This is a genomic window from Flavobacterium praedii (assembly GCF_026810365.1).
GTDB lineage: Bacteria > Bacteroidota > Bacteroidia > Flavobacteriales > Flavobacteriaceae > Flavobacterium > Flavobacterium praedii.
The window spans coordinates 2,393,649-2,624,334 of sequence record NZ_CP113948.1; the positions used below are offsets into that span (position 1 = coordinate 2,393,649).

Genomic DNA, 230,686 nt, shown 5'->3' on the forward strand with positions numbered 1-230,686 from the left:
TAGTGGCGAAATAGAGACAGTCGCTATAGAAATGGTTGATAAGATGGAGCAAAATACGGGAGGTGAATATACAAATAAGAAATTAACTTCCGCAGTAATAGGTCATGAAAATTCCAAGACATTTATCTCGGCAACAAAAAAAGTCATTAAGGAATACTTAAAAGAGAATAAAGGAAATATTGAAAAGTTAGAAATTATTGATGACTCTAAAGGATTATTGTATGAAAAACTAGTAAGAGATAAAGTCGACAATCCAAAATTTGGTGATTGGTTTAGTGGATTAGGAATTACAATTAATGATGTATGGGCATATCAGATCTACATTACAGATTTTAAAGTAAATAAAAATACTTTTCAAATGAAATTAGAATATATTTATTGGGACCATTTTGGTTTAGATTATCCAGATATTCAAAAATTTGACAAAGACATCTTCTATAGTTGGTTTGTATTGCAGCACTATAAAGGGTTTAAGCCTTTTATAACTAAATTGGATATAGCTGAAGAATTAAAAGGCACATTTTAAATTTGTTATTCTAGAATCATTATAACAAAAAAGTGGTTTTCTAGTCTTTAAATAATCTATAAATATGAAAAAAAATATTTTACTTTTAAACATTTTACTAATTATCAACTTCTATAGTTGTACTAATAACAATATTATGATTATTGAGCCAATTGATAAAGAATTTAATGAGCAATTACTAACAGGAAAGGGACTAGATTCTAATTTATTTAGCACGAAAGAATTACTTCAATACTATCAAATTTCAAATTTTAGTAATTTAACTCAAAATGATTTTCAGCTAAAATTGAATGAATTTGTAAGTGAAAATTATAAGATAAATAATTTCAGTAATTTTACAATTCTTTTTTATAAAAAAGAAAGTTTTGTAAATTACAGTAACTATGTCTATGAAGCAGCCAGAGATAATCAAAACGGGAGTATTGAAGAATATAAAAGCAATCTGATTGCGAAAATAGTAATTATCAAAGCAAAAGACGATCAAGAAAAGGCGGCTCGACATACGACCCTTTATGATAAAGATTCAGTTGTATTGGAGAAAATTGATAAAATAAATTTAAACTAAGTGACAGTACTCCTCCCGTGATTCTTTTATAACAATAATCATGGCAGCTTATTTAAACCAATTAACAACCACAAGGCTCTTATGAAGATAGTGGATTTGCAATTCTTTCCCATTCAATTATCACTCCCAATTTATTTTTTATCCATCTTTTTTTTACTTTATAAATGTACTGTGCGCGTACGGATTGAAAATCTGTGCTTTCGTATGTAGACTTATCCGTGTCATTGGAATAAGGGATATATAATAATAGATGATGAAGAAATCGGCAATTCTTTAAATTCAAAAGATTGGTTTAAAAAAGGTTGGAATGAAACTTTATTAAATTCTAAACGAGCTTTGATTTGCCAAAATCTGGTGATTCTCCTGCAGGCATTTTGCTTAATGGGATGTATAAATTTGAAAAGGAAAGAAACCAATTCTAAATAATTAAAAAAATGAAATCAATTTACAAACCCTTTTTTATTGGCTTTTTTTGTGCAATACTAACGATAATTCAAGCCTATATTGCAATGGGAGAATATGCAAAAGAATTATCGTCGGGTTGTATAGATTGCTCTTTTAATGAAGTATTAATAAAACATGCAATTGTGCTAATATTCATTCCGATTGTTATAATGCAACTTGTGTCTACTTTTATTTTTAAAAAACAGTATTTCATTTCAATACTCATTGGTGCTTTTTTAATTTTTGTTTGGCTTAAAATAATAAATACTGATATCTTTGAGACAAGAGTATCTAGTTGGAGTTCATTCTCTAATGAAGATACAGATTCATTTGTTTTTAAGCGATCATTTCAACCAATTTCAATTTGCATTATCATTTACATAATATTCATATTAATTTTGGACAAATACATTAAGAAACCCCAAAATAGTTTAGGATAAATAACAATTATTATAATTTGTTTAACTAATTTTTGCTGTTCAAAAACCACTCCCGTTTTCAAACTACTTTTTTAGTATTATAAACTCCAAAAAAAAAATTATTCTCCCCTTCCAAGTTCATCTATAATCAAACGATACGGAAATACATTAGAGGATCTTTGCTTCAAATACTTCATAAAGCTATCACAGAGATAATCCCATTCGGTTACAGAAATATGTTGCTTTTCTTCTGGATTCGTTTTGATGAATACATCAACTGTTCTACTAAATCCAGCTTTAATTGAAACTTCTTTTCGAGTACCTTTTTCAATTCGAACCTCCAAAAGTATGTTTTTAAAATGATCGTGCGCAAAGGCCTTTATATCGGCAAATGTTACAATTCGGCCTCTCGTAAGCAATGCATTACGGTAGGCTAGAATTCGATCTTTATTGTTTTGTCTATTGACTCCTCCCACAGTATTGGTAAACAAGGTGGTTTGTTTGCTCACAAAATACAAATCGTCTTTGGACTCCAATACCGTTCCTGCTTTGATGTCATTACCATCTTCGGCACAAGTAGACCAATATTGAGCTGTGAAATTTTTACCTTTCTCCGTATTGTGCTTGGGTCTAATCATCAAATAAGGCGCGTTGTTTCTGGTAAAACTGCTTTCTTTGGCTTGCTGTTCTACCGAAGCTAGTAATTGATTAATCTCAGTTAATGCACTTTTCATAAAATCTTGTCCAAGATCCGAAAACGAAGAACTCTCATCCTTCAATAAATCTAATACGTTTTGCAACAACTCAGAGGCCGTTCTTGAATCAAAACGAGACACTCCACCAGTTCTCAAAACAGCATTTCCTTCATCAACCATACCATCATTGAATTCTTTTATTTCGTAATGACTGCCCGATGGATCTACAACAGTATCAATATCCAAATAATTATTATCCTCAGTATCCAGCGCCATATAACTCAAAAAACCGCTTAACTCTCTAGTCAAAGAGTGCAGTTTTTTATTGATTACCGGAAAACAATTTGTCGTTATCGATACATTGTCAATAATTTGTGGCACCAAAGATTCAGGGAAAATCATTTTAATCCAAACAATTTTGTTTTGATTCTCGTTAGTTAACGCTTCGAAAACTTTATATTCTGACGAATAATCTGAGATATTTTTAGGAGATATTTTCCCTTTTAAAGTAAAAAAATTATCAAAATAAAACTCGTTTACTTCTCGAGAGACTTCAACCAAATGAGTATAATTTCTATTGATAATGGAATCAATATTCATATCATTAAAAGGGACATTATATCCCTCTTGCACCTTTATTTCTTTATCATCATGATAACATTTCAATTGCTTCAAATAATATTGAAACATCTCTTTTTGATGCGTATTTTTTATATCAATATACAACATAACATCCTCGAGTTCCACAACATCAGGGCTTGTAATTTCAATCCCTAGAATGATTTCACCAGCTGGTAAAACAGATTTATATCCATGAACGGGTTCTTTGTAAAACAGATTCGAAATTTCCAGCAAATTTCGCTCATACGCCATATACTTCACATTACAAGACGTCAATTTCACCTCCAATGTTGGCGAAAGAAAAATCTCTTTCACAATCGGTTTCAGCGGATTGTAAATATTATGCATCCTGCGCCCCACTACCATTTGGTTTTTCAGGGAGACTTTCAGGTTGTTTTCCAAGGGCAAAGCATGAAGAATTCCACGAGCCGGCTTGGCTCCTGAAGTCACCTCCGGAAACATAATTTCCAAGACACGCTCCACCACACGAGTTTTGGAATCTTCCAATTCATGCGAAACTTTTTCGAGTTCATAAGACAAGGCATTGAGCAATAAACTCACCACAGGATCAAAAGTCGTTTCCATCTCAATATCCGAAAACCCCCAAGCTCTCGCCGCTCTCTTCAAAACTCTGTCTTTTATTCTTTCTTGTCTCATATTTTCTAAAAAATGAATGAATCTCTTTTTTGAAACAGTCTCTTTTACAAAACGGTTTTCAATTATATTTGTTCTATAATAATCAATTGGGCGTGACCCCGTTGAGAAAAGGGGCTTACTTATAGCACTGCTTACAAAGCCCCTTTCCTCAACGGCGTCGGGCTATTGCCACTACTTCGGTAGTACGGCCTATCCCTCACGCAAGCGTAACCAAGACCTTTAGTGGAATTATATTTTCATAATAGAAAACACACATTAGACTACCAAAATCACCTCTTTTGTCCAGTGCACTTCGCCATTCTCAATAGAAACAGTCATTTTGTCTCCTTCCTGAACTTCACCTGAAATAATTTTCTTGGCAAGTGGTCTTCTCAAATGACTTCTAATAATACTTTTAATAGGTCTTGCTCCATATTTGGCATTATAACCACTTTCGGCCAAATGCATTTTGACTTCCATAGGAATATCAACCGTAATATTGATGGTTTTTAGCAAGTCCATGAATTCTTTTTTAAGATGGACTTCAAATATTTTCAAAGCATTGTCTTTACTGATTGGTGCAAAAGGAACAATTTCCGTAAGCCTACCCAAAAATTCAGGCCTGAAAAAACGACCCATAATTTCCATCAATGAAGTCGATGTTGGAATCTCATTTCTATTAAACGATTCCACTATATGATCGGCACCAATATTCGAAGTAAACAATATAATGGCATTCGAGAAATCGCCTTCTTTTCCCAATCTATCGTGTAGTTTTCCCTCATCCATTATTTGAAGAAAAACATCATAAACAGAAGTATGTGCTTTTTCAATCTCATCAAAAAGCAAAATCGAATATGGTTTTTGTCTTATTTTGTTGACCAACAAACCACCTTCTTCATAACCAACATATCCTGGAGGTGCGCCATAAAGCAATGCGGCCGAATGTTCTTCCTTGAACTCCGACATATCAAAACGGATAATAGCGGTCTCATCTTGAAAAAGAAACTCAGCCAAACTTTTGGCCAACTCCGTTTTCCCAGTTCCCGTAGGTCCTAGAAAAAAGAAAGAAGCAATGGGCTGACCCGATTTACTCAATCCCGATCGGGATTCCAGAATTGAACCCGCCACGGTGGCGATACAATGATCCTGACCAATCACGCGATGACCTAATACTTCCTCAATCAAATTGAGTTTTGTTTTTTCTTCTTCTTTTAATTTCCCAACAGGAATTCCTGTTTTTTGAGCAATCACAAGAGACAAATCAAAGGCTTCAATATGCACTCTTTTGTCCAATGCCTTTTCTTCAAGTGTCTGCAACAACGATTCAATATACTGAAATAACGGTTTTGACTTCTCAAACTCTTCACTATTATGATCGTCAACCACCATCAAAAAAGTGGTTTTCTTGGTCAAATCCTGCAAGAACCAATTGGCTTCTTTCAGTAATTGTTCTTCTGTCAATTCCTTTTCGTTGGTTTTCAAAACTTGAAGTTTGTTCATCAAAGATTCTTTCTCTTTCAAGAAAGTCTCCCCAGAAGTTTTCAAAACCGACATGGTATGATCAATCAAATTTATAGCCGATTCCGGCAAACTTTTTTCTTTCAAATACCGTCTGGACAACCGAATTGATTCAGAAATGGTTTCTTCGTCAATCTTTATTTTATGATGTTCTTGATATACTTGTATCGATTCTTTTATCATTCGAAACAAAGTATCGTTATCTGCATCTTCCAATTTCAATAATTCAAACATTCCTGCCAAGCCTTGCTCCTTCTCTATTCGTTTCGAATATTCCTCAACAGTTGATGTGGCAATAATGTTCAAACCTTTGGCCAATTCTCCTTTTAATACATTCGAAACTCCAGAATCTCCTCCATTTTTATCCAGCAAAGTATGAATATCTTCAATAATCAAAATCGATTTTGGGTATTGTCTTAATTCCTGAATGCAATTACGCAAACGATCCTCGATTTCACCTTTGTAAGATGCACCAGCAATCAAAGACGACAAATCCAACTCAAATAATTGCACCTTATGCAACACATCTGGCACTTGATTCTGAATCACATTTAGAACTAGATTGTCAATCAAAGTCGATTTACCAATACCTCTATCACCTATTATTAGCACATTGGGTTTGGAGAAACGACACAAAATTTCTTTCATGGTATTCAGCTCCGTATCACGTCCAATTGCAATTCTATGCTTTTTGTTTTTTTCTAAATTTTTATGAATACAGTACTTTCCTAAAAATCCTTTTTTCACCTCTTGTTTAGCTGAATTTCCAACTTCTTGCGGGGCCAGAATTTGTTCTTCCAACAATTCGTTCCTTGCAATTGGATAGGTTTTCATTTGGTCAAAATTGAACCCTACGCCAGGTGAACTCAAAGCTACCATTACAGCAAAAAGCGAAATAGTTTCTTCGTTGAGCATCACTCGAACCAATTCGGCTTCATTGATAATGGCATCGATAACATCACTGGGCTCAGCATCCAAAACATGATTTGTTTTGGGCTCATCTTCCATTCGAACCTCTGCCCACTCGTCCAGATAATAAACGTCTTTTCCCATACTTTCAAGCTGTTTCAAAAGGGAAAAATCCCTATTCAGCATTGCTTTTAATAAATGGGAAGCAGTGTAAACCTGATTCGAATTGTTCTTAGCAATTTTCTTAGCAATTTCAAAAGCAGTGATTAATTGCTGACTGAAAATATTTTTTTCTTCTTCCATTTTACTTTAATCTTTGGACCAAATAAGCAGTGATTTAACTTTGTAACTAATATTCAACCCTTTGACACAATTGGTCGTTTTATCCTTATTCAACCGAATGGCGTCAATTCGAATCTTTTTTCCTTTAATATTATCACAGAATTGTTCAAAAGTCAAAAGATCTTCACCATTTTTAACAACTGGCATTTCGTAATTTCCACATAAAAATTCTTCAAAATCATCTTTTACTTTACTACCCTCAGCCACTTTTAACAATAGGATTTCAAATTGATCTTCGGATATTTTTGGTGCTTTTTTGTCTGTCTTTGTTGAGTCCTTTTTGGCTTCCGTACGGGATGCAACAGGAATGTATTGCAACATATCTTCTAGTGGGTCTTTTTGTACTTTCCCTTTTGGCAAAGTAAACTTTTCGGGTTCTTTTTCATATTCATAAGAAGCGACATCTAATGGATTAATTTTTTTAATTTCTTTTGGATGAACATAAACAGCAATTCTGGCCACACTATTAAAATTACCATTTGCAACCAAAGTGATAATTTTTTCTCCTGCTTTTGTAAATATGTAAACAGGATTTTGAGTCGTATCATCAATCCCATTATTTTCGCCAAAAGACCACTCCCAAGTTCTTCCACCGTCTTTTATCCCTCTAAAATAAGTGGGCTGACCCACAGTAATAATTTTGGAGGCAAAAATAGTAGGCATTTCACTTTTATTTACGCTATGATTATCACTTATGGTGACCTCTTTGGTATGGATACAAACTCCATTTAAAGTAAGTGAAACAATGTATTTTCCTGACTGTTTGTAGATGTGAAAAGTATGTTGTCTGGTATCAAATTCCGAACCATCTCCAAAGTCCCAAAGCCAAGTATTTGCGTTCTCTGTTTTGTCATAAAATTCTACAGATTCTTCACTTTGAAAGTGCTCCGATAAGACATAAAATTTGGCAGTATCACAGTCTACCCGATTAAAAAATTGTACTAAAAAATACAAAATTGAAAGTAATAAAAAAAGCACAAAAAATAGCACAATCTTTAGATCAAACTTAACATCAAAATAACCTTTTTTCATCACTACTTTTATATTTTAAGAAAAAAAAATCATCCGTTTTTCAATAATTGTGTATGATTTTAAATACAAACATATACTTTTATTAGATTCAAACATAAAAAAATATAAGAATATTTTTCCATAAAAACCAATACAAATCACCATTAACTCTTATTACAATATGATTTACAACGTTTTACAATAACTTTATAAATTTTAAAAAAGTAAAAAAAATATAAAAACCACGTAGAAATACGGGGTACTTACTTTCTTACTTTGACTATTTTATATTTAAGTTTTAATTTACAAAAAAAACATTTGTTTTTAAAAATATATTTATACATTTGCCCCATACCACATTTTTAAAATTGAATTTTCAAGTCAATTAGAAAATTTTCCAAAAACCATTTTATTTTATTTATAATACTTTCTTTATATTTTAAATTAAGAAAAACCACAAGTTATTAACTTGAATTTCTACTAATTTAATTCAAAGAAAGACTTGTCTATCCGATCACTTTTGACATAGGAATAGGCAGTGTTTTTATTTATAAAAAAATAAAATTCAACAAAAAATAAATACATGAAAAGAAAGATTTTGAAACAATTTGAAATCTTTAAAAAAATATAAACCTACAAATGAAATATAAATTAGTGCTATTGCTATTATTCACCATTCTACTTGGCTGTGGAAGCGAAAATTACATAGCTCAAGTTCCATTCAAATACGATTATTCTGTTGATTTATTGAAAAAACAGAATAAAATGAATGAAAAGGCACTAGAGAATCAAGCAGTTGTCAATGATAATACCGAAAATTTAAGTGATGAAGTTTTAGCTATAAAAGAAAAATACAGCATTGTACTTGGAGTAATGCCAAAAAAAATAACCGATTACAAATTATATTCTTATATCGACAAATGGATTGACACTCCATACAAAGACAAAAGCTTTTCTAAAGATGGAATTGATTGTTCTTATTTCATTCAATCACTTTACAGTTCTGTTTACAAAGTAACACTCCCAAAAGACCCTGCAGGAATGTTTAGATCAAAATCATTGCAATTGTTTACAGGACGTGATTTTCTTGAAGAAGGAGATCTAGTGTTTTTTAGATACGACAAAGATCATCCTATTTCGGATGTGGGTATGTATTTGCATAACGATAGAATCTTAGCTTGCACAGATAAGGGCTTGGCTATTTACAATTTTAATGACGAATATTTTCAATTACGCTACATCGCATCGGGCAGGATAATTGAAGAAGCAAAGAAACAGTCAAATGGAACTAAGTAAAATCGTCAATCAAATAGAAGAAATCGCTCATGATATTCGGGCTGAGATCATTGTTAATGAACTTATTCAGAGCAATGCACTAACCGAGAACAATATTATCATTGCAAATGAAGGCCAGTTTTCCAGAGCATATCGCCATGACATACTGAGCGCAAACATCATAGACGATAATTTTGACAGTCGAGAATACCTCAAATTACAACTCTCCAGAGATAGTATTTACGACACTTTACCCGAAGGATTCATGCACAGCCCTAGTGACAATGGCACCGAGAAATCAGTAAACCAAATGATTCGGGAACACAAACATCAGAAAAAAAAGGAGGCCGAATCGCGTAATTTCTTTTCCCCGTTTGAAAACGAAATATTTCACTATAGAACAAAAATAGAAAATACAGAACGTGATTTTCTTTATAAACTGAATGGTAGTAAACCATTAGAGTTTTTCTACGAATTCTGGGGATTATCCAAAGATTTTCCAGCTGTACTGGTTTCCAAATTGATTCAGTTATTGCCTTATGCTTATAAAATTGTCGGTGATATTGACCTCTGTTGTCGTTGTTTGTCAAGTATTATAGAAGAGCCTATCCGTTTCAAAACTTCGGGATCAAAAGAATACAGCGACAATAAAGAAGAAATTACACTTGGCGATAATCGATTGGGGATTGATTTGATATGTGGCAACAGCTATATGGATTATTCGTATAATGTTACAATCGAAATAGGGCCCATTACTAAAAATCCATTTGTGAAATTTATAAATGATGGAGAAATAAAAAAATTTATCGACTGTTTCTATGAGCATTTCTTTCCAATGGAAGTTGAACTCAAGACACTTTTGATAATGAATCAAGACATAGAACAATTTAATTTTAATACTGAGCCTGTATTAGGCTACTCAACAAGAATATAAAATGATCAAAAACCATTTAAGGGATCTTATCGACATAAGACTTATTATAATTATAGTAATATTAATAGCAATTACTGTCGTATTGACTATGATTTTTAGTGACAAAGTCAAAGAATTTGATAAAAATTACAAAAGAAAATTTTACATCTATGCTTTGTCATTTATGTTCATTTATGCTTTAGTAGCATTTTTGGGTTTCAACAAACTTTTCTCTAAGCTGTCCGACGAGTTTTTGTTCTATCAAATCTCAACCCTACTGTTTGGTGGGATGCATGTATTTTTTTACCGTTGGTATTTTGATGAATTCCATTTAAAGACACTCCCCTCAGAATTGCTTTTTTCGTTAGTGATTGTATTGTACTCCAGCATACCCTTTATATTAATCTACACTGCTCTAAGTGGATTGGAATTTACGCTGTTAATGTGTTCCCAATTTATTGCCTTTTTCATACCAACATGGGTCAACGGACTATTCGAGCAAATGATCCTAATTCCGCCAAAAATATATGTGACTTGGAAATTTCCAGAAGAAAAAAATGCTTACGAAGATTTGCACGATGCAGAAATTAGAGATCTTTTATTGATTACGTTATTAATTAAAAAAAATGAAAATGATAAAGAATACACATCAATAAGAGCAAAAGGACCGGTACGAATGGACTTTGGCCGTTTGTTTTACCATACAGCACACGATTATAACAAACACTTTTCGAACCAGCCAATACAACTCAATTTTGATGGAAAACCTTGCCATTGGGTCTTTTTCTTGCAACCCAAATGGAATGAAAAAGCAAAATATGTCGATGCAAGATATACTTTGGGAATGAACGGAATCACAGAGAATTCGGTTATTATTTGTGAACGAAAAGAAAAACAAATTGTAAACAAAAAAGAGGACAAAACAATAGGTTTCATTCATGAAAACCAAGACAACTAATACAAACAAACTACTAATACTATAAAAAAATGGTTGAAAAGCTGAATCATTTTCCAGTCAATTGGATTGACGGAATGAAGATTAACAAAAGTCATTTTTTGGCTATGCAAGAAAATGTTGCAGAGTTAGTAAATGACGCTATAGGCATACACACTACCCCAATGAGCTATGGTTTGTTGAACTTGGGAAATCAAAATAAAGAGGCTATAAAAATCACTTTGGGGATTGACAACCACAAACTATTGCGAGTAAGAGTTGAAGAATGCCATGCCATTACGCCGAATGGTTCCCGTATTGAGATAAGCCGAAATTTTACAGACACATTGGATTTACAAATTCCGTATGCCGAAGATACCTATCAAATTAAAGAAGGAGAACAGCACGTTTTGTTAGCGTGTATTTCTGTAAATTCTATGAAACGCATCCCTTTTGGTGAGCCAGATCCAGAAGAAGTTCCTCCTCGTTATCCGAATACCCAACCCGAATACAAACTCCATTTGATAAATGCAGATGAGTTTCGTTCTGGAATAGGGTACGGAGGTTTTTATCTGGCAATTGGTAAAATCGTAATTGGTGATACCACAACATTAGACGAAGCTTATATTCCATCTTCGGTAACAGTATCTAGTCATCCAAAACTTATTGATTTGCAATCCAGTATTGCACATAGTTTTGGACAGCTCGAAATATATTCGGTACAAATAGCTCAAAAAATCAATAGAAACCAGCAAACTGGAATTTTGGTTCAAATGATGATGGGATTGGCCGATTTTACCGCCAATTATTTGGGGCAAACACTAACACAATTTCGTTGGTTTTCTTTGCATCAACATCCTGCAAGCATGTTTAGTTCGGTAGTTTCTTTGGCCAGAATTATGAAAAATTTTATCGATTCCAAATCAGGATCTGGTAAAGAAGAACTCTTAAATTATTTTGCAGATTGGTGTGATCTTTCACAAGGGGATTTCGAAACTTTATTTACCACCTTGATTAATACCAATTACGATCATGTCCATATTGATAAAACAGCTACGGTATCCATTCAGTTTTTAGAAAAAATAGAAAAACTTTTCGAAACCTTAAACAGATTGGATTACATCGGTAAGAAAAAAGAAAATATCGAATTATTTGTAGCCGAAACAGATAAAAACGACAGCATTATGAACAACAGTAAAAGACATAGTTTCTTTATAGAAAAATAAAAAAATGGAAGTATTAAACAAACAGGAACGTCAAAAAGCATTCTTTGCATTTTTAGTGGTTTTTATCTTAACAATAACAGTAATATTAATTGCAGCATCTTTCAATTTTTATATGCCAAGAGCTGAAAATAAAGTATTGAAATCTCAAAATGAAAAACTGAACAAAGAATTTGATTATCAAACCAATTTTGCTGTAAAGATTGACAGTGTTCGAACAGTAGTCGATTCCATAAATGCACCAAAACAAGACAACGATTTCCAACAACGATTGGCAAATGTGATCTTGGCAGACATTTATCAAAAACTACCTAAAGACTCTATCAACAATAAAAAGATGTACAACAATATCATCTTGGCCTACAAGCAAATTATCGATTACAAAAAAGAAATCAGAAGCCTTACCCATAATGCACACCTTATAGACAGTTTGAACCAATCGGCTAAAACCTACAAAGAAGAGCTCGAAAAAGTGCGCAGAGACTTAGACGTTTGCCGACAAATCTATCAAAATCAATAAGTAAGGCTTCTTTAACAAAACAAAATCACGCTACACTTGAAAACAACAGACAGAATCTATACCATTCAGAAAGGAGATACTTTGCAAAAAGTAGCTCAGGAACATGCTATAGCCCCTCTGGAATTGAGAAGGTATCATAATATTTATTGCGAAATACCCGATTTGATTGAAGCTGATTTTCCAAGTCATTTAGAGGCAGTGCTTTTGCCACCCGTTAAAAGCGACAATGATATAAATGAAACAGTAGAAAAAAAACGAAGAAAAGTTAGTTTTTCAAAAGGAAATACCTTGCCGTTTCTACCAGCGGGTTCGCAAAAGAACTACAATGTAAAATATACAATCGAAGAAGGTAATGAAAAAGACATCCTAAACTTTCAAACGAATGTAAAATGGATTGCTATTGACAAAAATGGATTTCATCTTTTTGAGATTAAAAGAGCAAAGGCTATTTATATCAACACCCTTGCACCCGACACAATGATGGATGAGATGGATGCAAAAACAACCGAAGCTCTTTATCCGCTACAAGTTGTAGTAAATTCAAATGGTAAATGGGTTGATGTTTACAATTATAATGAAATAGTGGAGCGTTGGGAAAACACAAAAAAAGAAATCTTAGACTATTACGAAGGTGATGTAACTCAAATTCATATTAAACATGTAGAGCAATACCTCGAAACCAAAGCAAACTTGATGACTGCTCTTAAATCAGATTATTTTTTGAGCGCTTTCTTTAATGGTATTCACGTAGGGTATACTCCTGAATACACATTTGAAAACAACATTACATTTCCTTTGATAAAAGAGGAAGAGGCTCTTTTTAAGGTGCAACAAAAAGTAGAACCCTTTTTAGAAGAAAACCATTCAATCAAAGTGGAACAAACTGGCGATTATGTAGATATTGACATTGCATTTGAATTGGATCCTTGGGAAGGAAATTACAAAGCAACTTATTTCTTGAATCCCGACAACTATTGCATCGAAAAAATGGAATTGGAATGTTGTATAAACTACGATTCCCCTGTAAAATCAACCATCACAATTGAGGGTATTGAAGAAGTAGAAAAACAAACCATGGACACAAACCATCAGCTGAATTAAATTCGATTTATAAAAAACAAAGAAATTAAAGTTTCAAAAAATCAAAGCAATGAGCGAAAAACACATAGTAGTACAAGGAGCCACCGTAAAATGCAAATTTAGTGTAGAACCCAAGTTGGATAAACTAAAGGTAAAAACACAGAGTAAGCATTATGCGAATGATAAAGATGCCTCAATAAAACTCATTGCAACCGACAAAGAAATTGGGCAAACCCTTGAGAAAAATACTTTTGGCAAATGCAAAATGCAACCCAACGGAAGCGGTGATTATTTGCCATGCCAAGCAGTGATTACCAAATGGTCTGGATTTTATGACAAAGTAACATTGTCTAACAAAGGAAAGATACTATTGGAAAGCAGTAAAGCAACCTGCCCCATAGGTGGACCAGATTGCATTACGGTAGACAAACACGGACAAAAAGCAGAACCTAGCAAGCAAAATGCAAAAAAAGCAAAACCACAAGTAAGCAACCAAATTAATCCCTTGGTCAATAAAGCAAAATTTCAAGCCGAAGTGAATGGAACTGATTCTATTTGTATATAAAAGAAAGTAGTATGTCTGAATTAAAAATAACAGGAAATCCAGCACCCGTAGTCGGTAAAGAAGAATCGTACTCGGTAAGCCAATTGTTGCCTACATCAATCCCTACAGAAATTTTAAATGGATCAAAACCGAATCCTTTTGAATTTCCAGTGGAATGGTCAGTGCATGTATTGGAAAATGGCAAATGGATCAAAAAAGAGGAAAATAACAAAACAGGAAATAAAGTCTCCTATAAATTTATACAAAAAAGTCTGGAAAGAAAAGGCATACGCATCCTTGCCAAAAAAGGAGAGCAAACTGCCAGACTAGATGTAAAACCACACAATGCCGAGAGTCCAAAAATAGACAGTATTGAGTTTCTTGATAAAAACGGAAATAAACCTACAAAACCTTTTGCATACGGACAAATTCTAAAAGCCAGAGTTCATTGCTTGCACATGGAGAGACGAACAGTGTACGCTACCCTATGGGAAGACGACGCTGCTGGCGCAGGGCACAACAAAGCCAATGAGAAGAATAAAATGAAAACACTTCCCGGCATTGTAAAAAATGGAATTGCCGATATTGATTTTGTTTTAGAACCCGATTTTGCCAAAATTGCCAATGCCGTAAAAGCCAAAAGTGATGCTGACGAAGGCAAAACACATGAGTATTATGTCACTGCCGAAATTTTGAACAAAAAAACAGCAAGCACTAATACTAATGTTGCCAATCCTAGTTACAAGGATACAACAGCAAAACCAGGTACTCCAAAAAAAGAAACTCCTGCACAGAAAAAAGGCCCCTCCAAAAAACAAGAGAAAGAAAAATCAATTGGAGATGAAATTACAGACTGGTGGGAAGGCTTATTTAAAGTAAAACCTATAGTTGCCCCTAACCCAAAACCACCTACTGGGAATAATCCTCTAAAAGTTGGTGAGCCTGATAAGAATCCGAAAGATGAGAAAAAAGAAGGAACCTGTTGCGGAGAAAAATTTTGCATCAAAAAAGGTGACAAAAGCGAGTTAATACGTGAAATAAATATTCGTCTTGCGGGTTTCGGGGGAAATGTACCAACAGATGAATTTACTGATCGTACTGAAAAAATGATCAAACAGTTCCAGCGTGATTATATGAAAGTCCCAGAAACTGGAAAAATTTGTGGTAATGTCTTAAAAGCGATTGATGATTTTTCGCAAAAATTTGAAATTTCACAAGCAATTTGGAATACGATAGATTGTAGTTGTTCAACTAAAGGGAGTACTGTACAAAGCAAATTAAGGGGAGTATTAGAAAAAAACAACTGTAATGGTTGGGGGGATTCTACTGGAAAAGGGACCTACAAAGTTGGAAATAAAGAAAAGGATCATAAATATGAATATCCAGGAGTTCATAGATCACTTTTGTTTGGTTTTAAAACAATATTGTTTTATTTAAGTAAACAAACAACTTATAATTTTGCACAAATTAGTTCTGGATACAGATGTAGATTTAAAAATTTCAAGACTACTAATCATCAAGGAAAAGCTTTAGATATTCAATTTAACAAAGGAAATTGGGAAATAAAAGGAGCACAAGAAAAGAATCTAGTCCCTTTAAGAGATCTTAAAGATTCTATTTTTCTTAAATATCTTAATGCTAAAACTAGTTGGACTGATCCTAACAATTTTTCATTAGAACCTATAGACTTGAAGTATGATGCTAATGGAGATATTGATAATAATTATACATATAGTTGGATACACTTAGATGTAAGGGAATTTGATCCTATTTATTTAGATGATAAATATTTTTGCAAAAATGCAAGCACATTAAATAGTAAAAATATCGTACAAATAGCAAAAGACACTGGTTTTGAGAAAACGTGTAATTGTTTACAGTCTTATTCTCCTCCTAAGCCCCCTATAACTTCACCTTTAGTTGTAGGAACCTGTGAGGATAAGTTTAAAAAAGTTGCTCCAATTATTCTTCGCCATGAGGGAGGTTATGTTAACCATCCTAGCGATAAAGGTGGACCTACAAATAAAGGAATTACTTTAAAGACTTGGGAAAAATACGCCAAAGATGACATAGGATTAGAACCTACGCTTGATAATTTAAAAAACATAACAGATGAACAAGCTACAATTATTTATAGAAAACATTATTGGGAACCCAAGGGTTTTTGCAAAATAAAAGATGAAACAGTTAGTTTAATGATTTATGATTGGACAATTACATCAGGGGGAGCAATAAAAGAAGTTCAAAAATTATTAGTCAATGAATTTGAACAAAATATCACTATTGATGGAGGTATCGGTACAAACACCATAAATGCAATCAATAATGTTACAGATCAAGATAAATTATTAAAAAAAATCTCAAAAATTAGAAAACAATATTACACTGATTTAACATTTACAAAAGGCGAGAAGAATTCTCAGGATGTGTTTCTTGGAGGATGGCTGAATAGAGTTGATGATTGTTTAAAATTCAAACCATAATTATGAATAAAATATTTCTTTTAAGTATAATGATTTTGTTTCTAGGTTGTAAACAAAGTGAAGCACAAATTTCGAGTAAAACAATAATTAAATCAGAGAATAACGATTTAATTGGTAGTTGGGAATGGTCAGATAATTCAAAGAATGTAGATGTTCCTGAAAGTTTATTTACCTTAATTATAGAAAAAATAAATGGAGATAATATTATTGCAAGATACTGCGCAATAGCCGATAGTGGAAACAAAATTGATTGTTCAAATGATGAAAAAGAATTTAATTTAAAAGGAATTATAAAAAACAATAAAATAACTGCAACTTTTAACAGCTTTTTTGGAGGGAAAAATGGTAAAGTAGAGATTACAATAAATGGAAATACTTTAAGTTGGAAAATAGTACAAAAACCCAATGGAGGTGAATATTACGCTCCTGATAGTTGTATATTGACAAAGGTAAAAGAAAAAAAAATCTCTGAAGCAAATAAAAATACTTTTTCTAAATTTTACAATAAGATCCCTACACTTACTCAATCTATTGCTGTAGAAAAACTTAAAAAAAACAAAATATTTGATAATAGCTTTTTTAATTACAAATATGACAAAGATTATTTTACAATTGACGCTTTTAATGTTGTAGGGAAATTCGAAATCAACAATAATAAGTTTATCATTTATAATTTTACATTAGTTGGCGAGGGAGAGGGTTTTCAAGAAGACGTTTTCTTAGTGAATGCATATACTTACGATGGAAAATATCTTGACAATTTAATTTTAAAAGGTAATATTGGAGGCGAAGGAGGCTCAAATTCTTATGAAAATTCAAAAATTGAAAATAACAATTTTACTATCAATGTTAAAGAAAGTTTTTTTGAATCTTCAACTGGGCTTAATTATGTTGTCTCAGTTAATAATAAGATTAACAAATATCGCTTTGATGACAAATTCATCCTTTATGAAGAGAAGTATGATTGCCTAAATTTAGATTTTAATAACTATTTTGAAAGTATTAAGAAATCATTTGATGAAAAAAAACCGAATATAATTGTTTCTGACTGTGCAGTGAAATTAAAATCATACATGTATTGTTATCCACTATCAAATATAACTATAACTAAATATAATGATATAGCATATTATTTAGAACAAGCAAGAGCTTATAAAGAATCAATATTCCTATTAAAAGAAATTCTATCTAAATACCCAGACAGAGTCGTTGCTTACTTAAATTTGGGAGATGCTCAATGGGGGTTTGATCAAAATGAAAAGGCAAAAACATCATACCAGAAATATGTTGAATTAATGAAAACTCAAGGGAAAGATTTAAATAAAATACCTAAACGAGTTTATGATAGAATAAAATAAATTCAAACAAACTTAAAAATATTGATATGAACAATCTTAACACGAATTTTCTATTTACACTTTAAAAGAGACCCAATAACGAAGATTTGAAATCCATACCCACATAGAGAATAAACAAAACAATCCTCAAGGGATTCAAAAAATAGAAAATTACTCCTAAAAAAACCGTTCTTTTTTATTTTAAAAAACAGAACACCAAAGATTAAGATCCCAGACAAAAATACCACAAACTTGTCTATTCCAATTATCAAGCCAAGGGCCTGAAGGAGAAACTCATGCCCAAAAAGAAAAAATCCAAAAACACAACATACTGAAATACGCTGTAACACAGCTTAAAATATAAATCTATAAATCCGTAAAAAAGCAAAACAAACAATCATTTAAAAAAACAAAGACTATGTTAACAAATTATGGAATTGGAGGGAATGAGGTAAAATTGGACGCTGATGAAGCCATTAGCGCAATTCCTCAAAACAGAACCCTTATCGCACAAAAACTTACTATTGACACTCCTGTAAAACCAGAATTAGTAGAAGGAATCACTAGTATCGAAAAAGCTTTTGAACACTTTAAACCAGAGGTTAAAGTAAACTTCGAAAATGCTGAAGGAGCAACTAAAACCGAAGCGTTGAAATTCAAAAATCTTGGAGATTTTGGTGTAAATGGGATTACAGCTCAAAGCACTTTCTTATCGGACTTAGAAACAGAAAAAGACCAATACCAAAAAATTATTCGTCAATTGAAAACGAATAAAATTTTGAAAGCAGCTCTAGAAGACGGTGATGCCAAAAAAGCATTATTGGAAAGCTTAGGCGGGTTAATTAATGAATTAAAAGACAACAAATAAAAACCAACAGATGAAAGATAATACGACAAAAGGAGCATTTCAAGACAATGGTGGAGATGTTGCAGTAATGGAACGTAAAGTTGCCAGTTCAGTAGAAAAAAGTGTTGAAAAATTGGCCAAATATGGTGGTTTCGACTTATTGGAAATGTCTATTGAAGGAACTCAAAACCTAAATCCAGATAGAAAAGCAAGAAGAAAAATTTTCTTGGGCGAAATAAACAAAGCCAAAGAAAGAGAAACTTTGATGAAAACCCTTGAACTTTGGGTTGCTGTCTTAAACAACAACGAAGCGTTGACAGACATGGTTGCGCAATGTGAAGACAAAAGCAAAGAATCGGAAATATTGCTAAAAAAGAATCTTGTAAAAGCGGTTGAAGACACAAGAGAGATAGAAGCTGCTTACAGAACACTTTCTTTATTTTACAAAAATACTGAGACCGACAAAGTAAAAAACATCACTATTGTAAATGCCGATATTGAGCAATTAAAAGATCTTGACAATACTCGTTTCATAGATGCCATTCATTCTGAATTGGTTGACAACTACGATCGTTTGGATTTAAAAAACAACTACGGTATTGTCGTGATTCCTGGTTATTTGGGTTCCAACAAAGTAGTCGAAAAATGGGCTAAAATAGCTCACGAAAACAAAGTAATGCTGGTTACCGATTTTGAACATTTGGACGAACCGGATGATGTTATGGAAATGTTTGACGCTGCCAACTTAACAGGAGGTGATGTTTATCGTTCCAATGTAATTATGACTTGCAACTGGTTAGTAGGTCGTGGTCGTTTTGAGCAAATTGGAGAAGGTGAAGATTTATACATCGCTCCCTCTGCTGCTCTTGCTGGTAAAATCTACAAAACATTAATGTCACAAGTAACTGCTGGAAAGAAATTTGGTGGTATCAACGAAGTAGACGGTGTGAAATTTGACCTTAAGAAAAGTGAAATTGCCAACCTAGAAAACATGGGATTGGTCCCTATGGTTAATGAGTACGGTAAAGTTATGGCGTTTTCTGCAAAAACTTTGTTTAGCGGAGACAACTTAGGTTTGCAAACCTATTCTGTTGTGCGTGTATTTGATTATGTGACTAAAGTTTTAATGGATTTCCTTAACCGTCGTGCTTTTGAAAATTTCACAGCCAAAACGCGTAAAGAAATCATGGGACAAATTGTAAGTTTCTTGGACGGAATTACTGGACCAGACAAATTGATAGAGAATTTCGAAATTCGTCGTTTTGAGCAAGATCCTATCCAAAAAGACAGAATCTATGTAGACATTCACATGAAACCTTACTTTCCTGCAAAGAACTTCCTCATCAAAATGGATGGTCACAAAGGAGATGACGGAACAGAATGGGATACCGATTACGAACAAAAATAATCCTTTGATTTTATCTATAAAAAAGGGAACACATTTTTTGTGTTTCCTTTTTTTAAAAAACTATTTCAAAGAAAATTAAATGTCATAATTCAAAACCCATGAAATCGCCATGACTAAAGTTGTCACAAGCACCAATAAAGATGAAGCGATACCATATTCCAATAAAAAAGAAATTTTATCTACATATGAAACCATTTCAAAAAAGTTTGATTTTAATTCTAATGATTTCTTTTTCCATAGCAATACAAGCTCAAAAAAAGAAAAAAAGCCATCCCTTAGACAACATCAATTGTCCTATAACTCAAAATGAATTACTACTCGACGGTAAGCATTTTGCAAGTGTCCCTCCTCTTTTTTTAAGAGTATATAATGAAAGTGCCGAATATGCAACACTTCAACTTGGAAAGAGAAAAGGAAATGCTTTTTTATTTTTCAAAATATTTACAGATAATACCTGTGTCAAGCAAGAGCAACCCCTAGAACTTTATTTTGAAGATGGAGAGATTTTGAGTTTAAAAAACCAACTCAAAGTAAACTGTGATGGAAATGTAGTACTCGAATTGAGTGTACGTGAAATTACAAAAATAAGAAGCCACATGGTCAATAAAATAAAGCTTTTTACTCTAAATAAAGATTACGAGTTCAGCCCAACAGATGCAGACAACAAACTTTTAAGAGAGTATTTAACCTGTTTGAAGTATTACAAAGTCAAAAATGATTAATTCGTAAACCTTTCAATAATAAAAACAAACCTTTTCTAATAAAACACTTAAAATATGCCAATTCCACAATTGAATCTATCCCTTGGACTTACAGACAATGATGGATCGGTATTTTATGCCGGTTCTGGGGAAGGAAAAGTGATTGTACGAACCGATTCTGCCTTGATAAAATACACTATTAGCATTACAATTTCAGAACAAGAAGTGGGTACGATCTACCTTAAAACACATCAGTCTAGTTCCGAAATTCCATCCAAAATTGAGATTCCAACCTATCAAATGATTCTTACGGATGATAAAACCAACGAAAAAGAAATTTATAAAGTAACCCGAGATACCTTTATTTATAAAGAACAAATCACCAAAAAAAGTATTTGGAGTTTCTTAGGACTAAAATTTCTAGCTTCGAAAAATTTCTTATTCGAAAATATTCCCTTTGAACCATTGAAAGAAGAAATCGAAACTTTTGATATTTCTCGATATAGAAAACTCAATTCAGACGAACTGACTTATACTTTTGAGAAAGACAATCAAACCATACAGCTTTTTGCTGGAGATATTAATTCTTTACAAATGCAAAAAGGGATCAGTTATTTTATCATAGTTGACGAAAACAAAGGAAAAAGATTGATTGGTGACCTACTCTATCGGGAGAAGTTTTTAAAACTTACACCAAAAGTAAAACTGAATATAGTGAAACGAAAAAAAGTTTCCAAAGCCATGCAAACTGACCTAAAAGGAAAAACGGATCGACTTATTTATCTATAAAAGCAATACTTATGAAAGGAGCATTTTACAAATTACCAATAGATTTTGGCGCAATAATTCAAAAAAAAGAGCTTGAAAAAACTTCTTTGGAACATTCTATTGCCCAACAAATAATTTTATTGGCCACTACAACTTTTGGAGAATGCAAATTTGACGAAACCTATGGTTCCAAAATATGGGAAATCGATTTTGATCTTTTGATGAACGAAAACACCTTAAAAGAAATTATTTCAAAAACCATGAAGCAATCGTTGCATCAGCACGAAGAAAGGATAAAAGTCAATGAAATAAAAATTGAATTATCCGAAACAAAATACACCGTAAAAGATGTCAATCGAGCCAAAAAAAGAGTCGATATCATTATTGAAGCTACCGTAAAAAGTACGAACAGACCTTTTGATTTTAGAGGTTATTTCTTTGTTGGGCCTTTATCCTACAAATAAAGCTAAGGCCATTTATTTAAAAACTAAAACAATTAATGTTTTTGATTCAACATCAAACTCACTTTATAATATAGATCCGGAAATTGTTTTTTAAACTCTAATGGTGTTTCAAAAAAATTCTCTAGGATTACCGCTAAAAACTCAAACTGATTGGTAAATGCATAAATCCTAAAATACTCGGATGCAATTAATTGTTCTCTAACTTTTGGAACACTCACTTCCTCATTTATTTCTGTATACATTCTTGCAAAAAGTAGTGCACTAATATCATTACTGCGCATTCCCTGATGATGCAACACATGTGCAAATTCATGTATTCCAAGATTTAAATTATCATTGGTTATATCAAAACCTTTTTGGAAATCCTCCCAAGAAAAAACTACTGCTCTTGCATTGGGATTAAACTCCCCTTTATGATATTGCTTAGATAAATTAGAATAATAGACTGATGGGTAAATAATAATTTTATCAAAAACGTTACAAAGATATTGTCTCATACCAAAAGACAACATAGTAATTGTGGCTGCAATATGGACTTTTACTTCTTCTGTAATTACAAAACTATCGCGACTTACAAATTGGTAATTATCTAAAAAACGAGCAACTCTATGTTCAAAATAAACCTTATTTTTATCTGATAAGTTGTTGTAAAAGGTGAACTCATTGGTAAGAAAATCAATTGCAATTGGACTTATTTTTTTGGGGAAAGGACAAAAATGCACAAAAACAGGTTTGTCAAATAACAAACCGTAACAATATTCTACAATCCTAAACATTACCCGAAGTAAAAGACCAAAAGCCAAAACAAAAACTATAATAGTAAAAAGGAGTGCGATATTTTGCATAAAAAAAACAGAACTATTTGATATTAAGTAATAAAAAAAGCAAAACTGTAAAGTACTACAATTTTGCTTTCTGATTGTGACCACGGCAGGGTTCGAACCTGCAACCCTCAGAGTCGAAATCTGATATTCTATCCAGTTGAACTACGCAGTCGGTATTAATTTTAGATTTATGATTGCAGATTTTTGATTTAAAACCTGCAATCAATAACCATTTCTTAAGTCAATAATTTCTTCACAATAGTCGAAATGGTTTTTCCTTCAGCAGTTCCTCCAAGTTGAGCAGCTGCTAACCCCATTACTTTCCCCATTGATGCAATACCTGATGCACCTGTTTCAGCAATAATTTTCGCAATCACTACTTCTACTTCGGCTTCACTTAATTGTGCTGGCAAAAATTTTTCGATTACTGCTATTTGTGCCAATTCTGGTTCAGCTAAATCCAAACGATTTTGTTCTGTAAAAATTCTAGCACTTTCTTTACGAGTTTTAACTAATTTTTGAAGTAATTTAATCTCTTCATCAGCTGTTATTTCTTCTTTGGATCCTGAAGCTGTTTGCGCTAATAACATTTCGGATTTAATAGCTCTTAATGCTTCTAATGCTACTGTATCTTTGGCTCTCATGGCGGTTTTGATTTCGTCCATGATTTGTACTGATAAACTCATAATATATTTTAGATTTTAAATTGTTGAATTTAGATTCAAACTACAATCTGAATACTGCAATCTGAATACTTTTTTACTGCCCCAGATGGTAATGAAAAGCCTTTTTGGGAGAAACTAATTTTTTCTGGAACTAGAAAAGGGACTGATACCGATAGTTATCGGGACTTTCTTGTTCTAAGAAAAAATAGTTACGACAAAAAGCTTGTAATATACAGCTGGATAAGGCCCGACAAATTTAGAAAATTTTACTCGCAATAGCAACAACTAGTTTTAGCATTACAATCAAAAAGATAACCCGAAAATAGAATTAAATTTTCGGGTTATCTCAAAAAAAATGGCTTGAATTTATTAATCTACATTGTCATGCAAATAGGAGTTATTGGAACGTAACTGTAAATCATTATTACTGTCTGTTCCAACGGATATCCTTGAAGTTGCATTGTTAGAAGGTGAATTATTCAAATCGATACCAAATCTTTTGTAAGCTGGTTCTCTTTCTAATTCATCTACTCTTGAAACGCTATCATGAAACTTGTAATTGAAATCTTTCAATTTTCTTCTTCTCTCTTCTGCTCTGAATCTCAATGTTTCTTCGATTGTCATATCAACTGGAGAATTATTTTCTAAAACAGGTATCTCTGCTGGAGTAGCGGACACTTGCTTCATTGTAATATTCAATTCAGCTGGAATTACTTCTTCAATTACTTTGGCTGTAGGTTTACATTCTAACAATTCATTCTCTACTTCCATATATTCTTCAAGTGAGTATTTTATAATACCATTCTCAGATAATTCGGTTACAGGAACAAACTGAACGGGCTGAACTACATTTATCTCACGTGTTTCATTTGTCAATTCGAACAAGAAATTAGAATCTACTTTTGGCTGAACCGGCTCTGGAGTACTCAAAGGTAAATCAAAAGAAAATGAAACTTGTTCTTGTTTTTCCTCAAATCGAATTGACTCAGACCTCACTTCTCTAATTTGCTCTACTACAGGATTTGTTACTATAAAATCGATTTCTTTCATTGGAGAAACAATTTCGAAAGTAACATCTAAATTTTTAATAAATTCAGACATTCCAATTAATTCATCTTCGTTTATTGCTGCAACCACAGGTTCAGGAATCGTTATATCTTCAACTAGATCGAAAACTATTCTTTCCTCAGTATTAGAAACTGGTAATTCACTATTTAAATTAAATCCAGCAACAGTATTTTTGGTTAAATCAAAAACACCTTTTTGATCCTCTCCTAAAGTATGAATAATCTTTTTAGGCTCAACATTTACGATTTCATTTTGTTGTTCTACATTAAAACCAGTAGCTATAATTGTAATTGCAACGGCATCGCCTAGCGTTTCGTCTTCACCAACACCCATGATAATATTGGCATTAGAACCAGCTTCGAATTGAATATGCTCATTAATTTCGGCAATTTCGTCGATTGTAATTTCATTAGAACCAGAAACGATAAGCAACAATACGTTTTTGGCACCCGTTATTTTATTATCATTTAAAAGAGGTGAATCTAAAGCAGAAACAATTCCTTCTTTTGCTCTATTTTCTCCAGAAGAAACAGAAGATCCCATAATAGCAGTACCACTATTATACAATACTGTTTTGGCATCACGTAAATCGATATTTTGAGTGTAGTGATGTGTAATTACTTCGGCAATTCCTCTTGAGGCTGTTGCCAATACTTCATCTGCTTTAGAAAATCCAGCTTTGAAACCAAGATTTCCATACACTTCTCTTAATTTATTATTATTGATTACAATTAAAGAATCAACTTGTTTGCGTAATTTTTCTATACCAATTAAAGCTTGTTCTTGACGTACTTTACCTTCAAACAAGAACGGTAAGGTCACAATACCAACTGTAAGAATATCTCTTTCTTTTGCTAATTGAGCAATTACAGGCGCAGCACCAGTTCCTGTTCCACCACCCATTCCAGCAGTGATAAAAACCATTTTTGTATTTCTATCCAACATTTTTTCAATATCGGCAATACTTTCAATAGCAGATTGATGGCCTATGTCTGGATTTGCTCCAGCACCAAGACCTTCCGTTAAATTTACACCTAACTGAATTTTATTTGGCACAGCACTATTTTCTAATGCTTGCGAATCGGTATTACAGACGATGAAATCAACGCCTTTTATACCTTGTTTAAACATGTGGTTAATGGCATTGCTACCACCTCCACCTACTCCTATTACTTTGATTACATTTGATTGATTTTTTGGCAAATCAAATGATATACTTCCAAATTCAGTGTTGCTTGACATCGTATGGGTTTTTAATTTTTTTTATTTATCTATAACTACTCTAGGCTTGGGGCAAAAAGGAGGTTTGATAACTTATTCAATTCTTATTATTATTCTGCGTTGTCTAAAAAATCCTTTATTCTGTCTACATATTTATCAAAAAACGATCTTCTAATTTTGTTTTCAGTCGTTTCTTCTTTTATAGAATCTACCTGAAGTATTTTTTCAGGTTGCACATAAACTTCTTCTTGTAACTCTACTTTTGTTTCTACAATAGGCTCTCTGTAATATGCTACTTTTTCAGGGCTAAGTATCGCTTGCATTTTAACAGCACTTTGCGAGTTGTTTTCTATGCTATTCATAACCAATCCTACTGCTGTTGCATACAATGGACTTGAAATTTCTTCATCAGAATTACCCGCCAAATGCTCATTTGGGTAACCAATTCTTGTATCCATTCCCGTTATATATTCCACCAATTGCTTGATATGTTTCAATTGTGCGCCTCCTCCAGTAAGAACTATACCTGCAATTAATTTTTTACGTGGATCTTCATGCCCATAGGCTCTCACTTCGGTAAAAACTTGTTCAATTATCTCGACAACTCGTGCATTGATTATTTTTGAAAGATTCTTCAACGAAATTTCTTTCGGTTCTCTCCCTCTTAATCCAGGAATTGAAACTATTTCATTGTCTTTATTTTCACCTGGCCAAGCAGAACCAAATTTAACTTTCAATAACTCTGCTTGTTTCTCTATTATCGAACAACCTTCTTTTATATCATCAGTGATAACATTTCCTCCAAAAGGAATTACGGCAGTATGTCGAATTATGCCATCTTTAAAAATAGCCAAATCCGTAGTACCTCCTCCTATATCGATTAAGGCAACACCTGCTTCTTTCTCTTCCTGACTTAAAACTGCATCGGAAGATGCTAAAGGTTCTAATGTTAAGCCTGACAATTCAATACCTGAACTTTGAATACACCTACCTACGTTTCTGATAGACGCAGCTTGTCCTACGACAACATGAAAACTACTTTCAAGCCTTCCACCATACATCCCGATAGGTTCTTTAATATCGGACTGCCCATCAATTTTGAATTCTTGAGGCAAAACATGAATAATTTCTTCTCCTGGCAACATAGCCAATTTGTGAACTTGATTGATTAGCAAATCAATATCATTTCCTCCGATTACTTCTTCTGGATTACTTCTGCTGATGTAATCACTATGTTGAATACTTCGTATGTGCTGTCCTGCTATACCAACTACAACATCTTTTATTTTATAACCTGAATTATTCTCTGCTTCAAGAATTGCTTGTTGAATGGACTGTATTGTCTGAGTAATATTATTTACAACACCTCTTGACACACCCAAGCTTTTAGATTTACCAACACCTAAAATTTCAAGTTTTCCATATTCATTTTTTTTGCCAATCATGGCAACAATTTTAGTCGTCCCAATATCTAGACCTACTGCAATATTCTCTTTTTCCATTTTCTATTATTTTGTGCAAACTACTTGTTCCGTAAATCTGAGATCTATTTTTTTATATTTATACAAAGAACTATCCAAACTTACTTTTTGAAAAAAAGCTTTATAGTTTTGAAATTTTCGTTCTGCATTGATCGAACTACCAAAATCAATTTGATAATTATAATTTCTATTGAGCATTAATAAGCTACCATTAGGCATAATTTGTATACCAATGATGTTCTTTCTTAAAAACGCATCATCATAAATTATTTTAAATAATTTAAATAAATCTTTGTTGTTTTTCTTGTTTATCTCCCCAGAAACAAGTGGAACTCGAGCTGTAAAATTTGACGATAATGGCATGGTATTTCCTTCACTATCAACATAAAAAGAACCCTCATCATTAAAGACCCTAGCAATAGGTGTCTTTTGTTTTACAACTGCTTTTAAAACACCATCAATACTCACATACACATCTGCTTTCTCGATCATTTTTTGAGCATTTAATACTAGCTCCAATTTATTCAAATCTAACCTATCTTTTCTTATGGTTGTAACATTCGAATTATTTTCTATTAACAATTTATTAACCGTTTCGTTTTTTAAAAAAAGTGCGTTTTCACCTATAAAAACCACCTCTGTTTTGATCAATTTCCTTTTAGAATTTCGTTTGGATGTAAACGAAAAAAGAAAAATCACCAACACAAACATCAGTAATAATCTTATATTATTCCAATTAAAGACTTTCATACAATGCTTTTTTAATTGACGGTACCATTTCTCCTAAATCACCAGCTCCAATTGTAACAATCACACGAGCATCATTAGCCAAAATAGCGGGAATTAAATCCTCTTTACTAACTATTTTTTTATGTCCATTTGTCATTTTATTCATAAGCCATTGCGAAGTAACTCCTTCCATTGGTAATTCACGAGCCGGGTAAATATCCAACATAAATACTTCATCAAAAGCAGATAAACTTTTGGCAAAATTATCAGCAAAATCTCTAGTTCTACTGAATAAATGTGGTTGAAAAACAGCTAAAACCTTTTGTCCTGGATACAATTCACGAACCGCCTGATGTACAGCATTTATCTCGGTAGGATGATGCGCATAATCATCAATATACACTAAATTTTCTTCTTTTATTTGATAGGAGAAACGACGTCTTATCCCTTTGAACGAAACCAAAGCTCTGGCAATAACATCGGTTGGGGTGCCGTAAGTTATTGCCATTGCTAATGCCATCAAAGCATTCATTAAATTATGCTTACCTGGCAATCCGAAACGCAAATCTTTTATGAGTCCGTTTGGGGCTTTAACATCAAAAACATAACTACTGTTTTCTATTCTTACATTGAAAGCTTCAAAAACTGCTTCATCATTTACCGCACAAACTACCCCTTTTATTGGTAATTCGTTGGTAATAAAAAGGTTGCTTTTGTCTTCAATTTTATTAGCAAATTCTACAAATGAAGCTTCAATAGCATCACTAGTTCCATAAATATCCAAATGATCTGCATCCATAGAAGTGATACAGGCAATATCTGGATGTAAATGTAAAAATGAACGATCGAATTCATCCGCTTCAACAACTGTAACCGTTTTTCCGTTTCCTATTAAATTGGAATCATAATTCTCAACAATTCCGCCAATAAAAGCGGTTACATCAGCACCACTTTCATATAAAATATGTCCTAAAATACTAGAGGTCGTCGTTTTGCCATGCGTTCCTGCCACAGCAAAACAAAACGTATCTTTGGTGATAATACCTAAAACTTCCGCTCTCTTTTTTACTTGATAATCACGTTCCAAAAAATAATTCCACTCTGAGTGGGTCACAGGTACTGCTGGAGTAATAATCACTAAAGTATTTTCAATGTAGAAATCATTCGGAATACTCGCTATATTATCTTCAAAATGAATATCAATTCCGCTTTCTATCAACTCACTTGTCAGTATAGAAGGCGTTTTATCGTAACCCGAAACTTGTTTCCCAATGGCTTTGAAATACCGAGCCAAAGCACTCATTCCGATACCACCGATACCAATAAAATAGACGTTTTTAATTTGATTTAAATTCATTTTATCTTTATTTAGATTTTTACAACCTATTCTTTATTTTTTGCTTTTATCTATCAATTTAACAATTTCATCCACAATTTGAATCGTTGCATTTGGTTTTGCTAATTTCTTCATACTCTTGCCTAGAAACTGTTGTTTCCCAATATCTTTAATTAAAGATTCGAAAACGATCATAAAATCATCTTCCAACTGGGATTCTTTTAATAAAATAGCCCCTTTTTTATCAACTATAGCTTGAGCATTTTTAGTTTGATGATCTTCAGCCACGTTTGGTGATGGAATAAAAATAACCGGTTTAGCAACCAAACATAATTCTGAAACAGAAGAAGCTCCTGCACGAGAAATAATTATATCAGCAGCAGCATATACCAAATCCATTCTTTCTATAAAAGGAACAACTTGAACATTGTATTTATTGTACTTTTGATATTCATCAAAATAAAATTTACCACATTGCCAAATAATTTGAACATTTAAGAAAAGCAGATTATCTAGTTCTTTTTCAATCAATTGATTAATCCTTCTAGCACCAAGACTACCGCCTAAAATCAAAAGTGTCTTTTTGTTATTATCCAATTTAAAATATTGAATAGCTTCTGTACGTTTCGAAGAAATATCCATTAAATCCTGACGAACAGGATTTCCAGTTAGAATCATTTTTTCTCTAGGGAAAAATGATTCCAAATTATCATAAGCCACACAAATACAATTGGCTTTTTTACTTAATAATTTGTTGGTAATACCTGGATATGAATTTTGTTCTTGAATAACAGTTGGTATATTCATACTATTGGCCATCTTAAGCAATGGACCACTTGCAAAACCTCCAGTTCCAATGACAACGTCGGGTTTAAATTCTTTTAGAATTTTTCTTGACTCCCATAAACTATGGATTAATTTAAAAGGAAACATTGCATTCTGAATGGTTAATTTTCTTTGCAATCCAGCAATCCACAACCCTTTTATTTTGTAACCTGCCTGAGGCACTTTTTGCATTTCCATTTTGTCTTTGGCTCCAACAAACAAAATCTCTGAATCTGGAAATCGAAATTGCAATTCATTTGCTATGGCAATTGCAGGATAAATATGTCCTCCTGTACCTCCTCCACTTAAGATAAATTTATGCTTGGCCATTTTGAAAAATTTTATAAATTGATGCTTGTGTATAACTTTAAACTGTAAATAATTGTATTTTAAAAATAACTAAATCAAATAAATTCAGTTATTTCAAAACAGCATTCATTGGATTTGAAGAATTATCCGAAATCGAATAATCATTTATCTCAACATTATTTTTTTCATTTTTAAAATCAGATTCTTCAAGATTAGTTTCGATTTCTTTATCAATCAATCTTTGAAGTACTTCATCCCTTTTTTCTTTTTCTAATTTTTCTTGTGCAATTTCTTCTTCTTTTTTGGTAACGCTTAAAATTATTCCGAGTCCGAAACAAGTCATCCAAATGGAACTTCCCCCACTACTTATTAAAGGCAGTGTTTGTCCAGTAACGGGTAATAATTCAACGGCAACTGCCATATTAATCATTGCTTGAAAAATCATGGGAAAACCCAACCCTACAACCACTAATTTTCCAAAAAGAGTATTGGCTTTGTGCGATGCAACCACAAAACGAAATAACAAAAGTAAATACAAAACCAAAACCCCTACTCCACCTACAAGCCCATATTCCTCTACAATTATAGCATAAATAAAATCGGATGAAGATTGTGGCAAGAAATTTTTCTGTACGCTTTTACCTGGCCCTAAACCATAAATTTGACCTGAGGCAATCGCAATTTTGGCTTTTTCTATTTGATAATCATCTTCATCTGCTTTGTTACTTGTAAAATTTTCAATCCGGCTTCCCCAAGTTCCTACTCTGCTAAAAAATCTAGAATCAGGAAAAGCTTTAGCTATTAAAATAAAAAATGTCAAAAACAACATACCGGTTCCGACGATAAAAAAAATATACTTTATCGGGTATCTTCCTATAAAAACGATCATAATAACCATTGCAAAAATCAAAGCTGTGGTAGAAAAATTGGCTGGCAATATAAAGATCAAAGTAATAAATACCGGAAGCCATAACTCCCACAAAGAGGATTTAAAAGTAATAGGATTTTCTCTTGTCTTAGACAAATAACGAGCCACGAAAATAAACAAGATGATTGCGGCCACAGTTGAGGTTTGAAAAGATAAACCTATAAAAGGTATTTGAATCCAACGGCTGGCATTGGCTCCCGCAATTACAGTTCCTTTTACCAAAGTGTAGGCTAACAAAATCCAAACGATAGGTAAACCAACTTTTGAAATTGCTCGAAAATAGAGATACGGAATTTTATGAACCCAATAAATAATTAAAAAGCCAATACAGATATGTGCAAAATGCTTCACCAAATACCCCAAAGTATTTCCTGTACCATGACCGAGATAAGCTAGATTACTACTTGCACTAAAAACGGGCATAAAGGAAAATAGGCCCAATAAGGCCACGAATGACCAAATACCTTTATCCCCTTTTAGCTTGTTAATTAGTTCTTTCATGATATTTTTGTTTAAAGGTTTATTTTGTTTAAAGTATAAAGTTGAGTGACATCAACCTTAAACTTTTAACTGTTAAACTCTTTCCTTTTATAAATTCTTTACCGCTTGCTTGAATTGTCTTCCTCTATCTTCATAGCTTTCAAACAAATCAAAACTGGCACAAGCCGGTGACAATAATACTGTATCTCCTTTTTCAGATAAACGTTGAGCCATACGAACGGCTTCATTCATACTGTTTACTTCTACCATAATATCTACTACGTTCCCAAAAGCATCAATTATTTTTTTGTTATCCACACCTAAACAAATAATTGCTTTTACTTTTTCACGCACTAAAGACATTAATTCATGATAATCATTCCCTTTATCAACACCCCCTACTATCCAAACGGTAGGAGTATTCATACTGTCTAAAGCAAAGAATACAGAATTTACATTTGTAGCTTTAGAATCGTTTATGTATTGAACATTTTGAATCTTTAATACTTTTTCTAAGCGATGTTCTACTCCTTGAAAATTAGATAAACTTTCACGAATCGTTTCCTTTCTAATTTGCAAAATCTTTGCTACTGAAGTTGCTGCCATTGCATTTTTCAAATTATGTTTTCCTTCCAATGCGATGTATTCCGTGTCCATTGTAAACTCTTCTTGATTAATCCTTACTTCCATTTTATTATTTTTTATATAAGCTCCTTGTTTGAATTCGTCGGTTAACGAAAAAGGAATTAATTGGGCTTTCACTTTATTTTTACTTAACCATTCTAAAATGGCTTCATCATTTGCATCATAAATAAGGAAATCTTCCTCTGTTTGATTCATCGTTATTCGAAACTTAGACTCAATGTAATTTTGATATTTATATTCATATCGATCCAAATGATCCGGACTAATATTAGTTAAAATTGCAATATGTGGTTTATACGTTATAATACCATCCAACTGAAAACTACTCAACTCAATAACATAAAAATCAAAATCATTATCAGCAACTTGCCATGCAAAACTTTTACCAACATTTCCAGCTAAACCAACATTCAACCCAGCGGTTTTCAACAAATGGTACGTTAACATTGTTGTGGTTGTTTTACCATTACTTCCAGTTATCCCAATGGTAACTGCGTTTGTAAAAGGAGCTGCAAATTCAATTTCAGAAATTATCGAAATCCCTTTACTTTTTAACTGTTTGACTATTAGAGATTTATCTGGAATACCGGGACTTTTCATCACGATATCGGCATTCAAAACCAACTCTTCTGTATGTTTTCCCTCTTCCCAAGCAATTCCGTTAATAATAAGAACCTCTTTATAACTTTCTTTTATTTTTCCAAAATCAGAAACAAAAACATCATATCCTTTTTTCTTCCCAAGAATTGCAGTACCTACACCGCTTTCTCCTCCTCCTAATATCACTAGTCTCATATTATCTCAATTTCAGCGTTACAATTGACAATATGGCTAGCATAATAGCAACAACCCAAAATCGGGTAACTATCTTACTTTCATGATATCCTTTCTTTTGGTAATGATGATGCAAAGGAGACATTAAAAATATCCTTCGCCCTTCACCAAAGCGTTTTTTTGTATATTTAAAATAGGCCACTTGCAAGACAACAGAGAAATTTTCGACTAAAAATATTCCACACAATAGCGGAATTAATAATTCTTTACGAACGGCTATAGCCAAAACAGCAATGATTCCACCTATTGTTAAACTCCCTGTATCTCCCATAAAGACCGAAGCCGGATAGGAGTTGTACCAAAGAAAACCAATCAAAGCACCTAAAAATGAAGCAATAAAAACAGTCATCTCTCCAGAATTAGGTATATACATTATATTTAAATAATTAGAAAAAATAATATTCCCCGAGACGAAAGTAAAAATCGCTAATGCAAAAACCGAAACCGCAGAAGTTCCTGCAGCTAATCCATCAATACCATCCGTTAAATTTGCTCCATTTGAAACAGCAGTAATAATAAAAATTACAATTGGTATAAAAACTAGCCAAGCCCATTTTTCATAGCCTTCTCCAGTCCAAGCCAGCAATTCTGCATAATCAAACTCATTATTTTTGAAAAAAGGAATAGTAGTTGCTGTTGATTTTTCTTCTAAAGAAGCAGGATTAATTACAGCTTCTGTAGATTGTCTAAAAATATCTGCTTTCCCTGTGTCGGTTCTAACCGTAACAGCAGGACTGAAATACAAAACGGAGCCAACTATTAAGCCCAAACCAACTTGCCCAACAACTTTAAAAATACCTTTAAGGCCTTGTTTATCTTTCTTAAAAATTTTGATGTAATCATCTATAAAACCAATTGTACCCATCCACAAGGTGGTTACAATCAATAAAACGATATAAATATTATGAAGTTTTGCAAAAAGCAATACAGGTACTAGAGTAGCAAAAATGATAATTATACCCCCCATGGTTGGCGTACCCGCTTTTTCATTTTGACCTGCTAATCCTAATTCACGTACAGTTTCACCAACTTGCTGTCTACTCAAAAAACCAATAATGCGTTTTCCATAAATAGTAGACAATAATAATGACAACATCAATGCTAAGGATGATCTAAAAGTGATGTATTGAAAAACACCTGTTCCTGGCACATCCATTACTTTGTCTAAATATTGAAATAAGTAGTATAGCATATCTCTTTGTTTATTTGGTTAATCGTTAATTTGTTTAATCGTTCCGTCTTTTACCATCCAATTAAATGAATAAACAAACAACCGATTAAACTATTATTTTACTAATTGTTCTAAAATTTCCTTTACAGTTTTCATATCGTCAAAATCATGACGCACTCCTTTGATTTCTTGATAAGTTTCATGTCCCTTACCAGCAATCAATATAATATCATTGGATTGTGCTAATTGACAAGCCGTTTTAATTGCTTGAAATCTATCGGTAATCGACAAAACTTTTTTAATATTCTGTACCTGAATCCCTTTTTCCATTTCATGGATTATTATTTCAGGATCTTCATTTCTAGGATTATCAGAAGTTAAAATCACTTTATCACTCAACTCTGAAGCGATCCCTGCCATAATCGGACGCTTAGCTGTATCCCTATTCCCACCACAACCTACAACTGTAATTAATTGTTCATTATTGGTACGCACATCGTTTATCGTATTCAAAACATTTTCGAGAGCATCTGGCGTGTGTGCATAATCTACAATAGCTGTTATATTCGTTTTGGAAACAATATATTGAAATCGGCCAGAAACACTTTCTAATTCTGACATCAATCGAAGTACTTCTAAACTGTCAAGTCCAAGTTCTACGGCTGTTCCATATATTGCCAAAAGGTTATAAGCATTAAAAGTACCAATCAACTTTACCCAAACTTCATTACCGTTTATTTTTAGTAACAAACCGGACAATTGATTTTCAAGAATTTGCGCTTTGTAATCCGCATATGTTTTCAATGCATAAGTAAGCTTCCTTGCAGAAGTATTTTGTAGCATTACTTGTCCGTTTTTATCATCACTATTCGTAAGTGCAAAAGCACTACTTGGCAAATGATCAAAAAAGGTTTTTTTAACGTCTCTGTATTCCGAAAAAGTAGGATGATAATCTAAATGATCATGAGATAAATTTGTGAATATCCCTCCTCTAAAATGCAAAGCTTCGGTACGTTTTTGATGAATCCCATGTGAACTTACCTCCATAAAACAATATTCAACCCCTGCATCAACCATTTCCTTTAGATAATGATTTATGGTTATCGAATCTGGAGTGGTATGCGTTGCTTTATATTCTAAATCGTCAACTAAAATTTTGACTGTAGAAAGTAATCCTACTTTAAAACCCGCTTTTTTGAATAATTGATATAATAAAGAAGCTATAGTTGTTTTCCCATTTGTACCTGTAATTCCAACTAATTTTAATTTTTGAGAAGGATTTTCAAAATAATTGGCCGCCATAAAAGCTAGCGCAGCATTTGTATCTTTCACACAAACATAAGTTACTCCAATAGCCAAATTTTCTGGAAGTGTTTCACAGATAACAGCCTTTGCTCCTAATTCAATGGCTTTTTCTATAAAATCATGCCCATCAGACAATGTCCCTCTAATGGCAATAAAAACATCCTCATTTTCAATTTTTCTAGAATCAAAATTCAAGTGATTTACTGCAATTTCGGTAGAACCATTTAAAGATTCTATTGCTACTTTATATAATATGTCTTTTAATATACTCATGATAATTCCAATAGAATTGATGAATTTTTTACAATACTCTGACCTGATTGAACGGATTGTCTTTTAACTTTTCCAACGCCAATCACTTTGACTTTAACACCCAAATTTTCTAACAATGCTACAGCATCCATTCCCGCCATACCTTTTACATTTGGAATCAAGTTTTGCTTTTTCTGCATTTTTACAAAATAAGCGTTGTAACTATTATCTTGTTTTGGATTTGGATTATCTAATTTTTTTATCACATTATTAGACGGAGTATCTGTAAATATTTTTTGGGCAATTCTTTTAAAAACTGGCCCTGCTACATCTGCACCATAATAGTTATTATTAGAAGTGTTTGGTTTATGAACTACCACAATACAGGAATACTTAGGATTATCAGCAGGAAAATAGCCAACAAATGAAGACGCGTAATACTTATCCATTCCTCCATTATGAGCATAATTCACTGCCGCAGTCCCAGTTTTACCAGCCATAGAAAAATCTTTAGAATACAATTTTGCCCCTGTCCCTTTTTTTACCACATTCGCCAAAACTGCCTTAACTTTTCGTAACGTTTCAGGCGAACAAATTCTCGGGTTCATTACCTCCGTATTGTATTTTTTTATGGTTTTATTCCATGCCTTTATTTCTGACACTAATTGTGGTTTAACCATCACTCCATTATTGGCAACTGCATTATAATACGTTAAAGTTTGTAATGGTGTAACCGAAACTCCATACCCAAAAGCCATCCATGGAAGTGAAATATTAGACCAATTTTTATCACTTGGTTGAGGAATAAAAGGTACTCCTTCCCCTCTAAAAGCCAATCCTAATTTTTTATTTAAACCGTAAGAATTAATGTGATTTACAAACTTCGTAGGATTATTTTTGTAATTATTATAAACTGCTTGAACCATAACTGTATTAGATGAAACTTCAAAACCACGTGCCAATGAAATTTTTCCATATCCTCCTTCATGAGAGTCTTTAACCTTTTGACCAGAATACGTAATTATCCCACCGTGACTATCATAAACACTACTTGTATCAGCTACTTTATCTTCAAGTATTGCCATTAAGTCAACCAATTTAAAAGTCGATCCTGGTTCATGAGATTCAGCATAAGCATAATTGGTAGTTTCATAATAACTACCATCAGTAGCTCTTCCTAAATTTGAAATTGCTTTAATATGTCCTGTTTTTGTTTCCATAACCACAACACAACCATGATCAGCCTCATACTCTTCTAGTTGTTTCAACAATGCATGATGTGCAATATCCTGAATGTAAACGTCTATAGTTGAAATCACATCATAACCATCTTGAGGCTCCACTTCATTTACATCTCGAATAGGTTTCCACTGCCCTTTGGCAATTTTTTGTTTTAATATTTTACCATCTTTCCCGTTAAGGTATTTACTAAACGCCCACTCGATTCCTTTTCCATCAGAATACCCTTCAGGCATTTTTCTTTCGTAACCAATAGTACGTTCTGCAATCTTACCAATAGGATGTTCTCTAATTGTCTTTTGCTCAATTATAATTCCACCTTTATAAGCACCCAAATTAAATAATGGATAGCCTTTTATTTTCATATATTCTGTAAAACTTAAACCTTGGGCTACTAAATAATATCTGTTTTTATGAACTCTTGCTCTACGCAATTCATTTTGAATTGAGCTACTTGATTTTTTAAGCAACATTCCCAATGAATCTGACAATAATTTTATATTTTTCTCAAAATTTTCCGTTTTAGGCGCTACAGCATCAAAACGAATAGTATAATTGGGAATTGAAGTAGCCAAAAGACTGCCATCCGCAGAATAAATATTCCCCTTATTAGCAGGAATAACAAAATTCTTAACGGTTCTTTCTTTTGCTAATTGTCTATAATGATCCCCATCAACCCATTGAATATTCGTTAACTTCACTGCAATAGCCATCGCCATCATAAAAATGAAAAAGGCAACCAAGTAGGTTCTATAGGATATATATTTATCTTCTACTGCCATATTTTTTCTAAGAAATTTTTTTCTTCAGGTGCTGCAACTTCAATTTTAACTGGGGGAACTGTGGATGGAAAAATTTGCTTTCCTTCCATTTTGGCCGAAACTGTGGATTCCATTTTTAGTTTCATCAACTCCGAACGTCTATCTACAAATTCTGAACGTAATTCTTTTACTTTATTAGTCAATTCAACAATCTTAAATACTTTTTGTTCGTAACGTTGTGTATTGGCAATCATTATTATAGCAAGTAAAATCACAAAGACAATAAAACGCCAGTTTTTGACTGCATTATCATCTATAAGGAACTGTGCTTTTAATATGTTATAAATTCCTCCCTTCATTTTTATTATTTTTTTTCTGCAATTCTCAATTTAGCACTTCGGGCTCTACTATTCAATTTTATTTCTTCATTATCAGGAACAATTAATTTTCCGATGGTTTTAAAAGGAACGGAGAAATTTCCATAAAAATCACGCTCTGGCTCCCCTTCGAACATTCCATTTTTTATGAATCTCTTCACTAATCTATCTTCTAATGAATGGTACGAAATCACACTCAATCGTCCTTCAGGTTTCAAAATCTCAAGTGATTGTTCCAAAAATTCTTTTAAAACATCCATTTCCTGATTCACCTCAATACGGATCGCTTGATAGATTTGAGCCAATATTTTATTACGAACTCTTTCGGGTAAAAATTTCATCAAGACCTCTTTTAGCTCGTCTGTAGTTTTGATTAACCGATGTTCTCTAGCCTCTACAATTGTTCTTGCCAAAGCTGGTGCATTTTTGAGTTCACCATAATCTAGAAAAACACGTTTAAGATTTGCCTCATCGTATTCATTGACAACCCGATAAGCATTCAAATCATTTTTCTGACTCATTCGCATATCCAAATCAGCATCAAAACGGGTAGAAAAACCTCTTTCAGCAACATCAAACTGATGCGAAGAAACACCCAAATCACCTAAAATGCCATCCACTTCTTTCACACCATAAAAACGCAAAAACCTTTTAATAAATCTAAAATTTTCGTTAATTAATGTAAATCTTTCATCAGGTATAGCATTCGCCAAAGCATCTTCATCTTGATCAAAAGCAAACAATTTACCATTTGGCCCCAGCCTACTCAAAATCTCTTTTGAGTGACCTCCACCACCAAAAGTAACATCCACATAAACTCCATCTGGTTTTATATTCAAGCCATCTACCGAAGCATGAAGCAATACAGGATTATGATATTCCATTTTCGTCGTCATTTAAATTACCCATTACCTCCTCTGCCAAATCTGCAAAATCAACATCTGCACCGTCAATTGATTTTTCATACAAATCCTTATCCCAAATTTCTACAATATTAACTGCAGAAGAAAAAACCACATCTTTAAAAATACTAGCAAAAACCACTAAATCTTTAGGAACCAACAATCTACCCAGCGCATCAATTTCTACCACTTTGACTCCAGCGGTAAAACGACGAATAAAGTCATTGTTTTTTTTTACGAAACGATTAAGTTTGTTGATTTTTTTCATCATCAAATCCCACTCAACCATAGGATACAATTCCAAACAGGGCTGAAATACAGAACGCTTCAAAACAAAACCGTTTTGAAGCGAGGAAGCCAATTGCTTTTTTAAGGGAGCAGGTAATAAAACCCGTCCTTTTGCATCGACTTTACACTCATATGTCCCTATAATTGTGTCCAAGTGAATTGTATTAATTGTATTAAGCAAAAATATATAAAATATTACCACAATTTACCACTATCTACCACTTTGTTAATAAGTTTAACCACTTTTAACCAAAAACGCTTAGTTTATAGACAATCAGAACATTAGCATACATCTGATTAATTTGTAAGAAAGAATGTGTTTTGTTAAAAAACACCTATTTTTTAAAAACAAAACACCTTCTTAAAAGGATATATAATCAATTATTTATTAGTTAAAAAATTAACAAAATGCTCATTAAATATCATTTTTACTATTGAAGAGAATAAAAGGTTAAAAAAAAGCCACTAAAATTCTTTTTAATTTTATAAACCCTATATTTGTGAAAAATTGAAAATTGTCATTTAAAACATGGAAAAATACTATAAAAAAGAAGGCAAATACGGATATTACGAAGCAGGCGAAGGAATTCCGATTGTCATCTTACATGGTTTAATGGGGGGGCTTAGCAATTTTGACGCTGTGGCCAATTACTTTTCTAATAAAGGATACAGAATAATAATCCCCGATTTACCTATTTACACACAAAACATATTAAAAACAAACGTAAAGAGTTTTGCAGTCTATGTAAAAAACTTCATTACTTTCAAAGGATTAGACAGAGTTATACTTTTAGGAAATTCACTTGGTGGTCATATTGCTTTATACCATACCAAAATGTTTCCAGAAAAGGTTTCTGGACTAGTAATTACAGGTAGTTCTGGACTATACGAAAGTGCCATGGGAGATAGCTATCCAAAACGAGGTGACTATGAATACATCAAGAAAAAAGCCGAAGATGTATTTTACGACCCTAAAATTGCGACACCAGATCTTATTGACGAAGTATATGCCACAGTAAACGATCGATTGAAATTAATCAAAACCTTGACTATTGCAAAAAGTGCCATTCGTCACAATATGGCCAAAGATTTGCCAAAAATGCACGTGCAAACTTGTATTATTTGGGGAAAAAACGATAAAGTTACTCCGCCGGATGTTGCCGAAGAGTTTCACAAACTTTTACCCAATTCAACTTTATACTGGATTGACAAATGTGGTCATGCCGCGATGATGGAACAACCAGAAGAATTTAATACACATCTTGAAGACTGGTTGACTCACACTCACCTAGCCGAACACTAATCATAGAAGGAGAATTTTACACATAACAGTATGAAAATTAATACCGCCGAATTTGTAATAAGCAACTCAGATGTAAGCAAATGTCCAAAAGACTTCTTACCCGAATATGCTTTTATTGGTCGTTCCAATGTCGGGAAATCTTCATTGATAAACATGCTAACCAATCATAAAAAATTAGCAAAAACATCAGGAAGACCAGGAAAAACACAACTTATTAATCATTTTTTGATTAATAACAATTGGTTTTTGGTTGATTTACCGGGTTATGGCTATGCAAAAGTTTCAAAAAAAACAAAATCTATTTTTCAAGAATTCATAACTGATTATTTCGAAACAAGAGAACAATTAGTTTGTGCTTTTGTTTTGATAGACATTCGCCTAGAAGCACAAACTATCGATATTGAGTTTATGTCGTATATGGGAGAAAGTGAAATTCCGTTTTGCATTATTTTTACCAAGGCTGACAAAATCAGTAAAGTAAAAATCGATTCTCATATTGCAGCTTACAAAAAACAAATGTTTGCCAATAATTGGGCTGAAATGCCGCATTATTTTGTGACCTCAGCAACTGAATCCACTGGAAAAGAAGAATTATTAAGTTATATAGACGAAGTGAACCAAGAAGTAAACAAGAATAATTCTGAGTTTTAAACTTCTGAAATAAAATAAAAAATCCCAAAACTGAAACGAATTTCAATTTTGGGATTTTTTAATTACAATCAACTCATCAAAAACTAATTCCCTTCATTAAAAGCTACTAATTTTTGAAAATCATTTATTTTTAAATTTCCTTGAACCTTTACAAGCAAAACTTGAGAATCATTTTCAAGTTCAACTATAACTTCTTTTAACTGTTCTCCTTTTTCAAAAGAAAAAATACAGATTTTTTCATTTCCTTTTGTGGTATATACTATTTCCTCAAAATTATTTTTCTTTAAAAAAACATCAAAATTGGATTTTAAAAACGCAGGATTGGATTTGGAAACCAAAACCTGATATTTTTTTATTCCTGAAACCTGTTTAGTAAATTCTCTAAATTCCTTGTCCCGAATGAGCGTATTGATTACAAAAGCCGAAACGCCAAAAGAGATAGCAACCTCATCTTTATTTTCTTTTTTGAATGTTTCATAAGGTGTCTTGGTTCCACAGGAGAACAAAACAAACACTATCGATAGTACAATTAAATTCTTCATAATTACTGTTTTAAAAAAAGACGACTAAACCTATCTTTTGTAACAGACAATTATAAAAAAAGATAAAAACTATTGTTTCAAATCCAGCTTTTCTGCAAAATAATCACAAAAATCAAGCATCGTATCCGACATTTTTTCATCATTTGTCGCTCTTTTAAAAGTCTCTGCCATTGAAACCAATGTTTGATGGAAGAAAATTTTCATTTCATCAACAGGCATTTCTTTAGTCCACAAATCGATACGCATACTTTCTTTGGCTTTGCTATCCCAAACATTTAGCATAATTGCTTTTGTTTCTGAAAGCGCGACACCACCATCTTCTGCTGTCCAAAAAAGTTTTTCTGGAACACGGTTTTCGTCTAATTCAACTAAAAACTTTATTTCTGAGGTTTTATTATTTGTCATTATTTTTTGGGTTTGTATTTTGATTTTTCGAAAATTTCTTTGGCATCCATTTTTAGTAATTCATCTATTTTTACATCATTATTTTCCATATATGAACGCACTATTTGCCAACCCATCCAAGAACCAATTTGGCCTGGAGAATCATTATCAATTTCCAAGTAAAATTTAGAAAAAGGAGCCGGATCAATAAAACGAGAAGTTAACTTTTGTTCATCGCTAAACAGCATTTCCTTTTCAATAAAATAGCGCCAAATATAACTCTCATTTTCCTGACACCAAACTATTTGCTCAGGGGTATAACCCATTTTTTCCGCATCACTGTATTCTGGCAATAAAATATCTTTAAGATAGAGTTGTTTTCCAAAATAAATCATTTTAGACAGCAAATTCTTTTCCACTGAAGGAGCGATTTTACCGGTAGAAAAACTACTTACAACATCTGGCATCATTTGTCTTTCTTCAAAATTTTGTTTGAGATACTTTGGAAAAGTATAGAACTTATGATCCTTACCCAAATACAATTCTAGTGAAATTATAACTAGTGAATCAGCATAAATCGCTTTATTCGAACAATCCATATCTGAGATCAATGTGATCACTTTTGGTGTTTTAGTCTTTGGAAAATAGTATTTTAAATGTTGCACTAACTCTTCAACATTTTTTTGAATTCCATCTGCTGTTGGATATTTTTTTTGAACCTCAGTATAAACTTCTCTCCAAATTGGTGCATTCATCTTATTCAACCAAACTGAATCGTTTATTTGTGGATTAAAAAAATAAGGATATTGTTTTTTTAATTTTGCCAAATCATTTGGAGACGTTTCGAAAAATTGCTTATCAAAACGTTCCACTTTTATTTCAACAGGAGCCTCTTCAATAGCTTTTTCGATTTTACTTTTTTGATCACAGGAACAAAAAACAAAAGAAATCACCAAAGGCAAAAGAAATAACTTCATATATTATTTTTATTTATTAGAGTTTAAAATATAGAACACCATTAAATTTAGAAACTATTTATCTGAAACAAATTTGTTATTAATGACGAATTCCTATTTATTTTATTAATTTATCAATACAAAAATATATTTACCGTATAATTCATAAATCTTCATCCCTTTTTTCAACCGATTTAAAACATACAACATGAATTGTATTATTTTATATAAATTTGTTTCGAAGGAAAACTATAAAAATTTTGCTTAATTTTTTTGCAAATATACATTCCTGCTTTTTAAAACTTAAACTATTATGATTAAAAAAAGAACTCTTCAAATCGAAAAAGTAAATACTCATATTGTAGAATGGCTAAAAAGCTATGCTGAAACGGCAAAAGTTAATGGATTTGTTATTGGAATTTCAGGCGGAGTAGATTCTGCCGTAACCTCAACCCTCTGTGCACAAACAGGTTTGAAAGTATTGTGCGTTGAAATGCCAATTCATCAGGCACTTAGTCATGTTACTAGAGGTCGTGAGCACATTGAACAATTAAAAAAACGATTTCCAAATGTTAGCAGTGTTGAAGCAGACTTAACATCGGTTTTTGAAGATTTTAAAAAACAAGTTCCAGAAACAAGTGATTTACACAAGTCAAATTTGTCTCTAGCCAACACTCGTTCCCGACTAAGAATGACTACATTATATTATTTTGCTGGAATTTATGGACTATTGGTTGCTGGAACAGGAAACAAAGTAGAAGATTTTGGAGTGGGTTTTTATACCAAATATGGAGATGGTGGAGTAGATTTGAGTCCAATTGCAGATTTAATGAAATCGGAAGTATACGAACTAGGAACATATCTTAAAATTCCAAGTTCAATTTTAACAGCTGCCCCAACAGATGGATTATTTGGAGATGACCGAACTGATGAAGACCAAATTGGAGCAAGTTATGATGAATTAGAATGGGCGATGCATGTAACTGATTCAAATACAGAAAGTAATAATTTAACAGAACGAGAAAAAGAAGTTTTAAAAATCTACAAAAAACTCAATAAAAATAACCAACACAAAATGAATCCGATACCAGTTTGCACTATAAACTGTTAAAAAAAAATATTTTGTCCGAAAAATTAGACTTATATAAAATATTTTTTTTAATTTTATATCTTCAAAAACAATCCTAAAACTAAATACCATGATTAAAGTTTGTTTAGCAGATAATTATCCTGTAGTGCATTTTGGAATAAAATCGTACTTCAAAGACCATTCCGAAATCTCCATCGTGGCAAATGTTGGAAATTTTGCAATGGTAAAAGACATCCTTCTTACCAAAGAAATAGATGTTCTTGTTTTAGATCTAGAGCTAGAAGGCCTAGCTAGTATTTTCGAAATCAAATCGATTTTGAAAAATTTCCCTAAGACAAAAATCATTATTTACAGTGGTCTTTCAGAACAGATTTACGCTCCAAATGCTATTAAAGCAGGAGTTTCCGGTTTTGTTCACAAAACCGAAAAACTGGAAACTTTAGGTCAATCGATCATTAAAGTAAACCAAGGTAAAATCATCATGAACGAAACAGTGATGAAAAACATTGCTTTGATAGCCAAACAAAGCAAAAGCGAACGTTTGTACAGAAAACTATCAAACCGTGAAGTTGAAGTATTGCGTTATTTAAGTGATGGTAAGAAAAACCATGAAATCGCTGAAATTTTGTCGCTGAACGAAAAAACAATCAGTACTTACAAATTACGATTGTTAACCAAATTAAACGTTACGAATCTAGTAGATTTAGTAAATAAAGCTAAAACTTTGGAGATCGTTTAACTGTATCGCGACATTACTCTTCCTAATTTTTTTGAAAACGAATTTATTAGTTTGTAGTAATCCATCGCCATAGACATAGACTCTGTATTATCTGAACCTGGTTCATTTGATACAGAGTTTTTTAATTCATCTATGATTTTATCTACCAAATACCATCTCATTGTCAAAATAGTTTCTGAAACATATTGACTGATCGTCTCATTCTTTGTTTTAGGTATAATGTTTTGTCCTTCCCAATTGTGCAAAACAACTCTTTCGTCTTCCATTAATATATCGGTAACTTCTTGAGCGAAGTCAGAATTGAGATGCATTAAATATCTTTCGATTTCTAAATTTTCATTTTTAAGGAAATACTGAATTAAATCATTGAAAATATCACGAAATAAAGGATTTGCAAGCTCGACTTCATCTTCCTGCAAACTCAAATAAATTCTCTGATAGACTTTATATTCTTTTTTTTCCGTTACCGTTTCAATTTCTCCACCTTCATTGGTTTTCAAGTATACATCTTCAAATTCTTCTATTTTATTTCCATATAAGAGAAGAATTTCAATAATTTTCCGCTCCAAACGATACAATACATCAACTTTTGAAGTCTCGACTGGATTTTCATTTTTTACAATTTCGAAAGCCTTTTGTTCTTGTTTTGCTTTTTTCCCAACTTCAGAAACATCTTTTTGGACCATTTGTGCCAATGTACTCGTCAAAACTTGTTCCGAAATATCCATAATTCTGGAACACTCCTGAATATAAATTTCACGTTGGATTCTATCTGGTATTTTAGAAATACTAGTAACCATATCCCGAATCAAATCGGCTTTCTTTATCGGATCATTTTTGGCATCATCCATTAAAAGCGATGCTTTGAACTGAATAAAATCCTTAGCATTTGTATCCAAATAGGAAACTAAATTTTCGTAGGACGTTTTTCTGGCAAAACTATCTGGGTCTTCACCATCAGGAAACGCACAAACTCTCACGTTCATTCCTTCTTCAAGAATCAAATCGATTCCACGAATAGAAGCACGAAGTCCTGCTGCATCACCATCAAAAAGAACGGTAATATTTTTGGTCAATCGATTAATTAACCGAATTTGATCTGGCGTAAGCGCAGTACCCGAAGATGCAACAACATTTTCTATACCCGATTGATTAAACTGAATAACATCAGTATATCCTTCAACCAAAAAACAATTATTTAGTTTGGCAATAGACTGTTTGGCTTGAAAAATACCATATAATACTTTACTTTTATGGTAAATATCACTCTCAGGAGAATTTAAATATTTAGCTGCTTTTTTATCATTAGTCAAAATTCGACCTCCAAAACCAAGCACCCTTCCTGACATACTTTGAATAGGAAACATCACTCTGCTTTTGAAACGGTCAAAGGGGCGATCTTCTCTAGCAATGGTCAAACCCGTACTTTCAAGAAACTCCATTTTATACCCTTTACCTAGTGCTTCTTTGGTAAAAGCATCCCATGTTTCGGGTGAATATCCCAAAGCAAACTTTTTGATAGTTTCGTTTGTAAAACCACGTTCTTTAAAATAAGAAAGTCCAATAGCTTTTCCCTCCTCTGAATTCAATAAGATGTCCTGAAAATATGTTTTGGCAAACTCAGACACAAGATACATACTTTCCCTTACATCAGTTATCTGTTTTTCTTCGTCTGTTTGCTCGGTTTCTTCAATTTCAATATTGTACTTTTTAGCCAAATAACGAATGGCTTCTGGATATGTAAAATGAGAATGTTCCATCAAGAAAGCAATAGAATTTCCACCTTTTCCTGAGCTAAAATCTTTCCAAATCCCTTTTACAGGCGAAACCATAAACGAAGGAGAACGTTCATCCGAGAATGGACTTAGCCCCTTAAAATTACTCCCAGCGCGTTTTAACTGAACAAAATCACCAATAACCTCCTCTACTCGAGCAGTTTCAAAAACGGTATCTATAGTTGCTTGTGATATCAAAATTATATGAATATTTAATTGCAAAAAGCTCGAAAAATCGAACGAATACAAAAATACACAAATCAAACTTCATAATTCAAAATAAAAAAAGTGCTTCATCACTGAAACACTTTTTAAATTGAAACAAATTACTAATCATTAATTAAAATCGAAACGAAGTCCTAACGAAATATTATTTTGATCTACTGGATTATTTTCAAATAAAGGTTGCAGATCATATTTTAAATACAAACTTGTTTCTTTGTACCCTATATAAGTACTCAAGCCGTAATTAAAGTCGTTTACATTATAGTTCCCTTTAATTTTTTGGTCTACACTATTTCCTATATTATCATCAAAACAAAATATCTGTTTCGATTTAATACGGAAACCTGCATAACCTCCTAATCCAACTCTCCAACTTTTATGTGTTCTAAAATAATCGGCATCCTCTCGAATTTCTTTCTTACTAAAATCAAATTCCAAATGCATCGGAACCATGATATATACATTTCTGAAACGAGATTCATCCAAATGAACTGAACTTGCAACCAAATTGGTTTGAGCTCCATTTTTCTCAAAATATCGGTTATCGGTGGCTCTTAAATTATTATACATCAATGACATTCCATATTTAAAATGCAACAGATTATCCTCTTTTAAAATTCTGGTATTAGACGTAAAACCCCATTCATAAAAATGCGATTTCCAATATTTAAAATTCGAATTTGCTACTTGTTTATCTGTAACTAAATTATTGGCACCAAAAGCAAATATAAACTGAGAAGTCGTTCTTTTTTCACCTTTATTAACTTTCTTTTCAAAAAAATCTTTTGGAAATTTGATTGAAATTGAAGCTGAGGAATCTTTAGATACACTTTTTAACTTCCCATCCACTTTATCTTGAACAATTTGATGCAGTTCTTCCTCAAGTTTCGCTACTTGATCTTCAATTGCAATTGCTGAAGCTTCGGCTAATGATTTCTTCTTTTTATCGGCATCGTCCAGTCCAATTTTATTTTCAGATAACTGAATATTTATTTCTTCTACCTGAATTTTAAGTTTTTCTTTTTCGCTTTTTACAACAGCTTCAATTTTAGAAGCAATTTCTTTTGTTCTATTTTCGAATGAATTTTGGGAGTATATTTTGCTCGCAAAAAGACATACCAATGTTGCTAAGTAAATTTTTAAATTTCTCATGATTGTTTTTTAATTAAAAGGATTGATGATTTATTCTGAATTTCTATTGCTCAAAGCTACCGTTGCCATTTTTATTTTTTTATTGACCACTTTGAGTGCTTTTTCTCTAAAACTAAGCTCTAATTCACCATCTACTTGTGAAAGCAATTCCTTAGAATCAACCTTTACATTAGATTGAAGAACCTCAGTATTCTCATTTTTAGAAAAAGAATCTACAGATGCTAATAGTTCGTCAACATTAACATACTTAGATTTTCGAAGAACATTTTTTTGTTCTGTTTTTTGATTGATGATTGAAATTTGTTGTTCTTGATTTGTTACTTTTTGCTCTAATTGATTATTAGCATTTTCGAAAACAATATTTTCATTTTCCTTTGATAATGTTTTTACAACCTCAGAAGGTACTGAAATACTACTTTTCGATTTTATTTTTTTGGAACTCATTAATGGTTTTGAAATTGATTTTACTTCAGGAACCGTTTTTGAATCAGTAACTACAATATCATTTTTTTTAAAAACAACTTCGTCTTGATTTTGATTAAAATATATACTTCCTATTAACAAAAAACCCAAAAGACTTGCTGCAACATACATCCATTTAAAATTACGTTTGGGTGTTTCGACAATTGTAAGCATAGCGTCAAGCCGATCCCAAGAAACAGAAGACGGCATTATCTCCCGTGATGAAAGCTTTTCTTTAAATTGATTTTCAATTGCACTTTTTTTCATTGTATCTATATTTCTTTATTCAAAAAAATATTCAAATTGTATTACTCAAGAATACTTCTCTTTATTTTTTAGAATAGTAATTTGATTTTTTAAAATTCTTCGGGCATGAGCAAATTGTGATTTAGAAGTACCTTCATTAATAGAAAGCATACTAGCAATTTCTTTATGCTTATATCCTTCAATTGCAAATAAATTAAAAACGATTTTATAACCATCGGGTAAACTATCAATTAAACTTTGAATGTCTTCAATAGAAAACTGAATATTGGTTTCGTTATCTGTTTCTTCAAAACCAACAGAATCATCTAAAAAATGAACTTTTTTTTGAACCCTAATAAAAGAGACACATTCATTAATCATGATTCTTCGAATCCAGCCTTCAAAACTACCTTTCTTTTCGAATTGTTTTAAGTTTACAAAGACTTTCATAAACGCAGTAATCATAACATCTTCGGCCAGTTGTATGTCTTTTATGTATTGTCTGCAAACACTCAACATTTTTGGAGAAAATTTTGAATATAGGCGTTGTTGTGCCTGCCGATTATTTGCGACTGCCAAATCTATAATTTCATTTTCTTCCTGATATAAATTAATTACTTTCAAAATGTTTAAAAAGTGTTTCTATAACTATAGACGAGAATTAATGTAAAAAGGTTGCATGGATTTAAAAAAAAGTTAAAATCAAAAGCATCATTTAATTTTAAAAATAACACAAATCACTATTTGTAAACAATTTAGAAAATAAAAACTATTTTTTAGTAAGACTCAAAGTTTATTTATTTCTTTCTTTCTATTACGTAATTAACCATTAAAATCAAGGCTGATTTATAGTCGGATTCGGGGTAATCATTCAACAGCAGTAATGCTTCCTGTTGAAATTCTATCATTTTATTTTCGGCATAAGTCAATCCGTGATTGTCTTTTACAAAAGTGATAACTTCTTTAACTCTTTTTTTATCTTTATTATGATTTTTTATCGAATTGATCAGCCAACTTTTCTCTTTTGAAGTACAATTATTGAGAACGTGAATAAGAGGCAAAGTCATTTTTTGCTCTTTGATGTCGATTCCAGTTGGTTTCCCAATGGCTTCATCTGAATAATCGAATAAATCATCTTTAATTTGAAAAGCCATTCCGATAAGTTCACCAAATTTACGCATGTTCTCTACTTGAACTGTATCCTCAACAACGGATCTTGCTCCAAGTGCACAACATGCGGCGATAAGGGTAGCCGTTTTTTTTCGAATTATTTCATAATAAATGGCTTCTGTGATATCGAGTCTACGGGCTTTTTCAATTTGGAGTAATTCCCCTTCACTCATTTCCCGAACTGCTACTGAAATAATTTTCAATAAATCAAAATCTTCGTTATCAATAGAAAGCAATAATCCTTTGGATAATAAATAATCACCTACCAAAACAGCAATTTTATTTTTCCAAAGGGCATTGATTGAAAAAAAACCTCTGCGGCGGTTGCTATCATCTACAACGTCATCATGTACTAATGTTGCTGTATGTATCAATTCGATCACACATGCACCTCTGTAAGTTCTTTCATTTACTGAACCTTTTGAAACCATTTTTGCCATTAAAAAAACAAACATAGGTCGCATTTGTTTTCCTTTTCTATTGACTATATAATAAGTAATTCGGTTTAAAAGCGCCACTTTTGAAGACATTGATTCGTAGAACTTTTTTTCAAAAAGTTCCATCTCGTAAACTATTGGCTGCTTTATTTGTGTAGTGATATTCATTTAGATGCCAAATATACTATTTTAAATAAAAATACGTTAATCAATTAATATTAAGTGCACGTTATTTGTCCTGAGGCAATATTTAATTTGCAATGTATAACTGACTTCAAATTCTTTTAAAACATGATTAAAACTTTATAAATATAAAAAATTTTAAAGCCCTAATTAATCATAACAATTCTACTCAATAGATTCTAATAGATCAGCATTTTTTTTAACAGCTGATTTAAACCATTTTGAAATTTACAGATCAAACAAGAATTAACAAACCAAAAAATTTATAATTATGAAAACTAAAAATTTAATTATTGCTTCATTTATGACAATTGCCTTATTTATTAGTTGCGACTCAACTGATAAAACAGCTGATACACCAACCGCTATTTCTACAGAACAAGTTAATGCTGATGCTAAAATTGATGCTTCTATTAATGATGTCTCTAATATTATTGAAGATCAATTTTTGGTAAAACAAAGCGTTACTAGTAAGTCTGGCGAAAAAATTAAAAGTATTTTGCCTGCTTGCGCAACTGTAACTTGGACGCTAACCAATGGGAATTTTACAGGTTCAATTGATTTTAGAACAGTAGGCTGCGCACTTGACAATGGAAATGTATTGAAAGGAAAAATTACCCTAACTTTCTCTGGTAACTTCACAACTCCCGAACAAACGATTACGTATACTTTTGATGAATTTTATCACAACGGTAAAAAACTACAAGGAAGCAAAACCATTACCAGATCACTTAAATCTACTGAACTGTTAGCAACTGCTCATCCCGTATTCACTTGTGCTGTAGACATGACCGTGACATTTGATGATGGTTCTGTTTATACTAGAACCGAGAACAAAGTTAAAGAAATGGTAGAAGGTTATGACACTTTGGGCAATTGGGACGATAATGTTTTCCTTGTTACTGGAAGCGGAACTACTACTATGCCAAATGGCGACAAATTATCCAGCACTATCAAAACACCGTTACGTTATGTTATGGCTTGCAAACAACCGTTCCCAGTTGCAGGAACAGTTTTGAAAGTCAAAAATGATATCGAAACTTTGGTTGATTTTGGAAACGGTGACTGCGACAATCTTGCGACAGTCACTACTGGAGGTGTAACAACTACAATTGAATTAAAAAAATAATATCTAACTAGTAATAAGCTATTTACCAAACTAGAAAAAACCTTAAAAAGCCAGAAATTGCACTTTTAAGGTTTTTTTATTTATATCAACATTATAGCTAGATCTATGCTTCTTTATTGGCCAATTGCCCGCAGGCGGCATCAATATCTTTACCTCGACTTCTTCTTACTTTGACAACAATTCCAATAGCTTCGAGTGCTTTTATATATGCATTTATAGATTCTTCAGAAGCTTGTTGAAACTCACCATCATCAATAGGATTGTATTCGATTAAGTTTACTTTACAAGGTACATATTTACAAAATTTCACTAATGCATCAATCGATGCTTTATCATCATTGATCCCTTTCCAAACCACATATTCATAGGATATTTTGCATTTTGTTTTTCGATACCAATATTCTAAAGATTCTCTTAGATCGGCCAAAGGAAAATTTTCGCTAAACGGCATAATTCGAGAACGAATTTCATCAATAGCAGAGTGTAATGATACTGCTAATTTGAATTTCACATCATCATCGGCTAATTTTTTAATCATTTTAGGAATACCCGAAGTGGAAACCATTATTCGTTTGGGAGACATTCCCAAACCTTCTGGAGAAGTAATCATTTCAATGGCTTTCAAAACATTATTGTAATTCATAAGAGGTTCTCCCATTCCCATAAAAACAATATTAGACAACGGATGATTGTGATACAATCTACTTTCTTTATCGATAGCGATAACTTGGTCGTAAATTTCAGCAGGTTCTAGATTACGCATTCGTTTCAAACGAGCGGTTGCGCAAAAATTACAGTCTAAACTACAGCCTACTTGACTTGAGACACAAGCTGTTGTTCTTGTTTGAGTAGGAATCAACACACTTTCGACAACCAAACCATCATGCAAACGAACTGCATTCTTTACCGTTCCGTCTTCAGAACGTTGCATGGTATCTACTTTGATATGATTGATCACAAAATGTCCTTCTAACATAGCACGAGTATTTTTGGACACATTAGTCATATCTTCAAAATGATGTGCTCCTTTACTCCATAACCATTCATAGACTTGATTTCCTCGAAAGGGTTTATCTCCGTTGGTTACAAAAAAATCTCTCAATTGATCTTTAGATAGGGCTCGTATGTCTTTTTTCTCGATTTGCATGGTGCAAATTTAATGACAATTTGTTGAATTATTTCATCAATTCGCAGAAATGCTCATGTGTTGTTTTGATAATTTGATAACTTTGACAAAAATTAGAAAAATGCATTTTATCTCCCAAGAATTAGAAGATTATATTGAACAACACTCCGAAAAAGAGCCTACATTATTAGCGGCTTTAAACAAAGAAACCTATCAAAAAATATTGTTGCCTAGAATGCTTAGCGGTCATTTTCAAGGAAGGGTTTTGAGTATGTTGTCTAAATTGATTCGACCAGTAAATATTTTGGAAATCGGTACATACACTGGTTATTCCGCATTATGCCTGTGTGAAGGTATGCAAGAGAACGGGCAATTGCACACGATAGACATCAAGGAAGAATTGGTTGATTTTCAGCGCAAGCATTTTGACAAATCGCCTTGGGGTAAACAAATTGTACAGCATTTGGGTGAAGCCGTTGCCATTATTCCTAATTTAGATATAAAATTTGACTTGGTTTTTATTGATGCTGACAAAGAAAATTACCTGAATTATTTTGAAATAATTGTACCAAAAATGAACAAAGGAGGAATTATTTTATCCGATAATGTATTGTGGAGCGGAAAAGTATTAGAGCCTGTTCATCCCAACGATGTAAGCACCAAAGTCCTAATAGAATACAATCAATTACTTAAAAATGACCCCAGAGTAGAAACGGTTTTATTACCTATTCGTGATGGATTGACGGTGAGTAGGGTGATTTAAAACGTGGGATAAAGTCTATAAAGATTAATTGAGATTGATCCTATGAAATTTTAACTAAACATCCTTTATTCCCTGATTGCTTTGCCAATTCACTTCGCTCGTGTGAAGAGATATCCGTATTGTTTTTTTTTAAAGAATAAGATACAGCGGATAGCAGGATTAGCTCCTTAATGTTTATAACCCTAATTATTTTGTGTAACTGGAAAATTCTTTTTGAGTGCCCATTGGTAAGCTTTATACATTGCATATCCGGTTATTAGCCCGCACAAATACCCAGAAAGTATGTCTAAAGGATAATGCAAACCCAAATAAATACGGCTGTAAGCAAAAATTAATGGCCATAGAAAAAGCAGTCCGAAATACTTAAATTGTTTCTTAAAAATAAGATACAAAAAGGTTGATACCGCCATAGTATTTGCAGCGTGCCCAGAGAAAAAACTAAAAGAAGTACGCACTTGAACGACTCTTATAAAAGTATTGATTTCGGGGTTATTACAAGGTCTAATTCTTTGAAAAGTATATTTGAACAGATTGGTTATTTGATCAGTAGCCAAAACCAAAACAGCAACAAAAAGCAATAAATACCCTGTTTGCTTGATTCCTAATTTTTTATATATAAGATAAAACAAAAAGAAAAAAAATGGAATCCAATTGACTTGTTTGGTAATAATTAACCAAAATCCATCATAGGTTTCGGATCCTAAACTGTTTAGATAAATAAATAATTGAGTATCTAGAGCGAGTATTTTTTCTAGCATTACATTTGTCGTTTTACGGGACCAGTTATATCATCTATTAATGGAGTCCCATCTGCATTGACAGTTCCGCTTATAACGCTATCCTTGGTTTTATTAATTTCGGAAGAAAATGTATCTGTAATTCCGTTAAAAGTGTTAGTCGTTTCTCCTAAAAGATTTGATTTGGCTCTATTAATTTCAGCATTAATTCCACCAGTTAAATTATCCAAAGTTTTTTGGTCAAAGCCATTGGCTTCAGCACCTTTTTGAATTTCACTTTTAATATCATTAGTAGCATTTTTAAGTTGAGCCATAGCTTTCCCCATAGTTCTTGCTATTTCTGGAACTTTATCAGAACCAAAAAGCATCAATACAATAAACATGATAAAAACTAATTCTCCTCCTCCTATTCCAAACATAATTTTTGCTTTTTAATCTGACAAAGATATTAAAATTTCAAACTTAGTCTTTTAATTATTTCATAAAAAAAATTGCTAAGATTCTAAGTTTTTCAGACTTCATGTCTTTGTTTAACTTATAAAATCTTAGCAACTTAGAACCTTAGTATCTGTTATTTAAGTTAATCGAATTTTGATTTTGTTTCCACTTTTGGCCAAGCATTGTTGGTTACATCAATATCGGCAGTTTCTAGTTTTGGATCAATTTGAATTTGTTTTATCGCCTTAGTGGTAGCATATACTTTTTTGGCAGTTTCATTGTTTTGTCTCCAAATTTGAGCTGGATATTTATAATTATCTACTGACCCGTCTTCATACGTAATTTGAACAATAATTGGCATTGGCATACCACCTGGTTTATTAAATTCTACTTCGTAAAAGTATTTTGGATTTTTCAAAGTAGTGCGTTCTTCTGCAGTAAGCTTTTGATTTACATATTCAGAAAGAGAACTTACTTCTTCAATTTTAAATGGTTTTTTAGCAGTAGGATTCAATTCAGCATTATCACTTGCAATTAAATATACAAATGGTCCTTTGTCTTGACCAAAACGTCCTTTTCTAACTTTTGCATCTTTCAAAGCTATTGTTGGAGTCTCTGTAACATAGTATTGTTTTACCTCGTTAATTCCTATATCAACAAAGTCAGTTGAATAAAACCAACCTCTAAAAAACCAATCCAAATCGACAGCCGAAGCATCTTCCATTGTTCTGAAAAAATCTTCAGGAGTTGGATGCTTGAATTTCCATCTGTTGGCATACATTTTGAATGCATAATCAAACAACTCACGACCCATTATTGTTTCTCTCAAGATATTAAGTCCTGCTGCTGGTTTCCCATAGGCATTGTTTCCAAATTGAATGATATTTTCAGAATTTGACATAATAGGTTCCAAGAATTTTTGATCACCACTCATATAAGGAACTATATTTTTGGCTGGGCCTCGTCTAGAAGGAAAATTAGTTCCCAACTCCTGTTCGGCCATGTATTCCATAAAAGAGTTTAATCCTTCGTCCATCCATGTCCACTGACGTTCATCAGAATTGACAATCATCGGAAAAAAATTGTGTCCCACTTCATGAACTACAACTCCAATCATTCCATTTTTAATTTGTTCACTAGTCTTTCCGTTTTCGTCTGGACGACCAAAATTCCAACAAATCATAGGATATTCCATTCCTTGATCTTCTGCCGAAACAGAAACTGCTTTTGGATATGGATAATCAAAAGTATGAGAAGAATAACTTTTTAAAGTATGTGCAACTGTCATCGTTGAAGTTTCTCCCCAAAGCGGATTAGCTTCTTTTGGATATACCGATTCTGCCATAACTACTTTTCCGCTCAATTGAACCGCCATCGCATCATAAATAAATTTTCTTGAAGATGCTATTCCGAAATCTCTAACATTTTTGGCACTAAATTTCCAGGTTTTCTTTTGATTGGAAAAACCTTTTTCCGCAGCTTCGGCTTCTGCTTGCGTTACAATAACCACAGGTTTATCAAAGGTTTTTTGAGCCAAAGCATATCTTTTAACTTGTTCTGGCGTAAAAACTTCGCTTCTATTTATTAATTCACCTGTAGCATCAACCACGTGATCTGCGGGTACCGTAACATTTACATCAAAATTTCCAAATGGCAAAGCAAATTCTCCACCACCCCAAAACTGCATGTTTTGCCAACCTTCGACATCATTATAAACAGCCATTCTTGGATAAAATTGAGCAATGACATACAACCTATTACCTTCTTTTTCAAACAATTCATATCCGGAACGACCTCCATCTTGTTGGTAATTATTGATATTGTACCACCATTTTATAGAGAATGAAATACTGGTTCCTGGTTTCATTGGAGTTTCCAAATTGATTCGCATCATCGTTTGATTAATGGTGTAAGACAATGGACTACCTTTTACATCTTTTACATATTCGATATTGAAACCACGTTCTAAACCCGGTTTTAAATACTCATTGGTAAATTTATTAACCGGCAAAACTTGTTCGATTTTTTCGTTTTCAACCAATGGAGACTGCGAATTTTTAGCAGCTTGATTTTGATCCAATTGAATCCACAAATACTCTAAATTATCTGGAGAATTGTTGTAATAGGTAATAGTTTCGGAACCACTCAGTTTCGCGTTTTTATCATCTAGTTCTACATCAATTTTATAATCAGCTTGTTGCTGGTAATAAGCTGGTCCTGGAGCACCCGAAGCAGTACGAAACATATTGGGAGTAGCCAATAAATCATACATTTGGCTAAACTTGTTGGTATCGTATTTACCTTGCTGTTTGACAGCTGGCGTTACTGTTTTTTCTTGTGCCAATAAAATGGTAGGAAGAATAAATAATAAAGAAATGGTTCTCATAAACTAAAATTGGAGTTTTTATAGGCCGTGAAAATACCATTTTTAAACAGAATTGTTAATATTCCTCAATATTTTAACACTTGTTTAGTAGAAGTTTCTGTAAAAAGAAAACTATTTTTCTTTCCGTAAGCATTAATATGCATAATGTTTTGTTGCTCTGAGAAACAATCCAGCAATAAGGAATTAAAAATTTCGACTGAATTAATTTTTGATAAATCTTTACAATTTAAATAGCAAACTAATACATCACCATCCATTTCTTTACTTAAAAAATGTATGGGCTTTGAAAGACCATTCACCTTAATAGTCAATTTTTCAGAAAAATATTTCTTTAAAAGATCAATTGATTCGACTGTTTCCTTATCGTTACCTATACAGACCTTTTTATTGTATTTTTTCTCTAAAGCTTTATTAAGATCGTCAATAAAAATGCGAGAGGTAATTTGAAGCATTTTCTTTTCGGGCACATAATTTATTTGGTAAATAGCCATATAAAATTTGTGAACACCAAAACTGCTCATAAAAAACGTCAATAATACAAGAGAAATTGCTATTCTTTTTTTCATTTTTCTAAAGTAGCAATATTTTTGAATTCCCTGTTTTTAGTAATCAAAAAATCCATTATTTCAAATTGTTGATTGGTTTTGGAAAAAGTTTTAGCTTTTGGATCGTTTTCACAAAACAATAAGAAAAGCCCAATTTCGTCATCTTTTAGTTTTAAATCATCTGTAAAGAAAGAATAATTAACATTCTGCATCGCTAGAGTAGTAAAACTAATCTCTGAAACCAAATCCTCTTTTGTTGGATTGCTTTTTAACAGATTCCTAAAAATCTTATGGTAAACTCGAATTACGTCCATATTATTGGGATCACCTGTACCAGTAGGCATCATTAAAATATTGTCTGGAGAAGATTGTCGGTCATCATAATATTGTTTGTCTACAATTTTTTGAGAATTTGCAAATTCAGGATGTGGTCCATGTTTGGCATAAACAACAACCGATAGTAATTGCGTCGCAACAGCATTCAGTTTTATTCTATAAAATGAAGATGCTATATCAGATTGTGACAGCACCACTTTTTTACTTTTAAAACCTAAACTAGTAAAAACTAAGGTATCATTAACTTTGGCCAATATGCTAAAAAACCCTTTTGTGTCAATAACTGATCCTGTTTTTGCATTTACATTAAAAACCAACCCGTTTTCGATGGCAATAGAATCGTTTACCACTTTTCCATGCACTGTTTTTCGAGTCAATACTTGACCTAAACAAAGTTGACAACTCAATAACAAAACGAAGATCACTACTACATTTTTCATTTACAATCACTTAAAGATTAAACAGGCAATATAAAGCAATTTTCAATTTAAACATTGCCTTTTCACTTATTAAAATTACAACTTTATTTTATTCTTAGCCCTTTGAACAACTGTTATTTTTTTAAAAAAGCAACAAAACAAAGGTTTGTATAAAAAAATTATCTCTTATTTAACTCTTTATTTAATTCTAAAAAACTTTTGAATTCACGATTTTTGTTAACCAAAAAATCCATAACTATAAATTTAGCATTGCTTCTGAAAATCACTTTCCTTTACCATTGGTTTCACAATAAATCAGAAAAAGATCAACAATTTAAGTTGGCCCAAAAACAACTTTATACAATTAAAATTAGTACCCTATAAACATTATTCTTCAATTCTAATTTTATTATAAACAGTTGCTAAATTAGTAATAAGAAACATAGACATTGTTTTGTTTTTAAAGTTTAAAGACTCAACAAATTCAGGATCTTCCACACAATAGTACTGAAATCCTTTGATAAGTTCCTGAGGTATTTTCAAGGTATTTGTATAATATTTATTCCCAAAAAGATATTCCATTTTCTTTAATAAAAGCTCCTTTTTTTCTATCTCAACATTCATTTTAAGAACATCTCTTTCTCCTGAAATAAAATTAAAAAAACCTTGAACGCCACCAGAACCAGAGTACAATCGTCGTTCTTGAGGAGTTAATTTAATTTGTCCTTTTGGAATAATTCCCAAATTTTCAGCAGTAATATTGGCGTATTTATTAATTATTACTTCATCTAATTCGATAGCATTAAAAGTCATATTAACTTCTAATGTACCGGATTCGTATTCAAATTTATAAACATATTTTCGAAGAAGTTTATAATCAATTCCTGAAAAACTTAAAACATCCCCCACTTTTGCCTGAATAGAAAAACAACCATCAGCATCAGAGACAGCTATCATTTTATTAGTAAAATTAAAGACACTGATTCCGGCCAATTTAGTAGAATCGGAAGCAATTATACCCGTAATTACTTTATCTTCTTTAACTTGAGCAATCATAAACTGAAACCCATTAAATAAAAACAATAGTATTAAAATTTTCTTCATATTATTAATTGAAATCATTGAACTTCAGTATCTGTTGCCTTATCTTTATTAAATTTAGTAGCCAATCCAACTATTAAAAACATACACATTGTTTTATTTTTTCCTTTTAAAGATGCTACAAAATCAGGATCCTCAATACAGTAATATTGAAAACCTCTTACATAATCTTTAGAAATTTTTAAAGTTTCCAAATAATATTTATCCTCAAATAGGGTTTGTAATTTGAGCATTAAAAACTCTTTTCTCTCAACAGAAACAGCTTTTTTTAGCATTTTTGTTCTTCCACTAATCGCATTCAAAATTGGGTCAACTGCTAAAGCTCCACCCAATACACCCAACAAGTGTGTCGGCTTAAAATCTCCGGCGGTTTGCAACTTTCTTTCTGCAGGGGTTAATTTTATTTGATTCTCAGGAATTATTCCTAAGTTTTCAGCAGTAATATCAGGACGCGTGTTTATTAAAACTTCGTTTAATTCGATACTTTTTGGAGTTAAATCAACAACTATATTTCCAGTTTTAAATTCTTTAGTATTGATATATTTTCGCAAAGTTTCATAATTAACAGCCGAGAAGCTCAAGATATCTCCTTCATTAACCAAAATCGAAAACGAGCCATTGGAGTCTGAAACCACCATATTTATATTGGAAGTATTTAAGATATTTATACCCTCTAATGGAATCCCATTCGAAGAAACCTGCCCTTTGATCCTTTTAGCTAAAGTTACTTGAGCAGTTACACCAACGGATGCAAGCAAAAACAATAGTGAAAAAGTAAAATTATATTTCACAAGCTATTTATGTTTATAATGAATACTTTTTTTAACAAAACTCTATTTTCTAAAACACAGCAGGCTTGTTTTGTATCATTTTTTTTTAAATAAAAATTAGCTTTCCGCTTATTAAAACAATCATTTTCAAAAAATTCTTGTGACTGTATTTGTAAGCTTAACGAAATAAATAACGGAATTAAAAAAAGTAAAACTTTTGCCATAGTCACAATTATAAAGTGTAAAAGTATCCCAAACCCATCCAAATTAATTATTAATGGTTTGGTAAAAGTTTGTTAATTAAAAAATGATTATTTCATTAAAAAACCAATCGTTTTATACCTTTACTTAAAATTTTACAAAGTAAAAAAAATGAAAAACTGTATCATAGCAAGTACATCCACACTTCACGGCGGAGATTATTTAGAATATATTTTACCCGAATTGCAATTGCATTTTCAAAACTGTAAAACAATACTATTTATTCCATATGCACGACCAAGCGGCATAACCCATGACGAGTACACCTCTAAAGTCGCACAGGCATTCGGTAAAATAAATATAGTAGTGAAAGGAATTCATGAATTTGAAAACCCACAAGAAGCTATTCATAATGCAGAAGGAATTTTTACTGGTGGAGGTAATACCTTTTTACTGGTTACTCAATTGTACAAAAATGAGCTTATGAATATTCTTGCAGATACCGTAAAGGCCGGTACACCTTATTTAGGAACAAGCGCCGGAAGCAACATTTGCGGATTGACCATGCAAACTACAAATGATATGCCAATTATTTATCCACCGAGTTTTCAAACTTTAGGGTTAATCCCATTCAATTTAAATCCACATTATTTAGACCCGGACCATCAATCCCAACACATGGGGGAAACAAGAGAAACGAGAATAAAAGAGTTTCATGCGTTTAATACTTTACCCGTTTTAGGATTACGCGAAGGAAGCTGGCTAGAGGTTAAAGGAGACAAAATCACTTTAAAAGGAAATTTACAAGCTCGCCTTTTTAGGCAAAACCTATTACCCGAAGAACTAGAAACAGGAAGTGATTTGAGTTTTTTAAATTAAAGTATTCAAACTCAAATTAAAAAAATAGACCATTAAGATATCAAGTTATTTAATATCTTAATGGTACATAAAAAAATAATTTTTTGAGTAAAAAAAAACCTCAAATTTTCATTTGAGGTTTTTGGAGCGAAAGACGAGGCTCGAACTCGCGACAACCAGCTTGGAAGGCTGGAGCTCTACCAACTGAGCTACTTTCGCATTAATCATTAAAAATTCCCTTTACAATCAAATAAAATTTGATTTTAGAGCGAAAGACGAGGCTCGAACTCGCGACAACCAGCTTGGAAGGCTGGAGCTCTACCAACTGAGCTACTTTCGCATTATTGAGGTGCAAAGATAAACAATAAAAACAGTTATTTGCAAATTTTTTTTCAAAAATAAACGCAAGAATAACGAAGTATTTTTCAACCATTTTAAAACTAAAAAGTTATGTATTAATTTTTTTTTAATTACCATACAAAATATTCAAAAAACAACCTCTTTAGAAACATTTACTAAAAGGTAAGCTATCATTTGAAAAGTAAAACCAATACTATTATTTCATTTTAAAGAATACAATAGATCCACTAAAATCATATTGACTGTTTCTAAAAAGCATAAATTAACAAGAAATATTTCAGTATACTAAAATAATAATAGCATCTTTGTACTCTAAAAATAATTAAAAATCAGAGAATGGTAGTTTTAGATATAAATAAAACAAGAAAAGCTACTATTGTATTGTGAAAACACCATACAAAACCTCAACTGCTCTTGTTTAATTCACAAATAGCTTTTATATGCTTTTGAAAAAATTAAACACCTTATATAGTTACGACTGTTTTACTTTAAAATTTGTAAGTCAACATTGATTAATTATAAAAACTGAATTAATGAATAAAATTTCCTTCCTTATTATATTTATGGCTTTTGTAAGCTGCAAAAAAGACTCTATCATAAATATTGACTCATTAACAGACTCAAAAAAAAATGATAAAGAAGGATCGATCCTTGCTATTGACACACTTTTATATGCTCCTTTTAAAAGCAAAATACTAAATGAATTCTATAATTCCAAAGACAACGAGACGGTTTGGCAATCTGAAAACAACAGAAAAATAATTATCAAAACCATCAAAAACTGTGAGACGGAAGGTTTAAATCCAGACGATTATAACATCACTAAGCTATCCGAACTGGAAAAAAAATTCTCTGATCTAGATGAATCAGAACAAATAAATTATGACTTATTACTAACTTATAATTTTCAAAAATATTTAACCCACTTACATAATGGCAAACTCAATCCTAGAAAAATTTACAACAACTGGGATTTACATATTAATGAATTGGACATTAAAACTATTTTAAACAATGCCATAGAAAAAGATTCTTTAATTCATGAAATTGAAAAATGCCAACCAAAAGCTTTAACATATCAAAAACTGATAAAAGCGTTAGAAATTATCAATAAATTTCCTGACGAACAAACTCCATTAATAGTTACAGAAGATAAAATTTATCATAACAAAAAAAACATAGCAGTAATCAACATCAAAAAAAAATTAAGGTATTGGAAAGATTTAAAAGCCAAAGACAGCATCACTTCAACTTATGATGATGATACTTTTGAGGCTGTAAAAAAATTTCAAACTAGACATGGTTTAATTTCAGATGGCATTATTGGAAAAAGCACTATAACTGCTCTTAATTTCACAAAAGAAGAAAGAAAAAACCAAATCATAGCCAATCTAGAACGCTGGAGATGGTTTTCTAAATCCTTTGCAGAAAACTACCTCTTGATTAATATCCCCAATTATAGTTTGAACGTAATAGAAAAGCAAAAAATCACTATGAATAAACGTATAGTTGTTGGAAAAATTAATCGAAAAACTCCAATCCTTACCTCTATTTTACAGACCGTCGTTTTCAACCCAACTTGGACCGTACCACCAACTATCCTGAAAGAAGATTTATTACCCGAAATGATTAAAAACAGAAACACCTTGAAAAACAAAGGCATTGGTATTTATGACTCAAAAAACAAGGAGATAGACCCTTTAGATTGGAATGAAAAAAGACCAAGAGGCTATCGCTATATTCAAAAACCAGGGTATTACAATTCGCTAGGAGTCGTTAAGATTAATTTTCCAAATAAACACAGCGTCTATTTACACGATACGAATCACCGTAATTTGTTTGAAAGAAACAATCGTTCCTTGAGTTCAGGATGTGTTCGAATAGAAAAACCATTGGAATTGGCTCAATTATTATTAGACAATCCAGTTCAGTATTCTAAAGAAAAAATAGATTCTATTGTTGCAACAAGAGAAACATTATTTATAGGAATAAAAAAACGCTATGCCATATACCAATGGTACTGGACAGCGTGGAGTGAAAATGACGAATTAATTTTTAGAGATGATATCTACAAACTTGATGCCGATTTATACAAACAATTACGAAACTAATTTCATTCTATTTGTTTTATTCAATGATGGATGATAAATAAATAAGCAAGCTCCACCTTTAATCATATCAATAACATCTGAAGCAACATCTACAGGAACTGCGGGACAACCTTGACTTCTTCCTAATCGGTTGTGTGCTCTTATGAAGGCTTCAGAAACATAATCAGCGCCATGTATTACAACAGCTCTTTTGCGTGCTTGATCATTTAACCCTTTCTCCAAACCATCAAGTTTTAGAGAAACTCCATGTTTTCCTTTATAAACTTCTCCTGTTGCATAAAACCCTAAGCTACTTTTGAAAGATTCTGGAGTATTTGAAAAATTATTGGCAAATTCATCACCTGTATTTCTCCCATGTGCCACTAGAGATTGAAACAACACTTCATTGTTTACTAAATCAATAATCCAAAGACGTTTTGCATTTGAGGACAAACTAAAATCTACTACTGCAAGAATGTCTTTTTTAACCAAACCTTTTTCTTTTAAAGCATAAAATCCTTTTAAGGCTTCTGCAAAACATTCTGATTTAGGTAATTCAAAACGATTCCCTTTTAGAGATTTATAAACCTCTATAATTTTGGTATCTAAACTTGAAGTCAAATTAGAAGCTACTTTTCTATTTGTAGCTGTTTTTAATGTATTAGTACCATTATCCTTAAATGAATATGAAAAAAACATATAAATTGAAGCAAATAAAACTTTGTAAACCATTGTATATCTATTCGTTAACCAACTTTTGGGGATTACAAATATACAAACAATTACTACTCATCAAAATAAATTTGCATTTAATCGGTAATATTTAACTTTTTATCGATATTTCTTTTTTAAAAAAAAATTCAAAAACACAATTTTTTAAAAATTTATATTACTTTTGTTACAAATCACTAGTTTTTTATGACCAAATTTCTAAATATTTTAGTTTTTTCTATATTCCTTAGTAACTCCTTGCTTTATGGTCAAAAAAAGACTCTTAATACGAAGTCTATTACATCCAAGATTTTTGTAGATGGAAAGTTATCTGAAGTAGAATGGAATACGGCCGAAACAGCTTCAAATTTTGTTATGTATCAACCAGATAACGGAAAACCAATTAGTGAAAATAAAAAAACAGAGGTGAAAATTCTTTATGACAACGACGCAGTATATATCGCTGCCATTATGCATGATGAAAACCCCAGTAAAATAAAAAAAGAAATTACAAACAGAGATAGTTTTGGTGTAACCGATTATTTTTCGGTATTCATCAATGGATTTAATGACGGCCAACAAGATTTTAGATTTTATGTTACTGCTGCTGGAGTACAAATAGACTGTATTACGACTGAAAGTTACAATGATTATTCTTGGGATGCTATTTGGGACAGCAAAACAACCATTACTGAACAAGGATGGGTTGTCGAAATGAAAATTCCATACGCTGCTATCCGTTTCCCAAATACAAAAAAACAAACTTGGGGTATCAATTTTCTAAGAAGCATCGAACGCGATGTTCAAATTTATTCTTGGAACCGAATTGACACTAAAATAGGAGCTGAACTTACACAAAATGGAATTTTAGAAGGTATAGAAAATATAAAAACCCCTACCCGATTATTTTTTATTCCTTACGCTTCTTTTTACAACCAAAAAGATGACAACCAATCAGACAGTACTTTTAAGGGAGGGTTAGACATCAAATACGGAATTAATGATGCCTTTACACTAGATGCAATATTAGTACCTGATTTTGGTCAAACTAAATTCGATAACATTGTCTTAAATCTTGAACCATTTGAACAACAATTGAACGAAAACAGACCATTCTTTACCGAAGGAACTGAATTATTTTCAAAAGGTAATCTCTTTTATTCCAGAAGAATCGGAGGGGAACCTACTGGATATCCAGATCTAGCTAAAAATGAAGTAGTCACTAAATACCCCGGAACTGTTGATTTACTGAATGCCATAAAAATATCAGGCCGAACCAAAAACGGATTGGGAGTTGGTTTTTTAAACGCCATAACCGAAAAAACCTTTGCTACAATAAGAGACACAGTTACTCAAAACATTCGAAAAGAAGTTATTGAACCATTAGCCAATTACAATGTAGTAGTTTTAGATCAACGATTCAATAAAAATTCATCTGTTACTTTTATAAATACCAATACTACTCGAAATGGAGATTTTAGAGATGCTAACGTTGCTGGTCTTTTATTTGATTTAAACACTAAAAAAAACAGTTATAACTTAAATGGTGATTTCAAATACAGCACTATAAACACTACTGAAGATTATAACGGGTTTAAAACTTCCTTAGGTTTCAAAAAAACAAGTGGAAAAATTCGATATGAATTCTCAGGAAAATACATTTCCGAAGACTATGATGTCAATGACTTAGGAATCATATTTTACACCAATTACCATGCAGCATACGCCAATGCGAGCTATAGAATCCTAAATCCTACCTCGATTTTCAATACTTTTAAAATTATTGAAGAAGCCAATCTGGAAATTCAAAATACAACTGGAAAAATTCAGGAAAATTTCTTAAAAACAACAATAGGAGCCAAATCAAAAAACAACACCTATTATGAATTTTCCGTTTTATACGCTCCAAAAGAAACTTTTGATTTTTATCAACCATTGGCTAGCGGAAGATATGTTTATATTCCAAAAAGATTGACTTCGTATTTTGGATTTGAATTAAACAGAAATCACCCTTTAACAGTAGACGCAACAGTTTCGACAGCGCAATATGATGAAGAAAACAGACAAACTTATGGTATTTATATCAATCCAAAATACAGATTCAACAATCAATTCTCACTAGAATATGCTTTTGATTATTTAACCAAAAGAAATGATAGAGGCAGAGTAGGAAGCGATTCTAATGGCATTGTATTTGCCGAAAGAAATCGAGAAACACTACAAAATACCCTTACCGGAAAATTTGCTTTAACCAATAGAATGGCACTTAATCTTGATGTCCGTTATTATTGGTCTTATGCTGAAAACCATGAGTTTTTCACGCTTCAAGAGAACGGTTATCTTACCCCAAATCCCTCTTATAACCTTAATAAAAATAGGAATTACAATTCCTGGAACTTGGATTTATCCTATTCTTGGTGGTTTGCTCCTGGAAGTCAAATGTATATTTTATACCGCAACTATGGTTTAGAAGACACTCGTCAAGTAGAAAAAGACCTCTCCTCCAATTTAAAAAATATTTTCAACAGTAATTTGACAAACATTATCTCTGTAAGTATTCGCTACTATATTGATTACAATGTGGTAAAAAATAAATTTTAATCTTTTTCTCATAAACTGTAACATTGCAACAATTCGATAGTCTATTGATTGAAACAATTTTTAATTCTCGTATTTCGAAACTGAAATAAGAGAATTAAAAACTTTGATTAAACAAACTATCGTTTTTATGAAAAATAAGTATTTCGTTTTTTTTCTTTTGTTTTTTGCTTTAGGATACGGACAAAAAAAATCATTACAAACAAGATTCATTTCCGAAAAAATCACTTTAGACGGAAAGTTAGATGAAGCCATTTGGCAATCTGTACCAATTGCTACAGACTTTGTTATGTTTCAACCCGACAATGGTAAAAAAGTGGAAGAAAACAAAAGAACAGAAGTTCGTGTACTCTATGACAACGAAGCCATTTACATTGGAGCTTTACTTTACGACAATGAACCCAATAAGATATTAAAGGAAATTAGCAAAAGAGACGATTTTGGAACCGCCGATTTTTTTGGTGTTTTTGTGAATGGCTATAATGATGGGCAACAAAATTTTCAGTTTTTTGTAAATGCCGCAGACGGACAAGCAGATTGTTTAGCAACCGATTCTAATGGTGAAGACTATTCATGGGATGCTGTTTGGGAGAGTAAAGCAATTCTAACTGATTTTGGTTGGATAGTCGAAATGAAAATCCCTTATGCTGCTTTACGTTTTTCTAGTGAGACCAAACAAACTTGGGGTGTCAACTTTTTTAGAGAAATAAGAAGAGATCGTGCCAAATATTCTTGGAATTTCATTGATTCAAAAATTGGAACATTCACCCAACAAAACGGAATTGTTGAAGGTATTGAAAATATTAAAACTCCTACTCGACTTTTCTTTTTACCCTATGCTTCTTTTTATACCTATGCCAATGCTGACCGAAAAACTTATGGAGAATTAAAAGGAGGTTTAGATATTAAATATGGTATAAATGATGCCTTCACACTTGACGCTATGCTGATCCCAGATTTTGGCCAAACAAAATACGATGATCGAATATTAAATTTAAGTCCATTCGAACAGCAATTCAACGAGAACAGAGCCTTTTTTACCGAAGGGACGGATCTATTTAGCAAAGGAAACCTATTTTATTCCAGAAGAATTGGAGGTCCGCCTTCCTTACATCCAAAGAAAGAAAAAAATGAAGAACTAATTGAGAATCCCACAAGTGTCGATCTCTATAACGCAACAAAAGTTTCAGGGAGAACAAAAGGAGGTTTGGGAATTGGCTTTCTCAACGCTATTACCCAAAAAACGTACGCTACTATCAAAAACAATGACACTCAAGAAATAAAGCGTGTTTTAGTAGAACCTTTAACCAATTACAATGTATTGGTTTTTGATCAACGTTTTCACAAAAACTCATCGATGACTTTAATAAACACTAATGTAACTAGAAATGGTTCTTTTAGAGACGGTAATGTTTCTGCTTTGGTTTGGGATTTAAACACTGCAAAAAACACCTATAATCTAAACGGAAATTTTGAATACAGTCTTGTAAACATTATAGAAAGCAAAAAAGACGGAATCAATACCACTTTGAATTTTGCAGAAACCAGTGGCAAATACCGCTATAATGTAGGAACAAATATAGTCACCAAAGAATATGACAGTAATGACTTAGGAATTAATTTTGAGACCAATTATTATGCTTTTTACGGAAACACCAGTTATCGTATTCTAAATCCAACAAAAACATTTAACACCTTCAATTCTCATATTAACGTTTACACTCAATTCCAGAAAGAAACAGGCAAAGTACAAGCCGATGAAATCAATCTAAATATCAATTCCTCTACAAAAAAGAACCATTATATTGGATTTGGAATGAATTATCGTCCAGTAGAAACTTATAACTATTATGAACCAAGATCGAATGGTCGATTCAACATTGATCCCACACGTTTGGGAGGTTGGCTTTCGATTTCAACAAATTACAATAACAAATTCGCATTTGACATAAACCCTTCCATTGCAATATTAAATGAATCCAAAAGAATGTCATATGGATTTTATTTAAGTCCAAGATACCGTTTCAATGACCATCTATCGTTAAACTATGAATTCAACTTTTTCCGTCAAAACAACAACAAAGGTTATGTTGATAGTAGTGATAATAATGATGCTCTGCCTGCCGAAACTATACTTTATGCTAATCGAAATGCAATCAATTACACCAATAGTCTAAACGGAAAATACTCTTTAAACAGCAAAATGAATTTTGATTTATCTGCCAGATACTATTGGTCGTATACTGAAAATAAAAACTTTCTAAAATTAGAAAACAATGGTAGACTGAGCGATTATAATGGTTATACAGAAAATAAAAACCAAAATCTGAATACTTGGAATCTTGATGTTTCATACAATTGGTGGTTTGCTCCAGGCAGTCAATTGACGCTTTTATACAGAAGCAATGCCGCAAAATATGATAATTTGATCAATAAAGATTTTGGAAACAACTATACTAGCCTACTCAACAATAAAGATTTAAGTCATGTATTATCCATTAGTGTAAAATATTTTATAGACTATAATCAAGTGAAGAATATATTATAAAATCAATTACTAAAGACAAATACGATTCTTTAAAGAGATATCCTTTTAAACGACAAAAATATCTTCAAAAAACCCTGTTATTCCTACATGGTTTTCGAAGATTTTTTTTTGCATTTAATAAAGAAAAAAAGACTTTTTTCAACACATTTTTAAGTATTTGTTGCACTTCTCTTTTTTATGTATAATAGTAGTTTTGACTTCTTTATATTTTTTGCGAAAGCCTTATCTTTACAAAAAATTTAATGCTATGAACAAAAAAGTAATTTTAATGATTTTAGACGGTTGGGGAAAATCTCCTGACCCGAAAGTTTCTGCAATTGATAATGCAAATGTTCCGTTTATAAATAGTCTCTATACAAAATACCCAAGCGCACAACTTAGGACTGATGGTTTACATGTTGGTCTTCCGGAAGGGCAAATGGGAAACAGCGAAGTAGGACATATGAACCTTGGAGCTGGAAGAATTGTTTACCAAGATTTGGCCAAAATCAATCTAGCTGTAGAACACAAAACATTAGTAAAAGAACAAGTTTTACTTGATGCTTTCGAATACGCCAAAAACAATAACAAAAAAATACATTTCTTAGGTTTACTTTCTGATGGTGGAGTACACTCACATACTTCACACTTGAGAGGTTTAATTGATGCTACACAAGATTATGGATTGGATAATGTGTTTGTACATGCTTTTACAGACGGTCGTGATGTAGATCCAAAATCGGGAAAAAAATATGTAAAAGATTTAGAAGAATATATTGCGAACACAACAGTAAAATTAGCTTCAATTACTGGCCGTTATTATGCAATGGACAGAGATAAGCGCTGGGAAAGAGTAAAACTTGCTTATGATGCGGTAGTTAATGGAACAGGAACTCATTCAACAGATGCCGTAGCCAGCATAAAAGAAAGTTACAAGAATGATGTCACTGACGAATTTATTCACCCAATTATTATGGTGGATGAAAAAGACCAACCTCTTGCAACTATTAAAGAAGATGACGTGGTTATTTTCTTTAACTTTAGAACAGACAGAGGACGTGAATTGACCGAAGCGCTTTCGCAAAAAGATTTCCACGAGCAAAACATGCACAAATTGAAATTGTACTATGTAACGCTAACCAATTATGATGAAACTTATGAAAATGTAAAAGTGGTCTACAACAAAGACAACATCACAGAAACATTGGGTGAAGTTTTAGAAAAAGCCAACAAAAAACAAATTCGTATTGCCGAAACAGAAAAATACCCTCACGTAACCTTTTTCTTTTCTGGAGGTCAAGAAACTCCATTTAAAGGCGAAACCAGAATCTTGAGAAATTCTCCAAAAGTAGCAACTTACGATTTACAACCAGAAATGAGCGCTTATGAATTGAAAGATGCTTTGGTTCCTGAATTAAACAAAGGAGAAGTTGATTTTGTTTGCTTGAATTTTGCAAATGGTGACATGGTAGGTCATACAGGAGTTATGAGTGCAGCCATAAAAGCTTGTGAAGCAGTAGATGCATGTGTGAAAGAAGTTGTTGAAGCGGCTCTTGCCAATGATTATACCACAATTATTATTGCAGACCATGGTAACTGTGAAACGATGATCAATCCTGACGGTACTCCAAATACAGCTCATACCACAAATCCAGTGCCAATTATTTTGGTAGATAAAGACTTAAAAACCATTCATGATGGAGTTTTAGGTGATATTGCTCCAACTGTTCTTGCTTTGATGGGAATCGAGCAACCAGCTGCAATGACTTGTCATTCTTTACTATAATAAATAAAAAGCGCCAATTGGCGCTTTTTTTATGTTTAAACATTTAAAAAAGTGGGCGTAAATTAGTTTATGCTCACTTTTTTATTCCATTTTGTTGAGCAATTCAAAATATTCTCTTTCAACACTTTCTTGATGATTGGGATGTGCAATTCGTACCATTTCTGAAGCACGTTGTCTTAACGTTTTTCCATATAAATCGGCAATACCGTTTTCTGTAATAACATAATGAATGTGACCTCTCGTAGTTACCACTCCAGCACCCTGTTTCAAGAAAGGAACTATACGACTTTGACCATTTTTTGTGGTTGACGGCAAAGCAATTATCGCTTTTCCACCATCACTTAAGGAAGCTCCACGTATAAAATCCATTTGCCCTCCTACACCAGAATACATTCTTGGCCCAATAGAATCTGCACAAACTTGGCCGGTTAAATCGACCTCAATAGCCGAATTGATGGCAATCATTTTGGGGTTTTTTCGGATTCGAGCAGTATCATTCACCGTAGAAGATTCTCGTAATTCGATAAAAGGATTATCATCTACAAAGTCATACAAACGTTTGGATCCCAGAACAAAAGTCGACAATACTTTCCCTCTTAATGAGCCTTTATAATTGCAATTGATCACATTACTTTCAATTAAATCGATTACACCATCCGAAAACATTTCGGTATGTAAGCCTAAATCTTTATGATTACCCAATTTGCTCAAAGCGGCATTTGGAATCGATCCAATACCCATTTGTAACGTACTTCGATCTTCAATCAAAGAGGCAATATAATTCCCTATTTTATCCTCTTCGGTTGTAAAAGGCTCTACTTCATGAGAATAAATAGGCACATCTACATTTACCAAATAATTTATTTCAGAAACATGAAGAATTCCATCTCCAAAAGTCCTTGGCATTTGAGGATTTACCTGTGCAATAACAATTTTTGCGTTTTCAATCGCAGCTACCGAAGCTTCAACAGAAACCCCAAGTGAACAATATCCATGACTATCTGGAGGAGATACATGAATAAAAGCAACATCCAATGGCAATACATTTTTTCGAAACAAACGAGGTAACTCACTCAAAAAAACGGGAGTATAGGAACCATTTCCTGCTTTTAAAGTATGACGAACATTTGAACCAATAAAAAAAGAATTCACATGAAAACTATCCGCTAATTCTGGATTAGCATAGCGTGCTTCACCTTCCGTATGCAGATGACAAATTTCAACATTTCGCAATTCTGAAGCCCTCTCGGCTAAGGCATTGGCAAGAATCGTTGGAGCTGCACCAGCGGCTTGCAGGTAAACTCTATCTCCCGATTTCACAACTTTTACGGCTTCTTCAGCAGTTACATATTTTTCCATAAAAATGTTATATTTATAACAAAAGTAAAACAATTGAAGAAAATAAAATATGACAACGCTCATATTTCAAAAAACCCAAATAAAAGTTAATATTTCATAATTAAAAGTATTACTATTATATTTGCAATAAATTATTTCAACATGGATCAAATTCTTTCAAACATCAAAATCCAAATCAACGACAAACTGTATGTAAAGGACCCTGAAACTTCTATATTAGGCAAGAAAATCATTCAAGAAAGTATTATTTTAATTGATTGTATAGGCTTTGATGATTTTACCTTTAAAAAATTAGGAGAAAAAATAGGCTCAAACGAAAGTTCTATCTATCGTTATTTCGAAAACAAACACAAATTATTAGTATATTTATCTTCATGGTATTGGAGCTGGATGGAGTATCGATTAGTATTTGCCATATCAAATCATTCTGATTCATGGGAGAAATTAAAAAAAGCAATATCGATAGTCACTGAAAAAGTAGAAGATGACCAAAAAACATTACACATTAACGAATCGATATTAAACAAAATCATAATTGCAGAGTTCACTAAAACTTTTCACACCAAAGAAGTAGATCAGGAAATCAAAGAAGGCTTTTATACCATTTATATCAGAGTCATCAATAGATTAACCACTTTTATAAATGAAGTAAAACCAGAATATTTATATGCAAAAAGTTTAGCTTCCAGCATTGTTGAAGGAGCTTTACATCAACACTATCTAAAAGATCACATGCAATCTATTACGGATTGCAATCAAAATACAAGCCCAACCCTTTTTTATTTCGATTTAATCGAAAAAATACTTAAAAAATAAAAAATATGACTTCATTAAAAAGACTGTTTAGACTTTTGGAATTAGACAAAAAAGACGTTTCGCAAATCTTTTTCTATGCTATTTTTGCTGGTATAGTGAGTTTATCCCTTCCTTTGGGCATTCAAGCGATTGTCAACTTTATTCAATCTGGTCGAGTAAGCGCATCTTGGATTGTTTTGGTTATTTTAGTTGTGATAGGAGTTGCCCTTGTCGGGATATTATCATTAATGCAGTTGCGTATTACCGAAAATTTGCAACAAAAAATGTTTGTGCGTTCGTCTTTCGAATTTGCTTCCAGATTGCCAAAAATAGAATTTAGAGAACTTTATGGCCAATATCCTCCCGAATTAGCCAACCGCTTTTTTGACACATTAACGATACAAAAAGGAACTTCAAAACTATTAGTAGATTTTTCGGCTGCTATATTACAAATCGTTTTTGGTGTAGTATTATTGTCTTTATACCATCCCTTCTTTATAGTATTCGGACTCTTATTATTGGTGCTTTTATTTATTATTTTTAAATTTTCATATAGTGAAGGAATTAAAACCAGCCTGAAAACCTCTAAAAACAAATACAAAACAGCAGGTTGGATTCAAGAAATTGCACGAAATAATTTCAGTTTTAGAAACGAACTGAACTATGATTTTGCTTTAGAAAAAAACAACGGAATTATAAAAGATTATTTATACTGTCGTGAAAATCATTTTAATGTCATCAAGAGACAGTTTAGTCATCTTATCATTTTTAAAATAATTATCACAGCCAGTTTATTGATTATAGGAGGTTATCTTGTATTGAGCCAGGAAATGAATATTGGACAATTTGTTGCGGCAGAAATCATTATTTTATTGGTAATAAATTCAGTTGAAAAAATAATTCTTGGTTTAGAAACCTTTTATGATGTATTGACAGCAGTAGAAAAAATTGGACAAGTCACCGATATGGAATTAGAAGAAGATATCACTGTTGAAAACAAAAGTTGCTATACCAATATCAGTCTTGAAACCGAAAATATGAATTTTCAATTTCCAGGAACTAACTTTGGAATATTAAATTCTATCAACTTAAAAATAGATACAGGAGAAAAAATTATAATCGATGGAGAAAATGGTTCTGGTAAAACAACCTTAATTAGAGTTCTGTCAGGCCTTTTGCACCCAACTTCTGGAAACTTTTATATAAATGATGACACTTTTAGAAAAATAGACATCAAACAATACCGTTCTAGAATTGGTAGTATTATACAAGGAGAAACCCCTTTTGAAGGAACAATTCTAGAAAACATAACTTTTAATGACAAAACCATCAAAACGGAAGATTTAAAATGGGCATTAGACGCTGTACAACTTACTGGGTTTATAAAAACATTACCTGAAGGACTCGACACTCAAATTTTCCCAGAAGGTAAAGAGCTCTCCTCATCCAATGCTCAAAAAATATTATTAGCAAGAAGTATAATTCACAAACCAAATATTTTATTTTATGAAGAACCAACTGATAAAATGGATGTGAAAGTTGCCAATGAAATCATTGACTTTATAACTTCTGAAAAAAACAAATGGACAGTAATCGTATCCTCACAAAATCCTCATTGGCTTACAAAATGTACTCGAGAAATTACCATGCAAAAAGGAACAATTCTATCAGACATTAAAAAATAAGAATATGTTAAATATATCCAACAAAAACACAATAAATAATAAGGCTCTAGAAAAGTATTCCACAGTGAAGAATTTGAGCAACAGACCTCATTATAAAATTTTGAACAGAATAATTCTTACCGTTTCAATTTTAGGAATTATTGCACTTTTCTTGCCTTGGACTCAAAACATTTCGGGATCTGGTGCGGTAACAACATTAAAACCAAATCAAAGACCCCAATCGATTCAATCTGTTATTTCGGGTCGAATAGAAAAATGGTATGTTCAAGAGGGGAATTATGTAAAAAAAGGCGATACCATTCTGTTTATTTCAGAAATAAAAGAAGATTATATGGATCCGAATTTGGTTAAAAACACAAAAAACCAAGTAGATGCAAAAAAACAGTCTTTGGAATCTTATGGTTCAAAAGTAGCAACACTTTCAAAACAAATGCAAGCCATAGAAAGAGAAAAAGGCTTAAAACTCAAACAAGCTGAGAACAAAATAAAACAAGCGCGTTTGAAAATAAAAAGCGACAGTATGGATCTTGAAGCGGTAAAAACACAATTAAAAATTGCCAATACCCAATTCAATCGTTCCCTACAATTAAACAAAGAAGGATTAAAAGCGTTGTCTGATGTGGAAGAAAAACGTTTAAAATTGCAGGAAGTCGAAGCTAAAATCATCACACAAGAGAATAAATTTTATACCAGTAAAAATGAATTCATCAATGCCGAAGTAGAAATCAACCGAATATCAGCAGAGTATTCTGAGAAAACATCCAAAGCACAAAGTGATCAATACACAGCGATGAGTAATCAATACGATACCGAAGCGCAAGTAAGCAAATTAGAGAATCAATACGCCAATTACAGCATTCGAAATGGCATGTATTATATCAAAGCACCACAAAGTGGTTACATTAATAGAACTTTGCAATCTGGAATTGGAGAAAACATTAAAGAAGGAACTCCAATTGCTACAATTATGCCCGCAAAATATGACATTGCTGTAGAATCTTTTGTAGACCCAATTGATTTGCCTTTAATTAGAAGAGGTGAAAAAGTAAGGGTTTGGTTTGATGGTTGGCCAACAATTGTATTTTCTGGATGGCCGGATATGTCTTATGGAACTTTTGGTGGTGAAGTCGTAGCTATAGAAAACTTTATCAGTGACAATGGAAAATTCAGAATCCTAATTGCTCCAGACAAAAACGAGGCTCCATGGCCTAAACAATTAAGCATAGGATCTGGCGCACAAACAATTGCATTACTAAACAATGTACCTGTTTGGTTTGAATTTTGGAGAACACTTAACGGTTTTCCTCCTAATTATTACAAAGGAAAAGAGAAACCTTCAAAAGAAAAAAAATAATGAAACAAGTATGTACTATTTCGCACAAAGAAATGGTTATTTACTAGTTCTATCTGACTATTAAAAATTAATAAAAACAGTTCTACACTAAATCGTATGGGTTTTAAAAATTAAAAATTTAATTTTTCTTTGCACCATTAAGCTATTAAGGTTCATTAAGTCCTAGAAAACTTAATTTTTCTTAATTTCTTAATGGTAAAAATTTTTCTTTATTCTTTTCTTACCCACACAATTCTTGGTAGAATCATAAAAACTAAGAGATGAAACACCTTCTTTTACTACTAACATTATTAGGAACAACTATTTATAGTCAGACCAGTACCGAATCTACATTACCTCCAAATCTCAAAGAAATGAGTTATAATGAGTATTTGGGTTTTGTAAAAAAATACCATCCATTGGTAAAAAATGCCAACTTAGAAATAAGCAAAGCGCAAGCTAACTTGATGATGGCGCGTGGAGGATTTGATCCAAAATTGGAATTGAATTATAATAAAAAACAGTTTCAAGGCACTGAATATTATTCGATACTAAACAGCAGTTTCAAAATCCCAACTTGGTACGGAATAGACATAAAAGCAGGATTTGATGAAAACGAAGGCTATTATCTTGACCCCCAAAACAAAACTCCTAGCAACGGATTGACTTCGCTCGGAATTAGTGTTCCTCTTGGACAAGGATTACTGATTAATCAAAGGATGGCCGATTTGCAAAAAGCTAAAATTCAAGTCAAATTAAGCCAAGCAGAGCAAAAACTAGGAGCCATTGCCGTTTTGTACGATGCTTCGGTAGCGTATTTCAATTGGAAGAAAAATTACGAAGAATATTTGCTTTATGATAATTACAGCACCAATGCCCAAAAACGCTATGAAGGAATTGAATCTTTAATCAAACAAGGAGACAAACCAGCTATTGACAGTGTTGAAGCAGGAATTGTTGTAAAAAACAGACTGTTGGCGCTCGAAGATTCAAAATTAAAATTAACAAAAGCAAAACTAGAATTGTCAAACTTTCTATGGTTAGAAAACAACATCCCACTAGAATTGGCAGATATTATTATTCCTGAAAAAAAGCTGGACCAAACTATTCAGGAAACACTTAATATAAGTGATTTGGTCAATCAGGAATTTTCGTTGATAAACCATCCGAAAATCGAAGCACTTCAGAGCAAAATTGATTTATTGACTGTAGAGAAAAAAATGAAAGCCAACATGCTTTTACCTAAAATTGATGTAGGATATTCCTATTTGGCACAGCCTAATCCGACCAAACCCAACAGTACTGATAATTACAAAGTAGGTGTCGATTTTTATTTTCCTTTGTTTCTTCGAAAAGAAAGAGGCGGTTTGAAACTAGCACAATACAAAATACAAGAAACTGAATTTACGAGAGATTTAGAAAAAGTACAATTAACAAACAAAATAAGTGCACAAAAAACAGAAATTCAGTCACTGACAAAACAGCAAAAATTAATTAGCAAACTGGTAACTGATTATGAAACTATGTTAACATCCGAAGAGCGATTATTTACACTAGGAGAAAGTTCTCTCTTCCTTATTAACTCGAGAGAAAATAGTTTAGTGAGCGCTCAACTTTCGCAAATTGCATTAGAAAATAGATTTTATACGTCTAATTCAGAACTTTATAAAATCATGGCCAATCCGAATTGATTTACTTAAAAATTCAATTTCGCCATTATTAAATCCTGCAAGGTTTTTTTAACCTTGTAGGTTTACAAATCAAATACAATACCTACAAGGTTAAAAAAAAACCTTGCAGGAAAATCAATTCGGAATCACAATACAAAATTATGCAACACCAATTCAACAGCATAAATCAAAAGCCCCACCAAACCGCCTACAAGTGTTCCGTTGATTCGAATGTATTGCAAATCGCCACCAATTTCTAGCTCTAATTTTTTGGAAACCTCATCGGTATCCCAACTTTTAACAGTAGATGAAATCAAGTCGCCAATCGTTTTTTTGTTATTAATGAGCACAGAAAGCACGTCATTCTTGACAAAATTATTAATCTTGTCCATCATCAATTGATCGGCTTGTATTCCTTTTCCAAAACTCTGAATCATATTGGCAATACTATTTTTGATTGTTGATTCCTCGTTTTGTTTTAAATCATTAGTAATTGCCATTTTAATTTCCAACCAAATTCCGCTAATATAATCCTGCACTTCCTTTTTATTAGCAAAGCCAAGAACCAAATCATTAACCTTTTGTTGCATTTCGGGTGATTCTTTCAACTCGATTATGAAATCCACCACATAGTTGTTTACTTTTTTTCGAATAATACTGTCTTGATGACTAGCCTGATCCAGAAAATTATAGAGTCCATTAAAAATTCCTTCTGTTATCTTTTTATCGGCTAAGCCAAAAGAAAGAAATGGGGTAGAACTTTTTACTTTTTCTTCAATCACATGTTTATTGTTTTGCAATTCAACAATTAGTGTTTTCAAAACATTGGTCACCAATTCTTCTTGTTTATCGCTTTTGGCTAATGATTCTAAACCAAGAGCAATCCATTCTGCGAAATTTACTTTACTTAATTTACCACTAAACTGCGTCTGTATAAAATGCTGAACTTCTTCATCATCTATCGTTTTTAAAAGGCCCGGAATCACGTTTTCTGCAATTAAAATGGCTACAGTGTTGGCATTTTTTTCATCAATTAACCAATTGGAAGCTTTTGTAGCTACATTAAACTGATCGATTTTCAGTTCCAATTTTTCTTTTATCAAAAACTCATCTGAAACAAAATTTCCCAGATTCTTCCCTATTTTATCTTTATTACTCGGAATCAAAGCGGTATGCGGTATCGGAATTCCAAGCGGATGCCTGAACAAAGCTACGACAGCAAACCAATCGGCAATTCCACCCACCATTGCGGCTTCGCTAAACGCTTTTAACCAATTTATCTTATAAACATTGGCAAACACAAAAAGAACAACAGCAAATCCCAAAAGAATACCTGCATTTCTCTTCATTTTAGCCAAATCCTGTTCTTTTTTACTGTCTTCTTCTTCTATGGATGCATTCATAATATAACGAATTGATTTCTTAGCTAATTTAAGCAACTAAACTTTGAAAATTAACCGCAAGGTACACAAAGAATACCGCAATCCCCATAGCTCAGTATCATTAAGGTTAAGGGATTTCTAGCTAGGTTTTCTCTAAATCTAACCCTCGCAAAGACGTAAAGAAAAAGGGCCCACACTTTGCGTCTTTGCGTCTTCGCGAGAATAATAAGAGCTTAACTTAATCACATTGCCCATAGCCATCAGAACGCTAAGCTTTGCAGACATTACGCCTCCTTTGCGAGCATTGCGGTTAAACTTAAAAATTAAAACAAACCCAATACAAAAAAAATAATTTTAAAAGTGTATTTTTGCAGACTGAAAATTCGAAAATATGATTATTCAAAAAACCCGTGAGGAAATAGAATTAATGCGCGAAAGTGCACTAATCGTATCAAAAACATTAGGAATGATTGCTTCTGAAATAAAAGAAGGAGTTACTACATTATATCTAGACCAAAGAGCCGAAGAATTTATTCGTGATCACGGCGCAGTCCCAAGTTTTCTTGGTCTTTATGGTTTTCCAAATTCATTGTGTATGAGTCCTAATTCACAAGTTGTACACGGAATCCCGAACAACAAACCGTTGGAAAGCGGCGATGTAATTTCGGTTGATTGCGGTGCTTACAAAAATGGCTACCACGGAGACCACGCCTACTCTTTTGAAATTGGAGAAGTGGCTGAAGAAACTAAAAAATTATTACGCATAACCAAAGAATCACTATACGTAGGAATCCGCGAATTGCGTGTGGGTAACCGTGTGGAGGATGTTGGTAATGCAATCCAAAAATATACTGAATCTCATGGTTATGGTGTTGTTCGAGAATTGGTGGGTCATGGTGTAGGGCAAAAAATGCATGAAGATCCCGAAATGCCAAACTACGGTAAAAAAGGCCGTGGAAAACTTTTGATTGAAGGAATGGTTGTTGCTATTGAGCCGATGATCAATTTGGGAACCAAAAACATCAAACAACACAAAGACGGTTGGACAATCACCACCGCCGACGGAAAACCATCTGCACATTTTGAACACGATGTAGCCATTATTGACGGGAAACCTGAGATTTTATCGACGTTTGCCTATATCTACAAAGAATTGGGAATCTTGAGCAATGAAGAAGATGAGTTTAGAAAAGTACCTTTGGTTATTTAAAACACAGATTTCACAAATTTGCACAGATTAAAATAATATTGAAATAAAATCTTCTAACGCTTAAATAAATTATTGCAATTAATAAAAACTAAGCCAAATATCTTTTCTACGAATTAAAAATGGAAGAATTTTATCTAAAGGAAGAAACATATAAAATAATTGGAATCTGCATGGAAGTCCATAAAATTCTAGGCAAAGGTCATAGTGAAATAATTTATGGCGATGCACTAGAATATGAGTTTAGGAAAAATAGCATTCCTTTCGAAAGAGAAAAAAAATATAATATTACATACAAAGACATAATTCTGCCTCATCATTATTTTTCAGATTTTGTGATTTTTGAAGAAATAATTTTAGAAATAAAAGCAATTCAAGAACTCTCAAGTAGTGAAATAAAACAAACGCTTAATTACCTTGCAGCATCAAAAAACAAAATTGGTTTACTAATAAATTTTGGAGAAGATAGCTTGAAATACAAACGAATCATACTATAAATTAATCTGTGAAAATCTGTGAAATCTGTGTTTAAACTTATACTCAATACAATCCCACGTCCCATTCTTATTCGACTAAGTTATGTTGCACGTCCTTTTATCGCTTTTTCATTAAAAGGAGATAAATATACAGACCCAATTGACGGGAAAAGTTTCAAATCGTTCTTGCCTTACGGCTACGAAACACAACGCAACAATGTGCTTTCACCAAGTACACTTTCGTTGGAGAGACATCGCTTGCTTTGGTTGTACTTAAACGAACAAACTGATTTTTTTACGGCTCCAAAGAAAGTATTGCATTTTGCGCCAGAACAGGCTTTTTATAAATTGTTCCGCAAACAAAAAAATTTGGATTACACTACAACTGACTTATTTTCGCCTTTGGCAGATGTAAAAGCAGATATCTGTAATTTGCCTTTTGAAGACAATCAATACGATGTTATTCTTTGCAATCACGTATTGGAACACATTCCGGATGATACCAAAGCGATGCAGGAATTGTACCGTGTTTTAAAACCTGGCGGAATGGCTATTTTGCAAATTCCACAAGATTTGAATAGAGACGTAACCTTTGCAGACGACACAATTACAGATCAAAAAGAACGTGCAAAAATCTTTGGGCAATACGACCACGTGCGTATTTATGGCCGAGATTATTTTGATAAACTAAGAAGCATCGGTTTTACAGTTGTCGAAGAAGATTACACCAATAAAATAGCTCCCGAATTGGTAGAAAAATATTGTTTAGCAAAAGGAGAAATCATTCCAGTTTGTTTTAAATAAACACGATTATTGATAGTTAAAAAATTCAACACAGATTTCACAGATTTACACAGATATATCATTAGGTTAGATAATAATCTGTGTAAATCTGTGAAATCTGTGTTTAAATAATCACATTTGGAAACCGAAAATTCATTTCAGTTCTGCTTTGATATTAGTTTTGAGAAAAGGCTAAACAGCCATATTCCAACTACTTATATTATAGGACATACAGAAGCTATAACTTATTTAGACAAGAAAGCGAGTCCCGAGGTACTCCAAAGTTTTGGTGTGATTGTTGAAAATTTAGATACAAACACAAAAAAAGTTTTATCCCTTTGCGAAGCACTCAAACCCGAAGTTATTTTTAAGAAATTCGGCAAAAATAGCAAATCAGCCAAAAATATTGAAGATTTGTTCAAAGACAGCAAACTGGAATTTGGAATTCGGCAATTCATAAAAACAAATTTAGACCAGTTCTATACTTTAGTTTGTCAAAATGATTTTCCGCTCTCAATGAATTTGGGAAAAGAAAAAGATTTTCGCATTAGCAGAATCGACACTACAAATCCAAAATTGGAAACCAGTCTTCAATTTGACAAACACGAAAACGGAATTTCGTATACGTTACTTTTAAAAGACGAAGCCACGACATTCTACCCATCAAACACGGAAATCACACTACTTTTGGACGAACCCGGTTGGTTGGTTGCCTACCATAAATTGCATCTTTTAAAAAACATTAACACCAAAAAAATCATTCCTTTTTTAACAAAAAAAACCGTCGAGATTCCGTCAAAATTGGTTCCTGAATACTTTGAAAAATTTATTAAGGATGTCGCAAAAAAAGCAGATATAAAAGCCACTGGATTTGCAGTCGAAGTCAAGGACAAAATCAAATCTTGTTCGCTCGAGTTGGCGCACGATTTTTTTAAAAACACTTATTCTCTGAACCTTATATTCGACTATAACGGTTTTAGTTTTGACAATAGCAAAACCAAGAAAATCCACTCCGAAATTGACACCCGCAATCTGGATGAAATCAAATTGATTCAATATAAAAGAACAACCGAAGAAGCTACATTTGAAAACAAATTGACAGAACTGGGTTTATACAAAACAGAGAATGGTATGTTTGGGCTTTCGCCAAAAGAAGAAAAACAGGATACATACGCAACTATTCAATGGGTTATAGAAAATCAGGAAAACCTAAAATCTTTAGGATTCGCGACGGAAAATCTAAAAATAGATAATAAGAAAATAGAAACCCACAAAGTCACTATTCAATTTTCGAATGACATAAAAAGCGATTGGTTTGACATCAAAATGATTGTGGTTTGCGAGGCATTTGAATTTAGCTTCACCGAAATTGTTCCGAATATAAAAAACCGAAACCGACTTTTTCTTTTACCTAACGGCAACTATTTTTTGATTCCAATCGAATGGATGACACTTTACGGACCAATGGCAAAATTGGCAAAAGTCCAAAACGGAAATATTATTTTACTTAAAAGCAATTTTGCTGTTTTGGATGGTATTTCAGAACTTAAAAATTCAATACATTTAAAAGGAGAGGTCGAATATCAACCTTCCTCATTAGTAAAAGCAACATTGAGACCCTACCAAATTGAAGGAGTCAAATGGCTCTTGGAACACTACAACAATGGCTTAGGCGCTTGTTTGGCTGATGATATGGGATTGGGAAAAACATTGCAAACATTAACTACATTGGTTGCTGTCCAAGAGCAATTGGAATTTAAAAAAGCAGAAGACGTTCAACTCGATTTGTTTGGAAACGAAATTCCTGTACCAAAAGAATATTTAAAAGCATTAATTGTACTGCCTTCGTCCTTAGTTTTCAATTGGTACAACGAAGCTCGAAAATTCACACCGCATTTTCGAAGAGTACAATACATTGGCAACGACCGAAAACTGCTTTCTAAAAAACTGGAAAAATACGACTTGATTTTTACGAGTTACGCGGTCGTTTCCAGAGATATTTCGATTTTGCAAAAATACAATTTCAGGTATTTGATTTTGGACGAAAGCCAATACATCAAAAACAAGAATTCTAAAATTTTCAAGTCGATTAGTCAAATAAAAGCCAGTCATAAAATATCGTTGAGCGGAACTCCAATAGAAAATTCACTTGATGATTTATGGTCGCAAATGCAATTTATCAATCCAAATATCTTGGGGAGTTATGCATTTTTTGCCGAAAATTATAAATTGCCAATCGAGAAAAAACAAGACGAAAACAGTTTATTGGAATTAAAAAATCTCATAAGTCCTTTTATATTAAGACGCACCAAAGAACAAGTTTTAAAAGACTTACCGGAATTGTCCGAACAGATTTTCTATTGTGACATGGAGCCCGAACAGGAGAAATTGTATGAAGAGGAAAAATCGAAAGCACGAAACTCGTTATTAAAAACGGATGGTTCTGGAGTAGATAAAATCAACATCATCAATACCTTGATGCGTTTGAGACAGTTGAGTAATCACCCAAAAATGATTGATTCCAAATCCGAAATGGATTCGGGAAAATACATTGCGGCAACTCGTTATCTCGAGACTTTGGTCCAATCCAACCAAAAAACGATTGTTTTCAGTTCGTTTGTGTCCAATTTAAATTTTTATAAAACGTGGTGCAAAGAAAACAAAATTGATTTTTGCGAACTCACTGGAGAAACTCCTTTAAAAGAACGAGAGTTTCAGGTCAATCGCTTTCAAGAACAAGAAAAACCATTGTTATTTTTCATCTCTTTGAAAGCAGGTGGCGTTGGACTCAACATTACCAAAGCTTCTTATGTTGTTTTTTTGGATCCTTGGTGGAATCCTTTTTCGGAAAAACAAGGAATTGGTCGTGCGCATCGAATTGGCCAGATGAATAAGGTAAATGTGATTCGGTTTATTACCAAAAATACCGTTGAAGAAAAAATCATTCGTTTGCAGGAAAGCAAAAAACTATTAGCTGATTCACTTTTGGATGAAAATTACATGAGTGCAGAAATTGAGGAGAATTTAGATTTTATTTTAGAGTAAAAAATAGAATCTGCCATTTCGCTATTATCAAATATATCATTATAATTCCCGTTAATTTGTATATTTACCATTCTTGAACAAATCGCTATCAATGAAAATAATTGCTGTTTTACTGTTTTCTTTATTTTACATCAATTCTTCAGCACAAGTAGAGACTGAAATAGCACCTCCATTCAATATCAAAACAGCTTCTTTTGTCCAAAACAGTCAAAACGTGGTTCCCATATTTAAACTTGGAGACTCTTTTCAATTTCAATTTGATGATTTGTTTGGCAATGAAGCCGACTATTATTACGAAATCACCCATTGCGATTACAATTGGGTTCCAACAGACATTCCAAAAAGCGAATATTTATCAGGTTTCGATAGCCAAAAAATTCAAGAATACATTAATTCTTTCAACACTTTACAAATTTTCACTCATTATAATTTAACCTTACCCAACAACTTTAGCAAGATAGTATTAAGTGGCAATTATGTCTTGACTATATTAAACTCAGACAAAGAAGTAATTTTAAAAAGATATTTTATTTTGTATGAGGATTTGGTATCTGTTCCTGTAAAAATAAAACGCCCTCGAACAGTCAAGAACATTTATTCAAAACACAACTTAGAATTTGAAATCAAACCTGGAGATCAACTATTTTTTCAAAATCCGATGCAAAACCTAAAAGTTCTTTTGCTACAAAACGGGAAATTCAACACTGCGATAAAAAACATTGTGCCACAATATACCTTGAGCAGTAACTTCGTTTACAAATATGATCAAGAAACACAATTTTGGGCGGGTAATGAATTTTTAAATTTTGATTCGAAAGACATTAAAAATGCAAACAACTATGTGAGTTTCATCAACTCAGAGAATGATATTTACAACACCCATTTGTTTACCAATAATGACAAATCGAGTTTTCCATATACAAATTTTTCAGATCTTAACGGAAATTTCTCCGTTAGAAAATATGACGCAGAAAACCAACAAATAGAATCTGATTATTCATGGGTCTATTTTAGTTTATCGGCACCATTGGCAAACCCGAAATCTTCCATTTATGTGGTTGGTATGTTTAACAATTACAGTATGTCACCAGAATATAAAATGGACTTCAATACTGAAAAAGGACTTTACGAAAAAGCCATTTTAATCAAACAAGGATTCACTAACTTTCAATATCTGACCGCAAACAACAAAGGATATATTGATCAGGAAAATGCTATAGATGGGAATTTTTACCAAACCGAAAACGATTATACTGTTCTAGTATATTACAAAGGAAGCACAGATCGCTATGAAAGAGTGATAGGAAAAGGAACTGCTAATTCAATTAATATTACGAATTAGAAAACTTTATTTATTTTTAAAAGGATTATTTATTTTTTTTGTAAATTTGTCGACATACAGCACTTAATTAGCTCTTTAACATGGTTTCACAAATAACAAGAGGCATAAAAATTTCAGTTTTGACTAGTTTTGAAGGTACCTACTTCAAAAACTACAAAATTCACTTTGCCTTTAGTTATGAGATTACAATTGAAAACCATAGTAAAGATTCCGTACAATTAACATCACGTCATTGGGAAATTTACGATTCTTTAAACGATTTAGAATTTGTAGACGGAGAAGGTGTTATTGGGAAAAAACCAGTTTTAAAACCTGGAGAACAACACACTTACAGTTCAGGTTGTTTATTATCATCTCCTTATGGAGCTATGAAAGGCTATTTCAATATGATTAATTTTACTTCTACAAAATCATTCAGAGTTATTGTACCAACTTTTAGAATGTGTGCCCCTTTTGCTCTAAATTAATTTGACTTTTATTATGATATTTTTATCATGATTTAAATCTTTCCTTCGTACTTTTGCATCAAATTATCTAATTGTTTACTATTTAATTATAAAGATATGTTAAAAGGATTTTTCAATGTACCCAATGCGGTAAATGAGCCAGTAAAAAGTTACGCTCCCAATTCTCCAGAAAAAGCTTCAGTTCTAGCAGCTTACAAAGCCATGTGGAATACTAAAATCGATGTTCCATTGTATATTGGAAGCGAAGAAATTAGAACTGGGAATACCAAAAACATGACTGCTCCACACGATCATCAGCATATTGTGGGAACCTATCATTTAGCCGAAAAATCTCATGTTGAAAGCGCCATTGCCAACGCATTAGAATCAAGAACAGCATGGGCCAATATGGCTTGGGAACAAAGAGCCGCTATTTTCTTGAAAGCAGCTGAATTAATTGCAGGTCCATACAGAGCCAAAATAAATGCAGCAACAATGATTGCGCAATCCAAAAATATATTTCAAGCAGAAATCGATGCTTCTTGCGAATTAATTGATTTTTTACGTTTCAACGTTGAATTCATGTCACAAATCTATGCGGATCAGCCAAAATCAACTTCAGATATGTGGAATCGTTTAGAATACAGACCACTTGAAGGTTTTGTCTATGCAATTACACCATTCAACTTTACCGCTATAGCTGCCAATTTACCTGCAAGTGCAGCAATGATGGGGAATGTTGTAATTTGGAAACCAAGTGACAGCCAAGTATTCTCAGCAAAAATCATTATAGATGTTTTCAAAGAAGCAGGAGTTCCTGATGGTGTTATCAACGTTGTTTTTGGAGATGCTTTGATGATTACAGATACTGTTTTGGCTAGCCCTGATTTTGCTGGAATTCACTTTACAGGATCTACTCATGTATTTAAAGATATTTGGGCAAAAATTGGAACCAACATTCACCATTACAAAACTTATCCAAGAATTGTGGGAGAAACAGGTGGTAAAGATTTCATCATCGCTCATCCAAGTGCTAATGTTAAACAAGTGGCTACTGGAATTGTTCGTGGAGCCTTTGAATTTCAAGGACAAAAATGTTCAGCTGCTTCAAGAGCTTATGTACCGCAAAGCTTATGGCCAGCATTAAAAGAGCAATTAATCATTGATACTAAATCAATGAAAATGGGTTCTCCAGAAGATTTTGGAAACTTTATAACGGCTGTAATTCACGAAGGATCATTTGATAAATTGGCTAGTTTTATTGACCAAGCCAAAAAAGATGCTGATGCTGAAATTATCGTTGGTGGTAATTATGATAAATCGGTTGGATATTTTATTGAACCAACCATTATTGTAACATCAAATCCAAATTACAGCACGATGGCAACTGAATTGTTTGGACCTGTTATGACAATTTATGTATATGAGGACGCTAAATGGTCTGAAACATTGAAATTGGTAGATTCTACTTCTGAGTATGCTTTAACTGGAGCTGTTTTCAGTCAAGACCGTTATGCAATCGAAGAAGCAACTACAGCTTTACAAAACGCAGCAGGTAATTTTTACATCAATGACAAACCAACTGGAGCTATTGTAGGAATGCAACCTTTTGGTGGAGCAAGAGCTTCTGGAACCAATGACAAAGCAGGTTCTGCTTTGAACTTATTGCGTTGGGCTTCTCCAAGAACTATTAAAGAAACTTTTGTAACTCCAACAGATTATAGATATCCATTTTTGGGAGAATAAAAGCCCCCTAACCCCCGAAGGGGGAATTAGAAAGAAATAAAAACTCAAAACCCACAAAAATTCAATTTATTTTGAAATTTTGTGGGGTTTGCTTTTTATATTTAATTTAATCTTGAAAGTTTTTAATCTACACCACAAACTTCAACGGCAAGTGCACCACTTTCTTGGTTTCAAAAAACTCATCTTCAAAGAAATCCGAAATATTATATTCAGTTGCTTTAGGAAAATCTTTCAGTTCCTCCGTTAAGTCTCCCCCTTTTAGATAAAGAATACCGTTTTTTAATTCGTGTTTGTTTTGTTTCTTTATTTTTGTTTTTACCCAAGAAACAAAATCGGGCATATTGGTCACTGCTCGACTTACGATAAAATCAAAATCGCCTTTGACATTTTCGGCACGAAGTTGTTCGGCTTTTACATTTTTCAGTTCCAATGCTTCCGCAACGGCTTGAACAACCTTAATTTTTTTGGCAATGATATCAATTAGATAAAAACGGGTTTCAGGAAAAAGTATAGCCAATGGAATACCAGGAAAACCACCGCCAGTACCCACATCCAAGACATATGTTCCGGGTTCAAACTTATTTATTTTGGCTATAGCCAAAGAATGTAATATGTGTTTAGTATACAAAGAGTCAATGTCTTTACGGGAAATAACATTGATTTTTTCATTCCAATCATGGTATAAAAAATCCAATTTTTGAAACTGTTCCTTCTGATTATCAGACAGGTTAGGAAAATACTTTAGAATCTCGTCCATCTTAAAAATTTTTAACAAAAGTACTGCTTTTAGCTTATAAATATTTAACTCAATATTGTATGTTGAAAATTTATATTAGTTACCTTTGCAAATATTCAAAAAACATATGAACAATACCCCACCTACATTTGCTAAGCAAGACAATTTGAAGTTTTTCAGAACACTTAACTCTCGTGTAAACAGCTATTTCAAAGAAAATAATATTGAGAAAACCGGAAATTGGAAGATTCATTTAAAGACTATTATTCTTTTTACTGTCTTTCTTGTTCCTTACTTTTTGATTCTTACATTAGATATGCCTTTTTGGGCACACCTACTTCTAACAATTGTCATGGGAATTGGAATGGCCGGAATTGGAATGAACGTAATGCACGATGCCAATCACGGATCGTATTCAACCAAAAGTTGGGTAAATAAATTCATGGGTGGAACGATATATGTATTAGCTGGAAACGTACACAACTGGCAAGTACAACACAACGTTTTGCACCATACTTACACCAACATTATTGGTCATGACGAAGACTTAGAAGCAGGAAGAATTATGCGTTTCTCTAAAGAAGCCGAATGGCATAAATTTCATAAATTTCAACAATACTACGCGGTATTTTTATACGGATTATTGACTTTCAATTGGGCCATAACAACTGATTTCAAACAAATGAGCAGTTACCTAAAAAGAAAATTATCTTATGGTGAACCAAAAAGCCCAAAGACACTTTGGACAACATTAATCATCACTAAAGTTATTTACTTGTCTATTTGGATTGTTTTACCAATCGTAATTGGAATCACTTGGTGGAAAGTTTTGGTTGGATTTTTCATCATGCACTATACTGCTGGATTAATCTTAAGTATTGTTTTCCAATTGGCGCATGTAGTTGACGAAGCTGCCAATCCACAACCAAACGAGGCTGGCGAAATGGAAAATACATGGGCAATTCACCAATTATTCACTACCGTTAATTTTGCACCAAAAAATAAAATTGTAAATTGGTACACTGGAGGTTTAAACCACCAAATCGAACACCACATTTTTCCGCACATTAGCCATGTACATTATGGGAAAATTGCACAAATTGTAAAGGAAACAGCCAAAGAATGCCAATTACCTTATTACGAATACAAGACAATGACTGCCGCTGTTGTTGCCCATTTCAAACATTTAAGAACACTAGGGTTAGAACCCGCACTATAATAATTATCTAAAAAAAAGAATAAACCAAAAAATTACATTTTAATGAGTAATCCACTTTCAGACAGAATTAACAATTTAGCTACATCACAAACATTAGCGATGGCTGCATTGGCAAGAGAATTAAAAGCACAAGGAAAAGACATTATCAGTTTAAGTTTAGGAGAGCCAGACTTCAATACTCCAGATTTTATCAAAGAAGCAGCTAAAAAAGCGATTGACGAAAACTACAGCACCTATTCTCCTGTAGAAGGGTATGCAGAATTGAAAGAAGCAATTTGCAGAAAATTCAAAAGAGACAACGATTTAGATTACAAACCGTCACAAATCGTGGTTTCAACAGGAGCCAAACAATCTTTGTATAACATTGCACAAGTAATGCTAAACGATGGTGACGAAGTTATTTTACCAGCACCATACTGGGTTTCGTATTTCGAAATCGTAAAATTATCAGGTGGAGTTCCTGTAGAAGTTCCAACTTCTGTAGAAACTGATTTCAAAATCACTCCAGAGCAATTAGAAGCAGCTATCACACCAAAAACAAAAATGATGTGGTTCAGTTCTCCTTGTAATCCGAGTGGATCGGTTTACAACAGAGAAGAGTTAACTGCTCTTGCCAAAGTTTTAGAAAAATACCCACACGTATACGTAGTGGCTGACGAAATTTATGAGCACATCAATTTCTCAGGAACTTTCTGCAGTATTGCTTCTATTCCAGGAATGCTAGAAAGAACCGTTACTGTAAATGGTGTTGCCAAAGCATTTGCCATGACAGGATGGAGAATTGGATATATTGGAGCACCAGAATTTATTGCAAAAGCGTGTACTAAAATACAAGGTCAAGTAACCAGTGGAGCCAACAGTATTGCACAACGTGCTACTATTACAGCTGTAGATGCTGACCCATCTGTATTGAAACACATGGTGGACGCTTTCCACAGTCGTAGAGATTTAGTCGTAGGATTGTTAAAAGAAATTCCAGGAGTAAAAATCAACGTTCCAGAAGGAGCATTCTATGTATTCCCAGACGTTTCTTCTTTCTTCGGAAAAACACTAAAAGGAACATTTATCAAAGATGCCAATGATTTCTCAATGTATCTTTTAGCCGAAGCTTGTGTAGCAACCGTAACAGGTGACGCTTTTGGAAATCCAGATTGTATCCGTTTCTCTTACGCAACTAGCGAAGAATTATTAAAAGAAGCATTACGCAGAATTAAAGAAGCGGTTTCGCTTACAGAAGTTCTAGCATAACATAAACTTGTTTAAAGTTCAAAATAGTTTAAGGTTTAAAGTTTCATTACTTTTTACTTTAAACTATTTTTTTTATGAATATTTGGGCGTGCCACCATAAAACAAAGGGGCCAACTTAGCAAACCGCTCAGTCGGCCCCTTTGTTTTATGCTGTCGGGCCATCCATGCTACTTCGGTAGCTTATTCCTGTCCCTCACGCGAGCTAGCGGTTAAAAACACGTTTAAAATATTTCAAGAAATCAGCAAAACACAATAGGCATTCCTAAAAAAAATTCACACAAATAATGTATTTTTGTGATAATTATACAAACCAAAATAAAACCACAAACCCTTAACCTTTCTAAACTTTTTTTAATGAAAATATTACTTCTAGGATCTGGCGAATTAGGAAAAGAATTTATAATCGCAGCACAACGCATCGGACAAACCGTAATTGCTGTTGACAGCTACGAAAATGCACCCGCAATGCAAGTAGCACATGGATTTGAAGTCATCAATATGCTCGATGGAGATGCTTTGGATAAAATTGTTGCCAAACACCAACCCGATTTCATCGTTCCCGAAATAGAAGCCATAAGAACCGAACGTTTTTATGATTACGAGAAACAAGGAATTACGGTTGTACCATCTGCGAAAGCGGCAAACTTCACCATGAACCGAAAAGCCATTCGAGATTTGGCCGCCAAAGATCTAGGATTGCGTACCGCCAATTATCGCTATGCTACTACCGCACAAGAATTACACGAAGGTGTAGAAGCGGTTGGAATGCCCTGTGTGGTAAAACCATTAATGTCATCCTCTGGAAAAGGGCAATCGACTATAAAAACCATTGCCGACATTGACAAAGCATGGCAATATGCGGTAGAAGGTTCTCGTGGTGATGTAGTCGAAGTTATCGTCGAAGCTTTTGTTAAATTCAATTCGGAAATTACTTTATTGACGGTTGTCCAAAACGAGAATCCTACATTATTTTGTGCTCCAATCGGGCACAGACAAGAACGTGGCGATTATCAAGAAAGCTGGCAACCCGCAAAAATATCCGATAAGGATTTATACGAAGCACAAGACATGGCCGAGAAAGTAACAGAAGCTTTGGGTGGAGCGGGATTATTTGGTGTCGAATTTTTCCTTGCTGATGACGGTGTTTATTTCTCAGAATTATCTCCAAGACCACACGATACTGGAATGGTTACTTTGGCGGGAACACAAAACTTTAATGAATTTGAATTGCATTTACGTGCCATTTTAAGTTTACCAATTTTCGAAATCACTTTAGAAAAAGCAGGAGCAAGTGCTGTAATTGCAGCTTCAGCAAACTCAGAAAACCCAAGCTATTCTGGTTTGAATAAAATTGCATCTTTACCCAAAACCGATTTTAGGATTTTTGGAAAACCAACTTCAAGACCCTATCGCAGAATGGGTGTTGCTTTGGTCAACGATACCTTAGACACTCCAATTGAAGAAGTGGTAGAAAAAACTAAAGAAGCTGCCAAATTAGTAACAGTACACCCTTAAAACCATGAAAAAAGCAACAATAATTACAATATTCTTTTTTTCTTTTGCTTTACAAGCACAAGAAAAAAACACAAAAGTAAATACTCAAATCGTTGAAGTTTCTTGTGGGGAATGCAATTTTGGCATGAAAGGAAAAAGCTGTGATCTAGCAGTTCGAATCGATGGGAAAACATATTTTGTAGATGGAACCAAAATTGACGATCACGGGGATGCACATGCCAAAGATGGCTTTTGCGAAGTGATTAGAAAAGCTGAAGTTACTGGAGAAATTATAAACAATCGCTTTCAAGCCACAACTTTCATTTTACTTCCAGAGCAAAAATAAATGGCTTTAATACTCGAAAACATTGCGCAACATATAGATCTCACTGCACAGGAGCAAGAACTTTTTTTGTCCAAAACTGAAATCCAGCATTATAAAGCTAAAACGATTTTATTGAATAGTGGCGCAATTTGCAAACACTCTTATTTTGTAAATTCAGGTATTCTGCGCAGTTTCAACATTAATGACAATATTGTAGAACACGTAATGAGTTTTGCTTGCGAAGGCTGGTGGATTGGCGACATGTACAGTTTACTTTCGCAAAAACCAGGTAACTTATTTATCGAGGTCTTGGAAGATGCCGAAGTGGTTTTATTATCCAAAGAAAATCAAGAAATATTGTATCGGGAAATTCCAAAACTAGAACGTTTCTTCAGAATACTTACCGAAAATTCACTCGTAGCCAACCAAGAGCGCTTAATGGACAACCTCAGCCTCACTGCCGAAGAGCGTTTTGAGAAATTTTGTAAAAAATACCCCACTCTCCTTCAGAAAGTTGCCCAAAAGCAGATTGCTTCCTATTTAGGTGTGACTCCTGAGTATTACAGTAAAATGAAAAACCGATTACTTAGAAAATAACTTCTTAATCTAGATTAAGTGTCAAACGCTCAAAACGATTGTAAATTTGTATAACAAAAATTACTAAATTTATACATCATGAAAAATACAGTTTTACACAAAGCAGATACAAGAGGGCATGCAGACCACGGATGGTTAAACGCGTATCATAGTTTTAGCTTTGCCAGTTGGTACAATCCAGATAGAGTTCAATTTGGCGCTTTACGCGTTTTGAACGACGATACAATTGCTGCAGGAATGGGTTTTGGCACACATCCGCATGACAATATGGAAATTATTACCATTCCGCTTGAAGGTGATTTGGCACACAAAGACAGTATGGGTAATGCCGAAATTATAAAAAATGGTGATGTTCAAGTAATGAGCGCCGGAACTGGAATTCAACACAGTGAATATAATCCAAATGCGGATCAACGTACCAAACTTTTTCAAATTTGGGTATTCCCAAAAGTAAGAAATGTAGAACCTCGTTACCAACAAATCACATTGAACACTGCTGAGCAAAAAAATAATTTTGCTCAAATTGTATCTCCAAATCCTGAGGATGCTGGAGTTTGGATTTATCAAGATGCTTGGTTTCACTTAGCTGATTTTAGTGCCGGATTTTCAAAAAAATACGAACTAAAAAAAGAAGGCAACGGCATGTACGCTTTTGTAATATCTGGAACAATTACTATTGATGGTCAGGAATTGGAGACTCGTGATGGTTTAGGAATAACTGATTTCGAAACTTTGGACATCAAAGCAACAACAGACGCAAAGTTTCTGTTAATGGAAATCCCAATGGCTTATTAATTTAGCGTAAAAGTAACTAGGATTCTAAGTTTCTGAGAGATTTAGAATCTCAGGAACTTAGAATCTTAACAAAAAAAAACCATGAGCGATACAGTAACTATAGAATTCAATGACAAAAACGGTAGTTTCAATATTACAAACGAAGGCAGAAAAGTAGCTTTGATGACTTTTGTATTTGCTGGTCCCAATAAAATAATCATTGATCACACCGAAGTTTCTCCCGTATTTAATGGCAAAGGTCTGGGCAAAAAATTAATAGAAAAAGCCGTTGAAGTAGCAAGACAAAAAAAATGGACAATTATTCCGCTATGTCCTTTTGCAAAAAAAACATTTGAAAAAAATCCTGAATATAATGACGTACTCTAAATTAAATTATTTGAAATGGATCCAAAAAACATCAAAAAAGAATACACTAATGGCGAAGTAACTATTGTATGGCAATCCGGAAATTGCATTCATTCCGGAAATTGCGTACGCAACAATCCTGACGTTTTCAAACCGAAAGAACAACCCTGGATTACGGCCGAAAATTCAACAACAGAAAAAATAATAGAGACCATCAACAAATGTCCATCAGGAGCGTTGAGTTTTTACAGGAACAAATAGATTTAATCCTCATTTAATTTCCGAATCACTTTGGCAGGATTACCCACTGCCAAAGAATTTTCGGGAATATCTTTGGTTACTACAGATCCCGCACCAATTACACAACCATTACCAATTGTGACTCCCGGACAAATTACAGAGTTCCCTCCTATCCAACAATCATCTCCAATAGAAACAGGATTTGAACTTTCAACAGTTCTCCTTTCTATGGCATTCAGCGGATGGGTAGCTGTGTATATATGAACGCCTGGTGCAAAGAAAACATTTTTGCCAATAGTCACTTTCATAGTATCCAAAACCACACAATTGACATTAAAATACACATTCTCCCCCGAATGGATATTGTACCCATAATCACAATGAAACGGTGGCTCTATATACAATCGCTTATGAGAATTAGGCAATAACTCCCGGAGAATAGCACGTGATTTCCCATTCATCAAATATTCTGTAACATTTAATTTATGCAATAATTTTTTGGCATTAGTACGCTCTTGCATAAGTTCTTTATCATTGGCAAAGTAGATTTCGCCTAAAAGCATTTTTTCTTTTTCTGTCATTTTAGAAAAATTTCAATATCAAATTGCAAATATACCAGCTGTTTCTGAATACCTATAATCATCTTCATTTTTATATTTATCCATAATCATTTGAGCTTTAAAGAAACACAATGTAGATTCAGCCCCTTGATTAATATTCACATTTTTTTCTTCCAATCCATCATAAGAAGCACCATTTACAGGATTATAAATAATCTGATTCAGGTGATTATTTCCCAAGAACCAAGAAAAAGCCATATTTAGCTGGTTTTTATATTTTACATTTCCAGTTACTTCATAAAACAAATGTAAGGTAATAATTGTTGTTGCCACTTCAATAGGCTGCTCTCCATAAGCATTTTTTTTCTTACCTTTTACAAACCAGCCTCTGTTGGAGATTACGCTAAATTCCCCTTTCATAAAATAATGAGAAAGCAAAAAATCAAATGTAATTAAGGCAATTTTTTTATATTTTAAATCCCCTGTTGCCAAAAAACCATACATCATCGCCTCAGGCAACACATTATTTACATACGTCATATAATCCTCATACCAACACCAATTCTCATCAGAATTGATATGATAATGATTGAGCAATTTATCTGCGAGTTGAATAATATTGTTTTTTATTTTTTCCTCAGGATTAACGGTGTAATAGTGATATAATCCCTTTAAGGTATAGGCAATTGCTCTTGGAGAAGTAACAGAATCAACATGAAATACTGCCTTATCCCAAACTTTTTGAGCTTGTTCAACAAGAGCGTAGGGAAGCAAATTATGATTGGATAATGTATAACCCAAACTCCACAAAGCTCTTCCATTAGAATCCTCAAGATTTACTAATTCATTTTGCGATGTCAAATCTAGATTTAAATCTTTGTAATTATCAAATTTACCGTCTTCCCTTTGTATTCCTGCCACAAAATTCAAATAGATACTAGCCAAGCTCAAAGTATCAGCATCTTTGCTTGAATTGTAATACATAATTAAGTTAATTAATGCTCTTGCATTATCATCCAACGTATAACCAGATGAAAAATCAGGTTGACTAAAATTTGAAAATTGTAGCATTCCATATTCGGTGGTCAATTCCTTAATATGATTTAATTTTATACGTGGGAAATTCAATTTTAGGTTTTTCTTGTTTTCAGTCACTTCTGCAAAAAGGAATCCATATTTTATGGCTATATTTTCCCAAGTAGTTTCATGGGTTAAAGCATATCCATTCCGACTCATTTCTAATCTTTTCTCCTTATTTTCAACCAATTCTAAAATAGCCTCTTGAAACTCGTTGGGTTTATCAAATTCCTTTAATAATATTCCGATTCCTGAGTTCAAATCTTCTTTGGCATGAGCTATTGGTGTCGAGATAATAGCACAACCACAACTCATGGCATAAGCAAAAGTGCCGCTAACAGCTTGATTGGGATCCTTGGAAGAAAACAAATAAATATCAGACATGATCAAATAATTGAGAAGTTCTTTTAAATCTAAAAATTCATCAATAAAGATCACATTATTCTCAATTTTAAGTTCCTTAGTAGTCTCAACTAGCATAGTTCGGTATTTTTCTCCTTCTTTATTCAAAACTTCGGGATGCGTTTTTCCGATTACCAAATAAATCACTTCGGGGTGTTTTGCAATAACATTTGGCAAGGCATGCAAAACAGTTTCTATATTCTTATTGGCACTAATTAATCCAAATGTTGATAAAACAATTTTATCAGAATAGTGAAAATCCTTTTTAATTTTCTCCTTTTGATCCCAAAGAACCATATGTGTCCCATGCGGAATTACCCTTAATTTTGACTCCAAACAATCATAGTCTTGCATCAAAATCTCTTGGGATTTTTTTGTAAGAACCACAATTTTGTTTGACAAATCAATGATGGCTTGAACAATTTTTTTTAATTTATCATTCGGTCCAGGCAATACTGTATGAAAAACGGTTGCAACAGGTTTATTTACAGCTAGTAAAAAAGACAATAAATAATCCCCATAATCACCTTCAAAAAGGCCAAATTCATGTTCGATACAAACCATTCCAATATCGTCACGATTATTAATCTTTTCGGCCAAAAGACGGTAATCATTAATAGAGTTGACATTTAGTATATAATGAACATCTGGATCATATTCGAATTGATTTTCTTTTTTTTGCAAGGCACATACTTCTATTGGTAGCGATTTTCCAAAGACCAATTTAACGGAATTTACTATATCATTAGAAAAAGTTGCTATTCCACATTGTCTAGGCGGGTAGGAACTCATTAATAACATAGTTTTATTTTTCTTTAATTTCATGGCTATTACTTTTATTGCTTATGCATTTAATTAGAAATCAATTGCTATATAAAACATCAACTTATTGTTTGCTTTTCTTTAAGGCATCCAATAATTCTACCAAGTCTACCACAGCATAGGTAGAGGAATAATCGGACACTGCATAGGGTAATATTAGGCTGTTATTATGAATTATTGAACCACAGGAATACACTACATTTGGCACATAACCTTCTCGTTCGTCTTCAAGAGGGCTAAGCAAGGGCTCAGCTAATCTGCCAATTTCTTTGCTAGGATCCTCTAAATCAAACAATGAAGCACCAATACAATACCGTCTCATAGCACCTACACCATGTGTAATTACAAGCCAGCCTTCTTCTGTCCATAAAGGTGATCCACAATTACCAATTTGGGTATATTCCCATGGATATTTGGGTTTCTGAATAATTTGTGGATTTTTCCATTCGTTAGGACGTTTAGAGTACATCAAATAATTATTGACCCCATCAATTCTGCCTAGCATGGCATATTTACCTTTTATTCTTTTAGGAAACAAAGCCATACCCTTGCTTTGTGATCCTTCACCATATAAAGGCATTATCCGAAAAGTATAAAAATCTTCTGTTGTAATTAATTTTGAAAGTATCGAATGTCCATTATAAGCAGTGTAAGTTCCCATTACACTATCGAAATAGCCATCATCACTAAAACGAACAAAACGGGCATCTTCAATTCCTCGGCTTTCTGTATCAGAAATAGGAAAAATAACACGCTCAGAAATATCGGAATCATGTTTAAATTGCACATCATAAAAAGAATCCAACAACCAAATCACCTCTTCATAAGCCTCACTTTTTTCTTTACTTGTATTTGGATTTGCCAATTCTTTCATCAAGGCATTTTTCAACACTTCATACTCAAAAACTTCTGGAAAATCACATAAAATATTTGAATAAATATCCAAGGTATGCATTTCTGCTAATTTAGAAAGAACTCGCTTTTTGTTAAACATCATTTTATGCAAAACCTCTGCTTTTTCAATATCATCACCAATACGCATCATTCGCAAATTATTCTCTTTATCTATAATTCCTCTTCTAAATACGATAGAGGAAACATGGCCTTCTCCAGTCGCCCGAAATGAAATAACAACCCGTTTTTCACCCTTTTCCAGACTCGTTTGATCAAAATCTTCCACCATGGATGGGTTAAAAAAAGCAGCAGACTCTATGGAATATTCCATTGTAAGATAAGAGCCTATTAGTAGTTTTTGTTCTTCTGACAAATCAGCTACATTAATTTGCATTTCGGCAATTATATTCGAAATATTTTGAAAATTACTATAAAAAATTTCCGAAATATTACGGTGTCTTCGTGCAAATCCTCTATTTATTTGTTCTAGGGTATGAGAAACTTCATAATTACTCATAACCAATATACGACCAACAAGTTCTTTGGTTCGTTGTTCTCCACTATTGAAATATCGAGCCACAACCCTACTTGAATCAGGCATAAATTTCAAGTCTTTTCGAGTAACAGATACTTTCATAAAAAATATTAATTTAATTAAAATATATTAAGTAAGCATATTATGATTGTAGTAGGAAGGGCTTTTTTTAGAACTAAAGCCAATTTATTTATTAATAAAGCAACACTTCATTAAATCGGATAGAGGCATCTATTTAAATATAAATACAGATTAAAGGGTTTTGTTATTTTAGGGATAACAAAAGTTTAAAAAAATTTAGTCAGAACTTTTTAAAATTTTTCTAAACAAACACTATCAAATATACGAATAAAAAACAACTTAACTTAATGATAATTATCACATTACAAATACTCTAAAAAAAACTTATTTAAAAAATAAAATCCCCTCATTTAGGCCCTGATTACTCTACTATGCTTTTATTTTCAAAAGCGTTCATTGAACTTCATTTGCAATAAAACACATTTTATTCCAAGGCAAGTTTTTGATCACTGCCATGGAATAAAAGATGGAAAAGAATAGCAGAAGAACTGTTCTTAAGAAGCAAAAAATTGCTGCTCCTAAAAAAAGTAGTATTTTTGCAATCTGAAAAAACAAATTAGTACCCAGAAAAAGCTGAAGGGTTAAACTTAAAAAACAACAGATGAAAGCATACGTATTTCCAGGTCAAGGCGCACAATTCACCGGAATGGGCAAAGACTTATATGAAAACTCACCATTAGCAAAAGAATTATTTGAAAAAGCGAATGAAATTTTAGGTTTCCGCATTACCGATATTATGTTTGAAGGTACAGCAGAGCAATTGAAAGAAACCAAAGTAACGCAACCAGCTGTTTTTTTACACTCGGTTATTTTGGCTAAAACCTTGGAAGATTTTAAACCAGAAATGGTAGCAGGTCACTCATTGGGTGAATTTTCGGCATTGGTGGCTAATGGCGCTTTGTCTTTTGAAGATGGTTTAAAATTAGTTTCGCAACGTGCGCTAGCGATGCAAAAAGCTTGCGAAATCAAACCTTCAACAATGGCTGCCGTTTTAGGATTAGCAGATAATATTGTAGAAGAAGTTTGTGCATCAATTGATGGAGTTGTGGTTGCTGCCAATTACAACTGCCCTGGACAATTAGTAATTTCGGGAGAAACTACAGCTGTAGAAAAAGCCTGCGAAGCTATGAAAACTGCTGGTGCAAAACGTGCATTATTACTACCTGTTGGCGGAGCTTTTCACTCTCCAATGATGGAACCTGCTAGAGAAGAACTAGCGGCAGCTATAGAAGCGACAACATTCTCTACCCCTATTTGTCCGGTATATCAAAACGTAACGGCAACTGCAGTTTCATCACCAGAAGAAATAAAGAAAAATTTAATCATACAATTGACTGCTCCAGTACGTTGGACCCAATCTGTACAACAAATGATTGCTGATGGTGCTACTTTATTTACCGAAGTAGGTCCAGGAAAAGTATTAGCTGGTTTGATTGGGAAAATTGATAAAGAAGCTGCAACCGCAAATGCTTAATTAATTTTTTAGTCAAAACCGACCTATAAAATAATCCTCATGAACAGTTGTTTATGAGGATTTTATTATTTACAAAAAAAACCAAATCATCAACTTGACAATTTGGTTTTTTTTATAATGTGAAATCTAACTTCTAATTTTCTGTTCCCATTTCCAGGCGCTCTCCATGGCTTCATCCAAAGAAGACTGCGCTTTCCAACCCAATATATTATTGGCTTTATCGGTATTTGCGTAAGCTTCGGTAATATCACCTTCTCTACGGGGTACAATTTTGTAAGGGAGTTTTTTGCCGCTTACTTTTTCGAAACTTCGAATGACTTCCAACACAGAACTTCCTGTTCCAGTTCCAAGATTGAATGTTTCTACTTTTTCTGTATTTTTTTTATTTAACAAACGTTGTAAAGCGATTACATGGGCTTTCGCCAAATCGACTACGTGTATATAATCACGAATGCAGGTTCCATCTGGAGTTGGGTAATCATCTCCAAAAACAGCTAATTCCTCACGCAATCCAAAACCAGTCTGGGTTATAAAAGGCACTAAATTTTGAGGAACTCCTATTGGTAACTCCCCTATTTCAGCCGACGGATGTGATCCAATTGGGTTGAAATAGCGCAACAATATTGCATTAATATTTGTAGCTTTTGCCACATCCTGAATTATTTCTTCGCCTATTTTTTTGGTATTTCCATAAGGAGAAATAGGTTGTTGAACGGGCGCATTCTCAGTGATTGGCATTTTTTTGGCTTGACCATAAACGGTACAAGAAGAACTGAATATAAAATTAGCTTCTGGTTTTTTTTCTAATTCTTGCAAAATATAAACCAGCGTTCCAATATTGTTTTCATAATAAAGCAATGGATTCTCAACGCTTTCTCCAACTGCTTTAGAAGCCGCAAAATGAATAACACCCGCAAGATCTATATGCTTATTAAAGAATCCTTGAACACTATTTTTATCCCTTAAATCCAATTTTTCGAATAGAGGCATTTTGCCTGTAATAGTGACAATCCCTTTTAATACTTCTTCTGAAGAATTGGAAAGATTATCAATAATAACCACTTCAAAACCCTCGTTTTGTAGCTCAACTACGGTATGCGAACCGATAAAACCCAATCCTCCTGTTACTAGTATTTTCATATTTGCTTTTTTTAGAAAACAGATAAAAGAGAATAGAAAACGACTCTATAACAAATCTATTTTCTAAAATCTATATTCTTTTCTCCTATTTTAAAAACTCTAAAACGCTATCCGTAATAAATTTTATTTGTTCATCATCAAGTTCTGTATGCATTGGTAATGAAATCACTTCTTTTACCAACTGATTTGTTACTGGGAAATCTTCTTCTTTGTAACGCACGTCCAAATAGGCTTTTTGTGAATGCAACGGAATTGGATAATAAATAGCACAAGGAATTCCTTTATCCAACAAATGCTGCATCAAACCGTTTCTATCGGCATCTATAATGCGTAATGTGTATTGATGAAAAACATGACAATCACAATTATCACAAATAGTTGGCGCAATAATATTTTTATGTCCTTCAAAAGCAGCGTTATATTTTCTGGCTGCATCTTGTCTTGCTTTTCCGTATTCATCCAAAAAGGGTAACTTGGCATTAAGAACTGCAGCTTGAATACTATCCAAGCGAGAATTTACTCCTACTACATCATGATGGTAACGTTCGTACATTCCATGATTTACAATCCCTCTTAATTTGTGTGCCAAAGCATCGTCATTGGTGAAAATTGCTCCACCATCACCATAACATCCTAAGTTTTTTGATGGAAAAAAAGAAGTAGAAGAAACATGTCCAATAGTTCCTGCTTTCTTTTTTGTTCCACCAGAGAATTTACAATTGGCTCCAATAGCTTGAGCATTATCTTCAATTACATATAAATTATGTTCCTTGGCAATAGTCATAATAGCTTCCATATTGGCTGCACGACCAAACAAATGAACCGGAACAATTGCTTTAGTTTTTGGAGTTATTGCTTTTTTAATTGCTTCAATAGAAATATTCATATTTACCAAATCTACATCTACTAAAACAGGTGTTAATTGTAGCAAAGCAATTACCTCAACAGTAGCTGCAAAAGTAAAATCGGCAGTAATCACTTCGTCTCCAGGTTTTAAACCTAGTCCCATCATAGCAATTTGCAAAGCATCTGTTCCATTAGCACATGGAATCACATGTTTAACTCCTAAATAATCTTCTAATGATTTTTGAAACGCATGAACCTGAGGCCCATTAATATAAGTATTGGTATCCAAAACTTCTTGAATCGAAGCGTTTACGGTTGCTGCGATTTTATCATATTGACTTTTCAAGTCAACCATTTGTATTTTTTTCATGTATTCTTTTTTAACATCTCATGCCATTCACGAGACCAATTAATAGAAGTAAACTTGCCGTAAGACCAAATTTTACATCAATTTAGCAATCCCAAACAAGCACAACAAAAATAGTTATTTAATGAGTTTAAACCAATGAAAATAACACAAAGAAAATGTATTTTTACAAAAAAAAATATCAATGCATTTTCTCTACAATTTAACTATTCAATTCGTCCAGTTAGTATTAAAAACCATTGCCCTATTTAGCCCAAAAATGAAACTTTTTGTGAACGGCAGGAAAAATGTATTTTCTATATTAGAACAAAAAATAGCCACTCAAGATCGCACAATATGGTTTCATGCAGCCTCTTTAGGAGAATACGAACAAGGCCTACCCGTAATTGAAAAGATCAAAGACAAATACCCTAATCATAAAATTGTAGTTACTTTTTTCTCTCCTTCGGGTTACGAAGTACGCAAAAACAACACTATTGCTGACGTAACAGTTTACCTTCCTTTGGATACACCCAAAAACGCCAAAAAATTTTTAAAATTAGTACATCCTGAACTCGTATTCTTTATTAAATATGAATTTTGGATTAATTACTTAAATCAATTACACAAAAAGAACACTCCTACCTATTTGATTTCAGGGATTTTTAGAGAAAAACAATTATTCTTTAAATGGTATGGAGGATTTTACAGAAAAGCTTTAGACACTTTTACTCACTTTTTTGTTCAAAATGAAATCTCAAAAAAACTAATCACTCAGTTAGGCAAAACAAATGTTACAATTTCAGGAGACACTCGTTTTGACAGAGTGGTAGCCATTTTAGAAAAAAACAATTCATTGGATTTTATAAGTCAATTTAAAAACAATAAAACAACAATCGTAATAGGAAGTTCATGGCCGAAGGATGAATCTTTACTCATAGAATATATCAATTCTTGCACAAAAGATGTAAAATTCATCATTGCTCCCCACAACATCAAAACAGAACAAATTCAGCTATTACAAAAAAATATAACAAAAAAATCTATTTTATTTTCTAAAAAAGAGAACCTTGATTTATCACAATTTGACGTGTTTATCATTGATACTATTGGTATATTGACAAAAATATATAGCTATGCAGATATTGCCTATGTCGGCGGTGGTTTTGGAAACCCAGGCGTTCACAACTTATTAGAACCTGCAACATTTGGCATCCCTATAGTAATAGGACCAAATTACTCGCACTTTGACGAGGCTACAAAATTAGTTCAATTAAAAGGCTGTTTTTCTATTAAAACCCATCAAGAATTAAACGCAACATTTTCAATACTAATTGATAATAAAACAATTAGACTTAAAACAGGTAAAATATGCGAATCTTTTGTACAAAAAAACAAAGGAGCAACAGAAACTATTTTAAACAAAATAAAACTACCTCTTTAAATCAAAATAAAACAAACAAAAAAACTCAAAAAAACTCAAATAAAACACACTAATCCCTTACATTCCATTAGTTATTAGTTTAAGCTACACAACCAAAAATACTATTAATTCCTAAAAAAAATTAAAACGTGAATTCCTTTACAGGAAACACTTATAAAAACATGAATTTCAACACATAGAGATAACTTTAAGTTCTCGTTTATGTTTAAAACACTGACCTGAACTCATATTACAATTTAACTTTTACAAATATTTTCTGATTATTATATCCTAAAAGGAAAAGCTAAAGTCCTGATAGAAAATTATTTTAAAAAAATAAATGAAAAAATATTTTACATATTAAAAATTTTATATCTTTGCCACGAATTAATAATTAACCTTTATATTAAATTAAGATGAAAAAAGTATTTTTAAGTTTAGCTGTTGTTGCTGTATTAACTGTTGTATCATGTAAAAAAGCTGACGCTGCTGCTGAAGAAACTGTAGCTGTAGATTCTACTGCTGTTGTTGCTGATACTACTGCTGTTGTTGCTGACACTACTGCTGTAGCTGCTGACACTACTGCTGCTGCTCCTGCTGCAACTCCTGCTGCTGCACCAGCTAAGTAATTTCAAATTACGCTAGAAAAAAATAAGCTGCATTTTATGCAGCTTTTTTTTTGGTTTTATTTTACTGCAAACAACTTACACCAACAAATAAAACCCCAAAAAAAATGCTATCCAGAAAATTTCCAAAATAGCATTTTTTTATTCAATAAAAGCTTCGAATTCAATCCAAAAAAATAAAATCATTTTCCGAGAAATCCAATATCTCCGACACCGAAGCATATTTTACAATTTCATCAATACCTTTCTGAACCCTTAATTCTGTTGTATACTTTCTACTTAACGCAATTTGTGCACCATCCAAAAAAAGCTTAAAAAAGTACTTATTCCCTGGTGATTTAAATTTAGAAAAAGTTGCCAATTCTATATTGTTTTTAAAATATTCTATAGCTTCCTCACATTCAAATTTAAGCTCATATCGCATACTAGTAAAAATCACTTTCCCTTTTCTTGACGTAAATACAAATTTGTAATGATCATCAAATCTTTTACTTATTACAAAAGCCCCCATTTGATTTAAGATTTAAGATTATAACACCTGAAGAATAAAACAATAAAAAAAACCAACCACTATACCATAAAAAAAAGCCCCAAACATAGTTTGAAGCTTTCTTGTACTCAGAGCGGGACTTGAACCCGCACGAACATTGCTGTTCACTGGATTTTAAGTCCAGCGTGTCTACCAATTTCACCATCCGAGCGAATTACTTTATGTTTTATACTTAAAAATTAAATAAAAAACAAACCAAGTATTATTTGGTACTTGAGCGAAAAACGGGGCTCGAACCCGCGACCTCGACCTTGGCAAGGTCGCGCTCTACCAACTGAGCTATTTTCGCATTTTCAATTCTTAAAAAGAACAGCAACACTTGATTTCTATTAACTCACCAACTTTATCAATCAGAGGAGTTCGTTGAACTTGTTTGCGGTTGCAAATTTAGAACATTTATTCAATTACACAAGCCTTTTTTTTAAAAAAATTGAAGAATAAAATTAACCTTCTGACAACGATTTGTTTAAGAATAAAAAAAATAAATTTCAAATTTCCAGAATCCGTTTTTATCACAATAAACTAAAAACTCACCTTCTTGATAACATCCTTTTTATTTCATTGAGCTTCATCAATGCTTCAACAGGAGTGATGGTATTTATATCTAAATTTACGATCTCTTCTTTGATTTCTTCCAACAACGGATCATCAAGATTAAAGAAACTCATTTGCATCTCTTCTTTATCCGATTTAATCCCTACAAGAGCATCGCTAGAATGATTTTTTTCTAGCTTTTTCAACATTTTCTGCGCTCTTGATATAACAAGCTGAGGCATTCCAGCCATTTTTGCTACATGAATTCCAAAACTATGTGCAGATCCCCCTTTTACCAATTTACGTATAAAAAGTACCGTATCTTTTAATTCCTTGACCGAAACATTATAATTCTGAATTCGAGGCATCGAATCACTCATTTCATTCAACTCGTGATAATGTGTCGCAAACAAAGTTTTAGGCCTAGAGGGATGCTCATGCAAAAACTCTGCAATAGCCCACGCAATAGAAATCCCATCATAAGTACTAGTTCCTCTTCCTATTTCATCTAGCAACACCAAACTTCGGTCTGAAATATTATTCAAGATAGAAGCAGTTTCATTCATTTCTACCATAAAAGTAGATTCACCCATCGATATGTTATCACTCGCTCCTACTCTAGTAAATATTTTATCCACTATTCCCATTCTGACACTCTCGGCAGGTACAAAACTTCCCATTTGAGCCAACAATACTATTAATGCAGTTTGACGCAAAATAGCCGACTTACCAGACATATTAGGCCCTGTAATCATGATCAACTGTTGCACTTCCCTATCTAAGAAAACATCATTAGCAATATACGGAATTCCAACTGGTAATTGTTTTTCGATAACAGGATGCCTACCATTTTTAATTTCAAGTTCAAAAGTATCGTCAATATCTGGACATACGTATTTATTTTCGATAGCCAATTGAGTAAACGAACACAAACAATCCAATTGCGCCACCAAATTGGCATTCATTTGAACAGGTTTAATATATGTAGCAATCCAACTCACCAATTGCTCAAACAAATCGGATTCTATTTTATGAATTTTTTCTTCTGCTCCAAGAATTTTAGTTTCATATTCTTTTAATTCTTCGGTAATATATCGTTCAGCGCTGACCAACGTTTGTTTTCTTATCCATTCTGGCGGCACTTTATCTTTGTGTGTATTTCGAACTTCGATATAGTATCCAAAAACATTGTTAAATGATATTTTTAGAGAAGAAATCCCCGTACGTTCGGACTCTCTTTTTTCGATTCCCTCCAAAAACTGCTTTCCAGAAGTAGAAATGGCGCGCAAATCATCCAATTCAGCATTAATTCCTTTTGCAATAGCATTCCCTTTTGCAACTGCAACAGGCGCATCTTGATTCAAGGTGATTTTTATCTTTTCACGCAATAAATCACAACTGTGCAAACTATCTCCAATTACTTTTACAGCTTCTTGAGGACTTGCTAAAGCTAAAGTTTTCACAGGAATAATAGCATCCAAAGATTCTTTAAGGTAAACCACCTCGCGAGGCGAAACCTTACCTGTAGCAATTTTAGAAATCAAACGCTCCAAATCTGAAATCTGCTTGATTTGGTTTTGAATTTTTTTCAAAATATCTTGATTTTCATTCAAATAGGAAACTACCTGATGACGGCTTTTTATTTTATTACTATCCTTTAAAGGCAAAGCTAACCAACGTTTTAACAATCGTCCCCCCATTGGCGAAAGTGTTTTATCAATCACATCTAAAAGTGTAACTGCATTTGGATTATAACTGTGATACAATTCAAGGTTTCGAATCGTAAAACGATCCATCCAAACATAAGCATCTTCGGCAATTCTCTGAATAGCCGTAATATGTTGCACCTTATTATGTTGTGTTTCTGATAAATAATAAAGAATAGCTCCAGAGGCAATAATTCCTTCATTTAATTCCTCGATTCCAAAACCTTTTAAAGAAACCGTTTGAAAATGTTTCGTTAATATTTCAAAAGCATAATCTTCTTTGAAGATCCAATCTTCAAGATAGAAATTATGAAAATCTTCACCGAAAATTTCGCGAAAATCACTTTTATTATTTTTTGGAACTAAAACTTCAGATGGATTAAAATTTTGAAGCAGTTTATCGATGTATTCAGCATTGCCCTGAGCTGTTAAAAACTCACCCGTAGAAACATCCAAAAATGAAACACCAATTGTTTTATTGGTAAAATAAATAGCTGCCAAGAAATTATTGGTTTTGGACTGTAAAACCTCATCATTCATAGATACTCCAGGAGTTACTAATTCTGTAACACCACGCTTTACAATAGTTTTAGTCATTTTTGGATCTTCCAATTGATCACAAATTGCAACACGAAGGCCCGCTTTGACTAATTTTGGCAAGTAGGTATTAATGGAATGATGCGGAAAACCCGCCAGTGCCGTTTCCGTTTCAGAACCCGCACCTCTTTTTGTCAATGTTATTCCTAGGATTTTTGAAGCACGAACAGCGTCTTCCCCAAAAGTTTCATAAAAATCTCCCACACGAAACAACAAACAAGCATCAGGATATTTCCTTTTGATTTCATTGTACTGTTTCATTAATGGAGTCTCTTTAACTATCTTATCTTTTGCTGCCAAAATTGTTGTATTTGAATGAATAAAAAACTCAGCGAATTTATAATTTTATATACAAAAAACTAAGGAGAAAAAAATTTAAATTAGTTTTAAGAAAAATTTACATTGCAATTTTGTTTATTTGTATAAATTTGTCACATAATTCAAAAAACACTATGAAAAAAATATTTCTATTAGCTATGCTAACTGTTTTAGGAGTAACCACTTCTAATGCTCAAGACACCTCTAAAAAGAGCAAAAAATCAAAAACGACTGCAGTTGCTGCTTTACCAAAAGTAGACGGAGCTGGAATGGTTTTTGAAAATGAGACAATCGATTATGGAACTGTCGCTCATAATTCAGACGGAAATCGTCAATTTACATTTACAAATAATGGTAATAAACCATTAATTATTACAAATACTCAAGGATCTTGTGGTTGTACTGTACCAACTACACCAAAAGAACCTATTGCTCCAGGAGCAAAAGGAGTTATTGGAGTAAAATATGCCACAGATAGAGTTGGTCCTTTTACAAAAACAGTTACTGTAACATCAAATGCTGCAGGTCAACCATCAAAAGTACTTACTATAAAAGGTACAATTTTACCAGATGCAGCGCCAGTTACAAAAAGCTAATATTCCTTTTTAAAGATAAAAGTAAAGGCTTCCTGATTTTGGGAAGCCTTTTTTATAAAACACTATTGAACAAATGAGAAAACTCGAAAATAGCGAACTAGAAAGAAAATCTATTGAAGATTTTAAGAAATCCAAAAAAACTCCACTGATATTGGTTCTAGATGACATTCGCAGTTTACACAATATTGGCTCTGTATTTAGAACAGCTGATGCCTTTTTGATCGAAAAAATAATACTCTGTGGAATCACTGCAACACCTCCGAACAAAGAAATACACAAAACCGCACTTGGCGCTACAGAAACCGTTTCTTGGGAACACCAAGAGAATGTACTAGATGTTATCACCAATTTAAAAAAAGAAAATATCATTACATTAGCTATTGAACAAGTAGAAAGTGCCTTTTTTCTACAAGATTTTAAAGTCGATAAAGACCAAAAATACGCTTTAATCTTCGGAAATGAAGTTTATGGAGTAGCACAGGAAGCTGTAGCAATATGCGACGGATGTATAGAAATCCCACAATTAGGCACTAAACATTCTTTGAACATTTCTGTTAGTGCTGGGATTGTAGTTTGGGATCTATTCAAACAATTTAATAAATAAAATTAATTTACAAAAATTCCTTTTTTTTTATAATAAACTTCAAAACAATTCCTTACAATTTGTATTAAATGCTTATTTTTATAAAATGAAAATTTATACGCATTTCTACATACTAACACTTTTAGTACTTACAACTTATACTATTTGTACTGCTGAAAACACCTATAAAAACCCTCCCAAAAAGGGATTTACAACTTCGATCCTAAAACCAAAACGCAAAGCTGATTTTCTTGCAAACGTAGCTCCAATAGTTACTGCGACTGACAATCAGACCTATTGCCCTTTAACAAGTGTAAACATTGCAACCACTATCAATATTGTCGATCCAGATGACACTACTACTGATGCAATTTATATACAAATTTCATCTGGCTACATCAATGGCCAAGACCAATTAATTTTCAATAATGCCTCGTCGCATCCTAAAGTGACAAGCGGTTGGAATTCAAGCGAAGGAAAATTAACGCTAAAAAGCCCCACGGGAATACCTGTGACATATGTTGATTTTATAAGTGCCATCAAAGATGTTCAGTTTAGCAATTCTTCCCCTTCCCCTACAGGAACCAGAAATTTTTCTATCAGTATAGGTCAGGCCAATTATTTACCTCGAAATGGTCATTATTATGAATATGTTCCTGGTTTAGGAATCACTTGGACCAGCGCAAAAACCGCGGCAGATACAAAAACATACTATGGACTTAAAGGATATTTAGCTACGCTTACAGCTGCAGATGAATCACAATTAGCAGGAAAACAAGCCCCAGGAGCTGGTTGGATCGGCGGCAGCGATGCCGAAACAGAAGGCGTTTGGAAATGGGTAACAGGCCCTGAAGCTGGAACAATCTTTTGGAACGGAACCTCTAGTGGTTCTAGTCCAAATTTTGCCTTTTGGAATTCCAACGAACCGAATCAATTAGGAGATGAAGATTACGCCCATATTACAGCGCCAGGAGTAGGCATAACTGGCTCTTGGAATGACTTATCCAATATAGGCGACACTAATGGCGATTACCAACCCAAAGGTTATATTGTAGAATATGGAGGAACAGCAGGAGATCCAATTCTACAACTTTCGGCCAGTACTACATTAACAATCGCATCTATTACAAGCACCACACCTAATCACAGATGTGATTCTGGAACTATTACATTACAGGCTACCGCTTCTGCAGGAATAATTAATTGGTATGATGCCTCAATTGGAGGTACTTACCTAGGAAATGGAACAAGTTTTATTACTCCAAGTATAAACACTACAACAAGTTATTATGTAGAAACCTCAACAACCAGTTGCTCAAGTATTAGAACAGCTGTCGAAGCTAAAATAATTAATACACCCGTAATCTTAACAACAAACTCACCTGTACCCAATTGTGGCCCTGGAGTATTTAATTTAAAGGCTACATCGACGATTGGAACTGTAAATTGGTACTCGCAAATTGGAGGAACAATACTAAGTACTGGATCAACATACTTCACACCTCAGATTACCAAAAACACCACTTATTATGCCGAAGCTACAAACAACGGCTGCACAAACGGATTAAAAATCCCAGTTGATCTTATTGTTTACCCATTACCCGTAGTCAATGATGAAACTGTAAAAAAATGTAATGCCAGCAATGTGTCATTAGATGCGTCAATACCCAATATGACCTATCTTTGGTCAACTGGCGAAACTAGTCAAAAAATAACAGCAACAAATACAGGTGTTTATACCGTTGACATAACCAGCCCAGCTCCAGAAAAATGTACTAGTAGAAAAACGATTACAGTAAAAGAAGACCTAAAACCTAAAATAAAAAACATAATCGTTGACGAAACAACCGTTAGCATAGAATTAGTACAAAATGAAGATTATTTTGAGTTCTCGATTGACGGTGTTAATTATCAAAACTCAAATGTATTCACTAATGCTCCCAGTGGATTACAAACTGCATATGTTAGAGATATCAATAAATGTAGTGATGACAAAAAAACTTTTATAGTTATCATTGTTCCAAAATACTTCACACCAAATAACGACGGTTTTAATGATGTTTGGGAGATAAAAGGATTAGCAAACTATCCGTTAGCCGAAGTTCTTCTTTTTGACCGTTACGGAAAACTAATAACACATTTAGATTCCTACTTTCGTAGTTGGGATGGAACTTTTAATAAAAATCCTTTACCAGCAACTGATTATTGGTATGTTATAAAATTAGATAAAGATAGTCCCGAAGTCAAAGGCCATTTTTCTTTAAAGCGATAAATTATAGATTACTCTTTTCTTGAATTTTATTCAAAATAAAAAGATAATCCTCTTGATTGTTTACAAAATCACGATCGGAAACATCAATTACCAAAACATTCAAATCAGTTTGGGTTTTAATGTATTCTAAATATCCTTTGTTTATTTTATCCAAATATTCTGCCGTAATATCTTGTTCATAGATTCTTCCACGACTCTTTATATTTTGTAACAATCGAGTAGTGTTTTGATAGAGATAAATATACAAATCGGGTTTTGGCATTTCTTTATAAATAATATCAAAAAGAGTACGATACAAACGAAACTCATCTTCTTCCAATGTAATCTTAGAAAACAATAATGATTTAAAGATATGATAATCGGCAATAATAAAATCTTTGAATAAATCAAATTGTGACAAATCATCCGACAACTGTTGATACCTATCGGCCAGAAAAGACATTTCTAATGAAAAAGCATAACGGCTTTGATCTTCATAAAATTTAGGCAAAAATGGATTATCGGCAAAACGTTCCAATACGGTCTTCGCATTAAAATCTTGAGCCATTTTTACAGCCAAAGTCGATTTTCCAGCACCAATATTCCCTTCAATAGCAATATAGTTGTAGTGATTTAGTCGAATAGAGCTCAACGGGTTTTCTAATTCATGTACTACTTCGCAAACACTATCATCGGGAGTAATTTGAATCAACTCTGAAATGGATTTTTTCAAAATAGGATGTTGCCAACCCATATTTAAATCCTGAAAAGGCAACAAAACAAATTTTCTATTTTGCATTAATGGATGCGGAATTTGAAGATGCTCAATATCGATTATTTCTTCATCAAAAGCAATCAAATCAACATCAATAATTCGAGATTGATAACCTGGTTTTTCATTGCGAATACGGCCCAGTTTTTTTTCAACTTCTAAAATTTGCTTCAAAATTTGAATTGGTGATTTGGAAGTATGCAAAAGCAAAGCACAATTAAAAAAAGCTTCGCTTTCAAAACCCCAAGATGGAGATTCATACAATTTAGAAACTTTTATAATAGTACCTATTTCCAAATGAATCAATTCGAGACATAATTCTATGTTTTTCAAACGATTGCCTTGATTGCTTCCAAGAGATAAAATGACCTGATGTTGTAATTCCATAATTACCACAAATTAAGTAAAAGAATTTTAGATAAGCAGTATATTTGCCTCTAGTGTTACAATTTATTTTCATCATAGAATGTAACAAATCAATACAATTTACTACTTATTAGAAAAATAAATTTATATGAGATTTTTAGGAAATGTAATGGCTACCATTATTGGAATTTTTGTTTTTTTTATGCTTTTCTTCTTTGGGATTATACTCATAGGAGCCATTTTTGGTGGAGAATCCGAAGGGGTTGAAGTCAAAAACAATTCAGTAATCGAATTGAATCTAGAAAATATCTCCAATGATTACGCCGGTAAATACAAAGACCCTTGGATGGATGTCTTTTCGGAGAAAAAAAGTGTTGGACTTACAGACATCATCAATGCTATCGCTGTTGCAAAAACAGATAATGATATTAAAGGAATATCGATTTTAAACGAAGATTCTTCTCTAGGATTAGCCCAAAGTAAAGAGTTGAGAGAAGCTCTGATTGATTTTAAAAAATCAGGAAAATTTATTATGGCTTATGCCAATAATTATTCACAAAGAGATTATTACCTGAACTCTGTTGCCAATACCATTTATTTAAATCCAGCAGGAGACCTTGATTTCAAAGGATTATCAACTGAAATTATGTTCTTTAAAGATTTACAGGAAAAATCAGGAATAAAAATGGAAGTTATCCGTCACGGAAAATACAAAAGTGCCGTTGAACCATTCCTAGAAAACAAAATGAGTGATGCCAATAGAGAACAAACAACCGCTCTATTAAATTCAGTTTGGAATTCGGTTATAACCGACATTTCAGAAAGTCGTCATATTTCAACAGCTAGATTAAACGAAATAGCAACTGGTTTATTGGCTCGTACTCCAGAAATGGCCAAAGCCAACAAACTTATTGATATTGTCGCCTATGAAGATGTTTACCATGACGCCATCAAGAAAGCCTTGAAAGTAAAAAAGAATGAAGACTACAATAAAGTATCAATAACTGATTATGCACAAAAAACAGCAACAACTTCTATACTTTCAGAATCAGACAATCAAATTGCTGTAATTTATGCGCAAGGTGAAATTCAAAGCGGCGAAGGAGATGTCAACGTAATTGGTGAAGGTTCTATGCGTCGTTCCTTGCAAGAAGCTAGAAAGAACAAAGACATTAAAGCTATCGTACTTCGTGTTGACAGTCCAGGAGGAAGTGCTTTGACGTCGGATTTGATTTGGAGAGAAATCGAATTAACCAAAAAAGTAAAACCTGTAGTTGTATCTATGGGAAATTATGCAGCTTCAGGAGGTTATTATATTGCTTGTAATGCCAATAAAATTTTTGCGGAAAAAAATACGATTACAGGTTCAATTGGGGTTTTCGGAGTATTGCCTAACTTTAGCCAATTATCCACTAAAATCGGAATTCATACAGAACAAGTTACCACCAATGAAAACTCCAATTACAGTCCGTTTGTTCCATTGAACGAAAAATTCAAAGGCGTGACTCTTGAAGGTGTAGAACGTGTATATAAAACATTTGTAACTCACGTTGCCGAAGGAAGAAAAATGACATTTGCACAAGTAGATTCTATTGCACAAGGTCGTGTTTGGACAGGATCAGAAGCTTTGAAAATAGGATTGGTTGACAAAATCGGAAATCTAAATGATGCTTTAAAAGAAGCTGCTTCTTTGGCCAAAATCAAAGATTATTCTACACAAAACTTTCCTGAGTATGAAAAAGATTTTAGTGACATATTGGCTAAACTTCCTTTTGCCAAATCTAAAGAAGCTTTAATCAAAGAAGAATTGGGAGAAGAAAATTATTTTGTATTACAACAAATTAAAAAAGTACAACTTCAAAAAGGAATTCAAGCCAGAATGCCTTTTGAAATAAACATTCAATAATTTTTATTCTTAAACAATTAGAAACCCTTTCAGTTTTAAAATCTGAAAGGGTTTCGCTTTTATGAAAAGGTTGTGATTTGAAAATCATAAATTAAAATTAAAGAATTGTAATACCATATTTCATTATAAAAACAAATAGTACCTTCGCATGATGTTTTTACCAAACAACAAATAAACAAACCTTCTTTTATAAAAATAACCCCAAATTATTTAACCAAAATGCCAAAGAAAATTTTAAAAATAGTTGGAATTATACTGATTCTACTTATCGCTTCCTTATTTGCTATTCCGTATTTCTTCAAAGATCAAATAAAAGCTAAAATCACCGAAGCTATTAATGAAAAAGTAGATGCCAAAGTTTCTTTTGCAGATGCTGATTTGAGCTTGTTCAAAAATTTCCCTAAAGCAACAGTAACCTTAGATAAATTATTAATTATCAACAAAGCTCCTTTTGAAGGAGATACTTTGGTTTCTTTAGGTGAATTGAATTTAAAAATGTCGATCAAGGAATTGTTTAAAGGCAAAGAAGAAGCCATGCAGATTGAAGGAATTACATCCAAGAATGGGTTCATCAATATTATTTTCAACAAAGACGGTATTGGGAATTTTGATATTGCTTTAAAAGACAACAAACCCAAAGAGGATGGAAAAAGCGACCCAATGCTTTTGAAAATTAAAAAATACCAAATTGAAAATTTCAAGTTTCAATACTTTGATGAGTCCTCACAAGTAAGAATGGTTATTGACAGTTTGAACCACGAAGGAGCTGGTGATTTTAATAACACAAAATTGGATTTAGACACCAAATCGACTGCTAAACTATCTCTTAATATGGGCAAAATCAATTACATGAAAAATGTTGCCTTGTCACTTGATGCTGTTTTAGGAATTGATTTAGAAAAGAGCAAATACACTTTCAAAAAGAATAAAGCATTGATCAACCAATTGCCTTTAGAATTTGACGGTTTTATACAAATGGTTGATGCTGGGCAGGTTTATGATTTGAAATTCAAAACTCCAACTTCTTCCTTCAAGAACTTTTTGGGTCTGATTCCAGCAGCTTATGCTTCGAGTTTAGAAGGCGTAAAAACCACAGGAGATTTTACCGTTACTGGTTTTGCCAAAGGAATGCTGACGGATACTACAATTCCAAAATTCAACATTGCAATTGCTTCCAACAATGGTTCCTTTCAATATCCGAACTTACCAAAATCGGTTCAAAGTATTGTAATAGATACCAAAATTGTAAATGAAACAGGTTTAATGAATGATACTTATGTAAATTTAGATAAACTTTCTTTTAGAATAGACCAAGACGTTTTTGATGCGAAAGCCAACATAAAAAACATAAGCACAAATGCTTTGGTAGATGCCGCTTTGAAAGGAACCATCAACTTGGCCAATCTTTCCAAAGCCTATCCTATAAAAATGGACAAACCGCTTACCGGAATTTTGAAAGCTGATGTAACAACCAAATTCGATATGGCTTCGGTAGAGAAAAGTCAATACCAAAACATCAATAATGCAGGAACGATAGGTTTAACAGGATTTAATTATGCTGACGCTAATGGCAAAAACATGACCATTAGTTCGGCTTTGGTACAATTTAATCCAAGTCAGGTACATTTGAAACAATTTAATGCCAAAACAGGAAAAAGTGACCTTAGCGTAACGGGAGTTTTGGATAATTTTTATGGTTTTATGTTTAGAAAGCAAGAATTAAAAGGAAATTTTAACTTGACTTCCAACCAATTGGCTGTTAGTGATTTCATGACAACCGCCACTACCCCAGTTGCTGCAACTGAAGAAACACAAAAAACCAAGAAAGCCGAACCTTTGAAAATTCCAGCTTTCCTTAATTGTACGCTTACCGCAAAAGCCAATACGGTTTTGTATGATAACTTAACTTTGAAAGCGGTTTCTGGGAAAATGATTATCAAAGACGAAAAAGTTACTTTAGAAAATGTAAAAACATCGATTTTTGGAGGAACAATTGGTGCTAGCGGTGCTGTTTCCACAAAAGGAAAAATACCCGTTTTTGACATGAATCTTAATTTGAACCAAGTTGATATTCAACAGAGTTTCACCCAATTGGATATGTTGAAAAAAATAGCGCCAATAGCGGGAATTGTAAATGGAAAAGTAAACACAACTATCAAATTGAATGGAAATCTGGATGCTACTGAAATGACTCCCGATTTAAAAACACTGACAGGCGATTTGGTTGGGCAATTACTATCGACTACTATTAATGCAGAAAACTCAACAATGTTAAAAGCATTGAGTTCTAATTTAAAATTTATTGATTTAAGTAAAGTAAACCTCAATGACATCAAAGCGGCACTAACGTTTAAAGACGGTAGAGTAACTGTAAAACCATTTGATGTAAAATACCAGGATATTAAAGCCGTTGTAGGCGGTACCCACGGTTTTGACCAAAGTATGGATTATAACATCAAATTTAATGTACCCGCAAAATATCTGGGTAAGGAAGCAAATGCGTATATATCAAAAATGTCACCAGCAGATGCAGCCAAATTTGATAATATCCCTGTAACGGCATTGATGACCGGAACATTCAGCAGTCCGAAAATTTCTACCGACATGAAAACAGTAATGACCAACTTGACCATGCAATTGGCCAAACAACAATCGGATAAATTGGTTAAAAAAGGAGCTTCAGAGTTGGATAAATTACTGAACAGCGGTAAAAAAACAGATGCTGACACCACTAAAACTAACGCTCAAAAAGAAGACATCAAAAAGAAAGCGGGCGATTTATTGAATGGTTTGTTTAAGAAGAAAAATTAGAAGCTGAGAAGCTAATATACTAAGATTTAATCCTAACTCATTTTTAAAATGAGTTAGGATTTTTTGTTTTAAAAAGAGGTCTCAATTTCTCATTGCAATCAAAATTTCTTGATTAGCGTGAGCGTGAGGGATAGCGCCAAGTTACCGAAGTAACGGCAATAGCCCGACCCCGTTGAGCAAAGGGGCTGCCTGAGCGGTACTATAAATAAGCCCCTTTGCTCAACGGGGGCACGCCCAAATAGTATTTAAAATTCTAGTTTTACACTTTTAATCGCACCACATAGCCTTCAAAACTTCGAATATTAAAAACCGTTCCATCCTCAAAAATAAGGTATTGACCTTTGATTCCTGTAAGTTTTCCTGTGAAACTATGCATTTTGTCCAGGCTCAAACTGTTTACTTTTTTTGGGTAACTCAATACTGGAAAATGCATCTCGTACAAATCGTTTTTATCTAAATAAAAATACTCTTGTACTTCGGGTGGAATTAAATTTTCAAGTTTTAAACGCTCGGCAATTAGATCGACATGTACAACATCGTTTTGTAGCATTTTGCGCCAATTGGTTTTATCGGCATAATGGTTTTTGAGGGCTACCTCGGTAATCCCTGCCAAATATCGATTGGGAACTTCGACAATTGAAATGGCTTGAGACGCACCTTGATCGATCCATCTTGTTGGCACTTGAGTTTTTCGAGTCACTCCAACTTTGACCTCACTAGACAAAGCCAAATAAACGATATGGGGTTGCAGTTGGACTTTTTCTTCATAATCCAAATCACGGTCTGCAATACCTAAATGAGCAGTACTTAACTCGGGCTTCATAATCCAATCTCCCACAGCAGGACTCGAATAAAAACAATCATAGCAGAATCCTTGGCGAAATATTTTTTTCTTTTTACCACAATTCAAACATTGATATCCTTCAAAATTGATTTCCAACTCTTTGTTTAATAATTGATTCATGTTCAAAAAACTGTTTTCGAAAACCAAGTAATATTGAATAGGATCACCGAATTCAGTCTGCATTTTAGAGAGTACACCTTTGTATGTCATTGGAGATTTAGATTGTAGCGTAGTGATTTCAGAATATTAATTTCAGTACACTTCATAAATTTTAGATTATATAATATCTATTATTGAAATAGAATCTTTAATGTAAATAAATTGTTTTTTACAAAAAAACACTATTTTTGATACGTTGGCAAAGTTACAGTTTGTCAAACGATATTCAAATCTAAAATCAAAAATCAGCATTCTAAAATCACAAATCCTCATGCCTTTATCCATCATCAACTCTATCGCTTCCTGGTTTTTAAAGCAAAGAATTCATCAAATTGAGCTTTTTCTAAAATATCCCAATGAAGTTCAAGAAGAATTATTGATGAATTTGATACGTTCTTCAGAAGGTACCGTATTTGGCAAACAATACGATTACGAATCCATAAAATCCTATCAGACTTTTACAGATAGAGTACCCATATCAACCTATGAAGATCTAGAACCTTATATCGAACGAACTCGAAAAGGGGAGCAAAATGTACTTTGGGAAGAACCCATAAAATGGTTTGCAAAATCCAGCGGAACCACTAATGCCAAGAGTAAATTTATCCCCGTGAGTAATGAGGCCTTAGAAGATTGTCATTATAAAGGAAGTAAAGATTTGTTGTGCATGTATTTGAATAACAACGAGGATTCTGAAATGTTTTTGGGAAAGAGTTTACGATTGGGAGGCAGCTCGCAAATTTACGAAAACAATAATACTTTTTTTGGAGATCTATCGGCAATCCTAATCGAAAATATGCCAATTTGGGCAGAATTCAGTAGTACCCCAAGTAGTAAAATTTCATTAATGAGCGAATGGGAAACCAAAATGAGTGCCATTATAAATGAAACCATAAATGAAAATGTAACCAGTTTTGCTGGAGTTCCTTCTTGGATGCTAGTTTTAATGAATAAAGTGCTGGAAGAAACAGGAAAAACAAACCTTATGGAAGTTTGGCCTAACTTGGAAGTATATTTTCACGGAGGTGTAAGTTTTGATCCCTATCGAGAACAATATCAAAAAATATTGCCTCAAAACCAATTCAAATATTACGAAATTTACAATGCTTCAGAAGGCTTTTTTGCCATTCAGGATTTAAATAATTCTAGTGATTTACTGTTAATGCTAGACTACGGGATTTTTTATGAATTCATTCCGATGGATACTTTTGGCACACCCGACCAAAAAGCCATCCGATTAGCGGATGTGCAATTATTCAAGAATTATGCCATGGTGATTACTACCAATGGGGGTTTGTGGCGTTATTTAATTGGTGATACCGTACGATTCACCTCTTTAAATCCTTATCGTATTCGAGTTACGGGGCGCACCAAACATCATATTAATGTATTTGGAGAAGAATTAATGGTCGAAAATACAGATCAGGCTATTGCCAAAGCTTGTCATATTACCCAAACCGAAGTAGTAGATTATACTGTCGCTCCAATATTCATGAAGGGTAAAGAAAAAGGAGGTCATGAATGGATGATTGAATTTAAGAAAGAACCTAAAGACATCGCTGCATTTCAAAAAGCACTGGACGATACTTTACAGTCCCTAAATTCTGATTACGAAGCCAAGCGTTATAATAATATGACTCTAAACCCGCTTGTGATTAATGTAGCTCGAGAACGATTATTTTATGATTGGCTTAAAGAAAGTGACAAATTGGGTGGACAACACAAAATCCCAAGATTATCTAATAAAAGAGATTACCTCGAGCAATTGAAAAAAATGTAAATCCTAAGTTTATAAAATTGGCATTATAATCATTAGCTTCCTTTCTTTCTTGCCCTATCTTATTATACTATTGGTCCTATTTTTGATGGAACAAGATGTACTGAAAATACTCAAAAAAGATCAATAAAAAGTAAATTCACAGCAATTAGAATATCCTTTTAATTTTATGCCTTTAAAATAAAAAAACCTGCTCAATTGACTGAGCAGGTTTTAAAAATACTTTTGATTATCAAAACTTAAGAAGCTATCTCCAATCGTTTCAATAAATTTTTATTTAGTGTTTCTTTGGCGTATTCCACATCAATTTCTAACTTTTTATCGTCCGAACTTGGTAATTCATACATCGCATCTGTCAGAATAGCTTCGCATAACGAACGCAATCCACGAGCACCCAATTTATATTCTAAAGCTTTTTCAACAACAAAATCTAAAGCTTCATCTGTAATGGTAAATTCCACGTCATCCATCAAAAACAATTTTTGATATTGCTTGATTAAAGCATTTTTAGGTTGTGTCAAAATCGCACGTAACGTTTCTCTATCCAGAGGATCCATGTGTGTCAAAACTGGCAAACGCCCAATAATTTCAGGAATCAATCCAAAGTCTTTAATGTCTTTTGGGATAATGTATTGCAACAAATTGTCTTTATCAATATTATCCACATTTTTGGATGTAGAATACCCAACTGCCTGACGGTTCAAACGTTTTGAAATAATACGCTCTACTCCATCAAAAGCACCACCGGCAATAAACAAAATATTTTGTGTGTTTACCTCAACAAATTTTTGATCTGGATGTTTACGACCCCCTTTTGGTGGTACATTAACAACAGTTCCTTCCAATAATTTCAATAAAGCCTGTTGCACACCTTCTCCCGAAACATCACGAGTGATGGAAGGATTATCGCTTTTACGGGCAATTTTATCAATTTCGTCAATGAAAACAATTCCTCTTTCGGCTTTGGCAACATCATAATCGGCAGCCTGCAAAAGACGCGTCAAAATACTTTCGACATCTTCTCCCACGTAACCTGCTTCGGTTAGCACTGTTGCATCAACAATAGCAAGTGGCACATCCAACATTTTGGCAATCGTTTTGGCTACCAAAGTTTTTCCTGTACCAGTTTGCCCTACCATGATGATATTACTTTTTTCAATCTCAACTTCATCGTCTAATTGCTGTTGCATCAAACGTTTGTAGTGATTGTATACCGCTACCGACATTACTTTTTTGGTTTGTTCTTGTCCAATTACATATTGATCAAGGAACGCTCTAATTTCTTTTGGTTTCTTTAAAATCAAATCACCTATGAGCTTAGAACCTCTATTCGTTTTTAATTCTTCCAAAACAATTCCGTGTGCTTGTTCGATACATTTATCACAAATGTGAGCATCGATGCCCGCAATCAATAAATTGGTTTCTGGTTTCTTTCTTCCGCAGAAAGAACATTGTAATACTTGTTTTGCCATCTTTTTAGATTGCAGATTTCAGACAACAGATTTCAGATTGCAATAAACTGCTATCTAAATTCTGTTATCTGTTATCTAATTTAACTTCTTCTCAACACTTCATCAATCATTCCGTATTCTTTGGCTTCATCGGCAATCATCCAATAATCACGTTCACTGTCTTGGTGTACTTTATCAAAAGTTTGACCAGAGTGGTGTGAAATAATTTGGTATAATTCATCTTTTAATTTCAACATTTCGCGTAAGTTGATTTCCATATCAGTAGCAACACCTTGTGCTCCTCCAGATGGTTGGTGAATCATAACACGAGAATGAGGCAATGCCGAACGTTTTCCAGCCGCACCTGCACACAAAAGAACAGCTCCCATAGAAGCGGCCATTCCAGTACATATTGTAGCTACATCTGGTTTGATGTATTGCATCGTATCATAAATTCCTAAACCTGCATAAACACTTCCTCCAGGTGAATTCAAATAAATCTGAATGTCTTTGGAAGCATCTGCACTTTCTAAGAATAATAATTGAGCTTGAACGATGTTTGCAATTTGATCATCAATTCCTGTTCCCAGAAAAATAATCCTATCCATCATTAATCTCGAAAAAACATCCAATTGCGAAATATTCAATTGACGCTCTTCTATAATATAAGGAGTCATATTTTTAGGATTCATGGCTGCTACTATTTTATCATAGTACATTGCATTTACCCCTTGACCCTTAATCGCAAATTTTTTGAATTCTTTTCCGTAGTCCATTTTAAAAAGTTTATAAGTTTATAAGGTATATTTTCTAATGTTATTTATAGTTCTAATGGTAAAGCAAAGGTCGTACCTTTTTACTTTTTGTGACAAACTGTCTCATTATAATTTTTAAGTAAATATCAACTATCTCAAATTGATATTCGTTACCCATTTCAAACAAAAGAGCGCCAAAGCAAAAATCTTTTGACGCTCAAATATAACATTTTTTTTCTTTAGATTATATATAGAAAAAATCCCTTTCCCCTATATGATTGCCTTTTAACTTATTCCCCCTTCGAGGGTTAGAGGCTTTATTCTCCGTAAGAAGCAGCAATAAATTGATCGTAAGTTACTTCTTTAGTTGCTGGATTCGCTTTTTCTTTGAATAATTCAAGTAATTTAGCCGCAACCACTTGATCAGAAAGTCTTTTTACTTCTTCTTGGTTCGATAAAACTCTAGCCACAATTCCTTGAACTTCTTCGTCAGTAGGATTTGTTTGTCCAAATTGAGCCATTTGTTGTTTGATTGCATTTGTAGTAAATGATTTCAAATCTTCAAAAGTAATTTGAATATTGCTTGTAGCCATTGCTTTTCCTTCAATCAATTGAAAACGCAATCCTCTTTCAGATCTTGCATATTCCACGATTGCTTCTTCTGGAGTCAATTGTTTTTCTCCTACAGTTTGCAACCATTTAATTAAGAATTCAGATGGCAAATCAAATTTTGTATTTTCGATCAAGAAATCTTGAACATCAGCCAATAATTTTTGATCCGCTTGTTGCGCGAATTGAGATTCAGCATCTTCTTTGATTTTTGCTTTCAAATCTTCCAATGAAGCTACAGTTCCAGCGCCAAAAAGTTTGTCGAACAATTCTTGATTCAATTCAGCCAATTCAGCTCCATTGATTGCCTCGATAGTAAAATCAACATCTACAGCCAAACCGTGTACATTGTCGTGACCTACTTTCAAATAATCCATCAATTGGTGGTCATCTTCAAATAAACCTTTAGTATTTACAGTAACAACATCACCTACTTTTTTACCAATGAATTGATCAGCAGTCGCTTTATCTTTAAAAATTGCCAAAGCAATTGTAGTTGCATTATTGATCCCTTCAGCCTCGTTAGAGAAAGTTCCGGTAATATCAGAGTCCGCTACAACAACTTCTTGAGGAATTGGAGTACCAAATTGTTTTTGGATACGAGCAACTTGACCGTCAATTAATTTATCATCGGCAGTAACGATATATTTTACGATATCATTTTTAGCTTCAAGATCTAAGTCAAAATGAGGCACTAAACCAATTTCGTACTCAAAAACCAACTCTTCATCATCCCAGTTGAAGTTTTCGTTTACTTTAGGAAGTGGAGTTCCCAAAAGGTTTAATCTTTCTGATTGCACATAACGCTCCAAAGCCAAATCAACAACTTTCTTAACTTCTTCTTGTTTGATAGCCTTTCCGTATTGTTTTTCAACAAGGTCTTTTGGCACAGCACCTTTTCTAAACCCTTTTACAGTCGCCAAAGGCATTTTTTCGTTTATTCTTTTTGCTACTTGTCCTTTGTAATCCATGTGAACAACTGTCATTACAATCGTTTCATTCACAGCGTCTATTGCTACTCTTTTGATATCCATCTTCTTCTTTAATTTACATTATAAAATTGGGTTGCAAAATTATGAAATTTTTGCAACCCAAACAAGTATTTTAAGAATTTGAATTTTAGCTGATTATTTAAGGAAATCAGGAGAGAATTTATGCCACAACAAAAATCATTTGGGCGAGACCCCATTAGAAAAAGAGGCCTATTTTACTAAACGCTCATTCGGCCTCTTTCTATAATGCGGTCGGGCTATTTGCGCTACTTCGGTAGCCAGCGTCTATCCCTCTCGCAACGATTAAACGAGATATTTGGTTCAAAAAACAATGTTTAAACTAAAAAAACCTTAACAATCTGTTTAATCCGTCAAATCTGTGTGCCAAACTATTTATTAAAACTCAAAACAGAAACCTCATCCCCAACCGAAACATTCCCCAATCCCAGTCCAATCACATTTTGACCAAACAACACTTTATTGCCAAAATTTCTGTATTTCGCTAATGTTTTCAAAGGGTCTTTTCCTGAAATGATTCCTTTTTCTTGATCAACAGTTGTCATCACGCAACGGTCACAAGGCTTCACTCCTACAAAAGAAACATCCCCAATTCTAAAGTCACGCCAAGTATCCTCCTCAAAAGCGTCACCATTGGTAAAAACAAAATTCGGTCGAAAGCGGTTCATCAGAACTGGATTTTTCATTCTCGAATTCAAATCATCCAACGAAGCCTGACCAATAATCAAAAAAGGATAAGCATCAGAAAATGAATTGTTTTCGACTCCCGTGATGGCATATTTGGGATCTAATTTTCGCTCACTCTCTTCTGGCATATAAACCAATCGTGCCGAAAAACCCAATTGCTTTGTAAACCAATCGGTAATCACTGCACTTACTTCAAAAGCATCTATCAAATCATCCCAAACAGTAACTCTTATTTTAGACTGGGATTCCAAAAAAACAGATCGAAGTGGAATATCAATTGATTCCAAATTCAATCTGTGTGTAATTCGCAAAAAATCACCAACAATCTCAGTATTAAAAAGCGCCAAATTAGGATACTCCCGTTGTGACAAAAAACGCCCATCATCATCCACCAATAACCATCGTCTATCCAATTCCAAACCTCGGTCTGTAACTTTGGATTTTTGCAATTGGATTCCACCAAATGACTTTACAGGATAAATCCAAATTTCTGAAAGTTGCAACATACCGTATTTTTTTTTCGAAATTAAGAAAAAGAGGATACAAAAAAAAATCCCGAAATTTATAATTTCGGGATTTTTACTTTATTAAATTTTGCTAGCGAATTTGTTTTAAATAACATATTAGATAATTTGAAAAAAAATCGATTTGATCTTTTAACAAAAACAACATGAAGAACAAAACATATAATGTGTAGCCCGTAGCGGAATCGAACCGCTCTTACATGGATGAAAACCATGCGTCCTAACCGATAGACGAACGGGCCTTGCTTTTAATTGCGGTTGCAAAATTAAAACTATTTTTGAGATGTACAATACTAGTGACTAAAAACCATTTAATCAAAAAAAAATTATTTTATAAGACATTAATAATTAATAGTTTCTAAAAATATTTATGAAAGAAAAAAATCAAATTATTGAATTTTATTTTTTAAACAATAAAAATACAAAAGTGTTTTCTTTCATTTTAGGAGGTAATGCAGTATTTTTAACTCAGCTGATTTGTAGAAAAAAGCATAAAATCACTCAAAACTAAACTTATAAAAACAAAAAAAGGATTGCGTTTATTCAACTCCGAATTCAATATTAGCTTAAAAAAGACAAAAAATATCTTGAACTAAAACCAAATTTTATCCAAAACAAATTAGATAAAAATCTAAATCAAATAGAATTTTTGTTTTTATTTTTTTTTAGACCGTTAAAAGCAATCTATTATACAAAACCTTTTAACTTACTATCGATAAAAAATAGTATTTAATGCTTTAATGTTTTTGAATCCATTTTTTTTTCAGTCAAAACCTTACCGCATTTAGGACATTTTCCTGGCTCGTCTAATACAGAACCATCCATAGTACAAATGTATTTTTTAGATTTAACAGAGGACGTTTGACTTCCTTTTACAGCAGTATTGTGCAAAACTGTTTTAGTGACCACCAATTCCATACCACACTTGCCACATTTCCCTTTTTTATCACTTATTTCATTAGAATGCATAGGACAAGCATACATCGTTTTTTGAACTTCTTTTTGAACAGCATTTTGTGTTGTTTGAGCCCAAACAGCAGAACCCATAGAAAAGAATAGAACTAATGCAATTATTAATGTTTTCATAATTTCAATTGGAATACGTTATACGATAAAAAATATCTGAAAAAATTTCAAAACAATCTAAAAGAATAACAATTTAGAAAAGACACAAAATATACATATAGAAATTGCTAAACACCAAATAGATTTAGCACCAATAAATATAAATCCAAATAATTAGATCAACTTATTTATATCAAAGTTAGTGAAATAAAATCTTAGTGTTTAAATTTCACTAAAACATTAAACAAATTTTAATCCAATTTATCTTTACCAATAATAGCATACACAATGGATTGAGACAAAGACAATATAATACTAAAAAGCATTGCTACCCAAAAGGTATCCACATAAAAACCCCCAACAATCTTTGTACACAACACTATTATTAAAGCATTAACCACCAATAAAAACAACCCCAAAGTAACTATTGTAAATGGCAATGTTAATAATACCATTATGGGTTTTATAAAAATATTAAGCAATCCCAATACTACGGCCACCAACATAGCAGTATAAGGCCCTGCTACATGGACTCCAGGTAAAAAATGAGCGATCCCAAAAACTAGCCCTGCTGTCACAATTATTCTTATAATTAAATTCATAGTAGCACTTTTAAAATTTCAATAAATATAATAAAATTTCTACACTAAAATAAATTATTTCAAAAAAGCACTTGCTAATTCATAAAACAATTTTGGGTTTTCGGCATGCAACCAGTGTCCAACATTTGGAATGGTCGTAATTTCTGAAACTGGAAAATAGTTCTTAATCATATCAAAATCACTATCTAATATGTAGTTAGAATTTCCACCTCGAATAAAAAGAGTGGGCTTTTCAAATATTGAAGCAGCTGGCAATGCTTTTCCAATTTCTTCAATTTTTTTATTAAAAACTTTCAAATTGAATCGAAAGGCTAATTGCCCTGGCTCTTGCCAATATAAACTTTTCATCAAAAATTGACGTGTTCCAAAATCAGGAATATGAACTTTTAAAACTTCCTCAACTGCATTCCGACTTGGTTTTACTGAAAAATCAACTGCATTTAAACCTGCCAAAATATCTTGATGATGTGGCGCATAAAATTTTGGTCCTATATCTGCCACTATCATTTTATCAACTAAATTAGGATATAAAGTTGCCACTAGCATTGCTATTTTCCCCCCCATTGAATGACCAATAATAACAATTGACTCCAAACCGTTTGCCTGACAATATTCAAACACATCTTGAGCCATCAATTCATAACTAAAATCATCCGAATGAAAACTACGTCCATGATTACGTAAATCCAATAAGTGCACTTGAAAACCATCAGCCACAAATTGAGTACCTAATGATTTCCAATTATCGGACATTCCTAGAAATCCATGAAGTATAAGTAAAGGCTTCCCTGTACCTTCTATTTTTGAGTAAAGCATTTTTAATTCAGATTGAAGATTATAGATTTTAAAATACATATTTATTAAAACTGAATTCTAAAATCTCAAAATCTATTTAAAATTTCATTTTTTTTATATTGTCTCGTCTTAATTATGATTGAAAATATGTAAATTAAATATTTATATCAACATTGTTAATCAAAAACTAGAAAATCATTTCAATTTATGCAAATACATATTCACTACATTTTCTAATCCAAGATAAATTGCCTCGGAAATTAAGGCATGACCAATAGAAACTTCTAACAATCCAGGAATATTTTGATTGAAAAACTGAATATTATCCAAACTCAAATCATGCCCTGCATTAATTCCTAATTCCAATTCATTAGCCAAAACAGCCGAAACGACATACGGATCAATACCTTTTTTATTACCCAAACTATATTGATGTGCAAAAGACTCGGTATACAATTCAATTCTTTCTGTTCCAATTTTTTTTGCTCCTTCTATCATTTCAAGAACTGGATCCACAAAAATAGAAGTTCGTATTCCGTTTCGTTGAAATTCATGAACAATTTCTGTTAAAAAAGAAGCATGTTTAATAGTGTTCCAACCCGCATTTGAAGTTATGGCATCGACAGCATCGGGAACTAAAGTCACTTGAGTTGGTTTTATTTCGAGAACCAAATCCACAAAAGATTGCTCAGGATTCCCTTCAATATTGTATTCTGTATACACAATTGATTTTAAATCTCTTGCATCTTGATAGCGAATATGACGCTCATCAGGACGTGGATGAATTGTTATTCCCTGACCTCCAAATTGCTGAATATCAGTCGCCACTTTTAATAAATCAGGCACATTTCCTCCACGAGCATTACGCAAAGTGGCAATCTTATTTATGTTAACGCTAAGTTTTGTCATGAAAACAAGTATTAATAGATATTTATAATATATGATTGGACAAAAATACAAAGTAAAACCTAGCAGAATTTGTATAATTTTGATTATTTTGCATCGATTATTGAGGATCCATTTTATGACTGATATTAAAAACTATATTACAAACGACTACAAGGCCATTGATGCCAACGAAACCATTGGAACTGTTCAATCTTTTTTTGACGAGTTGACCTATTCCCATTTCCCTGTAGTAGAAGAAAGTATTTTTATCGGAAGTATCGCTGCTGATGATATAGAAACTTTTGATAGCGACAAAAAAGTAACTGATTACAAATATGTACTCGAACATTTTTTTGCCAGAACTACAATGATTTGGTTAGATGTTTTGGAAGTATTTGCTAAAAACCATACTAATTTAGTTCCAATATTGGACGAAAATAATAAGTATGTTGGCTATTATGAAATTGAAGATATCATTAAATTTTTTCATGAAACTCCTTTTTTGAAAGAACAAGGAGCAATTTTAATAGTAAGTAAAAATACTATCGATTACTCCATGAGTCAAATAACTCAAATTGTCGAAAGTAACAATGGAAAACTTTTAGGCTTGTTTATTTCAAATTCAGACATAAACACGATTGAGGTTACCCTAAAAATAAGTGTTGGCTCTTTAAATGAAATCATTCAAACCTTTAGAAGGTATAATTATGACATCATTTCAGAACATAACGAAGACAATTACATCAATAATTTAAAAGAACGTTCTGATTATTTAGACAAATATTTAAACATATAATTATTTGAAATTTTCAATAAAACCAACAAAAAACAAAGCAGAACAAACACTTAAAAAGAAATAAATGAAAGTAGCTATTTACGGCCAATATTATTTAGTAAGCACAGAACCAATCATAAAAGACATTTTTGTGTTTTTCAATAATAACAATGTTGAAATGGTTATTGAATCCGATTTCTTGAATATGTTATATGAAAAACAAATTATCAAAAAAGAATATAAAACCTTTTCATCACATAGTGAATTGGATTCAAGTTTTGACATGTTGATTAGTATTGGTGGTGATGGAACTATTTTAAGAGCTGTGACTCTTGTTCGCAATTCTGGAGTCCCAATTTTAGGAATAAATGCTGGTAGACTCGGTTTCTTAGCAACTGTTCAAAAGGAAAACATAGCTGAATTTATGCAATTTGTGATTGACAAAAAATATAAAATTTCAAAAAGAACTTTACTAAGCCTAACTTGTTATCCAGAAAATAAAGACATTGATGGACTAAATTTTGCAATGAATGAGATTTCCGTAAGTAGAAAAGAAACAACCTCGATGATTACAATTGACACTTACTTGAATGATGAGTTTTTAAATTCATATTGGGCAGATGGTCTAATAATTGCAACACCTACAGGATCTACTGGTTATTCACTAAGTTGTGGAGGTCCAATATTAACACCTGATGTAAAAAGCTTAGTCATCACTCCTATTGCTCCACATAATTTGAATGCAAGACCACTTGTTGTACCAGACATTAACGAAATACGTTTAAAAGTATCTGGTAGAGAAGAAAAATACTTGGTTTCCTTAGATTCAAGAATAACAAGTGTAGCTAACGAATCTATACTTACCATAAAAAAAACAAATTTTAAAATAAACATGGTAGAAATTCCCGAAGAAACATTCTTAAAAACATTGAGAACAAAATTACTTTGGGGAGAAGACAGAAGGAATTAAATAAAATATACGATTACCACATATTTCATCGTTTCTATCATAAGTGTTGTAGATAAAAAAAGGATACTGGTCTAAAAAAAGATACTATTCTTATGTTAGGTATTGAATACTATTGATAATTATTATATTTGCAGGCAATTTTAAATTTATGAGTAAAATTTTCATTCCAATTTTATGCTTTTTATCCTTAACATCTATTCATGCTCAAATTCATGAAATTGGTGTTTTCCTTGGTGGCAGCAATTACATAGGAGACATTGGTTCAACAACCTATATTGCACCAAACGAACCAGCTTTTGGAATTTTATATAAATGGAATAAAAGTCCAAGACACTCCTACCGATTCTCCTATACACAATCACAAATTTCAGGAGATGACAAAGAATCCTCAGAAATAGGAAGAAAAAACAGAAAATACAGTTTTGTTAATAACATAAAAGAACTTTCTGCTGGATTAGAGTTTAATTTTTTTGACTTTAATTTACATCAAGAAAGCCCAAAGTTCACGCCATATGTATATAGCGGAATAAGTTACTTTTTCTATGACGAATTATATTTGATTTCTGGTGAAACTAAAAAAAACAATATCAAAAACTCCATTGCAATACCAATGACATTAGGTGTTAAAACTAATTTTTCAAGAAATTTTGTTTTAGGACTAGAGGTAGGCATTCGATATTCTTTTACTGATAATATTGACGGAAGCAATCCAAGTGATAGCAATATGTATAAATTTGGCAATTTAAATAATAATGATTGGTATGTATTTTCAGGAGTAACTTTGACGTATACTTTTGGAGAAAAACCATGTTACTGTGCAGAATAAACACGATGTTAAAAGAAAAAATAAACACTAAAAATATACCATCCCACCTCGCCATAATTATGGACGGGAATGGTCGTTGGGCTAAACAACAAGGATTCCTAAGAACACTAGGACATGAGAGTGGATCAAAATCTGTAAAAAAAATTATTCAGGAATGTTTAGATTTAGGAGTACAGTATTTAACCCTTTATGCTTTTTCTACAGAAAACTGGAACAGACCCAAACTTGAAGTAGACACACTAATGCGAGTTTTGATTAATTCATTGAAAAAAGAACTCAAAACAATGCAGGAAGGCAATATCAAAATGAATGCAATAGGAAACATTGATAAGTTACCAAAAAATGCCCAAAAGCAATTAGCAGAAGTCATTGATAAGACAAAAGAAAATACGAAAATGACATTAACTCTGGCATTAAGCTATGGATCTAGAGAAGAATTAGTAAATGTTGTAAAAATAATCAGCGATAAAGTTAAAAATAATATAATTTCAATAGACGCTATTGACGATTCAATTATAAATGAGCATCTTTACACGCACAATCTACCAGATGTTGATTTATTAATAAGAACAAGTGGTGAACATAGAATAAGTAATTTTCTGTTGTGGCAAATAGCTTATGCCGAATTATATTTTACGGATGTACTTTGGCCAGATTTTAAAGAAAAAGATTTACATGAGGCCATCATTAGCTATCAAAAAAGAGAACGTCGATTTGGAAAAACAAGTGAACAAATTAAATAAATTTTTAGTGTTACATAAAAGCTTAAAACTAGTCCTTACCTTTTTATTATTAGGAACATTTACTCAAATCAAAGCCCAAGACAGAGTCCCATTTGACCAAGGTAAAAAATACATTTTAGCTGATGTCAGCGTAGTTGGTGATATTAGTTTCAATCCACAAACAGTAGTCACATTTGCTGGACTTGAAAAAGGACAAGAAATTACCATCCCTGGTGAACAAATCAGTAGTTCTATAAAAAAACTAGGAAAACTAGGCCTTTTTGATGAAATTTCATTTTATGTAAATCGTATTGAAAACGATAGCATTTATCTAGACTTAAACATTAAAGAATTACCAAAAATAAATCAGGTAAAATTTGTTGGTGTATCCAAAAGCAAAACCGAATCTTTCATTAAAGATAATGGTTTGACAAACGGTAAAATTGTAACGGAAAACTTGATTACCACAACAAAAAACTATATAGAAAAAAAATACAAAAAAGACGGTTTTTTCAATACAAAAGTTCATATTACTACCACAAAAGACACTTTAAAAAGCAACGAAGTTAACATGCTTGTAAAAGTAGACATGGGTAATAAAGTGAAAATTTATAAAATCGACATTGAAGGAAACAAAGAGATTGCTACTAAAAAGTTACTTAGTTCGATGAAGAACACCAAACAGCGAAACCCTATTAACATTTTAAAACGATCTAAATATATAGAAGAAAAATACCAAGAAGATTTAGAAAAAATAGTCAGTGATTATAAAAAAATAGGATACCGCGATGCCCGTATTATAAGTGATTCAATTGCATATAATGAAGAGAAAAAGGGTATTTATATAAAAATTAAAGTAGAGGAAGGTATTAAATACTATTTTGGAAACATCAAATTTATTGGTAACACGGTTTATTCAGATGAAGGATTGAGTAGCATGCTGGGTATCCGCCCTGGTGATGTATACAATGGCGTATTACTTCAAGAAAGAATTGCAGATAAATCAAAACCAGATGGAGAAGATATTACAAATTTATATCAAAACAACGGATATTTATTTTCAAATATTAATGCGGTAGAAACAAAAACAACTGATAATAAAATTGATTTTGAAATTAGAGTTACTGAAGGGCCTATTGCCTATTTCAATAAAATTACTGTTGTAGGTAATGACAAAACTAATGATGAAGTTATTTATAGAGAATTAAGAACTCGTCCAGGAGACAAATACAACAAAGCTGAATTAGTTAGAACCATTAGAGAGATAGGTCAATTGGGATTTTTTGATCCTGAAAAAATTGAACCTAAATTCAAAAATGTTGATTCTGGTGCCGGAACAGTAGATATCGAATACAATGTTGTTGAAAAAGGAGCAAGCCAAATCGAACTTCAAGGAGGATATGGAGGCGGAGGTTTTGTTGGAACCTTAGGCCTATCATTTAATAACTTTTCAGCAAGAAACTTATTCAACAAAGACGCTTATCATCCACTTCCAATGGGAGATGGTCAAAAAGTAGCATTACGTTTACAAGCAAGTTCCTATTATAAAACGTATAGTTTATCTTTTTCTGAACCTTGGTTTGGAGGAAAAAGACCAGTACAATTTAGTAGCTCATTTGCTTTTAGCCAACAATACAGTTCCAACTATCAAACACAAAGAGTAGACAAATCAAAATACATTAATATCACCTCTTTGTCAGTAGGTATGGCAAAAAGACTAACTGTGCCAGATGATTTTTTCACACTTTCACAGTCTATTAGTTACCAACAGTATGACTTGCATAATTATCTTTATGGAATGTTTACATTTGCAAATGGTACTTCAAGAAACTTATCCTATACAGTAGGTCTAACTAGAAACAGTAAAGGTTTTAACCCTATTTTCCCAACTTATGGAGCAGAATTTGGAGTTACAGGTGAATTTACACTTCCGTATTCTGTATTTAATGGAATTGATTATGCTAAGTTAGGGGATCAAGAAAAATACAAATACAAATATACCGGTACCTCTTATGTTGACAATAATGACAGAGTTGTAAATGCAGGTGATTATCTAGACAAATTACCAAGTTCATCCTATACCTCTAACAAAGTAGACAAATACCAAGATGCAGTTGCAGATCCTGCAAAAGTAGATCAAGAAAAATACAAATGGTTAGAATATTATAAAGTTCAAGTAACTGGAGATTGGTTTACTTCTTTATACAAAAAATTAGTTTTACGTACCTTAATGCAATTTGGATTCTTAGGTGCATACAATCAGGATCGAGGAGTTATTCCATTTGAAAGATATTATTTAGGTGGAGACGGTATGGCTGGAAGTTCTATAGACGGAAGACAAAACATACAGCTAAGAGGTTATGAAAACGGAGCATTAACTCCTGCAAATTCAAACGGAGATGCATATGGTGCTACTATATATAATAAATTCTCATTAGAATTACGTTATCCAATAACATTAAAAGCATCAGCTTCTATTTATGCACTAGCATTTGCAGAAGCAGGCCAATCCTATGAATCATTATCAAGCTACCAACCATTTAATCTGGCTCGTTCATCAGGTGTTGGTTTAAGAGTATTCATGCCTGCATTTGGATTATTGGGTATTGATTTTGGTTATGGCTTCGATGCTGTACCTGGAGCAATCAAACCAAGTGGATGGCAAACGCATTTTATAATTGGTCAACAATTTTAAATAACTTTGGTGTAAAATTTCTAAAATTAAAAATTATGAGAAAAGAATTTTTATTTATAATTTTATCGCTTTTTGTAGCTACAACAAATCTAGCTCAGACCAAAGGAAACAAAGTGGGTTATATTGATATGGAATACATTTTACAAAATGTTCCAGACTATATTGAAGCCAAAGCCCAGTTAGAACAAAAAGCTCAAAAATGGAAACAAGAAATTGAAACCAAAAAAATAGAAATAAACAAATTAAAAGATGCTTTAAAAGCGGAAAAACCATTATTAACAGCTGAATTAATTGAAGAAAGAGAATCAGAAATTAAATTTCTTGAGACTGAAAAATTAGATTATCAACAAAAAAGATTTGGCGCAAATGGAGATTTAATAATCCAAAAAGCAGGTTTAATAAAGCCTATTCAAGATCAAGTTTTTACTGCTGTACAAGATATAGCTGAAGCTAGAAAGTATGATTTTATTTTTGATAAATCATCACATCTAACCATACTGTTTGCTGCCAAAAGATTTGACATAAGCGATCAAGTCATAAGGGTATTAAATCGTACAGAAAAAAGAGAGCAATTAACTAAGAAACAGCAAAAAGAATTAGAAGCGAAAGAAAACTTAGAAAACGAAATAGACGATAATCCTGTTTTAGCAGAAAGAGAAAAAGTGTTATTAGATAAAAAAGCTGCTAGAGAAAAATTAGTCGCTGATAAAAAGTTAGCACAAGAGGAAGCTAAAAAACAATACGAAGAAAAAAGAAAAGCTTTACTCGCTGAAAGAGAAGCTAAAAAGAAAGGTACAACTGTAGTAGAAACAAAAACAACTACAACAGAAAACGCGACAACAACAAATGCGGCTGGTCAATCTGAAAAATCAATAACAGAAACCGCTAAACCAAATGTACAAGAAGAACGCAAAAAAGCTTTAGAAGAAAAAAGAAAAAAAATACTTGAAGCAAGAGAAGCTACGAAAAAAGCTGCCGAAGAAAAAAGAATAAAAGAACTTCAAGAAAGAGAAGCCGCAAAAAAAGCTTCAGAAACAAATACAAAAGAAAACAACTAAACAAATTCTAATTATTTAATTTTTTAAAACGATGAAACAATTCAAAACTTTATTAATTGCAGCGACACTATTTTTTGGTGCAACTCAAATTTCAAATGCTCAAACTAAGGTAGCTCATGTTGATGTAAGTGAAATCATGACAAAATTACCAGCTATGCTTGATGCTCAAAAACAACTTGAAAAATTGAGCGGTACTTATGATGCTGATTACAAAAAAATGGTGGAAGAATACCAAACTAAATTAAAAAAATACGAAGCTGAATCTGCAACTGTTGGCGAAACTGTAAATCAAGAACGTTCTAAAGAAGTTCAAGATATGCAAAAAAGAATTACTGACTTTAGAGATAATGCTCAAAAAGAATTACAAGCTAAAGAATCAGAAATTGTAAAACCAATTATGGAAAAAGTAAGAGCTTCTATCCAAAAAGTTGGTAAAGCTAAGGGTTTCCAATATGTACTTGACGGTTCTACTTTATTATTAGCTGATGGCACAAACATTACAGCTGATGTAAAAAAAGATTTAGGATTTTAATTAAAATACAATAAATCATAAACTGCTCATCCAAAATATTGGATTGAGCAGTTTTTTTTTACACCATAAAATGTAGTATATTTAACTATTGCTTATTTATTAATATCATGACAAACGACAAACCAATTGGTATTTTTGACTCAGGAATTGGAGGAACCTCCATCTGGAAAGCCATCCATGATTTATTACCAAACGAAAAAACCATATATTTAGCCGACAGTAAAAATGCACCCTATGGACAAAAAACCAAGGAAGAAATCATCGCATTAAGTATAAAAAACACTGACTTGCTAATCCAAATGGGATGCAAACTAATAGTAGTTGCTTGTAATACAGCTACTACCAATGCCATTCAAGAATTAAGAGCTAAGCATACCATTCCTTTTATTGGTATAGAGCCCGCCATTAAACCCGCCGTTACCCATTCTAAAACTCAAACAATTGGCATCCTTGCCACCAAAGGAACCTTAAATAGCGAACTATTCCACAAAACAACTGAGAAATACCAAGACACCAAAATCATAGAGCAGATAGGCCATGGATTAGTTCAACTAATAGAAAATGGAGAAATAAATTCACCAGAAATGACGCAATTACTTCAGTCTTATCTTAACCCCATGATTGAAGCCAATATCGACTATCTAGTTTTGGGATGTAGTCATTATCCCTATTTGATCCCTCAAATAAAAAAAATCCTCCCAGCACATATTCAAATTATCGATTCTGGTGAAGCTGTAGCGAGACAAACCAAAAACATACTTAGGGACGTAGTAGGTCTTTCAAACGCAAAAAGTAGTGAGCCTATTTTTTACACCAATACTAATCCGAAAGTGTTAAATGAAATTTTAGAAAACAAATTTAAAGTTGAAAAAAGGGATTTTTAAATTATTCTAATTTATTCCTAACAAACCAAATGCCATCTAGATTAAGATTCAAACTCAACTTATGATAATTTTCCTTAATTAACGGATCAGTAATTCTCCCTTTTTGACCATAAGTATATGAAATAAACAAAGAAGAAGACAAATGATCCAACGGCAAGGAAGCGCCTATAGAAAAACTTTTATCTTGAATTTTTTTACTATCCACCTCCAAATAGCCAGTATCATAATTTAAACCTGTTGCGAATTTTATTCTATCCAAATAATTTCTTGAAGTTTTAGCTTTAATATATGACAATCCCATTGAAAATTTTTCTTGGTTTGAAAAATAACCATACATATCGGATTGATTAGTGGAATCCCAAAATTTCTTTTCATAATCAAAAGAGACATTTAGTTTGTTTTTAAATACTTTATTGAAACCAACTCCAATTTCCATTGGCAAATAAAAATCATCTGTATCGATTAATTTATCTGTTTCCAAATTACTTTCACCGGAACCGCTAACAACAGTAACCGATTGTTTATTTGTCGCATTTACTCGAGATGGTGCTTTAACATTTAAACCAAAAGTCAATAATGGATTTATTTTAAATTGTGAACTTACTATTGGCCGAATACCTTTATAACTAATTTCCTTTTCGATTGTTGTATTAGAATTATTAATAGTAAAGGTTCTTTTATCAGTGGTATTGCCAAAAAGAACAGAAGCAGAAAACCCTAAAGACCATTTTTTACTTAATTTATATGCATATGAAAAATCAAAATTGTTTAGTCCTCCTGTACCAACCACATCCAAATAATAATAGGCATCAGCTCCGTCAATAATTGGAATTTTTAATTCTGAAATCTTAAAAGAAGAACTTGAGTAGGGCATCATTGCAACACTAAATGCAGATTTATTATTTATTGGAAAAGCAAATGCAAAATGGGAAAACTGAGAATTATTTCGGCTTTCCTTTCTAGAATTGTCTTCAAAAGAAGTTTGAATTCCTGTTCCTCCTACTTCAAAAAAGAAATTATTCGCTGGAATATCAACAAGAGATGCAGCATTTTTATTATTAATAAAATTTTCCGAAGACAAAGCGATTCCTGTCGTACCGAGAGCAGGAATTATTCCAAAATTAGAATCATACAAACTCCCTAAGCCATACAATGAATAAGGAGAAGTTGCAATACTTTGAGAAAAAGAAAGACAATAATTAAAAGACGCAACAACTATAAAAAAAATAGATTTTTTCATTTAATAGGTAATATAATAGATTTGTAATTTTAATTTATTCTCCTTATTATTTTGATCCCCTAATACAACTCTATCGACCACTTTAGACAAAATTGGCATCGTAATTAACAATCCACTTTTTTTATCTGATTCTTTTAACATTTCTTTCTGCAAATAAGAACCCAACAGTATTTCGTATTGAACATCATCCCTAAATTCATTATCAGACATGTTCAAGGAAGCTGTCACGGTCTCATTATTTGCATTTGTAAGCTTACTCTTTATTCGATTCATATTATCTACTAAATAGACACCCAAAGTTTGAGGCAAAGGAAACAGCTCTGAATATGAATATTTTACTGGTTTCAATAATAACTTAGCATCCACTATTGCGCCTTTTTCAGCCAAATATCTCAATTGCTTTACATTTGGAAAATTAATTCTACAAACTAAACCCGTTCCTGATTGTACAAATCCTTTATTTCCGGAATAAACACTAGGCAAACTCTCATTAGACGAAGGCAAATCTTTTATAAGTGTACCATCCCTATTTGAGGATATAACATTAAATTGCTTTGCTGTATTAGAAGGCATGAAGTCTTTTCTGTAAGACTCTTCAGTATCACCTTTAACTTTGGAATAATAAAGTCGTAAAGTACTAGACATATTAAAACCAATTACACTTGATGATGAACTATTCGAAGAAGTAATCATAAAACCTTTTAAATATTCAGTTAAATCACTTTCATCTGAAATCTCATTGTTTTTAAATTTATTAAATAACTCTAAACCAAAATTATTATCTAATTTAATATTTATACTATCCTTACCAATTGGTTTTGGTTTGTAAGTTATACTGCCTAAAATTGAATTATCATAATTCAAAACTGAATTATTATAAAAACTATTGTCTTCTTTATTGGGCTTAAACTTTTGTAAGACCCTATGGATATTTAAAGTTTGAACTTTTGTCGTATCAGCATAATAATAATCATCATAACGCATAATCATAGCAATAGAATCAAAAACATAACCTGTAGCATCCGTATCTGAATTTTGACTGTAAAGATTAAATGAGCTAGTTAATACTTGGAAATAACTATCCGCTTTTATAGTCCCAAAAAGAGGATCATCATAATTACCAACTAAAATTCTACTTTCACTCGAGGTGACTAAAGAATCTAACCTGATTGTTGAAAGAGTAACCGTCATGGTGTCTATGGAAATCACTTTGTTTTTTATCGATAAATAATCCGAACCTACCACAAACTTACCCGCATCAACATCGGAATCACAAGAAACCATTAGAATACTCAAAAACATGAAAAACAAAAACTTGTACATATTTATTTTTTTGAACAAATATAAAAGCCACGATCAAAGCTATCCTAATAACATATACCATCAGGAATATTATATCTATAAAAACTCATAATTACTCTACAACTCCAAATCCATCTTTATTTCGTTGTTTATCCTTTATTATCGGCTATTTGTCTATAGAATGAAGGCATGTATATATATTCTTTTTTATTCGGTAACAACCCATTTACTTTTGAACCAATATTAAAAAAATGAGAATAAACAACTTTACTAAGCTTTTGATTTTAATACCATTTATTGGTATCAATGCACAAAAAGGATGTGCCCTTGATTGGAATTTGCAAACTGAACCTATTAATAAAGGAACTATTAAACAAACAGAAATTGGTCTAACTCTTTTTAAAACAACAGATACAAAAATAAAACTGACGAATATATTTAGTTACAAAAGCACAACCATTACAGATGAATTAAAAGATTATTTACTAAAGGATTATGCTACAAATTACAGCAGTACACATTTCAATACTTATGAAAATAATTTTGAATTTTCAAAACAGTTAAACGATAAAACAAGATTGACATTTGGCATTCAGCCAACACTTAATTTTGAAAATCATATAACTTTTTCAGATGTCATGCTTTTAGGAAGTATTGAAATCAATTATAATATTAATAAAAATAGCAGTGTTGATTTTGGAATAAAAAGAACAACACTTTTTGGAACAGTGGATTGGCTACCCACTTTTACATATAATCACCAATTCAATGAGCATGTCTATATAAAATTGGGTTTCCCAAAATCATCATTCAGCTTTTCGAATTCGATACGAAATAAATTTAGCATAAATAATGATTTTAATGGCTGTAGTTATAATCTTGATGAATACATAATTAATGATGACCTAAACACCGTTTCTAAAGTAGGCTTTTCACAAATGGAAACTACGTTACAATTTGCAAGAAATATGGATAAATCTTGGATAATTACAGCCAAAGGAGGGTATTCGACGAATAAAGAATTCAAATTTTCAGATAATAATAAAACATACGAAATAAATCAGAAACAGAAAAACGGTAGCCTCTTTTCGATTAGTATAAAATACAAAATTTAAAAACTGTCCCAATAAAATTTACTGATAAATATAAAATAAACGAGAAAATTAACATCATCACAAATAAATAAATTTTAGACATATGAAACATTTTAAAAAAGGAATAATACTTAGTACTTTGCTAATTAGCCTATTTTCAATAAGCTGTAGTGACGATGATACAGAAGAAAAATTAGGAAATTGGATTAAAAAATCAGCCTTTGATGGACCTGCCCGTTCAAGTGCTACCAGTTTTGTAATAGGGTCTTTTGCTTATGTTACTACTGGTTATACGGGAGATGAATACCTAAATGACTTATGGGCATACAATTCAGCAGGGGATTATTGGGAACAAAAAGCAGATTTTATCGGTATAGCAAGGAGCTCAGGATCAGGATTCGAATTAAACGGAAATGGATATGTGGGATTGGGATATGATGGTACGAATAAATTAAAAGATTTTTATGAATACAATCCTGATACTAATATTTGGACAAAAAAAACTGATTTTGCAGGAACAGCACGTTATGGTGCCGTAGGATTCCAAGTAGGCGGAAAAGCATTTTTTGGGACTGGTTATGATGGTAATTACTTAAAAGATTTTTACCAATATAACGCAACAGACAATACTTGGACTCAAGTTAATGGATTTAGTGGAAACAAAAGAAGAAATGCAACTGTATTCGTAATAAACGATATTGCCTATTTAGGAACAGGACTAAACAGTGGCGTAAATCAAGTAGATTTTTGGGCATTTGATCCAATTACTGATGTATGGACAAGAAAAAGAGATTTAGATGATGATGGAACTGATCACGATGCCTATTCAATTAAAAGAGCAAATGCATCAAGTTTCAGTATTAATAGTTTGGGTTATATTACTTGTGGTGAAAGCGGAAGAACAATTTGGGAGTACAATCCAAAAACAGATATTTGGAAAGAAAAAACATCCCTTGAAGGATCTGGAAGATCTGATGCACTTGGAATTACAATCAAAGGCGAACGAGGTTTCGTTATGCTAGGAAAATCAGGAACATCTTATTTTGATGATGTCTGGGAATTTAAACCATCCGAAGAACAAAATGATGACGACAATTAATACTAAAGCAAAATTCTTCCGGAAAAAAATCCGGAAGAATTTCAATCCTCTTTTTAACATATACTTAATTATATTTTTGACAGGAACATTTATCTTCGTTTTTCTAAAAAAAGAAGAAAATTTTAAAGTTGAATCTATAAAAATCATAAATGGTTGGGGCTATACTATTTCAAACAACAATAAAATAATAATAAAACAAACCATTATACCCGTTGTTAGTCAACAGAAATCTTTTCAGACTGAAAAGGATGCCTTAGCAGTAGGCCATTTAGTATTACATAAATTAGAATCAAATTCATCACCCACAATCACAAAAAATGATTTAATCTCATTAAAAATAAAAATATAAATGAATATTGATATCGTAAAAAATCATATCTATAATAAGATCTTAATACATTGTATAATATGGTGTTTTTTTATAAGCACATCTCTTATTCAGTTTTACGAAAGTCCCTTTCATATTAATAGTGATTTTTATGTTCAATGGTTAACTGGTATTTTACTATTCTATTTAAATTATCTTTATTTAGTTCCTAATCTACTTTTAAAGAAAAAATATGTCAATTATATAAGTATCATTTTTGTACTCATAATCATTATAATGTTTATAAGGCAACATTTTATATCAACTGAATTTCTGGAAATGAAACCCCAAAAGGACATCAATTTTCAAAAGTTTCAAATGAATAAAAATGGAATACAACATATTGGTCCTAGAAGAGAACAACCTCTCTTTTTTAAAATAATCCCTTCCTTTTTTTACCTTTTAATAGTTGCCATTAGTACAATTATTAAAACCCTATCTGAATTTTATAACGACCAACAAAACAAATTAATATCTGATAGTCAGAGGACAACAGCTGAGTTGAACTATTTAAGAAAGCAGACAAATCCACACTTTCTCTTCAATTCATTAAATAGTATTTATTCCCTTGCCCATAAAAAATCAGATTTAGTACCAGATGCAATTGTAACATTATCCGAAATGATGCGATATATGCTATATGAAACGGACAACAAGACTGTTTTATTAGAAAAAGAAATTAGCTACATCAAAAATTATATAGAGTTACAAAAACTGAGGCTAAATAACATAGAAAACTTAACAATAAACATTCATGGTGATACCAAAAATAAGTTTATTGAACCAATGTTATTAATTTCATTTATAGAGAATGCTTTTAAATATGGAACTGATTATAAAGGCGCTACATTTGTAAAAATTAAGATAACTATCACGGAAAATATTTTAGACTTTTGGGTACAAAACAAAATAGAGAACACTAAAAAAGATCCGGTAAATTCTGGAATTGGTTTAACAAATATCAAAAATAGGCTACTTTTACTTTATCCAAATGCGCATACATTAAAACTAACAACAACAGATTCATTGTATACGGTAAATTTAATTTTACAATTGGATAAAATACAATTAGAATCCAACAACTCTTTTTAAATCAATTCTTAAAAACTAAAAAAAATGAAGTGTGTTATTATAGATGACGAACCTTTAGCAGTAGAATTATTGGTAGAATTCGTAGGACGAATTGATTCTCTAGAACTAGTCACTACCTTTACCAATGCAATTGATGCCATTTCCATAATCAATCAATCTCAAATTGATCTAATCTTTTTAGATATAGAAATGCCTCATTTCTCAGGAATTGATTTTATCAATGCAATCGAAAACAAACCGTTAATTATTTTCACAACAGCCTATTCCGATTATGCTGTGGAAGGTTTCAATCTAGGCGCAGTTGACTACTTGGTAAAACCAATTCCATTTAATCGATTTTTAAAATCCGTTTTAAGAGCCCAACAAATTAATACACCAAAGAGTATATCCGCAACAAATCAAAATGCAAATCCTCCAGAAATCGAACAAGATTTTATTTTTGTACGAGCAGAATATGAAAATGTCAAAATAAATTTTAAAGACATTCTATTTATCGAAGGTTTAAAAGATTATGTCAAAATTTACACTACTGATAATAAATACATTCTAACACTAATCAGCTTAATAAAGCTTGAAAACTTATTGTCCTCTAAAGGATTTTCAAGAATACATCGTTCTTATATCATCAACATAAAGCACATCAAATCCATCCAAAAAAACAAAGTTTTAATTGCAGATAAAAGAATTCCAATTAGTGAAAGTTATAAAAACGTTTTTTTTGAAAAGATAAATATTTAAATCAGAATCCGCAATAGACTTAGCAACGAAGCTAAATTATTCATTAAAAGTAAAACTAACGGACTATTTTTGAGGAAAACGAAGTTTATTAGTGAATACCAAAATAAATAGCAACCAATGAACTAATACTTTTGACTTTCGATTTTGAAAATAGGAGCACGTTCTTCGTTGTGTAGAACAATTTAGATATGATAATTTTCTAATCCAGATTTTGGGTTTAATTGATTCTTATTGTTAAAAAAATTGTATTCCAAAAACACTTATTTATTGTCAAATAATTTCTATAAATTAAACAAAAAATTACTCTTCTTTAAACCAGCTTGAATACATTACATAATTATTTGAAATACGTTCTATCTCACCAGCAAAATTTGATTGATCTATATCTTTAACTTTCTTAGCTGGAACACCAGCCCAGATAGAACCTGACTCAACAACAGTATTTTGAGTGATTACTGCGCCTGCAGCAACAATAGAATTACTTTCGACTATACAATTATCCATAACGATTGCCCCCATTCCGATTAATACATTATCATGGATCGTACAACCATGTACTATTGCATTATGTCCTATGGAAACATTATTACCAATTATTGTTGGATGTTTTTGATAGGTACAATGAACAACTGCTCCATCTTGAATATTTACTTTATTTCCAATTTTAATATAATGTACATCACCGCGAATCACTGTATTAAACCAGACACTACATTGAGAACCAAAAGTTACATCACCCACAATAGTTGCATTATCAGCTACATAACAATCTTCAGGAATAACAGGTGATTTTCCGTTTACAGGCTTAATTATCATTTTCTTTTATAACTTTTTAATTAATAGCAGGACAATTACAATCGTATTTTTCAGGTTTGCATAAAAAGTTAATACCTAGTGTAAGCTGATGAAATCCTGCATTATCATATTGAATATCACCCAATAGATGAGTATATGTATAGGCAAACATGAAATTTTTATAATTTAAACCTAGAACTGGAGTAATATACTGCAATTTTTGACTGTTTGTTCCGCTTCCGCTAATGTATTCGGCTCCATCAAAACTTCTTCTGTAAGATAGACCTCCCCATAATTGCCCCATTTCTAGTTTCTTATAGGCTTTCAAGTTCATATCCAATGCGCTTTCCTTTGTTTTATCCACATATTGATACAGTAAAGAAGGCTCCCATAATATTTTGTCGGCATTACCAAAAACATAACCACCGCTAACAATAAACTTACGCAAATTATCACTTTCATATTCACTATAAATAGTCTGTCTTGTCTCTAAAACATTCTTTACCACTGCATTAAAACTAAAATCAAGATAATTATAAGATGCTCCTATATCTAAATTAAAATAAGAAGCTTGCTGAACAACATTTCCAAGGAGTGGATCATAATCTCCTGAATTTTGAAAATCAGTTTCATCCAATTGACTTTGATTTACACCTACATTTATACCAAAGGATAATTGATTTAAATCTACTTCATCCCTTGAAAACATAAGATGATGTGCATAAGTTGCTTTGAAACCAAATTGGGAATGATACCCATTAACATCATTAAAAACAATAGCACCAACTCCAGATTTATCACCAACCCTACCATTGTAACTTAATGTTTGGAGAGCAGGTGCATCAGTTTGATCAAACCATTGTTTTCTTGCAGTAAGCCTAAGTTTATGGCAATTGGATGCACCAGCCATAGAAGGAAAAATTAAATAATAATTATCCGATAGATAATCTGAATAAACGGGTATTCCTTCCTGTGCGAAAGTAGTTAAAGTGATAAAAAAAAAGGCAAAAACAAATTTGATTTTATTATACATTAAGGGGCGGTTTTATAAAATTAATCACGAAAAAAAAACTTTTGTTAATTTATTCTTTAAAATATCAAATATAGTTAATCATAGAAAATAACTTCACTAAATTTGTAAAAAATCACAAAAATCATGACAAAAGTTACTATAAAAGAAACCCAAAACCCAACAATATTAAAATTTGAATTTCCTGACTTCATTACTCAAAACGAAAGTTTCGAATTTAAAAACATCGATGAAGCAAAAGCGTCTCCTCTAGCCCAACAATTATTTTATTTACCATTTGTTAAAACAGTCTATATATCAGGTAATTTCATTGCAATTGAAAGATTTAGCATAGTTGAATGGGACGATGTAAAAGACGCTGTTGCAGAACAAATTGAAGCCTTTATAAACAAAGGAGGAATAATCATAGCCATTGATGAAAACAAAACAAAAAAACAGCCTATTACCGTTTATGGTGAATCTACTCCAAATCCTGCTGCACTCAAATTTGTCATCAATAAAATGATTACGAAAAATGCTATTGAGTTCAAAAACATAGATCAAAGCGCACCTTCACCGTTAGCAACTGAATTATTTAAATTCCCTTATGTAAAAGAGGTCTTTATAGATGAAAATTACATCTCTGTTACCAAATACGACATCAATGAATGGCAAGATATTACACTTGAATTAAGAACTTTTATAAAACAATACATCGAAAACGGAGGTACTGTGCTTGATGAAACTATGATTCAAACTATTGTTAAAGACGAAAAAACAAAAGACGAATCATTTGATTCACTTGATGAAACATCTCAAAAAATCATTAACATACTTGAAGAATACGTAAAACCGGCTGTAGCCGCAGATGGAGGAAATATTCTTTTTGATTCCTACGATAGTATAACAAAAACCGTAAAAGTAATTATGCAAGGTGCATGTAATGGATGTCCCTCATCAACTTTTACCTTGAAAAGCGGCATCGAAAACATGCTAAAAAGTATGTTGAATGATGAAGGAATAAAAGTAGAAGCTGTTTAAAACCATTAGCTATACAATAACATTACAAAAGCGTTTCTAAAATTAGAAACGCTTTTTTTTTAAATTCCTATTTCAATTCAAAACAGAACAGTAAGCACTCTCACTGTATGAGAAATACAAAAAAACAATATACCGTAATCCATTGCTGTACAATTATTTAATATGGTAATTATAAAAATAAAGTTTACATTTGGTTTTTCTAACCTAAAAAGTAAAAACCATGGGAATAACTTCATTTTTTAAAAGTGTATTTGGCACAGCCAAAGAAAAAGCAAGCGAAATAGTAGAACAAGCAGAAAACGTAATTGAAGAAACAAAAGAGGCCGCTCAACCCTATTTAGACAAAGCCGAAACATTTGTGGACGAAACTGTGACAACTATTAAAGAAACAGCAACGCCTCAAATTGAAAAAGCAGAGGCTTTTATTGAAGAAACGGTAAACAAGGCAAAAGAAGTTGCATCACCTCAAATTGAAAAAGCCGAAAACTTTATAGAAGAAACAGTGGCCAAAGCAAAAGAAATTGCCAGTCCTCATATAGAAAAAGCTGAAGTTTTTATTGAAGATACGTTAAACAAAGCTAAAGAAACTATAACTCCAATTATAGAAAAAGCAGAAACAAGTATAGAACAAGCCATTGATAGCACAAAAGGAAAAACAACTGCTCCAGAAGAAACTTCAGAACTAAAAAACTTGGATACAACCTCAACAAATTCTGAAGAAGTTCCAAAATAGCATTTTATAAAAATATTAATTTCTTATTTTTGCAATCCAATTATGGCCTTCTCATATGAGAAGGTCATTTATGATTTAAAATATGACTTTAGACCCCAATTTCATCGCTGGTTATGCCGACACCTTTATTACGGCACTTATAAATTATTCTCCAAAAGTTATTTCCGCTTTTCTAATTCTTTTTATTGGACTTTATTCCATTCGAATTATCAATAGAATTATTCGAAAAATAATGATCCAAAGAGAGCTAGACCCAACATTAACCAAATTTCTAGCCGACATATTATTGTGGGCATTAAGAGTCTTACTTTTTGTTACTTTTATTTCAAAATTAGGAATAGAAACCTCCTCTTTTGTAGCTATTTTGGGTGCAATGGGACTCGCTGTTGGTTTGTCATTACAAGGTTCATTGTCTAATTTTGCTGGAGGAATGCTAATCATCCTTTTTAAACCTTTTAAAGTTGGAGATACTATTGAAGCACAAGGTATTTTGGCTACGGTACAAGAAATTCAAATTTTTGTAACCAAATTAATAACAGCCAATAATCAAACTGTTTTTGTACCCAACGGGTCTTTATCCAATGGAACAATCACAAACTATTCGATGCAAGGTACCCGAAGAGCTGATTTGACAATCGCTATATCTTATGACACTGACATCAAAGAAGTAAAAAACATCATAACAAAAGTGCTACAAAGCAATCCCAAAGTATTAGCTTCACCTATAGCAGAGGTATCCGTTAAGAATCTTACTGATAATGCTATTCAAATTGCCGTTAGACCTTGGGCCAAAAATGAAGATTTGGGTAGTGTAATCTCGGATACATTAGAAAATTGCAAATTGGCATTTGATGAAGCGGGGATCACTTTTCAACCGTATGTTACCGAGTTATCAAAAAGTAATTAGCAAAAACCAAACTATTTTTTTGAAGTGGTAATTAAAAAATCTTTCAAATAATAAGGTTCAAAATAGGCGACATCAACTGTGTCGTTTATTTTGTATTTATCAAAACTCAAAGCACACATTTCGTTGGCAGAAGGATATTTAATAGCATCTAAGAATACAAAATTATCATTTGTCAAAACTGTTTTGCATTTTTCATTGCAATCACCTACAAAATAAACTGTCCCTTGTAGTTCTTCAAAAGATTTTTCGGTTATAATCTCGGCCAATACTTCTCGTTTTTTTTCTAATAAAGGAGAAAAAACAGCACTATACACTTCCATTCTACGGGCATCAATCATAGGAACAATAAAACCTTCAGCAACTGTAACTTTCAAGGCCAATGACTGCAAAGTGTCAACCGCAATTAATGGAATTTCCAGAGCATAACACAAGCCTTTAGCTGCCGAAATACCTATTCGCAATCCCGTATAAGATCCTGGCCCTTGACTTACGGCAATTGCCGCCAAATCTTTATACCCTATTCCCGCCTCGCTCATAATTTCTTCTATAAAAACATGCAAACGCTCCGCATGCGAATACCCTTCTTCTGCAATTTCTTTGCACAATATCATTTTTCCTTCTTTTGCCAAAGCAACAGAACAATTTTTGGTAGCGGTTTCAATGTTAAGTATATACGACACGTTATTAATTTTAGGTTGTAGATTTTAGATTTTTTATTATAAAATCATGAAATAATGAATACGATTGCAAATTTACACCTAATTTTTAAATTTCCTTTATAAAACAAAAAACACGTCCAGGAAGTTCAAGACGTGTTTTTATTTTTATATTCTTCAAAAGAAACCGAACAATAATTTATACCATTTAATGATTAAGGAAACTATTTTTTCTTGTCTGTTTCGGTTGGAACAAATACTTTATCTCCAGAATTTAGATCTTTGGAGACGGTAGAATAAGGCCCTGTGATAACAACATCGCCTTTTTTCAATCCTGAAACTACTTCAATATTTGTATCATCTTGAATTCCAGTTTTTATGATTCTAATTTTAGCTTTATCGCCTACTTTTACAAAAACACATTCATATTTTTTGTCACTTTTCGGAGCTTCCTTTTTGTCGTCAGACTCAGGTCCGTCCATTTTGATTTCTTTTACGGCAGTAGTATCAGACTTCACAACAACAGAACTGATAGGAACATGAACCACATTCGTTTTTGTTGTAGTGATAATATCAACCGTAGCGGTCATACCTGGTCGGAAAGGAGAATAAGAAGACGGTTTCCCAACCATTAAATCTTGATACGATTCTTTTAAAATTCTAACTTTTACCTTAAAATTAGTTACTTGATCTGCTGTTAAAGCCGTACTTGCTGAATTTGAAATACTGGTAACAACACCTTTAAATTGTTTTTTCAAATAGGCATCCACTTCTACATTAGCCAAATCCCCAACTTTTATTTTTACAATATCATTTTCGTTTACATCTACTTCAACCTCCATATTGTTTAAATTGGCAACTCTTAAAATTTCGGTTCCAGCCATTTGTTGCGTCCCTAAAACTCTCTCGCCAAGCTCTACATTAAGCACAGAAATGGTACCATCAGCAGGAGCATAAATAGTAGTTCTACCCAAGTTGTCTTTGGCTTCATTAACAGTTGCCGAAGCACTTTTTACATTATAAAAAGCAGATTGTTTATTGGCTTTTGCCACTTCAAAAGAAGCTATTGCCTTATCCCAATCTGATTTTGAAATAATCCCTTTTTCAAACAAAGTTTTATTTCTTTCATAATTTGCTTTTGCTTCATTAAAAGAAGCTTCTGATTGACTTAAACCGGCTTTAGTTCCAGACAAATTCGAAACAGAACGATTGTAGCCCGAAGTATATAAATCTGGATTAATTTTTACCAATAAATCTCCTTTTTTTACTACTTGACCTTCTTTTACATTAAGTGAAATAATTTCGCCTGAAACTTCAGATGAAATCTTTACTTCAATTTCGGGTTGAATTTTACCCGTTGCCGATACTGTTTCCACTATTGCACCCGTAACCACATTGGCGATTTCAATTTCTTTTCCTTTATCTTTATTTCCTAAGACACCCGCTTTTGAAAGTCCAATTAATAAAGCTATAATTACTACTGCCGATCCTAATAAGATGTAAATTGTTTTTTTTGACATGATAAATTAATTTTTGATAATTGGAATTCCAAAATAAAATTCTAATATTTTGATTTTAAAGATATAATCGTATTTGGTTCTAATAACTTCTGATTGTGCATTGGTAAGCAACGTTTGTGACTGATTAAAATCGAAAGAATTCATTAACCCCACTGCATATTTTTCTTTTGCATAATTATAGGCTTCTTCTCTAGATTCTAAAGCTACAATGGCAGACTCATGTGCATTCAAAGCTCCTTTGGCATCTGTGAAAGCAGTGTAAACATTTCGTTGCAAATCCAAATCTTCTTTTTCCAATGCAATTTTAGATTTTTCTAAAGCAACTTTGGAACGTTCTACATTATTTCTTACAGAGAATCCATTAAAAATAGGAATCGACAATTGTGCCCCAAAAGAATGCCCTTTGTTATTACTAAATTGATCCATAACAGGTTCTGGACCTCCTAATACCGCCACTGAATTAGGTCTCAAAACGTTTTGGTTCGTGCCTTCTACATAACCAACAACAGAGGTAGGATTTGCTGTATTTGGAGCAGAACCGGTTACAATATCGCTATAACTTGCTCTTGTATTAAAATTATAAAAAGCAGATAAGGTAGGTTGATAAGCTCCTTTTGAAATTGCCACATCTTTTTCAGCGATTTCCAAATTGGTTTGTGCAATTTTCAATTCTGTTCTACTCTCTTTTGCTTTTGCATAAATATCCATCGGTTTTATCGACATAATATTATTTTCGTCTTTAGCATTAGTATCGTCTATTACATCAAAATCCCAAAATTCTTTTAATTGTAATAATTGAGCCAAACTCAATTTAGAAATTAATAATGCATTTTCGGCTGTAATAACATTTTGTTTATTAGAAGCCACTGTAGCTTTGATATCTAATAAATCGCCTCGTGGTATAGAACCCGCTTTTACCAATTCTTCGGAACGTTTGTATTGTTTTTCATTTATTGATAACTGTTCTTGTTGCACTTTTAGATTTTCTTTATTAAAAAGCACTTGCAAAAAAGCATTGGCAACATTCAAAGCAATGTCCTCCTGCATTTTTACCAATTTGTATTTGGAAGAAACAATAGAAAGATTAGCTTTTCGCAGTGTATTTTGATTCTGCATTCCTTTGTAGATATCTACTCCAACATTGGCTCCAAGGCTTGTAAATTGAGTAGTTTGATTTCTCAAAAGACCTGTTGTTATATCTTGATTTAGACCAATATTCCAAGAATGGTTAGCACTCAAATTAGCACTTGGTAAAAAATTTCCAAAAGCGCCTCTTTTGTCTATACTAGCCGAAAGCGTATCCAATTCGGTGTTTTTTATAGAAATATTGTTTTTTATAGCATACTTTACACACTCTTCTAAAGTCCATACTTTGGTTTGTGCTTGAGTCGATAATCCTATCAGAAAGACTAAAGCGATACTAAAATAATTTATTTTTTTCATTTTTATTGGAATAAAAGCGTAACAAATATACTACGCATATTTAACTTAATTTGTAATTCAAAAACCTTTTTTTAGCGATTATTTGGGTTTAACCTCTTCCGTAATTAACCCTTGATTCCATACTTTTATTTTATCTGTGGGTTTAATTCCACTTTTTACCTGAACATAGATTCCGTCACTTACACCCAATGTAATATCTTTTCGTTGAAACTTTTGTTTCCCTGTTTCTATTTCAACATAAGGCTTTTGTGTTTTTTTGTCAAACTGAATCAATGATTCTTTTAAAGCTTGCACTTTATCTGCTTTTTCTAATATAATGGAAGCATTAGCACTCAAACCTGCTCTGATAAAAGTATTATCTCTATTGGTTAATGTTGCTTTTATTTCGAATTGAATAGCTCCGTTTTCCGTTTTCCCTTTTGGAGCTATATAAGTCAATACAGCTTCGAATTTTTTATTTTCAATGGCTCCAATAGTAATTTCGATAGGCATATTTAATTTGATCTTTCCTACTTCAGATTCATCTACTTTACCAACAAATATCATTCTTCCAATATCGGCAACACTAGCAATTGTTGTACCTTCATTGAAATTATTACTCTCAATGACTTGATTACCCACTTTTACAGGAACATCGAGTACCATTCCATTTACTGTTGAACGAATCAAAGTATTCGCATAACTTCCTAAGCCAGAAGTAGTACCTGTTTTCACAATATCAAATCCCTGAATAGAGGCACTATAATTTTGTCTAGCCTGATTATAGGCAAGTTGAGCAGCATCAAAATCATTGGCAGAAATAACCCCTTTATCAAACAATGTTTTTTGTCTTTGGTACAATTTCTCTTGATTATCCAATTCAATTTTCGCTGTTTTCACTTGATTTTGTGAATTACTCAAATTAGATACATTAGCAACTACTTTTATTTTTGCAATCAAGTCACCTGCTTTTACTGATTCTCCGGCCTTAATATATACTGCTTCAATAATACCCGAAATATTGGGTTTGATTAATACTTCTTCGTCTGGCACAATATTCCCAGTAGCAAGAGTACTTTTTATAATAGTTTTCACTTCTACTTTGTCCGTTTCAAAAACAATAGGAGATTCCTGGTTTTTGGCGTACAAATAATATAAAGCCCCGAAAAAAACTATTGCTATAAGAATCAATACGGTTATGGTTACTCCTTTTTTCATTTTGTAAATTTTATTCGATTATTATTATTTTTTGATTGATTTTCTATTCAGTTCGTAATGCATCGACTGGTTTAATGTTAATGGCTGTTTGTGCAGGAATAAAACCTGCTAGCAATCCTGACCCCACTAATATAAGCAAGGCTATAAAAACAACAACTAAGTCCACACTTGGATTTATAAACATCATTCCTTCTGTAGGCATTGAAGCTAATATCATATTCAATATAGCAAGTAATCCCGTTGCAACAGCAATACCAAACATACCTGCTATTATAGTTAAAAAAATAGCTTCTAATAATATTTGAGATCGAATGGCACCCGGTGTTGCTCCTAGTGCTCTTCGGATTCCGATTTCATTAGTTCTTTCTTTTACTACAATGAGCATAATGTTTGAAATTCCAATAATACCAGATAACAATACTAAAGTTCCAACAAAATAAGCAATGAACTTAAGAACCATAAACAAATCTTGTACTTTTTGAAATTCTTTATACAAGTCAAAATTACCAACCGCTCTTTCATCATCGGGATGAATATAATGTCTTTCTCTCATGAATGCTAGAATACCAGGTCTAAGCTCTGTTATAGAAGCATTATCATTTGCGGTAAGCGCCATCCAACCTACAGTATCTCCAAAATTAAAAGCTTGTTGAAAAGTGGTAAAGGGAATGAAAATATTTTTTTGAGCAGATTCGGCATTTCCATTATTTTGACCTTTGGATTTATACACTCCAACCACCATAAAATTGACACCGTTTATTTTGATATAAGTACCTATGACTTCTTCGGCATTCATATACAATTCGGCAATAACTCCTCTACCAATAATTGCCACTTTGCGTCTAGAAAGAATATCCTGCTGATTCACAAAACGGCCTTTAATAATTTCCATCTGCTCTTGCTTGATCAACTCAGGATAATCACCGTAAATGGTATAAGCTCCAGTTTTTGTACCTCGAATAACATTACTGACTCCATTAAAATCACCTAGTTGATTACGTGGCGAAACATATAAAAGATCTGGGAATTTTTGTTTTAAAGCATCTACATCACTATTTTTAAAATCATACCTCCTAGTCTTCGGCAAACCTTTGTAAGCCTTAGAAGTAGTTTGAGTCCACATAAACATAGTGTTTGTAGCGATACCGTCAAATCCCTTTTTTACACCATTTTCCAAACCATTTGAGGCGGCTAACAAAATAACCAAAATAAATATACCCCAAAACACCCCAAAAGCTGTTAAAAGCGTTCGGAAAGTATTGGCTGTTAAAGCCTCTAAAATTTCGTTCCATTTTTCTCTATCAAACATAATTATTCGTCTCTAAGTGCAACAATAGGTCTAATTTTTGCGGCTCTATAGGCTGGGATAAATCCTGCCAAAGCACCTGCAATCACTAAAACAATTAAGGTTGATATCGCCACAGTAAAATCTACTTGCGGATTCCTAAAATATTCACTTTCTGCATGTGGACCAACCAATTCTAAAAGCGCCAATCCTGTTAACAATCCAATAAAACCAGAAATAGTGGTTATAAATATTGATTCATGCAAAATCATAATAATAATTGAAATAGGCGAAGCTCCAAGCGCTTTTCTAATTCCTATTTCTTTCGTTCTTTCTTTTACTATAATCATCATAATATTACTTACCCCTACAACTCCTGCAATAATGGTACAAATCCCTACCCACCAAAAAAACAAACGAATATAAAGGTTCAAGTCATAGAACTTTTTGGCTTCTTTGACAGAATTAAAAATACCAACAGCACTTTCATCATCAGGAGCAGCACCATTTTTACTTCTCAATAATTTCCCATAATCATTTTTGAATTTTTCGGACTCGGCTACAGCTTCTTCATAGGTTTCTTTCTTTTTCATAGTATAAGCCATATAACTTATTTTATCTCCTAATCCAAAAACCTGCTGTGCTGTAGTTATAGGCACGAATACTCTACTTTCTTCTCTCTCCCCTCCAGGATCAGTAAACACACCAACTACTTTAAAATTGATATTCGCTACAGTAATTTGTTCGCCTATTGGATTTTTTTCTTTAAACAGGTCTAATTTGACCTTTTGACCAATCACAGCTGCTTTTACATTGTGTTTCAAGTCATTTAGATTAATATACCTGCCTTTTATAACGGATACATTTTCTATTTCCATACCATCTGTATTGACACCTCTGTATTGATAATTTCCTGATTCCTTTCCATAACTTACAGTAATTCCCCAGCCACTAGCAGTAACCCCATTTTTATCCAATTGGCCACCGTATTTTTGTACTGCAAGATCAAAATCACTGTTTCTAAATTGTATTTGCCTTCCAGGATTCAATCCTTTGTAGGCTTTGGTCGTAGCGCCAGACCACACCTCGATTACACCTGCAGCATCACGTTCAAATTGTTTTTCAATTCCGTTTTGCAACCCTTTTCCAACACCAAGAAGTATAACCAAAATAAAAATACCCGACGCCACAGAAAGCCCAGTAAGAAAGGTTCTCAACTTGTTTTTGGCGATTGCCTCAAATATTTCTTGCCAACGTTCTATATTAAACATAAGAAGATGCTCTTACTTGTTCTACCATTTTGTCATCAATGATGATTCCGTCTTTCAAAACCACGTTTCTTTTGCACATAGCAGCAATATCAGGTTCGTGAGTCACTATCAAAATCGTTTTTCCTTCGTCATTGATTCCTTGTATTAATTCCATCACCTCATACGAAGTCAAAGTATCTAATGCGCCTGTTGGTTCATCAGCTAATAAAACTTTTGGATTCGAAGCCAATGCTCTTGCAATAGCCACACGCTGTTTTTGTCCTCCGGAAAGTTCATTTGGCAAATGATGTGAATGAGATGCCAAACCTACTTTTTCTAAATATCGCATTGCAATCTCGTTTCTTTCTTTTCTCTTCACACCCTGATAATATAAAGGCAAAGCCACATTATCCAAGGCACTTTTGTAATTAATTAAGTTAAAAGATTGAAAAACAAAACCAAGAAATTGGTTTCGGTATTTGGAAGCAATTGTTTCATTGAGTTTCTTAATTGGAACATTATCTAAAGTATAAAGACCTGAATCTGCTTCATCTAGAATTCCCAGAATATTTAGTAAAGTAGATTTACCTGAACCTGACGAACCCATAATGGCAACTAATTCCCCTTCTTTGATATTGAAATTAATTCCTTTTAGCACATGCAATTCGGAATGTCCCATTTTGTATGATTTATGCAAGTCTTTAATTTCAATCATGATTTTGTATTTTATAAAGGAAAGTATGTCTCTTCAAAATTTAGCATTAAGAAAACGGAATACTTAAATTACTAATTAAAACATAAGACTTATATCCATCTAATTTGTTACACGCTTAACCAAAAAATATATTTGTTTTGTTAAATTTGCCGTCAAAACACAAAACAAATGCTAAAATCATTTTCTATTCTATTTTTTTCCTTGTCTACTCTAGTTATTCTAACATCTAGTTGTTCTTCGGCCTCTCAAAAAATAGAATCTTTAAAACCCGAACCCGATGATGCGGTTCCATTGACATACAATAGTTCGCCCTCCTATATTAATCTACCGGTTAGCATCAAACTAAAAGACATCGAAAATCAAACCAATACTCTAATGAATGGTTTAATTTACGAAGACAATACCATCGAAGATGACAATATTGAGATCAAAGTTTGGAAACAATCTCCAATTACCATAACCAATGATCACGGAAAAGAAGGCGAAAAATTAAAAACGGTTTTACCTTTAAAAATTTGGGTGAAATACAGAATTGGCACCAAAACTTTGGGTGTTGATTTATACAAAACTCAGGAATTTAATCTTAATGGCGTAATCACTTTGTTGAGTAGTATAGGCCTAAACAACTGGAGATTAAATTCAAAAACAACTTTAAAATCTCTTGATTGGGTCGAAAGTCCCACTATGACCATATTTGGAAAAAATATGCCCGTTACTTATCTCATAAATCCTGCAGTAAGCATCTTTAAATCAAAAATTGAAAAAAGCATTGATAGCGCTATTGAGGACTCTATGGATTTCAAACCCAATGTTATGGATGCCTTATCCAAAATATGCTCACCAATGGAATTGAGTGATACTTATAAAACTTGGCTAAGAATTATTCCAATAGAAGTATATTCAACGAATGTAAAATTAAAAAACGATTCCTTTTTACTCAACATGGGCATGAAGTGTAATATGGAAACTTTGATTGGCAAAAAACCCGATTCAAAATTTGAAGCCAACAAAATTACCTTAAAAGCTGTTGACAAAATTCCCGAACAAATCTCGGCCAATATAGCTGCAGTATCAACCTACCAAGAAGCTTCAAAAATAATGACAACCAATTTTGTAGGTCAAGAATTTGGTTCTGGAAGTAAGAAAGTAAAAGTACAAAATGTAGCAATTTGGCACAAAGATGGCAAATTAGTAATTGCATTGGATCTTTTGGGCTCCGTTAACGGAACGATTTATTTAAATGGAATTCCTCAATATAATGAAACCACCAAAGAAATCTATTTTGACAAATTGGATTATGTATTGGATACCAAAAGTAGATTAATGCGAACAGCCAATTGGATGGCCCAAGGTATTATATTAAAGAAAATGGAAGAAAGTTGCCGTTATTCTATCAAACAAAACCTTGATGAAGCCAAACAAAGCATGATGCCTTATTTAAAAAACTACTCTCCTATGCCTGGTGTTTTTGTCAATGGAAAGATGGAAGACATTCAATTTCAAAAAATACAATTAACAAATCAAGCCATAATTGCATTTATAAAAGTTGATGGAACTATTAATGTATCAATCGACGGACTGAAGTAAAGTAATCAGTTTGCAGTGATAAAAAAAGTCAGTCCTGAAAAAAAATATTTTTTCAGGACTGACTTTTTTTTATTGCAATTAAATTTTGCTACTGCTATTGAACTACTGTTTTTTCTTTTTCATTCGATAAATGTAATATCCAAGTGCTCCAACTAAAACATAAGGAATAATCATAAGATAAACAATCCCATCATTTATAGCTGCTGCTTTCGCTTTATTCTCTTCTCCATTTAGTGCAGCACGACACATGGCGCACTGGGCATAAGATGAAATTTCTATGAAGAAAAAACAAATTCCAAAAAGAAGAATCTTACGTTTAGCATTTGAATTTAGATTTGCAGGTATATTTTTTTTAAACATAATAAGGCGAAATCATTAAATATACAATCACTCCAGTTACAGCAACATACAACCAAATTGGAAAAGTAATTTTTGCAATTTTTTTATGCTTATCAAATTTACTGGCCAAAGCACGAACATAAGTAATCAAAACCAAAGGAATTATAGCTATTGACAAAAAAATATGAGTAATAAGAATAAAGAAATACACATATTTTAAAATCCCTTCTCCACCATATTTTGTAGATTCGGCAGTCATGTGATACGCCACATACATTACTAGAAATGCTAAAGAACATCCAATTGCCAATTTCATCAACAACTCATGACGCTTTTTATTGCCATTTTTAATAGCCATTACCGCAGCAACCAATACTATTGCTGTTATTCCATTTACAGTAGCATAAATTGGAGGCAAAAAGGTCAGTGGTGTAACATTAAAACCAAAATCTTTTAACTTCACTTTAAAAAGAACAGCAACCGCAACTGGTATTACGATTGACAACAATACAATCCACTTATTATATTTTTGCTCTATAGTATTATTTTCCATTTTATTTTTTTAATCTAATTTTCTTTATTTTGTTCCGTTTATTCTTTTAACAAAGCTTGTATGTCCTGCTGAATATCTCTAATTCCTTTTTTCTCCAATCCATCATAATATAAAATAGGATTACCATAGTCATCTTTTCTGCATCTGATGTTTCCATTTTTATCAATTAAGGCAAAAAGACCCGAATGTTCAAAACCACCTTTTACTTTACTGTTTTCACCTACATAAATATTAAACCCTTTATTGGATAAATTATAAATATAATCATGATCTCCTGTCAAAAAGTTCCAATTTGAAGATTTCACACCTAATATTTTAGCATGCTCTTTTAAAACTGCTGGAGTATCATGTACAGGATCAATAGTAATCGATACAATTCCAAAATTAGGATTTCCAAAAAAGGTATTTTGAAGTGTAAGCATATTGGCATTCATTTTAGGGCAAATTGAAGGACAAGTTGCGAAGAAAAACTCCAAAACATATACTTTACCTTTGTAAAAATCATTTGTGATTTTTACATTATCTTGATTGGTAAGCTCAAACTTAGGTGCACTACCAATGGTTACTAATTTCTCATTTAGAACATTAGATCCATTTGTTTTGTCTAATCTATCACTTTGGACAACACTGTTGTTTTTCAATCTATCTACAATTTTCGGAATTGCATAGATACCAAAAACCAGTATTATAAAAGAGATTCCAATGTATGATTTATTCTTAAGCATCTTTATAATTGTTTTGTTGCGTTATGATTCTTTTTTAAAGCAGCACGATATTCATAGAGAATAACTTTGAAATCATCGAGCATTTCATTGCTTAATTCAGCAGGATGAAATGTACTATATCCTTCCTTGTACCCTTTCTTTTCTTTACGTCCTCTCAAGTTTCTTTCTTTGTCTACAATATAAACATCAGGAGTGCCAAAGTCAGGATTCAAATTGCCTTTTAATTTTAATTGACTAAAATAAGACTTTATTTCTTCTGGAGTTGCAAATATAAAATGCCATTGACTCACATCTGTAAAAGCACCTAAAGCATCAATTACAACTTTCACATCTTTTTCAGTTCCAAGAGGAGCAACTACCACAAACTGTAAATCTTTAAAATCGTGATAACGCTGGTATATTTTTTCATTTAGATTAAAATAATTCCCTCTGTTTTTAAGAATCTCAGTTCCTGAAAAACCGAGAATTGTTATCTTATTATTCAGGCTTACTTTTTCGCCATTCAGTGATTTCCATTCTCCAAAATCAGGAATTTTTGAAGTAATCACAGGCAATTTTGTAAAACTATTAATACCTGATGCAAAAAAAAGATAAGCAACAATAGGCAATATGAACAACACAAAAAGAACAATATTTTTTTTCATTAGGGTTATATAAAATTTACTTTACTAAAATAAAAAAAGGCATCCGTCGAGACGGATACCTTTTTCATTGAATTAATATCTTGTTAAAAATTCCATTTAATGGTAGAATTTTTAAAAACCTCAAATACATAGTCTCCTTCTGTCAATAGAATAAAAAGCAAATAACAAACTAAGAATATCAAAGGAAAAACAACAGCATTTCTTAATGACTTTTTTTCTCCTTCCATGTGCATGAATGCCCATACAATATAATATGCTTTTACTAATGTTAAAATTATAAACAACCAGTTCAACAAACTCATCGTTAAAAAAGTATGCATGTATAAAGCATCTGGTCTGATGATACCAAAACCAACTTCAACAGTTGTGATTAAAGACAATAGACCAAAAACAGTCCAAATTCTTTTTGTATTAGAAACATGTGCGTGTGACATAATGATAAATCTAAAAATTAAACTAAATAGAAGAATGTGAATACAAATACCCAAACTAAATCGACAAAGTGCCAGTATAGTCCAACTTTTTCAACCATTTCATAACTTCCTCTTTTCTCGTAAGTACCCAAAAGTACATTAAAGAAAATAATAATATTAATTACAATACCAGAAAAAACGTGAAAACCGTGAAAACCAGTAATAAAGAAGAAGAAATCAGCAAAAAGCTTACTTCCGTATTCGTTATGAGTAAGATTTGCACCCTCAATAACTAAAGCTGCTTGACTCAATCGTTTTTCAGAATCTTCTCTAGAAAGAATTGTTTTCTCTTTGTTTTTATTAATTGTTTCAATTCTAACCAAAACATCTGGATGTGCTTTAAATCCAGCTTGAACCTCAGCAACCGTAAAAGTAGGAATTGCAGCTTCGTCCATAAACCATTTTGCTTTTGGTCTAGTTAATTGCTCTCTTTCAACAGGTAATTTTGTTGCAAAATCAGCCAAAGCTACACGATGGCCTTCTTTATCTACAAATTGTAATAAACTACCACCAGTAGTTTCGATAGCCCCGTATTCACCTTTGATAAAGTTTTTCCATTCCCAAGCTTGTGAGCCAACGAAAATTATACCCCCTATGATAGTTAAAAACATATAAAGGGCTACTTTATCCTTTTTCATTTGATGCCCTGCATCTACGGCCAAAACCATCGTTACAGATGAGAAAATCAAAATAAAAGTCATTAATGCAACATAATACATCGGAGCAGATACACCGTGTAAAAATGGAAAGTGTGTAAACACTTCATCAGCCAAGGGCCATGTTCCTATAAATTTAAATCTAGAAAAACCGTAAGCTGCTAAAAATCCAGAGAACGTTAAGGCATCTGATACGATAAAAAACCACATCATTAATTTACCATAACTTGCTCCCATTGGCTCATTGCCGCCTCCCCAAGTTTTTTCACTATTTGCAGTAGTAACTGTCGCTTCCATAAAAGTTATTCGTTAAAAAGTTTCCAAATTTACGTTTTTTTCTTATTTAAAGAAATATAAAAATAAAAATAAATAAACCCATAAGATATCGAGAAAGTGCCAATACATTGCACCTAGTTCTATTCCAAGAGTTTGTGTTGAATTATATTTTTGTTTAAAATGATTATAAATAATAATTAACAATGAAATCATTCCACCTGCAAGATGAATTAAGTGAACGAGCACCACTATATACAAAAATGTAGTTGTTATCGAACTTGCACTTCCTGTGAAATAATACCCATTTAACACTATTTGACCAAACCCAACAAATTGCAATATTACAAATGAAATTCCTAATACCAATGTAGACAATAGATACATTGTTGTCTTACTTTGATTGTCTTTTTGAATCATTTTTTTTGCTAAATGAAATGTAATACTGCAACCAATAATGGCAATAGTACTATAAAAAAATGCAGAAGGCATTTGAAAATCCATCAACCAATCTGCCCTAGATTGACTCACTACATAAGCACTTGTTAAACCAGCAAACATCATTGTTATGCTTACCATAGCGAACAATAAAATCAGCTTATACGATCTTGCCGTTCTTGATTTATAATCTTCGGCTGTCATTGTCATTTCCATAATTATCTTAAAAATTTATCTAATATGTATACTAATTGTAATAAGGTTATATAAGAAACGCTTACAAGCATTAATGTTCTTGCAGCTTTTGCGGATTTTATCTGATACAAACGAACTGCATAAAACAACATCCAAAGTCCTAGGCATAAGACAAAAATTGAAGCAAGTGGAGTAATATACAATCGTCCAGTATATCCTAAAGCAGGCAATAACGAAGCAATTATCAACCAAATCGTATATAAAATTATTTGTAATGAAGTTCCTTTATCCTTTTTCCCAGTGGGCAACATAAAGAAACCTGCCTTTTCATAATCGTCATATAAAAACCAACCAATGGCCCAAAAATGGGGAAACTGCCAAAAAAACTGAATTAAAAATAAAGTTCCTGCTTCAATACCAAACTCTCCAGTAGCGGCTACCCAACCCAACATAAATGGAATTGCTCCAGGAAATGCTCCCACAAAAACTGACAACGAAGTTACTGTTTTAAGTGGTGTATAAATACTTGTATATAAAAAAATAGAAATAGCAGCAAACATCGCTGATTTCGGATTTATGGTATAAAGCAAAGTTACTCCCAAAATGGTAAGCAAACTAGCAACAATTAAAGCAAGGCTCGGCGCCATTCTTCCGGATGCAACGGGACGATTCTTAGTACGATCCATTAGTGCATCCAAATCTTTTTCGATTACTTGATTGTATGCATTAGAAGCTCCAACCATACAATAACCTCCAACAGCTAGTTTTAACAAAACCAACCAACTGAAAGGATGTGAAGTATCAAAACCTAAAACATAACCAGCTATTGACGAAAAAACAACACTAATAGCCAAACCAGCTTTTGTAATTGCTTTAAAATCAATGTAAATAGATTTGAACGAAATGGAATTAGGTGTTGTATTCAATGCAGATAAAATTGTTGTATTTTTTTTTAGAAAACTGCTGCAAATATACAAATTAGATTCAAAAACAATCTATCTATTTGTAAATTGAAAAAATAGAGCTTTTTTAACCAGTTTTTATAGCAAAATGTAAAATCTTAAAGAAAGCCAAAATAAATTTAATAATCAAAATACCCATTAAACACATCTGACCTAAAGCCTAAAGTAAACCAAGTTGTTTGATTTTTATAAACAGTAGCTGTATTTGTAGTAGGATCGAAATTACGAAACAGAAAATTTCCGAAAAATTTTAAATTAGTTGCTGGATTAACCAAATATCCAACTTGAATATCTGAAATAAAAATACTGGTTTTGTTTCCTTGACCTACTTTCACACCTGTGTCAGCAAACCTATCGGCATCATAGTCTCTATAAATATTTCCACCATAATTAGAATTGGCTCCCGAATCTGCAAAATCGAAACCACGAGTTCCAATAGTAAATTTAGCATTGGCATAAAATCGATCTTTAGTGTAATAACCCAACAACACCAATTCCTGAAAATTACCTCCCCATTGATGGCCTAAACTTTGATTATTGTGAGCATAATTTGTAATTGGTTCACTATGCGAATACACATATGGGCGCACATGATTGAATTCTAATTGCAATTGCAAATTATCCACCTTGAATGCATTAAAATATTTAACACCCAATTGATACCCTAATTTATTTTTCCAACTGTTATCACCACCAACAATATCACTAGTAGAAAACTCATCGATTAAAAATTGTCCATAAAGGTTTACTTGATTATTCCATTTGTACTTATAAGTTAACCCCAAAAGTTCATTTCCACTTTTTGATGAAGAAGAAAACTCAACTGCACGATAGAAAACAATTGGATTAATGAAATTTGCATCAAAACCTCTTCCATTGGTATTGGTCCAAACTACAGATTCAAAAAAACCTAAATTCAAACGATTTGACACATTCCAACTCAGGTAATGATTGACCATATATTTTGAAGCATACGTTTTTTCTACGGTAACATCTGGACGAACATCCTTTAGCCACATATAATTTACCGTATATTTAATTTTCCAAAAATTGGCATCAATCTTAAAAAAAGGATAAGGACTTGTTCCATCACTTAAAAATAAAGAACGATACCCATCACCAATAAAATTCTTGCCATATCCTAATTGTAAGTCTAAATATTTGGCTGCATTAAAAACAATATTAGCATCAGCCATAGGAAAATCAAATGAATCCGAATTATATTCTTTGGCAATACCCATTCCTGGAACTACAGCAGGATTACCCCCCGAAGGCTTTATTGATCTTGCATAATCATTGTAATAATCTGCAAAACGCCCTTGACTTTCATAAAAAGTAGTGGTAAAATTCAAACGGGATCCAAGCCCTCCTTTAAAGTTTAAAGCTCGAGTATTTACATAAGTATAATCCGTTTTACTAGGATTTGAAATTCCACCTTGCACATTGAACAAAAAATTCAATGCAAACCAATAGCCTTCCCCTTGTATCTCTGCTAAATTCTCATTAAACACTTTTCGTCCCCACCACCCTGATTTGTTTTTCATTAAACTAGCATTAACCTTTTGAAAATTATAATATTTTTCAACTTCAGCAAAAGTATAAGGTTTAGTGGCGGTATGATTATTACTTCCAATTTTATTTATTGCTGCATCAAACTGAGCATAATAACTATGAGAAAAAGGAATACCGAGATGACTAGTAAACTGCGGATTATCGAAACGTTTGTATACAATACTATCCAATTCTGTCAGCCCTTCATTAATATTAATATTTTCCTTTTTTGCCTTTGCAACAGCAGCATTTTCCTCGGGAGACACCAAAGGAATAGCAATTTTCAAATTAAATTTAGAGTAGGTTGGAGTCCCATTGTACGTTGGCGGTGCTATTTTTGGAAAATTTAAAAAAACCTTTTTCGTTTCAGTGATTAAATCCTCATTGTTAGAATTTACAACAATAACTTTAAACCTACCCGTAGCATCAACTTCAAAAAGAACTTTTACAACGCCTGAATATTGACTTTTCTTTAAATATTCGGGCACTTGAAAATTATGATATACAATTTGTTGGACTTCATTATAAAAACATTCTTCCAACTCTTTTCCTTGTAAATTGGAACAAATAGAGAAAACAGGAAAACGATCATCTGAAGACTCAAATTGTTTTGAAATTGGACTTTGAGCATTGACAAACAATACACTAAAAATAATAAAAAAAGATAAAAGGAATTTATTCATTTGGGGCATGTATATCAAATCAATATTGTGTAGATGATTCTTCACTATTTGCAATTGCTTTTGCACCAGAAGTTCCAATACGTTTTACACCAATAGCAATCATTTCTATAGCTTCGTCATAAGTCCTTACTCCACCAGCCGCTTTTACGGGCAGCGGAAAACTATTTTCAAGCATAATTTTTATTGAAGGAACAGTTGCGCCATTTGGCAAATTGTCTTTAGTAACAAAAAAACCAGTTGAAGATTTTACAAAAACAGAATTATAATCAGACTCTTTAAAATTAGAAATAACCACATTTTTTATCAATGCCGAAAGTTGTGCTATTTGCAAATCATTAAGTGCAGCTACTTCTATAATCCACTTAACAATTTTATTGTGATCTAAACCTAATCGTGTTCCTTTTAGAATCTCTTCTTTTACCAAGTCAACTTCTCCATTTTTAAAAGCTTCATAATTACAAACATAATCCAACTCATCAGCTCCATTTTGAATACACTCAAATGCTTCCTTTAATTTTTCATCTAATGCAGAATTACCTCCAGGAAAGTCAATTACAGTTCCAATTAACACTTTCGATTGCGCCTCTACTATCATTTTTTTTGCCAAAGCAACTCTATCAGGACGAATCATAATCAACTTAAATTTTTCGTCAATTGCTTCTTTTATAAATCCTTGAACTACTGTTTCATTATCTTTTTCACTCAAACCTGCTTGAGTATTAGTTTTTAAGTAAGTAGAATCTAAATAGTCTTTAATATTCATCTATAAAATTTAAGAGGTTAGCGTTTGCAAAATTACATTATTAGAATGATATGACCTCTATAACAATCCATTCAAAATAAAAAAACCCACCGAAGTGGGAATTATTTTTTTAAAATGAAATTCAAAAAGTTAAATTTATTACTGATTACTATAAAAGAAATCGACAACAAAGCCCCTGTACTATTTGCAATAACATCAAAAATATCGGCATTTCTAGTTGTAGTAATTGTTTGTTGTAAAATTTCAATGGTGATTCCAAAAGTAAAAGAAAACAAAAACGAATACAACAATGGTTTTACAATTTTTTCCGTAATCAATTGCTTTCTAAAAAATAAATACCAAACAAAAGTAAACACGAAATGAAAAAAAACATGAACATATTTATCCAGATTTGGAATTTCAATTTTTGGTATTTCACTTGATTTTATCAAACAAAAATAGGAAACGACCCCTGTCCAAAATAACGCAACTAGAAACAATAAAAATTTAGGCACCTATAAGTTCCTTATATGCTTCATCTGACAATAATTCATCAATTTCTGCGGGATTAGAAATTTTTACTTTAATCATCCATCCTGCACCATAAGGATCCGAATTAACACTTTCTGGAGTACTTTCTAAAGCATCATTGAAAGCAATAATTTCACCTGATAAAGGAAGAAACAAATCAGATACCGTTTTTACAGCTTCAACAGTACCAAAAACCTCATCTTTTTCTAAAGTTTGATCTAATGTTTCTACTTCTACATATACAATATCCCCTAATTCTTTTTGTGCAAAATGAGTAATTCCCACTGTAGCAACATCTCCTTCAAGACTAACCCATTCGTGATCTTTTGTGTACTTTAAATTTGCTGGTATGCTCATAAAATGATATTTGAAATTATTAATTATTTTTTTGTACAAATGTAACAATCTTATACACATATACACTTTAGAAATTAAAAAATTAATTACCGAAAGTATACCGAAATGTAAACCCAGACCTAATATTAGTCAATGGAAAGGATGTAGAAATAACTGGTTTCGAAAAAGAATGATTATAATAAAATATTATTGTCAAATTTTTACTCAATGAATAATCAGAAGTCACATTTAATGTCCAAATATTTTGTCCTCCTCCTAATTGATTGTTATTATAATCCAAATACCGCACAATGGTTTGATTATCCCTTAAAGTTAAATCGGCTTTAATATTTATATCACTTTTAATAACTCCAGTCGGATTATCAGCCAAGCTGGAAGAGAAAACTACGTCTTTAATTCGATAACCTAATCCAACTACATATTCAATTCCATGAACCTCCGTTAATAAATTATTATCAAAACTCATGGACAACGCTCTGTCTTTATTGATTTGAGTTAAAATTTTAAAAGAATTTTTTAATTCAAAATCCAATTTAACTAATGGATTAAACTGCTCTACCAAAGTAACATTTGACATAATAGTAGGATTAAAATAGTTCCCACTATCATCTTTCCCATTAGGGTTTTCAGTATATTTAAAATTAGACCTAAAAGAATTTACGGTATAAGATGCTCTATAGATTTGTTGCAAAGAAAAACGTTTAAAGTTCTTTTTGAAAAACTCATAACGCATCAAACCAGTATACTTTATTGCCCAATTTGGCAATGGAAAGTTTTTAAAAATACTCGTAGAAGTACTACTTGCATTAGAACCAGAATAAGCCGCCAAAAAAGCAGGTAATAAAACTGCCTGATTGGAACTGGAGTAGCCTAAAGGAAATCCTTTAGAATCTAATTGTGCTGGATCGGTAACATCTATACCTCCTCTTGCAGTTGCTAGCCTTTTCGCAATTACCAATCTATTTTCTCGAAACTTATCAAATGCCGTTGAACTAAATTCATCACTAGTAGAAAAAGAAGTTCGTATCAAAATTGTTGAAATAGAAAATATTCCAAAATTATAAGGCGATCTAGGATTATATTGTCCATTAGCACCAACGTCATATTGTTCTGAAAAATTTTCAGAATACGAACGATCACCTAATAAATCAATTTTTAAATCCGGTGTCAACTCAAGATTCGCAGATCCTTTGAATTCTTGTTTTTTAACATTGGTATAATTTTGATTGAATTCTTGATAAGTGGTCAACCATCCATTTTTGGCAGCTTCATATCGAACATCATTTTGGCTGCCAAATACAAATCCCAAAGTTGGTTTTGAAGAACCAAAAAAACCAATACCCGGTGTATACCCAGGTAAAACTGTACCCTGATTATCCGTAAAGCTTAAATTAACAGTTTTCAAACTTGTTAATACTCCTTTCAGGCCTTCAACAAATTGATTTTGATTGATCTTTTTTAACGGATCCGTTTTAACGATTTTTTCGCCTGGTTTTGGTACTTGAGCAACTTTTGGTTTAGCTGCAGAAGAATTTTTAGATATCCCTAAATATTTATAAAAGGTATCCATAGTAAACGTAGTTGAAAAATTGGTGGTTTTAGCATTCTGAACCGTACTTCCTAAATCATAATACTGACCATTTTTTTCAACTTTCCCAAATGCTTCTGAAGCTTGTTGCCAACTATAATCACCGGTATAGGAGTAATTAGCTTTAATAAAGCTCAAAAAAGGGATTTTGTTCAATGGAAGCTCATAATTCAAAACAAACTGTTGCATATGAAAATTAGCTGTTCCCGTATCAAAATATCGATCCCAAATTGTTACTCCATCTATAGTCTGATCATTTTCATCCAAGTAACTTTTGACAAGGTTTCTTGATGAAGCTGTATAATTAATTTTTAAGGATTTTGTTAAATTAAAATTAAAACCATATTGATAATTAAAGCCATAGTTTCTTCGATAAAGCGGGTCAAAACCAATACCAATATCTTCCACCTGCCTAAATTGTTGTTCATTATTTTGTCTTACCACATTTGTATTAAAAGTTACACTTGATGGCAAATAATTAAAATTAAGATCACTCAAAAACTTCCAATAACTACTTTTCTTCATAAATTTTGTTTTTTGAAAAGGTTCTATTGGTTTGGGTTGAAAAGCAAAAGCATAATCTACAGTAGTTCTTGATTGTTGATCCAAATTCTTTTCGACTTCAAAATCATGTCGTTGCACTTCATTAAAATATTGCGAAAAAGTAAAGTTTTCTACATCATAAGGCATTGGTTTTTGTTCTGCATTTCTTTCTTTACGAACACCAATAAAATTAATGCTTTTACGCTTGGTATAATCAATCGCCTGATTCAATTTTGATTTTCTTTCTGCTTTAGTATCTGCATCATCCAAAACTTGTTGCAATTTGATGTCCTCATAAAACGGATCATATTCCGGTTTAACAATTTCTTCCCCAATGGAATAATTAAAAGGCACATTTATTCCCCATTTTTTTGGTAAAAATTTACCTAAATTAATATTCGTCACAACATTATACTGCTGAATATCTTCTCTACTTCTTTCATTTGGACCTTGCTCTATTGTTCCAAAACCAATATTTTTCATGTTTCCAGAAAAAGACACCGTAGCCAAGTCGGCAAAATTAGTATCTACGTTTAACAAAGCTGCCATACCTCCTTTATTGTCCATATCGGCTAAACGAAGTTCGTTAAACCAAACTTCCCCTTTAATGGCATCATGTGGTTCATTACTTTTAACCCCCAACATTATATTTCGGATCAAACCTAAATTTGGATTTCCTTTGATTCCTAAACGAAGTTTACTATTTCCATCTCCTCCAACTTGTGTAGGATCATCATCGGAATAATATATACCATCAGTAGGTAAAGTTGATTTGTCAATTTTTAAAGATTTCAACTTTAATTGTGTTAATAATTCTAATGACAAATCAATTTCGTTCTCAGTAGGCCAAACCAATTCTGAACTCAATGGAGCACAATTACTTCCACCCGAAGAAGAAGCTACAGTAACTTTTAAAGGAATTTCAACTTGATAAAAATCATTAGAATAATCGGCACCAAAACGTAAGAAAGCAACCATTTGATTGTCTTCTAAAACTTTTTCATCAGGCAATGACTCAGCATGCAAGAACATTTTGAGTTTATTGTATTGACGCATATCAATATTAAAGTTCTTAAATGCTCCTCTACCATCTAAAGGTTCCAGTCCTTTGCCAGAAACTTTCATCGAAAGAGATTGCTCATCTTGATTGATAACCGTGTTATTATTATACAATTGTTCCCTAACAACACTTGGGGGACTAACATAATTTACTGGACATCGATTAGAATTCTCTTCGACATTTACGGATGCTGTTTCATAAATAGTCCCATCATCATTAACATTCAAATCATTAAAATCTAATGCTTGGGTATAACGTCTCCATTCTCCTCTAATTAAATCTAAGGCACCAAAACGCAAAGTAACCTGATCCGAAAAATCAGTCATAAACATTCGCATAAAACGTATAGATCTAAAATCCGAAATTTCACCAATGATGTTTTGTGGCAAAGCAACTGGTATTTTAAACTGTATCCATCGTGCTTCTGTTGTACTACCATTGGCCAATGTTACCACTGTGTTTCGAACATCCGAAATGTTATTCTGACCAACTTCCATATTGGGTTTCATATCAATACTGTATTCGTAATACGCATTGATTGTGTTCATAGTATTATCTCTATTGACATCCTCTACATCTGGAACTGTCGAAGAACCTCTATTGGGAGAATCGATATTAACATTTGAATTCCCATCGACACCGTTGTAATTTTTATAACGATTTAATATATCACCAGTTGTGTTTAAATAATAGGTATAATTATCCCCTGCTGGATCAGGGTCTGAGGCATACACATCATAGATCTTTGCTTCTTCACTAGAAGGAAGTCCGTCCAATCCAACATCCTGATTGACACGATTACCTGCATTATTATCGAAAGCATAAATTAAGGATTGAGAAGCAGGTACATTACCCCAATTTGCTTTCCCTGGCAACGGACTTGCAATGATCTGATTTGGTCCTAATCCATTTTCATAAAATTTTCGATCATCTTTTAAAATGTCTTCTGAAATTTCTCCAAGATTAAAATAGACTTTTCCTGTATTTGATTGTGGAATCTTTCCTTCTCCTACATAAGGATCCATAACCCAAAACTGAATATATTCTACATTACTTTGTTCAAAATTTGTAGCACTTAACGATCTCACTATACCTCCAAAATTCTCTTTGGGTGTATCGCCAAAAGTGGCCGAATTATTGTAAGGTCCGCGCTCTTTGGGATAAAAACTCAAATCCAATGTATTTACAACAAGGGATTGTCCCTGAACAATATCGGTCAAAGGGTACAATTCTTCACTATAAACTCTCCTAGTCGTATTCAATGATAAATCATCATTTGAAATTCCAGATGGTTTTGACGTATAAAAAACGGGGTCGATAGAATACCAAGATAATTTCGATCTTTTAAATCCATAGCTCAAATCAGTGGCAGTAGCATTAAAGCCATAATCTGTTGGTTTCTGAGCATTTTCATTGGTTGGCGTTGACGACAAACTCCAAGCATAAGGAGAACGCAAATCTATTGAAGATTGAGAACTTTCAAAATCATCTACATAACTAGTAGATTCTCCCTGAAATTGATCTCCTTTTGATGCATTGGGCATCAAATAAGCAAATTCACCACTTACCGAAATATTAGATGGCACATCAGTATCTATATTAGGCAGTTTATTAACCAAACGGGTAAAAAAGGGCACTTGAGAGGAATAATTTCCGTGTAATCCGAAAATACTATTATTTACTGATTCTTGACCATAAGTTGATTTTTGAGTAAAAGGCTTCTCTTTCATATTTAAAAAAGTAGCCCCAACCATAAAATTTTCAGAAATTAAATGATCAACATTAACCCCAAAAAACCTCCTAGTTTGTTGGCCAAAAACAGAATTATTTTCTAATGAAATCTCGATAGGAGTATTAGACGCTTGCAAAGAAGGATCTAAAATCTGGACTCTCCCCAATTGATAATTGACACTATAATCTACACCTTCTAGTAAAACCCTCCCAGCAGCTACGACTTTAACAGACCCCTGAGGAACATTAAATGCCCCAATAGAAATACCATCACCACCTACCGATTTAAACTTTCCTCTCAAAAGAAATTTATTCACCTCTGGATTTTGAATGGCACCCGCTTGAGTTATTCGATACATGTATGGATTTACATATTTTTTTTGATTATCATTATACGTAGTTACATCATCATAATTTCGTGGAGAGTTTGGATCATCTAACTTATTAAACAGTAATTCACCAAAAGGCTCTTTACTTGTGAAAATAATTCTACCATTTTGGGTATCCACAGTTAATCCAGGAATGAAATCAAAAAAACCATCTCCTCCAGTTTGAGGATCATTATTAAAATTTAGCTTATCAACATTTAGAACTTTCAACAAAGTTGTATTTTCTACTGTGTTTTCAGGCAAAGGGTTTAATGGAAAGGGCACTGAATTTCCAGCAGCGTCTTTTGCCGGTGTAATATAATTTAAGGCTGATGGATTTTTATATAATATATTTAATCTAAAATCATCTTGAATTAATTGGTAGGCACCGGGGATTTGATAAATATTTTTCATCATCAAATTCCAAACAGGATTTGAAACATTTGTCAAACTGCTTTTCAACATTTTTAAAATTAAAGTCTGAGAAACAACCGTTTGATTTGAAGGTTGGTTTCCACCTACCACAGTAGCTTCAACACCATCATTTCCAAATTCACCCACTTGATATACTTTATCTCCAATAGAATACTCATAGGCAACAGCTAAAATCTCATCATTTGCCAATTTCTGTTGCAAAGATATATACCCCAATTGTGTATTAAAAGTATATTCATTTGGCAATAACTTACGGGCATTTTCTAATTTAGAATAATCTTGACCTTCGGTAATTTTAAGAGGAACAGGAGACCCCGTAGCATCAAGATTAAATCCTTCATTAGCAGTCACTATTTCACGAATTTTCGAATTTAGCAACCCCTTACTTACCTTTCCATCAATTAAAGCAGGATTATATAAGTTATTAGCATTGTCTGTTGGAGTATCTATAGGCTTAACAAACATTCCCGTTGAAGGATTCAGAACTACAATTTTATTTTCTAACAGTCCCGTAATTTGAGCTTCACCTAAATCCTGAAGCGCAATAATATTTCTTAAATTATTACTGGTCGTGTTTACTCGGTTTTGTTTGTTGGTGACCCAAACTTCCAGCCTTGTTATTTGTACCCTTGAGTCAATAAAAGGATATTTTTTTAGTGAAGAATCATATTTGTCCCTAAAATATTGGGATAAAAAGAAGTGCCTGTCATTATCATAATCCAAACCGTATAATTCATATTCTTGAATCGTACCTCCTCCTTGAGCGATAACACTTTTGGCTTGAGATTTTTGCTCAGAAAACACTCCTGTCACAGTTGTTTTACCAAACTGTAATTCCGTTTTTACACCAAATAAACTTTGAGCACCTTGTATCAAAGTACTGTTTAAAGGCATACTGACATTACCAACTTCGATTTTGCGTACAATATCGTCATCGGCAGGGGTATATTCTAATTTTAATAAATTTTGAAAAGCAAAAGTAGATTGAGTATCAAAATTGGCATTAACTTGCAATCGTGTACCTACTTTTCCAAGCAAACTCATACTTATTCTTTGATTGAAATCGAATGCAGTATTGGTACGATTTCGGGGAGAAAATGCGGGATTATCCTGTTTGGTATACAGCATACCCAAATCAATTTCTACCGATCCCGTTGGTTTTACATCAATGGTATTACTTCCAAAAATGGACTCAAAAAGTCCCGATTTAATATAATATCTGGGCAATAAATCTTTTTTGGCGGCTTCGCTTCCTTCTTTATTACCATCAATAGCAGCTAATTTTTTGCTAAAATAACTATTCATAGATTCTTTTAACATCAATTTCTCGTACTCAGCTGGAGTCAAAACAATAGGATAATTGATATTGAAGTCGTCTATAGAATTAGTATAAACATAAGTATCCGTAACAGGATCGTAAGTATAGGCTGATAATATACTTTGTGGATTTGCTAATTGAAGTTCACCAACATCATAGCCTTTTTTTACAGTATCCTGAACTACTTCTTGCGCTTGAGCCTGTGATAAAATACCACAAAAAAATACCAGCAAAAAAATATAAATTTTATGCATATCAATTCGGCTACTAGTCACCTTTTATAAATTTTTTAAAGCTCTTTTTATTATAGTTTCCACTGTAGCCTCTGGGTCTTCTTTGACGATTTTTTCAATTACCTTTTCTGATGTTTTTCGAACAAAGCCTAGGACTTCTAGAGCAGATAACGCCTCATCTTTATTTGTATTGCTTTGAAGCATGGAAACTTCATCCAAATCATATAATTTTAACACTTTTTCTTTCAAATCAAGAATAACCCGTTGTGCAGTTTTACTACCGATTCCCTTAATTTTTTGAATAGTAACTACATCTCCAGAGGCAATGGCATTAATAATTTGTTTTGGTTCCAATGAAGAAAGCATCGTACGGGCTATGCTAGCTCCAATTCCAGAAACAGACAACAGCATTTTAAATATCTCTCGTTCTGATTTTTCTACAAAACCAAACAAAGTATGCGCATCTTCTTTAATTTGAAGATGCGTAAATAATTTTATAAAATCTGTATTAGGAAGTAATGAATAGGTATGCAAAGAAATATTTACATGATACCCAACTCCATTACAGTCTATTACTACATCGGTAGGTGTTTTTTCTACTAATTTTCCTTGTAAATGTGCTATCATAAATGTTTTATCTGTCCAAATATAATAAAATTTGAGATTAAAAGACAAATTGTAAGGTCTTAAGAATTCACGTTATAAGTAAAAACCAATAGTATACAATTCAGTCTTAAAATCTCAAATCAGATTTTAGTGCAATTCTTAATATTATTACTTCATTCTCAAGTTTTTTTCCTGAGCATCGATTACAGCAATTGCAGCCATATTAACCATTTCCTCAACGCTTGCTCCCAATTGGAATACGTGCACAGGATTATTCATTCCCATCATTATAGGCCCAATTGAAGCAATTTTGTTTAACTCTTTCATCAACTTATAGGTAATATTAGCAGATTCTAAGTTTGGAAAAATCAAAGTATTTACTTTTTTACCGGCTAATTTTGAAAAAGGAAATTTTTCGGTAAGCATTTCTGGATTTAAAGCAAAATCTGCTTGAATTTCACCGTCGACAATAATATCAGGATGATTTTCATGCAAATAAGCTACTGCTTCTTTCACTTTAGAAGCCGTTTTATTTATAGATGAACCAAAATTAGAATAGGACACCATCGCAATTACTGGCTCAACTCCAAATATTCGTGCTGTATTAGCGGTCATTAATGCAATTCTTGCTAAGTCTTCAGCCGAAGGATTAACGTTTATTGCAGTATCAGATAAAAACATAGGACCACGATTGGTCATCATTAAATTAGTGGTAGCTACCAAAGAAACATTGGGTGCTTTACCAATAACTTGCAACATTGGTTTTACTACAGAAGGATAGCTTCTAGAATGCCCAGATACCAACGCATCAGCATCACCTAAATTCACCATCATTGCAGCAAAATAATTTCGCTCTCTCATGAACTTTTCAGCATCATAAAGCGACACCCCATTGCGTTGTCTTGTCTCCCAAAACTTAGTTGCATATCGGGTTCTTCTTTCATCTTCCTGTGCTAGTTTAGGATCAATTATAGGTAAATCGGCATCAAAGCCAAGTTCAGCTTTCAGCTCTAAAATAATTTCTTTATTTCCTAATAAAATTGGAAAACCTATCCCCTCTTCATAAACAATTTGAGCTGCTTTTAAAACATCCAATTGTTCTGCTTCTGCAAAAACTACTCTTTTAGGATCTGTTTTAGCGCGATTGGTAATCATACGAATCATTTTGTTATCGTTACCCAAACGATCCAACAATTCTTCTTTATATTTTTCCCAATCAGTTATGGGATTCAAAGCAACCTCAGAATCCATGGCGGCTTTTGCAACAGCTGGAGCTACAACAGAAATTAATCTTGGGTCAAACGGTTTTGGAATAATATATTCTCTACCAAACACTAATTTGGTGGCTCCATAAGCTACATTAACCTGTTCAGGCACACTTTCTTTTGCTAATGCGGCCAGTGCTTTAACAGCAGCCATTTTCATCTCTTCGTTTATCTTTGTAGCTCGAACATCAAGTGCCCCTCTAAAAATATAAGGAAATCCAAGTACATTATTCACTTGATTAGGATGATCAGAACGACCAGTAGCCATAATAACGTCTTTTCTTGTAGAAATAGCCAAATTATAAGCGATTTCCGGATCAGGATTTGCCATTGCAAAAACAATTGGATTTTCAGCCATACCCAACAACATTTGTGGAGTCATTACATTTGCAGTTGACAAACCCAAGAAAATATCAGCTCCTTTCAACGACTCTTCTAAACTTACAGATGCGCCATCTTTAGCATATTTCAATTGCAATACAGACAAAGCAGGATTATCTTTTGTTAGAAGCCCTTTACTATTAAACATTAAAATATTTTCTCTTTTAACGCCTAACAAAACATATAAATCAGCACAAGCAATTGCAGCTGATCCTGCTCCAGAAACCACCATTTTTACGTCTTCGGCTTTTTTATTAGCCAACTCTAAAGCATTGATTAATGCTGCCGAAGAAATAATTGCTGTTCCATGTTGATCATCGTGCATTACAGGAATATTAAGCTCCTCGACCAATCTGCGTTCAATCTCAAATGACTCTGGTGCTTTTATGTCTTCTAAATTAATTCCACCAAAAGTAGGTGCAATATTTTTTACTGTTTGAATAAACTCTTCAATATCTTTTGTTCCAATCTCTATATCGAACACATCAATATCTGAAAATATTTTAAACAATAAACCTTTTCCTTCCATAACTGGTTTTGAAGCTTCTGGCCCAATATCTCCAAGCCCCAAAACGGCAGTTCCATTTGTAATTACTGCTACTAAATTTCCCTTTGCAGTATATTTATAAACATTATTTATATCTTTTGCAATTTCTAAACACGGTTCTGCAACTCCTGGAGAATAAGCCAAAGACAAATCTCTTTGGGTTGCATATTTTTTGGTTGGCACTACTTGAATTTTACCTGGAGTAGGTTTTGCGTGGTACAATAACGCTTCGCTTCTTTTACTATTTTTATCCATTTTTATTTGGTTCTTTTTCTGGTTTTTTTATAACAAAGATAACTGACTTCAAATAAACAGCCACTTTTAACTTATTTTTTTATTTAAATTAAGGATAATTTATAACCAAAAAAAATAGCCACACAAAATGCAGCTATTAAATAGTATTCACAAACAACTGTTATTGTGAAATATAAGAATCCAAATGTTTTATTGTTTCTTTTTGAACTTCAATAATAGCTTTTACAACATCACCAATTGAAACTATACCAATCACCTTTTTATCTTCAATTACAGGCAAATGTCTAATTCGTTTTTGACTCATTAAACTCATACAAAAATCAAGATTATCTGAAGGTTTTACAGTCAAAACATCGCTTTCCATAATCTCACTCACTGGTGTTTTTTTTGAAGACTTATCTTTTAAAACAATTTTTCTAGCATAATCTCTTTCAGACAGAATACCTTTCAATACTCCATCTTCTATTACAAGAATGGCACCAATATTTTTTTCACCCATAACTCTCAATGCTTCAAAAACAGTAATAGTCGAAACAATAGAAAAAACTTCTTTTCCTTTTGTGCTTAATATTTGATTTACAGTCATAACGATTAATTTTTAGAACGTTAAATTTAGATAAAAATCACATACAAAATTCAAAAATAAAAAAAAATTATAGGAACTAAAAAAACAATTAATGACCAAAATATTATTTTTACCTCATAACCTATTTATGCTCGAAAATAAAATAAATATATTTAAGTTATCAATGCATTTCATTTATTAGAAAAGCATTTTTTCATAAATAGAACATTTAATATAAAATTTTGTTTGTATAAGATAAATTCCAATAATAAAATACAGCTTTAATTATTGGAATTTTCATAATAAGGACATTTATATTCATCGGCAAACATCGCTTTTGTCAGACCTTTCAACAATAGATTATGATTCTCTAGAAATTGGCTGAGATTTATATCTTTTCTATTCGATATAAAACAAAAAATCACATCTAATACACCTATTATTTTTTAAAACAACTCAAATAGAAACTTGTATTTTAAAGAGAAACTTTTAAATAATTTTATCTTTATTTTAGACAAATAATTAATTCTAAATTTATATTTTAAACTTATTTTAAACTAGATTTGAAATATGAAAGATATCACTCTCAAAGAAATAGCAACCACATTAGGAATCTCAATTACTACAGTTTCTAAAGCCTTAAAAGACTATCCTGATGTTAGTGCCAAAACAAAAAAAGCAGTAATTGAACTTGCTCAAAACTTGCATTATACACCAAATAGTTTTGCTGTAAACTTACGCACAAAAGAGTCTAAAACTGTTGGATTAATTATCCCTGAAGTAATGCATCATTTTTTTTCAAATGTGATAAATTCAATTATAGATGAAGCTGAAAAAAACGGATACTTGGTCATCATCCTTCAATCTAATGAATCGATTGAATTAGAGAAAAAACAAGTTGATTTATTAATTAACAAAAGAGTTGATGGTATTTTGATCTCTCTATCTAATGAGAGTAATTATGACGAACATATTCAACATATAATAAACAGAAAAATACCTTTGGTGATGTTTGATAAAATTTCAAAACTTGCTCCTTGTTCTAAAGTCATAATTAATGATCAAAAAGCGGCATTCAATGCAGTACAACATTTAATTGATATTGGATGCAAAAAAATAGCATATATAAGAGGACCGTTAAACCCACAAAATTCAATTGATCGCTTTATTGGATACAAAAAAGCATTAGAAAAAAACCATATTCCTTTTGATTCTTCATTGGTTTATACCTGTGAAAAAGTAACATTTGAAGAAGGTTATGATTTTACCGCACAAATAATTAAAGAACATCCTGATGCAGATGGCATTTTTGTAATGACTGATTTAGCGGCAGTTGGCGTACTATCATTTTGCAATGAAAATCAAATTAAAATACCTGAGCAAATTGCAGTAATTGGATTTAGCAATTGGTTTATGTCAAAGGTTATTTCTCCTAAACTGAGTTCGGTTGACCAACCAAGTCATAAAATGGGAATAACCGCTTTCGATTTATTATTAGAGGAAATGAATGCTCATAGAGATGAAAATATATTTACACCAAGGACTATTGAACTGGAAACTAATATTATAATAAGAGAATCTACCATACGACAATAAAACCACAAAAAAACCCTTCAATCATAAATATTTAGAAAGAAGGGATTTGGTTTTAAATAAGATTACATTTACTGCATCGAAACAATTATAAATTCGCTTCGTCTGTTGGCTTGGTGTTCTTCTTCGGAACATTTTACACCATCGGAACATGGATTGACCAATTGAGATTCTCCATACCCTTTCCCGATTAATCGTGCTGAATTAATGCCGTTTTTAACCAACCAAGCCACTGTAGCTTTGGCTCTTCTATCGGATAATTTCTCGTTGTAAGCAGCGGTTTGGCGGCTATCGGTATGCGAACGAACTTCGATTTTCATCGCTGGGTATTGCTGCATAACGGTCAATACTTTGGCCAACTCGTAACTGGCATCCTTACGAATGTATGACTTGTCCAAATCAAAATAGATCATCGGAATGTCTAAGGTTTTGGCCAAATCTGTTCCTACTGTTATTGGCTTGATTCTTCGCTCCAACTCCATCGAGTAGTCTTTGCTTCCGCTAAAACTCTTTGATCTAACTGATCCTTCTTTGGTTTGATAGTCCTCTTTCTCTGCTCTTACATAATACGTTTTACCACAATCCACTGCAAAACTATACCTTCCTTGAGCATCGGTTTGGGCAACTTGCAACGGTTTGAAATTGGAATCAAATAAACTCATCTTTGCATTCGACACTATTTCTTTGGTTTCTTGATCTGTTATCAAACCCGAAAGCATTTGATCACAAATCAATTTTTTGTACTCCACAAATCGGTAAATATCATCGTATCCTTTTCCGCCTTCTCTATTGGATGTAAAAAATCCATTGCGCTTTTTATTGATTAAAAACGCAAAATCATCTTGATTACTATTTATTGGCTCCCCAACGTTTTGAATGCCATAAAAACTATCATCTACCTCTTTTCTGGCCACAAAAATATCCAATCCTCCTAAACCTGGGCGGCCATCGCTGGCAAAAAACAATTCATTTTCTTCCGATACAAACGGAAAGGTTTCTCGGCCTTCGGTATTGATTTCCGGCCCTAGATTCTCTGGAGTTCCATATGTACCATCTTGATTGATTTTAACTCTAAACAAATCCGACTGGCCTAATGTCCCAGGCATATCCGAGGCAAAATACAGGGTTTTTTCATCTTGGCTTAATGCTGGGTGCGCCACACTGTATTCATTGCTGTTAAATGGCAATTCTGCTACATTGCTCCACTCGCCTTCTTTATTCAGAGTGGCTTTGTAGAGTTTTAATAAAGTGTTTTTACTCGAATCTCTTCCTCTTTTGCCTTCTAGGTAGTTGTTTCGTGTAAAATACATGGTTTTGCCGTCTTGGGTAAATATCGGAGTTGATTCATTGAACTTCGAATTGATAGTACGTACAAATCGTTCCGGAATTCCCATCTCTCCATCGGGTTTCATCTCTGATGCATACAAATTGGTAAAGGATTTGTTGGTCCATTTGAATACTTTCTTGGAAACACCTCCAGTATCTCTTGCGGAAGCAAATACTAATTTATCGCCTAAAAAGGAACTCCCATAATCTGAAAATGCCGAATTAACTCCTGCATCCACTACTTGAAAACGTCCCGAATTGGCCTTGATTTCCTCTAGATAATTTTTATTCTCTTTGAATAATATCCCTCTTTTATCGTTACCACTTTTTAAATTAAACTGTTCCAACATTTGATCCGACTTTTTGTAATCTCCTGTTGATTTTAAGGTCTGTGAGTAGCGGTAATAATATTCGGCCTCTTGATTGGGATACAATGTAAATAGTTGCTCATACCATTTTGATGCTTGTGGCAATTCGGCTTTAAAATAATAGGCGTTCCCTAATTTTTGAAACATCTTTTCGTCTTGGTATCCTTTGGCTGCCACTTTCTCATAATTGACTATGGCATCGACATAAGCATAACGATCGTAATTGACATCCGCTTTGGCAACTGTTTTTTTTTGGGCGTACCCTGAGGTCAACAAAAGCAATATAAAAAGGCTATATAGTGTAGTTTTAATTTTCATAGGTGTGGTTTTAAAAGAATCTTGGGGAGATAATTTTGTCAAACTTGTTAAACAATTCGTATCGCAAAAAGATTTCGTGGGAACCCGAATTGTATTGTGCCAATTCTGTTGTGTCAAAATCATAACTGTATCCTATAAACCATGAATCGCTGGCTTGGAAGCCCACCATGGCGCTCATCGCAGCACTCCATCTGTAGGCTAATCCCGCTACGAATTTTTCGTTCATCATGAAATTGGCGCTCACGTCCACCTGAAGTGGTGCTCCTTGTACGTATTTGCTTTGCAACGAGGGTTTGAATTTTAGACTTGGATTTAAATCAAATACGTATCCTGCTATCAGGTAATAATTGATTTTCTCGGTGGCAATATGGCTGCTTGAACTCGAGGTGGCCGTCCCATCAAAATGTACCGTTTCGATTAAATTGGGCGCTGACAATCCTAAATAACCATTATCCGAATGCAAGTAAAATCCAACTCCAATATTGGGCGAAAATTTATTGTCGATATTCTCTTCAAAAATAGCATCGCCTGGCTTTTGTTTCAGTTTTGTAAAATCAACGTTTAATAAATTCGCGCTACCTTTTATTCCAAATGACATTTTATATTTATAATTTACAGGGATAGTGTATGAGAAATCAACGGCTATATTGTTCTCATCCGATGGCCCTATTTGATCGTTTACAAATGACAATCCCAAGCCTACTTTACTATCATTTATTGGTGTATTGATCGAAAAGGTGTTCGTCACCGGTGCGCCATCTATTCCTACCCATTGATTGCGGTGTAATGCAAAAATACTCATGGCTTGTCGAGATCCTGCATAACCTGGATTCACGACTATTGTATTGTACATGTATTGGGTGTATTGTGCATCTTGTTGGGCAAAGCCTACAAAGGATAAAAGCATTAATACCAACCCTATTATTTTCGTTTTCATGTGTGTGTTTTTTTTAAGCTTAGGGACTTATCCAACTATTTTCTGTTCAAATACAAATATCCTGATTTCTCAAAGGCATTATTGGCACTGTCTCTGTATTTCAGTATATAAAAATAGGTTCCTACGGGTAATTCTGATGATTTCTCTATGGTTACTCGACCTTCGGAAACTCCTTTAAAAGCCCTATCTTCATTATTGTAATGCTCGCGTTCGAATACTAAAACACCCCAACGGTTGAAGATTTCTATCGAATTCTCCGGATAACATTCTAAGCCTTTTACATAAAACTTGTCATTGATCCCTGCCGAACCATCAGGTGACACTGCATTGAAGACTTCTATTGCACAGCCCGAAACACTCAGTACCGTTGGATTATCATCCACCAAATTCAACTCGTCCGATTTATCTTCTACTACTTTTCCGCTTGGTGCGGTACCATAAACAGTAGCTTGATTTGAAATACTTCCTAAATTAATATCTGATTGCTTAATAAAATACAAGCCCGAGAAATGTGTCGTACTGACTTCTCCTATGGCCAATGTTAATGGAGATCCTGACATGATAACTCCTGGTAATGGATCACTAATAATTACATTACTCAATGGTGTATTACCTGTATTGGTTATTTCAAAACTGTAGGTAATGGTTTCCCCTGGCTGTGCATATCCATCGTTGTTCTCATCCCTGAATTTCGCCGTTTTCACTAAAGCAATACTAGGCCTTTCTACTACAATAGTGATCGTGGCTTGACTGCAATTGCTAGGATTGGCTTTCTCACAAATGCTGTAATTTAAGCTATAGCTACCCCCTGGTGTATTGCCCAACACATTCAACAGCCCATCTGTTCCTATTGTGAAATTTGGACTTGGTGTCAATGTGATACTTACATCTGAAGCCTTAGCCGGCAATCCATTGATTGTATCATTTGACAATACATTGAGAACTCCTGTTAATGCTTGAGTTCCATCTACTGTTCCTGCATCGTCATTGACCGCTAGAATATCGGCATAGGTTTTACAACTGATTCCAAAATCTAAATTCAAATTAACTTTTACTGATTCTGTAAACTGAGCGTACAAAATAGTATTGGTGGTTAAACCACAGTCAACATAACTTTTTGATTTTTCTGTACGCGCTTGTTTTAGTGTTCCGCTTGGCAATACTTTAACCAATCCAGAAGCTGACATCGCCTCAGAAGCTTGTTCAAAATTAGCTTCTTTTATAAACTCAATTTTATATTCTCCATAAGCTCCTTGTGGCGCTCTTGTTCTCCAATAGCCTTCAACTCCCATCGTTACGCTTCTGGAGAATCCATTAGGACCCGTTACAAATATATTAGGAACATTTGTGGTTCCATTTCCAAATCCGGCTGCGTTCAATTCTCCCGCATTTTGGATCCCTTTATAACTTCCATCGCCATTAAAATCAACCCATTCCCATTTACTGAAATCAATTACGCCATTTGCATCTGGTATGTTTTTGGTCACAAGACCATCGTTATTGGCATCGTACCACTCATCTTGCACTCCATTGTTGTTTAAATCGTACCATACAAAATCACCTAAAACTAATAAATCAGTTTTATTATATCCAAAATCAATCTTTTGATACTTACAATCTTCTACTTTTAATATCAAGAAACTTGGTGTTGTATTATACAACTCTTGGGCCGCATTCAAATTCGCGTCTTGAACTTGGATTACATAATCCCCCGCTACCATTCCTGTAAATGAATAGCTGCCATCTGCTTTGGTAATACTCAACAAAATTGGACCGGTAGTAGTATTTATTGGTTTTAAAGTCACCGGAACATTTCCTAAGGGGGTATTAGTAAGCTCATTTTTAATTAAACCCGATATAGCTGTTGATAAACCACAACCAACTGTTACTGTAACTATAGCCGTATCACAATTATTTAGGTTTAATTTATCACAAATGGAATATGTCATTGTATATGTCCCAGACGGTGTAAAGGCTGCCATTTCAACTGTCCCATCTGATTTTAATGTCATAAAGCCCGTTGGATCAGCTGTGACTGTCGATATTAGTACATTGCTCAAAGTAGCTTTGGCCAAATCTACAGCATCATTATCCAATACATTTAATACCTCTTGAACTGAATTGCTGCTCAATAAAGATCCCGATAAATCATCAGCAGCAAATATAACCGGTGGGGCAGGTGAAGGAATATCATTTACTGTCAAGTTAATATCTGCAATATCACAAATTGAAGGCAATGTTGTTGAACAAATTTGATATTGTAAGGTATAATTTCCTATTGCGGTTCCTGCCGCAACTGTTAGAGTGCCATCTGCATTCAGAGTAATCCCTGATGGATAAGCTCCAACTTGAGTTACAGCAACAGTATTGAAAGTAGCGGGAGTAAACACAACTCCATTCATATTATCGTTCATTAACACACTTTCTGTAATACCTCCAAATGCTCCAATTATAGGCAATAATGAGTCGTTCACTGCATCAACATCTATAACTTTAATTATAACTGTAGCTTGATCACAAATAGTTGGGTTCACTATATCACAAATTGAATATATAATTGAATAATTTCCTGCAGGTGTATTAGATGGAACATTAATAAACCCGGTTGCTGTATCCAATATTGGCACTAGTGAACCAACTCCAATTGGAATTGCAGGTGTAACTACTGAAATTATAACTAAATTACTATTTAATGATTTCCCATTTATTGTATCTGGATTTGTAGGATTTGCATCCAATACATTTCCTGCATTTGTAGCACCTACTTTACTAACTATTGGAGCTAACAAATCATCTTCTGCTATAACAATTGGATTTTTAACAGTAATATTAATTACAGCAGAAGAACAATTTGACGGATTTATTTTTTCACAAATAGTATAGAATATAGTATAAATACCAGCTGGAACACTAGGTGGGATAACTATTTCATTTGAATTCAAATCAACTTTAGGAACAGGGAAGTTCTGACCTGAAGGTAAAATGATATCCGTTACGGTAACAATTACTTTATCAAAAGTTATTTTTATTCCATCTAATGTATCTTCTCCATTACCATGATCTTCATTAAATGGTTTTAAAACAACAACATTTAAAGTATTGTCAACAACTATATCATCATTTTGCGCTTGAATAACTGCAGCACCTACGACTACTATTGAAGTTACCGTATCGCAATTTGTTGGATTTGTCACTTCACAGATGGTATAGGTTACATTATAGTTTCCTGCTGGGGTGCTAGGAGCTACTGTTACCGTACCATCCAGATTTAAGATTAAGCCTGTGGGTACGTTTACTTCTCTCAAGGTAACTTGCCCGGGGTTAGTCCCTATCACTACAGGATATCCGTTTAGGTTGTCATTGCCTACTAAAGAAGCTGTTGTACCTCCTGGCAAGCCGTTGATCGGTATTGTAGTTTCAGTTATCGCATCGATGATCGGTGTGCTTACAAAAATCGTCACAATAGCTGAATCACAATTCGCTAAGTTTGCAATTTCACAAATTTGATATGTCAAAGTATAATTTCCAGCAGGAGTACCCGCTGCAACAACAACATTGTTGTTAGCAAACGTGATTCCAGGATTTGTTGCATTAACAAAACTTATTTGTACATCTGAAGCCTTTATTGTGTTACATTTTAACAAATCATTTGATAACACATTAGTAAATGAAATTCCACCAGTGTATCCATTTACTGGTGATCCAATATCGTCATTAGCAACAATAAAATTAGTTACAAGTAAATTAGCTTCACATATTGTTTTGTTGCCACAAGAGTCTTCAATAGTTATAATAATAGTTGTATTACCTGACATAGCTATAGATCCAACGGCAGGTAATTGTGTAACAATCAAAGAATCCCCAGCTGTACAATTATCGGTTGCAACTATACTTTTTGTAAAGTCAGGAACTAATGCTTGGCAATTAGAATCTGAAGCTACTGTTTGATTAGTTGCACAAGAAATAATCACAGGCGCCTTGGTGTCTTGAACCGTGATGGTTTGAACGTGAGTCGTAGTAAGTCCACAAAGATCCTTAGCTATCCATGTTCTTGTTAAGCTATAACTTCCTGCACAAGTTCCAGCTGTGGTTGTTTCAGTGTAGGTTACTGTTGCCGTTCCACAATTATCCGTTGCCGTTAATATTGGAGCTGTTGGTACCGCTGAACATTCTACCGTTACATCCGTTGGAAGAGTTTCTACAAATGTTGGTGCCGTGGTGTCTTGAACCGTGATGGTTTGAACATGAGTTGTAGTAAGTCCACAAAGATCCTTAGCTATCCAAGTTCTTGTTAAGCTATAACTTCCTGCACAAGTTCCAGCTGTGGTTGTTTCAGTGTAGGTTACTGTTGCTGTTCCACAATTATCCGTTGCCGTTAATATTGGAGCTGTTGGTACCGCTGAACATTCTACCGTTACATCCGTTGGAAGAGTTTCTACAAATGTTGGTGCCGTGGTGTCTTGAACCGTGATGATTTGAACGTGAGTCGTAGTAAGTCCACAAAGATCCTTAGCTATCCAAGTTCTTGTTAAGCTATAACTTCCAACGCAAGTTCCAGCTGTGGTTGTTTCAGTGTAGGTTACTGTTGCTGTTCCACAATTATCCGTTGCCGTTAATATTGGAGCTGTTGGTACCGCTGAACATTCTACCGTTACATCCGTTGGAAGAGTTTCTACAAATGTTGGTGCCGTGGTGTCTTGAACCGTGATGATTTGAACGTGAGTCGTAGTAAGTCCACAAAGATCCTTAGCTATCCAAGTTCTTGTTAAGCTATAACTTCCTGCACAAGTTCCAGCTGTGGTTGTTTCAGTGTAGGTTACTGTTGCTGTTCCACAATTATCCGTTGCCGTTAATATTGGAGCTGTTGGTACCGCTGAACATTCTACCGTTACATCCGTTGGAAGAGTTTCTACAAATGTTGGTGCCGTGGTGTCTTGAACCGTGATGATTTGAACGTGAGTCGTAGTAAGTCCACAAAGATCCTTAGCTATCCAAGTTCTTGTTAAGCTATAACTTCCAACGCAAGTTCCAGCAGTGGTTGTTTGTGTATAGGCTACAGTTGCAGTTCCACAATTATCTGTTGCCGTTAAAACTACTGCAGTTGGAATCGCAGAACATTCTACTGTTACGTTAGCTGGTAAAGCTTCTACAAATGTTGGAGCTGTGGTATCTTGAACCGAGATGGTTTGAACATGAGTTGTAGTAAGTCCACAAGCGTCCGTTGCAATCCAAGTTCTTGTTAATGTATAACTTCCAACGCAAGTTCCAGCAGTGGTTGTTTGTGTATAGGCTACAGTTGCAGTTACACAATTATCTGTTGCCGTTAAAACTACTGCAGTTGGAATCGCAGAACATTCTACTGTTACGTTAGCTGGTAAAGCTTCTACAAATGTTGGAGCTGTGGTGTCTTGAACCGTGATGATTTGAACGTGAGTCGTAGTAAGTCCACAAAGATCCTTAGCTATCCAAGTTCTTGTTAAGCTATAACTTCCTGCACAAGTTCCAGCTGTGGTTGTTTCAGTGTAGGTTACTGTTGCTGTTCCACAATTATCCGTTGCCGTCAATATTGGAGCTGTTGGTACCGCTGAACATTCTACCGTTACATCCGTTGGAAGAGTTTCTACAAATGTTGGAGCTGTGGTATCTTGAACCGAGATGGTTTGAACATGAGTTGTAGTAAGTCCACAAGCGTCCGTTGCAATCCAAGTTCTTGTTAATGTATAACTTCCAACGCAAGTTCCAGCAGTGGTTGTTTGTGTATAGGCTACAGTTGCAGTTCCACAATTATCTGTTGCCGTTAAAACTACTGCAGTTGGAATCGCAGAACATTCTACTGTTACGTTAGCTGGTAAAGCTTCTACAAATGTTGGAGCTGTGGTATCTTGAACCGAGATGGTTTGAACATGAGTTGTAGTAAGTCCACAAGCGTCCGTTGCAATCCAAGTTCTTGTTAATGTATAACTTCCAACGCAAGTTCCAGCTGTGGTTGTTTGTGTATAGGCTACAGTTGCAGTTCCACAATTATCTGTTGCCGTTAAAACTACTGCAGTTGGAATCGCAGAACATTCTACTGTTACGTTAGCTGGTAAAGCTTCTACAAATGTTGGAGCTGTGGTATCTTGAACCGAGATGGTTTGAACATGAGTTGTAGTAAGTCCACAAGCATCCGTTGCAATCCAAGTTCTAGTTAATGTATAACTTCCTGCACAAGTTCCAGCAGTGGTTGTTTGTGTATAGGCTACAGTTGCAGTTCCACAATTATCTGTTGCCGTTAAAACTACTGCAGTTGGAATCGCAGAACATTCAACTGTTACGTTAGCTGGTAAAGCTTCTACAAATGTTGGAGCTGTGGTATCTTGAACCGAGATGGTTTGAACATGAGTTGTAGTAAGTCCACAAGCATCCGTTGCAATCCAAGTTCTTGTTAATGTATATGAACCAGCACAAGATCCCGCAGTGGTTGTTTGTGTATAGGCTACAGTTGCAGTTCCACAATTATCTGTTGCCGTTAAAACTACTGCAGTTGGAATCGCAGAACATTCTACTGTTACGTTAGCTGGTAAAGCTTCTACAAATGTTGGAGCTGTGGTATCTTGAACCGAGATGGTTTGAACATGAGTTGTAGTAAGTCCACAAGCATCCGTTGCAATCCAAGTTCTAGTTAATGTATAACTTCCAACGCAAGTTCCAGCAGTGGTTGTTTGTGTATAGGCTACAGTTGCAGTTCCACAATTATCTGTTGCCGTTAAAACTACTGCAGTTGGAATCGCAGAACATTCTACTGTTACGTTAGCTGGTAAAGCTTCTACAAATGTTGGAGCTGTGGTATCTTGAACCGAGATGGTTTGAACATGAGTTGTAGTAAGTCCACAAGCGTCCGTTGCAATCCAAGTTCTTGTTAATGTATAACTTCCAACGCAAGTTCCAGCAGTGGTTGTTTCAGTATAAGCTACTGTTGCAGTTCCACAATTATCTGTTGCCGTTAAAACTACTGCAGTTGGAATCGCAGAACATTCTACTGTTACGTTAGCTGGTAAAGCTTCTACAAATGTTGGAGCTGTGGTATCTTGAACCGAGATGGTTTGAACATGAGTTGTAGTAAGTCCACAAGCATCCGTTGCAATCCAAGTTCTTGTTAATGTATATGAACCAGCACAAGATCCCGCAGTGGTTGTTTCAGTATAAGCTACTGTTGCCGTTCCACAATTATCTGTTGCCGTTAAAACTACTGCAGTTGGAATCGCAGAACATTCTACTGTTACGTTAGCTGGTAAAGCTTCTACAAATGTTGGAGCTGTGGTATCTTGAACCGAGATGGTTTGAACATGAGTTGTAGTAAGTCCACAAGCGTCCGTTGCAATCCAAGTTCTTGTTAATGTATAACTTCCAACGCAAGTTCCAGCAGTGGTTGTTTCAGTATAAGCTACTGTTGCAGTTCCACAATTATCTGTTGCCGTTAAAACTACTGCAGTTGGAATCGCAGAACATTCTACTGTTACGTTAGCTGGTAAAGCTTCTACAAATGTTGGAGCTGTGGTATCTTGAACCGAGATGGTTTGAACATGAGTTGTAGTAAGTCCACAAGCATCCGTTGCAATCCAAGTTCTTGTTAATGTATATGAACCAGCACAAGATCCCGCAGTGGTTGTTTCAGTATAAGCTACTGTTGCCGTTCCACAATTATCTGTTGCCGTTAAAACTACTGCAGTTGGAATCGCAGAACATTCTACTGTTACGTTAGCTGGTAAAGCTTCTACAAATGTTGGAGCTGTGGTATCTTGAACCGAGATGGTTTGAACATGAGTTGTAGTAAGTCCACAAGCGTCCGTTGCAATCCAAGTTCTTGTTAATGTATATGAACCAGCACAAGATCCCGCAGTGGTTGTTTCAGTATAAGCTACTGTTGCCGTTCCACAATTATCTGTTGCCGTTAAAACTACTGCAGTTGGAATCGCAGAACATTCTACTGTTACGTTAGCTGGTAAAGCTTCTACAAATGTTGGAGCTGTGGTATCTTGAACCGAGATGGTTTGAACGTGAGTCGTAGTAAGTCCACAAAGATCCTTAGCTATCCAAGTTCTTGTTAAGCTATAACTTCCTGCACAAGTTCCAGCTGTGGTTGTTTGTGTATAGGCTACAGTTGCAGTTCCACAATTATCTGTTGCCGTTAAAACTACTGCAGTTGGAATCGCAGAACATTCTACTGTTACGTTAGCTGGTAAAGCTTCTACAAATGTTGGAGCTGTGGTATCTTGAACCGAGATGGTTTGAACATGAGTTGTAGTAAGTCCACAAGCATCCGTTGCAATCCAAGTTCTTGTTAATGTATATGAACCAGCACAAGATCCCGCAGTGGTTGTTTCAGTATAAGCTACTGTTGCCGTTCCACAATTATCTGTTGCCGTTAAAACTACTGCAGTTGGAATCGCAGAACATTCTACTGTTACGTTAGCTGGTAAAGCTTCTACAAATGTTGGAGCTGTGGTATCTTGAACCGAGATGGTTTGAACATGAGTTGTAGTAAGTCCACAAGCGTCCGTTGCAATCCAAGTTCTTGTTAATGTATAACTTCCAACGCAAGTTCCAGCAGTGGTTGTTTGTGTATAGGCTACAGTTGCAGTTCCACAATTATCTGTTGCCGTTAAAACTACTGCAGTTGGAATCGCAGAACATTCAACTGTTACGTTAGCTGGTAAAGCTTCTACAAATGTTGGAGCTGTGGTATCTTGAACCGAGATGGTTTGAACATGAGTTGTAGTAAGTCCACAAGCATCCGTTGCAATCCAAGTTCTAGTTAATGTATATGAACCAGCACAAGATACCGCAGTGGTTGTTTGTGTATAGGCTACTGTTGCAGTTCCACAATTATCTGTTGCCGTTAAAACTACTGCAGTTGGAATCGCAGAACATTCTACTGTTACGTTAGCTGGTAAAGCTTCTACAAATGTTGGAGCTGTGGTATCTTGAACCGAGATGGTTTGAACATGAGTTGTAGTAAGTCCACAAGCATCCGTTGCAATCCAAGTTCTAGTTAATGTATAACTTCCAACGCAAGTTCCAGCAGTGGTTGTTTGTGTATAGGCTACAGTTGCAGTTCCACAATTATCTGTTGCCGTTAATATTGGAGCTGTTGGTACCGCTGAACATTCTACCGTTACATCCGTTGGAAGAGTTTCTACAAATGTTGGTGCCGTGGTGTCTTGAACCGTGATGATTTGAACGTGAGTCGTAGTAAGTCCACAAAGATCCTTAGCTATCCAAGTTCTTGTTAAGCTATAACTTCCAACGCAAGTTCCAGCTGTGGTTGTTTCAGTGTAGGTTACTGTTGCTGTTCCACAATTATCCGTTGCCGTTAATATTGGAGCTGTTGGTACCGCTGAACATTCTACCGTTACATCCGTTGGAAGAGTTTCTACAAATGTTGGTGCCGTGGTGTCTTGAACCGTGATGATTTGAACGTGAGTCGTAGTAAGTCCACAAAGATCCTTAGCTATCCAAGTTCTTGTTAAGCTATAACTTCCTGCACAAGTTCCAGCTGTGGTTGTTTCAGTGTAGGTTACTGTTGCTGTTCCACAATTATCCGTTGCCGTTAATATTGGAGCTGTTGGTACCGCTGAACATTCTACCGTTACATCCGTTGGAAGAGTTTCTACAAATGTTGGTGCCGTGGTGTCTTGAACCGTGATGATTTGAACGTGAGTTGTAGTAAGTCCACAAGCATCCGTTGCAATCCAAGTTCTTGTTAATGTATAACTTCCAACGCAAGTTCCAGCAGTGGTTGTTTGTGTGTAGGTTACTGTTGCTGTTCCACAATTATCCGTTGCCGTCAATATTGGAACTGTTGGTACCGCTGAACATTCTACCCTTACATCCGTTGGAAGAGTTTCTACAAATGTTGGTGCCGTGGTGTCTTCAATTGTGATGACTTGAGTAAAAGTAGCAGACGAATTATCACAAACGTCTTTAGCGATCCATGTATTTGTATACGTTCCACTATTTGCACAGGAACCTGCGGTAAACAAACCGCTGGTTTTGGTATACGCTACTGTTCCACCACAATTATCCGTAGCGGTTGGCCCTTGTGATTGTGCGGTAGCCAAACCAGTAGCATCACTGCATTGTAACGTGATATTTAAAGCGTTTGCCGATGTGCTCCATGTTGGCGCTGTTGTGTCTTGAATAGTAATCGTTCTTGATACAGAAGCTAAAGCTCTTCCACAACTATCTGTTGCTGTCCAAGTTTCTATAACTGTTCCTCCACAAGAATTAGTTGTTGCTGAAAAAGTTGAAGCATTTGAAGTACCGCTGATTTCACAACCTCCTGATAATCCATTGGTAAATGTAATAGTACTTGGTGCTGGTATTGCACCACAGCCTACCGTAATAGCAGCAGGAGCAGTCATCGTTGGTAAAGCTGCTGGGCTTACTGTAATTGTTCTGGATTTTGAAATTATTCTTCCAAGTTCGTCAGTAAAAGTCCAACTTTCAGTAACAGAACCATCACATGAAGATGGTATCGCACTTAGGGTTGAAGTTACCGAGCCACTAATGGGGCATGTTGTTGAATTATTAGTATAACTAAGAGTACTTGTCGTTACTGCTCCACAAGCTACAGTAATATCTGACGTAGTAGCAAATTGTGCCGCTGGCGCAGCAAGAATTGTCAAGGTTACTGAAGTTCGCGTTAAACTTGAACACGTTCCGTTAGAAGTTTCTCCATATAAAGTTCTTGTCGCAGCAGTTGTACTTACTAAAGTTGCAGGACTTACAACATTTCCTCCTGTTGAGGCATCATACCAAACAATACTTGAACCTGATGGAACTGTAGCAGTTGCCGTCAAAGTCTGTGATGAACCTGTCTCACACACCTCTACATTAATTGGTGCCGTTGGGGCAGCAGGTAATAGATTGATCGTCACAACAACACTTCCTGTCATGTTAGCTGTACAACTTGTAGTTGCATTAGTCGCCACAACGGTATAAGTACCTGCAGCTGTTTTGTTTCCAAAACTAATCGCGCTTCCAGTTCCTGCAACTGCTACTCCGTTATTAACGCCTCCTAGTTGTAATTGATAATTTACTCCTAATTGAGAATTTGCTAGACCTACCACAACGCCTGTACCTCCTGAACAATAAGCACCGCCGCCTGTTACAGCATGTGCTATGGGCAAAATATTAAAAATCACATTCACATCATCACTCGATGCTGTACATGGTGTATTGGAAATCGTCCAACGCAAGGTATAAGATGTTCCTGCAGTGCCAGAAAAAGTAGTCGTTGGATTAGTATCCAAAGCAAATGATCCACCTGTTCCACTTACAATTGTCCATTTTCCAGTACCCACTGTAGGAGTGTTTCCTCCAAGGGTAACAGTCGTAAGTCCACAAGTCGTAGCTCCAGTTTGGTCGGCTCCGGCATTGGCTGTAGTTGGTAAAGCATTAACGGTTACGGTCGGTGTTCCTGTAAAACTTGTACCTGAACAATTGGCGTCTGAAAGAGCAGTTATAGAATATGTTTTTATTGAAGTTGGACTTACTGAAATAGAATAAGGACTTGTTGTAATTCCTGTAACACTTGTTGGGGTGGTTCCATCAGAATAAGTCAAATTCCATGGTTGTACGCCAGTTAAAGCAATACTTAAATTCGTACTACTTCCATTACAAATGGTTGCTGTTCCGCTCAAATTACTTGATGGTTTTGCTTTTACTGTAACAATTGCAATTGAAGAAGTAGCCGTACAAGTTCCACTCTTTAATATTGCTCTATATGAAGTTGTAGCACTTAAGTTTGTAACAGTTATACCTGTTGAAGTTAAGGCAATAGTTGTTCCTGCTGTAGCAAAATTATCTAATGAAGATTCCCATCTAATTATCGTTCCAATATGTCCAGATAAAGTCAAAAGCGTACTATTAGTACCCGTACAAACTGTCGCTCCTCCAGCAACTGTTCCTCCAACAGATAATGGATCAACAGTTATGGTAACTGAGGAAGTTGGATCTGAATCACCTAGTGTAGAAATCGCTACTCTTCGGTATTTTGTAGTTGTTGTTAATCCAATAGGTACATCATATGTTGCGGAAGTAGCACCTGAAATTATATTCCAAGCACTGAATGGACTAATAGAACTTTCCCATCTATAGCTTATAGTTCCTACTCCTACTCCAGAGGCTGTGTTGGAAAATAAAACTGGATCGCCTCCGCTACATATTGTTTGATCTGCAGCAATTGAACCTGCAAAAACAGTAACTTTAACATAAGCGGTAGCTTTATCACAAATATTTGGTGACAAACTAGTTGAACAAATCTCATATTCTATTGGATAAACCCCATTAACTGTACCTGATGCTACAGAAATAATTCCTGCTCCATTTATTGTTAAAGGAACTTGGGTTTTTGGTGTTATACTAGTGTTTGTAGAAGTTACTAATACACCATTTATAAAATCATTAGCCTTAACTGAAGTTGCTAAAGTCGTACCAGATATTACTGTTGCAAAAGGGTTCAAAGCACTTCCATCATTAACCGCATCAATTGGAATACAATTGATTACTACAGGGGTTGAAGCTACCGAAAGCCCACATTCTTTTGTTCCTGCAACCGAATATGATCCTGTTTCCGTAGGGACATAAGTTTGGTTTGTGGCGCCTGGTATCAAGACATCATTTAAATACCATTGGTATGGCTCTAACCCTGGCTCAGCCGTTAAGGCCGAAACACACCCAGAACCGTTTATTGTAGGGGCAAACTGTTGGGTGGCATTATCATTATACGAAGACAAGTAAGAAGCCATAGAAAACCCTCCTTCTGACTGCACCATACTCAAACTCATTCGAACAGAAGATGTAAAAACAAGGTTTGTAGGATCACCTAATTGAGTATTTGTAAATCTCATAATGTAATAACCAGAACTGCCTATTTGATATCTTGAATTACTTGTCAAAGTCTCCAAATTGACACCATTTATAAATACTGGAGCAGATGCATCATTAACTAAAACATACCCAAAATATTTTAAGTTGGTAGTATTATCATATTTTAAAAATTTAATAGTTTCTACACTATAGGAACCCGTACAAGGACTTATAGGCGCAACACAAGCCATATCAACTTCGCAACTTTGTGCTGTACCAGAATATACTATGATTTTTTTATCAGCAGAAATAATTGAAGCTGAATATTTTACACCATCTATACCATGAAAAATACTTTGATAACTTCCAGCAGTTGGCAAAAGGTAGTTATTTGTAGCTGTTATGGTTCCTGCAGTATCAACAGTATTTACAGTAACTCTTGTATTGTCTTCAGTAGCAATAAAAACGGTTTGTTCTGGGAAATTTAAATTAGTACTAGTACCTCGAGTTGTTCCACTCCCTCTAACCACTAAATAATTTGTACCCAAAACTCGAACAGGGGGAATTTCATTCAAAACTGAATCTCCACAACCAGTTGGCGTATCTCTCCATTGACCAGAATTCATTACAACTGGTTTAGTAGAAGAAATTAATGATCCGATTGCTGTTTGAAAAAGATAACACTGGCCTGCATTCAAAGTAACCAAAACAGTCCCATTTATTGATACCACAGTGTTGTTATCAATTGCCATAACTGAATAAACAGGTGCTGCAGTTGCAGCTGGAAATCCTGTTGGTGCATAAGCATAAAGCCCTGTAAAATCTGATCTATAATATCCAACTCTAAAAGAAGAACCTATTGCTTCATTACCATAACTTGCTAATGAGGCATTTCCTTTAATCTCTGTAGGTCTGCCACCATTTACTGCATCACTTTCAATATTTCTTACAGAAACTGCAATAGGTAGAGTACTTGTAAAAATCAACCCTCTATCACTGTATATAGTATTGATGGCATTTGCAGGTTTTGATGCAGGGTTGCCTGTTGGTCTGAAAGCAACAGGTGAACCTGAAGTAACACTCATCGTTGTAATTGCAGTTCCATCACTTTTGGTAATGGTCACACTAGCTGTCCCTGAAGGACATGAAATAATAAACTCATTCGCTCTAGAAGAATAATCCCATGGAGCCGCTGCTATATAATGTTTTGTAGAATATTGTGAAAATCCTTTAGTTGTAAAGAGTAAAAACATTACAATAAGTAATGAGCCTTTAATAATACTATTCCCTTTCAAAGTAAAATTCTTCATAAATACAATTGATTTAAGTTTTGAAACAAACAAAACGTATATTGATTTTTAAACAGTTGAAAGAAATACTCCCTCAGTAAAAAAACCAAAAACCAGGCAAGTAAAACTCACCCGAAAACAGATTAAAGTTCCTATCGAAACAATAATCATTCCAAAACATTCAACTATACACAAAAATGTTGAGAGAAGAAAAAACAATAATTTTGATAAGCCTAAAGAATTAAGCTTAAGCGAAGTAAAGTTTCTCATAATCAATTCAGTATTAAGTTCAAATAGATTGGGTAAAACAAAATTATACAATTATTAATTACTTATTAACAAATTTCGTTAAACTACAAATATTATCGTCAATTAGCATTTTTATCAAAAAAAAAAGAGTAAAAATCTAAATAACACGCAATTATACAATCAAAAATGATTTTTTTATATGAATTTCAAAATAAATAAAAACAATAAGTAACGATAAAAACTTGTTAAAAAAAACTAATTATTCTAGGAAAGATATATTTTTCTTAACACCTTGATAATTAGCGCGTTTTAGTGGTGAATTTTTAAATATTAATTTAAAAGTTTCCTCAGTCAATTCTATCCAATCTTTTTTTGACATTGCAAGCAAATCAGAATTGGAATTCAACAAAGGTTCATTGTGTGGCTTCGAAAAACGATTCCAAGGACAAACATCTTGACAGATGTCACAACCGAAAGCCCAATCATTAAATTTGCCTTTCATTTCATCTGGAATACTATCTTTGAGTTCGATAGTGAAATAAGAAATGCATTTACTGCCATCTACAATATAGGGCGAAACTATGGCCTCCGTAGGACAGGAATCGATACAAGCGGTACAAGAACCACAATGATCAGTGGTTGCCTGATCATACTCTAAATCTAAATCAATAATAAGCTCAGCTATAAAATAAAAAGAACCTACTTTTTGAGAAAGGAGATTACTATTTTTACCGATCCATCCTAAACCACTTTTAGCAGCCCAAGCCTTATCGAGAACTGGGGCAGAGTCTACAAAAGCACGACCAGAAACTTCACCGATATTTTGCTGAATTGAATAAAGTAATTCTTTAAGTTTTTCTTTGATGACAAAATGATAATCTTGACCGTACGCATATTTTGAAATTTTATAGGAATTGGCATTTTGAAAATCGGTAGGATAATAATTTAATAAAAGCGATACGACACTTTTTGCATCATCAACTAATAGAGTTGGATCCAACCGTTTGTCAAAATGATTTTCCATATAGGCCATTTGGCCATTTCTATTGTTTTTCAACCAGTCTTCAAGACGAGGGGCTTCCTGCTCAAGAAAACCTGCTTTTGATATACCACAAGATAAAAACCCTAGACGTTTTGCCTCGGTTTTAATGAATTGTGTATGTTTAATTTTAATATCAATCATTTGACACCAACAATGTGGTTTCGCAATAAATAAGACATAGCCCTGATAGGAACGGCATCCTTTTCCTGCTTCCTTTAAGCAGGAAAAGATACAGTGGATAGCAGGAATAGCTTCTAATAACTAGAATAAACCTCCTTGAATATTCGATTTGATTTTTCCTAAATGCTTGTAGGCTTTTTCGGTCACTTCACGACCTCTTGGTGTTCTCATAATGAAACCTTCCTGAATCAAAAACGGTTCATATACTTCTTCGATAGTTTCACTACTTTCAGAGACAGCTGTAGCCAAAGTTGATAAACCAACCGGCCCACCTTTGAACTTGTCTATAATGGTATTTAAAATTTTATTATCCATTTCATCAAGTCCATGAGCATCAACATTTAATGCCTTGAGGGCATATTTAGCAATCTCAATGTCAATAGTACCATTTCCTTTAATTTGTGCAAAGTCACGGACTCTTCTTAATAAAGCATTAGCAATTCGAGGAGTACCTCTACTTCTACCCGCAATTTCAATGGCAGCTTCCATAGAAATTGGCATTTTAAAAATCATGGCGCTTCGTTCTACAATTGTAGTTAAAAGTTCGGTTGTATAGTACTGTAATCTTGAAGAAATTCCAAAACGTGCACGCATTGGCGCAGTTAAAAGACCCGAACGGGTAGTTGCACCTATTAATGTAAAAGGATTTAGATTGATTTGAACAGTTCGAGCATTGGGACCAGATTCTATCATAATATCAATTTTAAAATCTTCCATAGCTGAATACAAATACTCTTCAACAATGGGACTCAATCTATGGATTTCATCAATAAACAAAACATCACGTTCTTCCAGATTAGTCAATAAACCAGCTAAATCACCAGGCTTATCTAATACAGGGCCAGAAGTTATTTTTATACCAACCTGTAATTCATTAGCTAAAATATTAGCCAAAGTAGTTTTTCCTAAACCAGGAGGTCCATGAAAAAGAGTGTGATCTAAAGCTTCGTTACGCTGGTTGGCAGCTGCAACAAAAACCTTAAGATTTTCTAAAACTTGATCTTGCCCTGCAAAATCATCAAAAGACAAAGGCCTTAATCTTTTTTCGATGTCCAGTTCTTCAGAACTAAAATTAGTATTGGTAGGATCTAGATTTTCATTCATTCGATAAAGATAAAAAAAGTAACATTAAAATATAAAAAAATGCCTCTCAAGATTGAAAGGCATTTAAAATAAATTTAAAATATTAGTGATGTAAAACTTCTTCACCAACTTTCATTGGAACATTTTGAGGAACAAAATCCACATCATGACCCGGTTTACTATAATCATAAGGCCAACGGTGAACTTCTGGAATTGCGCCAGGCCAGTTACCATGAATATGTTCTACAGGTGCAGTCCATTCCAAAGTATTCGATTTCCATGGATTTTGAACTGCTTTTTTACCATAGAAAATACTAGTAAAAAAATTATACAAAAATACCAATTGAAATGCACCACCAATTAATGCAAAAGTTGTGATCAAAACATTTACATTTTGTAAGTCATCAAATAATGGGAAGTTTGTATTTGTATAATAACGTCTTGGTAATCCCGCTAAACCGATAAAGTGCATTGGAAAAAATACTCCATAAGCACAAACAGCAGTAACCCAAAAGTGAACATATCCTAAATTTTTGTTCAACATTCTTCCAAACATTCTTGGAAACCAATGATAAACACCAGCAAACATTCCATAAAGTGCAGATATACCCATTACCAAGTGAAAGTGAGCAACTACAAAATAAGTATCATGAACATTAATATCTAAAGTACTATCTCCTAAAATAATTCCAGTTAATCCACCAGTAATAAAAGTAGAAACCAAACCTATTGAGAATAACATTGCAGGATTCATTTGTAGATTTCCTTTCCAAAGTGTAGTAATATAATTGAATGCTTTTACAGCTGATGGAATTGCAATCAATAATGTTGTAAAAGTAAATACCGATCCCAAAAATGGATTCATTCCTGAGATAAACATATGATGCCCCCAAACTATAGTTGACAAAAATGCAATAGCAATAATTGACATAATCATAGCTCTATAACCAAAAATTGGTTTACGAGAATTTGTAGCAATAATTTCAGAAGTAATCCCTAAAGCAGGTAAAATTACAATATAAACTTCAGGATGACCTAGGAACCAAAATAAGTGTTCAAAAAGAACAGGAGAACCACCTTGGTAATGTAAAACTTCACCAGCAATATAAATATCAGACAAGAAAAAAGAAGTTCCAAAACTTCTGTCAAATATTAACAACAAAGCTGCAGATAATAAAACTGGAAAAGAAACAATACCAATTATAGCAGTTACAAAGAAAGCCCAAATAGTAAGAGGTAATCTAGTCATAGACATCCCTTTTGTTCTAAGGTTAATTACTGTAACAACATAATTCAAAGATCCCATTAATGAAGATGCAATAAAGATTGCCATTGATACCAACCACAATGTCATACCTAATCCTGAACCAGATATTGCTTGAGGAAGAGCACTTAAAGGTGGATAAATTGTCCAACCAGCGTTAGCAGGTCCTGATTCAATAAATAATGAACAAACCATTATCACACTAGACAAAAAGAACAACCAATAGGATATCATATTCATAAAACCTGATGCCATATCTCTTGCACCAATTTGTAGCGGAATTAGCAAGTTACTAAATGTTCCACTTAAACCGGCGGTAAGTACAAAAAATACCATAATAGTACCATGTATAGTAACTAAAGACAAGTAAATATCATTAGTCATTACACCGTTTGGAGCCCATTTGTCTCCAAGTAAAATATTAAAAATCTTAAATGATTCTTCTGGCCAAGCTAATTGCATTCTAAAAAGCATAGACATACCAACACCAATAATTCCCATTATAATACCTGTTAATAAGTATTGTTTGGCAATCATTTTATGATCAATACTAAAAATGTACTTAGTAATGAATGTGTCCTTATGGTGGTGTTCGTGTTCGTGATCGTGTCCGTGATCGTGACCTTCTGCTGACATATTTTTATACTTTAAAATTTCTTAATAATTATTTCATTGCAATTTTCACAACAGTTGTAGTGTCTTTAGCTACAGTTGTATCTTTTGCTAAGGAAGCATCTTGAGCTGCTGGTTTATTTTTTGAAGCTTTAACCTCACTAACTAATGTAGCTTTATCACTCAACCATTTTTTATATTCTTCTGGAGTATCAACAACTACTTTCATTTGCATGTTGTAATGAGAAGATCCGCAAATTTTATTGCATAAAAGCAAATAATTAAAAGTATAAGGATCTAATGCAACTTCACCTTTAGCGACTAGTTGAATGCTTTTCTTAGCTCGTAAAGCATTTATATTAGCAACTTTTTCAACCATATAAGGCAAAGCTTGATATTCAGCAGTAGTATAAATAGGAGTAAAAGCAAATTCGGTAACCATACCAGGAACACAATTCATTTGAGCTCTAAAATGTGGAAAATAAGCAGAATGTAAAACATCCTGTGATCTCATTTTAAAATGCACTTTTTTACCTTTAGGAATATGTAATTCGGAAACTACAATATCATCTTGAGAATAAGGATCAGATAAATCTACTCCCAAAGTATTTACACCCTCAATTAATCTAACGTTTGCTTTTCCTAAAACATTATCAGCACCAGCATATCTAGCAGTCCACTTAAACTGTTGCGCATATAATTCAATAACTACGGTGTCTTCATCTTCATCAACAAACATAATATTTGTCCAAGCATAAAGTCCATACAAAATTAGACCTGCCAATACTACAGCAGGAATAACGCTCCAAATTGCTTCTAATTTATTATTATCTGCAAAATATAAGGCTCTTTTATCCTTATTACCTCTGTATTTAAATGCAAAATAATGCAATAAAACTTGTGTAATTGCCTGAACAATAAAAATTAATACCCATGTAACATTCATTAAACCATCAATAAGCGCACCATGCTCAGATGCAGGAGTATGAAGGGCCAAAGGCCCCCATGTATAAACTCCATATATGGTAAAGACATAAATGAAGGCTAAAAAACCAAACATTAAATATCCTTGCACATTATTATCTTCATCGGTTGCAATTTGAGAATTGTCCGAAGTCGAAGCAACTTGTGTTAAATCGAATATTTTCGTCAATTGCCAAACAGCAACAGCCAATAAAACTAAAACTATAATTACCAACAAACTTGTCATCTGTTTATGTCTTTAAATATTAATAATGAAAATGTTTACTCTCTTCTATATACGGATTTCTTTTTGGCAACAGAGGAGCTTTAGATAATGCTGTGAAAACAACAAAAATAAATAATCCAAGAAAGAATAAAACGGATGCAATTTCAGAAATACCAATAAACCAACTACCTCCAACTGTACCAGGCATAATCATATTAAAGAAATCAACATAATGCCCCAATAAAATGACAGTTCCTGCCATAACTAAGACCCAAGTGATGCGTTTAAAATCAGTATTAATTAAAATTAATACCGGAAATAAAAAATTCATAACTACTGCACCAAAGAAAGGTAAATTATAAACTTGTATTCTTGTAACAAAATAGGTGATCTCTTCTGGAATATTTGCATACCATATTAACATAAATTGAGAGAACCATAAGTACGTCCAAAAAACACTAATACCAAACATAAATTTAGCTAGATCATGAATGTGACTTGAATTTACATTCTCTAAATACCCTTTAGATTTTAAATAAATAGTTACCATTGCAATCATTGTAATTCCACTTACAAAGAAACTTGCAAAAACATACCATCCAAATAAAGTACTAGACCAATGTGGATCTATAGACATGATCCAATCCCATGACATAATTGATTCGGTAACTATAAAGAATACCAAAAACATAGCAGAAATATTAAAATTCTTTTTGTAGAAAGAATTATCATCAGACTCATCTTGTGCTAAACAATTTTTACGAGAAAAATAACGGTAAGCATTCCATCCCAATAAAAATATTGCAGCTCTAACTATCCAAAATGGAAAGTTTAAATAACCCGATTTACCAGCAATAATTTTATCATAATTTTCACTACCCAATTTTGTAACACCTTCACTTAACCAAATAAAAATATGATTAATATGAAAACCTGATAATAGTAAGAAAACAAAGAAAAGAAGAGAACCCACAGGCAAATAAGCTGTAATTCCTTGCATTACTCTGAAAAGAACTGGAGACCATCCTGCTTGTGCAACTTGCTGAATAGCATAAAAAGCAAGAGTCCCTAAGGAAAGAAGCATAAAAAAGATACAAGCAACATATAATGCAGCCCAAGGTTTATTACTTAATTGATGATAAACATGTTCTAAATGTTCTTTATGTTCCGTATCAACTTTAACATTATGATTTGCTGCTACCTCTTTATCTTTCCCAACAGAAGCTACTTCATGAGTAGTTTCAGAATTTTGAGAAGGTGTAGCTACTCCTTGTTTAGCTTCAGCATGTTCTCCATGACTGTCTGCAGCAAGAAGAGCTTCTACTGCTTGAATATCTTTTGGTGCAGTTAAAAAACCATATCCAATTCCTAAAAGACCAACAGCCATTAAGACGAAAGAAAAAGTTTTTAATTTACTTGAAAATGTATACATATCTATTACGATCAGTTTGTTCGACAATTATTATTGGCCTTTGAGTTTCATTACATAAGCGGCAACCAACCAGCGCTCATGAACACTCAATTGATTAGCATGTGAACCCATTAAATTTCGACCATAGGTTTCTACATGAAAAATACTTCCTTCGTTAATTATTCTGTCTTTATAATTTGGAATACCCATGAATTTACCTTGAGTAGCTAATTTTCCTTGACCATCACCAGCATTACCATGGCAAATTGCACAATAAATTTCAAAAAGACCTTTTGCCTTATCCATATCTTTATCTGATATTGAATCTAGCGGTGATTTTAAATTTGCTTTTGCCAAATCATAACCTTCTGGTGTATTTGGATAATCATAAGGTTCAAATCCTCTATTTATTGATCCTTCTGCAGGAAGTTGACCTTCTTTTCCGTTTTTAAAGGCATTCGATTGAGAATAAGTATTGTAACTTACAGGCTCATACATATTAGGCATGTATTGGTAGTTTGGTTTCAAATTATCATGACAAGATGAAACTAAAACAGTAATACAAACTAAAAATGTTATTTTATATAGACTTTTCATATTCACAATTAATTCTTTACAATTACTTTTACTTCAACTGCACCAGTACTTTCAAAAAAAGAAACTAATTCTTCTTCATTATTATTTACAGCAACTTCCATTAAAAAATGGTCATCAGTAGTTCTTACATCAGGATTCTCAGCTTCTTTAAAAGGCCATAATCTGCTTCTCATATAAAAAGTAATAACCATTAAATGCGCAGCGAAAAACACAGTTTCTTCAAACATAATTGGCACAAAAGCAGGCATATTATCAATATAACTAAAACTTGGTTTTCCACCGATATCTTGAGGCCAATCTTGAATCATAATATAATTCATCATCCAAGTTCCAAAAGACAAACCACACAAACCATAGATAAATGCACAAATTGCTAAACGGGTAGGTGCTAATCCCATTGCTTTATCTAATCCGTGAACCGGAAAAGGTGTAAATACTTCTTCAATATGGTGATGAGCTGCACGTGTTTTTTTTACAGCATCCATCAAAATATCATCGTCATTATAAATGGCGTATATAACTTTATTACTCATGATGTGAATGTTTATTAGCTTCTCTTTCTTTAATATAATGTTCTCCTGTAGCTTTTAATATTGTTTTAACTTCGGCTTGCGCTATTACAGGGAATGTTCTTGCATATAGTAAGAATAACACAAAAAAGAAACCAATAGTACCGATAAATATTCCAATATCAACAAATGTAGGAGAAAACATAGTCCATGAAGATGGTAAATAATCTCTATGTAATGAAGTAACAATAATTACAAATCTTTCAAACCACATACCAATATTAACGACAATTGATATTATAAAAGAGAACATAATACTCGTTCTTAATTTTTTAAACCACATAAACTGAGGAGAAAAAACATTACAAGTCATCATTGCCCAATATGCCCACCAATAAGGTCCAGTAGCTCTATTTAAAAAAGCATATTGTTCATATTCTACACCAGAATACCAAGCAATGAACAATTCTGTAATGTAAGCAACACCAACAATAGAACCGGTAATCATAATTACAATGTTCATTAATTCAATATGCTGTAAAGTAATATACGCTTCAAGGTTAGAAACTTTTCTCATTATAATAAGCAAAGTATTAACCATTGCAAAACCGGAAAAAACAGCTCCAGCAACAAAATATGGTGGGAAAATTGTAGTATGCCACCCTGGAATTACTGAAGTAGCAAAGTCCATCGATACAATTGTATGCACTGAAAGCACAAGTGGAGTTGCCAAACCAGCTAGAACAAGAGAAACTTCCTCAAAACGTTGCCAATCTTTAGCTCTACCACTCCAACCAAAACTTAAAATAGAATATACTCTTTTATTAAAAGGTGTAATAGCTCTATCACGTAACATAGCAAAATCAGGTAATAAACCCGTCCACCAGAAAACTAATGATACTGAAAGATATGTTGATATTGCAAATACATCCCAAAGCAACGGTGAGTTAAAATTTACCCATAAAGACCCAAATTGATTTGGTATTGGTAAAACCCAATATGCCAACCAAGGACGTCCCATGTGAATAATTGGAAACAAACCTGCTTGAATTACAGAGAATATAGTCATTGCCTCTGCAGATCGGTTAATCGCCATTCTCCATCGTTGACGGAATAATAATAGTACAGCAGAGATAAGGGTACCTGCGTGACCAATACCAACCCACCATACGAAGTTAGTAATATCCCAAGCCCAACCAACTGTTTTGTTTAATCCCCAAGTTCCTATACCAGTGGATACCGTGTAAATAATACACCCCAATCCCCAAAGGAAAGCGGTTAATGCAATTGTAAATACAATCCACCATTGTTTATTTGCTTTACCTTCAATAGGTGCGGCTACGTCTACAGTTATATCGTGATATGATTTATCACCTATAACTAAGGGTTTTCTAATGGCTGCTTCGTAGTGAGACGACATAATCCTTTATTTGATTCTTAATTAATAATTTTTGTACTAGGTATTTCTAACTTTAACGTGGTATACAACATTTGGTTTTGTACCAACATGCTCTAATAAATGATAACTTCTTTCATCTTCTGCCAATTTTGTAACAACGGCTTCTTTATCATTTACATCTCCAAATATCATTGCTCCAGTAGAACATGCATTTGAACAAGCTGTTTGGAATTCACCATCTTTTATAGGTCTTCCTTCGTTTTTAGCTTTTAAAATTGTTGCTTGTGTCATTTGGATACACATTGAACATTTTTCCATAACTCCACGAGAACGAACATTTACATCTGGATTTAAAACCATACGTCCTAAATCATCATTCATATGATAATCGAATTCACTGTTTTTGTTGTATAAGAACCAGTTAAAACGACGAACTTTATAAGGACAGTTATTAGCACAGTAACGAGTACCAACACATCTGTTATAAGCCATTTGATTTTGACCTTGACGACCATGAGATGTAGCAGCAACTGGACAAACAGTCTCACAAGGAGCATGATTACAATGTTGACACATTACAGGTTGGAAAGAAACCTGTGGGTTATCTCCTGCTTTCTCCATTTCATTGAAAGTAGATAAAGAACTTGATAAACCAGCAATATTTTCTTTTCTTTCATTGTCTCCTTCGAAAGTGCTTTCAGAAGAATAATATCTATCAATACGCAACCAATGCATATCTCTACTTCTTCTAATTTCATCTTTACCAACAACTGGAACGTTGTTTTCGGCATGACAAGCAATTACACATGCTCCACAACCTGTACAAGCATTCAAATCAATAGAAAGATTAAAATGATGTCCTGTAGAACGATCGAAAGAACCCCATAAATCAACAGAAGTTGCTTCAACCTCTTTATGATCTAAAGACACCATTGGTTTTTCGTTCCAAAACTCAGCGTCCCTAGAATTGAATATTTCAAGTGTAGTTTCTTTAATAATATCACCTCTACCCATCAATGTTTTCTGACCTTGAACACAAGCAAATTCGTGTTCACCATCAGATTTAACAACTGTAACAGATTGTACATTATTAAATCCACCATATAAAGCATAAGCATTAATACCTACTTGCATTTCTTCTTTTAATGCTGCTTTACGACCATAACCTAAAGCCATACCTAAAGTTCCAACAGCTTGACCTGGTTGCACAATTACTGGTACATTTTCTAGTTTTACACCATTAGCAGTTAAGGTAACATAACTTCCGTTTAAGCCCCCATTTGCAACAATTTCATTAGACAATCCCCATTTCTTAGCATCAGCATTAGAAACAGTAACATAGTTATCCCATGAAACTCTAGTTAATGGATCTGGAAATTCTTGCAACCAAGGGTTATTAGCTTGTTGACCATCTCCCATCCCTGTTTTAGTGTACAATACCAATTCAAGACCAGAACTTTTTGATTGAGCTAATGCATTTGCAGCAGCACTATAATCAGCTGTACCTGCAGCAGAATTTGAAATAACACCAATATAAATACCATCATGTAAAACTTTATTCCAAGATGAACCCGATATAATAGAACCTGAAAAAGCTTTCAAGTAATCATAATAAGTTCCTGGAATTCCATTTATAGACAATAAAATATCTTGAAATTGTTTAGTATTAAATAACGGACGAATAGTTGGCTGTGTCAAACTGTACGTCCCTTTTGTCAAAGTTAAATCCCCCCAAGCCTCTAAATAATGAGGAACTGGAGCAGCAATTGTAGACAATAGGGCCGTTTCATCCTCTTTTAAAGTCATTGAAACAGAAGTTTTTACTTTTTTCAATCCTTCAACGAAAGATTTACTATCTGCCAATGTATAAACTGGATTAACACCACTCATTATTAAAGTATGAATACTACCAGCATTCATTTCTTTTACTAATTGAGCTACTTTTTCATTAGATCCTTTACGTATTTGACGTGTTCCAGATGTAATAAAAGATTCACTTGCCAAAACTTGATTAATAGCCAAAACTAATAATTGAGCATTTTTATCTTGAATACCTGATACCAAAAGTCCTTTTGAACCAGCAGATTTTAGTTGTTGTGCTGCTTTGACTACATCCGCTTTATAAACGGAATCCAAAGAATTAGCAACTGCTGAGCCAGTTATAGTATTATAAATAAGAACTAATGCTTGCTTTTGATTTGCAGTTGACATTGCAACACGTTTATCTGCTGCAGCACCTGACAAAGTCATATTAGACTCTAATTGTATGTGTTTTGATATTTTTTTACTTCCAGTTGCACCTGATGGAATTCTTCCCTTGGCATAAGCAGAATCATATCCACCACCTTGCCAATCTCCAAGAAAATCAGCACCAACAGAAACAATCACTGAAGCTTTTGAAAAGTCATAATCAACTAAAGCTCTTTCTCCATATACAGTTTCAAAAGCATCTAAAGCTTCTGAAGACGATATAGCATCATATATTACATGTTTTGCGTTTGGATTTTTGCTAATAAAATCAGCAATCAACTTTTCAGTAGATGGACTAGCTAAAGTATTTGTTAAAAACACTACTTGTCCTCCTTTTGCTTTAGCATCAACAATACTAGATTTAATTTTTGAGTCTACTGCTGACCAAGAAACATTTTTTGCTTCTAACTTAGGCTCTTTCAAACGCATATTATCATACAATGATAATATAGATGCATGAATTCTAGCGTTAGCAGTAAATTTTGCCCCAGCAATAGTATTATTATCAATTTTAATTGGACGCCCTTCACGGGTTTTAACCAAAAGGTTCGCAAAATCAAATCCATCAAAAACTGAAGTTGCATAATAATCCGCTATTCCAGGAATAATTTGTTCTGGCTGTAGCACATAAGGAATTGACAAATGCACAGGACCTTCGCATGCAGCAAGAGAAGCTGCAGCTGTACTAAAACCAACGTACTTTAAAAAGTCACGACGCGTAGTTGAAGAAGACAAAGCAGCTTCATTTCCTAAAAACTCATCAGTAGGAATTTCTTCAACAAATTCGTTATTTCTAAGCGCCTCAACAATAGAACTATTTCCGTCTAGTTCTTCAACACTTTTCCAGTATTTTTTGTTTGATGACATATTATATATAAATATTAATCTTAATAATTTTTTTTAGTTTCAAGTTCTAATTTGTATCAAGTTCTAAGTTAAATCTAACGAAAACTTAAACCGAAACACTAAACTCATTTAGTAATGGCATTTACCACATTCCAAACCACCCATCTGAGCAGCTGTTAATTTATCAACACCATATTTCTTAGAAAGTTGCTCATGAATTTTGGTATAGTAATCATTGCCTTCCATTTTAACATCTGTTTTTCTATGACAATTAATACACCACCCCATCGTTAAAGGAGAGAATTGCTTTTGAATCTCAAAAGTTTGAACTGGACCGTGGCAAGTCTGACAAGCTACTTCTGCAACTGTTACGTGTTGAGAGTGATTAAAATAAACAAAACTTTGCAAATTATGAATACGAACCCATTTAACAGGTTGCGTAACACCAGTATATTTTTGATTCGTTTTATCCCAACCTACAGCTTTGTAAAGCTTGTTAATTTCTGCATCATAATCTGCTTTTGAATAGTCAGCAGTAGCAGTAGTATCACTAACTTCAGCGATATTTTTATGACAATTCATACAAACATTCAATGAAGGAATACCAGCATTTTTACTTACACGAGCAGCTGAGTGACAATAATTACAATTAACACCATTGCTACCAGCATGTATTCTATGTGAAAAATGAATTGGCTGAACTGGAGAATATTCTTGATCTACGCCAACTTGCATTAAGAAACCATAAACTAAATAGGCACCAGTAAGCAACAAAAGTATAGACGAAAGCAAAACCAAGAATTGATTTCTAACAAATGCTTTCCAAATCGGCAAAGTAGGTTCTTTTGAAACCACTTCAATACCATTTGCAGCTGCAACTTTTCTCAATACTTTGTTAACCAAAACCAACATTACAATAAGAATTGCCATTACTAATGACAAAGCACCCAATATAATATTATTAGACACACCCTCTTCTGAAGACACATCACCTTTTGTTCCAGGTAATGCAGCTACAACCGCAGGAGCAGCAGCTTTTGGCTCAGAAGTATATGCAATTATATTATCAATATCACCTTCTGACAACTGAGGAAAAGCAGTCATTGGTATTTTATTGTTTTCTTCAAAAACTTTCACAGCATCTGCATCTCCAGATTTTATTAAATCTGAACTATTATGCACCCACTTGTAAATCCAAGCTTTTTCTCTTCTAGAAGCAACACCTCTTAAGGCTGGACCTGTTGCTTTAGCATCAAGTTTGTGACAAGCAGCACAATTGGCATTAAAAAGCTCTTTACCTTTTGCAGCATCACCTCCAGAACTCGCTGCTGGAGCCGCTGAAGTTGCTGTAACCGCAACCGGAGCTGCATCCTGAGCAAATGAAGCTACGGAAATACTCAACATTAAAGCTAAGCTTAAAAATAATTTCCTTGAATTCGAATTATGGTTACCCACCTTTTCCATATTAAAATATTGATTATCTACTAAAAAATTGTTCGTTTGTCATCCAAAAAAATTAGAAAACCAAACGAACCTTATTTAAAAACTGGGACAAAAATACGACTTAAGAACTATTCTCAAAACCTTAAAATAATCTTAATTATAATTTATATTAAATCTAAATAACAAAGCTATATCGTTTTCCTGTTAAAAAGCTATTTTTGCATTATAAATAATCAGATTATGAGATTTTTAAGAAGCCTTACTACATTGTTACTGTTTGCATTAATTATTTGCACTACAAATAAAATATTAGCTCAAGATTCAAATTTAAATACCGTTCAAGATCCAAAATTTGAGCAACTATTAAATGAAAAAAGAAAAGCAAACTCTAGTTTATCCTATAATGATCGCTATAAAATTCAAATTTTCAACGGTATAAGTGAAACTGCTAAAAAAACTTTGAATGAATTTCGTCAAGAATTCAAAAACATTGATGGTACCATAATTTTTAATACTCCAAATTATAAAGTATGGGTAGGAAACTTTAGAACTAGGATGGAAGCAGAACGATTTCTTGTAGAAATTCAAAAAAAATACAAAACAGTTTTTTTAATAAAACCAAGCAAATAGAGGTTTTACAAAATTGAACAAATAGTACTTCTGTTTTTATTGAATCAATTTTTTAATAATGGCAACACCAAACTTAGAAGCAATTTGAATTACAAATTCTTTAAAATCAACAACAGAAGTCTCGTTTGCTTCATCAGAAATAATACGAATAATAATATAAGGTATATTATATTCAAAGCAAACTTGTGCAACCGCTGCTCCTTCCATTTCTACACATAAAACTTCAGGAAGCACCTTCAAAAGATTATTTTTATCTACATTATTGGAAAAAAACTTATCCCCACTTGCTATTTGACCAACAATCAATTTTGGATTTAACAAAGAAAATTGATCTTGTTCTTTTGAAGCAATTAAAGTCATCAACACATTATCCTTAATCAAATCACCAATACTTTTTATTGCTAAATCTAGCATTTCATTTGGCGGACTGAGTAAAATTTTGCCCAATAACGGAATTTCAAATTGATTCATTATAGGTCTCGCATCCAAATCATGCTGTACCAAACTATTTGCTATTACAACATCACCAATATTTAATTTATTGTCAATTGCACCTGCAACTCCAGTAAATATTAAATGTGTAATATCAAATTCAACAATTAAATGAGTTACTGTAGTAGCAGAAGCAACTTTTCCCCAACGAGAAAAAACAACAACAACTTCAATTTTATTAATGGTTCCTGTATAATAGGTACGCATTCCCTTAACAACTTCCTTTTTATTATTAAGCAATCCTACAACTCCATTTATTTCCTCAGGCATTGCTCCAAGAATTCCAATCCTTTTTGATATCATTTGTTTGTGTTTAATATGAATATTAACAAAATAAAAACATTATTTATATATCCTTTTTTTAATCCTCCTAAGTATGCTTGGTCCTACAAAATTCTAATAACAAATCTGAATTAGGAGAAAGCAAATTAACCATAAAACTATTCATTAAAAAACAGGAGAACCCGTAAATCTATCTATTAACAACTTCAACTTTGATACGGTAGCATCAGGAAACAAATACAACACACTTAAACCAAAAGCCTCCCTTAGTTCTGTAAATCGATAGTATTAGATTGCATTTCGTCAATAAAATAATAATCCCCCATCACCTCAGTTTTAGCATAGACCTTAACATTATAATAACGAAACAAATTGATGTAGAAACTTTTTCCATCATTAAATCCATAAAAAGTATTTCCTACTTTACCAGACCTATTATTTAAAAGACGATATTTATATTGATATTTTGTGATGGTGAAATTTTCCATATCTACACAATTTCAAATAAAAACATCTATATAATTTAAATAAACGCCTACTGTATTTAATGGTGCCGAATTATCATCAATTTTTGATTATCATTAAAAACAATCTTTAAATCAACATTTGAATATGAATTTAGGTAAGCTGTAATACATTCATTCATGCCTTGAATCAATCTTTATTCGTGACCACTTTTGACATCGATTGCATTGCCTTTTACAACAGAAAAATAGTTGCCTAAAATATAATCAATACCCTCTACTTTTACTATAGAATCAAAAACAACAGTTGCATAACCACTTTCCATTTTAAAATCTGTATGTTCAGTATTATAAAATTCATTTACTGTAATAGACAAAGCTGTCTTACCAGATTCTATTGGAAAACAAATATCAAAATAATTTCGAAGTTCTTCAGACAAAGGTTATACTACAAAAGCTATAACTTTTATTTAAAAAAAAAATATTTTTGAACAGATCCTATATAACTATTTTTTTTCAATCGTACACTTTTTCAATAAAAAAAATGACTTTCATTTTTCTTATTGGCACTATTTTCTAAAGAAATAAAATACCGAGTTTCATTTTGCGCAATGGAAACCAAAGAACAAAACATGATAAAAAACAAAAATTTATTTATCATAGTGAAACTTAGTTATGCTAAAATAAAAAATCCCAACGAATTGGGATTTTTTAGAACTAATTTATTGTATTTTATTTCAATTTCTTTTTGATGGCAACTTCATGGTAGGCTTCAATAACATCTCTTTCTTCGATATCATTATACCCTTTTATTTGAATACCACAATCGTAACCTTTGGCAACTTCTTTTACATCATCTTTAAAACGTTTCAATGCAAGAAGCTCTCCAGTAAACACAACAACCCCATCTCTAATGATTCTGATTTTTGCATTTTTGGCAATTTTACCATCCATAACCATACATCCCGCAATAGAACCTACCTTAGAAATTTTGAATATTTCTCTAATTTCAGCAGTTCCAAGAACTTCTTCTTTCATCTCAGGAGCTAACATTCCTTCCATAGCATCTTTCAAGTCATCGATAGCCGCATAAATGATAGAATAGTAACGGATATCAATTTCTTCTTTATCGGCAAGTTGTCTAGCATTTCCAGCTGGACGAACATTAAATCCGATAATAATTGCATCTGAAGCAGAAGCCAACATAACATCTGTTTCTGTAATAGCACCAACTCCTTTGTGTATAATATTGATTTGAATTTCTTCAGTAGATAATTTAGAGAACGAATCAGATAATGCTTCAACAGAACCATCAACGTCACCCTTAAGAATTATGTTCAACTCTTTAAATTGACCCAATGCAATTCTACGTCCAATCTCATCTAATGTAATATGACGTTGTGTACGAACTGATTGCTCACGCATCAATTGAGAACGTTTAGCTGCAATTTGCTTCGCTTCTTTTTCGTCTTCAAAAATATTAAATTTATCTCCAGCAGTAGCTGCACCGTCAAGACCTAAAACAGAAACCGGAGTAGAAGGACCTGCAATAGTCACAACATTACCTCTTTCATCATGCATGGCTTTAATTTTACCATGGTGTTTACCAGCCAACATGTAGTCACCAATTTTCAGAGTACCATGTTGAACTAATATCGTAGAAACGTATCCTTTTCCTTTATCCAAGAAAGCTTCAACTACTGTACCTTGAGCTGCTTTATTTGGATTTGATTTTAAATCTAAAATTTCAGCTTCTAATAAAACTTTTTCTAATAATTCTTTAACTCCAGTACCTACTTTTGCAGAGATATCATGAGACTGAATTTTTCCACCCCAATCTTCTACTAATAAATTCATTCCTGCTAATCTTTCTTTTACTTTTTCAGGATTAGCATTTGGTTTATCTATTTTATTAATGGCAAAAATAATAGGAACTCCTGCAGCTTGAGCATGAGAAATAGCCTCTTTGGTTTGTGGCATAATATCATCATCCGCAGCAATTACAATAATTGCAATATCAGTCACTTGAGCACCACGAGCACGCATCGCAGTAAAGGCTTCGTGACCAGGAGTATCTAAAAATGCTATTTTTTGTCCATTATCTAAAGTCACACCGTATGCACCAATATGTTGTGTAATTCCACCAGATTCACCAGCAATGACGTTTTCTTTACGAATATAATCCAGCAAAGATGTTTTACCGTGATCGACGTGACCCATAACAGTAACGATTGGAGCTCTGAAAACTAAATCTTCTTCTTTATCTTCAACAACTTGAATTGCTTCTTCGATATCTACAGTAATAAACTCAACTTCATAACCGAACTCATCAGCCACAATTGTTAAAGTTTCTGCATCAAGTCGTTGATTTTGTGTAACCATTATACCAAGGGACATACAAGTTCCAATTACTTTTGTAATTGGCACATCCATCATAATCGCAATTTCACCAACAGTAACAAATTCAGTAACTTTTATCGTTTTACTTCCTTCGTCTAAAGCTCTTTGCTCATCATCCGATTTTTGACGGTGAGTATCTCTTTTATCTCTTCTGTATTTCGCTGCTTTAGATTTACCCCCTTTACCTTGAAGTTTTTCCAAAGTTTCACGAATTTGGTTTTTAACTTCCTCTTCTGTAGGCTCAACTTTGGCAACAATTGCAGGTCTATTTCCTTTTACAAATCCAGGTCTAGCACTTCTGTTTGCATTAAAACCACCTCCAGTATTTGGTGTAATTTTATTTGGATTTGGCGCACCTGGAACAGCAGGTGGTCTTGGCGCACCAGGTTTTGGAGCAATTCTTTTTCGTTTATTCTTATTCGCATTATTTGCACCAGCAGCTCCAGGAGCACCAGGTTTATTAGGCGTTATTTTTGGATCTTCCTTTTTCTTTTTGGGCTTATTAAATTGAGACAAATCAATCACTTGACCAGTTAAAGTAGCCCCAGAAAGTTTTTGATATTGAGTAGTAATTGTTTCTTCTACAGGAGCTTCATTTACAATTGGCTCTTCTTTTTTCTCAACTTGAGCGACTTTCTTATCTGTATTCTTTACCTCGTTGAATTTTGTTTTTTCTTTTATTTCTTTTGAATCAGAAGAAACAATTTCTTTTTTAACCTTTTCAACAGGCAATTCGATTTTTTCAATCTTTTTAACAGCTTCTACTTTAACCTCCTCTTTCGGAGATGGTTTTACTTCGGGAATTACTTCCGCTGGAGTAATTACTTTTTCAGCAACAATTGGAGCTGGAGCAGCAGTTTTTTTCGGATTTAGATCAATTCTACCAACCTGAACAGGACCAGATAAAACAGCTTTGGCTTTAATAACCTCTTGTTGTTTTAAACGTTCCTCTTCTAATTTACGTTTATCTTCTACTTCTTTTTCACGTTCTACACGTAAAGCTTCTTTCTCTTTCCTTTTTTCTTCTCCTACTTCTTTTGAAGCTTCCTTATTCCCCTTGTCGCCTGCAAACTGACTTTGTAGGATATTAAACTCCTGTTCAGAAATTTTTGTGTTTGGGTTTGATTCAATAGCAATACCCTTATCTTTTAGATAATCCACAGCTCTTTCTAACGAAATATTTAATTCCCTTAAAACCTTGTTTATTCTAATAATTCTCTCTTCAGACATAAAACCTTTTTATTTTTACCTTATTCGTTGTCCTACTTTTACCTTATGATAAAAATAGGAATTTATTTTACATGAAGAATTAATAGCGTGTTAACTATCAAACTCTTCACTTAATATTCTCATTACATCTAAAATCGTTTCCTCTTCTAGGTCCGTTCTTCTAACTAAATCTTCCACATCATGTTTTAAAATACTTTTTGCAGTATCCAAACCTATTTTTGCAAATTCTTCAATTACCCACTCTTCTATTTCGTCTGAGAATTCTGTTAATTCAACATCATCATCATCAGATATAGAACCTGCAACATCGCCTTCGCGAATAACATCTAATTCATAACCAGTCAACAAACCAGCTAAACGAATATTATGTCCTCCTCTACCAATTGCTTTTGAAACTTCTTCTAATTTCAAAAATACTTCAGCTCTTTTGGTTTCTTCATTAATTTTGATAGAAGAAACTTTAGCAGGACTCAAAGCCCTTGTAATATATAATTGAATATTACTTGTATAATTAATTACATCTATATTTTCATTTCCTAATTCACGAACAATACCATGAATACGAGAACCTTTCATACCTACACATGCACCCACTGGATCAATACGATCATCATAAGAATCCACAGCTACTTTAGCTTTCTCACCTGGAATTCTAACAACGTTTTTAACCATTATTAAACCGTCAAAAACTTCAGGAATTTCTTGTTCAAATAATTTTTCCAAGAACTTATCTGAAGTTCTAGACATAATAATTTGAGGTTTATTCCCTTTTAACTCTACACTTTCAATTATACCACGAACATTATCTCCTTTTCTAAAAAAATCAGAAGGTATTTGTTTTTCTTTAGGCAATATTATTTCATTCCCTTCATCATCTACCAAAATTACTACTCGAGGACGTACATGATGTACTTCGGCAGTATAAATATCACCAATTATATCTTTAAATTGTTTGTAAAGATTAGTATTGTCGTGTTCATGTATTTTTGAAATTAAATTTTGTCTTAAAGCCAAAATCGCTCTTCTTCCCAAATCAATTAGTTTAACTTCCTCAGAAACCTCTTCTCCAATTTCAAAATCGGCTTCAATCTTTCTAGCTTCAGTTAATGTAATTTCTTCATTTTCAAAATCCAAATCCTCGTCAGCAACGATTACTCTTCTTCTCCAAATCTCCATATCTCCTTTATCAGGATTTATAATGATATCGAAATTATCATCCGAACCGTATTTTTTTTTCAATGCATTTCTAAATACATCTTCCAAAATTGCCATAAGCGTTACACGATCAATAAGTTTATCATCTTTAAACTCTGAGAATGAATCGATTAATGCTAAATTTTCCATGCGAATTCTTTAATTAAAATGTTACTGTAACAATTGCTTCTTTAATATCTGAGTAAGGAATTTGTAGTTCTTTTTGAACAGTTTCTTTTCCTTTTCCAATTTTTTTAGGTTCTCTAGCTTTCCAAGACAAAATTATAAAAAGATCATTAGCTTCAACTAATTCTGCTTCAATATTTTCTGTATTGGTCTTTACAATTAAAGTTCTTCCAATATTTTTTTTATACTGTCTTACCAATTTCAAAGGAGATCCAACTCCTACTGAAGCGACTTCCAACGAAAAATCTTGTTCTTCCCTATCAAGATTCTCTTCAACTGCTCTACTTAAATCTATACAATCTTGTAAAACCACGCCTTCATCTCCATCAATGCCAATTATAATTTTATAAGAATCTGTAATAGTCAAATCTATTAAAAATACAGCTGGTTTATCTTGAAGAGCTTCTTCTACTACTTGCTTAACTTTTTCTTTAAATGTCATATCTTTATAAAAAGAGGGGACATTAGTCCCCTCATTATTTAAGTTTTAATAAATAACGGTGCAAATATAGTGTTTTTTTATAAATCAAAAAAAATTGAATGCTATTAAAAAAAATTATATCTTTAAACTATCAAATTAAAGCTAGTTTTTCTGGCAAATTAAACCAACCTACCATGAAAAGAATACTTATCCCAACTGATTTTTCTAAATATGCTGATGAAGCTATAGAAGTTGGCGCACAAATTGCAAAAAAAAATGACTGTGAAATTATCTTAATTCACATGTTGGAATTACCAGGCCAAATGAATGATGCCATAAAAGGCGAAACCAGCATTCCTGAAGTTATGCTTTTCAAACGCAAAGCAGAAGAAATATTAAAAAGCATCAAAAATCGCCCCTATCTATCTGGAATTCAAATAACAGAAATAGTAAGACTTGACGGGGCATATAATGGAATAAACAATTACATCAAACAGAACAGCGTCGATTTAATTGTTATGGGATCCCACGGAGCATCAGGTATCAATGAAATTTTCATTGGATCCAATACTGAAAAAGTAGTACGACAATCCGAAATACCAGTACTAGTAATTAAAAATAAAATCGAAAACTTTAATGTCAAAAACATCATTTTTGCTTCCGACTTTTCAAAAGAGATTAAAAAACCTTTTCAGAAAGTTCTTGATTTCGCCAAATTATTTGGATCAAAATTAAATTTGGTAATGATTTGCACCCCAAACAGCTTTAAAAGCACTTCGGCAGCAAAAAAAATCATTACAGAGTTCATTACTGATTTTGACATGCCTGAATATTCATTTGAAACCTATAACGAAAGTAACATAGAAAGAGGAATAATAAATTATTCAAACGAAAAAGATGCTGATTTAATAGCATTTTGCACTCACGGTAGAACAGCTCTCAACCACTTCTTTACTGGTAGTATCTCGGAAGACTTAGTAAACCATGCTACAAAACCCGTATTAACATTTAGAATATAAAAACCAAAACAAACAAAGCCTTTCAGAAATCCCGAAAGGCTTTGTCATTTTACAAAAAACATGAAAAAAATCCATAAAAAAAAGCCTCTCGTAAAGAGAGGCTTTATGTTGGTCTACAAGGACTCGAACCTTGAAAGACTGCACCAAAAACAGTTGTGTTACCATTACACCATAGACCAGTAAACTTGCTGACATTTCTGCTAAGCGAGTGCAAATTTAAAACAAATTCCAAGCTGTGCAAACTTTTTTTGCCTTTTTCTTTAAAAAAAATTGAAAAAAAATTCAATTCAAAAAAAATACTTCTTTAAACATTTGAATTACAAAGCTTTCAGCAAATCAATAATTTTACATAAAATTATAAAAAATGGAACTCAAGTTTAAAAAAAAAAACATTTTCTTTGTATCACTTTTAAAAACATATAAAAAAACAGAAGACTAGTATATGACATCATTCAATTTCAATAAATGGAATACCATTACAGGTTGGTTTGCCTTTTCAATCGCTCTTATAACTTATACACTTACTGTTGAACCCACTATGAGTTTTTGGGACTGTGGTGAATATATAGCTACAGCAGCTAAACTTGAAGTAGGCCATCCCCCTGGAGCACCCCTTTTCCAAATGATAGGTGCATTTTTTGCCATGTTTGCCATAGACAAAGAACACATCGCCTTAATGGTGAATATGACTTCTGTTTTTTCGAGTGCCTTTACTATATTATTTATGTTTTGGTCTTCGACGATGATTCTAAAAAAAATTATTGGACAATATTCAGAAATCACTACAAACAATTCAATAGTGATTTTGGGTAGTTCTCTCGTTGGATCATTAGCTTACACTTTTTCAGACAGCTTTTGGTACAATGCTGTAGAAGCTGAAGTTTACGCTATGGCAACTTTATTAATAGCGTTACTATTATGGCTGGGATTACGCTGGGAACAAGAAATGAATACACCTAGAGGAGATAGATGGCTTTTATTAATTTCTTTGGTAGTTGGATTATCTTTTGGAGTACACTTTATGTCTCTATTAACCATTCCTGCTATTGGTTTTTTATATTTTTTTAAAAACTACAAGGTTGTAACCGTAAAAAACTTCCTGATTGCAAATGTAGTTGTGGTATCCGTTTTGCTTTTTATATTCAAATTATTACTCCCGTTAACAATGGCTTTCTTTGGTAAAACCGAAGTTTTCATGGTAAATTCAATGGGACTACCATTTAATTCAGGAACTATATTTGTCACACTACTTCTTATCGCCTTTTTCTATTTTGGATTAAAAATCACCCAAAAAAAAGGACTAGTGCATTACAATACACTTCTGCTATGCGTTCTTTTTATATTAATTGGCTTCTCAACATGGCTAATGTTACCAATTCGAGCCAATGCAAATACAGTAATCAATGAAAATAAACCGTCCGATGCAGCAGAGGTACTTGCCTATTACAACAGAGAACAATATGGTGTAAATCCCTTGTTTTATGGACCTCAATACACAGAGGCTTTTGTTGGACTTGATGCTAACAATCCATATTTAGACAAAGCTCCTAACTACGAAAGAGATTATAAAACAGGAAAATATGTAATTGTAAATAATTATATAAAAGCTGAACAAAATAGTGACGACAACCAAAAAACTATTTTACCAAGAATGTGGAGTACAGATCATATTGAAAACTATATGAATTTTACCAATCCACCTGCTTTTAGAATGAATCCCGACTATCCTTACGAAGATGATTTAGCAAAATACGGATTAGATCCTAGCAAACTTAGTGAAGAAGATTACAACAAAGCTATAGCACAATTAAAAAATGAAACCGAAAAAACCATTGCCGAGTTTAGACAAGCTTATGCTCAAAAACAAATCGACAATGAAGGTTATGTTTCTTTTCTAAAACATTATGGAGATTATTTAATCATTGAAAAACCTACAACAGCAGATAATTTCAGCTTCATGTTTGAATACCAATTTGGTTATATGTATTGGAGGTATTTAATGTGGAATTTTGTTGGAAGACAAAATGACGAACAAGGGAAATACGATTATTTGGATGGAAATTGGATAAGTGGAATTCCATTTTTAGACAATCTTCATGTTGCCTCACAAGATAATTTACCTGCTGATGTTTTGAACAACAAAGGAAGAAATGTTTATTTTTTCTTACCTTTTATACTCGGCCTTATAGGAATTATGTATCATGCCAGTAAAGACCGAAAAAGTTTTTATGTCCTGCTTGCTCTTTTCCTTTTCTTGGGTATTGCATTAAAAATATACTTAAACGAAAGACCATTTGAACCACGCGAAAGAGACTATGCCTTAGTAGGATCATTTTATGTATTTGCAATTTGGATTGGATTTGGAGTATATGCTCTTTATGAAAGTGCACAAAAATACCTTGCTCCTAAAATTGCAGGCCCAATAATTATTGCAGCCACTTTATTAGCCGCTCCAGTTCTTATGGCTTATCAAAACTGGGACGATCACGACCGTTCTGGAAAATACACGGCTACAGCAATGGCAAAAGCTTATTTAGAATCATGCGATCCCAATGCTATTTTATTCACAATTGGCGATAATGACACCTTTCCGTTATGGTACGCACAAGAAATAGAAGGCGTACGAACTGACATTAAAATTGTCAATACCAGTTTATTTATGACCGATTGGTATATCGACCAAATGAAAAGAAAAGCATATCAATCAGAGGGGCTACCAATATCTTTTACACATGACGAATATGTAGGAGACAAACTGGATTATGTCGCACATATTCCTAAAACAGAAAGTCGTTGGGACATAAAAGATTATATAGCGTTTATAAAGAATCCTAAATCAACAGTTGAAATGCAAAATGGACAAACCATCCATTTCTATCCAACTAATAAACTCAGAATTCCTGTAGATAAAGCTGCAATAATAAAAAACAAAGTAGTTGATCCAAAACTTAATGATTCTATTGTTCCTTATATTGACATTGAAATAAAAGGAAGTGCGATCTATAAAAATAGGTTGATGATGTTGGAAATTATTAAAAACAATAATTGGAAAAGACCCATCTATTTTAGCGGAGGAGCATTTGCCGAAGAAGATTATTTATGGATGAAGGAATATCTTCAATTAGAAGGTATGGTTTACAAACTAGTACCAATTAGAACTCCCTTATCTGAAGAATCAGGCCAAATGGACATGGGAAGAATTGACACCGAAAACATGTATTCTAAAGTAATGAAATGGGATTGGGGCAATAGCGAAAGTGATAAAATTTATCATGACCCTGAAACCCGAAGAGAGAGTTTGACTTACAGAATGAATCTTTCTCGATTGATGAATGAATTGATTGCCGAAGGAAAAATTGATAAAGCAAGAAACATTATTGAACTTGCGATGACAAAAATGCCATTGGATAAATTTGGTTATTACTCATTAGTAGAACCATTTGCAAAAGGCTATTATGATGTTGGTGAAAAAGCAAAAGCTCATGATTTATTAGATAAATTAATGGCAAAATACAAAGACAACCTTAATTATTATGCCAAAATAGCTCCTTCAGAACAATCTAATGTAGAAATTGAAATCATAACTGATTTAGAGCGATACAGAGGATTACTAATTGTGATGAAAGACAGCAAAGACATGGACTATTACAATTCGAGTAAGAAAACTTTTAATACCTACATTGAAATATTTGCTCGTTTCGGTCGTAAAAAAGAATAACTGGAATACCTAATTATCTAAAAATGTAGTGCTATAAAATTGCACTACATTTTTTGTATAAAAAACATTGATTTGAAGTATTTAGTTCTAAAAAAGCCATGCGAACACAATACTTTTTTTGAAGACAAGACCATTACCGAATTCCTATAATTAAAATAGTTTCAAAAAATGAGATTATACTGGATCAAAACAAATTCATTTATAAAAAACATATTTTCAAATTACATTTGGAATATCCCAAATACGGGGAATAAAATCTACCTTACCTTTGACGATGGTCCAACTCCAAAGATTACGGAATGGGTTTTAGAAGAATTAAAAAAGTATAATGCAAAAGCCACTTTTTTCTGCATTGGAAAAAACATTGTAAGCCATCCCGATTTATTTAACAACATAATTAATGAAGGGCACACTCTAGGAAACCACACCTTCAATCACTTAAATGGATGGAATACAGAAACAACAAATTACATTGAGAATGTGGCTTTATGTGAGTCATCACTTTTAAATCAAAAATCAAAAGAACAAAAGACAAACACAAAATTTTTCCGTCCGCCTTATGGCAAAATAAAAAAGTCGCAATCTAAAAAATTACGACAATTAGGCTATAAAATAATTATGTGGGATGTTCTAAGTGCCGATTTTGATCAAACCATATCACCTGAAAAATGTTTAGAGAATGTATTACAAAATGCAGTATCAGGAAGTGTAATTGTTTTTCACGACAGTGTTAAAGCTTTTATAAACTTAGAATATGCTCTTCCTAGAACATTACAAATTTTAAAAGAAAAAGGATTTAAATTTGATACATTACCTTATTAATAGTAATAGTTTAAAACTAGATTTGTTCTTGAACTAAACCTATTAAAGTATTCGCATCTAATTCACCTGATTGTCTCCAGATCATCATACCTTCCTTATAAATCATTAAGGTAGGCAGACCTTTAATACGCAAAGCATCAGCTAATTCTTGATTTTTATCAACGTCAATCTTTATAACTTTAACCTTGTCACCAAGAGCAGCTGCTACATCTTTTATTACAGGATGCATTGACACTGAAGATTCGTTCCAATCTGTGTAAAAATCAATTAACACAGGAACTTGAGTATTTATAAGTTCTCCAAATTTTGACATAAAACCAAAATGTTTAATTTCTATTACTTTCGAAAAGAGATATTATGTTGCAAATTTAGCATTTTAAACCAACTATGCTAATTTTTTACCCTTTATTAGTTGAATTACTGTAATTTCAGGCATAATTCCAACTCTTCCTGGATAAGCATGAAAACCAAAACCTCTATTTACATATACATACCTACCTAAATTTTCATATAATCCAGCCCATTGTTTGTAGACGTATTGCGCCAAACTCCATTTAAAATATCCCGGAATTTCTATCCCAAATTGCATTCCATGCGTATGACCAGATAAAGTTAAATGAAAATGTTTTTCATCATGTTGAATCACTTCATCCCAATGACTTGGATCATGACTCATTAAAATTTTAAAATCTTGTTTCGTTAAATTTTGAGCTGCTTTCTTTAAATCACCAGCTTGTTTGAAATTTTTACCCCAATTTTCAACTCCAACCAAAGCGATTTTATCATTCCCTTTTTCAATAAAAGTATGCTCATTCAATAATAAAGTAAAACCTATTTGACCATACAAATTCTTAATAGCATCAAAGTTCTCTTCTTTATCAATTTGTGTTGACCAAGTCACATATTCACCGTAATCGTGATTACCGAGCACTGAATACTTTCCAAACTCATGTTTTTTGATTCTATTAAAAGTTTCAATCCAAGGGTGCATTTCCTTCGCATGTGTATTCACGATATCACCAGTAAATAAAATCAAATCTGAATTTTGAGCATTAACCAAATCAATGGCGTAATTAATCTTATCTGGATCATCAAAACTACCACTATGTACATCTGATATTTGAGTAATCGTAAACCCATCAAAAGCATCTGGTAAATCTGGAAAATGAATGGCTTGTTTGATAACTTTATAATTGTATCTCCCTTCAAATATCCCATATATTAAAGATAGAAAAGGAACCGCAGCCAACCCTAAACCAACTTGACTAACAAATTTACGTCTAGAAGGCAAAAAATCATTATTACTATTATTGTCGATAAAATAGTTGATTGAACCTGCGGCCAAACGAAATACATCTTCGCCAAGAAGCACAACCGTCATAACAATTTTTGGTATATAAACCACAAGTAACAATCCCATTGTGAACATAGTTTGCTGAGTTTGCCCAACCGAACGATCAAATTGTGTGAAGGAATAAAGTATAAATACAAAAAGTAAAAGGCTTATTATTTGATACGAAATCAACATCCATCGCAACTTGATTAAAGTTTTAACAGCTTGAAAAGCATAAAGTTCAATAATAAAAAGAACAGCCCCAATAAGTAATAAACGTAAACCCATTATTTTTTAAAATTTTACACAAAGTAACAACTAATGAAAACGTTAAGGATTTATATTATCAAAATTTTAACTTTGGATTAACAATCTCATCTTTAAAGTTTAAATAGCTAACAAATGATTAGTTGTCGAAATGAAATTAGAAATTTCAGCAACAAATTCATTTTTAAAACTCAATTGCCTATTTTTACAGACTAAATTTTTTATATGTCTGCTCAAAAACGCCTTTACCTTCTTGATGCTTATGCATTAATATTTCGTGGTTATTTTGCCTTTATAAAAAACCCAAGAATCAATTCTAAAGGAATGGATACTTCGGCCATTATGGGTTTTATGAATGCCTTAATGGATGTCATAAAACGAGACAAACCCGATCATTTGGCCGTTGCTTTTGACAAAGGCGGAAGTACCTACCGATACGAAATGTATCAAGAATACAAAGCACATCGTGATGAAACTCCCGAAGCCATCAAGATTGCGGTTCCATATATTCAAGAATTATTAAAGGCCATGCACATTCCTATTATTGAAGTTCCCGGTTTTGAAGCCGATGATTTGATAGGAACCATTGCAAAACAGGCCGAAAAACAGAACTATCAAGTTTTTATGGTAACACCTGACAAGGATTTTGCCCAATTGGTTTCCGAAAACATATTTATGTACAAACCCGCACGAATGGGAAATGGAATCGAAATTTGGGGAATACCAGAAGTGTTGGAAAAATTTGAAATCACCAATCCTTTGCAAGTAATTGATTATCTGGGAATGATGGGCGACGCCGCCGATAATATTCCAGGATTACCCGGAGTAGGCGAAAAAACAGCAAAGAAATTCTTGGCAGAATATGGCTCTATGGAAAATCTTTTGGCCAACACCCATCAATTAAAAGGAGCTATAAAAGACAAAATTGAAGCCAATGCCGAATTGGGTATTTTGTCTAAAAAATTGGCCACTATCCTACTCGATTGCCCAGTGACATTTAATGAGGCTGACTACGAATTATCAAAACCCGATGTTGAAAAAACTGACGCGTTATTCCAAGAATTGGAATTTCGTCAAATGAAAGCGCAGTTTGACAAATATTTTGGAACTGGAAAAGAATACGACGAAATTGACACAAATGGCAACGGTAATACTGTCGAGAGTGAAAAAATAGTCAAAAAAACTCCAGCAAAAAAATCCAACGAAGACCAATTTGACTTATTTGGATTTTCGGATGAAGAAAGCAACGAAGCGCACTCTAATTCACATTATGCAACTTTAGAAAATACGGAACATTTTTACCAAATTATTCAAGGAGATTTTGCAGTGAAATTACTTTTGCAAAACTTAATGAACCAAACCTCAGTTTGTTTTGACACCGAAACTACTGGAATCGATGCCTTAAATGCCGAATTGGTTGGAATGTCATTTTCTTTTGAAAAAGGAAAGGCCTTTTATGTTCCGTTTCCGGAAAATCAGGAAGAAGCGCAAGTTTTGGCAGACAAGTTCAAACCTTTTTTCGAAAGTGAAACGATTGAGAAAATTGGTCAAAACATCAAATACGATTTAAAAATCCTTTCTCATTATGGTATTCAAATAAAAGGAAAGCTATTTGACACAATGATTGCGCATTATTTAATCAATCCCGATATGCGTCATAATATGGATGTTCTGTCGGAAACCTATTTAAAATATTCTCCAAAATCGATTGAAGATTTGATTGGTAAAAAAGGGAAGAACCAAAAATCGATGCGCGAGGTGGCATTGGAAGAAATTAAAGAATACGCCGCCGAAGATGCTGATATTACTTTTCAATTGAAACAAAATTTCAGTCCGATTCTAGACAAAGCAGAAACAAAGAAACTGTTTGACGAAATTGAAATTCCGTTAGTTCCTGTTTTGGCAGCGATGGAATTGGAAGGAATCAATCTTGACGTTCCTTTTTTAAAATCGATGTCGGTTGAAATGGCCGTTGAAAGTAACGCATTGGAACAAAAAATTTATGAAACCGCAGGAGAAAAATTCAATTTAGCCTCACCAAAACAGTTAGGAGATGTTTTATTCGACAAATTAAAAATTGGCGGAGCAAAGCAAAAGAAAACCAAAACCGGTCAATATGCTACTGGAGAAGAAATCCTAAGTTATTTGGCCAATGACAACGAAATTGTTCGTGATATTCTCGAATGGCGACAAATGGTAAAATTGCAAAGCACATATATTGATGCATTACCGAACCAAGTTGATAAAAAGACAGGCAGAGTCCACACCGATTATATGCAAACGGTAGCAGCAACTGGGCGTTTGAGTTCTAATAACCCAAATTTACAAAACATTCCCGTCCGAACCGAAAGAGGACGATTGATTCGAAAAGCCTTTATTCCTCGTGACGAAAATTACACCTTAGTATCTGCGGATTATTCTCAAATAGAATTACGAATTATCGCCGCATTGTCTGGCGAAGAGAACATGATTAAAGCATTCAAAAACCATGAAGACATTCATAGAAGTACGGCTGCAAAAGTATTCAACATACCTCTGGAAGAAGTAACCAAAGAGCAACGTAGCAACGCCAAAACGGTAAATTTCGGAATTATATATGGGGTTTCGGCATTTGGATTGAGCAATCAAACATCACTTTCGCGAAAAGAAAGTGCTGAATTAATCGATGCCTATTATGCAACCTATCCAAAACTAAAATCGTACATGTCCAATCAAGTTGATTTTGCAAGAGAACACGGCTATGTACAAACGGTTTTAGGAAGAAGACGTTATTTGAAAGATATTAACTCTGCCAATATGATGGTCAAAAGTGGTGCCGAACGTAATGCTGTAAACGCACCAATACAAGGGAGTGCAGCCGATATAATCAAAATTGCAATGATTAACATCCATAAAAAACTAATTTCTGAAAATTGGAAGAGTAAAATGTTATTGCAGGTTCATGATGAACTTGTGTTTGATGTACACAATTCTGAATTAGAAAAAATTCAACCTATAATCAAATACGAAATGGAAAACGCTTTTATTATGGACGTTCCATTAGATGTTGAAATAGGTTTAGGAAAAAATTGGTTAGAAGCGCATTAAAAAAACACAGAATCGAGTTTGCTCATTTATATAAAACACTACAGCCGTAAAATAAAAAAAAGCCATTCAAAAATTCTGAATGGCTTTATTATTATTTAGTAGACTCTCTTTCCTTTAATTTTGTTTTAATAATAACCGTTTCATAAGGTTTGTGTTCTTCTTT

At 33.1% G+C, this 230,686-nt stretch carries 183 protein-coding genes and 7 tRNA genes (2 of these 190 only partly in view); 79 read left to right on the forward strand and 111 right to left on the reverse strand.

Annotation, left to right across the window (positions count from 1 at the left end; genetic code table 11):
- The 3 genes from OYT91_RS10355 to OYT91_RS10365 all read left to right on the forward strand — a co-directional run.
- Positions 1-526: the 3' portion of a DUF3289 family protein gene (locus OYT91_RS10355; protein WP_269221850.1), read on the forward strand. Its footprint begins 791 nt before the window's first position; only the last 526 of its 1,317 coding nucleotides appear in the window; the start codon falls outside the window, past its left edge; the stop codon is at positions 524-526.
- A 64-nt stretch (positions 527-590) separates the two neighbouring features.
- A complete protein-coding gene (locus OYT91_RS10360; protein WP_281237900.1) occupies positions 591-1,091 on the forward strand; it encodes a hypothetical protein in 501 nt (166 codons plus the stop codon).
- A gap of 434 nt (positions 1,092-1,525) precedes the next feature.
- Positions 1,526-1,975: a hypothetical protein gene (locus tag OYT91_RS10365; protein WP_281237901.1), complete on the forward strand. Its 450-nt coding sequence runs from the start codon at positions 1,526-1,528 to the stop codon at positions 1,973-1,975.
- 98 nt (positions 1,976-2,073) lie between these two features.
- On the opposite strand, the gene OYT91_RS10370 is transcribed toward OYT91_RS10365, so the two are convergent.
- The 3 genes from OYT91_RS10370 to OYT91_RS10380 all read right to left on the reverse strand — a co-directional run bounded on the left by OYT91_RS10370 (position 2,074) and on the right by OYT91_RS10380 (position 7,710).
- Positions 2,074-3,927 (reverse strand): type VI secretion system baseplate subunit TssF, encoded by a 1,854-nt coding sequence (locus tag OYT91_RS10370; RefSeq protein WP_281237902.1) that lies wholly within the window; start codon positions 3,925-3,927, stop codon positions 2,074-2,076.
- Positions 3,928-4,182: 255 nt separating this feature from the next.
- Complete coding sequence (locus OYT91_RS10375; RefSeq protein ID WP_281237903.1) at positions 4,183-6,639, reverse strand: AAA family ATPase; 2,457 nt, start codon at positions 6,637-6,639, stop codon at positions 4,183-4,185.
- Between the two features lie 6 nt (positions 6,640-6,645).
- On the reverse strand, positions 6,646-7,710 hold the full coding sequence (locus OYT91_RS10380) for a PKD domain-containing protein (RefSeq protein WP_281237904.1): 1,065 nt from the start codon (positions 7,708-7,710) through the stop codon (positions 6,646-6,648).
- A 618-nt stretch (positions 7,711-8,328) separates the two neighbouring features.
- Between OYT91_RS10380 and OYT91_RS10385 the strand changes: the two genes are divergently transcribed.
- The 14 genes from OYT91_RS10385 (at position 8,329) to OYT91_RS10450 (ending at position 22,186) form a co-directional block, all read left to right on the forward strand.
- Complete coding sequence (locus OYT91_RS10385) at positions 8,329-8,985, forward strand: C40 family peptidase (RefSeq protein ID WP_281237905.1); 657 nt, start codon at positions 8,329-8,331, stop codon at positions 8,983-8,985.
- On the forward strand, positions 8,972-9,898 hold the full coding sequence (locus tag OYT91_RS10390; RefSeq protein ID WP_281237906.1) for a type VI secretion system baseplate subunit TssG: 927 nt from the start codon (positions 8,972-8,974) through the stop codon (positions 9,896-9,898). The genes OYT91_RS10385 and OYT91_RS10390 overlap by 14 nt, the downstream gene beginning before the upstream one ends.
- Position 9,899: 1 nt before the next feature.
- Positions 9,900-10,835, forward strand: coding sequence for a TssN family type VI secretion system protein (locus OYT91_RS10395; protein ID WP_281237907.1), 936 nt, complete (start codon positions 9,900-9,902; stop codon positions 10,833-10,835).
- Between the two features lie 29 nt (positions 10,836-10,864).
- Entirely contained in the window at positions 10,865-12,037 is a 1,173-nt protein-coding gene (locus OYT91_RS10400) for a hypothetical protein (RefSeq protein WP_269221841.1), read from the forward strand.
- A gap of 4 nt (positions 12,038-12,041) precedes the next feature.
- Positions 12,042-12,554, forward strand: a complete 513-nt coding sequence (tssO, locus tag OYT91_RS10405) for a type VI secretion system TssO (protein ID WP_269221840.1) — start codon at positions 12,042-12,044, stop codon at positions 12,552-12,554.
- A 36-nt stretch (positions 12,555-12,590) separates the two neighbouring features.
- Entirely contained in the window at positions 12,591-13,655 is a 1,065-nt protein-coding gene (locus OYT91_RS10410) for a peptidoglycan-binding protein LysM (RefSeq protein ID WP_281237908.1), read from the forward strand.
- A 49-nt stretch (positions 13,656-13,704) separates the two neighbouring features.
- Positions 13,705-14,199 carry a DUF4280 domain-containing protein gene (locus OYT91_RS10415; RefSeq protein WP_281237909.1) on the forward strand — a complete coding sequence of 165 codons (495 nt, stop codon included), beginning with the start codon at positions 13,705-13,707 and terminating at the stop codon, positions 14,197-14,199.
- Between the two features lie 11 nt (positions 14,200-14,210).
- The gene (locus OYT91_RS10420; RefSeq protein WP_281237910.1) at positions 14,211-16,661 is read left to right on the forward strand and encodes a glycosyl hydrolase 108 family protein; all 2,451 of its coding nucleotides are present in this window, start codon (positions 14,211-14,213) and stop codon (positions 16,659-16,661) included.
- Between the two features lie 2 nt (positions 16,662-16,663).
- Complete coding sequence (locus OYT91_RS10425) at positions 16,664-18,019, forward strand: tetratricopeptide repeat protein (protein WP_281237911.1); 1,356 nt, start codon at positions 16,664-16,666, stop codon at positions 18,017-18,019.
- Positions 18,020-18,416: 397 nt separating this feature from the next.
- Positions 18,417-18,866, forward strand: coding sequence for a hypothetical protein (locus tag OYT91_RS10430; RefSeq protein ID WP_269221830.1), 450 nt, complete (start codon positions 18,417-18,419; stop codon positions 18,864-18,866).
- A gap of 67 nt (positions 18,867-18,933) precedes the next feature.
- Complete coding sequence (locus OYT91_RS10435) at positions 18,934-20,253, forward strand: DUF5458 family protein (protein ID WP_281240379.1); 1,320 nt, start codon at positions 18,934-18,936, stop codon at positions 20,251-20,253.
- Positions 20,254-20,438: 185 nt separating this feature from the next.
- Positions 20,439-20,975, forward strand: a complete 537-nt coding sequence (locus tag OYT91_RS10440) for a hypothetical protein (RefSeq protein ID WP_281237912.1) — start codon at positions 20,439-20,441, stop codon at positions 20,973-20,975.
- A gap of 54 nt (positions 20,976-21,029) precedes the next feature.
- Positions 21,030-21,743, forward strand: a complete 714-nt coding sequence (locus OYT91_RS10445) for a hypothetical protein (protein WP_281237913.1) — start codon at positions 21,030-21,032, stop codon at positions 21,741-21,743.
- Positions 21,744-21,754: 11 nt separating this feature from the next.
- On the forward strand, positions 21,755-22,186 hold the full coding sequence (locus OYT91_RS10450; RefSeq protein ID WP_281237914.1) for a GPW/gp25 family protein: 432 nt from the start codon (positions 21,755-21,757) through the stop codon (positions 22,184-22,186).
- Between the two features lie 32 nt (positions 22,187-22,218).
- On the opposite strand, the gene OYT91_RS10455 is transcribed toward OYT91_RS10450, so the two are convergent.
- The 16 genes from OYT91_RS10455 to OYT91_RS10530 all read right to left on the reverse strand — a co-directional run bounded on the left by OYT91_RS10455 (position 22,219) and on the right by OYT91_RS10530 (position 39,980).
- Positions 22,219-23,031 (reverse strand): zinc-dependent peptidase, encoded by an 813-nt coding sequence (locus OYT91_RS10455; RefSeq protein ID WP_281237915.1) that lies wholly within the window; start codon positions 23,029-23,031, stop codon positions 22,219-22,221.
- A gap of 77 nt (positions 23,032-23,108) precedes the next feature.
- Positions 23,109-23,182 (reverse strand) — tRNA-Arg (locus OYT91_RS10460).
- A 64-nt stretch (positions 23,183-23,246) separates the two neighbouring features.
- Positions 23,247-23,696 carry a GatB/YqeY domain-containing protein gene (locus OYT91_RS10465; RefSeq protein WP_269221825.1) on the reverse strand — a complete coding sequence of 150 codons (450 nt, stop codon included), beginning with the start codon at positions 23,694-23,696 and terminating at the stop codon, positions 23,247-23,249.
- A 348-nt stretch (positions 23,697-24,044) separates the two neighbouring features.
- Positions 24,045-25,985, reverse strand: coding sequence for a cell division protein FtsZ (ftsZ, locus tag OYT91_RS10470; protein WP_281237916.1), 1,941 nt, complete (start codon positions 25,983-25,985; stop codon positions 24,045-24,047).
- An 89-nt stretch (positions 25,986-26,074) separates the two neighbouring features.
- Positions 26,075-27,466, reverse strand: a complete 1,392-nt coding sequence (gene ftsA, locus OYT91_RS10475; RefSeq protein WP_281237917.1) for a cell division protein FtsA — start codon at positions 27,464-27,466, stop codon at positions 26,075-26,077.
- 6 nt (positions 27,467-27,472) lie between these two features.
- Positions 27,473-28,195, reverse strand: a complete 723-nt coding sequence (locus tag OYT91_RS10480) for a cell division protein FtsQ/DivIB (protein WP_269221823.1) — start codon at positions 28,193-28,195, stop codon at positions 27,473-27,475.
- Complete coding sequence (gene murC / locus OYT91_RS10485; protein WP_281237918.1) at positions 28,182-29,531, reverse strand: UDP-N-acetylmuramate--L-alanine ligase; 1,350 nt, start codon at positions 29,529-29,531, stop codon at positions 28,182-28,184. The genes OYT91_RS10480 and murC overlap by 14 nt, the downstream gene beginning before the upstream one ends.
- A gap of 33 nt (positions 29,532-29,564) precedes the next feature.
- Positions 29,565-30,665, reverse strand: coding sequence for an undecaprenyldiphospho-muramoylpentapeptide beta-N-acetylglucosaminyltransferase (murG, locus tag OYT91_RS10490; RefSeq protein WP_281237919.1), 1,101 nt, complete (start codon positions 30,663-30,665; stop codon positions 29,565-29,567).
- A gap of 88 nt (positions 30,666-30,753) precedes the next feature.
- The gene (locus OYT91_RS10495; RefSeq protein WP_281237920.1) at positions 30,754-32,073 is read right to left on the reverse strand and encodes an FtsW/RodA/SpoVE family cell cycle protein; all 1,320 of its coding nucleotides are present in this window, start codon (positions 32,071-32,073) and stop codon (positions 30,754-30,756) included.
- A gap of 87 nt (positions 32,074-32,160) precedes the next feature.
- The gene (gene murD, locus OYT91_RS10500) at positions 32,161-33,492 is read right to left on the reverse strand and encodes a UDP-N-acetylmuramoyl-L-alanine--D-glutamate ligase (RefSeq protein WP_281237921.1); all 1,332 of its coding nucleotides are present in this window, start codon (positions 33,490-33,492) and stop codon (positions 32,161-32,163) included.
- A gap of 1 nt (position 33,493) precedes the next feature.
- Positions 33,494-34,723: a phospho-N-acetylmuramoyl-pentapeptide-transferase gene (gene mraY, locus OYT91_RS10505; protein ID WP_281237922.1), complete on the reverse strand. Its 1,230-nt coding sequence runs from the start codon at positions 34,721-34,723 to the stop codon at positions 33,494-33,496.
- A 93-nt stretch (positions 34,724-34,816) separates the two neighbouring features.
- Positions 34,817-36,280, reverse strand: coding sequence for a UDP-N-acetylmuramoyl-L-alanyl-D-glutamate--2,6-diaminopimelate ligase (locus OYT91_RS10510; protein ID WP_281237923.1), 1,464 nt, complete (start codon positions 36,278-36,280; stop codon positions 34,817-34,819).
- Positions 36,277-38,280 carry a PASTA domain-containing penicillin-binding protein gene (locus OYT91_RS10515; protein WP_269221817.1) on the reverse strand — a complete coding sequence of 668 codons (2,004 nt, stop codon included), beginning with the start codon at positions 38,278-38,280 and terminating at the stop codon, positions 36,277-36,279. Before OYT91_RS10515 ends, OYT91_RS10510 begins: the two co-directional genes overlap by 4 nt.
- On the reverse strand, positions 38,271-38,618 hold the full coding sequence (locus OYT91_RS10520) for an FtsL-like putative cell division protein (RefSeq protein ID WP_269221816.1): 348 nt from the start codon (positions 38,616-38,618) through the stop codon (positions 38,271-38,273). Before OYT91_RS10520 ends, OYT91_RS10515 begins: the two co-directional genes overlap by 10 nt.
- A 5-nt stretch (positions 38,619-38,623) precedes the next feature.
- Positions 38,624-39,532: a 16S rRNA (cytosine(1402)-N(4))-methyltransferase RsmH gene (rsmH, locus tag OYT91_RS10525; protein WP_281237924.1), complete on the reverse strand. Its 909-nt coding sequence runs from the start codon at positions 39,530-39,532 to the stop codon at positions 38,624-38,626.
- Positions 39,507-39,980: a division/cell wall cluster transcriptional repressor MraZ gene (locus tag OYT91_RS10530; protein WP_281237925.1), complete on the reverse strand. Its 474-nt coding sequence runs from the start codon at positions 39,978-39,980 to the stop codon at positions 39,507-39,509. The genes rsmH and OYT91_RS10530 overlap by 26 nt, the downstream gene beginning before the upstream one ends.
- A gap of 375 nt (positions 39,981-40,355) precedes the next feature.
- Here OYT91_RS10530 and OYT91_RS10535 point away from each other — a divergent pair, with 375 nt between their 5' ends.
- Together OYT91_RS10535 and yihA are read left to right on the forward strand one after the other, a co-directional pair.
- Positions 40,356-41,129, forward strand: a complete 774-nt coding sequence (locus OYT91_RS10535; protein ID WP_281237926.1) for an alpha/beta fold hydrolase — start codon at positions 40,356-40,358, stop codon at positions 41,127-41,129.
- A gap of 30 nt (positions 41,130-41,159) precedes the next feature.
- Positions 41,160-41,780: a ribosome biogenesis GTP-binding protein YihA/YsxC gene (gene yihA / locus OYT91_RS10540; protein WP_269221814.1), complete on the forward strand. Its 621-nt coding sequence runs from the start codon at positions 41,160-41,162 to the stop codon at positions 41,778-41,780.
- A gap of 83 nt (positions 41,781-41,863) precedes the next feature.
- Here the strand turns inward: yihA and OYT91_RS10545 are convergent, their stop codons facing one another.
- The 3 genes from OYT91_RS10545 to gldB all read right to left on the reverse strand — a co-directional run bounded on the left by OYT91_RS10545 (position 41,864) and on the right by gldB (position 43,683).
- Positions 41,864-42,322: a DUF4252 domain-containing protein gene (locus OYT91_RS10545; RefSeq protein ID WP_281237927.1), complete on the reverse strand. Its 459-nt coding sequence runs from the start codon at positions 42,320-42,322 to the stop codon at positions 41,864-41,866.
- Positions 42,323-42,391: 69 nt separating this feature from the next.
- A complete protein-coding gene (gene gldC, locus OYT91_RS10550; protein ID WP_281237928.1) occupies positions 42,392-42,727 on the reverse strand; it encodes a gliding motility protein GldC in 336 nt (111 codons plus the stop codon).
- A complete protein-coding gene (gldB, locus tag OYT91_RS10555) occupies positions 42,727-43,683 on the reverse strand; it encodes a gliding motility lipoprotein GldB (RefSeq protein WP_281237929.1) in 957 nt (318 codons plus the stop codon). The genes gldC and gldB overlap by 1 nt, the downstream gene beginning before the upstream one ends.
- A gap of 292 nt (positions 43,684-43,975) precedes the next feature.
- Here gldB and nadE point away from each other — a divergent pair, with 292 nt between their 5' ends.
- Both nadE and OYT91_RS10565 read left to right on the forward strand, forming a co-directional pair.
- The gene (nadE, locus tag OYT91_RS10560; RefSeq protein ID WP_269221810.1) at positions 43,976-44,773 is read left to right on the forward strand and encodes an NAD(+) synthase; all 798 of its coding nucleotides are present in this window, start codon (positions 43,976-43,978) and stop codon (positions 44,771-44,773) included.
- Between the two features lie 88 nt (positions 44,774-44,861).
- Entirely contained in the window at positions 44,862-45,491 is a 630-nt protein-coding gene (locus OYT91_RS10565) for a response regulator transcription factor (protein ID WP_269221809.1), read from the forward strand.
- On the opposite strand, the gene dnaG is transcribed toward OYT91_RS10565, so the two are convergent.
- The 5 genes from dnaG to OYT91_RS10590 form a co-directional block, all read right to left on the reverse strand.
- Complete coding sequence (gene dnaG, locus OYT91_RS10570) at positions 45,488-47,464, reverse strand: DNA primase (protein ID WP_281237930.1); 1,977 nt, start codon at positions 47,462-47,464, stop codon at positions 45,488-45,490. The two genes, OYT91_RS10565 and dnaG, sit on opposite strands and share 4 nt — an antisense overlap.
- Positions 47,465-47,602: 138 nt before the next feature.
- Complete coding sequence (locus OYT91_RS10575; protein WP_281237931.1) at positions 47,603-48,643, reverse strand: hypothetical protein; 1,041 nt, start codon at positions 48,641-48,643, stop codon at positions 47,603-47,605.
- A gap of 30 nt (positions 48,644-48,673) precedes the next feature.
- Positions 48,674-49,372 (reverse strand): hypothetical protein, encoded by a 699-nt coding sequence (locus OYT91_RS10580; RefSeq protein ID WP_281237932.1) that lies wholly within the window; start codon positions 49,370-49,372, stop codon positions 48,674-48,676.
- Positions 49,373-49,417: 45 nt separating this feature from the next.
- The gene (locus OYT91_RS10585; RefSeq protein ID WP_281237933.1) at positions 49,418-49,975 is read right to left on the reverse strand and encodes an RNA polymerase sigma factor; all 558 of its coding nucleotides are present in this window, start codon (positions 49,973-49,975) and stop codon (positions 49,418-49,420) included.
- Between the two features lie 173 nt (positions 49,976-50,148).
- Positions 50,149-51,126 carry a polyprenyl synthetase family protein gene (locus tag OYT91_RS10590; RefSeq protein ID WP_281237934.1) on the reverse strand — a complete coding sequence of 326 codons (978 nt, stop codon included), beginning with the start codon at positions 51,124-51,126 and terminating at the stop codon, positions 50,149-50,151.
- Between the two features lie 286 nt (positions 51,127-51,412).
- On the opposite strand from OYT91_RS10590, the gene OYT91_RS10595 reads away from it, so the two are divergent.
- Positions 51,413-52,270 carry a hypothetical protein gene (locus OYT91_RS10595; RefSeq protein ID WP_281237935.1) on the forward strand — a complete coding sequence of 286 codons (858 nt, stop codon included), beginning with the start codon at positions 51,413-51,415 and terminating at the stop codon, positions 52,268-52,270.
- 103 nt (positions 52,271-52,373) lie between these two features.
- Here the strand turns inward: OYT91_RS10595 and rlmN are convergent, their stop codons facing one another.
- Positions 52,374-53,417 (reverse strand): dual-specificity RNA methyltransferase RlmN, encoded by a 1,044-nt coding sequence (rlmN, locus tag OYT91_RS10600; protein WP_281237936.1) that lies wholly within the window; start codon positions 53,415-53,417, stop codon positions 52,374-52,376.
- Positions 53,418-53,517: 100 nt separating this feature from the next.
- On the opposite strand from rlmN, the gene OYT91_RS10605 reads away from it, so the two are divergent.
- Positions 53,518-54,159 (forward strand): O-methyltransferase, encoded by a 642-nt coding sequence (locus OYT91_RS10605; RefSeq protein ID WP_269221804.1) that lies wholly within the window; start codon positions 53,518-53,520, stop codon positions 54,157-54,159.
- Positions 54,160-54,341: 182 nt separating this feature from the next.
- Here OYT91_RS10605 and OYT91_RS10610 read toward each other — a convergent pair whose 3' ends face one another.
- The 7 genes from OYT91_RS10610 to OYT91_RS10640 all read right to left on the reverse strand — a co-directional run bounded on the left by OYT91_RS10610 (position 54,342) and on the right by OYT91_RS10640 (position 60,912).
- Positions 54,342-54,917, reverse strand: coding sequence for a phosphatase PAP2 family protein (locus tag OYT91_RS10610; RefSeq protein WP_281237937.1), 576 nt, complete (start codon positions 54,915-54,917; stop codon positions 54,342-54,344).
- Positions 54,917-55,315: a Sec-independent protein translocase subunit TatA/TatB gene (locus OYT91_RS10615; RefSeq protein ID WP_281237938.1), complete on the reverse strand. Its 399-nt coding sequence runs from the start codon at positions 55,313-55,315 to the stop codon at positions 54,917-54,919. The genes OYT91_RS10610 and OYT91_RS10615 overlap by 1 nt, the downstream gene beginning before the upstream one ends.
- A gap of 161 nt (positions 55,316-55,476) precedes the next feature.
- Positions 55,477-57,720 carry a M1 family metallopeptidase gene (locus OYT91_RS10620; RefSeq protein ID WP_281237939.1) on the reverse strand — a complete coding sequence of 748 codons (2,244 nt, stop codon included), beginning with the start codon at positions 57,718-57,720 and terminating at the stop codon, positions 55,477-55,479.
- A gap of 65 nt (positions 57,721-57,785) precedes the next feature.
- The gene (locus OYT91_RS10625; protein ID WP_269221801.1) at positions 57,786-58,286 is read right to left on the reverse strand and encodes a DUF6702 family protein; all 501 of its coding nucleotides are present in this window, start codon (positions 58,284-58,286) and stop codon (positions 57,786-57,788) included.
- A complete protein-coding gene (bamP, locus tag OYT91_RS10630) occupies positions 58,283-59,041 on the reverse strand; it encodes a BamP family beta-barrel-assembly machinery protein (RefSeq protein ID WP_269221800.1) in 759 nt (252 codons plus the stop codon). The genes OYT91_RS10625 and bamP overlap by 4 nt, the downstream gene beginning before the upstream one ends.
- A gap of 366 nt (positions 59,042-59,407) precedes the next feature.
- Positions 59,408-60,124: a hypothetical protein gene (locus OYT91_RS10635; protein ID WP_281237940.1), complete on the reverse strand. Its 717-nt coding sequence runs from the start codon at positions 60,122-60,124 to the stop codon at positions 59,408-59,410.
- A 14-nt stretch (positions 60,125-60,138) separates the two neighbouring features.
- Positions 60,139-60,912 (reverse strand): carboxypeptidase-like regulatory domain-containing protein, encoded by a 774-nt coding sequence (locus OYT91_RS10640; RefSeq protein WP_281237941.1) that lies wholly within the window; start codon positions 60,910-60,912, stop codon positions 60,139-60,141.
- A gap of 351 nt (positions 60,913-61,263) precedes the next feature.
- Between OYT91_RS10640 and pepE the strand changes: the two genes are divergently transcribed.
- Positions 61,264-61,971: a dipeptidase PepE gene (pepE, locus tag OYT91_RS10645; protein ID WP_281237942.1), complete on the forward strand. Its 708-nt coding sequence runs from the start codon at positions 61,264-61,266 to the stop codon at positions 61,969-61,971.
- A 122-nt stretch (positions 61,972-62,093) separates the two neighbouring features.
- Here pepE and OYT91_RS10650 read toward each other — a convergent pair.
- A tRNA-Gly gene (locus OYT91_RS10650) sits at positions 62,094-62,169 on the reverse strand.
- 48 nt (positions 62,170-62,217) lie between these two features.
- Positions 62,218-62,290, reverse strand: a tRNA-Gly gene (locus OYT91_RS10655).
- 553 nt (positions 62,291-62,843) lie between these two features.
- Between OYT91_RS10655 and OYT91_RS10660 the strand changes: the two genes are divergently transcribed.
- On the forward strand, positions 62,844-64,421 hold the full coding sequence (locus OYT91_RS10660) for a L,D-transpeptidase family protein (protein WP_281237943.1): 1,578 nt from the start codon (positions 62,844-62,846) through the stop codon (positions 64,419-64,421).
- Here OYT91_RS10660 and OYT91_RS10665 read toward each other — a convergent pair.
- Positions 64,410-65,132, reverse strand: coding sequence for a murein L,D-transpeptidase catalytic domain family protein (locus OYT91_RS10665; RefSeq protein WP_269221796.1), 723 nt, complete (start codon positions 65,130-65,132; stop codon positions 64,410-64,412). The two genes, OYT91_RS10660 and OYT91_RS10665, sit on opposite strands and share 12 nt — an antisense overlap.
- 186 nt (positions 65,133-65,318) lie before the next feature.
- On the opposite strand from OYT91_RS10665, the gene OYT91_RS10670 reads away from it, so the two are divergent.
- The 3 genes from OYT91_RS10670 to gpmI all read left to right on the forward strand — a co-directional run bounded on the left by OYT91_RS10670 (position 65,319) and on the right by gpmI (position 72,022).
- The gene (locus OYT91_RS10670) at positions 65,319-67,712 is read left to right on the forward strand and encodes a DUF5916 domain-containing protein (protein WP_281237944.1); all 2,394 of its coding nucleotides are present in this window, start codon (positions 65,319-65,321) and stop codon (positions 67,710-67,712) included.
- Between the two features lie 127 nt (positions 67,713-67,839).
- Positions 67,840-70,257, forward strand: a complete 2,418-nt coding sequence (locus OYT91_RS10675; protein WP_281237945.1) for a DUF5916 domain-containing protein — start codon at positions 67,840-67,842, stop codon at positions 70,255-70,257.
- A 247-nt stretch (positions 70,258-70,504) separates the two neighbouring features.
- On the forward strand, positions 70,505-72,022 hold the full coding sequence (gene gpmI / locus OYT91_RS10680) for a 2,3-bisphosphoglycerate-independent phosphoglycerate mutase (protein ID WP_281237946.1): 1,518 nt from the start codon (positions 70,505-70,507) through the stop codon (positions 72,020-72,022).
- An 81-nt stretch (positions 72,023-72,103) separates the two neighbouring features.
- Here the strand turns inward: gpmI and OYT91_RS10685 are convergent, their stop codons facing one another.
- A complete protein-coding gene (locus OYT91_RS10685) occupies positions 72,104-73,381 on the reverse strand; it encodes an acetyl-CoA hydrolase/transferase family protein (RefSeq protein WP_281237947.1) in 1,278 nt (425 codons plus the stop codon).
- A gap of 141 nt (positions 73,382-73,522) precedes the next feature.
- Here OYT91_RS10685 and OYT91_RS10690 point away from each other — a divergent pair, with 141 nt between their 5' ends.
- From OYT91_RS10690 to OYT91_RS10705, 4 genes are all read left to right on the forward strand, one after another.
- Positions 73,523-74,197, forward strand: coding sequence for a TetR/AcrR family transcriptional regulator (locus OYT91_RS10690; RefSeq protein WP_281237948.1), 675 nt, complete (start codon positions 73,523-73,525; stop codon positions 74,195-74,197).
- A gap of 5 nt (positions 74,198-74,202) precedes the next feature.
- A complete protein-coding gene (locus OYT91_RS10695) occupies positions 74,203-75,861 on the forward strand; it encodes a peptidase domain-containing ABC transporter (protein WP_269221791.1) in 1,659 nt (552 codons plus the stop codon).
- Between the two features lie 4 nt (positions 75,862-75,865).
- Positions 75,866-77,215, forward strand: coding sequence for an HlyD family secretion protein (locus OYT91_RS10700; RefSeq protein WP_281237949.1), 1,350 nt, complete (start codon positions 75,866-75,868; stop codon positions 77,213-77,215).
- A 260-nt stretch (positions 77,216-77,475) separates the two neighbouring features.
- Complete coding sequence (locus OYT91_RS10705; RefSeq protein ID WP_281237950.1) at positions 77,476-78,885, forward strand: TolC family protein; 1,410 nt, start codon at positions 77,476-77,478, stop codon at positions 78,883-78,885.
- Between the two features lie 125 nt (positions 78,886-79,010).
- On the opposite strand, the gene OYT91_RS10710 is transcribed toward OYT91_RS10705, so the two are convergent.
- Entirely contained in the window at positions 79,011-80,267 is a 1,257-nt protein-coding gene (locus OYT91_RS10710) for a DUF445 domain-containing protein (RefSeq protein WP_281237951.1), read from the reverse strand.
- 370 nt (positions 80,268-80,637) lie between these two features.
- Here OYT91_RS10710 and map point away from each other — a divergent pair, with 370 nt between their 5' ends.
- From map to pruA, 7 genes are all read left to right on the forward strand, one after another.
- Entirely contained in the window at positions 80,638-81,456 is an 819-nt protein-coding gene (gene map, locus OYT91_RS10715) for a type I methionyl aminopeptidase (protein WP_281237952.1), read from the forward strand.
- 119 nt (positions 81,457-81,575) lie between these two features.
- The gene (locus tag OYT91_RS10720) at positions 81,576-81,950 is read left to right on the forward strand and encodes a GxxExxY protein (RefSeq protein ID WP_281237953.1); all 375 of its coding nucleotides are present in this window, start codon (positions 81,576-81,578) and stop codon (positions 81,948-81,950) included.
- Positions 81,951-81,968: 18 nt separating this feature from the next.
- Positions 81,969-82,733: a class I SAM-dependent methyltransferase gene (locus OYT91_RS10725; RefSeq protein ID WP_269221784.1), complete on the forward strand. Its 765-nt coding sequence runs from the start codon at positions 81,969-81,971 to the stop codon at positions 82,731-82,733.
- 117 nt (positions 82,734-82,850) lie between these two features.
- Entirely contained in the window at positions 82,851-85,757 is a 2,907-nt protein-coding gene (locus OYT91_RS10730; RefSeq protein ID WP_281237954.1) for a DEAD/DEAH box helicase, read from the forward strand.
- 91 nt (positions 85,758-85,848) lie between these two features.
- Positions 85,849-87,099 carry a type IX secretion system plug protein gene (locus OYT91_RS10735; RefSeq protein ID WP_281237955.1) on the forward strand — a complete coding sequence of 417 codons (1,251 nt, stop codon included), beginning with the start codon at positions 85,849-85,851 and terminating at the stop codon, positions 87,097-87,099.
- A gap of 80 nt (positions 87,100-87,179) precedes the next feature.
- Entirely contained in the window at positions 87,180-87,566 is a 387-nt protein-coding gene (apaG, locus tag OYT91_RS10740; protein WP_269221782.1) for a Co2+/Mg2+ efflux facilitator ApaG/CorD, read from the forward strand.
- A gap of 96 nt (positions 87,567-87,662) precedes the next feature.
- Entirely contained in the window at positions 87,663-89,291 is a 1,629-nt protein-coding gene (gene pruA / locus OYT91_RS10745) for an L-glutamate gamma-semialdehyde dehydrogenase (RefSeq protein WP_281237956.1), read from the forward strand.
- A 127-nt stretch (positions 89,292-89,418) separates the two neighbouring features.
- Here pruA and rsmG read toward each other — a convergent pair whose 3' ends face one another.
- Positions 89,419-90,048: a 16S rRNA (guanine(527)-N(7))-methyltransferase RsmG gene (rsmG, locus tag OYT91_RS10750; protein ID WP_281237957.1), complete on the reverse strand. Its 630-nt coding sequence runs from the start codon at positions 90,046-90,048 to the stop codon at positions 89,419-89,421.
- A 106-nt stretch (positions 90,049-90,154) separates the two neighbouring features.
- On the opposite strand from rsmG, the gene OYT91_RS10755 reads away from it, so the two are divergent.
- From OYT91_RS10755 to OYT91_RS10790, 8 genes are all read left to right on the forward strand, one after another.
- On the forward strand, positions 90,155-91,246 hold the full coding sequence (locus OYT91_RS10755) for a fatty acid desaturase family protein (protein WP_269221779.1): 1,092 nt from the start codon (positions 90,155-90,157) through the stop codon (positions 91,244-91,246).
- Between the two features lie 42 nt (positions 91,247-91,288).
- The gene (locus OYT91_RS10760; protein ID WP_281237958.1) at positions 91,289-92,494 is read left to right on the forward strand and encodes a pyridoxal phosphate-dependent aminotransferase; all 1,206 of its coding nucleotides are present in this window, start codon (positions 91,289-91,291) and stop codon (positions 92,492-92,494) included.
- 354 nt (positions 92,495-92,848) lie between these two features.
- Positions 92,849-94,009: a formate-dependent phosphoribosylglycinamide formyltransferase gene (purT, locus tag OYT91_RS10765; protein ID WP_281237959.1), complete on the forward strand. Its 1,161-nt coding sequence runs from the start codon at positions 92,849-92,851 to the stop codon at positions 94,007-94,009.
- A 4-nt stretch (positions 94,010-94,013) separates the two neighbouring features.
- Entirely contained in the window at positions 94,014-94,334 is a 321-nt protein-coding gene (locus OYT91_RS10770; protein WP_281237960.1) for a DUF6370 family protein, read from the forward strand.
- Positions 94,335-94,910: a Crp/Fnr family transcriptional regulator gene (locus OYT91_RS10775; RefSeq protein WP_281237961.1), complete on the forward strand. Its 576-nt coding sequence runs from the start codon at positions 94,335-94,337 to the stop codon at positions 94,908-94,910. It abuts the gene before it with no gap.
- 78 nt (positions 94,911-94,988) lie between these two features.
- A complete protein-coding gene (locus OYT91_RS10780; RefSeq protein ID WP_281237962.1) occupies positions 94,989-95,705 on the forward strand; it encodes a pirin family protein in 717 nt (238 codons plus the stop codon).
- Between the two features lie 81 nt (positions 95,706-95,786).
- Positions 95,787-96,071 carry a GNAT family N-acetyltransferase gene (locus tag OYT91_RS10785; protein WP_269221774.1) on the forward strand — a complete coding sequence of 95 codons (285 nt, stop codon included), beginning with the start codon at positions 95,787-95,789 and terminating at the stop codon, positions 96,069-96,071.
- Positions 96,072-96,086: 15 nt separating this feature from the next.
- Entirely contained in the window at positions 96,087-96,311 is a 225-nt protein-coding gene (locus OYT91_RS10790; RefSeq protein ID WP_281237963.1) for a (4Fe-4S)-binding protein, read from the forward strand.
- Positions 96,312-96,313: 2 nt separating this feature from the next.
- On the opposite strand, the gene OYT91_RS10795 is transcribed toward OYT91_RS10790, so the two are convergent.
- The 3 genes from OYT91_RS10795 to OYT91_RS10805 all read right to left on the reverse strand — a co-directional run bounded on the left by OYT91_RS10795 (position 96,314) and on the right by OYT91_RS10805 (position 100,682).
- Positions 96,314-96,871: a sugar O-acetyltransferase gene (locus OYT91_RS10795; RefSeq protein WP_281237964.1), complete on the reverse strand. Its 558-nt coding sequence runs from the start codon at positions 96,869-96,871 to the stop codon at positions 96,314-96,316.
- Between the two features lie 18 nt (positions 96,872-96,889).
- Positions 96,890-99,154, reverse strand: coding sequence for a glycosyltransferase (locus tag OYT91_RS10800; RefSeq protein ID WP_281237965.1), 2,265 nt, complete (start codon positions 99,152-99,154; stop codon positions 96,890-96,892).
- A 61-nt stretch (positions 99,155-99,215) separates the two neighbouring features.
- Positions 99,216-100,682, reverse strand: a complete 1,467-nt coding sequence (locus OYT91_RS10805) for a glycoside hydrolase family 130 protein (RefSeq protein ID WP_269221770.1) — start codon at positions 100,680-100,682, stop codon at positions 99,216-99,218.
- 580 nt (positions 100,683-101,262) lie between these two features.
- Between OYT91_RS10805 and fabD the strand changes: the two genes are divergently transcribed.
- A complete protein-coding gene (gene fabD, locus OYT91_RS10810) occupies positions 101,263-102,135 on the forward strand; it encodes an ACP S-malonyltransferase (RefSeq protein ID WP_269221769.1) in 873 nt (290 codons plus the stop codon).
- Positions 102,136-102,261: 126 nt separating this feature from the next.
- On the opposite strand, the gene galE is transcribed toward fabD, so the two are convergent.
- The gene (gene galE / locus OYT91_RS10815) at positions 102,262-103,275 is read right to left on the reverse strand and encodes a UDP-glucose 4-epimerase GalE (RefSeq protein WP_281237966.1); all 1,014 of its coding nucleotides are present in this window, start codon (positions 103,273-103,275) and stop codon (positions 102,262-102,264) included.
- Between the two features lie 85 nt (positions 103,276-103,360).
- Entirely contained in the window at positions 103,361-104,491 is a 1,131-nt protein-coding gene (locus OYT91_RS10820) for a DegT/DnrJ/EryC1/StrS family aminotransferase (protein WP_281237967.1), read from the reverse strand.
- 181 nt (positions 104,492-104,672) lie between these two features.
- On the opposite strand from OYT91_RS10820, the gene OYT91_RS10825 reads away from it, so the two are divergent.
- Both OYT91_RS10825 and OYT91_RS10830 read left to right on the forward strand, forming a co-directional pair.
- Positions 104,673-105,911, forward strand: coding sequence for a 3-deoxy-D-manno-octulosonic acid transferase (locus OYT91_RS10825; RefSeq protein WP_281237968.1), 1,239 nt, complete (start codon positions 104,673-104,675; stop codon positions 105,909-105,911).
- A 395-nt stretch (positions 105,912-106,306) separates the two neighbouring features.
- The gene (locus OYT91_RS10830) at positions 106,307-106,519 is read left to right on the forward strand and encodes a hypothetical protein (RefSeq protein WP_281237969.1); all 213 of its coding nucleotides are present in this window, start codon (positions 106,307-106,309) and stop codon (positions 106,517-106,519) included.
- 160 nt (positions 106,520-106,679) lie between these two features.
- Here the strand turns inward: OYT91_RS10830 and OYT91_RS10835 are convergent, their stop codons facing one another.
- From OYT91_RS10835 to mutS, 4 genes are all read right to left on the reverse strand, one after another.
- Positions 106,680-107,027 (reverse strand): DUF1508 domain-containing protein, encoded by a 348-nt coding sequence (locus OYT91_RS10835; protein WP_281237970.1) that lies wholly within the window; start codon positions 107,025-107,027, stop codon positions 106,680-106,682.
- A gap of 104 nt (positions 107,028-107,131) precedes the next feature.
- Positions 107,132-107,217, reverse strand: a tRNA-Leu gene (locus OYT91_RS10840).
- 65 nt (positions 107,218-107,282) lie between these two features.
- A tRNA-Gly gene (locus OYT91_RS10845) sits at positions 107,283-107,355 on the reverse strand.
- 241 nt (positions 107,356-107,596) lie between these two features.
- Entirely contained in the window at positions 107,597-110,203 is a 2,607-nt protein-coding gene (gene mutS / locus OYT91_RS10850) for a DNA mismatch repair protein MutS (protein ID WP_281237971.1), read from the reverse strand.
- Between the two features lie 152 nt (positions 110,204-110,355).
- On the opposite strand from mutS, the gene OYT91_RS10855 reads away from it, so the two are divergent.
- The 3 genes from OYT91_RS10855 to OYT91_RS10865 all read left to right on the forward strand — a co-directional run bounded on the left by OYT91_RS10855 (position 110,356) and on the right by OYT91_RS10865 (position 113,672).
- Positions 110,356-110,817, forward strand: coding sequence for a DUF1573 domain-containing protein (locus OYT91_RS10855; protein WP_281237972.1), 462 nt, complete (start codon positions 110,356-110,358; stop codon positions 110,815-110,817).
- 73 nt (positions 110,818-110,890) lie between these two features.
- Complete coding sequence (locus OYT91_RS10860) at positions 110,891-111,421, forward strand: RNA methyltransferase (protein WP_281237973.1); 531 nt, start codon at positions 110,891-110,893, stop codon at positions 111,419-111,421.
- Between the two features lie 85 nt (positions 111,422-111,506).
- Entirely contained in the window at positions 111,507-113,672 is a 2,166-nt protein-coding gene (locus OYT91_RS10865) for a T9SS type B sorting domain-containing protein (RefSeq protein ID WP_281237974.1), read from the forward strand.
- Position 113,673: 1 nt separating this feature from the next.
- On the opposite strand, the gene folK is transcribed toward OYT91_RS10865, so the two are convergent.
- Positions 113,674-114,810 carry a 2-amino-4-hydroxy-6-hydroxymethyldihydropteridine diphosphokinase gene (folK, locus tag OYT91_RS10870; RefSeq protein WP_281237975.1) on the reverse strand — a complete coding sequence of 379 codons (1,137 nt, stop codon included), beginning with the start codon at positions 114,808-114,810 and terminating at the stop codon, positions 113,674-113,676.
- 127 nt (positions 114,811-114,937) lie between these two features.
- Here folK and sppA point away from each other — a divergent pair, with 127 nt between their 5' ends.
- Together sppA and OYT91_RS10880 are read left to right on the forward strand one after the other, a co-directional pair.
- A complete protein-coding gene (gene sppA, locus OYT91_RS10875; RefSeq protein ID WP_281237976.1) occupies positions 114,938-116,695 on the forward strand; it encodes a signal peptide peptidase SppA in 1,758 nt (585 codons plus the stop codon).
- Between the two features lie 219 nt (positions 116,696-116,914).
- Entirely contained in the window at positions 116,915-119,506 is a 2,592-nt protein-coding gene (locus OYT91_RS10880; RefSeq protein ID WP_281237977.1) for an AsmA-like C-terminal region-containing protein, read from the forward strand.
- A 259-nt stretch (positions 119,507-119,765) separates the two neighbouring features.
- Here OYT91_RS10880 and OYT91_RS10885 read toward each other — a convergent pair whose 3' ends face one another.
- Entirely contained in the window at positions 119,766-120,560 is a 795-nt protein-coding gene (locus tag OYT91_RS10885; RefSeq protein WP_281237978.1) for a DUF2797 domain-containing protein, read from the reverse strand.
- A gap of 220 nt (positions 120,561-120,780) precedes the next feature.
- Here OYT91_RS10885 and OYT91_RS10890 point away from each other — a divergent pair, with 220 nt between their 5' ends.
- Positions 120,781-122,289, forward strand: coding sequence for a GH3 auxin-responsive promoter family protein (locus OYT91_RS10890; RefSeq protein ID WP_281237979.1), 1,509 nt, complete (start codon positions 120,781-120,783; stop codon positions 122,287-122,289).
- Between the two features lie 236 nt (positions 122,290-122,525).
- Here OYT91_RS10890 and clpX read toward each other — a convergent pair whose 3' ends face one another.
- The 9 genes from clpX to OYT91_RS10935 all read right to left on the reverse strand — a co-directional run bounded on the left by clpX (position 122,526) and on the right by OYT91_RS10935 (position 130,693).
- On the reverse strand, positions 122,526-123,758 hold the full coding sequence (clpX, locus tag OYT91_RS10895; RefSeq protein WP_281237980.1) for an ATP-dependent Clp protease ATP-binding subunit ClpX: 1,233 nt from the start codon (positions 123,756-123,758) through the stop codon (positions 122,526-122,528).
- A gap of 80 nt (positions 123,759-123,838) precedes the next feature.
- Positions 123,839-124,513 carry an ATP-dependent Clp endopeptidase proteolytic subunit ClpP gene (gene clpP, locus OYT91_RS10900; protein ID WP_269221756.1) on the reverse strand — a complete coding sequence of 225 codons (675 nt, stop codon included), beginning with the start codon at positions 124,511-124,513 and terminating at the stop codon, positions 123,839-123,841.
- 296 nt (positions 124,514-124,809) lie between these two features.
- Positions 124,810-126,135, reverse strand: coding sequence for a trigger factor (locus tag OYT91_RS10905; protein ID WP_281237981.1), 1,326 nt, complete (start codon positions 126,133-126,135; stop codon positions 124,810-124,812).
- A gap of 347 nt (positions 126,136-126,482) precedes the next feature.
- Positions 126,483-127,304 (reverse strand): MOSC domain-containing protein, encoded by an 822-nt coding sequence (locus OYT91_RS10910; RefSeq protein ID WP_281237982.1) that lies wholly within the window; start codon positions 127,302-127,304, stop codon positions 126,483-126,485.
- 188 nt (positions 127,305-127,492) lie between these two features.
- Positions 127,493-127,564 (reverse strand) — tRNA-Glu (locus OYT91_RS10915).
- A gap of 487 nt (positions 127,565-128,051) precedes the next feature.
- On the reverse strand, positions 128,052-128,408 hold the full coding sequence (locus OYT91_RS10920) for a heavy metal-binding domain-containing protein (RefSeq protein ID WP_281237983.1): 357 nt from the start codon (positions 128,406-128,408) through the stop codon (positions 128,052-128,054).
- Positions 128,409-128,638: 230 nt separating this feature from the next.
- Positions 128,639-128,989, reverse strand: coding sequence for a phage holin family protein (locus tag OYT91_RS10925; protein WP_269221752.1), 351 nt, complete (start codon positions 128,987-128,989; stop codon positions 128,639-128,641).
- A gap of 54 nt (positions 128,990-129,043) precedes the next feature.
- Positions 129,044-129,805, reverse strand: coding sequence for an alpha/beta fold hydrolase (locus OYT91_RS10930; protein WP_281237984.1), 762 nt, complete (start codon positions 129,803-129,805; stop codon positions 129,044-129,046).
- A gap of 174 nt (positions 129,806-129,979) precedes the next feature.
- Positions 129,980-130,693 carry a pyridoxine 5'-phosphate synthase gene (locus OYT91_RS10935; RefSeq protein WP_281237985.1) on the reverse strand — a complete coding sequence of 238 codons (714 nt, stop codon included), beginning with the start codon at positions 130,691-130,693 and terminating at the stop codon, positions 129,980-129,982.
- Positions 130,694-130,808: 115 nt separating this feature from the next.
- On the opposite strand from OYT91_RS10935, the gene OYT91_RS10940 reads away from it, so the two are divergent.
- The 8 genes from OYT91_RS10940 (at position 130,809) to murI (ending at position 139,134) form a co-directional block, all read left to right on the forward strand.
- Positions 130,809-131,468: a CBS domain-containing protein gene (locus OYT91_RS10940; RefSeq protein ID WP_269221751.1), complete on the forward strand. Its 660-nt coding sequence runs from the start codon at positions 130,809-130,811 to the stop codon at positions 131,466-131,468.
- 64 nt (positions 131,469-131,532) lie between these two features.
- Positions 131,533-132,417 carry an NAD kinase gene (locus OYT91_RS10945; protein ID WP_281237986.1) on the forward strand — a complete coding sequence of 295 codons (885 nt, stop codon included), beginning with the start codon at positions 131,533-131,535 and terminating at the stop codon, positions 132,415-132,417.
- A gap of 148 nt (positions 132,418-132,565) precedes the next feature.
- Positions 132,566-133,243 carry a type IX secretion system protein PorG gene (porG, locus tag OYT91_RS10950; RefSeq protein WP_269221750.1) on the forward strand — a complete coding sequence of 226 codons (678 nt, stop codon included), beginning with the start codon at positions 132,566-132,568 and terminating at the stop codon, positions 133,241-133,243.
- Between the two features lie 5 nt (positions 133,244-133,248).
- Complete coding sequence (uppS, locus tag OYT91_RS10955) at positions 133,249-133,986, forward strand: undecaprenyl pyrophosphate synthase (RefSeq protein ID WP_269221749.1); 738 nt, start codon at positions 133,249-133,251, stop codon at positions 133,984-133,986.
- The gene (bamA, locus tag OYT91_RS10960) at positions 133,919-136,660 is read left to right on the forward strand and encodes an outer membrane protein assembly factor BamA (protein ID WP_281237987.1); all 2,742 of its coding nucleotides are present in this window, start codon (positions 133,919-133,921) and stop codon (positions 136,658-136,660) included. Before uppS ends, bamA begins: the two co-directional genes overlap by 68 nt.
- A gap of 35 nt (positions 136,661-136,695) precedes the next feature.
- Complete coding sequence (locus tag OYT91_RS10965) at positions 136,696-137,718, forward strand: OmpH/Skp family outer membrane protein (protein WP_281237988.1); 1,023 nt, start codon at positions 136,696-136,698, stop codon at positions 137,716-137,718.
- Between the two features lie 31 nt (positions 137,719-137,749).
- Positions 137,750-138,250 carry an OmpH/Skp family outer membrane protein gene (locus OYT91_RS10970; protein WP_281237989.1) on the forward strand — a complete coding sequence of 167 codons (501 nt, stop codon included), beginning with the start codon at positions 137,750-137,752 and terminating at the stop codon, positions 138,248-138,250.
- Between the two features lie 107 nt (positions 138,251-138,357).
- A complete protein-coding gene (gene murI, locus OYT91_RS10975; RefSeq protein WP_281237990.1) occupies positions 138,358-139,134 on the forward strand; it encodes a glutamate racemase in 777 nt (258 codons plus the stop codon).
- 1 nt (position 139,135) lies between these two features.
- Here the strand turns inward: murI and bamG are convergent, their stop codons facing one another.
- Together bamG and OYT91_RS10985 are read right to left on the reverse strand one after the other, a co-directional pair.
- A complete protein-coding gene (gene bamG / locus OYT91_RS10980; protein ID WP_281237991.1) occupies positions 139,136-140,374 on the reverse strand; it encodes a BamG family beta-barrel-assembly machinery protein in 1,239 nt (412 codons plus the stop codon).
- On the reverse strand, positions 140,375-141,697 hold the full coding sequence (locus OYT91_RS10985; RefSeq protein ID WP_281237992.1) for a DUF4270 family protein: 1,323 nt from the start codon (positions 141,695-141,697) through the stop codon (positions 140,375-140,377).
- A gap of 230 nt (positions 141,698-141,927) precedes the next feature.
- Here OYT91_RS10985 and OYT91_RS10990 point away from each other — a divergent pair, with 230 nt between their 5' ends.
- The 5 genes from OYT91_RS10990 (at position 141,928) to OYT91_RS11010 (ending at position 146,066) form a co-directional block, all read left to right on the forward strand.
- On the forward strand, positions 141,928-142,791 hold the full coding sequence (locus OYT91_RS10990) for a DUF6268 family outer membrane beta-barrel protein (protein WP_281237993.1): 864 nt from the start codon (positions 141,928-141,930) through the stop codon (positions 142,789-142,791).
- Between the two features lie 82 nt (positions 142,792-142,873).
- The gene (locus tag OYT91_RS10995; protein ID WP_281237994.1) at positions 142,874-143,869 is read left to right on the forward strand and encodes a Kelch repeat-containing protein; all 996 of its coding nucleotides are present in this window, start codon (positions 142,874-142,876) and stop codon (positions 143,867-143,869) included.
- 76 nt (positions 143,870-143,945) lie between these two features.
- The gene (locus OYT91_RS11000) at positions 143,946-144,218 is read left to right on the forward strand and encodes a DUF4907 domain-containing protein (RefSeq protein WP_269221743.1); all 273 of its coding nucleotides are present in this window, start codon (positions 143,946-143,948) and stop codon (positions 144,216-144,218) included.
- A gap of 297 nt (positions 144,219-144,515) precedes the next feature.
- On the forward strand, positions 144,516-145,328 hold the full coding sequence (locus OYT91_RS11005) for a sensor histidine kinase (protein ID WP_281237995.1): 813 nt from the start codon (positions 144,516-144,518) through the stop codon (positions 145,326-145,328).
- Positions 145,329-145,352: 24 nt separating this feature from the next.
- Positions 145,353-146,066: a LytR/AlgR family response regulator transcription factor gene (locus OYT91_RS11010; protein ID WP_281237996.1), complete on the forward strand. Its 714-nt coding sequence runs from the start codon at positions 145,353-145,355 to the stop codon at positions 146,064-146,066.
- A gap of 300 nt (positions 146,067-146,366) precedes the next feature.
- On the opposite strand, the gene OYT91_RS11015 is transcribed toward OYT91_RS11010, so the two are convergent.
- Positions 146,367-146,882 (reverse strand): gamma carbonic anhydrase family protein, encoded by a 516-nt coding sequence (locus tag OYT91_RS11015; RefSeq protein ID WP_281237997.1) that lies wholly within the window; start codon positions 146,880-146,882, stop codon positions 146,367-146,369.
- Between the two features lie 16 nt (positions 146,883-146,898).
- On the reverse strand, positions 146,899-147,894 hold the full coding sequence (locus OYT91_RS11020) for a PorP/SprF family type IX secretion system membrane protein (protein WP_281237998.1): 996 nt from the start codon (positions 147,892-147,894) through the stop codon (positions 146,899-146,901).
- Between the two features lie 123 nt (positions 147,895-148,017).
- Here OYT91_RS11020 and OYT91_RS11025 point away from each other — a divergent pair, with 123 nt between their 5' ends.
- The 3 genes from OYT91_RS11025 (at position 148,018) to OYT91_RS11035 (ending at position 150,551) form a co-directional block, all read left to right on the forward strand.
- Positions 148,018-148,911, forward strand: a complete 894-nt coding sequence (locus OYT91_RS11025) for a NifU family protein (RefSeq protein WP_269221739.1) — start codon at positions 148,018-148,020, stop codon at positions 148,909-148,911.
- A gap of 220 nt (positions 148,912-149,131) precedes the next feature.
- Positions 149,132-149,644 carry a YtxH domain-containing protein gene (locus tag OYT91_RS11030; protein ID WP_269221738.1) on the forward strand — a complete coding sequence of 171 codons (513 nt, stop codon included), beginning with the start codon at positions 149,132-149,134 and terminating at the stop codon, positions 149,642-149,644.
- An 82-nt stretch (positions 149,645-149,726) separates the two neighbouring features.
- The gene (locus OYT91_RS11035) at positions 149,727-150,551 is read left to right on the forward strand and encodes a mechanosensitive ion channel family protein (protein ID WP_269221737.1); all 825 of its coding nucleotides are present in this window, start codon (positions 149,727-149,729) and stop codon (positions 150,549-150,551) included.
- Positions 150,552-150,562: 11 nt separating this feature from the next.
- Here the strand turns inward: OYT91_RS11035 and tsaB are convergent, their stop codons facing one another.
- From tsaB to OYT91_RS11070, 7 genes are all read right to left on the reverse strand, one after another.
- Positions 150,563-151,231, reverse strand: a complete 669-nt coding sequence (tsaB, locus tag OYT91_RS11040) for a tRNA (adenosine(37)-N6)-threonylcarbamoyltransferase complex dimerization subunit type 1 TsaB (protein WP_281237999.1) — start codon at positions 151,229-151,231, stop codon at positions 150,563-150,565.
- 200 nt (positions 151,232-151,431) lie between these two features.
- Positions 151,432-152,727, reverse strand: a complete 1,296-nt coding sequence (locus OYT91_RS11045; protein ID WP_281238000.1) for an efflux RND transporter periplasmic adaptor subunit — start codon at positions 152,725-152,727, stop codon at positions 151,432-151,434.
- Between the two features lie 6 nt (positions 152,728-152,733).
- On the reverse strand, positions 152,734-154,170 hold the full coding sequence (locus tag OYT91_RS11050; protein ID WP_269221736.1) for a TolC family protein: 1,437 nt from the start codon (positions 154,168-154,170) through the stop codon (positions 152,734-152,736).
- Positions 154,171-154,248: 78 nt separating this feature from the next.
- A complete protein-coding gene (locus OYT91_RS11055; protein WP_281238001.1) occupies positions 154,249-155,367 on the reverse strand; it encodes an efflux RND transporter periplasmic adaptor subunit in 1,119 nt (372 codons plus the stop codon).
- Positions 155,368-155,410: 43 nt separating this feature from the next.
- A complete protein-coding gene (locus OYT91_RS11060; protein WP_269221734.1) occupies positions 155,411-156,676 on the reverse strand; it encodes an ABC transporter permease in 1,266 nt (421 codons plus the stop codon).
- A gap of 2 nt (positions 156,677-156,678) precedes the next feature.
- Positions 156,679-157,923, reverse strand: a complete 1,245-nt coding sequence (locus OYT91_RS11065; protein ID WP_281238002.1) for an ABC transporter permease — start codon at positions 157,921-157,923, stop codon at positions 156,679-156,681.
- Positions 157,916-158,617: an ABC transporter ATP-binding protein gene (locus tag OYT91_RS11070; protein WP_281238003.1), complete on the reverse strand. Its 702-nt coding sequence runs from the start codon at positions 158,615-158,617 to the stop codon at positions 157,916-157,918. Before OYT91_RS11070 ends, OYT91_RS11065 begins: the two co-directional genes overlap by 8 nt.
- A 168-nt stretch (positions 158,618-158,785) precedes the next feature.
- Here OYT91_RS11070 and OYT91_RS11075 point away from each other — a divergent pair, with 168 nt between their 5' ends.
- Positions 158,786-160,204, forward strand: coding sequence for a DUF4403 family protein (locus OYT91_RS11075; protein WP_281238004.1), 1,419 nt, complete (start codon positions 158,786-158,788; stop codon positions 160,202-160,204).
- A gap of 102 nt (positions 160,205-160,306) precedes the next feature.
- Here the strand turns inward: OYT91_RS11075 and OYT91_RS11080 are convergent, their stop codons facing one another.
- The 16 genes from OYT91_RS11080 to OYT91_RS11155 all read right to left on the reverse strand — a co-directional run bounded on the left by OYT91_RS11080 (position 160,307) and on the right by OYT91_RS11155 (position 180,242).
- Entirely contained in the window at positions 160,307-160,564 is a 258-nt protein-coding gene (locus OYT91_RS11080) for a CAMCR motif-containing small membrane protein (RefSeq protein WP_281238005.1), read from the reverse strand.
- Positions 160,557-161,096: a DUF420 domain-containing protein gene (locus OYT91_RS11085; protein ID WP_281238006.1), complete on the reverse strand. Its 540-nt coding sequence runs from the start codon at positions 161,094-161,096 to the stop codon at positions 160,557-160,559. The genes OYT91_RS11080 and OYT91_RS11085 overlap by 8 nt, the downstream gene beginning before the upstream one ends.
- A 38-nt stretch (positions 161,097-161,134) precedes the next feature.
- Positions 161,135-161,821 (reverse strand): SCO family protein, encoded by a 687-nt coding sequence (locus tag OYT91_RS11090; protein ID WP_281238007.1) that lies wholly within the window; start codon positions 161,819-161,821, stop codon positions 161,135-161,137.
- A gap of 2 nt (positions 161,822-161,823) precedes the next feature.
- Complete coding sequence (locus OYT91_RS11095; protein WP_281238008.1) at positions 161,824-162,465, reverse strand: hypothetical protein; 642 nt, start codon at positions 162,463-162,465, stop codon at positions 161,824-161,826.
- 83 nt (positions 162,466-162,548) lie between these two features.
- Complete coding sequence (locus tag OYT91_RS11100; RefSeq protein ID WP_281238009.1) at positions 162,549-162,899, reverse strand: cytochrome C oxidase subunit IV family protein; 351 nt, start codon at positions 162,897-162,899, stop codon at positions 162,549-162,551.
- A gap of 17 nt (positions 162,900-162,916) precedes the next feature.
- Complete coding sequence (locus OYT91_RS11105) at positions 162,917-163,891, reverse strand: cytochrome c oxidase subunit 3 (RefSeq protein WP_281238010.1); 975 nt, start codon at positions 163,889-163,891, stop codon at positions 162,917-162,919.
- Between the two features lie 42 nt (positions 163,892-163,933).
- A complete protein-coding gene (locus tag OYT91_RS11110; protein ID WP_281238011.1) occupies positions 163,934-164,521 on the reverse strand; it encodes a cytochrome c oxidase subunit 3 in 588 nt (195 codons plus the stop codon).
- A 2-nt stretch (positions 164,522-164,523) separates the two neighbouring features.
- Positions 164,524-165,438 (reverse strand): heme o synthase, encoded by a 915-nt coding sequence (gene cyoE / locus OYT91_RS11115; protein ID WP_432419423.1) that lies wholly within the window; start codon positions 165,436-165,438, stop codon positions 164,524-164,526.
- A 143-nt stretch (positions 165,439-165,581) separates the two neighbouring features.
- Positions 165,582-167,696: a gliding motility outer membrane protein RemB gene (locus OYT91_RS11120; RefSeq protein ID WP_281238013.1), complete on the reverse strand. Its 2,115-nt coding sequence runs from the start codon at positions 167,694-167,696 to the stop codon at positions 165,582-165,584.
- A 19-nt stretch (positions 167,697-167,715) separates the two neighbouring features.
- Positions 167,716-168,459, reverse strand: coding sequence for a deoxyribose-phosphate aldolase (gene deoC / locus OYT91_RS11125; RefSeq protein ID WP_281238014.1), 744 nt, complete (start codon positions 168,457-168,459; stop codon positions 167,716-167,718).
- Between the two features lie 101 nt (positions 168,460-168,560).
- Positions 168,561-168,953, reverse strand: a complete 393-nt coding sequence (locus OYT91_RS17765; protein ID WP_349293163.1) for a VanZ family protein — start codon at positions 168,951-168,953, stop codon at positions 168,561-168,563.
- The gene (gene gcvH / locus OYT91_RS11135; RefSeq protein WP_281238015.1) at positions 168,946-169,326 is read right to left on the reverse strand and encodes a glycine cleavage system protein GcvH; all 381 of its coding nucleotides are present in this window, start codon (positions 169,324-169,326) and stop codon (positions 168,946-168,948) included. Before gcvH ends, OYT91_RS17765 begins: the two co-directional genes overlap by 8 nt.
- A gap of 82 nt (positions 169,327-169,408) precedes the next feature.
- Positions 169,409-176,623 (reverse strand): T9SS outer membrane translocon Sov/SprA, encoded by a 7,215-nt coding sequence (gene sov / locus OYT91_RS11140; RefSeq protein ID WP_281238016.1) that lies wholly within the window; start codon positions 176,621-176,623, stop codon positions 169,409-169,411.
- Positions 176,624-176,647: 24 nt separating this feature from the next.
- Positions 176,648-177,229: a Holliday junction branch migration protein RuvA gene (gene ruvA / locus OYT91_RS11145; protein ID WP_269221724.1), complete on the reverse strand. Its 582-nt coding sequence runs from the start codon at positions 177,227-177,229 to the stop codon at positions 176,648-176,650.
- A 147-nt stretch (positions 177,230-177,376) separates the two neighbouring features.
- Positions 177,377-179,656 carry an NADP-dependent malic enzyme gene (locus OYT91_RS11150; RefSeq protein WP_281238017.1) on the reverse strand — a complete coding sequence of 760 codons (2,280 nt, stop codon included), beginning with the start codon at positions 179,654-179,656 and terminating at the stop codon, positions 177,377-177,379.
- 160 nt (positions 179,657-179,816) lie between these two features.
- Positions 179,817-180,242: a CBS domain-containing protein gene (locus OYT91_RS11155; protein WP_281238018.1), complete on the reverse strand. Its 426-nt coding sequence runs from the start codon at positions 180,240-180,242 to the stop codon at positions 179,817-179,819.
- Positions 180,243-180,791: 549 nt separating this feature from the next.
- Between OYT91_RS11155 and OYT91_RS11160 the strand changes: the two genes are divergently transcribed.
- Positions 180,792-181,817 (forward strand): LacI family DNA-binding transcriptional regulator, encoded by a 1,026-nt coding sequence (locus OYT91_RS11160; protein WP_281238019.1) that lies wholly within the window; start codon positions 180,792-180,794, stop codon positions 181,815-181,817.
- 68 nt (positions 181,818-181,885) lie between these two features.
- Here OYT91_RS11160 and OYT91_RS11165 read toward each other — a convergent pair whose 3' ends face one another.
- The 13 genes from OYT91_RS11165 to OYT91_RS11225 form a co-directional block, all read right to left on the reverse strand.
- The gene (locus OYT91_RS11165) at positions 181,886-183,826 is read right to left on the reverse strand and encodes an OmpA family protein (protein WP_281238020.1); all 1,941 of its coding nucleotides are present in this window, start codon (positions 183,824-183,826) and stop codon (positions 181,886-181,888) included.
- 10 nt (positions 183,827-183,836) lie between these two features.
- On the reverse strand, positions 183,837-184,763 hold the full coding sequence (locus OYT91_RS11170) for a PorP/SprF family type IX secretion system membrane protein (RefSeq protein WP_281238021.1): 927 nt from the start codon (positions 184,761-184,763) through the stop codon (positions 183,837-183,839).
- Between the two features lie 35 nt (positions 184,764-184,798).
- Positions 184,799-198,925, reverse strand: coding sequence for a DUF8696 domain-containing protein (locus tag OYT91_RS11175; RefSeq protein ID WP_281238022.1), 14,127 nt, complete (start codon positions 198,923-198,925; stop codon positions 184,799-184,801).
- 487 nt (positions 198,926-199,412) lie between these two features.
- The gene (queG, locus tag OYT91_RS11180; protein WP_281238023.1) at positions 199,413-200,336 is read right to left on the reverse strand and encodes a tRNA epoxyqueuosine(34) reductase QueG; all 924 of its coding nucleotides are present in this window, start codon (positions 200,334-200,336) and stop codon (positions 199,413-199,415) included.
- A 120-nt stretch (positions 200,337-200,456) separates the two neighbouring features.
- The gene (gene ruvB, locus OYT91_RS11185) at positions 200,457-201,479 is read right to left on the reverse strand and encodes a Holliday junction branch migration DNA helicase RuvB (protein WP_269221719.1); all 1,023 of its coding nucleotides are present in this window, start codon (positions 201,477-201,479) and stop codon (positions 200,457-200,459) included.
- 82 nt (positions 201,480-201,561) lie between these two features.
- Complete coding sequence (locus OYT91_RS11190; RefSeq protein WP_281238024.1) at positions 201,562-203,358, reverse strand: cytochrome c oxidase subunit I; 1,797 nt, start codon at positions 203,356-203,358, stop codon at positions 201,562-201,564.
- Between the two features lie 28 nt (positions 203,359-203,386).
- Positions 203,387-204,544 carry a cytochrome c oxidase subunit II gene (locus OYT91_RS11195; RefSeq protein ID WP_269221718.1) on the reverse strand — a complete coding sequence of 386 codons (1,158 nt, stop codon included), beginning with the start codon at positions 204,542-204,544 and terminating at the stop codon, positions 203,387-203,389.
- Positions 204,545-204,563: 19 nt separating this feature from the next.
- On the reverse strand, positions 204,564-205,955 hold the full coding sequence (locus tag OYT91_RS11200; protein WP_281238025.1) for a quinol:cytochrome C oxidoreductase: 1,392 nt from the start codon (positions 205,953-205,955) through the stop codon (positions 204,564-204,566).
- A 30-nt stretch (positions 205,956-205,985) separates the two neighbouring features.
- Positions 205,986-206,531 carry a c-type cytochrome gene (locus tag OYT91_RS11205; protein WP_269221716.1) on the reverse strand — a complete coding sequence of 182 codons (546 nt, stop codon included), beginning with the start codon at positions 206,529-206,531 and terminating at the stop codon, positions 205,986-205,988.
- 8 nt (positions 206,532-206,539) lie between these two features.
- Positions 206,540-207,064 carry a DUF3341 domain-containing protein gene (locus OYT91_RS11210; protein WP_281238026.1) on the reverse strand — a complete coding sequence of 175 codons (525 nt, stop codon included), beginning with the start codon at positions 207,062-207,064 and terminating at the stop codon, positions 206,540-206,542.
- Positions 207,057-208,460, reverse strand: coding sequence for an NrfD/PsrC family molybdoenzyme membrane anchor subunit (gene nrfD / locus OYT91_RS11215; RefSeq protein ID WP_269221714.1), 1,404 nt, complete (start codon positions 208,458-208,460; stop codon positions 207,057-207,059). The genes OYT91_RS11210 and nrfD overlap by 8 nt, the downstream gene beginning before the upstream one ends.
- Before the next feature lie 36 nt (positions 208,461-208,496).
- Positions 208,497-211,556, reverse strand: a complete 3,060-nt coding sequence (locus OYT91_RS11220) for a TAT-variant-translocated molybdopterin oxidoreductase (protein ID WP_281238027.1) — start codon at positions 211,554-211,556, stop codon at positions 208,497-208,499.
- 108 nt (positions 211,557-211,664) lie between these two features.
- On the reverse strand, positions 211,665-212,999 hold the full coding sequence (locus OYT91_RS11225) for a c-type cytochrome (RefSeq protein ID WP_281238028.1): 1,335 nt from the start codon (positions 212,997-212,999) through the stop codon (positions 211,665-211,667).
- A gap of 219 nt (positions 213,000-213,218) precedes the next feature.
- Here OYT91_RS11225 and OYT91_RS11230 point away from each other — a divergent pair, with 219 nt between their 5' ends.
- A complete protein-coding gene (locus OYT91_RS11230) occupies positions 213,219-213,608 on the forward strand; it encodes an SPOR domain-containing protein (RefSeq protein WP_281238029.1) in 390 nt (129 codons plus the stop codon).
- A gap of 36 nt (positions 213,609-213,644) precedes the next feature.
- Here OYT91_RS11230 and OYT91_RS11235 read toward each other — a convergent pair whose 3' ends face one another.
- The 6 genes from OYT91_RS11235 to rimP all read right to left on the reverse strand — a co-directional run bounded on the left by OYT91_RS11235 (position 213,645) and on the right by rimP (position 220,298).
- Positions 213,645-214,403, reverse strand: a complete 759-nt coding sequence (locus OYT91_RS11235; protein WP_281238030.1) for a 5'-methylthioadenosine/adenosylhomocysteine nucleosidase — start codon at positions 214,401-214,403, stop codon at positions 213,645-213,647.
- Between the two features lie 245 nt (positions 214,404-214,648).
- Positions 214,649-214,870, reverse strand: a complete 222-nt coding sequence (locus OYT91_RS11240; RefSeq protein WP_269221711.1) for a hypothetical protein — start codon at positions 214,868-214,870, stop codon at positions 214,649-214,651.
- Between the two features lie 173 nt (positions 214,871-215,043).
- Positions 215,044-215,286 carry a hypothetical protein gene (locus tag OYT91_RS11245; RefSeq protein WP_269221710.1) on the reverse strand — a complete coding sequence of 81 codons (243 nt, stop codon included), beginning with the start codon at positions 215,284-215,286 and terminating at the stop codon, positions 215,044-215,046.
- 292 nt (positions 215,287-215,578) lie between these two features.
- Positions 215,579-218,476, reverse strand: coding sequence for a translation initiation factor IF-2 (gene infB, locus OYT91_RS11250; protein ID WP_269221709.1), 2,898 nt, complete (start codon positions 218,474-218,476; stop codon positions 215,579-215,581).
- A gap of 90 nt (positions 218,477-218,566) precedes the next feature.
- Positions 218,567-219,820, reverse strand: coding sequence for a transcription termination factor NusA (nusA, locus tag OYT91_RS11255; RefSeq protein WP_281238031.1), 1,254 nt, complete (start codon positions 219,818-219,820; stop codon positions 218,567-218,569).
- Positions 219,821-219,833: 13 nt separating this feature from the next.
- Positions 219,834-220,298 carry a ribosome assembly cofactor RimP gene (rimP, locus tag OYT91_RS11260; RefSeq protein ID WP_281238032.1) on the reverse strand — a complete coding sequence of 155 codons (465 nt, stop codon included), beginning with the start codon at positions 220,296-220,298 and terminating at the stop codon, positions 219,834-219,836.
- A gap of 173 nt (positions 220,299-220,471) precedes the next feature.
- Here rimP and OYT91_RS11265 point away from each other — a divergent pair, with 173 nt between their 5' ends.
- On the forward strand, positions 220,472-221,296 hold the full coding sequence (locus OYT91_RS11265) for a universal stress protein (protein WP_281238033.1): 825 nt from the start codon (positions 220,472-220,474) through the stop codon (positions 221,294-221,296).
- 108 nt (positions 221,297-221,404) lie between these two features.
- Here OYT91_RS11265 and OYT91_RS11270 read toward each other — a convergent pair.
- Positions 221,405-221,475: transfer RNA gene (locus OYT91_RS11270), tRNA-Gln, on the reverse strand.
- A gap of 263 nt (positions 221,476-221,738) precedes the next feature.
- Between OYT91_RS11270 and OYT91_RS11275 the strand changes: the two genes are divergently transcribed.
- Together OYT91_RS11275 and OYT91_RS11280 are read left to right on the forward strand one after the other, a co-directional pair.
- On the forward strand, positions 221,739-225,014 hold the full coding sequence (locus OYT91_RS11275) for a glycosyltransferase family 117 protein (RefSeq protein ID WP_281238034.1): 3,276 nt from the start codon (positions 221,739-221,741) through the stop codon (positions 225,012-225,014).
- 168 nt (positions 225,015-225,182) lie between these two features.
- A complete protein-coding gene (locus tag OYT91_RS11280; protein WP_281238035.1) occupies positions 225,183-225,836 on the forward strand; it encodes a polysaccharide deacetylase family protein in 654 nt (217 codons plus the stop codon).
- Positions 225,837-225,852: 16 nt separating this feature from the next.
- Here the strand turns inward: OYT91_RS11280 and OYT91_RS11285 are convergent, their stop codons facing one another.
- Both OYT91_RS11285 and OYT91_RS11290 read right to left on the reverse strand, forming a co-directional pair.
- A complete protein-coding gene (locus tag OYT91_RS11285) occupies positions 225,853-226,149 on the reverse strand; it encodes a thioredoxin family protein (RefSeq protein ID WP_269221707.1) in 297 nt (98 codons plus the stop codon).
- 72 nt (positions 226,150-226,221) lie between these two features.
- Complete coding sequence (locus tag OYT91_RS11290; RefSeq protein WP_281238036.1) at positions 226,222-227,457, reverse strand: metallophosphoesterase; 1,236 nt, start codon at positions 227,455-227,457, stop codon at positions 226,222-226,224.
- 204 nt (positions 227,458-227,661) lie between these two features.
- On the opposite strand from OYT91_RS11290, the gene polA reads away from it, so the two are divergent.
- The gene (gene polA / locus OYT91_RS11295) at positions 227,662-230,523 is read left to right on the forward strand and encodes a DNA polymerase I (RefSeq protein ID WP_281238037.1); all 2,862 of its coding nucleotides are present in this window, start codon (positions 227,662-227,664) and stop codon (positions 230,521-230,523) included.
- A gap of 91 nt (positions 230,524-230,614) precedes the next feature.
- Here polA and OYT91_RS11300 read toward each other — a convergent pair whose 3' ends face one another.
- Positions 230,615-230,686, reverse strand: the final stretch of a protein-coding gene (locus OYT91_RS11300) for a LacI family DNA-binding transcriptional regulator (RefSeq protein ID WP_281238038.1). Its footprint extends 948 nt past the window's final position; only the last 72 of its 1,020 coding nucleotides appear in the window; its start codon lies off the right edge, out of view; it ends in the stop codon at positions 230,615-230,617.

Coding starts and splice junctions, on each gene's coding strand:
- OYT91_RS10360 (WP_281237900.1), top strand. CDS start 591: ATGAAAAAAAATATTTTACTTTTAAACATTTTACTAATTATCAACTTC.
- OYT91_RS10365 (WP_281237901.1), top strand. CDS start 1,526: ATGAAATCAATTTACAAACCCTTTTTTATTGGCTTTTTTTGTGCAATA.
- OYT91_RS10370 (WP_281237902.1), bottom strand. CDS start 3,927: ATGAGACAAGAAAGAATAAAAGACAGAGTTTTGAAGAGAGCGGCGAGA.
- OYT91_RS10375 (WP_281237903.1), bottom strand. CDS start 6,639: ATGGAAGAAGAAAAAAATATTTTCAGTCAGCAATTAATCACTGCTTTT.
- OYT91_RS10380 (WP_281237904.1), bottom strand. CDS start 7,710: ATGAAAAAAGGTTATTTTGATGTTAAGTTTGATCTAAAGATTGTGCTA.
- OYT91_RS10385 (WP_281237905.1), top strand. CDS start 8,329: ATGAAATATAAATTAGTGCTATTGCTATTATTCACCATTCTACTTGGC.
- OYT91_RS10390 (WP_281237906.1), top strand. CDS start 8,972: ATGGAACTAAGTAAAATCGTCAATCAAATAGAAGAAATCGCTCATGAT.
- OYT91_RS10395 (WP_281237907.1), top strand. CDS start 9,900: ATGATCAAAAACCATTTAAGGGATCTTATCGACATAAGACTTATTATA.
- OYT91_RS10400 (WP_269221841.1), top strand. CDS start 10,865: ATGGTTGAAAAGCTGAATCATTTTCCAGTCAATTGGATTGACGGAATG.
- tssO (WP_269221840.1), top strand. CDS start 12,042: ATGGAAGTATTAAACAAACAGGAACGTCAAAAAGCATTCTTTGCATTT.
- OYT91_RS10415 (WP_281237909.1), top strand. CDS start 13,705: ATGAGCGAAAAACACATAGTAGTACAAGGAGCCACCGTAAAATGCAAA.
- OYT91_RS10420 (WP_281237910.1), top strand. CDS start 14,211: ATGTCTGAATTAAAAATAACAGGAAATCCAGCACCCGTAGTCGGTAAA.
- OYT91_RS10425 (WP_281237911.1), top strand. CDS start 16,664: ATGAATAAAATATTTCTTTTAAGTATAATGATTTTGTTTCTAGGTTGT.
- OYT91_RS10430 (WP_269221830.1), top strand. CDS start 18,417: ATGTTAACAAATTATGGAATTGGAGGGAATGAGGTAAAATTGGACGCT.
- OYT91_RS10435 (WP_281240379.1), top strand. CDS start 18,934: ATGGAACGTAAAGTTGCCAGTTCAGTAGAAAAAAGTGTTGAAAAATTG.
- OYT91_RS10440 (WP_281237912.1), top strand. CDS start 20,439: ATGAAACCATTTCAAAAAAGTTTGATTTTAATTCTAATGATTTCTTTT.
- OYT91_RS10445 (WP_281237913.1), top strand. CDS start 21,030: ATGCCAATTCCACAATTGAATCTATCCCTTGGACTTACAGACAATGAT.
- OYT91_RS10450 (WP_281237914.1), top strand. CDS start 21,755: ATGAAAGGAGCATTTTACAAATTACCAATAGATTTTGGCGCAATAATT.
- OYT91_RS10455 (WP_281237915.1), bottom strand. CDS start 23,031: ATGCAAAATATCGCACTCCTTTTTACTATTATAGTTTTTGTTTTGGCT.
- OYT91_RS10465 (WP_269221825.1), bottom strand. CDS start 23,696: ATGAGTTTATCAGTACAAATCATGGACGAAATCAAAACCGCCATGAGA.
- ftsZ (WP_281237916.1), bottom strand. CDS start 25,985: ATGTCAAGCAACACTGAATTTGGAAGTATATCATTTGATTTGCCAAAA.
- ftsA (WP_281237917.1), bottom strand. CDS start 27,466: ATGGAAAAAGAGAATATTGCAGTAGGTCTAGATATTGGGACGACTAAA.
- OYT91_RS10480 (WP_269221823.1), bottom strand. CDS start 28,195: ATGAAAGTCTTTAATTGGAATAATATAAGATTATTACTGATGTTTGTG.
- murC (WP_281237918.1), bottom strand. CDS start 29,531: ATGAATTTAAATCAAATTAAAAACGTCTATTTTATTGGTATCGGTGGT.
- murG (WP_281237919.1), bottom strand. CDS start 30,665: ATGGCCAAGCATAAATTTATCTTAAGTGGAGGAGGTACAGGAGGACAT.
- OYT91_RS10495 (WP_281237920.1), bottom strand. CDS start 32,073: ATGAAAGAACTAATTAACAAGCTAAAAGGGGATAAAGGTATTTGGTCA.
- murD (WP_281237921.1), bottom strand. CDS start 33,492: ATGAGACTAGTGATATTAGGAGGAGGAGAAAGCGGTGTAGGTACTGCA.
- mraY (WP_281237922.1), bottom strand. CDS start 34,723: ATGCTATACTACTTATTTCAATATTTAGACAAAGTAATGGATGTGCCA.
- OYT91_RS10510 (WP_281237923.1), bottom strand. CDS start 36,280: ATGAGTATATTAAAAGACATATTATATAAAGTAGCAATAGAATCTTTA.
- OYT91_RS10515 (WP_269221817.1), bottom strand. CDS start 38,280: ATGGCAGTAGAAGATAAATATATATCCTATAGAACCTACTTGGTTGCC.
- OYT91_RS10520 (WP_269221816.1), bottom strand. CDS start 38,618: ATGAAGGGAGGAATTTATAACATATTAAAAGCACAGTTCCTTATAGAT.
- rsmH (WP_281237924.1), bottom strand. CDS start 39,532: ATGACGACGAAAATGGAATATCATAATCCTGTATTGCTTCATGCTTCG.
- OYT91_RS10535 (WP_281237926.1), top strand. CDS start 40,356: ATGGAAAAATACTATAAAAAAGAAGGCAAATACGGATATTACGAAGCA.
- yihA (WP_269221814.1), top strand. CDS start 41,160: ATGAAAATTAATACCGCCGAATTTGTAATAAGCAACTCAGATGTAAGC.
- OYT91_RS10545 (WP_281237927.1), bottom strand. CDS start 42,322: ATGAAGAATTTAATTGTACTATCGATAGTGTTTGTTTTGTTCTCCTGT.
- gldC (WP_281237928.1), bottom strand. CDS start 42,727: ATGACAAATAATAAAACCTCAGAAATAAAGTTTTTAGTTGAATTAGAC.
- gldB (WP_281237929.1), bottom strand. CDS start 43,683: ATGAAGTTATTTCTTTTGCCTTTGGTGATTTCTTTTGTTTTTTGTTCC.
- nadE (WP_269221810.1), top strand. CDS start 43,976: ATGATTAAAAAAAGAACTCTTCAAATCGAAAAAGTAAATACTCATATT.
- OYT91_RS10565 (WP_269221809.1), top strand. CDS start 44,862: ATGATTAAAGTTTGTTTAGCAGATAATTATCCTGTAGTGCATTTTGGA.
- OYT91_RS10575 (WP_281237931.1), bottom strand. CDS start 48,643: ATGAGAAATTTAAAAATTTACTTAGCAACATTGGTATGTCTTTTTGCG.
- OYT91_RS10580 (WP_281237932.1), bottom strand. CDS start 49,372: ATGAAAAAAAGTGCAATTGAAAATCAATTTAAAGAAAAGCTTTCATCA.
- OYT91_RS10590 (WP_281237934.1), bottom strand. CDS start 51,126: ATGAATATCACTACACAAATAAAGCAGCCAATAGTTTACGAGATGGAA.
- OYT91_RS10595 (WP_281237935.1), top strand. CDS start 51,413: ATGAAAACTAAAAATTTAATTATTGCTTCATTTATGACAATTGCCTTA.
- rlmN (WP_281237936.1), bottom strand. CDS start 53,417: ATGCAAATCGAGAAAAAAGACATACGAGCCCTATCTAAAGATCAATTG.
- OYT91_RS10605 (WP_269221804.1), top strand. CDS start 53,518: ATGCATTTTATCTCCCAAGAATTAGAAGATTATATTGAACAACACTCC.
- OYT91_RS10610 (WP_281237937.1), bottom strand. CDS start 54,917: ATGCTAGAAAAAATACTCGCTCTAGATACTCAATTATTTATTTATCTA.
- OYT91_RS10615 (WP_281237938.1), bottom strand. CDS start 55,315: ATGTTTGGAATAGGAGGAGGAGAATTAGTTTTTATCATGTTTATTGTA.
- OYT91_RS10620 (WP_281237939.1), bottom strand. CDS start 57,720: ATGAGAACCATTTCTTTATTATTTATTCTTCCTACCATTTTATTGGCA.
- OYT91_RS10625 (WP_269221801.1), bottom strand. CDS start 58,286: ATGAAAAAAAGAATAGCAATTTCTCTTGTATTATTGACGTTTTTTATG.
- bamP (WP_269221800.1), bottom strand. CDS start 59,041: ATGAAAAATGTAGTAGTGATCTTCGTTTTGTTATTGAGTTGTCAACTT.
- OYT91_RS10635 (WP_281237940.1), bottom strand. CDS start 60,124: ATGAAGAAAATTTTAATACTATTGTTTTTATTTAATGGGTTTCAGTTT.
- pepE (WP_281237942.1), top strand. CDS start 61,264: ATGAAAAACTGTATCATAGCAAGTACATCCACACTTCACGGCGGAGAT.
- OYT91_RS10660 (WP_281237943.1), top strand. CDS start 62,844: ATGAATAAAATTTCCTTCCTTATTATATTTATGGCTTTTGTAAGCTGC.
- OYT91_RS10665 (WP_269221796.1), bottom strand. CDS start 65,132: ATGGTTTACAAAGTTTTATTTGCTTCAATTTATATGTTTTTTTCATAT.
- OYT91_RS10670 (WP_281237944.1), top strand. CDS start 65,319: ATGACCAAATTTCTAAATATTTTAGTTTTTTCTATATTCCTTAGTAAC.
- OYT91_RS10675 (WP_281237945.1), top strand. CDS start 67,840: ATGAAAAATAAGTATTTCGTTTTTTTTCTTTTGTTTTTTGCTTTAGGA.
- gpmI (WP_281237946.1), top strand. CDS start 70,505: ATGAACAAAAAAGTAATTTTAATGATTTTAGACGGTTGGGGAAAATCT.
- OYT91_RS10685 (WP_281237947.1), bottom strand. CDS start 73,381: ATGGAAAAATATGTAACTGCTGAAGAAGCCGTAAAAGTTGTGAAATCG.
- OYT91_RS10690 (WP_281237948.1), top strand. CDS start 73,523: ATGGATCAAATTCTTTCAAACATCAAAATCCAAATCAACGACAAACTG.
- OYT91_RS10695 (WP_269221791.1), top strand. CDS start 74,203: ATGACTTCATTAAAAAGACTGTTTAGACTTTTGGAATTAGACAAAAAA.
- OYT91_RS10700 (WP_281237949.1), top strand. CDS start 75,866: ATGTTAAATATATCCAACAAAAACACAATAAATAATAAGGCTCTAGAA.
- OYT91_RS10705 (WP_281237950.1), top strand. CDS start 77,476: ATGAAACACCTTCTTTTACTACTAACATTATTAGGAACAACTATTTAT.
- OYT91_RS10710 (WP_281237951.1), bottom strand. CDS start 80,267: ATGAATGCATCCATAGAAGAAGAAGACAGTAAAAAAGAACAGGATTTG.
- map (WP_281237952.1), top strand. CDS start 80,638: ATGATTATTCAAAAAACCCGTGAGGAAATAGAATTAATGCGCGAAAGT.
- OYT91_RS10720 (WP_281237953.1), top strand. CDS start 81,576: ATGGAAGAATTTTATCTAAAGGAAGAAACATATAAAATAATTGGAATC.
- OYT91_RS10735 (WP_281237955.1), top strand. CDS start 85,849: ATGAAAATAATTGCTGTTTTACTGTTTTCTTTATTTTACATCAATTCT.
- apaG (WP_269221782.1), top strand. CDS start 87,180: ATGGTTTCACAAATAACAAGAGGCATAAAAATTTCAGTTTTGACTAGT.
- pruA (WP_281237956.1), top strand. CDS start 87,663: ATGTTAAAAGGATTTTTCAATGTACCCAATGCGGTAAATGAGCCAGTA.
- rsmG (WP_281237957.1), bottom strand. CDS start 90,048: ATGGACGAGATTCTAAAGTATTTTCCTAACCTGTCTGATAATCAGAAG.
- OYT91_RS10755 (WP_269221779.1), top strand. CDS start 90,155: ATGAACAATACCCCACCTACATTTGCTAAGCAAGACAATTTGAAGTTT.
- OYT91_RS10760 (WP_281237958.1), top strand. CDS start 91,289: ATGAGTAATCCACTTTCAGACAGAATTAACAATTTAGCTACATCACAA.
- purT (WP_281237959.1), top strand. CDS start 92,849: ATGAAAATATTACTTCTAGGATCTGGCGAATTAGGAAAAGAATTTATA.
- OYT91_RS10770 (WP_281237960.1), top strand. CDS start 94,014: ATGAAAAAAGCAACAATAATTACAATATTCTTTTTTTCTTTTGCTTTA.
- OYT91_RS10775 (WP_281237961.1), top strand. CDS start 94,335: ATGGCTTTAATACTCGAAAACATTGCGCAACATATAGATCTCACTGCA.
- OYT91_RS10780 (WP_281237962.1), top strand. CDS start 94,989: ATGAAAAATACAGTTTTACACAAAGCAGATACAAGAGGGCATGCAGAC.
- OYT91_RS10785 (WP_269221774.1), top strand. CDS start 95,787: ATGAGCGATACAGTAACTATAGAATTCAATGACAAAAACGGTAGTTTC.
- OYT91_RS10790 (WP_281237963.1), top strand. CDS start 96,087: ATGGATCCAAAAAACATCAAAAAAGAATACACTAATGGCGAAGTAACT.
- OYT91_RS10795 (WP_281237964.1), bottom strand. CDS start 96,871: ATGACAGAAAAAGAAAAAATGCTTTTAGGCGAAATCTACTTTGCCAAT.
- OYT91_RS10800 (WP_281237965.1), bottom strand. CDS start 99,154: ATGAAATTAAAGAAAAATAAAACTATGTTATTAATGAGTTCCTACCCG.
- OYT91_RS10805 (WP_269221770.1), bottom strand. CDS start 100,682: ATGAAAGTATCTGTTACTCGAAAAGACTTGAAATTTATGCCTGATTCA.
- fabD (WP_269221769.1), top strand. CDS start 101,263: ATGAAAGCATACGTATTTCCAGGTCAAGGCGCACAATTCACCGGAATG.
- galE (WP_281237966.1), bottom strand. CDS start 103,275: ATGAAAATACTAGTAACAGGAGGATTGGGTTTTATCGGTTCGCATACC.
- OYT91_RS10820 (WP_281237967.1), bottom strand. CDS start 104,491: ATGAAAAAAATACAAATGGTTGACTTGAAAAGTCAATATGATAAAATC.
- OYT91_RS10825 (WP_281237968.1), top strand. CDS start 104,673: ATGCATTTTCTCTACAATTTAACTATTCAATTCGTCCAGTTAGTATTA.
- OYT91_RS10830 (WP_281237969.1), top strand. CDS start 106,307: ATGAAAAAAGTATTTTTAAGTTTAGCTGTTGTTGCTGTATTAACTGTT.
- OYT91_RS10835 (WP_281237970.1), bottom strand. CDS start 107,027: ATGGGGGCTTTTGTAATAAGTAAAAGATTTGATGATCATTACAAATTT.
- OYT91_RS10855 (WP_281237972.1), top strand. CDS start 110,356: ATGAAAAAAATATTTCTATTAGCTATGCTAACTGTTTTAGGAGTAACC.
- OYT91_RS10860 (WP_281237973.1), top strand. CDS start 110,891: ATGAGAAAACTCGAAAATAGCGAACTAGAAAGAAAATCTATTGAAGAT.
- OYT91_RS10865 (WP_281237974.1), top strand. CDS start 111,507: ATGAAAATTTATACGCATTTCTACATACTAACACTTTTAGTACTTACA.
- folK (WP_281237975.1), bottom strand. CDS start 114,810: ATGGAATTACAACATCAGGTCATTTTATCTCTTGGAAGCAATCAAGGC.
- sppA (WP_281237976.1), top strand. CDS start 114,938: ATGAGATTTTTAGGAAATGTAATGGCTACCATTATTGGAATTTTTGTT.
- OYT91_RS10880 (WP_281237977.1), top strand. CDS start 116,915: ATGCCAAAGAAAATTTTAAAAATAGTTGGAATTATACTGATTCTACTT.
- OYT91_RS10885 (WP_281237978.1), bottom strand. CDS start 120,560: ATGACATACAAAGGTGTACTCTCTAAAATGCAGACTGAATTCGGTGAT.
- OYT91_RS10890 (WP_281237979.1), top strand. CDS start 120,781: ATGCCTTTATCCATCATCAACTCTATCGCTTCCTGGTTTTTAAAGCAA.
- clpX (WP_281237980.1), bottom strand. CDS start 123,758: ATGGCAAAACAAGTATTACAATGTTCTTTCTGCGGAAGAAAGAAACCA.
- clpP (WP_269221756.1), bottom strand. CDS start 124,513: ATGGACTACGGAAAAGAATTCAAAAAATTTGCGATTAAGGGTCAAGGG.
- OYT91_RS10905 (WP_281237981.1), bottom strand. CDS start 126,135: ATGGATATCAAAAGAGTAGCAATAGACGCTGTGAATGAAACGATTGTA.
- OYT91_RS10910 (WP_281237982.1), bottom strand. CDS start 127,304: ATGTTGCAACTTTCAGAAATTTGGATTTATCCTGTAAAGTCATTTGGT.
- OYT91_RS10920 (WP_281237983.1), bottom strand. CDS start 128,408: ATGAAAACATTAATAATTGCATTAGTTCTATTCTTTTCTATGGGTTCT.
- OYT91_RS10925 (WP_269221752.1), bottom strand. CDS start 128,989: ATGAATTTAATTATAAGAATAATTGTGACAGCAGGGCTAGTTTTTGGG.
- OYT91_RS10930 (WP_281237984.1), bottom strand. CDS start 129,805: ATGCTTTACTCAAAAATAGAAGGTACAGGGAAGCCTTTACTTATACTT.
- OYT91_RS10935 (WP_281237985.1), bottom strand. CDS start 130,693: ATGACAAAACTTAGCGTTAACATAAATAAGATTGCCACTTTGCGTAAT.
- OYT91_RS10940 (WP_269221751.1), top strand. CDS start 130,809: ATGACTGATATTAAAAACTATATTACAAACGACTACAAGGCCATTGAT.
- OYT91_RS10945 (WP_281237986.1), top strand. CDS start 131,533: ATGAAAGTAGCTATTTACGGCCAATATTATTTAGTAAGCACAGAACCA.
- porG (WP_269221750.1), top strand. CDS start 132,566: ATGAGTAAAATTTTCATTCCAATTTTATGCTTTTTATCCTTAACATCT.
- uppS (WP_269221749.1), top strand. CDS start 133,249: ATGTTAAAAGAAAAAATAAACACTAAAAATATACCATCCCACCTCGCC.
- bamA (WP_281237987.1), top strand. CDS start 133,919: ATGAGGCCATCATTAGCTATCAAAAAAGAGAACGTCGATTTGGAAAAA.
- OYT91_RS10965 (WP_281237988.1), top strand. CDS start 136,696: ATGAGAAAAGAATTTTTATTTATAATTTTATCGCTTTTTGTAGCTACA.
- OYT91_RS10970 (WP_281237989.1), top strand. CDS start 137,750: ATGAAACAATTCAAAACTTTATTAATTGCAGCGACACTATTTTTTGGT.
- murI (WP_281237990.1), top strand. CDS start 138,358: ATGACAAACGACAAACCAATTGGTATTTTTGACTCAGGAATTGGAGGA.
- bamG (WP_281237991.1), bottom strand. CDS start 140,374: ATGAAAAAATCTATTTTTTTTATAGTTGTTGCGTCTTTTAATTATTGT.
- OYT91_RS10985 (WP_281237992.1), bottom strand. CDS start 141,697: ATGTACAAGTTTTTGTTTTTCATGTTTTTGAGTATTCTAATGGTTTCT.
- OYT91_RS10990 (WP_281237993.1), top strand. CDS start 141,928: ATGAGAATAAACAACTTTACTAAGCTTTTGATTTTAATACCATTTATT.
- OYT91_RS10995 (WP_281237994.1), top strand. CDS start 142,874: ATGAAACATTTTAAAAAAGGAATAATACTTAGTACTTTGCTAATTAGC.
- OYT91_RS11005 (WP_281237995.1), top strand. CDS start 144,516: ATGAAACCCCAAAAGGACATCAATTTTCAAAAGTTTCAAATGAATAAA.
- OYT91_RS11010 (WP_281237996.1), top strand. CDS start 145,353: ATGAAGTGTGTTATTATAGATGACGAACCTTTAGCAGTAGAATTATTG.
- OYT91_RS11015 (WP_281237997.1), bottom strand. CDS start 146,882: ATGATAATTAAGCCTGTAAACGGAAAATCACCTGTTATTCCTGAAGAT.
- OYT91_RS11020 (WP_281237998.1), bottom strand. CDS start 147,894: ATGTATAATAAAATCAAATTTGTTTTTGCCTTTTTTTTTATCACTTTA.
- OYT91_RS11025 (WP_269221739.1), top strand. CDS start 148,018: ATGACAAAAGTTACTATAAAAGAAACCCAAAACCCAACAATATTAAAA.
- OYT91_RS11030 (WP_269221738.1), top strand. CDS start 149,132: ATGGGAATAACTTCATTTTTTAAAAGTGTATTTGGCACAGCCAAAGAA.
- OYT91_RS11035 (WP_269221737.1), top strand. CDS start 149,727: ATGACTTTAGACCCCAATTTCATCGCTGGTTATGCCGACACCTTTATT.
- OYT91_RS11045 (WP_281238000.1), bottom strand. CDS start 152,727: ATGTCAAAAAAAACAATTTACATCTTATTAGGATCGGCAGTAGTAATT.
- OYT91_RS11050 (WP_269221736.1), bottom strand. CDS start 154,170: ATGAAAAAAATAAATTATTTTAGTATCGCTTTAGTCTTTCTGATAGGA.
- OYT91_RS11055 (WP_281238001.1), bottom strand. CDS start 155,367: ATGAAAAAAGGAGTAACCATAACCGTATTGATTCTTATAGCAATAGTT.
- OYT91_RS11060 (WP_269221734.1), bottom strand. CDS start 156,676: ATGTTTGATAGAGAAAAATGGAACGAAATTTTAGAGGCTTTAACAGCC.
- OYT91_RS11065 (WP_281238002.1), bottom strand. CDS start 157,923: ATGTTTAATATAGAACGTTGGCAAGAAATATTTGAGGCAATCGCCAAA.
- OYT91_RS11070 (WP_281238003.1), bottom strand. CDS start 158,617: ATGATTGAAATTAAAGACTTGCATAAATCATACAAAATGGGACATTCC.
- OYT91_RS11075 (WP_281238004.1), top strand. CDS start 158,786: ATGCTAAAATCATTTTCTATTCTATTTTTTTCCTTGTCTACTCTAGTT.
- OYT91_RS11080 (WP_281238005.1), bottom strand. CDS start 160,564: ATGTTTAAAAAAAATATACCTGCAAATCTAAATTCAAATGCTAAACGT.
- OYT91_RS11085 (WP_281238006.1), bottom strand. CDS start 161,096: ATGGAAAATAATACTATAGAGCAAAAATATAATAAGTGGATTGTATTG.
- OYT91_RS11090 (WP_281238007.1), bottom strand. CDS start 161,821: ATGCTTAAGAATAAATCATACATTGGAATCTCTTTTATAATACTGGTT.
- OYT91_RS11095 (WP_281238008.1), bottom strand. CDS start 162,465: ATGAAAAAAAATATTGTTCTTTTTGTGTTGTTCATATTGCCTATTGTT.
- OYT91_RS11100 (WP_281238009.1), bottom strand. CDS start 162,899: ATGTCACACGCACATGTTTCTAATACAAAAAGAATTTGGACTGTTTTT.
- OYT91_RS11105 (WP_281238010.1), bottom strand. CDS start 163,891: ATGGAAGCGACAGTTACTACTGCAAATAGTGAAAAAACTTGGGGAGGC.
- OYT91_RS11110 (WP_281238011.1), bottom strand. CDS start 164,521: ATGGAAATGACAATGACAGCCGAAGATTATAAATCAAGAACGGCAAGA.
- OYT91_RS11120 (WP_281238013.1), bottom strand. CDS start 167,696: ATGAATAAATTCCTTTTATCTTTTTTTATTATTTTTAGTGTATTGTTT.
- deoC (WP_281238014.1), bottom strand. CDS start 168,459: ATGAATATTAAAGACTATTTAGATTCTACTTACTTAAAAACTAATACT.
- gcvH (WP_281238015.1), bottom strand. CDS start 169,326: ATGAGCATACCAGCAAATTTAAAGTACACAAAAGATCACGAATGGGTT.
- sov (WP_281238016.1), bottom strand. CDS start 176,623: ATGCATAAAATTTATATTTTTTTGCTGGTATTTTTTTGTGGTATTTTA.
- ruvA (WP_269221724.1), bottom strand. CDS start 177,229: ATGATAGCACATTTACAAGGAAAATTAGTAGAAAAAACACCTACCGAT.
- OYT91_RS11150 (WP_281238017.1), bottom strand. CDS start 179,656: ATGGATAAAAATAGTAAAAGAAGCGAAGCGTTATTGTACCACGCAAAA.
- OYT91_RS11155 (WP_281238018.1), bottom strand. CDS start 180,242: ATGACTGTAAATCAAATATTAAGCACAAAAGGAAAAGAAGTTTTTTCT.
- OYT91_RS11160 (WP_281238019.1), top strand. CDS start 180,792: ATGAAAGATATCACTCTCAAAGAAATAGCAACCACATTAGGAATCTCA.
- OYT91_RS11165 (WP_281238020.1), bottom strand. CDS start 183,826: ATGAAAATTAAAACTACACTATATAGCCTTTTTATATTGCTTTTGTTG.
- OYT91_RS11170 (WP_281238021.1), bottom strand. CDS start 184,763: ATGAAAACGAAAATAATAGGGTTGGTATTAATGCTTTTATCCTTTGTA.
- OYT91_RS11175 (WP_281238022.1), bottom strand. CDS start 198,925: ATGAAGAATTTTACTTTGAAAGGGAATAGTATTATTAAAGGCTCATTA.
- queG (WP_281238023.1), bottom strand. CDS start 200,336: ATGATTGATATTAAAATTAAACATACACAATTCATTAAAACCGAGGCA.
- ruvB (WP_269221719.1), bottom strand. CDS start 201,479: ATGAATGAAAATCTAGATCCTACCAATACTAATTTTAGTTCTGAAGAA.
- OYT91_RS11190 (WP_281238024.1), bottom strand. CDS start 203,358: ATGTCAGCAGAAGGTCACGATCACGGACACGATCACGAACACGAACAC.
- OYT91_RS11195 (WP_269221718.1), bottom strand. CDS start 204,544: ATGACAAGTTTGTTGGTAATTATAGTTTTAGTTTTATTGGCTGTTGCT.
- OYT91_RS11200 (WP_281238025.1), bottom strand. CDS start 205,955: ATGTATACATTTTCAAGTAAATTAAAAACTTTTTCTTTCGTCTTAATG.
- OYT91_RS11205 (WP_269221716.1), bottom strand. CDS start 206,531: ATGAAAAGTCTATATAAAATAACATTTTTAGTTTGTATTACTGTTTTA.
- OYT91_RS11210 (WP_281238026.1), bottom strand. CDS start 207,064: ATGAGTAATAAAGTTATATACGCCATTTATAATGACGATGATATTTTG.
- nrfD (WP_269221714.1), bottom strand. CDS start 208,460: ATGTCGTCTCACTACGAAGCAGCCATTAGAAAACCCTTAGTTATAGGT.
- OYT91_RS11220 (WP_281238027.1), bottom strand. CDS start 211,556: ATGTCATCAAACAAAAAATACTGGAAAAGTGTTGAAGAACTAGACGGA.
- OYT91_RS11225 (WP_281238028.1), bottom strand. CDS start 212,999: ATGGAAAAGGTGGGTAACCATAATTCGAATTCAAGGAAATTATTTTTA.
- OYT91_RS11230 (WP_281238029.1), top strand. CDS start 213,219: ATGAGATTTTTAAGAAGCCTTACTACATTGTTACTGTTTGCATTAATT.
- OYT91_RS11235 (WP_281238030.1), bottom strand. CDS start 214,403: ATGATATCAAAAAGGATTGGAATTCTTGGAGCAATGCCTGAGGAAATA.
- OYT91_RS11240 (WP_269221711.1), bottom strand. CDS start 214,870: ATGGAAAATTTCACCATCACAAAATATCAATATAAATATCGTCTTTTA.
- infB (WP_269221709.1), bottom strand. CDS start 218,476: ATGTCTGAAGAGAGAATTATTAGAATAAACAAGGTTTTAAGGGAATTA.
- nusA (WP_281238031.1), bottom strand. CDS start 219,820: ATGGAAAATTTAGCATTAATCGATTCATTCTCAGAGTTTAAAGATGAT.
- rimP (WP_281238032.1), bottom strand. CDS start 220,298: ATGACATTTAAAGAAAAAGTTAAGCAAGTAGTAGAAGAAGCTCTTCAA.
- OYT91_RS11265 (WP_281238033.1), top strand. CDS start 220,472: ATGAAAAGAATACTTATCCCAACTGATTTTTCTAAATATGCTGATGAA.
- OYT91_RS11275 (WP_281238034.1), top strand. CDS start 221,739: ATGACATCATTCAATTTCAATAAATGGAATACCATTACAGGTTGGTTT.
- OYT91_RS11280 (WP_281238035.1), top strand. CDS start 225,183: ATGAGATTATACTGGATCAAAACAAATTCATTTATAAAAAACATATTT.
- OYT91_RS11285 (WP_269221707.1), bottom strand. CDS start 226,149: ATGTCAAAATTTGGAGAACTTATAAATACTCAAGTTCCTGTGTTAATT.
- OYT91_RS11290 (WP_281238036.1), bottom strand. CDS start 227,457: ATGGGTTTACGTTTATTACTTATTGGGGCTGTTCTTTTTATTATTGAA.
- polA (WP_281238037.1), top strand. CDS start 227,662: ATGTCTGCTCAAAAACGCCTTTACCTTCTTGATGCTTATGCATTAATA.